At 72.8% G+C, this 228724-nt stretch carries 192 protein-coding genes, 6 tRNA genes and 2 pseudogenes (1 of these 200 cut by a window edge); 86 read left to right on the top strand and 114 right to left on the bottom strand.

Translation table 11 applies throughout. The features are described 5' to 3' along the window. Together ACFY7H_RS17690 and lepA are read right to left on the bottom strand one after the other, a co-directional pair. Positions 1-1782: the 5' portion of an AMP-dependent synthetase/ligase gene (locus tag ACFY7H_RS17690; RefSeq protein WP_388938981.1), read on the bottom strand. It extends 111 nt beyond the left edge of the window; 1782 of the gene's 1893 nt are visible here — the first part of the coding sequence; its start codon is at positions 1780-1782; the stop codon falls past the left edge of the window. A gap of 191 nt (positions 1783-1973) precedes the next feature. Next, positions 1974-3839, bottom strand: coding sequence for a translation elongation factor 4 (lepA, locus tag ACFY7H_RS17685; protein WP_388938980.1), 1866 nt, complete (start codon positions 3837-3839; stop codon positions 1974-1976). A gap of 199 nt (positions 3840-4038) precedes the next feature. Here lepA and rpsT point away from each other — a divergent pair, with 199 nt between their 5' ends. After that, positions 4039-4299: a 30S ribosomal protein S20 gene (rpsT, locus tag ACFY7H_RS17680; protein ID WP_030030523.1), complete on the top strand. Its 261-nt coding sequence runs from the start codon at positions 4039-4041 to the stop codon at positions 4297-4299. A 245-nt stretch (positions 4300-4544) separates the two neighbouring features. On the opposite strand, the gene holA is transcribed toward rpsT, so the two are convergent. Next, on the bottom strand, positions 4545-5537 hold the full coding sequence (holA, locus tag ACFY7H_RS17675) for a DNA polymerase III subunit delta (RefSeq protein WP_388938977.1): 993 nt from the start codon (positions 5535-5537) through the stop codon (positions 4545-4547). A gap of 61 nt (positions 5538-5598) precedes the next feature. Between holA and ACFY7H_RS17670 the strand changes: the two genes are divergently transcribed. Next, positions 5599-5841 carry a hypothetical protein gene (locus tag ACFY7H_RS17670; RefSeq protein ID WP_388938975.1) on the top strand — a complete coding sequence of 81 codons (243 nt, stop codon included), beginning with the start codon at positions 5599-5601 and terminating at the stop codon, positions 5839-5841. Positions 5842-5858: 17 nt separating this feature from the next. Here ACFY7H_RS17670 and ACFY7H_RS17665 read toward each other — a convergent pair whose 3' ends face one another. The 14 genes and pseudogenes from ACFY7H_RS17665 to ACFY7H_RS17600 all read right to left on the bottom strand — a co-directional run bounded on the left by ACFY7H_RS17665 (position 5859) and on the right by ACFY7H_RS17600 (position 20276). Next, positions 5859-6740, bottom strand: coding sequence for a YceI family protein (locus tag ACFY7H_RS17665; protein ID WP_388938974.1), 882 nt, complete (start codon positions 6738-6740; stop codon positions 5859-5861). Between the two features lie 136 nt (positions 6741-6876). Beyond that, positions 6877-9255, bottom strand: a pseudogene (locus ACFY7H_RS17660) (ComEC/Rec2 family competence protein); the annotation flags it as partial. 101 nt (positions 9256-9356) lie between these two features. Continuing rightward, positions 9357-10214, bottom strand: a complete 858-nt coding sequence (locus ACFY7H_RS17655; protein ID WP_388938972.1) for a helix-hairpin-helix domain-containing protein — start codon at positions 10212-10214, stop codon at positions 9357-9359. 408 nt (positions 10215-10622) lie between these two features. Beyond that, positions 10623-11468 carry a DegV family protein gene (locus ACFY7H_RS17650; RefSeq protein WP_388938970.1) on the bottom strand — a complete coding sequence of 282 codons (846 nt, stop codon included), beginning with the start codon at positions 11466-11468 and terminating at the stop codon, positions 10623-10625. A gap of 72 nt (positions 11469-11540) precedes the next feature. Further along, the gene (locus ACFY7H_RS17645; RefSeq protein ID WP_388938969.1) at positions 11541-12344 is read right to left on the bottom strand and encodes a hypothetical protein; all 804 of its coding nucleotides are present in this window, start codon (positions 12342-12344) and stop codon (positions 11541-11543) included. A gap of 145 nt (positions 12345-12489) precedes the next feature. Then, positions 12490-15354, bottom strand: coding sequence for a leucine--tRNA ligase (gene leuS / locus ACFY7H_RS17640; RefSeq protein WP_388938967.1), 2865 nt, complete (start codon positions 15352-15354; stop codon positions 12490-12492). A gap of 257 nt (positions 15355-15611) precedes the next feature. Continuing rightward, positions 15612-15684, bottom strand: a tRNA-Ala gene (locus ACFY7H_RS17635). 242 nt (positions 15685-15926) lie between these two features. After that, positions 15927-16160, bottom strand: a complete 234-nt coding sequence (locus ACFY7H_RS17630) for a hypothetical protein (RefSeq protein ID WP_007264019.1) — start codon at positions 16158-16160, stop codon at positions 15927-15929. 146 nt (positions 16161-16306) lie between these two features. After that, a tRNA-Ala gene (locus ACFY7H_RS17625) sits at positions 16307-16379 on the bottom strand. A 122-nt stretch (positions 16380-16501) separates the two neighbouring features. Beyond that, positions 16502-17164, bottom strand: a complete 663-nt coding sequence (locus ACFY7H_RS17620; protein WP_388939134.1) for a histidine phosphatase family protein — start codon at positions 17162-17164, stop codon at positions 16502-16504. Further along, entirely contained in the window at positions 17161-17607 is a 447-nt protein-coding gene (rsfS, locus tag ACFY7H_RS17615) for a ribosome silencing factor (RefSeq protein ID WP_388938965.1), read from the bottom strand. The genes ACFY7H_RS17620 and rsfS overlap by 4 nt, the downstream gene beginning before the upstream one ends. A gap of 98 nt (positions 17608-17705) precedes the next feature. Beyond that, positions 17706-19403, bottom strand: coding sequence for an LCP family protein (locus ACFY7H_RS17610; RefSeq protein ID WP_388938963.1), 1698 nt, complete (start codon positions 19401-19403; stop codon positions 17706-17708). 24 nt (positions 19404-19427) lie between these two features. Beyond that, complete coding sequence (nadD, locus tag ACFY7H_RS17605) at positions 19428-20045, bottom strand: nicotinate-nucleotide adenylyltransferase (protein ID WP_388938962.1); 618 nt, start codon at positions 20043-20045, stop codon at positions 19428-19430. 63 nt (positions 20046-20108) lie between these two features. After that, positions 20109-20276, bottom strand: a complete 168-nt coding sequence (locus ACFY7H_RS17600; RefSeq protein WP_388938960.1) for a hypothetical protein — start codon at positions 20274-20276, stop codon at positions 20109-20111. 140 nt (positions 20277-20416) lie between these two features. Here ACFY7H_RS17600 and ACFY7H_RS17595 point away from each other — a divergent pair, with 140 nt between their 5' ends. Beyond that, entirely contained in the window at positions 20417-21502 is a 1086-nt protein-coding gene (locus ACFY7H_RS17595; RefSeq protein WP_388938958.1) for a M48 family metallopeptidase, read from the top strand. Here the strand turns inward: ACFY7H_RS17595 and ACFY7H_RS17590 are convergent. From ACFY7H_RS17590 to ACFY7H_RS17560, 7 genes are all read right to left on the bottom strand, one after another. Next, positions 21486-22661: a hypothetical protein gene (locus ACFY7H_RS17590; protein WP_388938956.1), complete on the bottom strand. Its 1176-nt coding sequence runs from the start codon at positions 22659-22661 to the stop codon at positions 21486-21488. The genes ACFY7H_RS17595 and ACFY7H_RS17590 overlap by 17 nt on opposite strands. Before the next feature lie 67 nt (positions 22662-22728). Next, positions 22729-23268 (bottom strand): hypothetical protein, encoded by a 540-nt coding sequence (locus ACFY7H_RS17585; RefSeq protein ID WP_388938955.1) that lies wholly within the window; start codon positions 23266-23268, stop codon positions 22729-22731. Between the two features lie 77 nt (positions 23269-23345). Continuing rightward, positions 23346-24629, bottom strand: coding sequence for a glutamate-5-semialdehyde dehydrogenase (locus ACFY7H_RS17580; RefSeq protein ID WP_388938953.1), 1284 nt, complete (start codon positions 24627-24629; stop codon positions 23346-23348). A 223-nt stretch (positions 24630-24852) separates the two neighbouring features. Beyond that, entirely contained in the window at positions 24853-25248 is a 396-nt protein-coding gene (locus ACFY7H_RS17575) for a hypothetical protein (RefSeq protein ID WP_388939133.1), read from the bottom strand. Between the two features lie 82 nt (positions 25249-25330). Further along, a complete protein-coding gene (proB, locus tag ACFY7H_RS17570) occupies positions 25331-26458 on the bottom strand; it encodes a glutamate 5-kinase (RefSeq protein WP_388938951.1) in 1128 nt (375 codons plus the stop codon). 79 nt (positions 26459-26537) lie between these two features. Continuing rightward, positions 26538-26990 (bottom strand): GtrA family protein, encoded by a 453-nt coding sequence (locus tag ACFY7H_RS17565; protein WP_388938950.1) that lies wholly within the window; start codon positions 26988-26990, stop codon positions 26538-26540. Further along, positions 26990-27964 (bottom strand): glycosyltransferase family 2 protein, encoded by a 975-nt coding sequence (locus ACFY7H_RS17560; protein ID WP_388938948.1) that lies wholly within the window; start codon positions 27962-27964, stop codon positions 26990-26992. Before ACFY7H_RS17560 ends, ACFY7H_RS17565 begins: the two co-directional genes overlap by 1 nt. Before the next feature lie 158 nt (positions 27965-28122). Here ACFY7H_RS17560 and ACFY7H_RS17555 point away from each other — a divergent pair, with 158 nt between their 5' ends. Together ACFY7H_RS17555 and ACFY7H_RS17550 are read left to right on the top strand one after the other, a co-directional pair. Beyond that, complete coding sequence (locus ACFY7H_RS17555; protein WP_388938946.1) at positions 28123-30993, top strand: CDP-glycerol glycerophosphotransferase family protein; 2871 nt, start codon at positions 28123-28125, stop codon at positions 30991-30993. After that, positions 30990-32171, top strand: a complete 1182-nt coding sequence (locus ACFY7H_RS17550) for a glycosyltransferase (protein ID WP_388938944.1) — start codon at positions 30990-30992, stop codon at positions 32169-32171. The genes ACFY7H_RS17555 and ACFY7H_RS17550 overlap by 4 nt, the downstream gene beginning before the upstream one ends. Before the next feature lie 84 nt (positions 32172-32255). On the opposite strand, the gene galE is transcribed toward ACFY7H_RS17550, so the two are convergent. The 18 genes from galE to ACFY7H_RS17460 form a co-directional block, all read right to left on the bottom strand. Then, positions 32256-33272: a UDP-glucose 4-epimerase GalE gene (galE, locus tag ACFY7H_RS17545; protein WP_388938942.1), complete on the bottom strand. Its 1017-nt coding sequence runs from the start codon at positions 33270-33272 to the stop codon at positions 32256-32258. 16 nt (positions 33273-33288) lie between these two features. Further along, a complete protein-coding gene (locus ACFY7H_RS17540) occupies positions 33289-34923 on the bottom strand; it encodes a glycosyltransferase (RefSeq protein ID WP_388938941.1) in 1635 nt (544 codons plus the stop codon). A gap of 66 nt (positions 34924-34989) precedes the next feature. After that, positions 34990-36435, bottom strand: a complete 1446-nt coding sequence (gene obgE / locus ACFY7H_RS17535; RefSeq protein WP_388938940.1) for a GTPase ObgE — start codon at positions 36433-36435, stop codon at positions 34990-34992. A 171-nt stretch (positions 36436-36606) separates the two neighbouring features. Further along, positions 36607-36861: a 50S ribosomal protein L27 gene (rpmA, locus tag ACFY7H_RS17530; protein ID WP_008738950.1), complete on the bottom strand. Its 255-nt coding sequence runs from the start codon at positions 36859-36861 to the stop codon at positions 36607-36609. Between the two features lie 13 nt (positions 36862-36874). Next, positions 36875-37195, bottom strand: a complete 321-nt coding sequence (gene rplU / locus ACFY7H_RS17525) for a 50S ribosomal protein L21 (RefSeq protein ID WP_007264039.1) — start codon at positions 37193-37195, stop codon at positions 36875-36877. A gap of 281 nt (positions 37196-37476) precedes the next feature. Then, positions 37477-41538, bottom strand: coding sequence for a ribonuclease E/G (locus ACFY7H_RS17520; RefSeq protein WP_388938939.1), 4062 nt, complete (start codon positions 41536-41538; stop codon positions 37477-37479). A 232-nt stretch (positions 41539-41770) separates the two neighbouring features. Next, entirely contained in the window at positions 41771-42550 is a 780-nt protein-coding gene (locus ACFY7H_RS17515; protein ID WP_388938938.1) for a TIGR03936 family radical SAM-associated protein, read from the bottom strand. 109 nt (positions 42551-42659) lie between these two features. Then, positions 42660-43622, bottom strand: coding sequence for a hypothetical protein (locus ACFY7H_RS17510; protein WP_388938937.1), 963 nt, complete (start codon positions 43620-43622; stop codon positions 42660-42662). Positions 43623-43778: 156 nt separating this feature from the next. Beyond that, positions 43779-45704 carry a TIGR03960 family B12-binding radical SAM protein gene (locus ACFY7H_RS17505; RefSeq protein WP_388938936.1) on the bottom strand — a complete coding sequence of 642 codons (1926 nt, stop codon included), beginning with the start codon at positions 45702-45704 and terminating at the stop codon, positions 43779-43781. A gap of 117 nt (positions 45705-45821) precedes the next feature. After that, positions 45822-47495, bottom strand: a complete 1674-nt coding sequence (locus ACFY7H_RS17500) for a CHAD domain-containing protein (RefSeq protein ID WP_388938934.1) — start codon at positions 47493-47495, stop codon at positions 45822-45824. Between the two features lie 82 nt (positions 47496-47577). Beyond that, entirely contained in the window at positions 47578-48777 is a 1200-nt protein-coding gene (gene rodA / locus ACFY7H_RS17495; RefSeq protein ID WP_388939132.1) for a rod shape-determining protein RodA, read from the bottom strand. 9 nt (positions 48778-48786) lie between these two features. Continuing rightward, positions 48787-50952 carry a penicillin-binding protein 2 gene (gene mrdA / locus ACFY7H_RS17490; RefSeq protein ID WP_388938933.1) on the bottom strand — a complete coding sequence of 722 codons (2166 nt, stop codon included), beginning with the start codon at positions 50950-50952 and terminating at the stop codon, positions 48787-48789. A gap of 16 nt (positions 50953-50968) precedes the next feature. Next, complete coding sequence (mreD, locus tag ACFY7H_RS17485) at positions 50969-51664, bottom strand: rod shape-determining protein MreD (protein WP_388938932.1); 696 nt, start codon at positions 51662-51664, stop codon at positions 50969-50971. Positions 51665-51667: 3 nt separating this feature from the next. Continuing rightward, positions 51668-52642, bottom strand: coding sequence for a rod shape-determining protein MreC (mreC, locus tag ACFY7H_RS17480; protein ID WP_388938931.1), 975 nt, complete (start codon positions 52640-52642; stop codon positions 51668-51670). A 167-nt stretch (positions 52643-52809) separates the two neighbouring features. Next, complete coding sequence (locus ACFY7H_RS17475) at positions 52810-53829, bottom strand: rod shape-determining protein (protein WP_030008578.1); 1020 nt, start codon at positions 53827-53829, stop codon at positions 52810-52812. 305 nt (positions 53830-54134) lie between these two features. Continuing rightward, positions 54135-54545 (bottom strand): nucleoside-diphosphate kinase, encoded by a 411-nt coding sequence (gene ndk / locus ACFY7H_RS17470; protein ID WP_125821114.1) that lies wholly within the window; start codon positions 54543-54545, stop codon positions 54135-54137. A gap of 64 nt (positions 54546-54609) precedes the next feature. Next, entirely contained in the window at positions 54610-54969 is a 360-nt protein-coding gene (locus tag ACFY7H_RS17465) for a DUF4233 domain-containing protein (RefSeq protein WP_388938929.1), read from the bottom strand. 7 nt (positions 54970-54976) lie between these two features. After that, the gene (locus ACFY7H_RS17460; RefSeq protein WP_388938927.1) at positions 54977-56503 is read right to left on the bottom strand and encodes a bifunctional folylpolyglutamate synthase/dihydrofolate synthase; all 1527 of its coding nucleotides are present in this window, start codon (positions 56501-56503) and stop codon (positions 54977-54979) included. Positions 56504-56620: 117 nt separating this feature from the next. Here ACFY7H_RS17460 and ACFY7H_RS17455 point away from each other — a divergent pair, with 117 nt between their 5' ends. Beyond that, the gene (locus ACFY7H_RS17455) at positions 56621-57670 is read left to right on the top strand and encodes a rod shape-determining protein (RefSeq protein WP_388938925.1); all 1050 of its coding nucleotides are present in this window, start codon (positions 56621-56623) and stop codon (positions 57668-57670) included. Between the two features lie 12 nt (positions 57671-57682). On the opposite strand, the gene ACFY7H_RS17450 is transcribed toward ACFY7H_RS17455, so the two are convergent. Continuing rightward, positions 57683-58831 carry a sensor histidine kinase gene (locus tag ACFY7H_RS17450; protein ID WP_388938924.1) on the bottom strand — a complete coding sequence of 383 codons (1149 nt, stop codon included), beginning with the start codon at positions 58829-58831 and terminating at the stop codon, positions 57683-57685. A gap of 160 nt (positions 58832-58991) precedes the next feature. After that, the gene (locus ACFY7H_RS17445) at positions 58992-61613 is read right to left on the bottom strand and encodes a valine--tRNA ligase (protein WP_388938923.1); all 2622 of its coding nucleotides are present in this window, start codon (positions 61611-61613) and stop codon (positions 58992-58994) included. A 128-nt stretch (positions 61614-61741) separates the two neighbouring features. Here ACFY7H_RS17445 and ACFY7H_RS17440 point away from each other — a divergent pair, with 128 nt between their 5' ends. After that, positions 61742-62698 carry a hypothetical protein gene (locus tag ACFY7H_RS17440; protein ID WP_388938921.1) on the top strand — a complete coding sequence of 319 codons (957 nt, stop codon included), beginning with the start codon at positions 61742-61744 and terminating at the stop codon, positions 62696-62698. 64 nt (positions 62699-62762) lie between these two features. On the opposite strand, the gene clpX is transcribed toward ACFY7H_RS17440, so the two are convergent. From clpX to ACFY7H_RS17415, 5 genes are all read right to left on the bottom strand, one after another. Further along, positions 62763-64049 (bottom strand): ATP-dependent Clp protease ATP-binding subunit ClpX, encoded by a 1287-nt coding sequence (gene clpX / locus ACFY7H_RS17435; protein ID WP_388938919.1) that lies wholly within the window; start codon positions 64047-64049, stop codon positions 62763-62765. A gap of 153 nt (positions 64050-64202) precedes the next feature. Then, positions 64203-64856: an ATP-dependent Clp protease proteolytic subunit gene (locus ACFY7H_RS17430; RefSeq protein WP_361601710.1), complete on the bottom strand. Its 654-nt coding sequence runs from the start codon at positions 64854-64856 to the stop codon at positions 64203-64205. A 103-nt stretch (positions 64857-64959) separates the two neighbouring features. Then, positions 64960-65577 (bottom strand): ATP-dependent Clp protease proteolytic subunit, encoded by a 618-nt coding sequence (locus ACFY7H_RS17425; protein WP_388938917.1) that lies wholly within the window; start codon positions 65575-65577, stop codon positions 64960-64962. Positions 65578-65863: 286 nt separating this feature from the next. Continuing rightward, positions 65864-67246 (bottom strand): trigger factor, encoded by a 1383-nt coding sequence (gene tig, locus ACFY7H_RS17420; RefSeq protein ID WP_388938915.1) that lies wholly within the window; start codon positions 67244-67246, stop codon positions 65864-65866. 175 nt (positions 67247-67421) lie between these two features. Continuing rightward, positions 67422-67498: transfer RNA gene (locus tag ACFY7H_RS17415), tRNA-Pro, on the bottom strand. Positions 67499-67675: 177 nt separating this feature from the next. On the opposite strand from ACFY7H_RS17415, the gene ACFY7H_RS17410 reads away from it, so the two are divergent. Beyond that, a tRNA-Gly gene (locus ACFY7H_RS17410) sits at positions 67676-67746 on the top strand. A gap of 91 nt (positions 67747-67837) precedes the next feature. On the opposite strand, the gene ACFY7H_RS17405 is transcribed toward ACFY7H_RS17410, so the two are convergent. From ACFY7H_RS17405 to ACFY7H_RS17385, 5 genes are all read right to left on the bottom strand, one after another. After that, positions 67838-68032, bottom strand: a complete 195-nt coding sequence (locus ACFY7H_RS17405) for a hypothetical protein (protein ID WP_388938914.1) — start codon at positions 68030-68032, stop codon at positions 67838-67840. 185 nt (positions 68033-68217) lie between these two features. Beyond that, positions 68218-68673: an HD domain-containing protein gene (locus ACFY7H_RS17400; RefSeq protein WP_388938912.1), complete on the bottom strand. Its 456-nt coding sequence runs from the start codon at positions 68671-68673 to the stop codon at positions 68218-68220. After that, positions 68670-70055, bottom strand: a complete 1386-nt coding sequence (locus ACFY7H_RS17395; RefSeq protein WP_388938911.1) for a pyridoxal phosphate-dependent decarboxylase family protein — start codon at positions 70053-70055, stop codon at positions 68670-68672. The genes ACFY7H_RS17400 and ACFY7H_RS17395 overlap by 4 nt, the downstream gene beginning before the upstream one ends. Positions 70056-70347: 292 nt before the next feature. Then, the gene (locus ACFY7H_RS17390; protein WP_388938909.1) at positions 70348-71139 is read right to left on the bottom strand and encodes an ABC transporter ATP-binding protein; all 792 of its coding nucleotides are present in this window, start codon (positions 71137-71139) and stop codon (positions 70348-70350) included. A gap of 114 nt (positions 71140-71253) precedes the next feature. After that, the gene (locus ACFY7H_RS17385) at positions 71254-72396 is read right to left on the bottom strand and encodes a PP2C family protein-serine/threonine phosphatase (protein ID WP_388938908.1); all 1143 of its coding nucleotides are present in this window, start codon (positions 72394-72396) and stop codon (positions 71254-71256) included. 117 nt (positions 72397-72513) lie between these two features. Here ACFY7H_RS17385 and ACFY7H_RS17380 point away from each other — a divergent pair, with 117 nt between their 5' ends. Further along, positions 72514-73749: a GNAT family N-acetyltransferase gene (locus ACFY7H_RS17380; RefSeq protein WP_388938906.1), complete on the top strand. Its 1236-nt coding sequence runs from the start codon at positions 72514-72516 to the stop codon at positions 73747-73749. 55 nt (positions 73750-73804) lie between these two features. On the opposite strand, the gene ACFY7H_RS17375 is transcribed toward ACFY7H_RS17380, so the two are convergent. Both ACFY7H_RS17375 and ACFY7H_RS17370 read right to left on the bottom strand, forming a co-directional pair. After that, positions 73805-74611, bottom strand: a complete 807-nt coding sequence (locus tag ACFY7H_RS17375) for an Fpg/Nei family DNA glycosylase (RefSeq protein ID WP_388938904.1) — start codon at positions 74609-74611, stop codon at positions 73805-73807. 58 nt (positions 74612-74669) lie between these two features. Beyond that, positions 74670-75158: a ribose-5-phosphate isomerase gene (locus ACFY7H_RS17370; protein ID WP_388938902.1), complete on the bottom strand. Its 489-nt coding sequence runs from the start codon at positions 75156-75158 to the stop codon at positions 74670-74672. 219 nt (positions 75159-75377) lie between these two features. On the opposite strand from ACFY7H_RS17370, the gene ACFY7H_RS17365 reads away from it, so the two are divergent. Beyond that, positions 75378-76814 (top strand): amino acid permease, encoded by a 1437-nt coding sequence (locus tag ACFY7H_RS17365; protein ID WP_388938901.1) that lies wholly within the window; start codon positions 75378-75380, stop codon positions 76812-76814. Between the two features lie 75 nt (positions 76815-76889). Here the strand turns inward: ACFY7H_RS17365 and ACFY7H_RS17360 are convergent, their stop codons facing one another. Further along, positions 76890-77474, bottom strand: a complete 585-nt coding sequence (locus tag ACFY7H_RS17360; RefSeq protein ID WP_388938899.1) for a biotin transporter BioY — start codon at positions 77472-77474, stop codon at positions 76890-76892. A 313-nt stretch (positions 77475-77787) separates the two neighbouring features. Here ACFY7H_RS17360 and ACFY7H_RS17355 point away from each other — a divergent pair, with 313 nt between their 5' ends. The 3 genes from ACFY7H_RS17355 to ACFY7H_RS17345 all read left to right on the top strand — a co-directional run bounded on the left by ACFY7H_RS17355 (position 77788) and on the right by ACFY7H_RS17345 (position 81592). Next, positions 77788-79176, top strand: a complete 1389-nt coding sequence (locus ACFY7H_RS17355; RefSeq protein WP_388938898.1) for an amino acid permease — start codon at positions 77788-77790, stop codon at positions 79174-79176. A gap of 145 nt (positions 79177-79321) precedes the next feature. After that, a complete protein-coding gene (locus ACFY7H_RS17350) occupies positions 79322-80749 on the top strand; it encodes an amino acid permease (RefSeq protein ID WP_388938896.1) in 1428 nt (475 codons plus the stop codon). A 186-nt stretch (positions 80750-80935) separates the two neighbouring features. Further along, complete coding sequence (locus tag ACFY7H_RS17345; protein ID WP_125597991.1) at positions 80936-81592, top strand: superoxide dismutase; 657 nt, start codon at positions 80936-80938, stop codon at positions 81590-81592. A gap of 145 nt (positions 81593-81737) precedes the next feature. On the opposite strand, the gene ACFY7H_RS17340 is transcribed toward ACFY7H_RS17345, so the two are convergent. Continuing rightward, positions 81738-82385, bottom strand: a complete 648-nt coding sequence (locus tag ACFY7H_RS17340) for a DsbA family protein (RefSeq protein ID WP_388938894.1) — start codon at positions 82383-82385, stop codon at positions 81738-81740. Between the two features lie 125 nt (positions 82386-82510). On the opposite strand from ACFY7H_RS17340, the gene pepN (ACFY7H_RS17335) reads away from it, so the two are divergent. Together pepN (ACFY7H_RS17335) and ACFY7H_RS17330 are read left to right on the top strand one after the other, a co-directional pair. Beyond that, positions 82511-85066: an aminopeptidase N gene (pepN, locus tag ACFY7H_RS17335; protein ID WP_388938892.1), complete on the top strand. Its 2556-nt coding sequence runs from the start codon at positions 82511-82513 to the stop codon at positions 85064-85066. 218 nt (positions 85067-85284) lie between these two features. Continuing rightward, positions 85285-86247 carry a hypothetical protein gene (locus ACFY7H_RS17330; protein WP_388938891.1) on the top strand — a complete coding sequence of 321 codons (963 nt, stop codon included), beginning with the start codon at positions 85285-85287 and terminating at the stop codon, positions 86245-86247. Here the strand turns inward: ACFY7H_RS17330 and ACFY7H_RS17325 are convergent. Both ACFY7H_RS17325 and ACFY7H_RS17320 read right to left on the bottom strand, forming a co-directional pair. Then, positions 86223-87119 (bottom strand): pyridoxamine 5'-phosphate oxidase family protein, encoded by an 897-nt coding sequence (locus ACFY7H_RS17325; RefSeq protein ID WP_388938890.1) that lies wholly within the window; start codon positions 87117-87119, stop codon positions 86223-86225. The two genes, ACFY7H_RS17330 and ACFY7H_RS17325, sit on opposite strands and share 25 nt — an antisense overlap. Before the next feature lie 17 nt (positions 87120-87136). Beyond that, complete coding sequence (locus ACFY7H_RS17320) at positions 87137-87595, bottom strand: VOC family protein (protein WP_388938888.1); 459 nt, start codon at positions 87593-87595, stop codon at positions 87137-87139. A gap of 128 nt (positions 87596-87723) precedes the next feature. On the opposite strand from ACFY7H_RS17320, the gene ACFY7H_RS17315 reads away from it, so the two are divergent. The 4 genes from ACFY7H_RS17315 to pepN (ACFY7H_RS17300) all read left to right on the top strand — a co-directional run bounded on the left by ACFY7H_RS17315 (position 87724) and on the right by pepN (ACFY7H_RS17300) (position 95924). Then, on the top strand, positions 87724-88290 hold the full coding sequence (locus ACFY7H_RS17315) for a CGNR zinc finger domain-containing protein (RefSeq protein WP_388938886.1): 567 nt from the start codon (positions 87724-87726) through the stop codon (positions 88288-88290). A 274-nt stretch (positions 88291-88564) separates the two neighbouring features. After that, positions 88565-91903: a S8 family serine peptidase gene (locus ACFY7H_RS17310; RefSeq protein WP_388938885.1), complete on the top strand. Its 3339-nt coding sequence runs from the start codon at positions 88565-88567 to the stop codon at positions 91901-91903. Between the two features lie 244 nt (positions 91904-92147). Further along, positions 92148-93176: an aspartate-semialdehyde dehydrogenase gene (locus tag ACFY7H_RS17305; RefSeq protein WP_388938883.1), complete on the top strand. Its 1029-nt coding sequence runs from the start codon at positions 92148-92150 to the stop codon at positions 93174-93176. A gap of 156 nt (positions 93177-93332) precedes the next feature. Further along, entirely contained in the window at positions 93333-95924 is a 2592-nt protein-coding gene (pepN, locus tag ACFY7H_RS17300; RefSeq protein ID WP_388938881.1) for an aminopeptidase N, read from the top strand. Between the two features lie 51 nt (positions 95925-95975). On the opposite strand, the gene ACFY7H_RS17295 is transcribed toward pepN (ACFY7H_RS17300), so the two are convergent. From ACFY7H_RS17295 to ACFY7H_RS17285, 3 genes are read right to left on the bottom strand one after another with little or no spacing between them, the layout of a single operon-like run. Next, a complete protein-coding gene (locus ACFY7H_RS17295; RefSeq protein ID WP_388938879.1) occupies positions 95976-96878 on the bottom strand; it encodes a LysR family transcriptional regulator in 903 nt (300 codons plus the stop codon). A gap of 10 nt (positions 96879-96888) precedes the next feature. Next, complete coding sequence (locus ACFY7H_RS17290; protein ID WP_388938878.1) at positions 96889-97848, bottom strand: DMT family transporter; 960 nt, start codon at positions 97846-97848, stop codon at positions 96889-96891. 46 nt (positions 97849-97894) lie between these two features. Then, positions 97895-98854, bottom strand: coding sequence for an EamA family transporter (locus tag ACFY7H_RS17285; protein ID WP_388938876.1), 960 nt, complete (start codon positions 98852-98854; stop codon positions 97895-97897). A gap of 169 nt (positions 98855-99023) precedes the next feature. Here ACFY7H_RS17285 and ACFY7H_RS17280 point away from each other — a divergent pair, with 169 nt between their 5' ends. Then, positions 99024-99539 carry a MarR family winged helix-turn-helix transcriptional regulator gene (locus ACFY7H_RS17280; protein ID WP_388938874.1) on the top strand — a complete coding sequence of 172 codons (516 nt, stop codon included), beginning with the start codon at positions 99024-99026 and terminating at the stop codon, positions 99537-99539. Positions 99540-99657: 118 nt separating this feature from the next. On the opposite strand, the gene ACFY7H_RS17275 is transcribed toward ACFY7H_RS17280, so the two are convergent. Genes ACFY7H_RS17275 through ACFY7H_RS17265 form a run of 3 tightly spaced genes read right to left on the bottom strand, consistent with a single transcriptional unit; the run spans position 99658 to position 102150 of the window. After that, positions 99658-99891, bottom strand: coding sequence for a hypothetical protein (locus ACFY7H_RS17275; RefSeq protein ID WP_388938873.1), 234 nt, complete (start codon positions 99889-99891; stop codon positions 99658-99660). 20 nt (positions 99892-99911) lie between these two features. Next, a complete protein-coding gene (locus tag ACFY7H_RS17270) occupies positions 99912-101912 on the bottom strand; it encodes a 4-alpha-glucanotransferase (RefSeq protein WP_388938871.1) in 2001 nt (666 codons plus the stop codon). Positions 101913-101937: 25 nt separating this feature from the next. Beyond that, positions 101938-102150, bottom strand: coding sequence for a hypothetical protein (locus ACFY7H_RS17265; RefSeq protein WP_388938870.1), 213 nt, complete (start codon positions 102148-102150; stop codon positions 101938-101940). Between the two features lie 280 nt (positions 102151-102430). Here ACFY7H_RS17265 and ACFY7H_RS17260 point away from each other — a divergent pair, with 280 nt between their 5' ends. Further along, positions 102431-105424 carry a beta-N-acetylglucosaminidase domain-containing protein gene (locus tag ACFY7H_RS17260; protein WP_388938869.1) on the top strand — a complete coding sequence of 998 codons (2994 nt, stop codon included), beginning with the start codon at positions 102431-102433 and terminating at the stop codon, positions 105422-105424. A gap of 42 nt (positions 105425-105466) precedes the next feature. Here the strand turns inward: ACFY7H_RS17260 and ACFY7H_RS17255 are convergent, their stop codons facing one another. After that, positions 105467-106000, bottom strand: coding sequence for an HNH endonuclease (locus tag ACFY7H_RS17255; protein WP_388938867.1), 534 nt, complete (start codon positions 105998-106000; stop codon positions 105467-105469). A 278-nt stretch (positions 106001-106278) separates the two neighbouring features. On the opposite strand from ACFY7H_RS17255, the gene ACFY7H_RS17250 reads away from it, so the two are divergent. The 14 genes from ACFY7H_RS17250 (at position 106279) to ACFY7H_RS17185 (ending at position 125100) form a co-directional block, all read left to right on the top strand. Next, positions 106279-107355: a mechanosensitive ion channel family protein gene (locus tag ACFY7H_RS17250; protein ID WP_388938865.1), complete on the top strand. Its 1077-nt coding sequence runs from the start codon at positions 106279-106281 to the stop codon at positions 107353-107355. Between the two features lie 140 nt (positions 107356-107495). Next, positions 107496-108707 (top strand): ROK family transcriptional regulator, encoded by a 1212-nt coding sequence (locus ACFY7H_RS17245; RefSeq protein WP_388938863.1) that lies wholly within the window; start codon positions 107496-107498, stop codon positions 108705-108707. Between the two features lie 81 nt (positions 108708-108788). Next, the gene (locus ACFY7H_RS17240) at positions 108789-110123 is read left to right on the top strand and encodes an ABC transporter substrate-binding protein (protein ID WP_388938861.1); all 1335 of its coding nucleotides are present in this window, start codon (positions 108789-108791) and stop codon (positions 110121-110123) included. Positions 110124-110127: 4 nt separating this feature from the next. Next, positions 110128-111072: a carbohydrate ABC transporter permease gene (locus tag ACFY7H_RS17235; protein WP_388938859.1), complete on the top strand. Its 945-nt coding sequence runs from the start codon at positions 110128-110130 to the stop codon at positions 111070-111072. Position 111073: 1 nt separating this feature from the next. Beyond that, entirely contained in the window at positions 111074-111910 is an 837-nt protein-coding gene (locus ACFY7H_RS17230) for a carbohydrate ABC transporter permease (RefSeq protein ID WP_388939131.1), read from the top strand. 5 nt (positions 111911-111915) lie between these two features. Beyond that, on the top strand, positions 111916-113181 hold the full coding sequence (locus tag ACFY7H_RS17225; RefSeq protein ID WP_388938857.1) for a 6-phospho-beta-glucosidase: 1266 nt from the start codon (positions 111916-111918) through the stop codon (positions 113179-113181). Beyond that, on the top strand, positions 113172-114242 hold the full coding sequence (locus tag ACFY7H_RS17220) for an N-acetylglucosamine kinase (protein WP_388938855.1): 1071 nt from the start codon (positions 113172-113174) through the stop codon (positions 114240-114242). Before ACFY7H_RS17225 ends, ACFY7H_RS17220 begins: the two co-directional genes overlap by 10 nt. 178 nt (positions 114243-114420) lie before the next feature. Next, on the top strand, positions 114421-115827 hold the full coding sequence (locus tag ACFY7H_RS17215; protein WP_388938853.1) for a hypothetical protein: 1407 nt from the start codon (positions 114421-114423) through the stop codon (positions 115825-115827). Positions 115828-115976: 149 nt separating this feature from the next. Beyond that, complete coding sequence (locus ACFY7H_RS17210; protein WP_388939130.1) at positions 115977-116909, top strand: glutamate ABC transporter substrate-binding protein; 933 nt, start codon at positions 115977-115979, stop codon at positions 116907-116909. Between the two features lie 116 nt (positions 116910-117025). After that, complete coding sequence (locus tag ACFY7H_RS17205) at positions 117026-118285, top strand: hypothetical protein (protein ID WP_388939129.1); 1260 nt, start codon at positions 117026-117028, stop codon at positions 118283-118285. A gap of 5 nt (positions 118286-118290) precedes the next feature. Next, positions 118291-121113: a tetratricopeptide repeat protein gene (locus ACFY7H_RS17200; protein WP_388939128.1), complete on the top strand. Its 2823-nt coding sequence runs from the start codon at positions 118291-118293 to the stop codon at positions 121111-121113. 3 nt (positions 121114-121116) lie between these two features. Next, positions 121117-122700 carry a protein phosphatase 2C domain-containing protein gene (locus ACFY7H_RS17195; protein WP_388938851.1) on the top strand — a complete coding sequence of 528 codons (1584 nt, stop codon included), beginning with the start codon at positions 121117-121119 and terminating at the stop codon, positions 122698-122700. Positions 122701-122738: 38 nt separating this feature from the next. Next, complete coding sequence (locus tag ACFY7H_RS17190; RefSeq protein ID WP_388938850.1) at positions 122739-124064, top strand: VWA domain-containing protein; 1326 nt, start codon at positions 122739-122741, stop codon at positions 124062-124064. 46 nt (positions 124065-124110) lie between these two features. Then, positions 124111-125100 (top strand): FHA domain-containing protein, encoded by a 990-nt coding sequence (locus tag ACFY7H_RS17185; protein ID WP_388939127.1) that lies wholly within the window; start codon positions 124111-124113, stop codon positions 125098-125100. Positions 125101-125112: 12 nt separating this feature from the next. Here ACFY7H_RS17185 and ACFY7H_RS17180 read toward each other — a convergent pair whose 3' ends face one another. Further along, positions 125113-126102: a methyltransferase domain-containing protein gene (locus ACFY7H_RS17180; RefSeq protein ID WP_388938848.1), complete on the bottom strand. Its 990-nt coding sequence runs from the start codon at positions 126100-126102 to the stop codon at positions 125113-125115. Positions 126103-126211: 109 nt separating this feature from the next. Here ACFY7H_RS17180 and ACFY7H_RS17175 point away from each other — a divergent pair, with 109 nt between their 5' ends. Continuing rightward, positions 126212-126616 carry a globin gene (locus ACFY7H_RS17175; protein ID WP_388938846.1) on the top strand — a complete coding sequence of 135 codons (405 nt, stop codon included), beginning with the start codon at positions 126212-126214 and terminating at the stop codon, positions 126614-126616. Between the two features lie 12 nt (positions 126617-126628). Here the strand turns inward: ACFY7H_RS17175 and ACFY7H_RS17170 are convergent, their stop codons facing one another. Genes ACFY7H_RS17170 through ettA form a run of 3 tightly spaced genes read right to left on the bottom strand, consistent with a single transcriptional unit; the run spans position 126629 to position 129486 of the window. Further along, the gene (locus tag ACFY7H_RS17170) at positions 126629-127348 is read right to left on the bottom strand and encodes a hypothetical protein (RefSeq protein ID WP_388938844.1); all 720 of its coding nucleotides are present in this window, start codon (positions 127346-127348) and stop codon (positions 126629-126631) included. Further along, on the bottom strand, positions 127345-127812 hold the full coding sequence (locus tag ACFY7H_RS17165) for an acyl-CoA thioesterase (protein ID WP_388938843.1): 468 nt from the start codon (positions 127810-127812) through the stop codon (positions 127345-127347). Before ACFY7H_RS17165 ends, ACFY7H_RS17170 begins: the two co-directional genes overlap by 4 nt. Before the next feature lie 9 nt (positions 127813-127821). Then, on the bottom strand, positions 127822-129486 hold the full coding sequence (gene ettA / locus ACFY7H_RS17160; protein WP_388938841.1) for an energy-dependent translational throttle protein EttA: 1665 nt from the start codon (positions 129484-129486) through the stop codon (positions 127822-127824). 228 nt (positions 129487-129714) lie between these two features. On the opposite strand from ettA, the gene ACFY7H_RS17155 reads away from it, so the two are divergent. Beyond that, positions 129715-130278 carry a hypothetical protein gene (locus ACFY7H_RS17155; protein WP_388938839.1) on the top strand — a complete coding sequence of 188 codons (564 nt, stop codon included), beginning with the start codon at positions 129715-129717 and terminating at the stop codon, positions 130276-130278. Here the strand turns inward: ACFY7H_RS17155 and ACFY7H_RS17150 are convergent. From ACFY7H_RS17150 to ACFY7H_RS17130, 5 genes are all read right to left on the bottom strand, one after another. Beyond that, positions 130263-131816, bottom strand: coding sequence for a bifunctional phosphatase PAP2/diacylglycerol kinase family protein (locus tag ACFY7H_RS17150; protein ID WP_388938838.1), 1554 nt, complete (start codon positions 131814-131816; stop codon positions 130263-130265). The two genes, ACFY7H_RS17155 and ACFY7H_RS17150, sit on opposite strands and share 16 nt — an antisense overlap. A 32-nt stretch (positions 131817-131848) precedes the next feature. After that, positions 131849-133030, bottom strand: coding sequence for a TQXA domain-containing protein (locus tag ACFY7H_RS17145; protein ID WP_388938837.1), 1182 nt, complete (start codon positions 133028-133030; stop codon positions 131849-131851). 269 nt (positions 133031-133299) lie between these two features. Continuing rightward, positions 133300-133707 (bottom strand): single-stranded DNA-binding protein, encoded by a 408-nt coding sequence (locus tag ACFY7H_RS17140; protein ID WP_388938835.1) that lies wholly within the window; start codon positions 133705-133707, stop codon positions 133300-133302. Positions 133708-133805: 98 nt separating this feature from the next. Next, positions 133806-135776, bottom strand: a complete 1971-nt coding sequence (locus ACFY7H_RS17135; RefSeq protein ID WP_388938833.1) for a GTPase — start codon at positions 135774-135776, stop codon at positions 133806-133808. A 4-nt stretch (positions 135777-135780) separates the two neighbouring features. After that, positions 135781-137394: a dynamin family protein gene (locus tag ACFY7H_RS17130; RefSeq protein ID WP_388938831.1), complete on the bottom strand. Its 1614-nt coding sequence runs from the start codon at positions 137392-137394 to the stop codon at positions 135781-135783. A 332-nt stretch (positions 137395-137726) separates the two neighbouring features. Here ACFY7H_RS17130 and ACFY7H_RS17125 point away from each other — a divergent pair. Then, positions 137727-137802 (top strand) — tRNA-Arg (locus tag ACFY7H_RS17125). Positions 137803-137975: 173 nt separating this feature from the next. Here ACFY7H_RS17125 and ACFY7H_RS17120 read toward each other — a convergent pair. After that, the gene (locus ACFY7H_RS17120; protein WP_388938829.1) at positions 137976-138377 is read right to left on the bottom strand and encodes a hypothetical protein; all 402 of its coding nucleotides are present in this window, start codon (positions 138375-138377) and stop codon (positions 137976-137978) included. A gap of 276 nt (positions 138378-138653) precedes the next feature. Between ACFY7H_RS17120 and ACFY7H_RS17115 the strand changes: the two genes are divergently transcribed. Next, positions 138654-140066 carry an oxygenase MpaB family protein gene (locus ACFY7H_RS17115; RefSeq protein WP_388938827.1) on the top strand — a complete coding sequence of 471 codons (1413 nt, stop codon included), beginning with the start codon at positions 138654-138656 and terminating at the stop codon, positions 140064-140066. A 199-nt stretch (positions 140067-140265) separates the two neighbouring features. On the opposite strand, the pseudogene ACFY7H_RS17110 reads toward ACFY7H_RS17115, so the two are convergent. After that, positions 140266-140736, bottom strand: a pseudogene (locus tag ACFY7H_RS17110) (phospholipase); the annotation flags it as partial. A gap of 276 nt (positions 140737-141012) precedes the next feature. On the opposite strand from ACFY7H_RS17110, the gene ACFY7H_RS17105 reads away from it, so the two are divergent. After that, positions 141013-141564 (top strand): hypothetical protein, encoded by a 552-nt coding sequence (locus ACFY7H_RS17105; protein ID WP_388938825.1) that lies wholly within the window; start codon positions 141013-141015, stop codon positions 141562-141564. Positions 141565-141573: 9 nt separating this feature from the next. Here ACFY7H_RS17105 and ACFY7H_RS17100 read toward each other — a convergent pair whose 3' ends face one another. Beyond that, on the bottom strand, positions 141574-142350 hold the full coding sequence (locus tag ACFY7H_RS17100; RefSeq protein ID WP_388938824.1) for an alpha/beta fold hydrolase: 777 nt from the start codon (positions 142348-142350) through the stop codon (positions 141574-141576). Between the two features lie 82 nt (positions 142351-142432). Between ACFY7H_RS17100 and ACFY7H_RS17095 the strand changes: the two genes are divergently transcribed. The 5 genes from ACFY7H_RS17095 to ACFY7H_RS17075 all read left to right on the top strand — a co-directional run bounded on the left by ACFY7H_RS17095 (position 142433) and on the right by ACFY7H_RS17075 (position 148664). Continuing rightward, on the top strand, positions 142433-143134 hold the full coding sequence (locus ACFY7H_RS17095; protein WP_388938821.1) for a 4'-phosphopantetheinyl transferase family protein: 702 nt from the start codon (positions 142433-142435) through the stop codon (positions 143132-143134). A 220-nt stretch (positions 143135-143354) separates the two neighbouring features. Then, positions 143355-144689: a S8 family peptidase gene (locus tag ACFY7H_RS17090; RefSeq protein WP_388938819.1), complete on the top strand. Its 1335-nt coding sequence runs from the start codon at positions 143355-143357 to the stop codon at positions 144687-144689. A 246-nt stretch (positions 144690-144935) separates the two neighbouring features. After that, a complete protein-coding gene (locus ACFY7H_RS17085; RefSeq protein WP_388938817.1) occupies positions 144936-146231 on the top strand; it encodes a hypothetical protein in 1296 nt (431 codons plus the stop codon). A gap of 143 nt (positions 146232-146374) precedes the next feature. Then, the gene (locus tag ACFY7H_RS17080; RefSeq protein WP_388938815.1) at positions 146375-147403 is read left to right on the top strand and encodes a WxL protein peptidoglycan domain-containing protein; all 1029 of its coding nucleotides are present in this window, start codon (positions 146375-146377) and stop codon (positions 147401-147403) included. Between the two features lie 64 nt (positions 147404-147467). Then, entirely contained in the window at positions 147468-148664 is a 1197-nt protein-coding gene (locus ACFY7H_RS17075) for a hypothetical protein (protein WP_388938813.1), read from the top strand. Positions 148665-148802: 138 nt separating this feature from the next. Here ACFY7H_RS17075 and ACFY7H_RS17070 read toward each other — a convergent pair whose 3' ends face one another. From ACFY7H_RS17070 to ACFY7H_RS17055, 4 genes are all read right to left on the bottom strand, one after another. Beyond that, complete coding sequence (locus ACFY7H_RS17070) at positions 148803-149399, bottom strand: hypothetical protein (RefSeq protein ID WP_388939126.1); 597 nt, start codon at positions 149397-149399, stop codon at positions 148803-148805. Further along, on the bottom strand, positions 149314-149976 hold the full coding sequence (locus ACFY7H_RS17065) for a methyltransferase domain-containing protein (RefSeq protein ID WP_388938811.1): 663 nt from the start codon (positions 149974-149976) through the stop codon (positions 149314-149316). Before ACFY7H_RS17065 ends, ACFY7H_RS17070 begins: the two co-directional genes overlap by 86 nt. A 6-nt stretch (positions 149977-149982) precedes the next feature. Beyond that, entirely contained in the window at positions 149983-150126 is a 144-nt protein-coding gene (locus ACFY7H_RS17060) for a hypothetical protein (protein ID WP_385469844.1), read from the bottom strand. Positions 150127-150522: 396 nt separating this feature from the next. Continuing rightward, positions 150523-150648, bottom strand: a complete 126-nt coding sequence (locus ACFY7H_RS17055) for a hypothetical protein (RefSeq protein ID WP_388938809.1) — start codon at positions 150646-150648, stop codon at positions 150523-150525. A 99-nt stretch (positions 150649-150747) separates the two neighbouring features. On the opposite strand from ACFY7H_RS17055, the gene ACFY7H_RS17050 reads away from it, so the two are divergent. Next, positions 150748-150894, top strand: a complete 147-nt coding sequence (locus ACFY7H_RS17050; RefSeq protein ID WP_388938807.1) for a hypothetical protein — start codon at positions 150748-150750, stop codon at positions 150892-150894. Positions 150895-150996: 102 nt separating this feature from the next. On the opposite strand, the gene ACFY7H_RS17045 is transcribed toward ACFY7H_RS17050, so the two are convergent. From ACFY7H_RS17045 to iolC, 6 genes are all read right to left on the bottom strand, one after another. Further along, positions 150997-151845: a helix-turn-helix domain-containing protein gene (locus ACFY7H_RS17045; RefSeq protein ID WP_388938805.1), complete on the bottom strand. Its 849-nt coding sequence runs from the start codon at positions 151843-151845 to the stop codon at positions 150997-150999. 19 nt (positions 151846-151864) lie between these two features. Further along, the gene (locus tag ACFY7H_RS17040) at positions 151865-152389 is read right to left on the bottom strand and encodes a DUF6879 family protein (RefSeq protein WP_388938803.1); all 525 of its coding nucleotides are present in this window, start codon (positions 152387-152389) and stop codon (positions 151865-151867) included. Positions 152390-152736: 347 nt separating this feature from the next. Then, entirely contained in the window at positions 152737-154236 is a 1500-nt protein-coding gene (locus ACFY7H_RS17035) for a CoA-acylating methylmalonate-semialdehyde dehydrogenase (protein ID WP_388938801.1), read from the bottom strand. A 12-nt stretch (positions 154237-154248) separates the two neighbouring features. Continuing rightward, the gene (gene iolD, locus ACFY7H_RS17030) at positions 154249-156138 is read right to left on the bottom strand and encodes a 3D-(3,5/4)-trihydroxycyclohexane-1,2-dione acylhydrolase (decyclizing) (protein ID WP_388938799.1); all 1890 of its coding nucleotides are present in this window, start codon (positions 156136-156138) and stop codon (positions 154249-154251) included. Beyond that, complete coding sequence (gene iolB / locus ACFY7H_RS17025; protein ID WP_388939125.1) at positions 156135-157079, bottom strand: 5-deoxy-glucuronate isomerase; 945 nt, start codon at positions 157077-157079, stop codon at positions 156135-156137. The genes iolD and iolB overlap by 4 nt, the downstream gene beginning before the upstream one ends. Before the next feature lie 7 nt (positions 157080-157086). Then, positions 157087-158010, bottom strand: coding sequence for a 5-dehydro-2-deoxygluconokinase (gene iolC, locus ACFY7H_RS17020; protein WP_388939124.1), 924 nt, complete (start codon positions 158008-158010; stop codon positions 157087-157089). Positions 158011-158166: 156 nt separating this feature from the next. Here iolC and ACFY7H_RS17015 point away from each other — a divergent pair, with 156 nt between their 5' ends. The 5 genes from ACFY7H_RS17015 to ACFY7H_RS16995 all read left to right on the top strand — a co-directional run bounded on the left by ACFY7H_RS17015 (position 158167) and on the right by ACFY7H_RS16995 (position 163588). Further along, entirely contained in the window at positions 158167-159081 is a 915-nt protein-coding gene (locus tag ACFY7H_RS17015; protein WP_388938797.1) for a sugar phosphate isomerase/epimerase family protein, read from the top strand. 26 nt (positions 159082-159107) lie between these two features. Next, positions 159108-160121: a Gfo/Idh/MocA family protein gene (locus tag ACFY7H_RS17010; RefSeq protein WP_388938795.1), complete on the top strand. Its 1014-nt coding sequence runs from the start codon at positions 159108-159110 to the stop codon at positions 160119-160121. 251 nt (positions 160122-160372) lie between these two features. Next, entirely contained in the window at positions 160373-160573 is a 201-nt protein-coding gene (locus ACFY7H_RS17005) for an AlpA family transcriptional regulator (protein WP_042800909.1), read from the top strand. A 388-nt stretch (positions 160574-160961) separates the two neighbouring features. Next, positions 160962-161195, top strand: coding sequence for a heavy-metal-associated domain-containing protein (locus ACFY7H_RS17000; RefSeq protein ID WP_388938792.1), 234 nt, complete (start codon positions 160962-160964; stop codon positions 161193-161195). A gap of 104 nt (positions 161196-161299) precedes the next feature. Then, on the top strand, positions 161300-163588 hold the full coding sequence (locus ACFY7H_RS16995; protein WP_388938790.1) for a heavy metal translocating P-type ATPase: 2289 nt from the start codon (positions 161300-161302) through the stop codon (positions 163586-163588). Positions 163589-163964: 376 nt separating this feature from the next. Here ACFY7H_RS16995 and ACFY7H_RS16990 read toward each other — a convergent pair whose 3' ends face one another. Both ACFY7H_RS16990 and ACFY7H_RS16985 read right to left on the bottom strand, forming a co-directional pair. Next, positions 163965-165254, bottom strand: coding sequence for a citrate synthase (locus tag ACFY7H_RS16990; protein ID WP_136216460.1), 1290 nt, complete (start codon positions 165252-165254; stop codon positions 163965-163967). 183 nt (positions 165255-165437) lie between these two features. Next, on the bottom strand, positions 165438-167687 hold the full coding sequence (locus tag ACFY7H_RS16985) for an ATP-dependent RecD-like DNA helicase (RefSeq protein ID WP_388938788.1): 2250 nt from the start codon (positions 167685-167687) through the stop codon (positions 165438-165440). A gap of 276 nt (positions 167688-167963) precedes the next feature. Between ACFY7H_RS16985 and ACFY7H_RS16980 the strand changes: the two genes are divergently transcribed. Further along, complete coding sequence (locus tag ACFY7H_RS16980) at positions 167964-168506, top strand: DUF937 domain-containing protein (RefSeq protein ID WP_388938786.1); 543 nt, start codon at positions 167964-167966, stop codon at positions 168504-168506. A gap of 76 nt (positions 168507-168582) precedes the next feature. Here the strand turns inward: ACFY7H_RS16980 and ACFY7H_RS16975 are convergent, their stop codons facing one another. Beyond that, positions 168583-169509: an EamA family transporter gene (locus ACFY7H_RS16975; RefSeq protein ID WP_388938784.1), complete on the bottom strand. Its 927-nt coding sequence runs from the start codon at positions 169507-169509 to the stop codon at positions 168583-168585. Positions 169510-169592: 83 nt separating this feature from the next. On the opposite strand from ACFY7H_RS16975, the gene ACFY7H_RS16970 reads away from it, so the two are divergent. Further along, the gene (locus tag ACFY7H_RS16970; RefSeq protein ID WP_388938782.1) at positions 169593-170489 is read left to right on the top strand and encodes a LysR family transcriptional regulator; all 897 of its coding nucleotides are present in this window, start codon (positions 169593-169595) and stop codon (positions 170487-170489) included. A gap of 148 nt (positions 170490-170637) precedes the next feature. Beyond that, a complete protein-coding gene (locus tag ACFY7H_RS16965) occupies positions 170638-172464 on the top strand; it encodes a glycoside hydrolase family 3 protein (protein ID WP_388938780.1) in 1827 nt (608 codons plus the stop codon). A 5-nt stretch (positions 172465-172469) separates the two neighbouring features. Here the strand turns inward: ACFY7H_RS16965 and ACFY7H_RS16960 are convergent, their stop codons facing one another. Next, entirely contained in the window at positions 172470-173942 is a 1473-nt protein-coding gene (locus ACFY7H_RS16960) for an aminopeptidase (protein WP_388938778.1), read from the bottom strand. Positions 173943-174030: 88 nt separating this feature from the next. Beyond that, entirely contained in the window at positions 174031-174399 is a 369-nt protein-coding gene (locus ACFY7H_RS16955; RefSeq protein ID WP_388938776.1) for a hypothetical protein, read from the bottom strand. A gap of 308 nt (positions 174400-174707) precedes the next feature. On the opposite strand from ACFY7H_RS16955, the gene ACFY7H_RS16950 reads away from it, so the two are divergent. Further along, positions 174708-175262, top strand: coding sequence for an EF-hand domain-containing protein (locus ACFY7H_RS16950; RefSeq protein WP_388938774.1), 555 nt, complete (start codon positions 174708-174710; stop codon positions 175260-175262). Positions 175263-175286: 24 nt separating this feature from the next. Here the strand turns inward: ACFY7H_RS16950 and ACFY7H_RS16945 are convergent, their stop codons facing one another. After that, on the bottom strand, positions 175287-179090 hold the full coding sequence (locus tag ACFY7H_RS16945) for an ABC transporter ATP-binding protein (protein ID WP_388938771.1): 3804 nt from the start codon (positions 179088-179090) through the stop codon (positions 175287-175289). Between the two features lie 216 nt (positions 179091-179306). On the opposite strand from ACFY7H_RS16945, the gene ACFY7H_RS16940 reads away from it, so the two are divergent. Further along, on the top strand, positions 179307-180407 hold the full coding sequence (locus ACFY7H_RS16940) for an alpha/beta hydrolase (protein ID WP_388938769.1): 1101 nt from the start codon (positions 179307-179309) through the stop codon (positions 180405-180407). Positions 180408-180496: 89 nt separating this feature from the next. Here the strand turns inward: ACFY7H_RS16940 and ACFY7H_RS16935 are convergent, their stop codons facing one another. Next, positions 180497-182182, bottom strand: a complete 1686-nt coding sequence (locus tag ACFY7H_RS16935; RefSeq protein WP_388938767.1) for a thiamine pyrophosphate-binding protein — start codon at positions 182180-182182, stop codon at positions 180497-180499. Positions 182183-182242: 60 nt separating this feature from the next. Next, positions 182243-183205 carry an agmatinase gene (gene speB, locus ACFY7H_RS16930; protein ID WP_007264163.1) on the bottom strand — a complete coding sequence of 321 codons (963 nt, stop codon included), beginning with the start codon at positions 183203-183205 and terminating at the stop codon, positions 182243-182245. Between the two features lie 116 nt (positions 183206-183321). Between speB and ACFY7H_RS16925 the strand changes: the two genes are divergently transcribed. The 5 genes from ACFY7H_RS16925 (at position 183322) to ACFY7H_RS16905 (ending at position 188400) form a co-directional block, all read left to right on the top strand. Next, positions 183322-184800: a helix-turn-helix domain-containing protein gene (locus ACFY7H_RS16925; protein WP_388938765.1), complete on the top strand. Its 1479-nt coding sequence runs from the start codon at positions 183322-183324 to the stop codon at positions 184798-184800. 161 nt (positions 184801-184961) lie between these two features. Further along, positions 184962-186119 (top strand): acyl-CoA dehydrogenase family protein, encoded by a 1158-nt coding sequence (locus ACFY7H_RS16920; RefSeq protein ID WP_388938762.1) that lies wholly within the window; start codon positions 184962-184964, stop codon positions 186117-186119. Between the two features lie 5 nt (positions 186120-186124). Next, a complete protein-coding gene (gene tesB, locus ACFY7H_RS16915; protein WP_388938760.1) occupies positions 186125-187000 on the top strand; it encodes an acyl-CoA thioesterase II in 876 nt (291 codons plus the stop codon). A gap of 19 nt (positions 187001-187019) precedes the next feature. After that, a complete protein-coding gene (locus tag ACFY7H_RS16910; protein ID WP_388938758.1) occupies positions 187020-187988 on the top strand; it encodes a cation diffusion facilitator family transporter in 969 nt (322 codons plus the stop codon). Positions 187989-187992: 4 nt separating this feature from the next. After that, on the top strand, positions 187993-188400 hold the full coding sequence (locus ACFY7H_RS16905; RefSeq protein WP_388938756.1) for a helix-turn-helix transcriptional regulator: 408 nt from the start codon (positions 187993-187995) through the stop codon (positions 188398-188400). Positions 188401-188440: 40 nt separating this feature from the next. On the opposite strand, the gene ACFY7H_RS16900 is transcribed toward ACFY7H_RS16905, so the two are convergent. Together ACFY7H_RS16900 and ACFY7H_RS16895 are read right to left on the bottom strand one after the other, a co-directional pair. After that, positions 188441-189247, bottom strand: a complete 807-nt coding sequence (locus ACFY7H_RS16900; protein WP_388938754.1) for a phosphatase — start codon at positions 189245-189247, stop codon at positions 188441-188443. A 56-nt stretch (positions 189248-189303) separates the two neighbouring features. Further along, positions 189304-189882: a TetR/AcrR family transcriptional regulator gene (locus tag ACFY7H_RS16895; protein WP_388938752.1), complete on the bottom strand. Its 579-nt coding sequence runs from the start codon at positions 189880-189882 to the stop codon at positions 189304-189306. 100 nt (positions 189883-189982) lie between these two features. On the opposite strand from ACFY7H_RS16895, the gene ACFY7H_RS16890 reads away from it, so the two are divergent. The 10 genes from ACFY7H_RS16890 (at position 189983) to ACFY7H_RS16845 (ending at position 203345) form a co-directional block, all read left to right on the top strand. Next, complete coding sequence (locus ACFY7H_RS16890; protein ID WP_388938750.1) at positions 189983-191599, top strand: carboxyl transferase domain-containing protein; 1617 nt, start codon at positions 189983-189985, stop codon at positions 191597-191599. A gap of 23 nt (positions 191600-191622) precedes the next feature. Further along, positions 191623-193653, top strand: coding sequence for an acetyl-CoA carboxylase biotin carboxylase subunit (locus tag ACFY7H_RS16885; RefSeq protein ID WP_388938748.1), 2031 nt, complete (start codon positions 191623-191625; stop codon positions 193651-193653). Between the two features lie 11 nt (positions 193654-193664). Continuing rightward, positions 193665-194585: a hydroxymethylglutaryl-CoA lyase gene (locus ACFY7H_RS16880; RefSeq protein WP_388939123.1), complete on the top strand. Its 921-nt coding sequence runs from the start codon at positions 193665-193667 to the stop codon at positions 194583-194585. Positions 194586-194592: 7 nt separating this feature from the next. After that, positions 194593-195753, top strand: a complete 1161-nt coding sequence (locus tag ACFY7H_RS16875) for an acyl-CoA dehydrogenase family protein (RefSeq protein ID WP_388938746.1) — start codon at positions 194593-194595, stop codon at positions 195751-195753. Positions 195754-195902: 149 nt separating this feature from the next. Next, the gene (locus ACFY7H_RS16870; RefSeq protein ID WP_388938744.1) at positions 195903-196949 is read left to right on the top strand and encodes an ABC transporter substrate-binding protein; all 1047 of its coding nucleotides are present in this window, start codon (positions 195903-195905) and stop codon (positions 196947-196949) included. A 202-nt stretch (positions 196950-197151) separates the two neighbouring features. Further along, the gene (locus ACFY7H_RS16865) at positions 197152-198060 is read left to right on the top strand and encodes a siderophore-interacting protein (protein ID WP_388938742.1); all 909 of its coding nucleotides are present in this window, start codon (positions 197152-197154) and stop codon (positions 198058-198060) included. A gap of 156 nt (positions 198061-198216) precedes the next feature. Further along, positions 198217-199707, top strand: coding sequence for a pyridoxal phosphate-dependent decarboxylase family protein (locus ACFY7H_RS16860; RefSeq protein ID WP_388938740.1), 1491 nt, complete (start codon positions 198217-198219; stop codon positions 199705-199707). Next, positions 199691-200992: a lysine N(6)-hydroxylase/L-ornithine N(5)-oxygenase family protein gene (locus tag ACFY7H_RS16855; protein ID WP_388938738.1), complete on the top strand. Its 1302-nt coding sequence runs from the start codon at positions 199691-199693 to the stop codon at positions 200990-200992. Before ACFY7H_RS16860 ends, ACFY7H_RS16855 begins: the two co-directional genes overlap by 17 nt. Next, the gene (locus tag ACFY7H_RS16850) at positions 200989-201567 is read left to right on the top strand and encodes a GNAT family N-acetyltransferase (RefSeq protein ID WP_388938736.1); all 579 of its coding nucleotides are present in this window, start codon (positions 200989-200991) and stop codon (positions 201565-201567) included. The genes ACFY7H_RS16855 and ACFY7H_RS16850 overlap by 4 nt, the downstream gene beginning before the upstream one ends. Next, positions 201564-203345 carry an IucA/IucC family protein gene (locus tag ACFY7H_RS16845; protein WP_388938734.1) on the top strand — a complete coding sequence of 594 codons (1782 nt, stop codon included), beginning with the start codon at positions 201564-201566 and terminating at the stop codon, positions 203343-203345. Before ACFY7H_RS16850 ends, ACFY7H_RS16845 begins: the two co-directional genes overlap by 4 nt. An 84-nt stretch (positions 203346-203429) precedes the next feature. On the opposite strand, the gene ACFY7H_RS16840 is transcribed toward ACFY7H_RS16845, so the two are convergent. Continuing rightward, positions 203430-205019, bottom strand: coding sequence for a family 20 glycosylhydrolase (locus tag ACFY7H_RS16840; protein WP_388938733.1), 1590 nt, complete (start codon positions 205017-205019; stop codon positions 203430-203432). A gap of 63 nt (positions 205020-205082) precedes the next feature. Here ACFY7H_RS16840 and ACFY7H_RS16835 point away from each other — a divergent pair, with 63 nt between their 5' ends. The 3 genes from ACFY7H_RS16835 to glmS all read left to right on the top strand — a co-directional run bounded on the left by ACFY7H_RS16835 (position 205083) and on the right by glmS (position 208238). Beyond that, positions 205083-205967, top strand: coding sequence for a DUF4429 domain-containing protein (locus ACFY7H_RS16835; protein WP_388938731.1), 885 nt, complete (start codon positions 205083-205085; stop codon positions 205965-205967). A 106-nt stretch (positions 205968-206073) separates the two neighbouring features. Further along, complete coding sequence (locus tag ACFY7H_RS16830; RefSeq protein WP_388938730.1) at positions 206074-206349, top strand: hypothetical protein; 276 nt, start codon at positions 206074-206076, stop codon at positions 206347-206349. Between the two features lie 71 nt (positions 206350-206420). Continuing rightward, complete coding sequence (gene glmS / locus ACFY7H_RS16825) at positions 206421-208238, top strand: glutamine--fructose-6-phosphate transaminase (isomerizing) (protein WP_388938728.1); 1818 nt, start codon at positions 206421-206423, stop codon at positions 208236-208238. A gap of 145 nt (positions 208239-208383) precedes the next feature. Here glmS and ACFY7H_RS16820 read toward each other — a convergent pair whose 3' ends face one another. Further along, positions 208384-208950, bottom strand: a complete 567-nt coding sequence (locus ACFY7H_RS16820) for a GPR1/FUN34/YaaH family transporter (RefSeq protein WP_388938726.1) — start codon at positions 208948-208950, stop codon at positions 208384-208386. Between the two features lie 99 nt (positions 208951-209049). Beyond that, positions 209050-209580: a universal stress protein gene (locus ACFY7H_RS16815; RefSeq protein WP_388938724.1), complete on the bottom strand. Its 531-nt coding sequence runs from the start codon at positions 209578-209580 to the stop codon at positions 209050-209052. A 367-nt stretch (positions 209581-209947) separates the two neighbouring features. On the opposite strand from ACFY7H_RS16815, the gene ACFY7H_RS16810 reads away from it, so the two are divergent. The 4 genes from ACFY7H_RS16810 (at position 209948) to ACFY7H_RS16795 (ending at position 212782) form a co-directional block, all read left to right on the top strand. Further along, complete coding sequence (locus tag ACFY7H_RS16810) at positions 209948-210382, top strand: hypothetical protein (RefSeq protein WP_388938722.1); 435 nt, start codon at positions 209948-209950, stop codon at positions 210380-210382. Between the two features lie 376 nt (positions 210383-210758). Next, positions 210759-211934, top strand: coding sequence for a helix-turn-helix domain-containing protein (locus ACFY7H_RS16805; protein ID WP_388938720.1), 1176 nt, complete (start codon positions 210759-210761; stop codon positions 211932-211934). Positions 211935-212012: 78 nt separating this feature from the next. Beyond that, positions 212013-212615 (top strand): oligoribonuclease, encoded by a 603-nt coding sequence (gene orn / locus ACFY7H_RS16800; RefSeq protein ID WP_388938719.1) that lies wholly within the window; start codon positions 212013-212015, stop codon positions 212613-212615. Positions 212616-212709: 94 nt separating this feature from the next. After that, positions 212710-212782 (top strand) — tRNA-His (locus ACFY7H_RS16795). Between the two features lie 125 nt (positions 212783-212907). Here the strand turns inward: ACFY7H_RS16795 and ACFY7H_RS16790 are convergent. From ACFY7H_RS16790 to ACFY7H_RS16770, 5 genes are all read right to left on the bottom strand, one after another. Further along, a complete protein-coding gene (locus ACFY7H_RS16790; RefSeq protein WP_388938717.1) occupies positions 212908-213207 on the bottom strand; it encodes a hypothetical protein in 300 nt (99 codons plus the stop codon). A 141-nt stretch (positions 213208-213348) separates the two neighbouring features. After that, entirely contained in the window at positions 213349-213990 is a 642-nt protein-coding gene (locus tag ACFY7H_RS16785; RefSeq protein ID WP_388938715.1) for a disulfide bond formation protein B, read from the bottom strand. A 12-nt stretch (positions 213991-214002) separates the two neighbouring features. Further along, positions 214003-214167, bottom strand: a complete 165-nt coding sequence (locus ACFY7H_RS16780; RefSeq protein WP_388938713.1) for a DUF5993 family protein — start codon at positions 214165-214167, stop codon at positions 214003-214005. Positions 214168-214255: 88 nt separating this feature from the next. Continuing rightward, positions 214256-215632: a sensor histidine kinase gene (locus ACFY7H_RS16775; protein WP_388938711.1), complete on the bottom strand. Its 1377-nt coding sequence runs from the start codon at positions 215630-215632 to the stop codon at positions 214256-214258. A 40-nt stretch (positions 215633-215672) separates the two neighbouring features. Then, on the bottom strand, positions 215673-216362 hold the full coding sequence (locus tag ACFY7H_RS16770) for a response regulator transcription factor (protein ID WP_388938709.1): 690 nt from the start codon (positions 216360-216362) through the stop codon (positions 215673-215675). A 78-nt stretch (positions 216363-216440) separates the two neighbouring features. On the opposite strand from ACFY7H_RS16770, the gene ACFY7H_RS16765 reads away from it, so the two are divergent. Continuing rightward, entirely contained in the window at positions 216441-217016 is a 576-nt protein-coding gene (locus ACFY7H_RS16765) for a hypothetical protein (protein ID WP_388938707.1), read from the top strand. Positions 217017-217022: 6 nt separating this feature from the next. On the opposite strand, the gene ACFY7H_RS16760 is transcribed toward ACFY7H_RS16765, so the two are convergent. Both ACFY7H_RS16760 and ACFY7H_RS16755 read right to left on the bottom strand, forming a co-directional pair. Next, positions 217023-217862, bottom strand: a complete 840-nt coding sequence (locus ACFY7H_RS16760; RefSeq protein WP_388939122.1) for a spermidine synthase — start codon at positions 217860-217862, stop codon at positions 217023-217025. 76 nt (positions 217863-217938) lie between these two features. Continuing rightward, positions 217939-218430, bottom strand: a complete 492-nt coding sequence (locus ACFY7H_RS16755) for a hypothetical protein (protein ID WP_388938705.1) — start codon at positions 218428-218430, stop codon at positions 217939-217941. 276 nt (positions 218431-218706) lie between these two features. Here ACFY7H_RS16755 and ACFY7H_RS16750 point away from each other — a divergent pair, with 276 nt between their 5' ends. Beyond that, positions 218707-220029, top strand: coding sequence for a tetratricopeptide repeat protein (locus ACFY7H_RS16750; RefSeq protein WP_388938703.1), 1323 nt, complete (start codon positions 218707-218709; stop codon positions 220027-220029). A gap of 13 nt (positions 220030-220042) precedes the next feature. Here ACFY7H_RS16750 and ACFY7H_RS16745 read toward each other — a convergent pair whose 3' ends face one another. Together ACFY7H_RS16745 and ACFY7H_RS16740 are read right to left on the bottom strand one after the other, a co-directional pair. After that, complete coding sequence (locus ACFY7H_RS16745; protein ID WP_388938701.1) at positions 220043-220384, bottom strand: VOC family protein; 342 nt, start codon at positions 220382-220384, stop codon at positions 220043-220045. 43 nt (positions 220385-220427) lie between these two features. Beyond that, entirely contained in the window at positions 220428-221024 is a 597-nt protein-coding gene (locus tag ACFY7H_RS16740; RefSeq protein ID WP_388938699.1) for a histidine phosphatase family protein, read from the bottom strand. Between the two features lie 241 nt (positions 221025-221265). On the opposite strand from ACFY7H_RS16740, the gene ACFY7H_RS16735 reads away from it, so the two are divergent. Genes ACFY7H_RS16735 through ACFY7H_RS16720 form a run of 4 tightly spaced genes read left to right on the top strand, consistent with a single transcriptional unit; the run spans position 221266 to position 225946 of the window. After that, a complete protein-coding gene (locus ACFY7H_RS16735; protein WP_388938698.1) occupies positions 221266-222432 on the top strand; it encodes a hypothetical protein in 1167 nt (388 codons plus the stop codon). Next, a complete protein-coding gene (locus ACFY7H_RS16730) occupies positions 222420-223991 on the top strand; it encodes a hypothetical protein (protein ID WP_388938697.1) in 1572 nt (523 codons plus the stop codon). Before ACFY7H_RS16735 ends, ACFY7H_RS16730 begins: the two co-directional genes overlap by 13 nt. Beyond that, positions 223988-225322 (top strand): AAA domain-containing protein, encoded by a 1335-nt coding sequence (locus ACFY7H_RS16725; protein ID WP_388938695.1) that lies wholly within the window; start codon positions 223988-223990, stop codon positions 225320-225322. The genes ACFY7H_RS16730 and ACFY7H_RS16725 overlap by 4 nt, the downstream gene beginning before the upstream one ends. 36 nt (positions 225323-225358) lie before the next feature. After that, positions 225359-225946, top strand: coding sequence for a hypothetical protein (locus ACFY7H_RS16720; protein WP_388938693.1), 588 nt, complete (start codon positions 225359-225361; stop codon positions 225944-225946). Positions 225947-225960: 14 nt separating this feature from the next. Here the strand turns inward: ACFY7H_RS16720 and ACFY7H_RS16715 are convergent, their stop codons facing one another. Genes ACFY7H_RS16715 through ACFY7H_RS16705 form a run of 3 tightly spaced genes read right to left on the bottom strand, consistent with a single transcriptional unit; the run spans position 225961 to position 227514 of the window. Then, positions 225961-226377 carry a GNAT family N-acetyltransferase gene (locus ACFY7H_RS16715; protein WP_388938692.1) on the bottom strand — a complete coding sequence of 139 codons (417 nt, stop codon included), beginning with the start codon at positions 226375-226377 and terminating at the stop codon, positions 225961-225963. Between the two features lie 40 nt (positions 226378-226417). After that, positions 226418-226990, bottom strand: coding sequence for an SMI1/KNR4 family protein (locus ACFY7H_RS16710; protein WP_388938690.1), 573 nt, complete (start codon positions 226988-226990; stop codon positions 226418-226420). 29 nt (positions 226991-227019) lie between these two features. Next, positions 227020-227514, bottom strand: coding sequence for a MarR family winged helix-turn-helix transcriptional regulator (locus ACFY7H_RS16705; protein ID WP_388938688.1), 495 nt, complete (start codon positions 227512-227514; stop codon positions 227020-227022). Positions 227515-227649: 135 nt separating this feature from the next. Here ACFY7H_RS16705 and ACFY7H_RS16700 point away from each other — a divergent pair, with 135 nt between their 5' ends. Then, the gene (locus tag ACFY7H_RS16700) at positions 227650-228207 is read left to right on the top strand and encodes an NADPH-dependent FMN reductase (protein WP_388938686.1); all 558 of its coding nucleotides are present in this window, start codon (positions 227650-227652) and stop codon (positions 228205-228207) included. Between the two features lie 73 nt (positions 228208-228280). After that, complete coding sequence (locus tag ACFY7H_RS16695; protein ID WP_388938684.1) at positions 228281-228628, top strand: hypothetical protein; 348 nt, start codon at positions 228281-228283, stop codon at positions 228626-228628. Positions 228629-228724: the final 96 nt, after the last annotated feature.

Genomic DNA, 228724 nt, shown 5'->3' with positions numbered 1-228724 from the left:
GAGATCGCGCGGCAGGATGCGGAACTTCTTGATCGTCTGCCAGCGCTGGAGGCCCTCGTTGAGGGTCTGCACGTACGTCTCGATCAGGCGGCCGGTCTCCGGCGCCGCGAGGACCTCCGCGTACGTCTTGCCCTCCAGGCCGTTCTCGGTGGCCCAGCCCAGGATCGCGGGCTCGTCGAGGGCGACCAGGGCCGAGCAGAAGTTCCGGTCGGCCCCGTGGACGACGATGGCCGACACGTACGGGCAGATCGCCTTGAACCGGCCCTCGATCTCCGCCGGGGCGACGTACTTGCCACCCGAGGTCTTGATCAGGTCCTTCTTGCGGTCGGTGATGCGCAGGTAGCCGTCCGGGGAGAGCTCGCCGATGTCGCCGGTGTGCAGCCAGCCGTCGCTTTCCAGGACCTCGGCGGTCTTCTCGGGCTGGCCGTGGTAGCCCTGCATGATGCCGGGGCCGCGCAGCATGACCTCGCCGTCGTCGGCGATGCGGACCTCGGTGCCGGGGAGCGGCTTGCCGACGGTGCCGGTGCGGTAGGCCTCGCCCGGGTTGACGAAGGAGGCCGCGCTGGACTCGGTCAGGCCGTAGCCCTCCAGGATGTGGATGCCGGCGCCGGAGAAGAAGTAGCCGATGTCGGGGGCCAGGGCGGAGGCTCCGGAGATGGCGGCGCGCAGGCGGCCGCCGAAGGCCTCGCGGAGCTTGGAGTAGACGAGCGTGTCGGCGATCTTGTGCTTGGCGGAGAGGGCGAAGGGGGCCGTGGCCCGGCCGGTGCGGCGGTAGTTGTCCTGGGTGACCTTGGCGTACTCGCGGGCGACGCCGACCGACCACTGGAAGATCTTGTACTTGGCCCCGCCGCCCGCCCGGGCCTTGGCGGCCACGCCGTTGTAGACCTTCTCGAAGATGCGCGGGACGGCGGCCATGTAGGTGGGCTGGACGACCGGCAGGTTCTCGATGATCTTGTCGATGCGGCCGTCGACGGCGGTGACGTGCCCGACCTCGATCTGGCCGGAGGTGAGCACCTTGCCGAAGACGTGGGCCAGCGGCAGCCACAGGTACTGGACGTCGTCCGAGTGGATCATGCCGGTGGCGACGGTGGCCTTGGCCATGTACGACCAGTTGTCGTGCGGGAGGCGGACGCCCTTGGGGCGGCCGGTGGTGCCGGAGGTGTAGATGAGGGTGGCGAGCTGGTCGGGGGTGATGGCCGCGATCCGCTCCTTGACCGCCGCGGGGTGCTGGGCGAGGTGTTCCCTGCCGCGCTCCTCCAGCTCGGCGAGGGAGAGCACCCAGCCCTCCGGGTCGCCCTCGGCGGGGACGGCGTCGGCGGCCTCCAGGACCACCACGTGGGCGAGGTCGGGCAGGTCGGCGCGGCGCTCGCGGGCCTTGGCCAGCTGGGCGGCGTCCTCGGCGATCAGCACCCGGCTCTCGGAGTCCGAGAGGATGAAGGCGGACTCGTCGGCGTTGGTGCTGGGGTAGATGGTGGTCACGGCGCCGCCGGCACACATCACACCGAGGTCCGAGAGGATCCACTCGACGCGGGTGTTGGAGGCGAGCGCGACCCGGTCCTCGGCGCGCAGGCCGAGGCCGATGAGGCCGGCGGCGATGGCGAAGACCCGGTCGGCGGCCTGCCCCCAGCTGAGCGACTTCCAGTCGTCGGGACCGCCTTCGCGGCCGGCCGCGGCCACCGGGAAGCGGTAGGCCTCCGCGTTCGGCGTGGCGGCGACGCGGTCAAGGAAGAGGGCCGCCACGGTGGGCGGGCGGTTCTCGATCAAGGTCTGTGTGTCGCTCACGGACGTCCTCCGGACCACGCGGCAGGGCCTGTTCGGCATGACTACGGGCATGACTACGAGCATGTAACTGGCGAGTAACCGCTACTCAGACTAGGGGGCCTCCGCCTGGCGCGTAAGAGCCATCCGGCGGCCGATTCATAACGAAACAGGCCCCCGAGCCTACGCTCGGGGGCCTGTTTCGCATACGGCGGCTACTTCTTCTTGGCGCCGGACTCGTCGCTGGACAGGACGGCGATGAAGGCCTCCTGCGGGACCTCCACGGAGCCGACCATCTTCATCCGCTTCTTGCCTTCCTTCTGCTTCTCCAGCAGCTTCCGCTTGCGGGAGATGTCACCGCCGTAGCACTTGGCGAGGACGTCCTTGCGGATGGCGCGGATGGTCTCGCGGGCGATGACGCGGGAGCCGACCGCGGCCTGGATCGGCACCTCGAAGGCCTGCCGCGGGATGAGCTCGCGCAGCTTGGCCACCAGGCGCACGCCGTAGGCGTAGGCGGCGTCCTTGTGGCAGACGGCGGAGAAGGCGTCGACCTTGTCGCCATGCAGCAGGATGTCGACCTTGACCAGGCTGGAGGCCTGCTCGCCGGTGGGCTCGTAGTCGAGGGAGGCGTAACCGCGCGTCTTGGACTTCAGCTGGTCGAAGAAGTCGAACACGATCTCCGCGAGGGGGAGCGTGTAGCGGATCTCGACGCGGTCCTCGGAGAGGTAGTCCATGCCGAGCAGGGTGCCGCGGCGCTGCTGGCAGAGCTCCATGATCGCGCCGATGAACTCGCTGGGCGCGAGGATCGTGGCCCGTACGACCGGCTCGAAGACGTCCTTGATCTTGCCTTCGGGGAACTCGCTCGGGTTGGTGACGGTGACTTCCTTGCCGTCCTCCAGCACCACCCGGTAGACCACGTTCGGCGCGGTGGCGATCAGGTCGAGGCCGAACTCGCGCTCCAGGCGCTCGCGGACCACGTCCAGGTGCAGCAGGCCGAGGAAGCCGACGCGGAAGCCGAAGCCCAGCGCCGCCGAGGTCTCGGGCTCGTACACCAGCGCGGCGTCGTTGAGCTGGAGCTTGTCCAGGGCCTCGCGCAGGTCCGGGTAGTCCGAGCCGTCCAGCGGGTACAGGCCCGAGAAGACCATCGGCTTCGGGTCCTTGTAGCCGCCGAGGGCCTCGGTCGCCCCGTTGTGCAGGCTGGTGATCGTGTCACCGACCTTGGACTGACGGACGTCCTTCACGCCGGTGATGATGTAGCCCACCTCGCCAACGCCGATGCCGTCGGCCGGGGTCATCTCCGGGGAGGAGACGCCGATCTCCAGCAGCTCGTGGGTGGCGCCGGTCGACATCATCCTGATGCGCTCGCGCTTGTTGAGCTGGCCGTCGACGACACGGACGTAGGTGACGACGCCGCGGTACGAGTCGTAGACCGAGTCGAAGATCATCGCGCGGGCGGGGGCGTCCTTGACGCCGACCGGGGCCGGGACGGTCTCGACGACGCGGTTGAGCAGGGCGTCCACACCGAGACCGGTCTTCGCCGAGACCCGCAGCACGTCGTCCGGGTCGCAGCCGACCAGGTTCGCCAGCTCCTCGGCGAACTTCTCCGGCTGGGCGGCCGGAAGATCGATCTTGTTGAGGACCGGGACGATCGCGAGGTCGTTCTCCATCGCCAGGTACAGGTTGGCGAGGGTCTGGGCCTCGATGCCCTGGGCGGCGTCCACCAGGAGGATCGTGCCCTCGCACGCGGCGAGGGAGCGCGAGACCTCGTAGGTGAAGTCGACGTGCCCGGGGGTGTCGATCATGTTCAGGATGTGCGTGGTGCCCGTGCCCGCACCCTCGGTGGGGGCCCAGGGCAGACGGACCGCCTGGGACTTGATCGTGATGCCGCGCTCACGCTCGATGTCCATACGGTCGAGGTACTGGGCGCGCATCTGCCGCTGGTCGACGACGCCGGTGAGCTGGAGCATCCGGTCGGCAAGGGTCGACTTGCCGTGGTCGATGTGCGCGATGATGCAGAAGTTACGGATCAGCGCCGGGTCGGTACGGCTCGGCTCGGGCACGTGGCTGGGGATGGCGGGCACGCAGTGTCCTGATTCTCGGGTCGCTGTCGGATCTGCTGTCGGATCGGTACGCAGACTCCCATGGTCCCATGGACGCGGGGATGCGCTCGGTTTGGGCCGGTCGAAGCGTGCCTGGTAGCCTGGGTGGCTGTGTCTCGCATGCCCTCTCAGCAGACGGGACACAATCCGGAAAATACTCTGAACCTGAAAAGGCTCTTTCGTGGCGAACATCAAGTCCCAGATCAAGCGGAACAAGACCAACGAGAAGGCTCGCCTTCGCAACAAGTCGGTCAAGTCCGAGCTGCGCACCTTCATCCGCAAGGCCAACGAGGCGATCCTCGCCGGCGACGCGGAGAAGGCCACCGCTGCGGCCCGCCTGGCTTCCAAGAAGCTGGACAAGGCCGTCTCGAAGGGTGTCATCCACAAGAACGCCGCCGCCAACAAGAAGTCGGCGCTGGCCTCCAAGGTTGCCGCCATCTGAGTTCCGCACTCGATGTGAACGCCGGGACGGACCCAGCGGGCCCTCTCTTCCGCTCCTGACCGGCACCCCGCGCCGCACGCGGCCTGCGTTCGCCACGCGGGTGCGGCGCACACAGCAGTGACCGAAGGCCCCGGCCTCCGCCCTTCCCCAGGGCGGGTCCGGGGCCTTCGTGTGTCCGGCGGTCAACGGCCGGCCGGCGCACCGGTGCCCCGGGAGCGCAGGAAGTGGCGCCGGGGCGTGGCGGGTCAGCGGCGCTGGGGGCGGGCCGCGCGGGCGACCGCCACGACCGCCTTCTCCAAGGCGTACTCCGGGTCGTCCCCGCCGCCCTTCACGCCCGCGTCGGCCGCGGCCACGGCGCGCAGCGCGTCCGCGACGCCGTCCGCCGACCAGCCCCTCATCTGCTGCCGGACCCGGTCGATCTTCCACGGCGGCATGCCGAGGTCCCGGGCGAGGTCGCCCGGACGGGCCCCGCGCGGGGCGGAGGCGAGCTTGCCGATGGCCCGGACGGCCTGCGCCAGGGCGCTGGTGATCAGGACGGGGGCGACGCCCGTCGCGAGGGACCAGCGGAGGGCTTCGAGGGCCTCCGCGGCCCGGCCCTCGACCGCCCGGTCGGCGACCGTGAAGCTGGAGGCCTCGGCCCGGCCCGTGTAGTAGCGGCCGACCACGGCCTCGTCGATCGTGCCCTCCACGTCCGCGCACAGCTGCGCCGCCGCGCTCGCCAGCTCGCGCAGGTCGCTGCCGATCGCGTCGACCAGGTTCTGGCAGGCCTCGGGGGTCGCGGAACGCCCCAGCGTCCGGAACTCCCCGCGCACGAACGACAGCCGGTCCGCCGCCTTGGTCATCTTCGGGCAGGCGACCTCGCGGGCACCCGCCTTGCGCGCCGCGTCCAGCAGGCCCTTGCCCTTCACCCCGCCCGCGTGCAGGAGGACGACGGTGATCTCCTCGTACGGATCGGCGAGGTACGCCTTGAGCTCCTTCGCCGCGTCCGCGCCCAGGTCCTGGGCGCCCCGCACGATCAGGACCTTCCGTTCGGAGAACAGCGAGGGGCTGGTCAGCTCCGCCAGCGTGCCGGGCTGGAGCTGCTCGGAGGAGAGGTCCCGTACGTCGGTGTCGGCGTCGGCAGCGCGGGCGGCCGTCACCACCTCCCGCACGGCGCGGTCGAGCAGCAGGTCCTCCTGCCCCACCGCGAGGGTGATCGGGGCGAGCGGATCGTCGGTGGGGTTCTTCCTGGTGGCCATCGCCCCCAGCATCCCACGCCGCACTGACAGCGCCCCGCGCCCGGTACCCGAGAATGGTCGGGTGAACGTGCGACATGTACTGGTCCTGCCCGACCGCGACGCCGCCGAGGAGGTGGCCCAGGAGGTCGTCGACCGCTTCGGCCTCCCGGAGGAACCCCAGCTGGTGCGCGACGCCCTCGCCGGCGAGGACGACGCCGAGGACGCCCAGTGGCTGGTGGTCGTCGAGGACCCCCGCGGACACCTCGACGCCCCCGCGCTGGACGAGCTCGCCGCCGAGTACGAGGGCTGGCTGGAAGCCCCGTAGGACGGCGCGCCCGCCCCCTACGCCTTGTGGACGATCTGTACGTCCAGCTCCACTTCCACGCTCGGCCCGATCGCCGCGATCCCCTGGGCCAGCACCGACTGCCAGTTCAGGGCGAAGTCCGCGCGGTTCAGCTCGGCCGTGGCCCGGCAGGCGGCTCGCGGCTCGCCCTCCAGGCCCGTGCCGTTCCCCAGGTACTGGGTGTCGAGGGTGACGGAACGGCTGACCCCGCGGAGCGTAAGGGCCCCGGCGACCGCCCAGCGGCTGCCGCTGCGGTGGATGAACCGCTCGCTGTAGAACTCCACCCGCGGGTTGCGGGGCGCGTCCAGGAAGTCGGCGGACCGCAGGTGGTCGTCCCGCCTGCGCATCCCGGTGTCGATGCTCGCCGTGTCGATGATCACGTGCATGGTGGAGTCCTCCATGCGCTCGGCTATCCGCACCGCGCCGGCGAAGGTCGCGAACCGGCCGCGGATCCGGGCGAAGCCCATGTGCCGGGCCGTGAAGGCGATCGACGAATGCGTCGGGTCCAGTTCCCAGTGGCCGGGCTGCGGCAGCAGCGGCGGCTCCATCGCGTCCAGGACGATCTCCGCCGTGCCGGGCTGCGCCGGGTCCCCCACCAGCGTCGCCCCGTGGAAGGACGCGTAGCCCTCGGCGGTCACCGTGAGCCGGTACTCGCCCTCCGGCATGGCCGCCGTGAACCCGCCGTACGGATCGGTCTCGCCGCTGACGACCCGTCGGCCGATCGGGTCCGTGACCTCGAACTTGGCCTGCCGGATCGGCTGGTGGACCGTATCGAGCACCCGGCAGCTCAACAGGCGGGCCGTGGGCGGCAAGGTGAGCGTCGCGGATGTCTGCGGCCCGGCACCCGCGGCCGGATCCGTCCCCCGCCTGCGACCGAACATGACTGGTGCACCCCCGTGCTGTGTGGACTTGGACCGTGCTCGCGAAGACGCATTCGATCATGCTGTCGGGTTGGGGGCAAACAGAGTGGTCGCGCCCGGTATGCCCAGGCCGGTCCGGACGCCGCCTGGCCGGAAACGCACGCATCCCCGCACCGCTCCCGGCGACCGCCACGGAACCGTCCTCATCGGTGCGCAGCACGGTCGCCCCATGGGCTCTGAGCTGCGCGATCGTCCTCGGCGCGGGGTGTCCGTAGCGGTTGTCCGCCCCGACCGGGACGATCGCGATCCGTGGCCGGATCCGGCCCTGGAGGCCGGGGTCCTGGTGCGCCGAACCGTGATGGGCGACCTTGAGCACGTCCACCGGCCCCAACTCCGGATGCTCCCTCAGAAGGGCCTCCTGGGAGGGTGGTTCGAGATCTCCCAGCAGCAGGAGCGTCAGGCCCGAGGCGCGCACCAGCAGGGCTACGCTCGCGTCGTTCGGCCCCTGGGGCACCGGAGCCCGCGCGGACGGCCACAGCACCTGCCACTCCAGCCGCCCGGTCCGGCGCCGCTCCCCCGGCACCGCCGGCACGACGGGCACCCCGGCCCGCGCGGCCGCCCGCCGGACCGCGGCCGCCTGCGCGGGCGGCTCCTCCAGGGTGGTGGTTTCGATCACACCCACGGACCGGCCCCGCAGCACCCCGGAAACCCCTCCCACGTGGTCGGCGTGGAAGTGCGTCAGCAAGAGCAGCGGGACCCGGTTCACGCCCAGGCGGCGCAGGCAGTCGTCCACCGGCCCCGGTTCCGGCCCGGCGTCCACCACGACGGCCGTCCCCGGACCGGCGGCGAGCACGGCGGCATCACCCTGGCCCACGGCGCACTGGACGTAACTCCAGCCCGGCGGCGGCCATCCGGTGACCGTACGGATCAGCTGCGGCGGCCTCAGCACCACGATCAGCAGCAGTACGGCCACGGCGGCGCAGACCCCGCGCCGCCGCCCGATCCGGACCCCGAACCACACGACGGCCGGCGTGACCACCCCCAGCAACAGCCCGCCCCCGAGCCCGCCCGGCCAGGGCAGCTCCGCCCCCGGCAGCCGCGCCCCGCCCCGCGCCACGGCGGCGATCCACCCGGCGGGCACCGCGGCGCACCGGGCCAGCAGCTCCGCCGCGGGCATGCACAGCGGGGCCACCGCGAGGACCGCGAAGCCGAGCACGGTGGCGGGGCCCGCCGCCAGCTCCGCCAGCAGGTTGCACGGCACCGCGACCAGGCTCACCCGGGCGGAGAGCACCGCCACCACCGGCGCGCACACGGCCTGCGCCGCGAGGGCCGCCCCCAGGGCGTCGGCGAGACGCGGCGGGGTCCCCCGCCGCCGCAGGGCCCCGGCCCAGCGGGGCCCGAGGGTGAGCAGTGCCCCGGTGGCCAGCACCGAGAGGAGGAACCCGTAACTGCGGGCCAGCCACGGGTCGTAGAGCACCAGCAGCAGCACGGCCCCGGCCAGCGCCGGGATGAGGGACCTGCGCCGGCCTGTGGCGAGGGCCAGCAGGGTGACCGCCCCGCACGCGGCGGCCCGCAGCACGCTCGGGTCGGGCCGGCACACCACCACGAAGGCCAGCGTCAGCGCCGCGCCGCCCAGCGCGGTGGCCCGCAGCGAGAGCCCCAGCCGGGGAGCGAGCCCGCGCCGCTCGGCGTGCTGCGCGCGGGCCGGGGGCCCGATCAGCAGGTACAGCACCACGGTGAGGTTGGACCCGGAGACGGCCAGCAGGTGCAGCAGGTCGGTGGCCCTGAACGCCTCGTGCAGCTCGGGCGGGACCCGCGAGGTGTCCCCGACCACCAGGCCCGGCAGCAGGGCCCTGGCGTCCGCCGGGAGCCCGTCGGTGGCCTCCCGCAGCCCGGCGCGCAGCACCCCCGCGAGCCGCTGCACCCGGTCGGGGCCGCCCGTCACCCCGGGCGGGGCGTCCCCCGGAGGGCGGAGCAGCGCCACGGCCCGCTCCCCGGCCCGTGCCGGCGCCAGCCGGGCCACCACCACGACCCGGGTCGAGGGCTCCAGAACGGCCCATCCCGGATGCCCGGCCAGCACCCGGACCGGGGTCTCCACCCGGGTCCGCGTCCCGTCGGGCCCGCTCACCCCGGTCACCACCGCGTCCAGCACCACCAGCGGCGGCCCGGCCCCGCCGCGGGCCACCCGGGGGTCGGAGCCGACGGTGAGCTCCGCGCGCACCCGGGCGTGTTCGCCGGCCAGCCGGGCCACGGGTCCCGCCCGCGCCCCGGCACGCTCCAGCCCGGCCACCCCCGCCCCCGCGGCGGCGCACAGCAGCGCGGCGGCCACGGCCGGTCCGACCCTCCACCGCGGCTGCGGCCGCCTGGAGCCGACCAGCAGCAGCACGCCCGCCGTGGCCACCGCGAGCCCCGCCCCGGCGGCGCTCCACCCGCCCGGCACCCCGAGCGCCAGGGCCGCCGCGGCCCAGGCCGCCCCGGCCGGCACCGCCAGCCGCAGGTCCACCGGCCCGGCCCGCTCCCGCCGGGCCGCCTCCAGCGCGACGCACCCGGCCCCGGCGCACCCGGGCGGGCCGGCACACCCGGCGCCGGCACACCCAGCCCCGGCACACCCCGGCCCCGTACGCTCCCCGGCGGTGCTCACAGCCGCACCAGCCTTCGCAGCTCCGCGAACCTCCGCTCGCCGATGCCGTTGACCTGCCGGAGGTCCTCCACGGCCCGGAACCCGCCCCGGGCGGTGCGGAAGTCGACGATGTTCCGGGCGAGCACGGGCCCCACTCCGGGCAGCCCGTCCAGCTGCTCGACGGTGGCGCTGCCGAGGCTCAGCGGACCGGCACCGGCCGCGCCCCCGGCACCCGGCCCACCCGACGGCGGCGGCTGCGGGGCGACCCCCACCAGCACCTGTTCGCCGTCGACGAGGACCCGGGCCCGGTTGAGCCCGGTGGTGTCCGTGCCCGGCCGCACTCCCCCGGCGGCGGCCAGCGCGTCCTCCACCCGGGAGCCGCTGGGCAGCCGCCGTACACCGGGGTCGCGCACCTTGCCGCTGACATCCACCACGATGCGGGCACCCGCACCGGCCGGAGCCGCACCCGCCGCCGCGGCCGAGGCGGCGGGCGCCGGGCCGATCACGGCCGGGGCCGTCACCGGCTGCGGCCGGCCCGACCAGTACTGCTGGGCGGCGAAGCCGACCGCCGCCGCCAGCACCACCACCACGGCGGCCACCGTGCGCGGCTCCACCCCGCACCGGGCCTGCACCCACACGGGCAGCCGCTCCCGCAGAGCCAGCCGCCGCGCCTCCCGCGCCCCCAACACCCCGACGGAATCGGGCGCTTCCCCGGCCCCCGGCACCGCCACACGGTCCGGCACCTCTCCGGCGCCCGGCACACCCACCGGCTCCGCGTCATCCGGCGGATCCGCCACCCTCGGGGAGGCCCCGGTCTCCGCCTCCGAGGGCGCGGGGGCGACCCCCGCGAGGAGGGCTTCGGCCCTGCGCCGCACCTCGGCGGGATCGGGCCGGGACCGGGTGCGGCCGCGGTCCCGGAACCTGCCGTCGGACCGGCGGCCCCGCCCGGGCCCACTGCCACCGCCACCGCCGCCGGCCGCCCTCGGGGAAGCCCCGGCGACACGCGAGGCGGGACCCGACGCGAGACGTGAAACGGGACCCGGCACAGGCCCGGGCACGGGACCCGAGCCGGCACCGGACCCGGGCCCCGGCACAGGACCCGAACCGGCCCCCGCCCCAGGCCCCGGAACGGAATGCGAAACGAGATGCGAAACGAGATGCGAGGTACGCGTTCGAAGAGTCATGCCACCGAAGCTAGGACCGATCCCGGCCCACCGCTCGGAGCGCCCAATTCCGGTGGATGACCGGCCCGTTGTGGATAACCCGGCCACCCTTCCGGGTGATCAGCGGGGCGAGACGACCGCGGCCAGCAGCCCCGGCCCGGTGTGCGCGCCGATCACCGCGCCGACCTCGCTGACGTGCAGCTCGACCAGACCGGGGATGCGTTCGCGCAGCCGCTGGGCCAGCTTCTCGGCCCGCTCCGGGGCTGCGAGGTGGTGGACGGCGACGTCGACGCTGCGCGCCCCGGCCCGTTCGACGGCCAGCTCCTCCAGCCGGGCGATGGCCTTGGAGGCCGTGCGTACCTTCTCCAGCATCTCGATCCGCCCGCCGTCCAGCGTCAGCAGCGGCTTGACCGCCAGCGCCGAGCCGAGGAGGGCTTGGGCGGCCCCGATCCGGCCGCCGCGCCGGAGGTAGTCGAGGGTGTCCACGTAGAAATAGGCCGCCATGTCGGCGGCCCGCTTCTCGGCGGCGGCCACGGCCTCGTCGGCGGAGCCTCCGGCATCGGCCGTCTCCGCGGCGGCCAGGGCGCAGAAGCCGAGGGCCATGGCGACCATGCCCGTGTCGACGACGCGGACCGGCACGGGGGCGGTCCGGGCAGCGACGACGGCGGCGTCGTAGGTGCCGGAGAACTCGGCGGACAAGTGGAGGCTGACGATGCCGGTGGCGCCGGCGTCCGCCGCGGCCCGGTAGGCCCGTACGAACTGCTCCGGACCGGGGCGGGAGGTGGTGACCGAGCGGCGCTTCTGCAGGGCCGCGGCGAGGCTGCGGGCGGAGATCTCGGTCCCCTCCTCCAGTGCCTCGTCGCCCAGGACGACGGTCAGGGGGACGGAGGTGATCCCGTGCCGCGCCATCGCCTGCGGGGGCAGGTAGGCCGTGGAATCGGTGACGATCGCGACATGGCGGGACATGAGCCGGAGGTTACCGGCAGAGGGGCTGTTCCGGCAGCCCGGGCATCCCCCGCGCCCCGGACCGCCCTCCGCTCAGGTGGTGGTCTCGGGCCTCGGAGCCTTCTGCCAGGGGTAGGCCGCGGCCGGCGCGGAAGGGTTCAGCTCCGGACGCCCCCCTTCCGCAGCCCGGCCCGATTCCGCCGGACGCCCCGCTTCCGCGTCCCGCTGCGCACCCGTGGCGGCACCCGCGGCCACGTCCGGCCCGGCCTCGGCCGTGCGGGCCGCCTCGGCCGTCTGAGCCGCGTCCCAGGCGGCCGCGGCGGCTGCCAGGTCGTCGGCCGGCTCCCGGGACCAGTCGCGCAGGGCGCCCGACTCGACCTCGATCTGCTCCGAGAGGAGCGCCAGCTCGTCGTCCGCGAACCGCTGGGCGCGGTCGCGCGCGGCCCAGCGGAGCGAATCGGCCGACTGCTTGATCTTGAGGGTGCGCTCCCGCAGCTCGGGCAGGCGCTCCGCGATCCGCTTGCGGTCGGGGTCCTGCTCCAGGCGCTTCAGCTCGTCGTCCAGCTCGTGCCCGTGCCGGCTCAGCCTCTCGAAGAGGGCGATGGACTCGCTCAGCGAGCTGTCCGCCCGCACGCCCTCGTAGAGGGCGGTCTGGGTGGCGCGCATCGAGTTCCGCAGGTCCAGGCGCAGCTGGGCGAGAGACCCCGTCACCCCGGGCTGGGCGATGCTCCTGGCCTTCAGGGTGGTGTCCTCCACCGTCCGGCGGGCCTGCGTGATCGTCCGGTCGACGCCGCGCTTCGCCGCGCCGACCGCCTTGACCGTGGCCCAGGCGCCCAGCCCCAGGAAGGCGAACAGCACCACCAGAGCAAAGATGATGATCAACGCGCCTACCTCCATGAGGTTCCCTTCCCCGGCCTGTTCCCGACCCCTCCACCGTAAACGCCGAGGGCAGGCCAGGGGTTCCCGTCGAACCCCCAACCTGCCCGTACGGGATCTCCCCCATGAAGGCCCTGGAACGGCCGCACGGGGAGTTCCGGCCGGCTCAGATGACGATGTTCACCAGCTTCGGCGCGCGCACGATCACCTTGCGGATGTCGGCGCCGCCCAGGGCCGCGACGACGCCCGCGTCGGTGGTGGCCAGCTGCTCCAGCTCGGCCTCCGAGATGCTCGGCGGCACCTCCAGACGCGCCTTGACCTTGCCCTTGACCTGGACCACGCAGGTGACCGTCTCGTCCACGACGTACCGCGGGTCGGCGACCGGGAAGTCCTGGTGGACCACCGAGTCGGTGTGGCCCAGGCGGTGCCACAGCTCCTCCGCGATGTGCGGCGCCAGCGGGGCGACCAGCAGCACCAGCCGCTCGGCGACGGACCGCTCCAGCGGGCGGCCCGCCTTCGTCAGGGTGTTGTTCAGCTCGGTGATCTTCGCGATGGCCGTGTTGAAGCGCAGGCCCTCCATGTCCGAGCCGGCCCCGTCGATGGCCTTGTGCAGGGCCCGCAGGGTGGCCTCGTCGGGCTCGCCGTCGACGACGGTGACCGCGCCGGTCTCCTCGTCCACGATGTTGCGCCACAGGCGCTGGAGCAGGCGGTACTGGCCGACGACGGCGCGGGTGTCCCACGGACGCGAGACGTCCAGCGGACCCATCGCCATCTCGTACAGGCGCAGGGTGTCCGCGCCGTACTCCGCGCAGATCTCGTCGGGCGTGACGGCGTTCTTCAGGGACTTGCCCATCTTGCCGTGCTCGCGCTTGACGGGCTGGCCCTGGTGGAAGTAGCCGCCGTCGCGCTCCTCGACCTCGGCCGCCGGGACGTACACGCCGCGCGCGTCGGTGTAGGCGTACGCCTGGATCATGCCCTGGTTGAAGAGCTTGTGGAACGGCTCGGCCGACGACACGTGGCCCAGGTCGAACAGCACCTTGGACCAGAAGCGGGCGTACAGCAGGTGCAGCACGGCGTGCTCGGCGCCGCCCACGTACAGGTCGACGCCGCCGTGCGGCGCTCCCTCGCGCGGGCCCATCCAGTACTGCTCGATCTCCGGGGCCACCATGGCCGAGGCGTTGTTCGGGTCCAGGTAGCGCAGCTCGTACCAGCAGGAACCGGCCCAGTTCGGCATGGTGTTGGTCTCGCGGCGGTACCGCTTGACGCCGTCGCCCAGGTCCAGTTCCACGTTGACCCACGCCTCGTTGCGCGACAGCGGGGTCTCCGGCTTCGACGTGGCGTCGTCGGGCTCGAAGGTGCGCGGCGAGTAGTCCTCGACCTCCGGCAGCTCCAGCGGCAGCATCGACTCGGGCAGGGAGTGGGCGATGCCGTCCTCGTCGTAGACGATCGGGAAGGGCTCGCCCCAGTAGCGCTGGCGGCTGAAGAGCCAGTCGCGCAGGCGGAAGTTGACGGTGCCCTCGCCGATGCCGCGTCCGGTCAGCCACTCGGTGATGGCGGCCTTGGCCTCGACGACGCCCAGGCCGTCCAGCGAGATGCCCTCGCCGGCGGAGTTGACCAGCTTGGCGTCGTGGGAGACGAACGCGTCCTCCCACTCGGCCGGGTCGGTGCCGCGGCCGTCCGTCGGCTCGACGACGCAGCGGATCGGCAGCTCGAAGGCGCGGGCGAACTCGAAGTCGCGGGCGTCGTGCGCCGGGACGGCCATGATCGCGCCGGTGCCGTACCCCATCAGGACGTAGTCGGCGATGAAGACGGGGACCTTCTCGCCGCTGACCGGGTTGACCGCGTACTCGCCGGTGAAGACACCGGTCTTGTCCTTGGCCTCGGCCTGCCGCTCGACGTCCGACTTGGAGGCGGCCTGCTTGCGGTACGCGGCCACGGCCTCGGCGGGGGTGGCGTACCCGCCGGTCCACACGTCGTGGGTGCCCTCGGGCCAGGCGGCCGGGACGAACTTGTCGACCAGCGGGTGCTCCGGTGCCAGGACCATGTAGGTGGCGCCGAACAGCGTGTCGGGGCGGGTCGTGAAGACGGTGATGGCCTCGTCGCCCAGCGCGAAGTCGACGCGCGCGCCCTCGCTGCGGCCGATCCAGTTGCGCTGCTGCAGCTTGATGGCGTCGGGCCAGTCCAGCGCGTCCAGGTCGTCCAGCAGGCGGTCGGCGTAGGCCGTGATCCGCATGTTCCACTGGCTCAGCCGGGACTTGAAGACGGGGAAGTTGCCGCGCTCGGACCGGCCGTCCGCGGTGACCTCCTCGTTGGCCAGTACGGTGCCCAGCCCGGGGCACCAGTTGACGGGCGCGTCCGAGGCATAGGCCAGGCGGAAGCCGTTCAGGACGTCGGCGCGCTCGGCGGCGGTCAGGCCGGCCCAGGCGCGGCCGCCGGGGACCTCGCGGGTGCCGTTCTCGAAGGCGGCGACCAGCTCGGAGATCGGCCGGGCCTTCTTCGCGTCGGCGTCGTAGTAGGAGTTGTAGATCTGCAGGAAGATCCACTGGGTCCACTTGTAGTACTCGGGGTCGATCGTGGCGAAGGAGCGGCGCTTGTCGTGGCCCAGGCCCAGCCGGCGCAGCTGGACCTTCATGTTCTCGATGTTCGCCTCGGTCGACACGCGCGGGTGGGTGCCGGTCTGCACGGCGTACTGCTCGGCGGGCAGGCCGAAGGCGTCGAAGCCCAGGGTGTGCAGGACGTTGTGGCCGGACATGCGCTGGTGGCGCGCGTACACGTCGGTGGCGATGTAGCCCAGCGGGTGGCCGACGTGCAGGCCCGCACCGGAGGGGTACGGGAACATGTCCATGATGAACTTCTTGGGCCGGGCGACGACCGCCGGGTCGCCGGCCAGGTCACCGCTCGGGTTCGGCGCCTCGTAGGTGCCCTCCGCGTCCCATACGTCCTGCCAGCGTGCCTCGATGTCGGCGGCCATGGCAGCCGTGTAACGGTGCCCCTCGGCCGCCTCGGGGGCCGGGGTGTTCGTCTCGCTCATGATTCCTGAAGCTCCATCGATCGTCTCTGCCGTCTCTGCCTGCCCAAACGAAAAAACCCCTCGCACAGGAGGGGACGCCGCGCCGATGCCGACCGTCTCGAAGGGTCGGTACTGATCAGCGCGGCTCGGTAAGCAGAAGGCGTACGGCACGCATGGCGTCAGGGTACCGCAGCGGCCCCCACGGGCGCTCGGACGTTCCACGGGCCGGGCACGACGAGAAGCGGGCCACCCGATCCGGGTGGCCCGCTTCTTCACTGTGGAGCTAAGGAGAATTGAACTCCTGACCTCCTGCATGCCATGCAGGCGCTCTACCAACTGAGCTATAGCCCCTTGTTTCTCTCTGCCGCCGGGCCCCTTCTCGGTTTCCCTTGCCGGTTCCCCCTGGCGACATCGAGAACATTACACGGTCATGGCCCCAGTCCAAAAATCGGTTTCCCCGGGCCCTTCCACGAGTCCTTCCGGGGCTCGGACGCCTGCCCGCCCTGCCCGTTTTGAGTGGTTCGCCGCGATCCGATCCGGTCCCCGAGCCGACCCGGAAGCCGATCCGCCCCAAGCCGATGCGACCCGAGCCGTCACGCCCGGGCGAACTGGTAGAACCGCTTCAGCGTGCAGTGCTCGTCGAGCAGGCGGCCGTAGATCGGCTCGCCCTCCAGCTCCCGGTACGTCTCGATCGGGTCGCCTTTTATGATCAGCGCCCGCGCGCATTCCTCGCACCAGTACTGGTAGTCGGGGTTGACCGGCTCCATGTCCCGCACGATCGGCGTGCCGTTGTTGCACCAGTCGCACCGCCGCCGGTGTGCACCCATCCGTCAGCGACTCCCTCCCGCGTCGGGCCGTCGTGTCCCCCTCCGGCCGTCCGATTCTGCCACGTCGGCAGCGAACGGGGCAGCAAGCGCACAAAGGGCGACAAACGCAAGGATCCCGCCCCCTGTTGGGGACGGGATCCTGATTGTGGAGCTAAGGAGAATTGAACTCCTGACCTCCTGCATGCCATGCAGGCGCTCTACCAACTGAGCTATAGCCCCGCTCTCCGCGGCGTTCCCCCCGTTTCCGGTGTTCTTCGCTGCGAACAAGAAGAACTCTAGCCTGTGACCAGCCGGAAAGTGAAATCCGGGTCCGAGCCGCCCCGCGGGACACCGCGGAGGCCTCAGTCGTCGTCGCCGAGCACCGGTTCCGGCAGCGTGCCGGCGTTGTGCTCCAGCAGGCGCCAGCCGCGCGCGCCCTCACCGAGGACGGACCAGCAGCAGTTGGAGAGCCCGCCGAGGCCCTCCCAGTAGTACGCCTCCAGGCCCAGCAGGCGCCCGATGGTCGTACGGATGGTGCCGCCGTGGCTGACGACGACGAGCGTGCCGCCCTCGGGCAGCCGGTCCGCGTGGCTGAGCACCACCGGAGCGGCGCGGTCGGCGACCTCGGTCTCCAGCTCGCCGCCACCGCGGCGGACGGGCTCGCCGCGCTTCCAGGCCGCGTACTGCTCGCCGTACTTCTCGAGGATCTCCTCGTGGGTGAGCCCCTGCCAGTCACCGGCGTACGTCTCGCGCAGCGACTCGTCGTGTGCCACCGGCAGGCCCGTGACGGCGGCCAGCTCGGCGGCCGTGTCCGCCGCCCGCCGCAGGTCGGAGGCGACGATGGCGTCCGGCTTCAGCGAGGCGAGCAGCCGGGCGGCGCGGCGCGCCTGCGCCACACCCGTCTCGGTCAGCTCGATGTCCGTCGAACCCTGGAACCGGCGCTCCAGGTTCCAGGCGGTCTGGCCGTGCCGCCAGAGGACGATCTTCCTGCCGGGCCGGCCGGCAGCGGTGGTGGGCGCGCTCAGAACAGATCACCGTCCAGTTCGTCGTCCCCCTGCGCCTCGCGCAGCTTGGCGTGCTCCTCGGCCTTGCCGAGGGTGAGCTTGGCGTCCTCGGGGAGCTCGATCTCGGGGCAGTCCTTCCACAGGCGCTCCAGCGCGTAGAAGACGCGCTCCTCGCTGTGCTGGACGTGGACGACGATGTCGACGTAGTCGAGGAGGATCCAACGGGCGTCGCGGTCGCCCTCGCGGCGCACCGGCTTGGCGCCGAGCTCCTTCAGGAGGCGCTCCTCGATCTCGTCGACGATCGACTTGACCTGGCGGTCGTTGGGCGCCGAGGCGAGCAGGAAGGCATCGGTGATCGACAGCACGTCGCTGACGTCGTACGCGATGATGTCGTGCGCGAGCCGGTCGGCCGCCGCCTGGGCGGCGGTGGTGATGAGCTCGATGGAGCGGTCCGTGGCGGTCACTGGCCATGCTTTCGGGTTGGCGGGCAGATTCCTACAAGGGTCTCACGTACCGCCGCCACCGCCCGCGCGCAACGGTTCGCGCGGGCGGAATCACCAGGTCAGGACGGGTTGTAGTCCTTCCCCAGCAGCACCACCACGTCCGCGTTCACCGCGTTCTCGGCCTTCTTCACGGCCGTCTCCGGCAGCCCCAGCGTCTTGGCGACGTCGATCGCGCGGTCCCGCTGCGCGTCGTCCTGGTACGTGATCCGCGTGGTGGCCGCCGTCCCGTCGGCCTTGCCGCCGTCCACGAAGCCGTAGCCCCCGTTGAGCAGCGCGGCCTTCGCCGCGACCTGCGCCTTCTCGCTGCCGGTGGCGTCCTTGAGGCCCACGCGCGGGACGGCGCCGGGCTGGGCCGCGGTGAAGGAGCCGCCGAGGATCTCCTTGACCACCTTCCGGTTGGCCTCGTCGGTCAGGCTTCCGTCCGGCTTCACGGCCAGCACCTCGGTGCGGTACGCCGCCGCCTTGGCGTGCTCACCGATCCGCGACAGCAGGCCGCCGAGGTTCTGGGCGTCCAGTCCCGGGTCGAGGATCTGGCCCATGCTCTCCACGGTCGTGGCCGCCGCCTTCGGGTCGCCCGGGACCTTGCGCAGGACGGCGTAGAGCACCCTGCCGGTGCGCTCCAGCTGCCTGGCCTCCGGTTCGCCCTGGCCCCGGTGCGTGGCGTACGCGACGGCCATCGCCCCGGTCAGGCTCTGCCGGGGGCCCTGCGCCACGGCCGGGGTCCGGGCCTGCTCGTCGGCCGGGACGGCCGCGTCGGTGTCCACCTCGATGCCCCCGATCAGCTCGACGAGCCGTTCCAGGAAGGGGGTGTCCAGGCGCCAGGTGCCGCCGATGCGGGTGCCGAGCACGGTGTCGAGGGACTCCCGGGTGCCGAGGCCGCCCTCCTCGACGGACTTGCCGAGGGAGGTCCCGGTGCCGTCCTGCTTGGGCACGCCCAGGGTGTTGGGGATCAGGACGGTGGCGCCGCGCGCGGTGGTGACGTTGTCCACGAGCAGGGCGGTGGAGCTGCCGCCCCGCTTGGTGTTGTGGAGGTGCACGACGATCATGTCGCGCTTCTGCGCCCCGGTGGCGGCCGCCGCGCCCTGCTGCTGCCCGGGGCCGTCGAGGAAGGGCAGCTTGCCCGCGTACCAGAGGTAGCCGAGCCCGCCCACGGTGAAGAGGGCCAGGACGACGACCAGGGCGACGCCCCGGTTGCGGCCGCGGCGGCGGGCCTCCTCGCGGCGCTCGGTCCGGCTCTCGGTGAAGGCGAGCCAGTCGATGACGTCCTCGGAGTCCTCGTCGGGCCGGTCGAGGAAGGCGAACTGCTCCGTGCGGTAGTCACGGCCGGCGCCGGGGCCGTCCGGGCTCTCGGAGGGGGGTCCGGCGGGCGCGGCCCGGCGCGGTTCGGGGACCTGGGCGGGTGGTGCCGGTGCGGGTGCCGGGGCCGGCGGCTGCTGTGGGGCCGTCTGCTGCGGGATCCACTGCTGGGCCTGCTGGGTGTCGTACCCGGAGGCGGGGGCCTGCGGGTACTCCTGCTGCTGCGGGTGGGCGTCGTACTGCTGCGGCGGCGGGTAGGGCTGCTCGTACTGCGGGTACTGCGGGTATTGCGGGTACTGCTCGTACTGCGGGTACTGCTCGTGGGGCAGGCCGTACGGGGGCGGGGCGGGCGGTTCGGGCCGTGCGGCCGCCTGGCCGTACACGGGCCTGCCGTACGGGTCGTAGCCGATGAGCTGCTGCTGGGCGGCGTACGGGTCGTACGGATCCTGTGGGTCGTTCACCGCGGTGCCCCTCTCTCCGGAAGCTCAGGCTCCCCGGTACAGCTCGCGCTTGTCGATGTAGCGCACCACACCGTCCGGAACCAGATACCAGACCGGGTCGCCGTGGGCGACCCGCGTACGGCAGTCCGTGGAGGAGATCGCGAGCGCGGGCACCTCGACCAGGGAGACCCCGCCCTCGGGCAGTCCGTCGTCGGTGAGGACGTGGCCGGGCCGGGTCACTCCGATGAAATGGGCGAGGGAGAACAGCTCGTCCGCGTTGCGCCAGGTCAGGATCTGGGCGAGGGCATCGGCACCGGTGATGAAGAACAGGTCGGCGTCGGCGTTGAGCGCGCTCAGATCCCGCAGGGTGTCGATGGTGTACGTCGGGCCGCCGCGGTCGATGTCGATGCGGCTCACGGAGAACTGCGGGTTGGAGGCGGTCGCGATGACCGTCATCAGGTAGCGGTCCTCGGCGGGCGACACGGCCCGCTGCGACTTCTGCCACGGCTCGCCCGTGGGTACGAAGACCACCTCGTCGAGGTGGAAAAGGGCGGCCACCTCACTGGCGGCCACCAGGTGTCCGTGGTGGATCGGGTCGAACGTCCCGCCCATCACTCCGAGCCGGCGCTTGACCGGGCCCGTAGGCATTTCCTGCTCTCCCATGAGCGCAGAGCCTACTGGCCCGGTGGCACGCGCGCGGAGGCCCGGTACAGAAGGGAACCCGGCTCAGCGGTCGCGGTTCAGGCGGGTGGTCACCCAGAGCATGAGCATCAGGATGACGAACGCGGCGCCACCGGTCAGGTACGGGTTCAGGCTGTCGTGGCCGCCGCCGTGCTTCCCCCCTTCCTCCGCGGCGAGGACGACCAGGTTGTGGGCGGTGGTGGAGAGGCTCATCAGGCAGGTACCTATCGAGTCGGGGAGCGGGCGGAGACTTCCCTCACATCGTATGCGGGGGCCCTGGGCACGCTCACGCCGACTCAGGCGTTGGACGAGGATAGAGGCACGTCACCACAGCCGACCCAGGGGGAGGGCCCATGACGGACACCGGATCCGTGAAGACACCGGCACGCGAGCGCAGGAGGTACCCGGGGATTTCCTCGCGGGCGTACGAGCACCCGGCGGACCGCTCGGCGCTGGTCGCGCTGCGCCGGCTCGCCGGTTTCGACACCGTGTTCAAGGCGCTCAGCGGGCTGCTCCCGGAGCGCAGCCTGCGGCTGCTGTTCCTGTCGGACTCGGTGCGGGTGGGCGAGACCCAGTTCCCGCACCTGCACGAGATGCTGCGCGACGCCTGCTCCGTCCTGGACCTGGAGAAGGTCCCCCAGATGTACGTGCAGCAGGACCCGAAGCCCAACGCGATGTGCATCGGGCTGGACGAGCCGATCATCGTGGTCACGACCGCGCTGGTGGAGCTGCTGGACGAGGAGGAGATGCGGGCGGTGGTGGGCCACGAGGTGGGCCACGCGCTGTCCGGGCACTCCGTGTACCGCACGGTGCTGCTGTTCTTGACGAACCTGGCGCTGAAGGTGGCGTGGATCCCGCTGGGCAATGTGGCGGTCATGGCGATCGTCACCGCGCTGCGGGAGTGGTTCCGCAAGTCGGAGCTGTCGGCGGACCGGGCCGGGCTGCTGGTCGGGCAGGACGTCAACGCCTCGATGCGCGGCCTGATGAAGATCGCGGGCGGCAACCACCTCCACGAGATGAACGTCGACGCCTTCCTGGCCCAGGCCGAGGAGTACGAGGAGAGCGGCGACCTGCGCGACTCCGTCCTGAAGATCCTCAATGTGCTGCCGCGCACCCACCCCTTCACCACGGTGCGGGCGGCCGAGCTGAAGAAGTGGTCCCAGAGCCGGGACTACCAGCGGATCGTGGCCGGGCACTACCCCCGGCGGGAAGAGGACAAGGACACCTCGGTGACCGACTCCTTCCGCCAGTCCGCCTCGCACTACGCGGAGTCGGTGCGCACCAGCAAGGACCCGCTGATGAAGCTGGTCGGCGACATCGCCGGCGGCGCGGGCGACCTCGGTGGGAAGCTGCGCGACCGGTTCACCGGCACGGGCGGCGCCGCCACCAGGGACTCCGGCGGCTCCGACGGGCCGAAGGGCTCTACGGAACGGGACTGACCGAGGCCGGCGGGGGCGGCTGCGGCAGGGCCCGCGGGCTGCCCTGCGCGTCGGGCTCGGCCAGTACGCCGCACAGCCCGGCCGTGCGCCTGGGGCGACCGGTGGCGTACGGGTCGCTCGCGGGCGGGCCCACGGTGGTCGGCCCGGCGCCGGCCGGCAGCGGGCGGAATCCCCCGGCGGGCTCGCTCGCGCAGTCCTGCGGCCCGGCCATCACGTACGCCGAGGTCACCTCCGCCCGGCGGGCCATGAGGTCCTCCCGGTCGAAGCGCAGGCGCAGCTCGCGGCGGACGGTGAACAGCGAGGCCCCGTCGGCGGCGGGCGGCCCGGCCGCCGGCCGTACGGCGTACACGAAAGTGTGATCCGTGCTCACCTCCAGCAGCTTCGGGTTCAGTTCCTGGAAGGTGAGGGTGCCGTTCACCCGGACGCGGCTGTCGGCGACGACGGCGGTACCCGGGTCGAAGCGGACCAGCCAGCCGGTGGCGGCGTGCCGGCCGTCCGCGGAGGGCGAGGCCATGCTCTCGTCGAACTGGGCGAGCTGCCCGGGGTCCAGCAGCACCCGCACGGGCCGGGAGGCGGCGCCGGAGAGCACGTCCGGGTCCAGCGAGGACTGGACCAGGTAGTCCTTGGCGATGGACAGGGCGGCGACGACCTGGCCCTCGGTGAAGTGGTGCGTGCGGCGGACGGCCGGCAGGGTGATCCCGGCCGCGCCCACCCGGTACGCGGCGGCCGGGCTGTTCGCGTAGAGGTCGGCCGGGCGGCCGCCGGGCACCGTGGCGGCCGGCGCCAGGGGGACGACGGTGCTGTTCAGCGGTTCGGTCTCGCCGCCGGGCGCAGGGGCGTACGGGTTGCGCAGGCCCATGTAGACGGCGATCGCGAAGGCCGTGGCGATGAGCAGGACGAGCAGCATGCCCTGACGGGCACCGCGCGCCGGGGTGCCGGTGCGCGGCCGGGCGGTGCCGCCGCCGGACCAGATGGAACGGCTGCGGACGGCCCGCGCGTGCTCGCCCATGCGTTCCTGGGCGGAGAACTCCTGGAGCCGGGCAGCACGGACGAAGTCCTCGTCGAACACCACCGAGCGGTACTCGTCCGGGCGCAGTTCGTCATCACCCCCGCCGGTGCCTTCGGGGGTGCCGTTGGGCGGATCTCCTGGAACGGCCATCGCTTCTCCCGCTGTCCCCGCTTCAGAGAAGCCCCCAGCTCCGGCGTGAACGAGTGGGGTCGTACCTTCAGGGTTGGCGGCCGACGGGGTACGTAAACGCGCCGACGCCGGTGACTTCCCTCAGCGGGGTGCTCGCGGGGGCGGGTGCGGGGTCCTGGTCGCCGGAGGCGCTGCGGTAGACGGCGCTGAAGGCCAGCGCGACCATGCCGAGCCCCATCACGACGGCGAGCACCCAGGCGACCGGGCGCAGCCAGGGTGAGCGGCCGCGGTAAGGGCGCATGGCTCCGCCGTACGCCCCGTACGGGCCTTCGGCGTATCCGTGGCCGTACGGGCCGGACTCCCATCCGGGGTCGTCGAGGCCGTACCCGTCGGGGTGGCCGTAGTCGTCGTCGCCCGCCCAGCCCCCGGCGACGCGGGCGGCCTCGGCCTCGGCGCGCGCCCGGTCGGCCGCGCGCTGGCGCTCGGCCGCGCTCGGTTCATGGATCTCGGCGTTCCGGACGAAGTCCTCGTCGAACACCACGGAGGCGAATTCGTGATCCGCGCCTCCGCGGTCGTCGTCGGGCTCCCCGTCGTCCGGGAACGGTTTGCCCCCCACGTCGTCCGGCACGGAACCAGCGTAGACCTGGGGGGCCGCTTTGGGCAGGGTGTGAGCCTGATTCCGGCCACACCGTGTCCCCGGGGCGACTACCGTACGTGACCGTCGCCGGTGACGATGTACTTGGTGGAGGTGAGCTCGGGAAGCCCCATCGGGCCCCGGGCGTGCAGCTTCTGGGTGGAGATCCCGATCTCCGCGCCGAAGCCGAACTGGCCACCGTCCGTGAACCGGGTGGAGGCGTTCACGGCAACGGTGGTCGAGTCGACCAGCTGGGTGAAGCGGCGGGCGGCGGCCTGCGAAGTGGTGACGATCGCCTCGGTGTGACCGGAGGTCCAGCGGCGGATGTGGGTGACGGCGTCGTCGAGGGAGTCCACGACGGCGGCGGCGATGTCGTACGACAGGTACTCGGCGGCCCAGTCCTCGTCGGTGGCGGGCAGCGTGGTGGCCTTGGTGCCCTCGGCGGCGGCCAGTACCCGGTCGTCGCCGTGGACGGTCACGCCGGCGTCGGCGAGCGCGTCGAGGGCGCGCGGCAGGAACGCGTCGGCGATGTCGCGGTGCACGAGGAGGGTCTCGGCCGCGTTGCAGACGGAGGGCCGCTGGGCCTTGGAGTTGACGAGGATGTCCACGGCCATGTCGAGATCGGCCTGGGCGTCGACGTAGACGTGGCAGTTGCCCGTACCGGTCTCGATGACGGGAACGATGGACTCTTCGACGACGGTCTTGATGAGGGAGGCACCGCCGCGCGGGATGAGGACGTCGACGAGGCCGCGGGCGCGCATCAGCTCGCGGACGGAGTCGCGGGACTCGCCGGGGACGAGCTGGATCGCGTCGGCGGGCAGGCCGGCGCCCTCGATGGCGTCGCGCAGGATCGCGACGAGGGCGGTGTTCGAGGCGTAGGCGGAGGAGCTGCCGCGCAGCAGGACGGCGTTGCCGGACTTCAAGCAGAGGGCGGCGGCGTCGACGGTGACGTTGGGGCGGGCCTCGTAGATGATGCCGACGACGCCGAGCGGGACGCGGATCTGCCGGAGGTCGATGCCGTTGGGGAGGGTGGAGCCGCGGACGACCTCGCCGACGGGGTCCGGGAGGGCCGCGACGTCGCGGACGTCCGAGGCGATGGCGCGGACGCGCTCGGGGGTGAGGGTGAGGCGGTCGATGACGGTCTCGCTGGTGCCGGCGGCGCGCGCCTTGTCGGTGTCGACGGCGTTGGCGGCGACGATCTCGGCCGTACGGGCCTCCAGCGCGTCCGCGATGGCCAGCAGGGCGGTGTCCTTGGCGGACCGCGGGAGTGGCGCGATGGCGGCGGCGGCGGTGCGGGCCGCCTGCGCGGTGGCGGTGACGGGGGAGGCGGCGGTGGCGTCGTCGAGCGAGGTCATGCGGCCCAGGGTAATCCCCGCGGCCCCGGGCTCCGCCGCCCTTCCCATCCCCCGAGACGGCCGGGCCGGCCGGTCCGGCCGCGCGTGCGGGCCGCCGGTCGCCGGGAGGGCCCGGGGGGACCGGCCCGCGCTCCGGGAAGGCTCCCCCTCACGGCCGCACCAGGCCCGTTCCCCGGATCCCCGTTCGCCGAGCTGCCGGACGCCCCGTGCCTCACACGGCGGCCTAGTAGGGGTGCACCCCTACGGGGTGGGCCGGGGGCGGGCCGTAGCCTTCGGCCACCCGCTGGCGGTACGTGGGGCGGTCGATGACCTCCAGCCCGACGATCTCCCACGGCGGCAGCTGCGCCGAGGAGCGGTGCTCGCCCCAGAGCCGCAGCGCGACGGCCGCCGCGTCGTGGAGGTCGCGGGCCTCCTCCCAGTACCGGATCTCCGCGTGGTCGTCGGCGTACCGGCTGGTCAGCAGGAAGGGGTGGTCGTGCGCGAGCTGCTCCAGCCCGCGCCGCACCTCGGAGAGCGGCGCCGGTTTACCGGAGACGCTCAGGGTGATGTGCCACAGCCGGGAGGTCTCGGCCTGCTCGTCCCCGCCGCCGCCCACGCTGGTCAGCGCTCGTCTCACCAGCCCGCCTCCTGTCTGCGCCACGCGTGTCCACCCCACACAGTTGACCAGTCCCCGGCCCGCCGCGCGGCGGTTTTGCCGAACCTCAGCCCTGGAGCAGCACCAGATCGTCGCGGTGGACGACCTCCCGCTCGTACGCGGGTCCGAGCTCCCGCGCAAGCTCGCGGGTGGAGCGGCCTAGGAGCTGCGGGAGTTCCTTGGCGTCGAAGTTGACCAGGCCCCGGGCCACGGCCCGGCCGTCGGCGGCGCGCAGCTCCACCGGGTCGCCGGCGCTGAAGTCGCCTTCGACGGCGGCGATGCCGGCGGCCAGCAGTGAGCTGCCGCGTTCGGTGACCGCGCGTACGGCGCCGTCGTCCAGGACGAGGTGGCCCTGCGGGGTCGACGCGTGCTGGAGCCAGAGCAGCCGGTCGGCGGAACGGCGGCCGGTGGCGTGGAAGTGCGTACCGGTCTCGCGGCCGGCCAGGGCGTCGGCGGCGTGGCTGGCGGAGGTCAGGACCACCGGGATCCCGGCGGCGGCGGCGATCCGCGCGGCCTCGACCTTGGTGACCATGCCGCCGGTGCCGACGCCGGCCTTGCCCGCACTGCCGATGGAGACGTGGGCGATGTCCTCGGGACCGCGTACCTCCGCGATGCGGGTGGTGCCGGGCAGGGACGGGTCTCCGTCGTACAGCCCGTCGACGTCGGAGAGGAGGACGAGGAGGTCGGCGCGGACGAGGTGGGCCACCAGGGCCGCCAGCCGGTCGTTGTCGCCGAAGCGGATCTCGTCGGTGGCGACGGTGTCGTTCTCGTTGACCACCGGCAGGGCACCCATGTCCAGGAGCTGGTCCAGGGTCCGGTAGGCGTTGCGGTAGTGGGCGCGCCGGCTGGTGTCGTCGGCGGTCAGGAGGACCTGGCCGACGCGAACGCCGTAGCGGGCGAAGGAGGCCGTGTAGCGGGCGACGAGGAGGCCCTGGCCGACGCTGGCGGCGGCCTGCTGCCGGGCGAGGTCCTTGGGGCGGCGGGCCAGGCCGAGCGGGGAGAGGCCGGCGGCGATGGCTCCGGAGGAGACCAGGACGATCTCCCTCTCGCCGCCGCTGCGGGCCTTGGCGAGTACGTCGACCAGCGCGTCCACCCGGTCGGCGTCGAGGCCGCCCGCGGCGGTGGTCAGGGAGGAGGAGCCGACCTTGACCACGATCCTGCGGGCGTCCACGACACCTTGCCTAGCCGTTGACACGTCTTTCCCCTCATCGAACCGACCGATCCCTGCGACCGGGCCAATCTACGGGGTGGGGCGGCGGGCCCGCCCGCCGGTTTCAGACCGTGGACGAGGAGGGCTCCGACACCCGCTCCGGTCCGGGGCCGCCGGCCGGGCCCGCCCCGGTGCCGGGGATCAGGATCCGGCGCGAGAGCAGGAAGGTGAAGGGGATGGCGACGACGGCCGCGACGAGCGGCGCGATGCGGGTGTCCATTCCGGCCCAGCTGACCAGGGCGTAGAGGCCGGCGGACTGGATCACGTAGTTCGTGACGTTCGTCAGCGGGAAGAGGAGGAATTTCTTCCAGGTGGGCCGGGTGCGGTAGGTGAAGTAGGTGTTCATGAAGAACGACCCGATCATCGACAGCACGAAGGCGAGGGTGTACGCGGCGAAGTAGGGCATCCACGGGTGCAGCAGCAGGTAGATGCCGAAGAAGGTGCCGGTGTTGACCCCGCCCACCAGGGCGAACCGGAAGATCTGGCCGAGCTGGTCGCGTCGGCTGGGCCGGCTCATCAGCGGCTGCGCTCCGTGATCACGGCCTCGGAGATCCCGGGCATCCGCTCGGCGCCGTGGGCCTCCTTGACCAGGAAGTGCGGGCGGCGCTTGCTCTCGTAGTAGATGCGGCCGATGTACTCGCCGATCAGGCCCAGCATGATCATCTGCATGCCGCCGATGCCGGCGATCATCGCGACGATGGTGACGTAGCCGGGCGAATCGATGCCGTTGGTGATCGCCATGACGGTGATCCACAGCGCGTACAGGCCGGTCAGCGCGACCAGCGACACGCCGAGCCAGATACCGAGGCGCAGCGGCTTGTTGTTGAAGGAGATCAGCCCGTCCATGCCGTAGTTCAGCAGGGACCCGAACTTCCACTTGGTCTCGCCCGCCTCGCGCTGGGCGTTCTGGTAGTCGAAGTGGACGGTGTCGAAGCCGATCCAGGAGAACAGGCCCTTGGAGAAGCGGTTGTACTCGGGGAGGGCGAGCAGGGCGTCGACGGCCGGCCGCGACAGCATGCGGAAGTCTCCGACGCCGTCCGTGAGCTCCACGTCGACCCAGCGGTTGACCCCGCGGTAGTAGAGGCGGCTGAGGGCGGAGCGGAGCTTCTTGTCGCCCTCGCGGGTGCGCCGGGCGATGATCTGGTCGTGGCCCTGCCGGTAGTGCTCCAGCATGGTGGCGATCAGCTCCGGCGGGTGCTGGAGGTCCGCGTCCATGATCACCACGGCGTCGCCGGTGGCCTCGCGGAGCCCGGCGAGCATGCCGGCCTCCTTGCCGAAGTTCCGGCTGAAGGAGACGTAGCGCGTCTGCTCCCCGTACTCGGCGGCGATCTTGCGGAGCTTGCCGAGGGTCCCGTCCCGGCTGCCGTCGTCGACGTAACAGACCTCGTACTCGACGGGCAGGGTGTCCAGCACCCGGCGGATCTCCGCGTCGAACCGGTCGATGACGGCTTCTTCGTTGTAACAGGGGACAACTACCGACAGCTTGGTCATGAGCACTTCCTGCAGCGTCCTAACGGGTGATTGTCGGCGACCGGGCCCGCCACTCACCTCTTCCTTAGAAGTATGCACGCCGGCGGCCGGCCTGCCCGAGTCGCGTGTGGCACACGGTAGCTTTGACGGAATAAGCGGAATGGAACGAAAGGATCGAGGTGCACGTGCCTGACGTCTCCGTGGTCGTCATCGTCTACAACGACGCAGAGCGTCTGCCGACAGCAGTCCAGTCGGTTTTGGACCAGACCCTGCACGGGGTCGAGGTCGTGATCGTGGACGACTGCAGCGAGGACCGCTCCTACGCGGTCGCCCGGGAGCTGGAAGCGGCGAACCCGGGCAGGGTGCGCGCCTTCCAGCTGCCCGAGAACAGCGGCGGCTGCGGCGCCCCCCGCAACCACGGCATCCAGCAGGCCACCGGCACCTACGTCATGTTCCTGGACAGCGACGACGTCCTGGAGCGCAACGCCTGCCGGAACATGCTGGTGGCCGCCGAGCGGACCGGCTCCGACCTGGTCTCGGGCATGTGCGTGCGCGTGCACCTCGACAACCGGTGGGGCAAGACCACCGAGTGGTACCCGTGGCTCTACTCCCGTACCCGGACCCTGGAGTCGATCACCGAGTATCCGGACCTGCTGGTCTACGACACCCTCTCCACGAACAAGTGCTACCGGCGCGCCTTCCTGCTGGAGCAGGGCCTGGAGTTCCCGGTCGGCATCCACTACGAGGACCTGCTGTTCTCGGCCCAGGCGTACGTCGCCGCCCGCCGCATCACGCTGATCCCGAACCACGTGTACTTCTGGAACGTGGTCGAGAAGGCCCAGTCGAAGTCGATCAGCAACCGGCGCCACGAGATCGCGAACTTCGTCCACCGGATGGAGATCCACCGCCGCGTCGACGAGCTGCTGGCCGCCAAGGGCCACACCGCCATCAAGACCGCGAAGGACGCCAAGTTCCTCAAGCACGACCTGGTGCTGCACCTGCGCGACCTGCCGCTGCTGGGCGACGACTACCGCCGGGAGTTCGCCCGGCTGGCCAACGGCTACCTGGCCGGCATCGACCCGGCCGCGTACGACAACGTCACCCACCTCCAGGCCATCTGCGCCTACCTCCTCGGCAAGGAGGACTGGGACAACCTCCTCATGGCCGCCGACTCCATGACCAACAAGGGCCGGCTGTCCTCCCCCCTCGCCGAGCGCGACGGGCGCGTCTACTGGTGCGGCGACCACCTCGACGACGCCGAGGGCCGCCGGATACTGGACGTCACCGGCCAGGGCTTCCACACCGCACCGCTGTCCTCCCTGGTCCTGGGCAACCGCCTGACCTCGTACGAGGACGACGGGCGCGGCACGGTCACGCTGTCCGGCGCCGTCGTGAACCCGCTGGGCCGCATCCAGGAGGACACCGAGCTCAAGGCCTCCCTGGAATTCCGGGCCCGCCGGCAGATCGGGGTGCGCTCCTTCAGCTTCCCGGTGACCACCGTGCGCCACGCCGGTCACACGATCGAGTGGACCGCCACGGCCGACATCGCCGGCACCGTGCGCCCCCTCGGCATCATCGACGCCGTCTGGGACGTCCGCCTCAAGCTGACGGCCGGCGCCGACCGGCTCACCACCCGGGTCTCGGTCGGCGGCGTCGACCTGGAGTCCGCGGCCCGCCTGCGGGTGCGCCCGCGCCTGACCCGGCTCGTCTCCGACCGCTTCGAGCCCGAGGTGACGAAGAAGGGCAACCTCTCCTACGTCCTCACCGCCGAGGGCGCCGCGGCCGTGCGCACGCAGACACTGCTCAGCAGCGCCATGCACGGCAAGGCGGCCGGCGTGGTCAAGCGCGGCCTGCGCCGGGCCCTGAAGGCCCGCCGCAACCTCGGCTCGGGCGAGCAGAAGGTGAAGGTCTACCACGAGGTCTTCTCGAAGCTGCCGGTCAAGAAGGGCACGGTCGTCTTCGAGAGCCACATGGGCAAGCAGTACAGCGACAGCCCGAAGGCGATCTACGAGGAGCTCGTCCGCCAGGGCGCGCCCTTCGAGGCGATCTGGTCCTACGCGGGCGCCCGGCCCACCGGCTTCCCCGAGGAGGCCACCCTGGTCAAGCGCTGGAGCTGGCCCTACCTGCGCGCGCTGGCCCAGGCCGAGTACTGGGTCGACAACCAGGGCTTCCCGCTGGCGCTGGCCAAGCGCCCGGGGACCACGTACATCCAGACCTGGCACGGCTCCGCGCTCAAGCGGATGGGCTTCCACGAGCCCCACACCAAGGCACAGGGCCGGGCCGGGCAGGACCGCTTCCAAGCGGCCGTCAACCGCTTCGACCACTTCTTGGTCCGCTCCGAGCACGACGTGCGCACCCTCGCCAAGGGCTTCCGGCTGCGCGACGAGGTCCTGCTGCGCACCGGCTACCCGCGCAACGACGCCCTCGTCGAGGCCCACCGCGCCGAGGCGGACAGCGGGGAGCGCGTGCGCGGTCCGCTCGCCGCCGAGCTGGGCATCGACCCGGACAAGCGGGTGCTGCTGTACGCGCCCACCTTCCGGGCGAGCGCGGACGGAACGGTGGAGGGCTTCGCGTTCCCCTTCGACGTCGAGGAGTTCGCGGACCGCCTCGGTGACCGCTTCACGCTGCTGGTGCGCACGCACTACCTCAACAGCGTCTCGCTGCCGCCGTCGGTGGCGGGCCGGGTGATCGACGTGTCCCGGCACCACGACATCACCCCGCTGCTGGCGCTCGCCGACGGGCTGATCACCGACTACTCGTCCGTGATGTTCGACTACGCGGTGCTCGACCGGCCGATGCTGTTCTTCGCGTACGACTACGAGAAGTACGCCACCGACATCCGCGGCACGTACTTCGACCTGAAGGAGAAGGCACCGGGGCCCGTCGTGGCCACGGCCGACGAGCTGATGCAGGCCGTCTCCGCCTTCGACGAGGCCGACGCCAAGTACGCGGAGGCCCGCCAGCGCTTCCTCAGCGAATTCGGCGAGTACGACCGCGGGGACGCCGCCCGCCAGATCGTCGAGAAGTTCTTCCCCAGGAGCGGCAAGTGAGCCAGCAGCCCCACGAGTCCACAGCGCCGGGCGGCCGCGACATCTTCCTCGTCTCCAACAGCGTGGACGAGCTCGGCGGCGTGACCACCTGGTCGCACCAGATGGCCCGGCTCTTCACCGACCGCGGCCACCGGGTGCACGTCATCGGCATCGCACCCGTGGCGGAGGAGATCCGCCAGCAGCTGCCGTCCGGCCTCCCGTACGAGACGACCACCCTGTACGAGGCCCACCCGCCCAGGGCCCGCCGGCTGCGCGGCCTCAAGGGCCGGCTCAACGCCCCGGAGCGGCGCCGGCAGGCGGCCCGCCAGGCGGGCATGCGGGCCAAGGCGGAGGTGCTGAGCGGCCTGTTCCGGGCCGCCCGGCCTGGCGCCGTCGTGATCGTCACCCAGGTCTGGGCGATGGAGTGGGTGGCCCTCGCCGACACCAAGGGGCTGTCGGTCATCGGGATGAGCCACGAGTCCTTCGAGGCCAGCCACAAGTCCACCCGGGGCGCGCGGGTCCGCCGCTTCTACGCGCAGGCCGACCGGCTGCTGGTGCTCACCCCGGAGGACGCGGACCTGTGGATCCGGGCCGGCATGGAGAACGTCGACAGCATGCCGAACCCGCTGCCGTTCATGCCGGACTCCCCCGCCCCGCGCACCGCGAAGGTCGTCGCGAGCGTCGGCCGCCTCGCCTTCGAGAAGGGCATGGACCTGCTCCTCGACGCGTGGGCGGACGCCGCCCCGCGCCACCCGGACTGGACCCTGCGGATCTACGGCGCGGGCATCGAGGAGGCGGCCCTGCGGGCGCACTGCGCCTCGCTCGGCGTGGAGGACTCCGTGAAGTGGATGGGCAGCACCGCCGACGTACTGGGCGCGCTGCGCGAGGCCTCCGTCTTCGCGCAGGCCTCCCGCGCCGAGGGCTTCCCGATCACCCTGCTGGAGGCGATGGCCGCGGGCCTGCCCGTGGCCGCCTTCGACTGCGCGCCGGGCGTGCGCGAGATCGTGCGGCACGGTGAGGACGGGCTGCTGGCCCGCCTCGGCAACACGATGGAGCTGGCCGGGCACCTCGACACCCTGATGTCGGACCGCGACACGCGCGAGGCGCTCGGCGACGCGGCCTTCCGCCACGTGCGGCGCTACTCCGCGGCGGAGATCACCGACCGGTGGGAAGAGCTGTTCGCCCTCCTCGAACGCTGACCCGCCCGTACGTACGTACGCGGCCGCCCGCCCCGGGACCGGGTCCCGGGGCGGGCGGCCGCGTACATGGCGCGAAGCCGGACGTCAGACGGTGTGGACGTCCTTGTGCGGGTCGCGGTGGCCGGCCCTGCGGTTGGCCTCCCAGCCCGCCCACGCCGAGGTGATCATCTCGCGGACGTCGTGCCGCGCCTTCCAGCCCAGCTCGGCGGCGATCCGGTCGGCCGAGGCCACGACCTTCGCCGGGTCACCGGGACGGCGCGGGGTGACGACCGGCGCGTAGGTGTGGCCCGTGCCCTCGTTCAGCAGCTCGACCATCTCCTTGACGGAGACGCCCTCGCCCCGCCCGATGTTGACAGTGAGGTCCTTGTGGTCCCCCGCCGCACCCCACTCGGCGAGCCGGCGGGCGGCCACCACATGGGCGTCGGCCAGGTCCTCGACGTGGATGTAGTCGCGGATGCAGGTGCCGTCCGGGGTCGGGTAGTCGTCACCGAAGATGCGGGCGCCCTCGCCGGCGTCATACCGCTCGAAGACCATCGGGACCAGGTTGAAGACCCCGGTGTCCGCGAGCTCGGGGGTGGCCGCGCCCGCCACGTTGAAGTAGCGCAGGCAGGCGGTGGAGATGCCGTGCGCCTTGCCGGCCGCGCGCACCAGCCACTCGCCGGCGAGCTTCGTCTCGCCGTACGGGCTCAGCGGCTTGCAGGGGGTCTCCTCGGTGACGGAGTCCACGTCGGGCATGCCGTACACGGAGGCGGAGGAGGAGAAGAGGAAGTTGCGGATGCCCGCGGCCGCCACGGCCTCCAGCAGCACCGTGAGGCCCTGCACGTTCTCTCGGTAGTAGTACAGCGGCTTCTCGACGGACTCCCCGACCTGCTTCTTGCCCGCCAGGTGCACCACGCCGGTGATCTTGTGCTCGGCGATGGCCTCGTCCAGGGCGAGGCGGTCCAGCACCGAGGCCGTCACCAGCGGGACGCCCTCCGGTACGCGGTCCTCCCTGCCGGTGGAGAGGTCGTCGAAGACCACGACCTTCTCACCCGCGAGCAGCATCGCGCGGACGACGTGCGCGCCGATGTAGCCGGCACCACCGGTGATCAGAAATGTCATGCGTGTCTCCCGAGCTCTAGCGTGACCGCCGCGTGCGGGCGCGGTCGAGGCGGTTGCGTACGAAGGTCAGCGCGCCCCCGGCACCGGGCGCGAGGCGCACGGCCAGCGCTCCGGCGGCCGTGCGGTAGGGCTGCGCCAGCAGAACACCGTACCGGCTGCTGGGCAGGGCCCTGCGGCGGAGCAGACCGCCCGAGGGGCGCAGGGAGGTGACCAGGGAGCTCCCGTCGGCGCAGTCCACGCCCACCCGGACGTCCCAGGCCTGCATCCCGCGCAGCCCCCGGCGGCGCCCCTCGGCGGCCAGCGCGGCGAGCCGGAAGGGCACCTCGGCGGTCCACCCGTCCCCGTCCGCGGCGGCCCGCAGCTCGACCGGCCGCACCAGCACCGGCTCGCCGCCTGCCCGGGGCGGGAAGCTCAGCCGAACGGTCCGCGGACCGGCCCCGGCGAGCCGCCCGTACAGGTCGCGCACCCGGATCCGGACGGCCCCCGCCCCGGCGGGCGCGGCGTCGACGGTGACGGGCAGCGCTTCCACCGGTACGGCGTCCAGACCGTCCAGCGGCACCGGCAGCCGCTCGCTCCACACGGGCAGCCCGGCCGCGTCACGCGCGTACGGGGGCAGCAGCCGGGCCGGCTCGGCGGCGAACCGGGTCAGCCGCTCCACGTCCTGCGGCGGGGCCTCGGCGGCCGCGAGCACCCGCGCGATCCAGCGGGCACGGGCGGGGGCGGCATCGATGTCGGCCGGGTCGAAGCCCGCCAGGTACTCACGGGTGAGGCTCCACCAGGCGGCCTGGTACTCGGGGTCCGTGCCCAGCTCCCGCAGGTACATCCGCAGGTCGTAGTCCAGGAACTTCACCTGGCAGGCGCGGCCCAGTTCCGGCGAGGCGGCGGCGAGGGTGCGCGAGGCGGTGCGGTGCGCCTCGACGCGGGAGCGCCAGTTCCCGACGTCCGCGCGGTCCAGGGAGATCGACACCCGGGCGGCGCTGCGGCGCACGTGCCACACGTAGACGAGGTCGCCGACGACCGCGATCCGGGGCGCGGCGGCCAGGACGCGGGAGGTGAAGACGAAGTCCTCGTACACGAACCGGCCGTCGGGGAAGCGGATCCCGTGCTTCTCCAGGAAGGCGCGGTCGTACAGCTTGTTGACGCAGAGCGTGTCCCGCACCAGCTCGGGCCGGTCGGCGGGCCGCTCGATGACGTCACCCGGCGTGTACAGGCCGGGCATCCAGGGCACCTCACGGCCCTCCGGCAGCTCCCGCCGCACGCACGAGCCGACCGTGACGGGGGCGCGGTGCTCCTCGGCCGCCCGCAGCAGCGCCCGGACGGCGCCCGGCGGCAGGACGTCGTCGCTGTCCAGGAAGAGCACGTAGGGGGAGGTGGCGGCGGCGATTCCGTCGTTGCGGGGGGTGCCGCAGCCGCCGCTGTTCCGCGTGCGGTGCAGCACCCTCAAACGCGGATGGGCCGCCGCCAGGTCGTCCAGCACGCGCGCGGTCCCGTCCGAGGAGGCGTCGTCGACCGCGATGACCTCGGCGACCACCGGGCCCTGGGCGAGGGCCGAGGAAACGGCCTCGCCCACGAGCCCGGCGTCGTTGTACGCGATCACCACCACCGAGACCGAGGGGGCCGCGGCGGTGTCACTGCTGGAATGGCTGCTCACCCGTTGGATCCTAGGCGAACGGCGTAAAGCCCCGTTCAAGAAGGCGCACGCCGGGGAGGGACGGCGTCAGAAGGGACGGAACTCGTCGTACTCCTGCTGGGCGGCGTCGCCCCGCTTGGCTTCCTTCTCCTTGCGGCGCGTGGTGGCCGGACGCGGGGCCTCCAGACGGTGGTCCTCGCCTCGGCGGCCCAGCATCTCGGCGCCGGCCATCATGGTCGGCTCCCAGTCGAAGACGACCGCGTTCTCCTCGGAGCCGATCGCGACTCCGTCGCCCGCCTTGGCACCGGCCTTGCGCAGCGCGTCCTCCACACCGAGGCGGTTGAGCCGGTCGGCGAGGTAGCCGACGGCCTCGTCGTTGTTGAAGTCGGTCTGGCGCACCCAGCGCTCCGGCTTCTCGCCGCGCACGCGGTACACGTCCTCCACCTCGTCGTAGGTGACGGTGAAGCCCGCGTCGTCCACGGCCTTCGGGCGGATGACGATGCGGGTCGCCTCCTGCTTGGGCTTGCGGGCGCGCGCCTTGGCCACGACCTCGGCGAGGAAGTAGGAGAGCTCCTTCAGACCCGTACGGGCGACGGCCGACACCTCGAAGACCTTGTAGCCGCGGGCCTCCAGGTCCGGGCGGACCATCTCGGCGAGCTCCTTGCCGTCCGGGATGTCGACCTTGTTCAGGACGACGAGGCGCGGACGCTTCTCCAGGCCCCCGCCGTAGAGCTTGAGCTCCTCCTCGATGAGGTCGAGGTCGCCCACCGGGTCGCGGTCGGACTCCAGGGTAGCGGTGTCCAGCACGTGCACGAGGACCGAGCAGCGCTCGACGTGGCGCAGGAACTCCAGGCCGAGGCCCTTGCCCTGGCTGGCGCCGGGGATCAGACCCGGGACGTCGGCGATGGTGTAGACGGTCGAGCCGGCCGTGACCACGCCGAGGTTCGGGACGAGGGTGGTGAAGGGGTAGTCCGCGATCTTCGGCTTGGCGGCGGAGAGCACCGAGATCAGCGAGGACTTGCCGGCGCTCGGGAAGCCGACCAGCGCCACGTCGGCGACGGTCTTCAGCTCCAGGACGATGTCGTCCGTGGTGCCGGGAACGCCGAGGAGCGCGAAGCCGGGGGCCTTGCGGCGGGCGGAGGAGAGCGCGGCGTTGCCGAGGCCGCCGCGGCCGCCCTCGGCGGCTACGTAGGTGGTGCCCTGGCCGACGAGGTCGGCGAGGACGTTGCCCTGCTTGTCCAGGACGACGGTGCCGTCCGGCACGGGCAGGATCAGGTCCTGGCCGTCCTTGCCGGAGCGGTTGCCGCCCTCGCCGGGCTTGCCGTTGGTGGCCTTGCGGTGGGGGCTGTGGTGGTAGTCCAGCAGGGTGGTGATCGCCTGCTCCACCACCAGGATGACGTCGCCGCCACGTCCGCCGTTTCCCCCGTCGGGGCCGCCGAGCGGCTTGAACTTCTCCCGGTGTACGGAGGCGCAGCCGTGGCCCCCGTTACCCGCGGCGACGTGCAGCTCGACGCGGTCCACGAAGGTGGTCATGGGTGTTCCTCCAGATACATACGGGAATGTCCCGGGCAGGCCTTGCTGCCCATTAAACGTGTCTCTGTGACAACGCGCCGAGGGCGGACCCCTCTTCCCGGCATGCGCCGGGAAGAGACGAGATCCGCCCTCGGGCTGTTACGAACGCGTGTGATTCAGCGGGAAGCTGGATCAGGCGGCCGGAACGATGTTGACGACCTTGCGACCACGGTGCGTGCCGAACTGAACGGCACCCGCCTGCAGCGCGAACAGCGTGTCGTCGCCACCGCGACCGACACCGGCACCCGGGTGGAAGTGGGTGCCGCGCTGGCGGACGAGGATCTCACCAGCGGAAACGACCTGACCGCCGAAGCGCTTCACGCCGAGCCGCTGAGCATTGGAATCGCGACCGTTCCGAGTGGACGATGCGCCCTTCTTGTGTGCCATGTCTCAGTCCCTCTTACTTCGCAGCCGTGGGGATACCGGTGACCTTGATCGCCGTGTACTGCTGACGGTGACCCTGGCGACGGCGGTAGCCGGTCTTGTTCTTGTAGCGCAGGATGTCGATCTTGGCGCCCTTGGTGTGGTCCACGACCTCGGCCGTGACCTTGATCCCGGCCAGCACCCACGGGTCACTGGTCACGGCGTCGCCGTCGACAACGAGCAGGGTCGAGAGCTCGACCGTGTCGCCAGCCTTGGCAGTGGAAATCTTGTCAACCTCAACGATGTCGCCGACAGCAACCTTGTGCTGGCGACCACCGCTGCGCACGATGGCGTACACGCGGATCTCTCTCTCACTCGGGACGGATGCTCCTGAAGCCAGCCGCTCACACGGGCCGCGGCCCGCGATGATCCGGAATTGGACGAGCGGCCTCTCCCGTGACCCGGCCGCTTGCGCGGTCGTGCGGGAGGAAGGTGCTCAGGAGCGCGACGCACGCTGAACGGGTAATCGTTCAAGACACGCCGACGGTCTAGGTTACGGGGCTGGTTCCGGAGGGTCAAACCGGGCCCCGTGGCACCGTGGACCCCGCCCGGGGGCGGGGTCCACGGTCACGGAACGGATCAGGCCTCGGTCGGAGCCGAGACGGACGGAGCGCTCTGCTCCGCCGCCGCGGTCTTCTTCGTGGCCCGCTTCGCCGTCGTCTTCTTGGCCGTCGCCTTCTTCGCGACGGTCTTCTTGGCGGCCGCGGCCTTCTTGGCCGGGGCCTTCTTCGCCGTGGTGGCCGCCTTCTTGGCCGGCGCCTTGCGGGCGGCCTTCTTGGCGGGAGCCGGCGCCTCGGCCTCGGCCTCGGCGGCCTCCGGCTCGGGGGCCTCGGCCGGAGCCTGCTCCGGGGCGGCCGGCGCGGGCTCGGCGGCCGGAGCCTCGACGACCACGATGGCGGCCTCCACCGCACCGGCGGGCGCGGTGGCCCTGCGTACGGCACGGCGGCGCGGACGGGCCGGGGCGGCCTCCACGACGGGCTCGGCCGGGGTCTCGGCGACCACGGGCTCCGGCTCGGCAACCGGCTCCGGCTCGGCGACGGCCTCCACGGCCGGCTCCGGCTCGGCCACCGCCACGGGCTCCGGGGCCACGACGGGCTCCGGCTCCGGCGCGGTCGCCTTGCGGGTCGCCCGGCGACGGGTACGGCCCTTCGGCGCGGCCTCCTCCACGGGGGCGGCCGGAGCCACCGGGGCGGCCTCGACCGTCTCAGCGGCCTCGACGGCCTCGGCGACGACCTCCGCGGCCGGCTCCAGCACCGTGTCGGCGGGCTCGGTGACCGGCTCCGCCTCCACCACCGGGGTCACCGGCGCGGGGGCGGGGGCCTGGGCGGCGAACCGCTCCGCACCGCGCGGGGCGCCCGCCGGAGCGGTCGCCTTACGGGTGGCGCGGCGACGGTTGCGGCGCCCGCTGACGCCCGCCGCGGCCTCGGCCTCGGCGGCGCTGCTGTACAGCTCCTCGTCCGGCACGAACGCCGGCTCCGGCAGGGCACGGGGCGCGGCGAGCTCGGCGGCCACCTCGGCCTCGGTCTCGGCCTCCTCCAGCAGCTCGGTGTCGACGGTCTCGACCGTCTCCACCTCGTGCTCGTGCTCGTGACCACGGCCACCGCGGCGCTTGGCGCGCTTGCCGTTGCCGCCGCCGCCCACCGCGGACGGGGTCTCCATGTGGACGATCACGCCGCGGCCGTTGCAGTGGACGCAGGTCTCGGAGAAGGACTCCAGCAGACCCTGGCCCACCCGCTTGCGGGTCATCTGGACCAGGCCCAGCGAGGTGACCTCGGCCACCTGGTGCTTCGTGCGGTCACGGCCCAGGCACTCCAGCATGCGCCGCAGCACCAGGTCGCGGTTCGACTCCAGGACCATGTCGATGAAGTCGATGACGACGATGCCGCCCAGGTCGCGCAGCCGCAGCTGGCGCACGATCTCCTCGGCCGCCTCCAGGTTGTTCCTGGTGACGGTCTCCTCGAGGTTGCCGCCCTGACCGGTGAACTTGCCGGTGTTGACGTCGATGACGATCATCGCCTCGGTCTTGTCGATCACGAGGGAGCCGCCCGAGGGCAGCCACACCTTGCGGTCGAGCGCCTTGGCGAGCTGCTCGTCGATCCGGTACGTCGCGAAGACGTCGACCTCGGAGGTCCAGCGGGACAGCCGGTCGGCCAGGTCCGGAGCCACGTGGGACACGTAGCCGTGGATGGTCTGCCACGCCTGGTCACCGCTGATGATGACCTTGGAGAAGTCCTCGTTGAAGATGTCGCGCACGACGCGGACGGTCATGTCCGGCTCGCCGTAGAGCAGGCTCGGCGACGAGGTCGTGATCTGCTTCGACTTCTTCTGGATCTCCTCCCACTGCCCCTGCAGACGCTCGACGTCACGGCGCAGCTCGTCCTCGCTCGCGCCCTCGGCGGCGGTGCGCACGATGACGCCCGCGTCCTCGGGGACGATCTTCTTGAGGATGGTCTTCAGACGCGCGCGCTCGGTGTCGGGCAGCTTGCGGCTGATACCGGTCATCGAACCCTCGGGCACGTAGACCAGGTAACGGCCGGGCAGCGAGACCTGGCTGGTCAGGCGGGCGCCCTTGTGGCCGATCGGGTCCTTGGTGACCTGGACCAGGACCGACTGGCCGGACTTCAGGGCGGACTCGATGCGGCGCGGCCCGTTGGCCATGCCGAGCGCCTCGAAGTTGACCTCACCGGCGTACAGGACGGCGTTGCGGCCCTTGCCGATGTCGATGAAGGCGGCCTCCATCGACGGCAGCACGTTCTGGACCTTGCCCAGGTAGACGTTGCCGACGTACGAGGTGGCTTCTTCCTTGTTGACGTAGTGCTCGACGAGCACGTTGTCCTCGAGGACGCCGATCTGGGTGCGCTCGCCCGCCTGGCGGACGACCATCACGCGCTCGACGGCCTCGCGGCGGGCCAGGAACTCGGCCTCGGTGATGATCGGCACCCGGCGGCGGCCCTGCTCGCGGCCCTCGCGGCGGCGCTGCTTCTTCGCCTCCAGACGCGTCGAGCCCTTGATGGACTGGACCTCGTCAGCGCCGGTGCCCAGCTCGGCCTTCTCGCGCGCCGGACGCGGCTCGCGGACCTTGAGGACGGTACGGACACCGTCCTCCTCGCCCGCCTCGACCTCGACGGCACCGTCACCGCTGCGGCGGCGTCGCCGGCGCCGGCGACGGCTGGAGGCGGAACCGAGGGCCTCGTCGGCCTCCTCTTCCTCTTCCTCCTGCTCGGCTTCCCGCGGCTCGGCTTCCTGCGCGGGGGCCTCGGCCTCGCCCTCCTCGTACGCGGACTCGTCCAGGTCGGCGTTCTCACCGCGACGGCGGCGACGGCCACCGCGACGGCGGCGGCGCGAGGGGCGCTCGCCCGACTCGTCGGCCTCGTCCTCGTCGAACTCGGCGGCCTCGGCCTCCGGCTCCTCCTCGGCGAGCTCCGGCTCGGCCGGGGCGACGGGCTCGGCGGCACCGCGACGGCGGCGGCGACGGCCGGCCGGCTGCGCGGCGGGGGCCTGGACCTCGGCGACGGCCTCGGCCTCTTCCTCCTCGTCCTCCTCCACCGAAGCGGCGGCGGCAGCGGCCGCGGCGGCCATGGCGGCGGTCTCCGGCGTCTGGAACATCGGCTCGGCGAAGACCGGCGCCTGGAAGACGGCCACGGCGGGACGCGCGGCGCGGCGGCGGCCGGCCGGGGCGGCCTCGGGCGCGGCGGCGGCCTCGGGCTGCGCGGCGGGGGCCGCGGCGGCGGGGGCGGCCGGGGCGGCGGAACGGGTGGCGCGGCGGCGGCCCCGCTTGGGGGCGTCCACGGCGTCGGCGACGGTGACGGCGCGGGTCGCGGCCCGGGGCGCTTCCCCCGCGGCCGGGGCCTCTTCCGCTTCCTCCTCCGCTTCCTCGACGGCCGGGGCGGCCTCGGCGGCGGCCGGGGCGGCGACGGCGCGGGTGGCGCGGCGACGGGCACGCGGCGCGGGAGCGGCCGGAGCCTCCTCCTCCACCGCCGGAGCCGGGGCGGACTCCACGACGACCTCGGCCGGCTCGGCGGCCGCGGGGGCGGCGACGGCGCGGGTGGCACGGCGACGGGCACGCGGGGCCGGAGCGGCCGGAGCCTCCTCCTCCACCGCCGGAGCGGGAGCCGGCTCCACGACGACCTCGGCCGCCTCAGCGGCAGGCGCGGCGACGGCACGCGTCGCACGGCGACGGGCACGCGGCGCGGCGGCGGCCGGAGCCTCCTCTACGACCGGGGCGGGAGCGGCCGGGGCGGTCTCGGCGGCGGCCTCCGGGGCGGTCTCGGCGACCGGAGCGGTGGTGGCCCGGGTGGCGCGGCGGCGGGTGCGCGGGGCCGGAGCGGCCACGGGCTCCTCGGTGACCGGCGCCGGCGCCGGCTCCACGACGACCTCGGCCGCCTCAGCGGCAGGCGCGGCGACGGCACGCGTCGCACGGCGACGGGCACGCGGCGCGGGAGCGGCCGGAGCCTCCTCGACGGCCGGCGCCGGAGCGGCCGGGGCGGTCTCGGCGGCGGCCTCTACGGACGCCTCGGCGGCGACGCCGCCGGGCGGGCCGGCCGGCCGGGAAGCCGCGCGGCGACGCCTGCGCGGGGGCAGGTTGTCGCTGGGGCTGCCACTGTCGGCGGCGGAGGTGTTCTCGTTTTCGTTGTTGAGCATGCGGGGTTCTCCCGTCACGCTCCCGGGCGCCGCGGCTGACGTCCGGTCCGGCGCGGCTCCGCGCGAAGGGCGCGGAGCCGGCCTCCGGGGCGCGTTCGCCACACGGGAGCTGTAGTCCATGGCCGCCGGTTCCGTACGTCTTGTCCGTACGGCCTGGCGGAAGTCTTCAGGTCTGTGCGCTGCCCGACCCAGGTGGCTCCCGAGTGCCAGGGCGGCGCGACGACGACGTTCCTTACGCGGCGGGACCTTCCGGCGCCTTCGCGTCGGCATTCACGGCGGCCGTGGGTGGGGCGGCCGTGACGGCTTCGCGGTCGGGCGCGAGCGGGTCGGTCACCGTGCCGGACTCCTCGTCGAAGAGCCCCTGCGCCAGCCTGGTCACCGCTGCGGGGACCGGCGGCGCCAGGTCGGCCACAGCGTGGAGACCGGACAGGACGTCGTCGGGTCGCACGGCAGGTGTCAAATGCCGAACAACCAGCCGCAGTATCGCACAGGCATTGTCCAGCGGCCTATCAGCCGGGGCGGGAAGAGCCTCCAGACTGACGACGGCGCCGCGGGTGTCGAAGGTCCGCATGCCGTTCTTGGTCCGGCGCTGCACCTCGACCGTCTCGGCCGCGAGGAAGACCTCCACCGCCCGCGCGGCGTCGGCGGGCTCCACGCCCTCCAGGCGCAGCTCCCAGACCGAGGCCGTCAGGCGGTCCGCGAGCCCGGAGGTGCGGGCCTCGACGGCGTCGACGATGTCGAGGCCGGCCGGCATGGACTCGTCGAGCAGCTCGCGGAGCTTCTCGGGGTCACGGGCCTCGGCGAGGCCGATCTCGAGGTACTCGGCCTCGCTGCCGGTCCCGGTGGGGGCGGCGTTCGCGTACGAGACACGGGGGTGCGGGGTGAAGCCGGCCGAGTACGCCATGGGCACCTCGGCGCGGCGCAGGGCGCGCTCGAATGCGCGCTGGAAGTCTCGGTGGCTGGTGAACCGGAGGCGGCCACGCTTGGTGTAGCGCAGTCGGATGCGCTGCACCACCGGTGCGGGAGGCGGGCCTTCGGGCTGTCGCTTGCCCAGTGGTTCTTCTCCTTGTGCGGGGCGGCACGGCTCGCGCGCCGCCCTGAGGTCTGTCGACCCGTCCGGCTCACCCCCGCCGTTCGCGCGGGGAGATCTCGGGAGCGGGTGCCGCGTCGGCGGCTGTCGTACTACCCAGAGTACGCGCCCGTGACCTCGCCGGTTCCCGGGGCGGTCCCCCGAACAGCACGCGACGGACCTCGGCCCGTGCCTCGCGCACCGCGGCACGGGAGGTACGCCACACCTCGCGCAGGGCGTGGCCGAGGGGTGTGGCCACCTGCCGGTACACCCACGCGGCGGGCCGGACCACGCAGCCGCGCCACAGCCGGCGCAGGCCGCGGCCGAGGGCCCGGGTGATCCGGCCGGCGAGGTGCCAGGCGCTGACGAGGAGGCTTCCGAGGGGGGCGAGCAGGTACCGGTACAGGAGGGTGAGCGGCGGCAGGAGCACGTACCGCCCGATCCAGGCCAGCCCGTGCCCGGCCGGCAGGAGGACGTACCGCCACAACCCCACCCACGGCCACACGAACAACAGCCGCCAGAACCAGCCCACCAGCCACCGCAGACCGTGCCCGGCCGGCGTGAGCACCTCGCGGTACAGCCAGCCCGACGGCAGCACCACCGCGTGCCGCACCACCCATGCGATCCCGGTCCCGAGCGGCACCAGCACGTACCGCCCGAAGGAGAGGAACAGCCAGGCGGTCCCCAGCCCGAGGGGCCGCAGCAGCCAGGTGTACGCGGCGCCGGAGACGGGCACGACCAGGTAGCGCCACAGTCCGGCCCAGGGCCAGTAGAAGAGGAGGAGCAGCAGCGGCCTCAGCGCGTACCGCCACACCCGCGCGAGCACCCATCCGGCGGCCCGCCCCAGTGGCGCCAGCACACGGCGTCGCGCGGCCCTCGCGCCCAGCACGAGCAGGTCCCACACGGCCCGGACCGGCAGCACCACCAGCACGGCCACGATCTTCACCGGCACCCTGACCACCCCGGTCAGGCACCCGTCCCCACCCGGCGCCGCCTGCTGCTTTTCCATCCGCATGCCGCTAAGGACACCAGAACCAGCAGTTCCGTTGCGCCCGGGCCCGGCGGGCCGGCGGGCCGACGGGCCGGAGAGGCCGGCGCACGAACACATATGCCCCCACCGTCGGACGGTGGGGGCATAGCGCGAAAGCTCAGCCGGAGGCCGAGGCCGAGGTCACTTCACGACCGACAGGGGAAGCAGCTTCTTGCCGGTCGGGCCGATCTGGATCTCCGTCTGCATCTGCGGGCACACGCCGCAGTCGAAGCACGGCGTCCAGCGGCAGTCCTCGACCTCGGTCTCGTCGAGGGCGTCCTGCCAGTCCTCCCAGAGCCAGTCCTTGTCCAGGCCGGAGTCCAGGTGGTCCCAGGGCAGCACTTCCTCGTACGTGCGCTCGCGGGTCGTGTACCAGGCCACGTCCACGCCGTACGCCGGCAGGGTCTTCTCCGCCGCCCGCATCCAGCGGTCGTACGAGAAGTGCTCGCGCCAGCCGTCGAAACGGCCGCCGTCCTCGTAGACCGCGCGGATCACGTCGCCGACGCGGCGGTCGCCGCGCGAGAGGAGGCCCTCGACGATGCCCGGCTTGCCGTCGTGGTAGCGGAAGCCGATCGAGCGGCCGTACTTCTTGTCGCCGCGGATCTTGTCGCGGAGCTTGCCCAGGCGGGCGTCCGTCTCCTCGGCCGACAGCTGCGGGGCCCACTGGAAGGGGGTGTGCGGCTTCGGCACGAACCCGCCGATGGACACGGTGCAGCGGATGTCGTTCTGGCCGGAGACCTCGCGGCCCTTGGCGATGACGTTGACGGCCATGTCGCCGATCTGGAGGACGTCCTCGTCGGTCTCGGTCGGCAGGCCGCACATGAAGTACAGCTTCACCTGGCGCCAGCCGTTGCCGTAGGCGGTGGCGACGGTGCGGATCAGGTCCTCTTCCGAGACCATCTTGTTGATGACCTTGCGCATGCGCTCGGAGCCGCCCTCGGGGGCGAAGGTCAGGCCGGAGCGGCGACCGTTGCGCGTCAGCTCGTTCGCCAGGTCCACGTTGAAGGCGTCCACGCGGGTCGACGGCAGCGACAGGCCGACCTTGTCGTCGCTGTAGCGGTCGGCGAGGCCCTTGGCGATGTCGGCGATCTCGGTGTGGTCCGCGGAGGACAGGGAGAGGAGGCCGACCTCCTCGAAGCCCGTCGCCTTGAGGCCCTTCTCGACCATCTCGCCGATGCCGGTGATGCTTCGCTCCCGCACGGGGCGCGTGATCATGCCGGCCTGGCAGAAACGGCAGCCGCGGGTGCAGCCGCGGAAGATCTCCACGGACATGCGCTCGTGGACGGTCTCGGCGAGCGGGACCAGGGGCTGCTTGGGGTACGGCCACTCGTCGAGGTCCATGACGGTGTGCTTGGAGACGCGCCACGGCACGCCGGAGCGGTTCGGGACGACACGGCCGATGCGGCCGTCCTCGAGGTACTCGACGTCGTAGAAGCCCGGCACGTACACGTTGCCGGTCTTCGCGAGGCGCAGCAGGACCTCCTCGCGTCCGCCCGGGCGGCCCTCGGCCTTCCAGGTGCGGATGATCTCGGTCATGTCGAGGACGGCCTGCTCGCCGTCGCCGATGACCGCGCAGTCGATGAACTCCGCGATCGGCTCGGGGTTGAAGGCCGCGTGCCCGCCCGCGAGGACGATGGGGTGGTCGACCGTCCGGTCCTTGGACTCCAGCGGGATGCCGGCGAGGTCCAGCGCCGTGAGCATGTTGGTGTAGCCCAGCTCCGTGGAGAAGGACAGGCCAAACACGTCGAAGGCGGAGACGGGGCGGTGGCTGTCCACGGTGAACTGGGGCACCTGGTGCTCGCGCATCAGGGCTTCCAGGTCGGGCCAGACCGAGTACGTGCGCTCGGCGAGGACGCCCTCGCGCTCGTTCAGCACCTCGTAGAGGATCATGACGCCCTGGTTGGGCAGACCCACTTCGTAGGCGTCCGGGTACATGAGTGCCCAGCGGACGTCACAGGCGTCCCAGTCCTTGACGGTGGAGTTCAGCTCACCACCGACGTACTGGATCGGCTTCTGAACGTGCGGAAGCAGGGCCTCGAGCTGAGGGAAGACTGACTCGGCGGGCATAGCAACCTTCGTGAGCGGGCAGGGGGGCGACTCTCAAGCGTAACCCGCCCGGAGCCGCCCCCTGAATCCAGCGGCCGGCGGGGGCGGGGCGCGCACCGGACCTCGCGCGACCCGCGTTCACAGGGAGGAGCGGAGCTTCGGTCGCGACGCCCGGGCCCAGACGGCCGGGAGGTCGCCTTCGGTGCGTTCGGCCCGGGCCTCCTCGCGGCCGTGGAGGAGCCCCCAGGTGAAGGAGGGCTCGCCGGCGCCGTGGGCCTGGTGGGCCAGGTCGCGCAGGACGTTGCGGGTGACCACGCTGTCCTGGTGTTCGCCGAGCACGTCCTGGACCGCCTCCATGGCCTTGGCGAACTTGTTTGCGGGCTTCCCGAGGGCGGGTTCGGCGGCCTCCGCGCCGTAGCGGGCGCGCTTGGCGGCCTTGCGGGCCTCGTGGAGGGCCCGGTCGCGTTCCTGCCCGGGGCCGAGGGTCAGGGCGCGGTCGACCCGCCGGGCGAGCCTGCGGTAGTCGCGCAGGATCGCCTTGGGGAGGGCCTTGCCGGCGGGCTTCGCGGCCCTGGGCAGCAGCGGCGGGTCGGCGAGCAGGGCCTCCAGGGTGTCGAGGAGGGTGAGGTACCGGGCGTCGTCCAGGGCGGCGAGGGCGCGGCGGCGCGACGCGGAGCGGCTGGTGCTGTTCCAGGTGCGCAGCCGCTTGTGGACGGGGCCGGCGAGGAGGGGGTGGGGGAGGCCGGCGACCGCTTCGCGAAGGTGGTCGTGGAGGACTTCCCGGTCGCGGTCGGCGCCGAGTTCGGTGCCGAGCCGGCGCAGCTCTTCGCCGATGGGGTCGGTGACCTCGCGGTCGAGGATCTTGCGGTAGGTCTTGAACGCGCTGCGCAGGCGCCGGGAGGCGACCCGCATCCGGTGCACCGAGTCGGGCTGGTCGCGTCGTACGGCCGGGTCGCAGCTGATCAGGGTGTCGACCTGCCGGCGCAGGTACGCGAGGACGTGCGCGCCGGCGGTTCCGTCGGCCGGGCCGGGCGCGGGCCGGGCGGGGGCCCCGCTGCCGGTCTCGGCGAGGGCACGGGCGAGTTTGGAGGGGGCCTCGGACACCTTGAGCCCGGCCTTCTGGAAGGTCTGTTCGACGGCGTCGAGAAGTGCGGGGCCGGTGCCGTCGGCGAGTTCGACCTCGACCTCGGTCCAGTCCGCGGTGGCCCCGCCCCGTTCGGCGTGGACGGTGTCGGTGCTGAGCTGTGCGAGGAGGGTGCCGTCGGCGTCGAGGAGGTCGCGGGTGCGGCGTTCGGAGCGCAGCCGGACCTGGGGTTCGAGCCGGTGGTCGCGCACCCGGGAGCGGACCAGGGCGGCGAGGGCGGGCGGGACGGTGTCGGCGAGGGGGGCTTGGATCTCGTCGCGGACCCCGGGGGCGACGGGGAGTTTGAGGTGCCAGCCGGAGTCCTCGCCGCCGGTGCGGCGGCGCAGGGTGAGGCCGTCGGCGGCGAGCCGCTGGTCGGGGGTGTCGTAGTAGACGGCGTCGAGGTGGTCGGTGCCCCGGTCGTGGACGGCCGCGATGGCGGCGGTGCCGGTGAGGTCGGGGAGCTCGTGCCGGGCGCCGGCCCGGGGCTCTGCGCGCCGGGCGGCCTTGCCGTGCCCGGCCGCCTTGCCGCCCGCACCGGGTTTCGCCGCCCGGCCGGTGTTTCCCGTGTTCCCGGGGTCTCCGGTCGTGCCGGCGCCGCCGTCGGTGTCACCGGTGGTGCCGGAGCGCTTCCCGCCGGATCGCGGGAACTCGAATTTCCGCTCGATCTCGCGCTTGGTGTCCGCCATGAACCGAATCTAGTCCCGATCGGAGCACGGTGGGAGAGGGCCTCGGCGTTCGGCGGAACGACCCCCTCCGTACCGTGTCGGCTCAGGCCGAGAGGGGGCGTTGCACGCGGATCGACTGGAGCAGCCCGACGGCCACCCAGACGGCGAACATCGACGATCCTCCGTACGACACGAAGGGCAGCGGCAGGCCCGCCACCGGCATGATGCCGAGGTTCATCCCGATGTTCTCGAAGGACTGGAAGGCGAACCAGGCGATGATCCCGGCGGCCACGATGGTCCCGTACAGCTCGGTGGTGGCGCGGGCGATCATGCAGGCGCGCCACAGGACCACTCCGAGCAGGCCGATGATGAGGATGCCGCCGATGAAGCCGAGCTCCTCCCCCGCGACCGTGAACACGAAGTCGGTCTGCTGTTCGGGCACGAACTGGCCCGTGGTCTGGGGGCCCTCGAACAGGCCTGAGCCGGTGAGGCCGCCGCCGCCGATCGCGATGCGCGCCTGGTTGGTGTTGTAGCCGGCGCCGGCGGGGTCGAGCTCGGGGTTGGCGAAGGCGGCGAAGCGGTTGATCTGGTACTGGTCGAGGACGCCCAGCTGCCAGATCAGGATGGCTCCGGCGGTTCCGGCGCCGATCAGGCCGACCACCCAGCGGTTGGAGGCCCCGGAGGCCAGCAGCACTCCCAGCACGATCACGACCATCACCATGACCGACCCGAGGTCGGGCATCAGCATGACGATGCCCATGGGCGCGGCGGCCAGGCACAGCGCCTTGACCACGGTGCGGTGCTCGGGATGTTCCAGGTCTCCGGCGTCGACCCGGGCCGCCAGCAGCATCGCCATCACCAGGATGATCGTGACCTTCACGAACTCCGAGGGCTGCAGCGAGAAGCCGCCACCGATGACGATCCAGGCGTGGGCGCCGTTGATGGTGGCGCCGAGCGGGGTGAGCACGGCGGTGACGAGCAGGAGCGAGAGCCCGTAGAGGACCGGTACGGCCCCGCGCAGGTTGCGGTGGCCGAGGAGGACCGTCCCGATCATCAGGAGGAAGCCGATGCCGGTGTTGAGCAGGTGGCGCCAGAGGAAGTACTGCGGGTCGCCCTGGTTGAGGGTGTCCCGGTGGCGGGTCGCCGACCACACGAGCACGGCGCCGATCAGGGACAGGGCGAGCGCCGACAGCAGTATCGGCCAGTCGAGGCGGCGCAGGACCGAGTCACGGGCCGTCAGCCGGGCGAGCGGGCCCTTCTGGGGCGCGTACCGGGATACGGAGAAGTTGTTGGCGGTCTGCATCATCACGTCTCAGTCATGCCGCAGGGGCGGCGGGCCGGCGAGCGCGGGCGGCGCCAGCTCCTCCGGGGACGGGGGCACGTACGGCCGGATCTCGGGGGCGTCGATGGTGCCGTCGGGGTGGACGGTGGGCAGCTCGGCCTGCGGCTTGGGCAGGAGGGCCTTGCCGGTGTCCTTGCCGTCCATGGTGAGGCCGTACATCGCGTTGTAGATGTTGCGTACGGCGGGGCCCGAGGCTCCGGAGCCGGTGCCGCCCTGGGAGATCGTCATCACGATGGTGAAGTCGTCGGTGTAGGTCGCCAGCCAGGAGGTGGTCTGCTTGCCGTAGACCTGGGCGGTGCCCGTCTTGGCCCGCAGCGGGATCCTGTCCAGCGGCCAGCCGCCGAACCGCCAGGCGGCGGTGCCGCCGGGCTCGACGACCATGCGCAGGCCCTTGTCCAGGTCGGCGACGGTCTTGGCGTCGACCGGCAGCTTGCCGTGGGACGTGGGCTTGATCTCCTGGATCTTGCCGTCGGGGCTGATCACGGCCTTGCCGACGGTGGGGTTGTAGAGGGTGCCGCCGTTGCTGATGGCGGCGTAGGCGGTGGCCATCTGGATGGGGGTGACGAGGACGTCGCCCTGGCCGATGGCGAAGTTGATGCTGTCGTAGGCCTTCAGCTGGTTGCCTTCGAGGCAGCTTTCGTAGGCGATCTGCTCGACGTAGGTGCCGCCCTTCTTGCCCTGCTTGCACCAGGAGTCCTTGTTGGCCGCCCAGAAGTTCTGCTTCCACTGGCGGTCGGGGATGCGGCCGGTGACCTCGTTGGGGAGGTCGATGCCGGTCTCGGAGCCGAGTCCGAACTCACGGGCGGTCCGGTAGAACCAGTCGTGGGCGTCCTTCTTGGGTTCGAGGCCGCCGTCGCGCTGCCACTCCTTGTGGCCGAGTGCGTAGAAGACGGTGTTGCAGGAGAACTTGAGGGCTTCGCCGAGGGTGATGGGGCCGTGGCCCTTGGACTCGAAGTTCGCGAAGCTGCGGCCGCCCATGTTGTAGGAGGCGCTGCAGTTGTACTTGTCGTTGAAGGCGTAGCCGGCGCGGACGGCGGCGCTCGCGGAGACCACCTTGAAGATGGAGCCGGCGGGGGCCTGGCCCTGGATGGCCCGGTTGAGCAGCGGGTAGTTGGAGTTCTTGCTGGTGAGGTTGGCGTAGTCCTGGCCGGAGATGCCGCCGACCCAGGCGTTGGGGTCGTAGTCGGGCTGGGAGGCCATGGCGACGACGCGGCCGGTCTTGGTCTCCATGACGACGACGGCGCCGGAGTCGGCCTCGTACTTGCGTCCGGTGATGTTGTCGGTCTCCTTGCGGACGACCTTCATCGCCTGGGCGAGCTCGTACTCGGCGACGGACTGGACCCGGGCGTCGATGCTGGTGACGAGGGTGGACCCGGCGACGCCGGGGTCGGACTTCGTCTGGTCCATGACGCGTCCGAGGTTGTCGACCTCGTACGAGGTGACCTGCGCCTTGCCGCGCAGCTCCTTGTCGTACGTGCGCTCGAGCCCGGAGCGGCCGACCTGGTCGGAGCGCAGGTGGGGCGAGTCGGTGTCCTTGGCCTTCTGGATCTCGTCGTCGGTGACGGGCGAGAGGTAGCCGAGGACCTGCGCGGTGCGGGCGGCGCCGGGCGCGGGGTAGCGGCGCACCGCCGTCGGTTCGGCGGTGATGCCGGGGAAGTCCTCGGGGCGTTCGCGGATCTGGAGGGCCTGCTGGGTGGTGGCCTCCATGGTGACCGGGATCGGCTGGTACGGGGAGCCGTTCCAGCAGGGCTTGGGGGTCTGGGAGTCGCAGAGCCGGATCTTGTCCATGACGTCCTGCGGCTTCATGTCCAGGACTCCGGCGAGGCGGGTCAGGACGGCCTTGCCCCGGTCCTTTATCCGCATCAGCTCGGTGCGGGAGGCGGAGACGACCAGCCGGGTCTCGTTGTCGGCGAGGGGGACGCCGCGGGCGTCGAGGATGGAGCCGCGCACGGCTGGCTGCACCACGCGCTGGACGTGGTTGCTCCTGGCCTCGTCGGCGTACTCGTGACCGTTGCGGATCTGGAGGTACCAGAGCCGGCCGCCGAGGGTGCAGAGCAGCGAGAAGACGAGGATCTGGATGATGACGAGCCGGATCTGCACCCGGGGGGTGCGGCCGGTCTCGGGAATGTTGGTCATGCCTCGTGCTCCCCCGTCACAGCTTCTTGACGTTCTTCACGCCTTTGACACCCTTTATCCGGCCGGCCCGGTTCGCGCGGCCGCGGGCGGTGCGCAGCCGCAGGCCGCCGCGCCGGCTGCCGATGCTGAGGCCGGTGCCGCCGGCGAGCCAGCCGGAGGACACGTCGGCGCCCTGCGGCGGGCCGCCGCCCGCTTCGACGGCCATCGGGTCGTTCTCCGCCCGGCGGGCGAGGGCCATGATCCACGGCACCGTGAAGGGGGCCAGCAGCAGGTCGTAGAGGACGGCGGTGAACAGCAGCCCGCCGAGGCCGACGTGACGTTCGGCGGTGTCGCCGACCAGGGCGCCCACGCCGACGTAGAGCAGGATCGAGCCGACGGCGGCGGCGAGCACGGTGAGCATCGGGCCCCAGGCGGAGCGGAACCGGCCGTTGTCGGGGCGGGCCAGTCCCACGAGGTAGCCGATGATGCACAGGACGAGGGCGTAGCGGCCCGCCGCGTGGTCGGCGGGCGGGGCCAGGTCGGCGAGGAGTCCGGCGCCGAAGCCGAGGAGGGCTCCGGAGGTCGGCCCGTACACCAGGGACAGGGCGACGACCGTGAGCAGCATCAGGTCGGGGACGGCGCCGGGGAGCTGGAGCCGCCCCAGGACGGTGACCTGGAGGACGAGGGCCACCACGACGAGGGTGGCGGAGAGCAGGATCCGGTTGAAGCGCATGGCTCAGCGTTCCTCCTCGTCCGCGGGCCGGCCGGAGACGCTCGGGGTGGGGGTCCCCCCGGCGGAGCTGGAGGGCGTGACCGTGACGGTGACCGTCGGTGTGGGCTTGGGGGGTTCGGGCTTGGGCGGCAGGACGGCGTCGCGCGGGTCGTCGCGGGGCGGTACGACGACCACGCCGACGATGTCGAGGCGGGAGAAGCCGACGAAGGGGCGGACGTGGATCGTGCGGGTGAGGCCGCCGTTGGAGGGGTCGACGCGGACGACCTCGCCGAGCGGGACGCCGGGTACGAAGGGCTTGTTGGCGCGGGAGCCGAAGGTGACCAGGCGGTCGCCGGGGCTGACCTTGGCGCGGCCGTTGAGCATCTGGACCGACAGGGCGCGGTCGCCCTGGCCGGTGGCGAAGCCCAGTTCGCCGCTCTGCTCCAGGCGGGTGCCGACGGTGAAGTCGGGGTCGTTGGCGAGCAGGACGGTGGAGGTGTCGGGGCCGACGGTGGTGACCCGGCCGACGAGGCCGTCGCCGTTGAGGACGGTCATGTCGCGCTCGATGCCGTCCTTGCTGCCGGCGTCGATGGTGACGGTCCAGGAGAAGCCCTGCGCGGACCCTATGGCGATGACTTCGGCCCCCTTGATGCCGTACTGTCCGGCGCCGGCGCGCTTGAGCATCTCGTCGAGCTCGTGGATGCGGCTCTTGGCCCGCTCGTCGCTGCCCATCCTGGTCTTCAGGAGGGCGTTCTCTTGTTCCAGCCGGGTGATGCGGTTGTGGCGCTCGTCGGAGTCGCGTACGGCCCCTATGGCGTTGGCGACCGGGCCCACCGCGGTGGCGACGCCCTTCTCGACCGGGCCGAAGACCGCTGCCGCGGCCTTGCGGGCACCGTCGACCGGTGACTCCTCGCCCGCTCTGATGTCCACCGTGATCAACGCGAACGCGATGGCGATCAGCAGCACCAGGAGCAGCCGGCTCTCTCGTGTGTCCCTCACGTGCGGCGGCCGTGCCTTCCTCGTAGAAAACCCGTGCGGCGGAGTCGCTCCGGCGGAGCCGGGGCCGCGCCGGACTGTGCCTGTATATCAACGATCCGCCGCACCGGCGCGGTAGCACCCGTACGGCGGATCCTTGTGTTCCGCATGCCCCGTTGGAGGGGGTTTGATCACCGCCGGGGCTGGGCGTCCAGGACCTGCTGGAGGGCTTCGAACTCCTCGACGCACTTGCCGGAGCCGAGGGCCACGGAGTCGAGGGGGTCCTCGGCGATGTGGATCGGCATGCCCGTCTCGCGGCGCAGCCGCTCGTCGAGGCCGCGCAGCAGGGCCCCGCCGCCGGTGAGGACGATGCCGCGGTCCATGATGTCGCCGGACAGTTCCGGCGGGCACTTGTCGAGGGTGGTCTTGACGGCGTCCACGATGGAGTTGACCGGCTCCTCGATGGCCTTGCGCACCTCGGCGGCGGAGATGACGACGGTCTTCGGGAGGCCGGAGACCAGGTCGCGGCCGCGGATCTCGGTGTGCTCGTCCTTGTCGAGGTCGTACGCCGACCCGATGGTGATCTTGATCTGTTCGGCGGTGCGTTCGCCGAGCAGGAGCGAGTACTCCTTCTTGATGTGCTGGATGATCGCGTTGTCCAGCTCGTCGCCGGCCACCCGGATGGACTGCGCCGTGACGATTCCGCCGAGGGAGATGACGGCGACCTCGGTGGTGCCGCCGCCGATGTCCACGACCATGTTGCCGGTGGCCTCGTGGACGGGCAGGCCCGAGCCGATGGCGGCGGCCATGGGCTCCTCGATGATGTGCACCTGGCGGGCGCCGGCCTGCGTGGACGCCTCGATGACGGCGCGCCGCTCCACCCCGGTGATGCCGGAGGGCACGCAGACCACGACGCGTGGACGCGCCAGGTAGCGACGCTTGTGGATCTTGAGGATGAAGTACCGGAGCATGCGCTCGGTGATCTCGAAGTCGGCGATCACGCCGTCCTTGAGGGGCCGTACGGCGACGATGTTGCCGGGCGTCCGGCCGATCATCTTCTTCGCCTCGGAGCCGACCGCCAGGATTCCACCGGTGTTCGTGTTGATGGCGACCACGGACGGCTCGTTCAGAACGATTCCCCGGCCCCTCACGTACACCAGCGTGTTGGCGGTCCCGAGGTCGATCGCCATGTCACGGCCGATGAACGACATGTTGTTCCCCTTGTTCCCCATGAGGAGCGTCTGGCCTTCCAGTTGATAGCGGCTGCTGTCAGGTCGGCGAGGTGGGTGTGTGGGTGGAGGCCCCATCGTAGTGCCGCGAGTACCGATACCGCGCGACGGGACTCCGGCGATCTCGCCGGAACGGAAACCCGCCCCCTGATTGGTGACGTCGTGTCCTTGCCATGCGTTCCCGGCCGATACCCGCAATACCGAAGGGCGACCGAAATTACTTCGGTCGCCCCAGGTCATGAGCGCTATTCGGCTGATGTCTCGTCAGAAAGGACTGTTCCCGGAAATCAGAGCGCGGGGAAGAAGAGCTTCAGCTCGCGCTCCGCGGACTCCTCGGAATCCGAGGCGTGGATCAGGTTCTCGCGGACGATGGTGCCGAAGTCCCCGCGGATGGAACCGGGCGCCGCGGCGATCGGGTCGGTGGGGCCGGCCAGCTGGCGGACACCCTCGATCGCACGTTCCCCTTCCACCACCAGGACGACGACCGGGCCGCTCGCCATGAAGCCCATCAGGGGCTCGTAGAAGGGCTTGCCCTTGTGCTCACCGTAGTGGGCCTCCAGGGTCTCCGCGTCGAGCGTGCGCAGCTCCATCGCCGGGATGGTCCAGCCGGCCTTCCGCTCGATGCGGCCGATGATCTCGCCGACCAGCCCGCGACGGACGGCGTCGGGCTTGAGGATGACGAGAGTGCGCTGGGTCATGTGGGTGCTCCTTGCGGCAAACGGGTGCGGTGCGACGAATCTACAGGGCCGAAACGGTGAACCGTCACGCAGCGTCAGGAGCGGCGGCTTCCGCCTGACGGGCGGCCCAGCTCGCCTTGATCGCGTCGATCTTGCGGCCGTAGTGCACCGAGCACCACCACAGGCCCGCGAAGACCGCGCCCAGGAAGAACATCGTCGGGACCACGAAACCGCTCGCGATCAGCCCGATCTGCAGGGCCCAGCCGATCTGCACCGCGCCGGGGCGCGAGAGCATCCCGCACAGCAGCACCGACAGCAGCATCGTCACACCGCAGACGGTCCACACCTCGGCCTGGGTCAGGTCCGGGTTCTTCATGGCCACCAGGCCCGCGAAGCCGACGATGAAGAATTCACCGATCAGCGTGCTCGCGCAGAGCGTGCGCATCGATCCCTCAGCCCTTCTTGAACAGCAGGCGGGCCTCGCCCACCGTGATCACGGAACCGGTCACCAGGACCCCGGCCCCTCCGTATTCGGCCTCTTCCTCCGCGAGGGTGACGGCCGCCTCCAGCGCGTCGTCCAGCCGGGGCTCCACCTGCACCCGGTCCGGGCCGAAGACCTCGACGGCGATCGCCGCCAGCTCGTCCGCGCCCATGGCCCGGTGGCTGGTGTTCTCGGTGACCACGACCTCCGCGAAGATCGGCTCGAAGGCCTCGAAGACGCCCTTGACGTCCTTGCCCTCGCTCGCGGCCACGACACCGATCAGCCGGCTGAAGCCGAAGGCCTCGGTGACCGCCTCCGCGGTCACCTGCGCGCCCGCCGGGTTGTGCGCGGCGTCCAGGATCACCGTCGGGCTGCGGCGCACGACCTCCATGCGGCCCGGCGAGGTCACCGAGGCGAAGGCCTGCCGGACGGTGTCCGCGTCCAGCTCCCGCGCGTGCTCCCCGCCGACGCCGAAGAAGGCCTCGACGGCGGCCAGCGCGACCGCCGCGTTGTGCGCCATGTGGGCCCCGTACAGCGGCAGGAAGATGCCGTCGTACTCGCCGCCCATGCCGCGCAGGGTCAGCATCTGGCCGCCGACGGCCACCTCGCGGGAGACGACGCCGAACTCCATGCCCTCGCGGGCCACCGTCGCGTCGACCTCCACGGCCTTCTTCAGCAGCACCTGCGCCGCGTCCACCGGCTGCTGCGCCAGGATCACGGTGGCGTCCTGCTTGATGATGCCGCCCTTCTCCTGGGCGATCTCACCCGGCGTGGAGCCGAGCCGGTCCGTGTGGTCCAGGCTGATCGGGGTGATCACCGCGACCGTTCCGTCGATCACGTTGGTGGCGTCCCAGCTGCCGCCCATGCCGACCTCGACCACGGCCGCGTCGACCGGCGCGTCCGCGAAGGCCGCGTACGCCATGCCGGTGAGCACCTCGAAGAACGACAGCCGGTACTCCTCGGCGGCGTCGACCATCTCCACGTACGGCTTCACGTCGTGGTACGTCTCGACGAAGCGCTCGGCGCTGATCGGCGCCCCGTCCAGGCTGATCCGCTCGGTCACGGACTGGACGTGCGGGCTGGTGTAACGGCCCGTGCGCAGGTCGAAGGCGTTCAGCAGGGCCTCGATCATGCGGGCCGTGCTGGTCTTGCCGTTGGTGCCGGTGACGTGGATGGAGGGGTACGCGCGCTGCGGCTCGCCCAGTACGTCCATCAGGGCGGCGATCCGGCTGACGGACGGCTCCAGCTTGGTCTCGCCCCACCGGGTGGCCAGTTCCTGCTCCACCTCCAGCAGCGCCTTCGCCACCTCCGGGTCCTCGGGGCGGGACGGCACGGGGTCGCCCGACGGCGGACCGGCCTGGGCGCGCAGGGTACGGCTGCCCGCCTCGATCACCGCCAGGTCGGGGTCGCGGTCGGACTCTTCCGCCACAATCTGGTCGAACTCGTCGAAGGTACCGTCGCGGTCGCGGTCGTGGCTCTCGGGCTGCTGCTCACTCACGGGGACCAGTCTACGGACGGGGACCCACAGGACTTCCGGCCCGGGCGTTTCGGGACCTACGGCCGCGAAGGCGGCCTGATCGTCATGCAAGCCTTGCGGCAGGAGAGAGGGGACCGAATGCCGCAGGCCAGCACCACCACGACCGCCTCCAGCCGCGACATAGGGATGGACCTGGGAACCGCCAACACCCTCGTCTACGCGCGCGGCCACGGGATCGTCCTCAATGAGCCGTCCGTGGTGGCGGTCAGGGCCGGCACCACCACCGCCCTGGCCGTCGGGGCCGAGGCCAAGGAGACCATCGGCCGCACCCCGGGCTCCATCACCGCCATCCGCCCCCTCAAGGACGGGGTGATCTGCGACTACGAGGCCGCCGAGGAGATGATCCGGCACTTCGTGCGCAAGGCGGTGCCCGGCCGGCGCCCCCGCGCCCGGATGGTGATCTGCGTGCCGTCCGGCGTGACCCCCGTCGAGCGGCGGGCCATCGTCCACGCCTCCACCCGGGCCGGCGCCCGGACGGTCCACCTGATCGAGGAACCGATGGCGGCGGCGATCGGAGCCGGCCTTCCGGTGGCCGAACCGCGCGGCTCGATGGTCGTGGACATCGGCGGCGGCACCTCGGAGGTCGCCGTGATCTCCCTCGGCGGGATCGTCACCTCCCGCTCCCTGCGGGTGGGCGGGGACCGCCTGGACTCCGCGATCACGGACTACGTGCGCAAGCGGCACTCGCTCCTCATCGGCGAGCGCACCGCCGAGGACGTCAAGATCGGCATCGGCTCCGCCTGGCCCGTCCCCGGACGGCCCGAGCTGGAGGCCCGCACCTTCACCGTGCGCGGCCGGGAGAAGGTCGGCGGGATGCCCAAGACGCTGGAGCTGACCGCCACCGACGTACGGGCCGCCCTCGACGAGCCCCTCGAGGCGATCATCGCCACCGTCCGCGCCACCCTGGAGGACTGCCCTCCGGAACTCTCCGGCGACATCATGGAGCACGGCATCGTCCTCACCGGCGGCGGCGCCCTGCTCCCCGGCCTGGACCTGCGCATCGCCTCCGCCACCGGCATCCCGGTCTTCGTCGCGGACGCCCCGCTGGACTGCGTGGCCCTGGGCTCCGGCCGCTGCGTCGAGGACCTCGACACGCTGAGCGGTCTGCTCGCCCCCGCCGGGGCCTGAGCGGCGGCCCGGTCAACCGCGCGGCAGCGTCGCCACCACTTCGTACGAGTCCGGCGTGCGCGTCGCCGTCAGCGTGCCGCCCAGGCTGCGGACCCGCTCGGCCATGCTCGCCGTACCCGAGCCCGCCGAGACCGGGGCCCGGCCCGGGGCGCCGTCGGGCAGGCCGTTGCTGACGGCGATCCGCACGTGCGGGCCGTCCGCCCGGACCGACACCTCGATGGTCTCGCCGCGGGCGTGCTTGGCCGCGTTGGTCAGGCACTCCTGCACCACCCGGTAGACCGCGGCCTGCCGCAGCGGCGACAGCGCGTGCGCCTGCGGGTCCAGCGCCAGCGTGACCGGCGAACCGGCCCGCCCGCTCTGCTCCGCCAGCGCCGCCAGCCCGTCCACACCGGGGGTCGCCGCCCGCTCCCCGCGCTGCACGATGATCTCGTTGAGGACCAGGTGCGCCCGCCGGGCGGTGTCCGACAGTTCCTCGAAGTCCTTCGCGTACGGCGTCTCCCGCGCCCGCATCGACAGCACCTCCGAGCGCACCGTCAGCAGGGTCAGCTCCCGCCCCACGAAGTCGTGGACGTCGCGGGCGACCGAGGTCCGCTCCTGCTGTACGGCGCTCAGCACCGCCGCCTCGGCCCGCCGGGCCTCCAGCTCGCGCACCAGGTCGTGCCGGCAGGCGGCGATCCCGACGGCGGAGGCGAGCACCCCGATCGGCACCACGAGGCCCAGGAAGGAGCTGAGCGTCGCCACCTTCGGCTCGGGCCAGCCCGGCAGGCAGAACACCGAGACCGCGAAGGCCACGTACCCGAGGGTGGCCAGGACCGCTGCGCGGCGCCCCCGGGACCGGCCGACGGAGTACAGCGCGAACTGGATCAGGGTCAGCTCGTGCAGCCAGCCGATGAACAGCAGGGCCGTGAGGTATGCCGCCCACGGCATCCGGCGGCGCGCCAGCAGCGTCGAGCAGCCCGCGGTGAGCACGGCGGCGGCCCCCGCCCCGCTGAGGGAGTTGTCGGCGGCGGCGAGGCCGGGCAGGTCCAGCGTCATCAGGGCCAGGCAGCTCAGCGCGGCGAGGGCGTCCTGCGCCCGGGGCGAGGCGCCCCAGCCCTCGGCCATCCGGCGGGCGGAGGACACGGCCCGGTGGAACGCCGACGGGGCGGGCTTGACGTGCATCCCCCCATCATCCGTGGCGGGCCTGGGGGGTGCGGATCGAGGGGTGCCGCACATGAAGTGATATGCGGCACTCCGGTCATCTCCGGGCACGGCCCGCGCGAAGGCCCCCGCACCGTCCGGAGACGGTGCGGGGGCCTTCGTACGCGGCAGGGGCGCGTGGCTACGCGGCGGGCAGGGCGGCCAGCTGCGCCTGGATCCGGGCGATGTCCGCCTCGGCCTTGGCGAGACGGCCCTTGATCTTGTCCACGACGTTGTCGGGGGCCTTGGCGATGAACGCCTCGTTCGCCAGCTTCGCCTCGGCCTGCTGCTTCTCCTTCTCGGCGGCGCCCAGGTCCTTCGTCAGGCGCTTGCGCTCCGCCTCGACGTCGATGGTGCCCGACAGGTCGAGCGCGACCGTGGCACCGGCGACCGGGAGGGTCGCGGAGGCGCTGAAGGCGTCGCCCTCCGGCTGGAGGCGCAGCACCTGGCGGATGGCCGCCTCGTGCGCGGCGAGCGCCGTACCGGACAGGTCGAGACGGGCCGGCACCTTCTGCTTGTCGTCGAGGCCCTGCTCCTTGCGGAACCGGCGGACCTCGCGGACGAGGTTCTGGACGCTCTCGATCTCGGCCTCGGCGGCCTCGTCGCGGAAGCCACTGTCCTTGGGCCAGTCGGCGATCACGAGGGACTCACCGCCGGTCAGCGTGGTCCACAGCGTCTCGGTGACGAAGGGGACCACCGGGTGCAGCAGGCGCAGCATCACGTCGATGACCTCGCCGAGGACCCGGCCGGAGACCTTCGCCTGCTCGCCGCCCGCGAAGAAGGTCGTCTTCGACAGCTCGACGTACCAGTCGAAGACCTCGTCCCACGCGAAGTGGTAGAGCGCCTCGCTGAGCTTCGAGAACTGGAAGTCGTCGTAGTAGCCGTCGACCTGCGCGACCGTCTTGTTGAGGCGGGACAGGATCCAGCGGTCGGTGGCCGACAGCCGCTCGGCCGGCGGCAGCTCGCCCTCGATCGTGGCGCCGTTCATCAGCGCGAAGCGCGTGGCGTTCCAGATCTTGTTGGCGAACTTGCTGGACGCCTGGACCCAGTCCTCGCCGATCGGCACGTCCGTGCCGGGGTTGGCGCCCTTGGCCAGGGTGAAGCGGACGGCGTCGGAGCCGTACTTGTCCATCCAGTCGAGCGGGTCGACGACGTTGCCGAAGGACTTCGACATCTTCTTGCCGCGCTCGTCGCGGACCAGACCGGTCAGCGCGATCGTCTTGAAGGGGACCTCGCCGTCCATGGCGTACAGGCCGAACATCATCATCCGGGCGACCCAGAAGAAGATGATGTCGTGGCCGGTGACCAGGACGTCGGTGGAGTAGAACTTCGCCAGGTCCGGGGTCTTCTCCGGCCAGCCCAGCGTGGAGAACGGCCACAGGCCGGAGGAGAACCAGGTGTCCAGGACGTCCGTGTCCTGGGTCCAGCCCTCGCCCGTGGGCGCCTCTTCGTCGGGGCCGACGCAGACGACCTCGCCGTCGGGGCCGTACCAGACCGGGATGCGGTGACCCCACCACAGCTGGCGCGAGATGCACCAGTCGTTGAGGTTGTCGACCCAGTCGAAGTACCGCTTCTCCATCTCCTGCGGGTGGATCGCGACCCGGCCGTCGCGGACCGCGTCACCGGCGGCCTTGGCGAGGGTCTCGACCTTGACCCACCACTGGAGGGACAGGCGGGGCTCGACGGTGGTCGAACAGCGCGAGCAGTGCCCGACGGAGTGCAGGTAGGGGCGCTTCTCGGCGACGATCCGGCCCTGCTGGCGCAGCGCGCCGACGACCGCGGAACGCGCCTCGAAGCGGTCCAGGCCGAGGAAGGGACCGTGGACGGTGATGACACCGTGCTCGTCCATGATCGTCATGTTGGGCAGGTTGTGGCGCTGCCCGATGGCGAAGTCGTTCGGGTCGTGGGCGGGCGTCACCTTGACGCAGCCGGTGCCGAACTCGGGGTCGACGTGCGCGTCCGCGACGACCGGGATCGAGCGGTCGGTGAGCGGCAGCTTGACGAGCCGGCCGACGAGGTGCTTGTAGCGCTCGTCGTCGGGGTGGACGGCGATGGCCGTGTCACCGAGCATCGTCTCGGCGCGGGTGGTGGCGACGACGAGACTGTCCTCGCCCTCGCCGTACCGGATGGAGACGAGCTCGCCCGCGTCCTCCTGGTACTCCACCTCGATGTCGGAGATGGCCGTCAGACAGCGCGGGCACCAGTTGATGATGCGCTCGGCGCGGTAGATCAGGCCGTCGTCGTAGAGCTTCTTGAAGATGGTCTGGACGGCCCTGGACAGGCCCTCGTCCATGGTGAAGCGCTCGCGGGACCAGTCGACGCCGTCGCCGAGGCGGCGCATCTGGCCGAGGATCTTGCCGCCGTACTCTTCCTTCCACTGCCAGACGCGCTCGACGAACTCCTCGCGGCCCAGGTCGTGGCGGGACTTGCCCTCCTCGGCGAGCTGCTGCTCGACCTTGTTCTGGGTGGCGATGCCGGCGTGGTCCATGCCGGGCAGCCACAGGGACTCGTAGCCCTGCATGCGCTTGCGGCGGGTCAGGGCGTCCATGAGGGTGTGCTGGAAGGCGTGGCCCAGGTGGAGCGAGCCGGTGACGTTCGGCGGCGGGATGACGATGGTGTACGCGGGCTTCTCGCTCGCGGGGTCGGCCGTGAAGTACCCACGCTCTACCCAGCTCTCGTAGAGCTTCCCCTCTACCTCGGCCGGCGCGTAGGCGGTCGGCAGTTCGGAGTTGGGTGCGCTGGGTGTCTGCGTGTTCTCGGTCACGGGCACAGTTTAGGGCCGTAACGGTCCGGTACTGAAACCCGTATTCCAGGGGCCCCGCCGCCCCGGGCGCCCGTGCCTTCCGCCAGGATGTGTGAAACGGATAAGCAAACCTCACAGGGGGACGCGGGATGAGTTACAACCAGCCGGGGCCGTACGGCCAGCAGCCACAGCAGCCGGGCCCCTACGGGCAGCAGCCGCCGCAGCCGTACGGCCAGCCCCCTCAGCAGCCCGGCTACGGCTACCCCCAGCAGGCCCCGCCGCCCCCGCCGGCCTACCCGCAGCAGGGCGGCTACCAGACCCCTCCCCCGCCCCCGCAGCCCCCGTACGGCCAGCAGCCCCAGCCGCCGGCGTACGGCTACCAGACGCCGCAGCAGCCCCAGCCCGCGTACGCACCCCCGCCGCAGCCCCCGAAGAAGTCGAAGGCGGGCCCGATCATCGCGGTGGCCGTCGCCGTGGCCGTGATCGCGGGAGCCGGCTGGTGGTTCCTGGGCGGCGCGGGCGGCGCGGTCTCCGACGCCACGAAGGGCTACAAGCTGGTCGCGCCGCAGTCGGTGGGCGAGTTCCAGAAGAACCCTAAGTACGAAGAGAAGCCCATCAGCGACAAGGACAAGCAGGAAGCCGAGGCCGTCGGCATCAAGAACCCCACCCAGGTGGGCATGAGCTACATGGCCGGCGACCCGAAGAATCCGCTCACGCAGAAGGGCATCAACTTCAGCGGCGTCTACGGCGACATCGCCGACCCGGAGAAGTCAGTCGACGCCTACTTCGCCATGTTCAAGATGAACGCCGCTCAGAAGAACGACAAGTCGACGGTCGAACTGGTCGGCAGCCCGAAGGAGATCACTCCCGAAGGGTTCGACGGCGCCGTGCTCAAGTGCCAGGAGATCAAGGCGACTCCGAAGGACCCGAGCAAGGGAATCAAGGAGTTCACGCTGCCCGTCTGCATCTGGGGGGACTACAGCACCCTGGCCGCGGTCAGCGCCAGCGACGCCGTCTCCATCCTCGCCGGCAAGCCCGGCTACACCCTGGAGCAGACCGCCGACTTCACGGCGAAGCTCTACAACACCGCCCGCGTCAAGAAGTAACCGCGGCCACCCACGCAGAAGGGGCGCTCCCGGTCGGGAGCGCCCCTTCTGTATGCCCTTGCCGCTACGCCGACTTCTCGTGCGGGCCCTGGTCCTTCGGGACGATGCGGGGGACCAGCGTCGGGTTGACGTTGGAGCGGACGACGTCGGCGCTGATGACCACGCGGGCCACGTCCTTGCGGGACGGGACCTCGTACATCACCGACATCAGGACCTCCTCCATGATGGCGCGCAGGCCGCGCGCGCCCGTCTGGCGGAGGATCGCCTGGTCGGCGATGGCCTCGAGGGCCTCGCGCTCGAAGTCCAGCTCGACGCCGTCGAGTTCGAACAGGCGCTGGTACTGCTTCACCAGGGCGTTGCGCGGCTCGACCAGGATCTGGAGGAGGGCTTCCCGGTCCAGGTTGTGCACCGAGGTGATGACGGGGAGGCGACCGATGAACTCGGGGATCATCCCGAACTTCACCAGGTCCTCCGGCATGACCTCCTGGAACTGGTCGCTCGCCTCGATCTCGCGCTTCGAGCGGATCGTCGCCCCGAAGCCGATGCCCTTGGCGCCCGCACGCGACTCGATGATCTTCTCCAGGCCGGCGAAGGCGCCGCCCACGATGAAGAGCACGTTCGTCGTGTCGATCTGGATGAACTCCTGGTGCGGGTGCTTGCGGCCGCCCTGCGGCGGGACCGACGCCGTGGTGCCTTCCAGGATCTTCAGGAGGGCCTGCTGGACGCCCTCGCCCGAAACGTCGCGCGTGATCGACGGGTTCTCGCTCTTGCGGGCGACCTTGTCGATCTCGTCGATGTAGATGATCCCGGTCTCGGCCTTCTTGACGTCGTAGTCAGCCGCCTGGATCAGCTTGAGCAGGATGTTCTCGACGTCCTCGCCCACGTAACCCGCCTCCGTCAGCGCCGTCGCGTCGGCGATGGCGAACGGGACGTTCAGCATGCGGGCCAGGGTCTGGGCCAGCAGGGTCTTGCCGGAGCCCGTGGGGCCCAGCAGGAGGATGTTGGACTTCGCGAGCTCGATCGCGTCGTCACGGCCCTGCGCGCCGCCGTTCTCGCCGGCCTGGACGCGCTTGTAGTGGTTGTACACCGCTACCGAGAGCGCCTTCTTCGCCGGCTCCTGGCCGACGACGTAGCTCTCCAGGAACTCGTAGATCTCACGGGGCTTGGGGAGTTCCTCCCACCGGACCTCGGAGGTCTCCGCGAGTTCCTCTTCGATGATCTCGTTGCAGAGGTCGATGCACTCGTCGCAGATGTACACACCGGGTCCTGCGATGAGCTTCTTCACCTGCTTCTGGCTCTTTCCGCAGAACGAGCACTTGAGCAGGTCGCCGCCGTCACCGATGCGTGCCACGAGGTGCTTCCCCTTCGCCTGGGAGACGCCTGGTTCAGCGCTCCTGGTGCCTCATATCCGACGGTACCTTGCCGGGGGCCCCGTTCGGGGCCCCCTTGACGCGGTTCACATCGCAGAATCCTGCGGTGCGGCCACGCCGAGTGGCGGCAAGGATCAGACCGCGTTCATCTTGCGGGTCGAGACGATCTGGTCGATCAGCCCGTACGCGAGCGCGTCCTCGGCCGTGAGGATCTTGTCGCGCTCGATGTCCTCGCGGATCTTCTCGATCGGCGTGGACGAGTGCTTGGCCAGCATGGTCTCCAGCTGGTCGCGCATGCGCAGGATCTCGTTGGCCGCGATCTCCAGGTCGGAGAGCTGCTCGCGGCCGGTGCCGCCGGAGGGCTGGTGGATCAGCACACGGGCGTTCGGCAGGGCCATGCGCTTGCCCGGGGTGCCGGCGGCGAGCAGGACCGCGGCGGCGGAGGCCGCCTGGCCCATGCAGACCGTCTGGATGTCCGGCTTCACGAACTGCATCGTGTCGTAGATGGCCGTCAGCGCGGTGAAGGAGCCACCGGGGCTGTTGATGTAGATCGAGATGTCGCGGTCCGGGTCCATCGACTCCAGGCACAGCAGCTGCGCCATGACGTCGTTGGCCGAGGCGTCGTCGATCTGCACGCCGAGGAAGATCACGCGCTCCTCGAAGAGCTTCGCGTACGGGTCGTACTCGCGCACGCCCTGCGAGGTGCGCTCGACGAAGCGCGGGATGACGTAGCGGTTGTCGACCTGGGGGCCGGAGTAGAGGCCGCTCGCGGAGAAGTTGTTCTGCATCTGGGTGTTCACCGTCCTGGTGGCGTTCTGCGGGCTGGGGGTGCCTGGCTCGGGCGGGCTGGCGTACGGGGCCCCGTTCGGGCCCCCGCGCGCCGGGCCGGGATCAGGCCCCGGTGCCGCCGCCGCCCGGGACCAGGGACGCGGCGGAGATGATCTCGTCGATGAGGCCGTACTCCTTGGCCTCCTCCGCCGTGAACCAGCGGTCGCGGTCGCCGTCGCGGATGATCGCCTCCACGGTCTGGCCCGAGTGGTGAGCGGTGATCTCAGCCATGCGCTGCTTGGTGCGCAGCAGGTACTGGGCCTGGATCTTGATGTCCGAGGCGGTGCCGCCGATACCGGCGGAACCCTGGTGCATCAGGATGTCGGTGTTCGGCAGCGCGAAGCGCTTGCCGGTCGCGCCGCCGGTGAGGAGGAACTGGCCCATGGAGGCCGCCATGCCCATGCCGATGGTGACGACGTCGTTCGGGATGTACTGCATGGTGTCGTAGACCGCCATGCCCGCCGTCACGGAGCCACCGGGGCTGTTGATGTACAGGTAGATGTCCTTGTCCGGCTCGGCCGCCAGGAGCAGGAGCTGCGCCGTGATCTTGTTCGCGATCTCGTCGTCGACCTGCTGGCCGAGGAAGATGATGCGTTCGCCGAGCAGCCGGTTGTAGACATGGTCGCCGAGGCCGCCACCGATGGACGGCTCACCCGCGGCGTAAGGCTTCAGATTCGTCACGTATCCACCTGCTCGTCTCCGACGGCCACATGCCGTCTCAGCGTCTCGTTCTGGGGCGCGGACCTACCGGGGGGCGATGCCCGCCGACTTCGGGTACTCCCGTGCCCTCGTATTCATGGACCCTAACGCGCAGGTAGGACAACGCCATCCCGCTTCCCGAACTGTTCGCTCGGAGCGCAAGGTCCCGAGCCCTTCGCGGGGGCATGCGGAAGGGCCCGGACGCGGCTGCGTCCGGGCCCTTCGGGGCACTGCTCAGGGGGCTCCGCCGGGGCGTCGCCCCGGGGTGTTACTTGGCCTCGTCGGCCGGCGCCTCGGCGTCGCCCTCGACGGCCTCGGCGGCCGCCTCGGCCTCGTCCTCGTCGTCGGAGAGGTCGACGACCTCACCCTTGGTGTCGACGACCTTGGCGGCCTCGACGACGACCGCGAGGGCCTTGCCGCGGGCGACCTCGCCGACCAGCATCGGGACCTGGCCGCCCTCGACGACGGCCTGGGCGAACTGGTCCGGGGACATGCCGGAGGACTGCGCGCGGCGCATGAGGTGCTCGGTGAGCTCCTCCTGGTTGACGCCCAGCTTCTCCTTGTTGACCAGCGCGTCGAGGACGAACTGCGTCTTGATGCCCTTGACGGCCTGCTCGGAGGTCTCGGCGTCGAACTCCTCGACCGTCTTGCCCTGGATCTCGAGGAACTTCTCGAGGTTCAGGCCCATCTGGCCGAGCTGGTGGTGCTCCAGGTTGTGCTTGCGGGTCTGGACCTCGTCCGCGAGGAGCTTCTCGGGGATCGGGACCTCGACGAGCTCCAGCAGCTTCTCCAGGACGCGCTCCTGGGCCTGCGTGGCCTGGTCGTACTGCTTCATGTTCTCGAGGCGCTTGCGGCTGTCCGCCTTCAGCTCCTCCAGGGTGTCGAACTCGCTCGCCATCTGGGCGAACTCGTCGTCCAGCTCCGGCAGCTCGCGGGCGGAGACCTTGGTGACCTTGACGGTGACCTCGGCGTCCTTGCCCTCGGCGGAGCCGCCCTTCAGCTGCGAGGTGAAGGTGGCCTCGCCGCCGGCCTCGAGGCCCTTGACGGCCTCGTCGATGCCGTCGAGGAGCTCGCCCGAGCCGATGGTGTAGGAGACGTCGGTGGCGACACCGTCCGCGAGGACCTCGCCGTCGACCTTGGCCTCGAGGTCGATGGTGACGACGTCACCCTCGGCGGCGGCGCGCTCGACGTCCTTGGTGGACGCGAAGCGGTTGCGCAGCTGCTCGACCGACTTCTCGACGTCCTCGTCCGAGACCTCGACCGCGTCGACCTCGACCTCGATGCCGGAGTAGTCCGGGATCTCGATCTCGGGGCGGACGTCCACCTCGGCGGTGAAGGCCAGCAGCTCGCCGTCCTTCAGCTCGGTGATGTCGACCTCGGGCTGGCCCAGCGGGTTCAGGTCGGCCTCGTTGACCGCCTCGGTGTAGAACTTCGGGAGGGCGTCGTTGACGGCCTCCTCCAGCACCGCACCGCGGCCGAAGCGCTGGTCGATGACCCGGTTCGGGATCTTGCCCTTGCGGAAGCCCTTCACCGTGACCTGCTGGTTGATCTTCTTGTACGCCGCGTCGAGGCTGTCCTTGAGCTCCTCGAAGGGCACCTCGACAGTGAGCCGAACCCGAGTCGGGTTCAGGGTCTCCACGGCGCTCTTCACGGTTCGGTCTCCTTGTGGCTGACTGCTTGGGGTTCTGCCGGCCCGCTGTGATTCAGCGGCCTCGGCGGATTTCGGCCCGGCATCAGACACACGGGCACGCAGCTTGCATAGTAACCGCAAGCGGCAATCAGCCCACAACGCGATCTTCGGAGATCCCGGTGGCGGGCGGTACTGGTGGTCGGGGTGGCCGGATTCGAACCGACGACCTTCCGCTCCCAAAGCGGACGCGCTACCAAGCTGCGCCACACCCCGTCGGTGCGACACGTAGGGTACATGCCCGGAGACCCTCCGACGCCCCGGTTTTCCCCGGCGGGCGCACGCGCGCGCGGAGCGGGCCGGACACGGCGGGAAAAGCGGTGTGCACTCCCCCCGCGCGACCCGCTAGGATGCTGTCCGTGCCGCGGTCCCCGGACCTGCGGCGCGCATGTTGCGGGTGTAGCTCAATGGTAGAGCCCTAGTCTTCCAAACTAGCTACGCGGGTTCGATTCCCGTCACCCGCTCTCCATGACTCGGGGCCAGGCGCCGGAGATTTCTCTCCGCCCTGGCCCTGAGACGTTTTCCGGGCCCGGAGGGCCCCGCGGAAGGGCCGCGTCAGAGCTTGATGCCCGCGATGGTGTCCGCGAGGGAGTTCAGGAAGCGGTTGACGTCCGGGGCGATGGAGCTGGACGCGAGGAAGAAGCCGAAGAGGACCGCGACGATGGCGGGGCCGGCCTTGATGTGGCCGCCGCGGATCAGGATCACCAGGATGATCGCCAACAGAACCACCACTGACAGCGAAATGGCCACTACTGATCACACCTTCGGTCGTCCCCTGGCCGGCCCGGCGCGCGCGGTCGCGCGCGCCCCACTTGCACCATCCTCCCACCAACCGGCCCCCACTATCCGCCTCGTGACGAATCGCCATGATGTCTTTCCCGCCGGGCGGGCGCAGATCCGGCACATATGGGGCGGAGCGGGACCGGGGGCCGGTTTCAGGGCGGGGTGATGCCGAGGAGGGAGCGGACGCGGGCGTACTTCGCGGTCAGCCGGTCCCGGGTCGGCGCGTCCAGTACGGACAGGCGTACCGGGTCGGCGTTGTGCGCGAGGTCGGCTTCCTTGACGAGGAGGGCGCCGGGGGTGGCGAGGACGCGGGCGGCGTATTCCTCCAGTGGTTCCCCGGGGCGTTTGGTGAGCGCCAGGACCATGTCCTTGACCTCCTGCGGCAGGGCGGCCTCGGCGAGCTGTGCGGGGCTGAGCGCGTCGTCCTCCACCGAGTCGTGGAGCCAGGCCGCGGCCTGCTGGGCGGGGGTGCCGCCGCGCAGGCGGACGCCTTCGGCCACGGCGGCCAGGTGCTCGGCGTAGGGCCGGCCGGCCTTGTCGGTCTGGCCCTCGTGCGCGGAGCGGGCGAGGGCCTCCACCTCGGTGAGGGTCAGGGAGCGGTCCGTCATGCGATCTCCTCGGCTGCCGTGCGCAGGGCCTCGGCGACGCGGTGGACGTCCGCCGGTGTGGTGCGCCAGTTGGAGAACGCGGCGCGCAGGGCCGCGGTTCCCCCGTAGACGGTGGGGGTGACGAAGACGTCGGCGGCGACGGCCTCGCGCAGGGCGGTCAGCCGCTCGGGGGTGGGGGCTTCGGCGAGGGTGAAGCAGACGACGTTGAGGCGGACCGGGGACAGGAGCCGGAAGGCCGGGTCCCGGTCGAGGCGTTCGCCGAGGGAGCGGGCGCAGGCGATGTCCCGTTCGACGATCTCCCGGTGGCCCTCGCGGCCGTACGCGCGGAGGGTGAACCAGGCGGCGAGGGCCCGCAGCCGGTGGGAGTTCTCGGGGGTGAGGTGGACCAGGTCGGGGTCGGGGCCGAGGGGGCCGAGGTAGGCGGCGGCGTTGGCGAAGACCCGGGACTGGAGGTCGCGGCGGCGGGTGAACTGGACGGCGCTGTCGTAGGGGACGTTGAGCCACTTGTGCAGGTCGGCGCAGACGGAGTCCGAGGCGTCGAGGCCGGCGACGAGGTGCGCGTGTGCGGGGGTGAGGGCCGCGAAGGCGCCGAAGGCGGCGTCGGTGTGGAGCCAGAAGCGGTGGCGGTCCTTGAGGGCGGCGACGGCGCGGAGGTCGTCGAAGTCGGCGGTGTTGACGGTGCCGGCGTTGGCGACGACGACCGCCGGGCCGGGCGTGCCGGCCAGGGCCCGGTCGAGGGCGGCGGGGTCGACGGCCTCCCGGCCGGGGAGGGTCGGCACGCGGACGAGGGCGGAGCGGCCGAGGCCGAGGACGGACAGGGCCTTGGCGATGGAGGAGTGCGGGGCGCCGGAGAGTACGCGGACGGGGCCGAGAGCGGCGGCCCCGTCCTCGGCCGGGGAGACGCCGAGGTGTTCGCCGAGCCATTCGCGGGCGATGGCGAGGCCGACGGTGTTGGACAGGGTGGCGCCGCTGACGAAGGTGCCGGTGTGGGCGGCGGAGAGACCGAAGAGCTCGCGCAGCCAGCCGACGGTCTCGCGTTCGAGGTGCTGGCCGGCGCCGTCGAGCGTGGAGTTGGAGTTCTGGTCGTGGGCGGCGGTCAGCCAGTCCCCGGCCAGGGCGGCGGGGGTGGCGCCGCCGGTGACGAAGCCGAGGTAGCGGGGTCCGGCGGAGGCGGAGAGGCGGGGTGCCCAGCGGGCCCGGAAGTCGGCGAGGGCGGCTTCCGTGCCGGTGCCGTGCTCGGGAAGGGGCGCGGGCGGCGGCGCGTCCCCGGGCGGTACGACGGGGCGGTCTTCCAGGGTGGTGAGGGCCTCGGCGGCGGCGCGGCGGGTGGCGTCGAGGAGTTCGGGGAGGCGTGCGAGGTCGGCGGCGAGCGTGCGGTCCATGGGCGGGACGGTAGACGCCGCCCGGGCCGGGCGACCGGGCCAATCGGCGGTGAGTGGCCCGGCGGAACCGGGGGCGGCGTTGGGGGGCGAGGTGCTCGGCGGGGGCGGTCCCCCGGCGGTCCCGACGGCGGGCACGGGGCGGGCGGGCACGGGACGGCGTACGGGCGGGCGGGCAGGGGGCGGCGTACAGGGCGGCGGGCACGGGACGGCGTACGGCGGGCGGGGGGCCTACAGGCGGCGGGTCCGGGCAGGCGGCGCCGGCGGCGGACGGGCCGTGGTCGTCGGGCTTGCCCTACGCCGCTGCCGGTGCCGGGTAGCCCGGGCGGGTCGTGAGGGTGGTCATGCGGGCGGCGATCCGCTGGGCGGAGGTGCGCGGGAGGCGGTCCGCGATGAGGCCGTCGGCGAGGAAGAGCACCTGGTCGGCGTGGGCGGCGGCGGACGGGTCGTGGGTGACCATGACGACGGTGGCACCGAGGGAGTCCACGGCGTCGCGGAGCAGGCCGAGCACCTCGGCGGCGGTGGTGGTGTCGAGGGCGCCGGTCGGTTCGTCGGCGAAGACCACGTCGGGCCGGGTGACCAGGGCCCGGGCGATGGCGACACGCTGCTGCTGTCCGCCGGACAGTTCGACGGGGCGGCGCCGGCCCTTGCCCTCCAGCCCGACCCGGGCGAGCAGTTCCGCGGCGCGTGCCCGGTCCTGGCGGCCGCCGCCGAGGCTCATCGGGAGCAGGACGTTCTGCTCGACGGTCAGCGAGGGCAGCAGGTTGAAGGCCTGGAAGACGAAGCCGAGGCGGCTGCGGCGCAGCGCGGTGAGTTCGTTCTCGTTCATGGCGGTGATCTCGGTGCCGCCGAGCCGGACGGAGCCCTCGGTGGGGACGTCGAGTCCGGCGGCGCACTGGAGGAAGGTGGACTTGCCGGAGCCGGAGGGGCCCATGACGGCGGTGAAGCTGCCGCGCGGGAGGGTGAGGTCGATGCCGCGCAGTGCGTGGACGGAGGCGGCGCCGCGTCCGTAGACACGTCGTACTCCGCGCAGTTCCACGGCGGGGCCGGTCTCCTCGTCGTGTCGCCTGGTCCGCCTGAACGCCATGGTGTGCCGCCTTCCGTACCGGTGTCCGCTGGTGTCCCCGACGCTACGGAGCGGCGTGCGGGGGCGGCCATGGAGCGGCCCGGCGGACGGCTGGTGGGGTAAACCCCACCCCGGTCAGGGCGAGCGGCGGATGAGGAGCAGGGCCCGGTCGTCGTTGACGTCCTTGGCGACCTTCTCGATGAGGTGCCAGGCGGCGCCCTCCCAGCCGGCGGCGACGTACCGGTCGGCTTCGCCGGTGAGCCGGTCGATGCCCTCGCTGATCTCGCGGTCGGCGGTCTCGACGAGGCCGTCGGTGAAGAGCATGAGGACGTCGCCGCTGCGCAGGTTGCCGCGGGCGGGTGCGAATTCGGCGCCGTCGTAGACGCCGAGCAGCGGGCCCTCGCCGGTCACCTCCTGCCAGCGGCCGGTGCCGGCGGAGAGCTGGAGGGCGGGGAGGTGTCCGGCGGACAGGAGTTCGTAGTCGCCGGTCTCCAGGTCGAGGACGAGGTGGATGGAGGTGGCGAAGCCTTCCTCCCAGTCCTGGCGGAGGAGGTAGCCGTTGGCGGCGGGGAGGAACTGCTGGGACGGCAGGGCGCCGAGGAGGCCGCCGAAGGCGCCGGAGAGGAGGAGGGCGCGGGAGCCGGCTTCCATGCCCTTGCCGGAGACGTCGGTGAGGACGACTTCCAGGGTGCGGCCGCCGTTGGTGCGGGCGGCGACGACGAAGTCACCGGAGAAGGACTGGCCGCCGGCCGGGCGCAGGGCCATCTCGCGGTGCCAGCCGCGCGGGAGGGCGGGCAGCTTGCTCTGTACGCGGATGCGTTCGCGCAGGTCGAAGAGCATGGTGCCGCCGCGTCTCCACGGGACGCCGACGCGGCTGCGGAACTGGGCGATGACCAGTCCGAAGAATCCGCAGGCGGCGACCACGAGCACGGTCCCGGGGGTGACCCGGGCGGGTCCCTGGGTGTACGGGCCGAGGACGAGGGCCTCGACGATCAGGGCCGCCGCGGCCGCGGCATACAGCCCGAGCAGGCTGGCGGGGCGCAGCAGGAGGCCGCCGGCGACGATGGGCAGGACCAGGGCCGCCGGGGAGAACCAGACGGGCATGAGCAGGGTGCCGCAGGCTATGGCGGGTACGGTCAGGAGGAGGCCGGCGAAGGCCAGCCAGTCGGAGGCGTCCCCGCGGAAGTAGTCGACTGCGGATTTGCGCAGGGCGGTGCGCGCCCGGTGCGACAGCATGCGCATCCGGGCCGTGAACGTCTCGACGCGTGCTCCGGCCATTGCTCCGGGACCATATCCATCCTGGCTGTGGCCGCGCAGGGGGACCCCCGGACCAATGGCGCTTCGCGGGGCGAAAACCCTTCGACCGCGACGGAACGCGCGCGTGACGATGGCCGCATGGCACTTGAGATGAGGGTTTTGAAGCAGGATGACTGGGATGTCTGGTTCCGGCATCTGGAACTGGCGTTCGGCGGCGTCTCCGAGCCCGCCCCGGCCCGGGAGCTCTTCCGGTCCCTGACGGAGCTCGACCGTTCCCTCGGCGTCTGGGACGGCGAGGACTGCATCGGCTCCGCTTCGGCCTTCGGCTTCCGCCTCTCGGTGCCGGGCGGGGCCCTGGTCCCGGCGTCGGGCGTCACCATGGTCGGGGTCGCGCCGACCCACCGCAGGCGCGGGGTGCTCACCTCGCTGATGCGGCGCCAATTGGACGACATCCGTACGGGTGAGGAGCCGGTCGCCGTACTGACGGCGTCGGAGCCGGAGATCTACGGCCGCTTCGGGTACGGGACCGCCGCGTACTCCACGGCCGTCGACATCGACACCACCCGGGTACGCCTCTCCGTGCCGTCGGGGACGGACGGGGTGCGGCTGCGGCTCGTGGACCCGGAGAAGGCCCTGCCGGACTGCGAGCGGGTCTACGCCGCCCTGGTAGCGGGGCGGCCGGGCATGCTCGCGCGGCAGCCGGGCTGGGAACGGCACGCGCTGCTGGACGCGCCGGAGCACCGGGAGGGGGCGTCGCCGCTCACGTGCGTGGTGGCGGAGGGTCCGGACGGCGAGGTGACCGGGTACGCCCGCTACCGGGTCAGGCCGGACTGGGAACTGACCGGCTCGGACGGCAAGGTCGAGGTCGCCCAGGTGGACGCGCTGGACCCGGCGGCGTACGCGGCGCTGTGGCGCTACCTCTTCGAGATCGACCTGACCTGGCACGTACGGGCGTACGCGCGGCCCGTCGACGATCCGCTGCTGCACCTGGTGAGCGACGTCCGGCGGGTCCGGGCGAAGCAGCGCGACGCGCTGCACCTACGGCTGGTGGACCTGCCGGCGGCGCTGGAGGCGCGGGCGTACGGGGCCGCGGTGGACGTGGTGGTGGAGGTGGAGGACGCGTTCTGCCCGTGGAACACCGGGCGGTGGCGGCTGTCCGCCGACGGGGACGGCGCGGCGCGGTGCGCGCGCACGCGGGACGCCGCCGACCTGGCCCTGTCGGTGCGGGAGCTGGGCTCGGCGTACCTGGGCGGGATCACCCTGACCTCGCTGGCGGCGGCGGGGCGGGTGCGCGAGCTGCGCCCGGGCGCGCTGCGGCAGGCCTCGCGGGCCTTCGCCGGTGATGTGGCGCCCTGGCTGCCGCACGCGTTCTAGGCCCCGTCGTCAAAGTAGCGCCGACCAGGCGGGATTTGACGACAGGGCCTGAGGGCTACCGCCGCTGGCAGGTGGGGCACCAGAAGAGGTTGCGGGCGGCGAGGCCGGCGGTGCGGATCTCGCCCCCGCAGATGTGGCAGGGCATGTTCGCCCGCCGGTAGACGTACACCTCGCCGCCGTGGTCGTCCACCCTGGGCGGGCGGCCCATGGCCTCGGGCAGGTGCTCGTCGCGGACGGTGTCGATGCGGTTCTTGCGGACGCCCTCGCGCATCAGCACCACCAGGTCGGCCCACATCGCGTCCCACTCGGCGCGGGTGAGGTCCTTGCCGGGCCGGTAGGGGTCGATGCCGTGCCGGAAGAGGACCTCGGCGCGGTAGACGTTGCCGACGCCCGCGACGGTCTTCTGGTCCATCAGGAGGGCGGCGATCGTGGTCCGGCTGCGGGAGATCCGGGCCCAGGCGCGGGCCGGGTCGTCGGCCGGGCGCAGCGGGTCGGGGCCGAGGCGGTCGTGTATCGCCTTCTTCTCGCCCTCGCCGATCAGGGCGCAGGCGGTGGGGCCGCGCAGGTCGGCGTAGTGGTCCTCGTTCAGCAGGCGCAGCCGGACCGTATCGGTCGCCGGCGGGGCCGGGGCGGTGCCGAAGCCGAGCTTGCCGAAGAGGCCGAGGTGGATGTGGATCCAGGCGTCACCGAGCTCCAGGAAGAGGTGCTTGCCGTGGGCCTCGGCGCCCTCCAGCTCGCGCCCGTCGAGCAGGGCCGCGCTCTCGGCGAAGCGGCCCTGGGGGCTGCTCACCCGTACGGGGCGGGCGGCGAAGCGCTCGGTGTGGTCCTGGGCGAGGCGGTGGATCGTATGCCCCTCGGGCACGGCGGTGCTCCTCCATCGGTGCGTGCCGCCGGACGGGCGTGTCCGGCGGCACGGGGTCCTACTGGTCCTGCGGGTGGTGGGCCGGGATTGGGGGGAGCTCGCCGGTGGTCTCGTACGCGGAGAGCATGTCGATGCGGCGCGTGTGGCGCTCCTCGTCGGAGTACGGGGTCTCCAGGAAGGCCTCGACGAAGCGGGTGGCGTCCTCCTGGGAGTGCATCCGGCCGCCGACGGAGATGACGTTGGCGTTGTTGTGCTCGCGGCCGAGCTTCGCGGTCTCCACGCTCCAGGCGAGGATGGCGCGCACGCCCTTGACCTTGTTGGCGGCGATCTGCTCGCCGTTGCCGGAGCCGCCGATCACGATGCCGAGGCTGTCGGCGTCCGCGGCGGTCTTCTCCGCGGCGCGGAGGCAGAACGGCGGGTAGTCGTCCACGGCGTCGTAGATGTGGGGCCCGCAGTCGACGGGCTCGTGGCCGTTGTTCTTGAGCCAGTCCACCAGGTGGTTCTTGAGCTCAAAGCCGGCATGGTCGGATCCGAGATACACGCGCATGGGTCGAGTGTGGCATGCGCGGCTCCGGAGGACGGCGGAGGGGTGTCGCATAAATCACTTCTAAACCTCAAGTAAACCCAAAGAACGCAGACGGGAGGGGTCGGGACCTTGGTCCCGGGTCAGGCGCCTTGGGTAACTATCGGAAGAAGGTCTTCCGTGCTGGCCGGAAATCGGGTTTGAATGCCGGAACTCTCCACCCGAGAACCTAAGGATTCGTCCATGAGCACCACGACGACCCTTCAGAAGGCAGGCGACCCGACCGGCGACCCCGGTTCCGCCACGCCCTCCGACGGTCTCAAGGCCGGTCTCAAGAACCGCCACCTCTCCATGATCGCCATCGGCGGTGTCATCGGCGCCGGGCTCTTCGTCGGCTCCGGCGGCGGCATCGCCAAGGCCGGCCCCGCCATCCTGATCTCGTACGCCCTCGTCGGCGCGATGGTCGTCTTCGTGATGCGGATGCTGGGCGAGATGGCCGCCGCCAGCCCGAACTCGGGCTCCTTCTCCGCGTACGCGGACCGGGCGCTGGGCCGCTGGGCCGGTTTCTCCATCGGCTGGCTGTACTGGTTCTTCTGGGTCGTCGTGCTCGCCGTGGAGGCCACCGCGGGTGCCGCCATCCTGGAGAACTGGATCCCGGCCGTCCCGCAGTGGGCCTGGGCGCTGATCGTGATGGCGGTGCTGACCGTCACGAACCTCGGCTCGGTCGCCTCCTACGGTGAGTTCGAGTTCTGGTTCGCGGGCATCAAGGTCGTCGCCATCGGCGCGTTCGTGGTCGTCGGCATGCTGGCCGTCTTCGGCATGCTGCCGGGCTCGGACAACCCGGGCGCGGGCTTCGCGCACCTGACCGACACCGGAGGCTTCTTCCCCAACGGGTACGGGGCCGTCCTGACCGGTGTGCTGATGGTCGTCTTCTCCTTCATGGGCAGCGAGATCGTCACCCTCGCCGCCGGCGAGTCGGAGAACCCCCGCAAGGCGGTCACCCAGGCCACCAACTCCGTCATCTGGCGGATCGGCGTCTTCTACCTCGGCTCGATCTTCATCGTGCTGACGCTGCTCCCGTGGAACGACAAGTCGATCACCGAGAAGGGCTCGTACGTCGCCGCCCTGGACTCGATCGGCATCGCGCACTCCGGCACGATCATGGAGGTCATCGTCCTGACCGCCGTGCTGTCCTGCCTGAACTCGGGCCTCTACACCGCCTCCCGCATGGCCTTCTCGCTCGGTGAGCGCGGTGACGCCCCGAAGGCGTTCGCCAAGGTCAACGCCAAGGGCGTGCCGGTCGCCGCGATCCTGGGCTCCACGGTCTTCGGCTTCGTCGCCGTCTACTTCAACTACGCCTTCAAGGACACGGTCTTCAACTTCCTGCTGAACTCCTCGGGTGCCATCGCGCTCTTCGTCTGGCTGGTGATCTGCTTCACCCAGCTGAGGATGCGCGGGATCCTGGTCCGCGAGGCGCCGGAGAAGCTGACCGTCAAGATGTGGCTCTTCCCGTGGCTGACCTGGGCCACCGCCGCACTGATCATGTGCGTGATCGGCTACATGTTCGTGGACGACGCGAACCGCGAGGTGGTCACCCTGTCCACCCTGGTCGCCGCCCTCGTCGTGGCCGTCGGCGTGGTGCTGGACTTCCGCCGCAAGCGGGCCGCGCTGCGGGGCTGAGCCCTGACCGCCCCCCGCACGACAGAGCCCGGCCCGCCGTCACTGGCGGGCCGGGCTCCGGCGTACGGGGGGCGGTCAGCCGCGGCGGCCGGCCAGCTTCCAGACGGCAGGCAGGGCGCCCATCGCGAGGGCGGCCTTGAGGGCGTCGCCGATGAGGAACGGGACCAGGCCCTTGGCGACGGCGGTCTCGAGGGACATCCCGGTGACGGCCATCAGGTACGGCACGCCCACCGCGTAGATCACCGCGGAGCCCAGCGCCATCGTGCCGGCCATGCGCAGCACCGAGCGGTCGCCGCCGCGCCGCGCGAGGGCCCCGACGAGGGTGGCGGCGAGCAGCATGCCGAGCACGTAGCCGAAGGTCGCGCCGCCCGCGCCGGAGCCGCCGTTCGCGAACCACGGCACGCCGGCCATGCCGACCAGCACGTAGAGCGCGAGCGAAAGGAAGCCGCGGCGGGCGCCGAACGCGGTGCCGACGAGGAGGGCCGCGAAGGTCTGACCGGTGATCGGGGCGGCCAGGCCGTCGACCGGGACGGAGATCTGCGCGGCCAGGCCGGTGAACGCGGCTCCGCCGGCCACGAGGGCGGCGTCCTTGACGCGGCTCGCGGGCAGCAGATCGGCGAGGACGGCGCCGGGCCGGAAGGAGACGGAAGCGGTGCTCATCGAAGGCTCCGGAGGGTGGGGTGGTCGGGCAGGTCACCGCGACGTTAGCCGCCGGCCAACGACCGCCCCACCATCGACCGGGACAAAGCCGTACTGTCCGGTTTGGTGGAGACCGCACAAAGGCGCGGCCTTACACCCGCGTTGAAGTGATCCCGATCACGGGCCACATTCGATGGCACATCCTTTTTGCTCCCGGGGGGCCCTCCAGCCAGACTGTAGGTTCCCGCCAATCCCGCTGGATACCCCTGGATTCCCCGCCCGTCCCTTGCGCAGCCCCCGGCGTCGCTTGCCTACCGAGAGTACGAATCTGCTCATGCGCGAAGACCTGTCCGTCACCGGGAGCGAGCTGCCCCCGGAACCCCTCAGCCACAGCCTCAAGCAGCGTCACCTGACCATGCTGGGCCTCGGCGGCGTGATCGGCGCCGGCCTCTTCGTCGGCTCCGGCGCCGGCATCGGGATCGCCGGCCCCGCGATCATCTGCTCGTACCTGCTCGCCGGCGTGCTCGCCATGCTGGTGATGCGGATGCTCGGCGAGATGTCCGCCGCGATGCCCGCCTCCGGCTCCTTCTCCGTGTACGCGGAGAAGGCCCTCGGGCGCTGGGCCGGCTTCTCGGCCGGCTGGCTGTACTGGTTCCTGCTGGTGGTGGTGCTGGCCGTGGAGGCGACCGGCGCCGCGAACATCGCGCACGGGTGGGTGCCCTCGGTCGACCAGTGGCTGTGGGTGCTGATCTTCATGGTGGTCTTCACCCTCAGCAACCTGGCCGCCGTACGGAACTTCGGCGAGTTCGAGTTCTGGTTCGCCGCCCTCAAGGTCGGCGCGATCGTGCTGTTCCTGATCCTGGGCACCCTGGCGGTCTTCGGCCTGCTCCCCGACACCGAGCCGGTGGGCATGGCCAACCTGACCGGGCAGGGCGGCTTCTTCCCGGCCGGGGTCGGCGGGGTGATCGCGGGGATGCTGGCGGTGGTCTTCGCCTTCGGCGGTCTGGAGGTCGTCACCATCGCCGCCGCCGAGTCGGACGACCCGGCCAGGTCCGTGTCCCGCGCGGTGCGCAGCGCGGTGTGGCGCATCCTCTTCTTCTACGTCGGCTCGATGCTGGTCATCGTGAGCCTGCTGCCGTGGGACTCGCTGGAGCCCGGTGAGAGCCCGTACGTCGCCGTCCTCGACTCGATCGGGATCCCGGCGGCCGGCCAGATCATGAACATCGTGGTGTTCGTGGCGCTGCTGTCGGCGCTGAACGCCAATCTGTACGGCTCCTCGCGCATGGTGTTCTCGCTGGCCGAGCGGGGCGAGGCGCCGAAGTCGCTGCTGAAGGTGTCGGGCAGCGGGGTGCCGACGCGGGCGGTGCTGGCCTCGGTGGCCTTCGGCTTCGTCTCGGTGGTGCTGAACCTGCTGTGGCCGGACACGGTCTTCCTCTACATGCTCAACGCGGTCGGCGCGGTGCTGCTGTTCGTGTGGGCGCTGATCGCCGTCTCGCAGCTGCGGCTGCGGCCCCGGCTGGAGCGGGACATGCCGGAGCGGCTGACGCTGCCGATGTGGGCCTTCCCGTACCTGACATGGGCGGCGCTCGTCGGCATGGCGGCGGTGCTGGTGCTGATGCTGTTCGACGACTCGGCGCGGCCGCAGTTGCTGTGGTCCTCCGGGGCTGCGGCCCTGGTGCTGCTGGTGGCGTGGTACCGGGAGGCGCGGGACCGGCGGTCCTGACGCCGCGACAGACGTGCCGCGGGCCCGGGACTTCGGTCCCGGGCCCGTTCCGCTTTCCGGGGCGGGGCGGTCACGTCCGGTGAGAGTGGTGTCCGGATAGTGGACCGACGGCGTCCGATAAACGGACGATCGGCAGACTGGCCCCATGAGTCAGAGCACCACCACCGCACCTCCCGGACAGCAGGCCCCGACGGCCGCAGGGGCCGGGTCGCCCCTCGGCAACGGCCTCAAGCAGCGCCACCTCTCGATGATCGCCCTCGGCGGGGTGATCGGCGCCGGCCTCTTCGTCGGCTCCGGCGCCGGCATCGCGGCCGCCGGCCCCTCGATCGTGCTGGCGTACGCCGCGTCCGGGCTGCTCGTGATGTTCGTGATGCGGATGCTCGGCGAGATGTCCGCCGCCAACCCGGCCTCCGGTTCCTTCTCGGTGCACGCCGAGCGGGCGGTCGGGCCCTGGGCCGGTTTCACGGCGGGCTGGATGTTCTGGACCCTGCTGGTCGTGGGCGTGGCCATCGAGGCGATCGGCGCGGCGCACATCCTGGCGGGCTGGTTCCCCGGCACCCCGTCGTGGATGTGGGTGCTGGTCCTGATGGTGGTCTTCACCGCCGCCAACCTGGGCGCCGTCTCGCGCTTCGGCGAGTTCGAGTTCTGGTTCGCCGCCCTCAAGATCGGCGCCATCGCGCTCTTCCTCGGGCTGGGCGTGCTCGCCGTCCTCGGCCTGCTGCCCGGCACCTCCTCCCCCGGCGCGGACAACCTGCTGCACGACGGCGGCTTCCTGCCCAACGGGGTCGACGGCCTGCTGGTCGGCCTGCTCGCCTCGGTCGTCGCGTACGGCGGACTGGAGACGGTGACCATCGCGGCCGCCGAGTCCGAGGACCCGGTCAAGGGCGTGGCCCGGGCCGTGAGGACCACCATGTGGCGGATCGCGATCGTCTACGTCGGCTCGATGCTGGTGATCGTGACCCTGCTGCCCTGGAACGACCCGGCCGTCACCGAGCACGGCCCGTACGCGGCGACCCTGGACCACCTGGGCATCCCGGCCGCCGGCCAGATCATGAACGTGGTGATCCTGATCGCCCTGCTGTCCGCGATGAACGCCAACATCTACGGCTCCTCGCGCATGGCCTACTCCCTGGTCGCGCGCGGCCAGGGCCCCCGGGCGCTGGGCAAGGTCTCGGGCGGGGTGCCGCGCCGGGCGGTGCTCGCCTCCGCGGGCTTCGGCTTCGTCACCGTCCTGCTGTCCTACTGGTACCCGGACACCCTCTTCGCCTGGCTGCTGAACATGGTCGGCGGGGTCATCCTGGTCGTCTGGGGCTTCATCGCCGTCTCGCAGTACGTGCTGCGCCGGCGCCTGGAGCGCGAGGCCCCCGGCAAGCTGGTCGTGCGGATGTGGGGCTTCCCGTACCTGACCTGGGTGGCGCTGGCGGGCGTCGCGGGCGTGCTGGTGCTGATGGTCCTGGGCGAGGACACCCGGGTGCAGGTCGTCTTCACCGGCGGACTGACCGCGGCCCTGGCGGCGACCGGGTACGTGATGCAGCGCCGGCGCGCCGCCGCCGGGAAGTCCGCTCAGAGGTAACACCCCTGCCCGACGGCACGTCAGAGGCCGGGTCCGTGCGCACGCACGGGCCCGGCCTCCGGCGTTCGGGCGGTGCGCACAGGAGAGGTGACCCTTACTCGTGGAGCCGGAATAGATGCTGCTAGCGTGCAGTTGCGCATTAATTGCAATTAGCGATTGGCACGCTGAGGGGACCGGACAACACGCATGGCGATCTACACGCTTCCTGAGCTTCCTTACGACTACGCGGCGCTCGAGCCGGTGATCAACCCGCAGATCATCGAACTGCACCACGACAAGCACCACGCGGCCTACGTCACGGGTGCCAACACCACGCTCGAGCAGCTGGAGGAGGCGCGCGACAAGGAGAACTGGGGCGCGCTCAACGGGCTGGAGAAGAACCTGGCGTTCCACCTCTCCGGCCACATCCTGCACAGCATCTACTGGAACAACATGGCCAGCCCCAAGACCGGCGAGGGCGGCGGCGAGCCGACCGCGGCCGACGGGGTGGGCGACCTCGCGGACGCGATCACGGAGTCCTTCGGCTCCTTCGCCAAATTCAAGAAGCAGCTGACCTTCGCGTCCTCCGCGACGCAGGGCTCCGGCTGGGGCGTGCTCGCGTACGAGCCCGTCAGCGGCCGCCTGGTCGTCGAGCAGGTCTACGACCACCAGGGCAACGTGGGCGTCGCCAGCACGCCGATCCTGGTCTTCGACGCCTGGGAGCACGCCTTCTACCTCCAGTACAAGAACCAGAAGGTCGACTTCATCGAGGCCATGTGGAACGTCGTCAACTGGCAGGACGTGGCCCGGCGCTACGCCGACGCCAAGGCGAACACCCCGCTGCTGATCCCCGTCAAGGGCTGATCCGCACCGCCTAGACCCGTCCGGCTCGTGATCGTCTTCTCAGCCTTCGCGTGCGGACGTGTTCAGCGGAAGACCCCCGTGAGGACGTGACTCACGGGGGTCTTCTGCGCGTACCGGGGCCGGGCGGGGCCGGACCGGGGCCGGACTACTCGAAGCTGGGGCCCTTGGTGCGGGTGCGCTTGATCTCGTAGAAGCCCGGGGTCGAGGCGACCAGCAGGGTGCCGTCCCACAGGCGGGCGGCGGCCTCGCCGCGCGGGGCCGGCGTGACGACCGGACCGAAGAAGGCCACCTCCTCGCCGTCGGCGCCGGGCACGGAGATCACCGGGGTGCCGACCTCCTGGCCGACGCGCTCGATGCCGTCGTTGTGCGAGTCGCGCAGCACCTGGTCGTACTCGTCGGAGTCGGCGTAGGCGAGCAGCTCGGCCGGCAGGCCGACCTCCTCCAGGGCGTCGGCGATGACCTCACGGGTCGCACCGCGGTCCTCGTTGTGGATCTTCGTGCCGAGGGCGGTGTACAGCTTGCCGGTGACCTCGTCGCCGAACTTCTGCTGCGCCGCGACCACCACGCGCACCGGAGCCCAGCCCTTGGGGCCGAGCAGCTCGCGGTAGCGCTCGGGCAGCTCGTCGAGCTTGTCCTCGTTGAGCACGGCGAGGCTCATCACGTGCCAGCGGACTTCCACGTCGCGGACCTTCTCGACCTCGAGCATCCACCGCGAGGTCATCCAGGCCCAGGGGCAGAGCGGGTCGAACCAGAAGTCGACCGGCGTCTTCTCGCGCACCTGGGTGTCGGTCATGGCTCTCCTCAAGTCACTTAGGGCGTCACGGGGCATGTTCCATCTCGCCAACCAGGCCGGGAACGTGCGCATTCCCCGTGGGAGGATTCCAGCGAAGACCGCGATCACGCACGAAGGAGTGCAACGTGCCCGGAGAGAATCTGTCCCGCGACGAGGCCCGCGAGCGGGCCGAGCTGCTGTCCGTCGACGGGTACGAGGTGGTCCTCGACCTGAGGTCCGCGGTGGACGAGGCCGAACCGGCCGAGGGTCCCCGCACCTTCCGTTCGGTGACCACCGTGCGCTTCCGGGCCGCCGTCCCGGGCGCCTCCTCCTTCGCGGACCTGATCGCCCCCTCGGTGAACTCCGTCACCCTCAACGGGCGCGCGCTGGACCCGGCCGCCGTCTTCGACGGGGCGCGGATCGCGCTGGAGGGGCTCGACTCCGAGAACGTCCTGGTCGTCGACGCGAACTGCGCCTACAGCCGCACGGGCGAGGGCATGCACCGCTTCGTGGACCCGGAGGACGGCGAGGTCTACCTCTACACCCAGTACGAGCCGGCGGACGCCCGCCGGGTCTACGCCAACTTCGAGCAGCCCGACCTGAAGGCGCCGTACCGCTTCGAGGTGACCGCGCCCGAGGGCTGGCAGGTGTGGAGCAACGGCGCGGAGGAGTCCCGCGAGGGGCAGACCCGGCGCTTCGCCGAGACCGCGCCCATCTCCACGTACATCACCTGTGTGGTGGCCGGGCCGTACCACTACGTCACCGACACCTACACACGCGGGGACCTGACCATCCCGCTGGGCGCGATGTGCCGCAAGGGGCTGGCGAAGCACTTCGACGCCGACGACGTCTTCCTGGTCACCAAGCAGGGCTTCGACCTCTTCCACGAGATCTTCGACTACCCGTACCCCTTCGGGAAGTACGACCAGGCCTTCGTGCCGGAGTACAACCTGGGCGCGATGGAGAACCCGGGGATGGTGACCTTCCGCGAGGAGTACATCTTCCGCGGGAAGGTCACGCAGGCCTCCTACGAGCGGCGCGCGAACGTCATCCTGCACGAGATGGCGCACATGTGGTTCGGCGACCTGGTCACCATGAAGTGGTGGGACGACCTGTGGCTGAAGGAGTCCTTCGCCGACTTCATGGGCTCCTTCGGGCTGGTCGAGGCCACCCGCTTCGACCAGGCCTGGGTCACCTTCGCCAACAGCCGCAAGGCATGGGCGTACCGGGCCGACCAGCTGCCGTCCACGCACCCGATCACGGCCGACATCCGTGACCTGGAGGACGCGAAGCTGAACTTCGACGGCATCACGTACGCCAAGGGCGCCGCCGTGCTCAAGCAGCTGGTCGCGTACGTGGGCCGGGAGGCGTTCCTGGACGGCGCCCGGCGCTACTTCAAGGCGCACGCCTACGGGAACACCACGCTGGACGACCTGCTGTCGGTGCTCGGGGAGGTCTCCGGGCGGGACATGGCCGAGTGGTCGCGGGCCTGGCTCCAGACGGCGGGCGTGAACGCGCTGACACCGGTGGTGACCTCCGACGCGGCCGGGCGGCTTACGGAGCTGGCGGTGGTGCAGGACGGCGACGAGCCGCGGCCCCACCGGGTGGCGGTGGGCCTGTACCGGCTGGAGGCCGACGGTTCCCTGGTGCGCTACGCGCGGGCCGAGGCCGACGTGGCGGGGCCCCGGACGGTGGTGGCGGACCTGGCCGGACTGGAGCGGCCCGACCTGGTCCTGGTCAACGACGAGGACCTCACGTACTGCAAGATCCGCTTCGACGAGGTCTCGCTGGCGACGCTGCGCGGCCACCTCGGCGACCTGACCGACCCGCTCGCCCGGGCGCTGTGCTGGTCGGCGCTGTGGAACCTGACGCGGGACGCCCTCATGCCCGCGCGGGACTTCCTCTCGCTGGTCCTGGCCCACGCGGGCCGGGAGACCGACGTGGGTGTGCTCCAGCAGCTGCACGCGCAGGCGCTGAGCGCGGTGACCCACTACACGCCGGCGGAGCGCCGCGAGCAGAGCGGGCGCGACCTGGCGGCGGGCGCGCTGCACGAACTGCGGCTGGCCGAGCCGGGGTCGGAACACCAGCTGACCTGGGCCCGGTTCTTCGCGGCGAGCGCGGCGACCGAGGGCGACTTCCAGCTGCTGCTGGGCCTGCTGGACGGCACGGCGCGGATCGACGGGCTGGAGGTCGACCAGGAGCTGCGCTGGGACTTCCTGCTGCCGCTGGTGGCGCACGGGGCCCTGGGCGAGGCGGCCGTGGAGGCCGAGCTGACCCGGGACGACACGGCTTCGGGCAAGCGGCACGCGGTGCGCTGCCTGGCCGCCCGGCCGTCGGCGGCGGTCAAGGACCAGGCGTGGGCGGCGGTGGTGGAGTCCGACGCGCTGTCCAACGCGCTGGTGGAGGCCACCATCGACGGGATGCAGCGGGCCTCGCAGCGCGACCTGCTGGCGGGCTACACGGGGCGCTACTTCGAGGTGATCGAGCGGGTCTGGGCGCAGCGCTCGATCCAGATCGGCATCGACGTGGTGAAGGGGCTCTACCCGATGCTCCAGGACTCGCGGGCCACGGTGGACGCCACCGACGCGTGGCTCGCCGCCCGCCCGGACGCGGCCCCGGCGCTGCGCCGGCTGGTCCTGGAGTCCCGCGACGACCTGGCCCGTGCGCTGCGCGGCCAGGCGTGCGACGCGGCCGCGGGCTGAGACCGCGTACGGCGGGGTGCGGGCCGGCGGTCCGCACCCCGCCCCGGGGGTGTGCCCGTCCGGTCATGCGGTCATGGGGTCATGGGGTCGTAGTCTCATCGGAGCAGCGGCCCTTTTCGGCACTCGAACGCCCGTACTTTAGCCCCGGCTTGTCCCGATTTGCCGACGGGCGTGTAACAGGGGTTAGCAAGGCCATGGCCTGAGGGAATCACCGCGTCATGAACCAGAACGCACCCCTCCCCCTCACCCACCTCACCGCCAGCCGCCCCCGCGTGCTGACCCTCGCCCAGCTGCGCGAGCACGGCGTCAGCGCCTCCGAGGCCGCCGGGCGGCCCTGGCAGCAGGTGCTGCCCGGGGTGTTCCTGCTCCACTCCGGGCCGGCGACCAGCGAGGAGCGGCTGCACGCCGCCCTGCTGTACGCCGGCCGGCGCGGCAGCGGCGAGGCCATGATCACCGGGCTGGCCGCCCTCGCGCTCTACCGGTTCTCCTCGACGCCCGCCCTGCTCGCCCTCCCGCACATCGACGTCCTCGTACCGAACACCCGCCGGCTGCGTTCCACCGGCGACGTCCGCATCGTCCGCGCCCACACCCCGCCCCGCCCCGTGGAGGTGACCGGGCTGCCGGTGGCCCCGGTGGCGCGGGCCGTCGCCGACGCCGTCGCTCAGGTCTCCGACGCCGGCACGGTGCGCGGCATCCTCAGCGAGGCCGTCCGCGGCGGGCACTGCGAACCGGCCGCCGTGGTGCGGGAGCTGACGGTGGCCCGGCTGCTGAACCGGTCGCACGTGGTCGACGCCGTCGAGTCCCTCCTCGCGGAGGGCCGGGCCATCGCCGAGGACCGGCTCTACCAGCTCGTACGGGGCTACGAGCTCCCCGAGCCCGTCTGGAACGTGGACCTGCGGCTGCCCGGCGGCCCGCACCTGGGCGGCGTCGACGCCTACTGGCCCGAGCAGGCCGTCGCCATCGAGATCGACACCCGCGCGCCCCGCCAGGGCGAGGACGAGGACTGGTCGGAGGCGGTCCGCAAGCGGGAGACCCTGGAGCGCCTCGGGGTGACCGTCCTGTACCTGACGCCCCGCAAGCTGCGCGACTGGCCCGAGCAGCAGGCGACGGTCGTCCGGACCGCCCTGACGGCGTCCGGCGACCGCGAGCCCGCCGCCTACCTGGTCGTACTGCCCCGGTGAGGCGGGTTGGCCGGGGAGTACTCGGGAGTGCTCCACCGCAGCCGGCCCGGATGCAGGCTCTCCACGACCGCCTCCACCCGGAAGCGCACGGCTCGGCCGCCGCCCGGGCCGTACTCGGTCCGCGCCCGGCCGCTCAGCTGGAGAAGCCCGCCGCCCTCCCAGTCGGGGAAGAGCAGCCCGGCCCGCTCGTCGGCGGCCAGGTTGCCCAGGGTCAGGAACATCGCGTTGCCCGCGTAGTCCGGCCAGAGCAGTTCCGTCGGCGAGAGCACCTCCACGAAGCCCGGCATGCCGCCCCGGTGGCTGGCGTCGGCCCCGTCCGCCTCGGCGGTGGTGGCGACGAAGAAGGTGTCCGCGGCGCGGACGGCCCTCACCTGGCCGGGGGTGAGCGCGTCACCGCGCCGCACCACACCGGCCCCTTCGGCCACCAGCTCCAGCGGCTGCCGCTTCTGCAGGTACTTGGGGCAGTTGGAGAACACCTGCTCGGCCTCCACCGCGAAGCCGCCGGGCGTCACGGCGAGGGTCCCGTTGAGCCGCATCCGGCGCCGGGTGCGCGGGTCCAGGGAGATCGTGCCCGTCCGGGTGCCGTCGGTGGCCAGCGCCCCGGCCAGCGGGTCGCCCTCCGGGAGGCCCCCCGAGACCTCGATGCGGCGCGGCCCGGTGGCCCGTACGAAACCGGGCGCGCCGGTGAGCAGCGAGGCCCACAGCCGTCCCGCGCCGTCGGCGGCGCCGACGACGAGGTGGGGCTGCTGGGCGAGGAAGGCCGCCGCGACGTCGCGGATGTCCGCGCCGATGGAGCGGCCGACGTGTTCGGCGAGCCCGCGTACGCCGACCCGTTCCTGCACGGCCAGCGAGCCCTGGTGGTACCGGCTCATCACGATCCCCTGTCTTCCTAGAAGAAGCCGCAGGTCGGAGCGCCCGCCGTCGGGGCGGGAGCGCCCTGGGCCCCGGTGGGCACGGAGATCTCCAGGCGGGTGCCGTCGGGGTCGTGGAAGAAGATCCCCCCGGAGGCCGCGCCCTCGCCGTGGGCGACGACGCCGTCGTGGGCGAATTCGACGCCGAGGCCGCGCAGCCGCTCCTCGTACGCCCGTACCTCCTCGATCGCGCCGGCCGAGAACGCGAGGTGGTGCAGTCCGGCGGCCTGCGGCTCGTACCCGCCCCCCGCCTGCTGCCAGAGGGTCAGGACGAGTGCGCCGTCCTGACCGAGGAAGGCGAACCTGCGGTCCTCCTCCTTGCCCTCGCCCAGCAGCGCGAAGCCGAGGGCGTCGCGGTAGAAGGCGAGCGAGCGGTCCAGATCGGTGACGTTGAGGCCGATGTGCCCGGTGCTGAGCGGGCCGGTGGCGGTCGCCATGAGGGTTCCCTTCCCCGAGGTTCCAGAAGTCCTGGCGTTCTAACCTTCTAAATCGAGATTAGAGGTTAGAACCGCGAGCGTCAACCGGTCACGTACCCTTGAGGGGTTAGCGGCACGAGGAGGCGGACATGACGGCACCGACCACGGACCCGCGTCCGCTCACCGGGGAGCCGGTCTCCCTGGACCTGCTGAACACGCGCTGGGTGGCGGACGGCGAGGCCGTCGACCTCTTCGCGGGGGCCTTCGGGCTGACCCGGGTGGAGGGGCTGGCGCTCTGGCTGGAGAGCACCGGCCTGGCCGGCCGCTTCCGCGCCGACGCCTCGGCCCTCGTGCACCTGCTGACCGCGCGCGAGGCGATCGCCCGCGCCGTCGCGGACCCCGCGGACGAGGGCGCCCGCTCCCTGGTCGACTCCGTACTGGAGCACGGCCGGATCCGCGCCACCCTCACCGCCGAAGGCCCGGGAGAGCGCGCCGAGTTCGCCGACCCCTCCTGGGGTCCGGCGTGGACGGCGGCCCGCGACTACCTCGGCCTGCTGGCCACCGCGCCCGACCGGATCCGCAAATGCGCCTCGGAAACCTGCGTGCTGCACTTCCACGACACCTCGCGCAACGGCACCCGGCGCTGGTGCTCCATGGCCGCCTGCGGCAACCGCGCCAAGGCCTCGCGGCACTACGCGCGCACGCGCGAGCGCTGAACGGTCGGAATCTGTCACACCCGCCCTGAGACGGAAGTCCGATCCGCCTCCACAAGGCGGTCGGAGAGTCGACAAATCAACTCATCGGGCGTTCCAACTCGCCCCGAATCACCCTGGCTTGTCCTCATTGGCGGACACTGCGCACTGACGGGAACCCGCCATGTCAGGTCTCGGTCAATGACAGCCCTCCCCAAACAGCTGTCACTTGCGCAAAGCTGACCGGTCATCCGGCACCGAATTCCGGACCGTATCTTTCACTTAGCCAGGGATGCTGATGACCCTCGACTCCCCCAGCTCCACCACCGGGGCCATACCCGGCACCAGGCGCGCTGCCCGCGTCGCGGCGGCCGCGGGCCTGGTGGCCGCCCTCTGCGCCACCGGCGCGGTGCCCGCGTTCGCCGCGGGCGACGGCGACGCCCCGTGGACGACCGCGCCGGTCAAGTCCGCGGACCAGAAGCTCGGTTCGGCCGACGCCGAACTGCTCCAGGAGGCCAAGGCCAAGGGTGACGCGACCGTCACCGTCATGGTCGCGACCGCCCCCGGCCAGACCAAGCAGGTCGCCGACCAGCTCGACGCCGTCCAGGGCGCCTCGGTCGGCCAGACGTACGACAAGCTCGGCTACGTACGCGCCACCCTGCCGACCGACAAGGCGGAGGCCGCGCTGAAGGCGGCCGCCAAGCTGGAGTCCGTCCACGGCATGGACCTGCGGCACGAGATCCGGCTCCCGGACCCGCGCCCCGAGGTGAGCAAGGAGGGCTCGGCCAAGAAGACCGCCGCCGAGACCTACCCGGCGCCGGACAAGAACACCCCGGCCAAGAACCCGTACAACCCGTCGTTCGAGACCGGCTCCGTGGACTTCGTCAAGGCGAACCCGCAGGCCGACGGCCGTGGCGTGACCATCGGCATCATGGACTCGGGCGTCGACGTCAGCCACCCCGCGCTGCAGAAGACCACCACCGGCGAGCGCAAGATCGTCGACTGGGTGACCGCCACCGACCCGATCACGGACAACGACGGGACCTGGCGCGCCCAGATCACCCCGGTCACCCCCGCGGGCGGCGCCTTCACCGCCGGCGGCCAGAGCTGGAAGGCCCCCGAGGGCACCTTCCAGTGGAGCCGCTTCAGCGAAGCCATCACCGCCAACGGCGACATGAAGGGCGACGTCAACCGGGACGGGGACACCACCGACCGGTTCGGCATGCTCTACGACCCGGCCGCCGGCACCGTCCGCGTCGACACCGACCAGAACGGCGACTTCACCGACAACGAGCCGATGAAGCCGTACAAGGACGGCTTCCAGATCGGCTACTTCGGTACGGACAACCCGGCGACCGAGGTGGCGGAGCGCATCCCGTTCACCATCGAGATCCGCAAGGACGTCCCGATGGACCCGCTCGGCGGCGACTGGGCCGGCAAGAAGGCCGACTTCGTCAACATCGGCATCATCGAGTCCGAGCACGGCTCGCACGTCGCCGGCATCACCGCCGCCAACGGCCTGTTCGGCGGCCAGATGAACGGCCAGGCGCCCGGTGCCAAACTCGTCTCCTCCCGTGCCTGCTCCTGGTCCGGCGGCTGCACCAACGTCGCCCTGACCGAGGGCATGATCGACCTCGTCGTCAACCGCGGCGTCGACATCGTCAACATGTCGATCGGCGGTCTGCCGGCGCTGAACGACGGCAACAACGCCCGCTCGGAGCTCTACAAGAACCTCATCGACACCTACGGTGTCCAGCTCGTGATCTCCGCGGGCAACGAGGGTCCGGGCGTCAACACCATCGGCGACCCCGCCCTCGCGGACAAGGTCATCTCCGTGGGCGCCGCGGTGTCCAAGGAGACCTGGGCCGCCAACTACGGATCCGGCGTGGCCAAGAAGTACAACATGTTCCCCTTCTCCTCGCGCGGCCCGCGTGAGGACGGCGGGTTCACGCCGACCATCACCGCCCCCGGCGCGGCCATCAACACGATCCAGACCTGGCTGCCCGGCATGCCCGTGAAGGAGGCCGGCTACAGCCTGCCCGCCGGCTACGGCATGCTCCAGGGCACCTCGATGTCCTCGCCGCAGGCCGCGGGCGCCAGCGCCCTGCTGATCTCGGCCGCCAAGCAGCAGAAGATCGCGCTGTCCCCGGCGAACCTGCGCGTGGCGCTGACCAGCACCGCGAAGAAGATCGACGACGTCCCGGCCCACGCACAGGGTGCCGGTCTCATCGACATCCCGCAGGCGTGGGAGTCCATCCAGCGCGGCGCCAAGGCCAACGAGTTCACCGTCAAGGCCCCCGTCGACACCGCGCTCGACCAGTTCCTGAAGACCCCGGGCTTCGGCACCGGCCTCTACGACCGCGAGGGCGGCCTCAAGGCCGGCCAGAAGAAGGTCTACGACGTCGTCGTCACCCGCACCACCGGCGTCAAGTACGGCACCCGCCACAACATCGGCTGGCGCAACAACGACGGCACCTTCAAGGTGGTCGGCGGTGGCGGCTACGACTACGTCACCCTGCCCCTGAACAAGCCCGTCACCATCAAGGTCGAGGCCAACGCCAAGTCGGCCGGCGTCCACAGCGGCATCCTGCAGCTCGACGACCCCACCACCGAGGGCGTCGACAAGCAGATCCTCACCACGGTCGTCGCCGCCACCCCGCTGGCGAAGCCCTCCTTCACGCTGTCGGACAGCTCCACCGTCCAGCGCAACAGCCACAAGTCGTACTTCGTGACCGTCCCGCAGGGCGCCAAGACCCTCGAGGTCGCCCTCGGCGGGCTCGCGGCGGGCAGCCAGACGCGCTTCATCTCGATCCACCCGTACGGCACGGGCGTCGAGGACAGCGCGACCACCCAGTGCTACCCGAACTACGACAACCCGGCGAACCAGTGCCGTCCCGACCTGCGCTCGTACGAGAACCCGCAGCCGGGCGTCTGGGAGATCGAGGTCGAGTCGCGCCGTACGTCGCCGCTGCTCGACAACCCGTTCAAGCTGGACGTCTCCGTGCTCGGCGCGGCCTTCGACCCGGCCGTCAAGGTCCTGCCCGAGGTCAAGCAGGGAACCCCGGCGCCGGTCCAGTGGACCGTGAAGAACGACGCCGCCGCCATCTCCGGCGGCAAGCTGGCGGGCGGCCCGCTGGGCTCCGCCAAGGTCGACAAGCCGAGCATCGCGACCGGTGAGACCAAGACCACCGAGGTCACCGTCGGCGAGGGCGCCTCGCGCCTCGACGTGGCGATCAACAAGCCCTCGGACACCGCCGCGGACCTCGACCTCGAGGTCTACAAGGACGGCGTCAAGGTCGGCTCCTCCGCCGACGGCGACTCCGACGAGACCGTGAGCCTGGTCAAGCCCGCCGCCGGCACCTACACCATCAAGGTCATCGGCTACGCGATCCCGGCCGGCACCACCACGTACGACTACCGCGACGTGTACTTCTCGGCCGCCCTGGGCTCCGTCCAGGTCGACGAGGCCACTCCGGTCAGCCTCGCCACCGGGGCCTCGGCCGCCGTCTCGGCGCAGGTGCTGGTCTCCGGCGCGGCCCCCGAGGGCCGTCAGTTCTTCGGCCAGGTCCAGCTGCTCAACGCCCGCGGCACCGCCGCCGGCACCGGCAGCGTGCAGATCGACAAGGTCACCCCGTAACGGCGTGACCGGCTGAACGCATGACGAGGGGCGGTGCCCGACCGGGCACCGCCCCTCCGTCTTCCGCTCCGACCAGGCAAAACGGACCGTCGGCGGCCCTGGGGGACGCCGTCCGGGGTCCCGTCACGGGCGGGCGGGCGTCCGACACTGTCCGCACCTCGGACAATGGATTGGACAAGCCTCGTGGGTTCGAACGCATGATGGCTTCACGCGCGCCCGCGTCCCCGTATTTGAAGGAGTCACCGTGAGGGTCGGAATCGTCGGAGCCACCGGACAGGTCGGCGGAGTCATGCGCGGCATCCTCGCCGAGCGGAAGTTCCCGGTGGACGAGCTCCGGCTCTTCGCCTCGGCCCGTTCCGCCGGCTCGACCGTCGAGTGGCAGGGCCGGGAGATCACCATCGAGGACGCCTCCACGGCGGACTACTCCGGCCTCGACATCGTGCTCTTCTCCGCGGGCGGCACCACCTCCAAGGCCCTCGCCGAGAAGGTCGCCTCCCAGGGCGCCGTCGTGATCGACAATTCCTCCGCCTGGCGCAAGGACCCCGAGGTCCCCCTCGTCGTCTCCGAGGTCAACCCGCACGCGATCAAGAACCGCCCCAAGGGCATCATCGCGAACCCGAACTGCACCACCATGGCCGCCATGCCGGTGCTGCGCCCCCTCCACGAGGAGGCGGGGCTGGTCGCGCTCGTCGCCACCACCTACCAGGCCGTCTCCGGCTCCGGCCTGGCCGGCGTCGCCGAGCTCAAGGGCCAGGCCTGCGCGGTCTCCGAGGCCGCCGACCAGCTGACCTTCGACGGCGGCGCGGTGGAGTTCCCCGAGCCCGCCGTCTACAAGCGCCCCATCGCGTACAACGTGGTCCCGCTCGCCGGCAACCTGGTCGACGACGGCTCCTTCGAGACCGACGAGGAGCAGAAGCTCCGCAACGAGTCCCGCAAGATCCTTGAGATCCCGCAGCTCAAGGTCTCCGGCACCTGCGTGCGCGTCCCCGTCTTCTCCGGCCACTCGCTCCAGGTCAACGCCCGCTTCGAGCGTCCCATCAGCGTCGAGCGCGCCTACGAGCTCCTCAAGGACGCCCCCGGCGTCGAGCTCTCCGAGATCCCCACCCCCCTCCAGGCCGCCGGCAAGGACGCCTCGTACGTGGGCCGCATCCGCGTGGACGAGACGGTCGACAACGGCCTCGCGCTGTTCCTCTCCAACGACAACCTCCGCAAGGGCGCCGCGCTGAACGCCGTCCAGATCGCGGAGCTCGTCGCCGAGGAGCTCCGGGGCTGACGACGCCCGGGTCCGACGAAACGGAGGGGCGGTGCCGGGACGGCACCGCCCCTCCGTCGTGCCCCCGCCGTGTTCGCCTCTGGATTAGTCCTGCCCGGCGGCGCGGCCCGCGTGGAAGGATGGCCGGGCAACGTCACCATCAAAGGAGATGAACGCGTGCCTGGCACGAATCTCACCCGTGAAGAGGCTCAGCAGCGGGCGAAGCTGCTCACCGTCGACTCGTACGAGATCGGACTCGATCTCAGCGGCGCGCAGGAGGGCGGCACCTTCCCGTCCGTGACCACCGTGCGCTTCCAGTCGGCCGAGGCAGGCGCCGGGACCTTCATCGACCTGGTCGCGCCGGCCGTGCACGAGGTCGTCCTGAACGGCAAGTCGCTCGACGTGGCCGCCGTCTTCCGCGACTCGCGGATCGCGCTGGACCACCTCGCCGCCGGCGCCAACGAGCTGCGCGTCGTCGCGGACTGCGCCTACACCAACACCGGCGAGGGCCTGCACCGCTTCGTCGACCCGGTCGACCAGCAGGCCTACCTGTACACCCAGTTCGAGGTGCCGGACGCGCGGCGGGTCTTCGCCAGCTTCGAGCAGCCCGACCTGAAGGCGACGTTCCAGTTCACCGTGACCGCCCCCGAGGGCTGGACGGTCATCTCGAACTCCCCGCGCGACCTCTCGCAGGGTGCCGACCCCAAGGACCGGGTGTGGGTCTTCGAGCCGACCCCGCGCATCTCCTCGTACATCACCGCGCTGATCGCCGGCCCGTACCACGCGGTGCACAGCTCGTACGAGGGCCCGGACGGGCAGTCCGTGCCGCTCGGCATCTACTGCCGGCCCTCCCTCGCCGAGTTCCTCGACGCGGACGCGATCTTCGACGTGACCCGGCAGGGCTTCGACTGGTTCCAGGAGAAGTTCGCGTACGACTACCCCTTCGCGAAGTACGACCAGCTCTTCGTGCCGGAGTTCAACGCGGGCGCGATGGAGAACGCGGGCGCGGTCACCATCCGCGACCAGTACGTCTTCCGCTCCAAGGTGACGGACGCGGCGTACGAGGTGCGCGCCGAGACCATCCTGCACGAGCTCGCGCACATGTGGTTCGGCGACCTGGTCACCATGGAGTGGTGGAACGACCTGTGGCTGAACGAGTCGTTCGCCACCTACACCTCGATCGCCTGCCAGGCCTACGCCGAGGGCTCGAAGTGGCCGCACGCCTGGACGACCTTCGCCAACTCCATGAAGACCTGGGCGTACCGCCAGGACCAGCTGCCGTCCACGCACCCGATCATGGCCGACATCCGTGACCTGGACGACGTCCTCGTCAACTTCGACGGCATCACGTACGCCAAGGGCGCCTCGGTGCTCAAGCAGCTCGTCGCGTACGTCGGCATGGACGCCTTCTTCAAGGGCGTGCAGGCGTACTTCAAGGCGCACGCGTTCGGGAACACCCGCCTGTCGGACCTGCTCGGCGCCCTGGAGGAGACCTCCGGCCGCGACCTGACCGCCTGGTCGAAGGCGTGGCTGGAGACGGCCGGCATCAACGTCCTGCGCCCGGAGATCGAGCTGGACGCGGACGGCCTCGTCTCGTCGTTCGCCGTCCGCCAGGAGGCCCCCGCCCTGCCGGCGGGCGCCAAGGGCGAGCCGGTGCTGCGCCCGCACCGCATCGCGGTGGGCCTGTACGACCTGCGCGACGGCAAGCTGGTCCGCACGGACCGCCTCGAGCTGGACATCGACGGCGAGCTGACGGCCGTCCCCGAGCTCGTGGGCCGGACCCGCCCGGCGGTCGTGCTGCTCAACGACGACGACCTGTCGTACGCCAAGGTCCGCCTGGACGAGGTCTCGCTGGCCAACGTCACCGCGCACCTGGGCGACTTCACGGAGTCCCTGCCGCGCGCCCTGTGCTGGGCCTCGGCGTGGGACATGACCCGCGACGGCGAGCTGGCGACGCACGACTACCTGGCCCTGGTGTTGTCCGGCATCGGCAAGGAGTCGGACATCGGCGTGGTGCAGTCGCTGCACCGCCAGGTGAAGCTGGCCGTCGACCTGTACGCCGACCCGGCGTGGCGGGAGCAGGGTCTGGAGCTCTGGACCGAGGCCACGCTCGAGCACCTGCGTGGGGCCGAGCCGGGCAGCGACCACCAGCTGGCGTGGGCCCGCGCCTTCGCGGCGACGGCCCGTACCGAGGGACAGCTGACCTACCTGGCGGCGCTGCTCGACGGCTCGGCGGAGGTCGAGGGCCTGGTCGTGGACACGGAGCTGCGCTGGGCGTTCCTGGAGCGCCTGGCCGCCACGGGCCGCGCCGACGAGGCGGCGATCGCGGCGGAGCTGAAGCGGGACGCGACCGCCGCGGGCGAACGCCACGCGGCGACGGCGCGGGCCGCGCGGCCCACGGCGGAGGCCAAGGCGGCGGCGTGGGCCTCGGTGGTGGAGTCGGGCGACCTGCCGAACGCGGTGCAGGAGGCCGTGATCGGCGGCTTCGTCCAGACCGACCAGCGGGAGCTGCTCGCGCCGTACACGGAGAAGTACTTCGCGGTGCTGAAGGACATCTGGGAGAGCCGCAGCCACGAGATCGCGCAGCAGATCGCGGTCGGGCTGTACCCGTCGCTCCAGGTCTCGCAGGCGACCCTGGACGCGACGGACGCGTGGCTGGCCTCGGCCGAGCCGAACGCGGCGCTGCGCCGCCTGGTCTCGGAATCCCGCGCCGGCGTCGAGCGCGCCCTGAAGGCCCAGGCGGCGGACGCGGCTGCGTCCGGGGCCTGACGGCCGCACCCCCGGCCCCCGCACGGGGGCCGGGGCCCCCGCCCGGCCCCCTCACCCGAGTGCCGCCGCCGCCCCCTGGAGTGCCTCCAGGGCTCGGGAGAGCGCCGGGGCGGATTCCGTGCCGCGGCGGAGGGCGGCGATGACGTGGCGGGTCGGGCGGTCGTGGGGCAGGCCGCGGACGGCCACCCCCGAGGCGCGGGCGGAGACCATGCGCGGGACCAGGGCGACGCCCATCCCCGCCTCCACCATCGCCAGGATCGCGGTCCACCCGGACGCCGAGTGGGCCTGCTCCGGTACGAAGCCCGCCGGTTCGCACGCGGAGCGGGTGATCTCCGACCAGGGCCCGCTGCCGCCGTAGATCCACGGCTCCGCGGACAGGTCGGCCAGCCGTACTTCCGCCGCACCCGCCAGTGGATGGCCGGGGGGCAGGGCCACGTCCAGGGGGTCCTCCAGCAGGGTGACCCGCGTGAAGCGGGCGTCCCGCGCCCCCGGGGCGTGCGCGGCCAGGGAGAGGGCGAGGTCCACGGCCCCGGCGGACAGCAGCTCGTACGATTCGGCGGCCTCGGTCTCCCGTACCCGTACCTCGATCCCCGGGTGGCTGAGCCGCAGGGCGGCCACGGCCGGGACGACCAGCACCGGCACCGCCGTGGAGAAGGCCCCGACGCGCACCTCCCCCGCCTCCCCGGCCAGGTAGCCGGCGAGTTCGGCGTCGGCCCGCTCCAGCTGGGCGAAGACGGCCTCGGTGTGCCGCAGCACCAGGTGCGCGGCGTCGGTGAGCCGGACCCGCCGCCCCTGCGCCTCCAGCAGCGTCACCCCCAGGTGCCGGGCGAGGTTGGTGAGCTGCTGGGAAACGGCCGAGGGCGTCATGTGCAGCGCCTCGGCCGTGGCGGTCACCGTCCCCTGGTCGGCCAGGGTGCGCAGGATCCGCAGCTTCTTGATGTCCCAGTCGGTCACGGGAGCGAAACTACCTCCGGGTCGCGCTGCCGAGGGCGACACCGCCGAGGATCAGCGCCATGCACAGCAGCTGTGCGGGCCCGGTCCGCTCGCCGAGGAGGAGCAGGCCGAGGGCGGCGACGCACACCGGCTGGAGGTAGTAGACGACTCCCGCGCGGGCCGCCCCGATCAGGGAGATGGCCTTGTTCCAGGCGAAGAAGGCGACGGCGGAGGAGAAGACGCCGACGTACAGCAGGGGTCCGACGGTCGCGGAGGTGACCTCGAAGCCGCCCTGGACGGTGAGGGACACGGCGTAGGCGGGTGCCAGCATCAGGGCGCCGAGGACGAAGGTGGCGAGCAGGAAGGACAGTCCTCCGATCTCGGCGGGCTTGCGCTTGAGCAGCGCGCTGTACGTGGCGAAGGACAGTGCGGCCCCGAACATCCACAGGTCGCCGGCGCCGAAGTCGAAGCCGAGCGATCCGTCGCCGACCAGCAGCAGCACCCCGAAGGCCGCGAGGAGCATCCCGAAGGAGCGCCGGACGCCGAGCCGTTCGCCGCCGAGGCGGGCGTACAGGGCCATGACGACCGGCGAGGCCGCCATGATCATGCCCATGTTGGAGGCGGAGGTGGTCAGTCCGGCCTGGTGGACCAGGGTGTTGTAGAGGGTGACTCCGAAGAGCGTGGCGAGCGAGACGTAGCCGGCGTGCCGGCGCAGCAGCGCCCGCTGCCGCCAGGCCTGCCGGGCGGCGAAGGGGGCGACCGCGACGGCGGCGATGATCCAGCGCCAGAAGACCGCCTGTACGGGAGGGACCGTGTCCGCCATGCCCCGGGTGGCGACGAAGCTGCCGGACCAGACGACCGTCGCGACCAGCGCGAGCAGTACGCCGAGCCCCGCGGCTGCCTTCTTCGTCCCGGCTGCGGCAGCGGCGCCGCCGCCGGCGAGGGCGCCGGCGGCGGTTGATGCGGTGCGGACACGGTCCATGACGGTCACTGCTGGTTTCCCCCTCGGGGTTCGGTGTGGTGCGTGTCCCCCACCTTCACACCTTCGCTTTGCCCAGGTCCATCGAAACATTTCGATTGGTCTCTTCAGGAGAACTGAACGGTTCCTCCGCGGCGGCCGGCTCGTCCGCCACCGGAGCGGCCTTCCCCGGGAGCTGCCCGACGACCGTGGCGCCGAAGGCGATGGCCATGCCCACCAGCTGTACGGGCGACAGCGACTGGCCGAGCGCGGCCCAGCCGATGACGGCGGCGGTGAGCGGCGACAGCGGGCCGAGCAGGGTGACGGAGGTGGCGGTGAGCCGGCCGATTCCGCGGAACCAGAGGAAGTACGCGGCCCCGGTGTTGATCAGCATCATGTAGCCGTAGCCGAGGAAGGCCTTGCCGTCGAGCGCGGGCGGCGCCCCTTCGACCAGTGCGGCGATCGGGATGATGACCAGGCCGCCCGCGGTGAGCTGCCAGCCGGTCACGGCCAGCGGGCCGACGCCCTCGGGGCGTCCCCAGCGCTTGGTCATCACGGTGCCCGCGCCCATGGCGGCGGAGGAGACCACGCCCGCGATGACGCCGATGAGGTCGAGCTCGGCCTGGGCGGTCAGCACCACCATGCTCACGCCGAAGGCGGCGGCCACGGCGGCGAGCACGGTCCGCAGGCGGGCCCGCTCCCCCAGGAGCAGGGCGGCGAGCCCCACGACGAAGAGCGGCCCGGCGGAGCCGAGCACGGCCGCGACGCCGCCGGGGAGCCGGTAGGCGGCGAGGAAGAGCAGCGGGAAGAACGCTCCGATGTTGAGGGTGCCGAGAACCGCGGACTTCCACCACCAGGCGCCCTTGGGCAGGGTGCGGGAGAGGGCGACCAGCAGCAGACCGGCGGGGAGGGCGCGCATGGCCCCGGTGAACAGGGGCCGGTCCGGCGGCAGAAGCTCACTGGCGACGAAGTACGTCGATCCCCAGGAGATGGGGGCGAGCGCGGTCAGGAGGGTGGTGGTGACACGGTTCACGGTCACTCCTCGGGCAGGTGAGGATGGGCGGGCGGGGTGCGGGTGGGCCGCGACCCACCCGGGGGCCCGTCCCCGGACCTCCCCGGGTAGGTCGCTGATAAGTAGCTTACCGCTAAGCTACTTTTAAGCAAGCTACTTTCTTGCGGACGAGCGAGCGGAATCGGATACTTCGGTCATGACCGAGGTGAAGAAGGCCCCCGCCCCCGAGAAGGACGCCGTCGACGCGATCACCGCGCAGTGGGCCGCCGTACGACCGGACCTGGACACCGCCCCCATGGCCGTCTTCGGCCGGATCTACCGGATCTCCAAGGCCGTGGGCGAGGCCGTCGAGCGGGCCTACAACCGGCACGGCATCACCCGCGGGGAATTCGACGTCATCGCGACGCTGCGCCGCTCCGGCGTCCCGTACACCCTTTCCCCCCGCGAGCTGTCCGCCACGCTGATGCTCACCACGGGCGGCATGACCGGGCGCCTGGACAAGCTGGAGAGGGCCGGACTGCTCACCCGCAGCCCCGACCCGCACGACCGGCGGGGGCTCCAGGTGACCCTCACCGACCGGGGGCTCGCCCTCGCCGACGAGGCGGTCTCCGCGGGCCTGGAGGTGCACCGCGCCGCCCTGGAGGACTTCGACCGCGAAGAGGTCGAACAGCTCACGGCGCTGCTGCGCAAGCTCCTCGCGGACGTCGCCTAGGACGGACCCGCGCGTTTCCGGGTACGCCAAGGCGCCGGAGGCCGCGCGGGACCGGCTCACACCGGTTCCGCGGACCTCCGGCGCCCGGAAGTCTTGACGAAGGGCCTGCCCGGCCGGGTCAGACCTTGGTCTTGCGCGACTTGTCGCCGACCATCACGAGACCCGCAATGACCAGGAACAGCACGATCGGCGCGGCCACGTACAGGCCGAGCGTCTCGCCAATGCTCAGGCCCGGGCCCGGGTCGTCACCGTCGTCGCGGGTCACCGCGAGCGCGGGAGACGTCATCAGCAGCATCATCAGCGTCGTTCCGGCCGTGACGGCGCCGGCGCGCAGAGCGTTCTTCTTGTCCACGGTGCAAACGTAGCGAACACCTAAACGGGGCGCGCGCCCGGGGGTGCCGTACGGGTCCGCGCGCCCTCCCGCACCGCGCCCAGCAGGGCGTTCGCCCGGGGCGAGGCGGTCAGCGCCTCCAGGGTCAGCGGCCGCCCCCCGGCGTCGGCCAGCGGCAGCCGCCAGTTGGGGTACTGGTCCCAGGTGCCCGGCAGGTTCTGCGGCCGCCGGTCCCCCACCGCGTCGGGCAGCCACACGCCGACCAGCCGGGCGGGCGTGCGCAGCAGGAACGCGTACAGGGCCCGTACGGCGGCCTCCTCGCCCTTGGTCTCCAGCCCCAGCCGGTCCAGTACCGCCAGCCACCGCGCGGTGTCGGCGGCGTCCTCGGCCCGCTCCAGCTCCAGAGGACGGGTCAGCAGGCCGAGCCGGTCGCGCAGTTCGACGTGGGACCCGGCCAGCTTGGCGGCGGAGGGCGGCAGGTCGTGGGTGGTGGCGGTGGCCAGGCACTCCGACCGCCAGGCCGCGGCGGGCAGCGGCTCGCCGTCACCGGACCAGTCCCGCTCGAACCAGAGCACGGAGGTTCCGAGGATCCCGCGCCGGGCCAGCGCCCGCCGCACCCCCGGCTCGACCGTCCCGAGGTCCTCGCCGACCACCAGCGCCCCGGCCCGGTGGGCCTCCAGGACCAGTACGGCCAGCATCGCCTCGCCGTCGTAGGAGACGTACGTCCCTTCCGCGGGCGGGGTGCCCTCCGGGATCCACCAGAGCCGGAACAGGCCCATGACGTGGTCCACCCGCACCGCCCCCGCGTAGCGGAACACCCCGCGCAGCAGGGCCCGGAACGGCGCGTACGCGGACTGCTCCAGCGCGTCGGGCCGCCACGGCGGCAGTCCCCAGTCCTGGCCGCGCGCGTTGAAGGCGTCCGGCGGAGCCCCGACGGAGGCGCTGCGGGCGTGGAAGGAGCCGGTACGGGCGTCCGAGCCGTCCGGGTGCACCCCGACGGCCAGGTCGTGCACGATGCCGACCTCCATCCCGGCCTCCCGCGCGGCCCGCTGGGCGGCGGTCAGCTGGGTGTCCGTCAGCCAGACCAGCCAGCAGTGGAAATCGGCGCGCTCCCCGGGGTCCTCCCCGGCGGCGGCCGCGCACCAGGCGGCGTGCGCGGCGAGCCCGTCCCCCTGGGCCGCGCGGAACGCCCGGTAGGCGGCCTCCCGCGCGGGGGTGCGCGGGACGGCGTACAGCAGTTCCAGGGCGGCGCGCTTGAGGGCCCAGACGGCGTCCCGGTCGATCAGCGCCCCCTTCTCCAGCACCTCCCGGCGCAGCTCTCCGCCCCGGGCGGCGAGTCCGGCGAGGGCGTCCCGGTCCGGGCAGGCCTCCCACTCGGGGAGGTCCTCGACGCGCAGGTGCACCGGGTCCGGGAAGCGGCGGGAGGACGGCCGGTAGGGGGACGGGTCGCTCGGGGTGCCGGGGAAGCCCGCGTGGAGCGGGTTGACCTGGACGAAGCCGGCGCCGTGGGTGCGGGCCGCCCAGCGGGCCAGCTCCGCCAGGTCGCCCAGGTCGCCCATGCCCCAGGAGCGTTCCGAGAGCAGGGAGTACAGCTGGACGAGCAGCCCGTGGGCGCGGGCGGGCGCCGCCGGGGACCGGTCCGGGGCCACGATCAGGGTGGCGGAGGCGGTGCGCCCGTCGGGTGCTTCGGCGGACAGCCGGTGCACCCCCAGGGGCAGGCCGGGGTGCCAGTCGGCCTGCCCGGCCCCGTCCTCCAGGGTCACCCGCACCCGCGTCCCGGCCGGAAGCCCGGCCAGGGCCGCCGGCGCGGGCTCTCCCCTCCAGTGCACCAGCGTCGGCGGGAGCAGCCGCCCGGCCCGCTCCCGCTCGGTGGCGCCGGCCGTCTCCCGCACCTCCTCGGGGGTGCCGGCGGGGACGCCGATCAGGCCCAGCACGGCCCGGACCGTGGCCTCGGGCACCTGGACGGTGACGTCCTCGGCGGGCTGGTAGGAGGTGGCGACGCCGTAGAGGGCCGCGAGCCGGGCGAGGTCGTCCATCGTCATCCTTGGCTGGAGGGGGGCTGGGGGCCTAAGTGAGCGGCTCGCTGGTGAGGGGGGACTCGGCCACGAGCGGGGACTCACTGGTCAGGGGCGCGTACGCGGAGCCGGCCAGCGGGGGTTCGCTGGTCAGCGGCGGGTGCGCGGTGTCGGCGGCCGGCAGGTCCCCGGGCCCGGACGGGACGGGCAGATGGGCGAGCGGGGCCGGTTTCGCGCGGGTGGCGGACGCGGTGCGGGCGTTCATGAGGTTCCTCCCTGGTGCGGTTGTTCGGACCGCCGGCGCGGTCGTTCGGACCGCCGGCGGTCTTCGGACCGCCGGCGTGGTCGTTCCGGCCGCCGGCGCGGTCCTCGGACCGCCCATGCAACACCCGTGGTGAACACCGCAGCCATACCCAGTCAGGGGCATCGCATTCCTGGCGGATCCAGGTCAGATCACCCCACCCGCATTGACACCCACGCCGCACGGGTGGTGGGCTCTGGCTCGTTCACACGGTCGGGGGACGACTCGGGACGGGGGAGGCTCCATGCAGCTCAGGGGCAGGAAGCGGACCGCGGCCGCCGCCGTCGCCGTCATCGGAACACTGCTCGGCGGAGCCGTCGCGTCCGCTCCGCCGCGGCTCACCGCGGCACCGGGGAACTCGGGCGCCGCGCGCCCCGACAGCGGGTCAGTCCCCGTCCAGGCGGCGGGACTCGGGTCCGTAGTCGACCCGGGCTCCGACGTTCCCCGAGCCGCTTCCGAGGGCCCCGCCGTGTGGCCGAGGCCGCAGTCGGCGACCGCCGACCCGGGGCGGGAGCTGCCGGTACCCGCGGAGGCCGTGCTGGTGGCCCCGCAGGACGTGGACCCGTACGCCGTCGAGGTCGTACGCACCGCCCTGCGCGCGGCCGGGGTGCGGAACCCGCTCGTGCGCCCCCCGGGCGCGGCGCTGCCCGAGCGGGCCCTCGTCGTCCGGCTCCAGGGGCCGGACGCCGAGGAGGCCCTGCGGGCGCTGGGCGCCGCGCCGGCCGGGGACCTGCCCGCCGGCGGCTACCGGCTGGCGGTGGGACGGACCGGCGGGCGGGACACCGTCGCGCTGGCCGGGGTGGGCGAGGACGGGCTGTTCCACGCCGCGCAGACGCTGCGCCAGCTGCTGGCGGCCGGGCGCGGCAAGGTGCCCGGGATGCTGGTGCGGGACTGGCCCATCGCCCCCGTGCGCGGGATCACCGAGGGCTTCTACGGGCAGCCCTGGACCCAGGAGCAGCGCCTGGAGCAGCTGGACTTCCTGGGCCGTACCAAGCAGAACCGGATGCTGCTGGCGCCCGGTGACGACCCGTACCGCACCACCGCCTGGCGCGAGGAGTACCCGCGCGCCCGGCAGGAGGACTTCCGGGCCCTGGCCGAGCGGGCCCGCGCCAACCGGGTGGTGCTCGGCTGGGCGGTGTCCCCGGGGCAGTCGATGTGCCTGTCGTCGGCGGACGACCGGGCGGCGCTGCTGCGCAAGGCCGACGCCATGTGGGAGCTGGGCTTCCGGGCCTTCCAGGTGCAGTTCCAGGACGTCAGCTACACCGAATGGGGCTGCCGCGCCGACCGGGCGCGGTACGGGACGGGCCCCGCCGCGGCGGCGAAGGCGCACGCCGAGGTCGCGGGCGAGCTGGCCGCGCACCTGGCGGCGCGGCATCCCGGGTCGGCCCCGCTGTCGCTGCTGCCGACGGAGTACTTCCAGAACGGCGCCACCGCCTACCGGACGGCCCTGGCGGGGGCGCTGGACCCGCGCGTGGAAGTGGCCTGGACGGGCGTGGGCGTGGTGCCGCGCACCATCACGGGCCAGGAGCTGGCCGGGGCGCGGGCCGCGCTCGCGCATCCGCTGGTCACCATGGACAACTACCCGGTCAACGACTGGGACCCGGGCCGCATCTTCCTCGGCCCGTACGCCGGGCGCGATCCGGCGGTGGCGGGCGGTTCGGCGGGGGTGCTGGCCAACGCGATGGCGCAGGGCACCCTGTCCCGGATCCCCCTGTTCACGGCGGCGGACTACGCCTGGAACCCGCGCGGCTACCGGGCCGGGGAGTCCTGGGCGGCGGCGGTCCTCGACCTGTCCGGCCCCGACCCGAGGACCCGGGCGGCGCTCGCGGCCCTGGCGGGGAACACGGCCTCCTCGGGCCTGAAGGTGGAGGAGTCGGCCTATCTGAAGCCGCTGGTCGAGGAGTTCTGGCGGGCCCGCGCCGCCGGGGACAAGGCCGCCGGCGACCGGCTCCGCGCGGCGTTCACCGTGCTGCGGGAGGCCCCCCGGCGCCTGGACGCGCCGGTGGCGGAGGAGGCCGGGCCCTGGCTGGAGCGGCTCGCGCGGTACGGGGCCGCGGGCGAGCTGGCGGTCGACCTGCTGCGCGCCGAGGCCCGGGGTGACGGGGCGGCCGCCTGGCAGGCCTCGCGGGAGCTCGCGCGGGCGCGGAGCGCGCTGGCCGAGCCGGGCGGGGTGCGGGTGGACACCTCCGTGCTCGACCCCTTCCTGGCGAAGGCGGCGGCGGAGTCGGACGCCTGGACGGGAGCGGCCCGCGAGGACGGGACCGTGGTGCGCGAAGCCGGCTCCCACACCGTCCGGCTGGACTCGGCGCGGCCGCTCGCGGCGGTCACGGTCATGACGGACCCGCTGGCGCCGGGCGCGCGGGGCGTGACGGTGGAGGCGCACGTGCCCGGTGAGGGCTGGCGGCGGCTGGCCGACGCGGCGGTGTCCGGCTGGACGCAGGCCGATGCGGCGGGCGTACGGGCGGACGCGGTCCGGCTGTCGTGGGCGGGCCCGGACCCCGTGGTGCACAAGGTGGTCCCGTGGTTCGCGGACGGCCCGCGGGCCCGCTTCGAACTGTCCGCGGGGGGCCGCGCCGACGTGGAGATCGGCGGCGCGGCGCGCACCGTGCCGGCGCAGCTGTCCGGACTGCGTCCGGGGGAGTTCCGGGCCCCGCTGACGGCGGCCCCGCCGGCGGGGGTCCAGGTGCGGCTGCCGCAGGAGGTCGCGGTGCCCCGGGGCGCGACGGTCTCCGTCCCGGTGGAGGTCACGGTGGCGGCGGGCACCCCCGCCGGGGTGTACGAGGTCCCGCTCGCCTTCGACGGGGAGGTGCGCACCCTCACCGTCCGGGCGGTTCCGCGCACCGGCGGTCCGGACCTGCTGCGCACGGCACGGGCCCGCTCGTCGGGCGACGAGGCCCCGCAGTTCCCGGCGTCGGCGGCGGTGGACGGGTCCGCCGCCACCCGGTGGTCGTCCCCGGCGGTGGACGGCGCCTGGTGGCAGGCCGAACTGGCCGCCCCGGCCCGGGTGGGCCTGCTGACCCTGCACTGGCAGGAGGCCCACCCCTCGCAGTTCCGGGTGGAGACGTCCCGCGACGGCGTGACGTGGCGCCCGGGGGCGGTGGTGTCCTCCCGGGGCGGGGTGGACGCGGTCCGGCTGGACGCGCCGGACACGCGCTACCTCCGCGTCACGTGCGAGCGCCGCGCGACGCGCTTCGGCTGCAGCCTCTGGTCCGCCACGGCCCTCGCGGTGGTCCCCTGAGCCCTGCGCGGCGCGGCGCGCGCACGGCCCGGGCGCGGGGGGCTACGCGGTGGCTCCGATGCGTTCGAGGGCGTCCTGCGCCCCGTACGGCTGGAGGTACGGCATCCACCGCGGGTCGCGGTGCCCCGTCCCGATGATCCGCCAGGCCAGCCCGGAGGGCGGAGCCGGCTGGTGGCGCAGGCGCCAGCCGAGTTCCAGCAGGTGCCGGTCGGCCTTCACGTGGTTGCACCGCCGGCAGGCGGCGACCACGTTGTCCCAGGCGTGCTGGCCTCCGCGGCTGCGCGGGATGACGTGGTCCACGCTGGTGGCGACGGCCCCGCAGTACATGCAGCGGCCGCCGTCGCGGGCGAACAGCGCGCGGCGGGTGAGTGGAACGGGCCCCCGGTAGGGGACCCGCACGAAGCGCTTGAGCCGGACCACGCTGGGCGCGGGGACGGCTCGTGTCGCGCTGTGCAGGAAGGCGCCCGATTCCTCCAGGGAGATGGCCTTGTTCTCCAGGACGAGGACGAGCGCGCGGCGGAGCGGTACGACGCCGAGGGGCTCGTACGACGCGTTGAGGACCAGGACGTGCGGCACGGACTGCCTCCTTGTACGCCGGCGGCGCGTGGCTCGCGCCGGGACGATCTGCTCTCAGTCTCCCCTTACGGCTGGTCGAAGCGCCACCACGCGCCGGTAACGGGCCCGGGGTGTTTTCGACCACACACCCTTTCCTCCCCAGGTGAGTCCGGTCTCTCCCTCGAACAGCACAACGAGGTCGGTCGCGTGCCCCGTTAGTGTGGATGGTCCGCCCGCACCGTCTGCACGACCGTACGACCGTTCCGCGGGCGGACCGCTATGCCCTGGAGGTTCCCGCCGTGCCCTCGCCCGCCATCCTGCTACCGCAGGCAGCGTCAACCACCGACGACGCCGCCGAGAGCGTGACGAACGCCGCGAGCTTCGTCGAGGAGAACTGGGCCACCTGGCTGAGCGTCGGCCTGCGGATCCTTCTGATCATCGTGATCGCGGTGGCGCTCCGTTCGGTGGTCCGCAAGGCCCTGACCAAGCTGATAAGCCGGATGAACTCCGGGGCGGAGGCCGTCGAGGGCACCGCGCTCGGCGGGCTGCTGGTCAACGCGGAGCGGCGCCGCCAGCGTTCGGAGGCGATCGGTTCGGTACTGCGTTCGGTGTCCTCGTTCGTGATCCTCGGCACGGCCGCGCTGATGGTGCTGGCCGCGCTGAAGATCGACCTGGGGCCGCTGCTGGCGAGCGCGGGCGTGGCCGGCGTGGCGATCGGTTTCGGTGCCCGCAACCTGGTGACGGACTTCCTCTCCGGCGTGTTCATGATCATGGAGGACCAGTACGGCGTCGGTGACCAGATCGACGCCGGGGTGGCCTCGGGCGAGGTGATCGAGGTCGGACTGCGCGTGACCAAGCTGCGCGGCGACAACGGCGAGATCTGGTACGTCCGCAACGGCGAGATCAAGCGGATCGGCAACCTCAGCCAGGGCTGGGCGACCGCGGGCGTGGCCGTGCAGGTCAAGCCGACGGAGAACCTCGCGCACATCCGCGAGGTGGTCCAGGGGGTCGCTGACACCCTGGCCAAGGAGACCCCTTGGGACGAGCGGCTGTGGGGTCCGGTGGAGGTGCTGGGCCTGGACGAGGTGCTGCTGGCCTCCATGACGGTGAAGGTGTCGGCGAAGACGATGCCGGGCCAGCAGTTCGCGGTGGAGCGCGAGCTGCGCTGGCGGATCAAGGAGGCCTTCGACGCGGCCGGGATCCGGATCATCGGCGGCGCCCCGGACCCCGGCGAGGAGGAGGCCGCCCCGGCGGACGCGGCGGCCGCCGTCGCCGCGCCGTCGGCGCTGGCCAACCCGGCCTCCCCGCAGTCCCTGGCCACCGCCCCGATCCCGCAGGCGCCCGCGCCCGCGGCGGGGGTCCGGCTGCCGAAGTAGGGCCCACCCGGCCGTCCGCCGCGCCCACCCGCACCTTCCGCTGCCCCGCCGGTCCGTACCGGCGGGGCAGCGGCATTGACACCCCTCCGCCGCTGATAGGAAACTTACCTAACAGTTGCCTCGGTGAGGGAGCACCCGTCATGCCGGCCACCACTCCCGGAACCCCCAGCCTGCTGCGCGCCATGAACGACCGCGCCGCCCTGGAGCTGCTGCTGACGCACGGCCCCCTGTCCCGGACGCGGATCGGGCACCTCACCGGACTGTCGAAGCCCACCGCCTCCCATCTGCTGGCCCGGCTGGAGGCCGCCGGGCTGGTCGTGGCCACCGGCACCGACGGCGGCCGCCCCGGCCCGAACGCCCAGCTGTACGCGCTCAACGCCCGCGCCGCCCACGTCGCCGCTCTCGACGTGACCCCCGACCGGGTGCTCGCCGCCGTCGCCGGCCTGACCGGCACCGTGACCGGCCGCGCCGAGATCCCCAGCGCCGAGGGCGCCGGCGCCGTCGGGCAGGTCACCCGGGCCCTGCGCGCGGCCCTGGAGGACGCCGGGCTCACCCTCCCCGCCCTGCACCGCGTCGTCATCGCCACACCCGGCGCCTTCGACCCCCGCTCCGGGCGGCTGCGCTACGCCGGCCACCTCCCCGGCTGGCACTCCCCCACCCTCCTCGACGAACTGGCCGCGGCCCTGCCCGTGCCGGTCGAGTACGAGAACGACGTGAACCTCGCCGCGGTCGCCGAGCAGCGGCTCGGCGCGGCCCGCGGCCACGAGGACTTCGTCCTGCTGTGGAACGAGGAGGGCCTCGGCGCCGCCCTCGTCCTCGGCGGACGGCTGCACCGCGGCTGGACCGGCGGCGCGGGCGAGGTGGGCTTCCTGCCCGTGCCCGGCCGCCCCCTGGTCCGCCAGGTGGCGCGGGCCAACAGCGGCGGCTACCAGGAGCTAGCCGGCGTGCAGGTCCTGCCCGCCCTCGCCGCCGGTGCCGGGTTCGACGCCGGCGTCCTCCAGGACGCCCCGCGGGCGGCGCGGGTGGCCGCCGGGGCCGACCTGCTGCGGCGCGCCGCCGCCGAGCCGCGGGGAGCCCGCCTGCGCTTCCTCCGGTCGTACGCCACCGCGCTCGCGACCGGCCTGGCCTCGCTGGTCGCCGTACTGGACCCGGAGATCGTGGTGCTGTCCGGCGCCCTGATCACCGCGGGCGGCGACCCGCTGCGCGCCCTGCTGGAGGACGAACTGGCCGAACTGGCCCCCTCCCGGCCCCGGCTGGTGACCGGCGAGGTGCGCGAACACCCCGTGCTGCGCGGCGCCCTGGAGAGCGCCCTGGCCACCACCCGCGAGGAAGTGTTCGACACCTCCCGCTGACCCCCGTCCCTCAGCCCCCTCAGCCCCCTCAGCCCCCTCAGCCCCTCATCCGAAGTTCTCCCCCAGAGAGCGAGTGCCTCCATGCCCGGAGCCCCACGCCTGACCACCACCGCGGCCGTCCTCGCCGCCATATCCCTGCTCGCCGCCGGCTGCACCGGCCAGAGCGGCGCCCCCGCCGCCGACGACCCGAAGGCCGACGTCACCATCAGCTTCTGGCACGGCTGGTCCACGCCCAGCGAGGTCAAGGCGATCGAGGACAACATCGCCCGCTTCGAGAAGGCGCACCCGAACATCAAGGTCAAGGCCACCGGCAACATGACCGACGACAAGATCAACCAGGCGCTGCGCGCGGGCGGGGACAAGGCCCCCGACGTGGTCTCCTCCTTCGCCACGGACAGCGTCGGCGCGTTCTGCAACTCCGGCGCCTTCACCGACCTGGGCCCCTTCCTGGAGAAGTCCGGGATCGACACGGCGAAGGTCTTCCCGGCGACCCTGCTGGAGTACACGCGGTTCAACGGCAACCAGTGCACGCTGCCGCTGCTCCACGACGCCTACGGCCTCGTCTACAACAAGACCGCGTTCGCCACCGCCGGGATCGCCGAACCGCCGCGGACGTGGAGCGAGTTCGAGGAGGCCGCGCGGAAACTCACCAAGCCCAAGGGGGATTCGTACGAGCAGCTCGGCGTGATGCCCACCTTCCACGGCTACGAGACCACCCCGATGCGGCTGGCCGCGCAGTGGAGCCCCACCTACTTCACGGCCGACGGCAAGTCGAACCTCGCCGGCGACCCGGCCTTCGCGAAGATGCTCACCGCCCAGAAGGACCTGGTGGCCAAGCTCGGGGGCTACGAGAAGCTGGAACGGTTCCGCACCGGTTTCGGCGCCGAATGGAGCAACGAACACCCCTTCCACAAGGGGCTCGTGGCCATGCAGATCGACGGCGAGTGGAGGCCGGCCATGGCCAAGGCGGCCGGCGTCCCCTTCGAGATCGGCACCGCCCCGCTGCCCGTGCCGGACGACCAGAGGGCCGACTACGGCAAGGGCTACCTCTCCGGCACCATCATGGGCATCTCCTCGGCGAGCCGAAAGCAGAACGCCGCCTGGGAGCTGGTGCGGTACATGACCACGGACACCGAGGCCGTGGTCGCCTTCGCCAACGCCATCCACAACATCCCCTCGACGCTCGACGCGCTCCGTTCGCCGCGGCTCCAGGTCACCCCCGAGTCGAAGACGTTCCTCGACATCGCCCGGCACCCGAAGTCGAACACCACCCCGGCCCAGGTGAACGGCGGCGCCTACCAGCTGACCTTCCAGGACTTCGCGTACTCCGTCGAGAAGGGCGACGTCCCCGACCTCGCGGCCGGGCTCGCCAGGACCGACCGGCAGATCGACACGGACATCGCGAAGGCCAAGTAGCCCCATGGCCACCACCCCCGCCCTGCGGGCCCGGCACCGGCGCTCCGCCCTGCGGACCCTCGCCTTCCTGTCGCCCTGGCTGATCGGCTCCGCCGTCTTCTTCGCCTACCCGCTGCTGTCCACCGTCTACTTCTCCTTCACCCGGTACGACGGCTTCCGGCCCCCCGTCTTCAACGGCCTGGACAACTGGAGCTACGTCTTCTGCGACTATCCGCTCTTCTGGCCGGTGATGCGCAACACGCTGTGGCTCGTCGCGGTCATGGTGAGCTGCCGGGTCGTCTTCGGGCTCGGCGTCGGCCTGCTCGTCACCAAGGTCAAGACCGGCGCCGGGTTCTTCCGGACCCTGTTCTACCTGCCCTACCTGGCCCCGCCGGTGGCCGCGACCCTCTCCTTCGTCTTCCTCCTCAACCCCGGCACGGGCCCCGTCAACACCCTGCTCGAAGCCGCCGGACTGCCGGCGCCCGGCTGGTTCACCGACGCGGCCTGGTCCAAGCCCGCGCTCACCGTCCTCGCGCTGTGGGGGGCCGGCGACCTGATGGTGATCTTCATGGCGGCGCTGCTCGACGTACCCAAGGAGCAGTACGAGGCCGCCGAGCTGGACGGGGCCGGCGCCTGGGCCCGCTTCCGGCACATCACCCTGCCGAACATCTCCCCCGTCGTCCTCTTCGCCGTGGTCACCGGGGTCATCCAGGCCATGCAGTACTACACGCAGCCGCTCATCGCCGGGAAGACCTCCGCCGGGATCATCGGCGGCTCGGGACAGCAGGTCGAGCCGGGCTACCCCGACAAGTCCACGCTGACCCTCCCCCAGACCGTCTACAACCTCGGCTTCCAGCGCTTCGACTACGGCTCCGCCAGCGTCCTGTCCCTGGTGCTTTTCGCCCTCTCCATGGCCGTCACCGCGCTCCTGATGCGCCGCCGGGGCGGACTGATCGGATCCGGTGACTGAGATGCGCCACCACCGCAAGGCCGTGCTCCACTGGGTCGGGGTGCACGCCCTGGCCGTCGCCGCCGCCCTGTTCTTCGTCCTCCCCTTCGTCTTCCTCCTCCTCACCTCCCTGATGAGCGACCAGCAGGCCCTGACCCGCGAGCTGTGGCCGCGCACCTGGGAGTGGGGCAACTACGCGCAGGTCTGGCACACCCCCGGCTTCCTGACCTGGTGGCGCAACACCCTGCTGTACGCGGGGCTCGGGACCGTGCTGACCGTGGTCTCCTCGCTGCCCGTCGCCTACGCCCTCGCGAAGTTCCGCTTCCGGGGCCGGCGGCTCGCGCTGCTCCTGGTGATCGCCACGATGATGCTGCCGCCCCAGGCGGCCGTCATCCCCATGTACCTCTTCTGGGCGAAGCAGCTCGACCTGTCCGGCACCCTGTGGCCGCTGATCGTGCCGCTCGCGTTCGGCGACGCCTTCGCCATCTTCCTGCTGCGCCAGTTCCTGCTGACCATCCCCGGCGAGTACCTGGACGCGGCCCGCCTCGACGGCTGCGGCGAGGTCCGCGTCCTGCTGCGCGTCGTGGTGCCCATGGCCAGGCCGGGGATCGCGGCCGTCGCGCTGTTCCAGTTCTTCTACGCATGGAACGACTACTTCGGCCCGCAGATCTACGCCTCCGACAACCCGGCCGCCTGGACCCTCAGCTACGGCCTGGAGTCCTTCAAGGGGGCGCACCACACCAACTGGAACCTCACCATGGCGGCGACGGCGCTCGTCATGGCCCCGGTGATCGTCCTCTTCTTCTTCGCCCAGAAGGCGTTCGTCGAGGGAGTCACCCTGACCGGCGTGAAAGGCTGATCCCGATGAAACTCGCAGTGGTGGGCGGCGGTTCCACCTACACGCCCGAACTGGCCGACGGCTTCGCACGGATGCGCGACACCCTGCCCGTCGGCGAACTCGTACTGATCGACCCCGCCGCCGAACGGCTGGAGCTGGTCGGCGGCCTGGCCCGGCGGATCTTCGCCCGCCAGGGCCACCCGGGGCGCGTCACCACCACCTCCGACCTGGACGCGGGCGTGGCCGGCGCCGACGCGGTGCTGCTCCAGCTGCGCGTCGGCGGGCAGGCGGCCCGGCTCCAGGACGAGTCCTGGCCCCTGGAGTGCGGCTGCGTCGGCCAGGAGACCACCGGTGCGGGCGGGCTCGCCAAGGCCCTGCGGACCGTCCCGGTGGTCCTCGACATCGCCGAGCGGGTCCGCCGGGCCGCCCCGGACGCCTGGATCATCGACTTCACCAACCCGGTCGGGATCGTCACCCGGGCCCTGCTCGGGGCCGGGCACAAGGCGGTCGGGCTGTGCAACGTCGCCATCGGCTTCCAGCGGAAGTTCGCCGCTCTGCTGGGCGTGGCGCCCGCCGAGGTCCACCTCGACCACGTCGGCCTCAACCACCTGACCTGGGAACTCGGGGTGCGCCTCGGCGGCCCGGACGGCGCCGACGCGCTGCCGCGCCTGCTGGCCGAGCACGGGGACGCCGTCGCCGCCGACCTGCACCTGCCGCGGGCGCTGCTGGACCGGCTCGGCGTGGTGCCCTCGTACTACCTGCGCTACTTCTACGCCCACGACCAGGTGGTGCGGGAGCTGGGCGAGAAGCCCTCGCGGGCGGCCGAGGTCGCCGCGATGGAGCGGGAACTCCTCGCCCTGTACGCGGATCCCGCGCTCGACGAGAAACCCGCGCTGCTGGCCCGGCGGGGCGGGGCCTTCTACTCGGAGGCGGCCGTGGACCTCGCGGCGGCCCTGCTCGGCGGCGGCGGACCGTCCGTCCAGGTGGTCAACACCCGCAACGGCGGGACGCTGCCCTTCCTGGCGGACGACGCCGTGATCGAGGTCCAGGCGCGGGTCGGCGGCGAGGGCCCGGTACCGCTGGCCGTGCCCCGGCTCGACCCCCTGTACGCCGGGCTGGTCGCGCACGTCGGCGCGTACGAGGACCTGGCGCTGGACGCGGCCCTGCGCGGCGGGCGGGAGCGGGTCCTCAAGGCCCTCCTCGCCCATCCGCTCGTCGGCCAGTACGACCTGGCCGAGGGGCTGACAGACCGGCTGCTCGCGCACAACAAGGAGCACCTGCCGTGGGCGTAACCGCCCCCGGCGCCTCCGCCGTCCCGGACGGCCCGGCCCGCCCGGCCGTCCTCGCGATCGACGCGGGCAACAGCAAGACCGACGCCGTGCTCGTCGCCGCCGACGGCACGGTCCTCGGCACCGGGCGCGCCGGTGGCTTCCAGCCGCCCCGGACCGGTGTGGAGGCGGCCGTGGACGTGCTCGCCGAGGCCGTCTCGGCGGCGGCCGCGGCCGCCGGGCTGCCCGGGGTGCCGCGTGTCGCCCGGGTCTCGGCCTGCCTGGCCAACGTGGACCTGCCGGTGGAGGAACGCCGGCTCACGGAGGCGGTCGCGGCGCGCGGCTGGGGCGCGGCCACCGAGGTGCGCAACGACACCTTCGCGATCCTGCGGGCGGGGGTGGACACCCCGTTCGGGGTCGCCGTGGTCTGCGGGGCGGGCATCAACTGCGTGGGCATGCTGCCCGACGGGCGCACCGCCCGCTTCCCCGCCCTCGGGCAGATCTCCGGGGACTGGGGCGGCGGGGGCGGCCTGGCGCAGGAGGCCCTGTGGTGGGCGGCGCGGGCCGAGGACGGGCGGGGCGGGCCGACGGCTCTGGCGACGGCCCTGCCCGGGCACTTCGGGCTGGCGTCGATGGCCGCGCTGATCGAGGCGGCGCACCTGGGCACGCTGGCCCGGGAGCGGCTGCACGAGCTGGTGCCGGTGCTGTTCGCGGTGGCGGCGGCGGGGGATCCGGTGGCCTCGGCGCTCGTGGAGCGGCAGGCCGACGAGGTGGTGGCGATGGCCTCGGTGGCCATGGAGCGGCTCGGGCTGCTGGAGCGGGAGGTGCCGGTGCTGCTGGGCGGCAGTGTGCTCGCGGCCCGGCACCCGCAGCTGAACGGCCGCATCGAGGAGTTGCTGGCCGTCCGCGCGCCCTGGGCCCGGGTGTCGGTGGTCACCGCCCCGCCGGTGCTGGGGGCCGCCCTGCTGGGGCTGGACGCCCTGGGCGCGCCGGCCGGGGCCGCGGCGAGGCTGCTTACCCGTTTGAGTGAAACCGCGCCGGGCACCTCGGCGGCCGGAACCACGGGGGCCGCCGAGGCGTATTGACGGTGAAGGGTATCGGCGGTGAAGGGTGACGGGGGGATCCGCAGGGGTAGGAGCAGGCGGGGCAACGGCCGGGGCGGCCCGGGAGGGGGGGCCGTCCAAGATCGGGCACCGGGTGCTGTGGCCGGGCGCCACTACGGCCATACTGCTGCGGAGCAGAGGGACCGAGGGGGAGGTCACGGTGGCCATCACGACACGCGCGCCGGCGCCCGGGGGTGGTACCTCCGGGGCGCCCGCCGGACCGGCCGGGAGACCGCCCGCGCCGCAGGGGCGCGGTACCGCCTGGGCGGAGGGCGTCGAGCGGCTGCGCGCCGCGGCGACGACCGAGCCGGGCCGGCTGCGGATCATCGGTGCGGTACTGGCCGCCCTGGTCGTCCTGTTCGGCGCGGTGGCGGTGTGGGAGGTCTCCGGCCGGGTCACGGCCGCGGAGGACGTGGTGGGCCGCAGCCAGCCGCTGAGCGCGGACGCGGCGAGCATCTACCGTTCCCTCGCCGATGCCGACACGGCCTCCTCCAGCGGCTTCCTCGCGGGCGCCCAGGAGCCCCGGGAGGTCCGCCGGCGCTACGAGAAGGACATCGCGAACGCCTCCCGGCTGCTGGTGAGCGCGGCCGCCAACACCGGGGCCGGCGGGGAGTCCCGCAAGGAGATCGCGCTGCTCGGCGAGCAACTGCCCCGATACACCGGGCTGATCGAGCAGGCCCGGGCGACGAACCGGCAGGGCCTGCCGCTGGGCGGAGCCTACCTGCGCCACGCCAACGAGCAGATGAGCACGGTGCTGCTGCCCGCGGCCCAGCGGCTGTACGAGGCGGAGACGGGCCGGCTGTACACGGACTACGACGAGGCCCGGTCCTGGCCGGTGGCGGCGACGGGCGCGGGCGTGCTCGCGCTGGCCGCCCTGGTGTGGGCGCAGCGGCGGACCTACCGGCGGACGAACCGGGTCTTCAACCACGGGATGCTGGCGGCGACGGCCGCGGCGGCGGTGGCGCTGCTGTGGCTGACGGTGGGGCAGTCGGTGGCGCGGGCCGGGCTGGGCGAGGCGAGGGCGGACGGCCAGGAGTCCCTGAAGGTGCTCAACGACGCCCGGATCGCCTCGCTCCAGGCGCGGGCGAACGAGAACCTGACGCTGATCGCGCGGGGCGCCGTACTGGCCGAGGACAAGAAGTCCGACAAGTACGACGTGGACTACGAGAAGAACATGAAGCAGCTCGACGCCGGTCTGGCGCGGGCGCTGCGGCTGGCGGACGACGGGAGCGGCCGGGAGCCGGTCTCGAATGCCGTCGCGGGCGTGGCGCAGTGGAAGCAGCGGCACGCGGCGGCCCGGGACGCCGACATGAAGGGCGACTACGAGCAGGCGCTGCTCCGGGTCATCGGGGACGAGCGGCACAAGGACAGCAGCGGCGCCTCGTTCGACACGGTGGACGCCTCCCTGGAGCGGGCCGTGGCCCATGAACAGAAGCAGTTCACCCTGGCCGCCCGGGACGGGCTCGGCGCGCTGGGCGGGCTGGTGACGGGCTCGGCGGTGCTGGCGCTCGCCGGCGCGGCGGCGGCCCTCCTCGGCATCGGCCGCAGGCTTTCGGAGTACAGGTGAGACCGATGCGGATACGAGGGACAGGGCCGGAGCGGAACGAGCCGTACGGGACGCCTCGGGAGGCGGAGGGCGCTGTGCCGCGGCCGTCCGGCGCGGCCCGGGTGCGGCGCGCGGCCGGCCGGCTGCGCGGCTGGGGCGGGGTCAGTGCCATGGCCGCGGCCTGCGGGGTGACGGCGGCGGCGGTGCTGCTGCCGCTGGCCGGGTCCCCGCCGGCGGGCGGGTCCGGGGCGGTCCGCGAGCCGGCTGCGGTGGCCGCGGCCCCGTACCAGCCGGCCGACACCTGCCAGGACCCGGAGGCCAGCCTGCGCCCGTCGGGGCTGGACGGCCCGGCGATCGAGCGGATCCGCAAGGCGGGCAAGCTCGTGGCGGGCGTGGACCAGAACAGTTTCAAGTGGGGCTACCGCAATCCGGACGGCCGTCTGGACGGTTTCGACATCGACCTGGTGAAGGCGATAGCGAAGGACATCCTGGGCAGTGAGGACCTGGTCATCTACCGGGCCATCCCGACCAGTCAGCGCGTCCCGGCGCTCCAGGAGGGCCGGGTCGACATCGTCGTGCGGACCATGACGATCAACTGCAAGCGCCTGGAGGACGTGGCCTTCTCGACGGCCTACTTCGAGGCCGGCCAGCAGGTGCTGGCCCCCAAGGGCTCGCCGATCACCGGGTACGACGCCTCGCTGAAGGGCCGCCGGATCTGCACGGCGGCCGGGTCCACGGCGGAGGCGGCCCTGAAGTCCCGGTCGTACGGGTCCGTCGGGGTGTCGGTGCCGAACCAGCTGGACTGCCTGGTGCGGCTCCAGCTGGGCGAGGTGGACGGGATCATCACGGACAACGCGCTGGCCGCCGGGCAGGCGGCGCAGGACCCGTCGGTCCAGCTGGTCGGGGCGCCCTTCACCCGTGAGTTCTACGGGGTGGCGATGAACAGGGACGCCTCCGACCTGGTGCGCCGGGTGAACAAGGTGCTGGAGAACTTCCGGGCGGGCGGTGAGCAGAGCCCGTGGGCGACCTCCTACAGGAAGCACTTCGAGGACGTCCTGCCGAGGGCGAGCGTGCCGCCGGCGCCCAAGTACCGGGACGGCTGAGGCACATGGCGGATTCGGAGCGGTACGTGAGCGAGCCTTACACGAGCGGGCCCCGTGCGGGCGGGCCCCATCCGAGCGAGCTCCGTGCGCCCCTGCCGGGGGCGGGGCCGGCGGTGATGGACCGGGACGACGTCGACCGGGCGCTGGCCCGTCTGGGCGCGGAGCACGAGGCCGTCGAGACCTCCCTGCTCGCGCTCCAGGACCACGCGGGACGGCGGCTGCTGGAGGGCGCCGCGCTGAGCGGGGTCACCAAGGAGCGGTGGGCCGCCGCCGACGCGTCGGTGACCCGGCTGTGGACGTACTTCGACGCCTACAGCGGGGCGCTGGCCGCCGCCCGGGAGATCCGCGAGCGGCGCCGCTGGCCGAGCCGGGAGGACCTGGCCGAGCTGACGGAGCGGCTGCGCGGGCCGGGGGTGACGATCGCCGGGGCCGGGGTGGAGGGCGCGGCGCTGGCGGAGCGCTTCTCGCTGGCCGAGCTGGTGGCCCGGATGAACGAGCTGTACGCATCCGCCCTGGACGTGGTAATCGCCGCCGACGCGGTGTGGTCGGCGCTGCCCGCGCGGATCGACCTGCTCGCCGCCGAGCTGCACCGGACGCGTTCGCTGGCGCATTCGGTGGGGGTCCGGCCGGGCGAGCACCCCTCGGGGGACGACCTGGAGGAGTTCACCGCCGAGCTGACCCGGCTGCGGGAGGCGGTGATCGCCGACCCGCTGGCCTTCTGGGTGCCGGCGGCGGGGAGCTCCGCCCCGGGCGGGGGCCGTCCGGACACCGCCCGCTACGACCGGGCGGCGCGCGCCCTGGACGAGGTACGCCGCGAGGTGGAAGCGGTCCTGACGGTACGGCAGGACGCGGAACAGCGGCTGATCGCGGTACGGGACCTGCTGTCGCGCGCCGACCGGACCCTGGCGGAGGCGCGGACGGCGCGCGGCGAGGTGCTGGCGAAGATCGCGGCGTCGGAGGTGCCGGCGGTCAGCGGCCCGCCGACGGCCCTCCAGGAACAGCTTGCGGCGGCGGCCGAGTACCGGCGGCGGTCGCAGTGGCACCGGCTGTCGCCGCTGCTGGACGCGCTGGAGGACCGGGCCGAGGAGGAACTGCGCAGGGCCCGCGAATCGTTGACGGCGGTGACGGCGCCCCTGGCGGTGCGGGCCGAGCTGCGCGGGCGGCTCGACGCGTACAAGGCCAAGGCGGCCCGGCACGGCATCGCGGAGGACCCGCTGCTGATCGAGCGGTACGACGCGGCCCGGCGGATGCTGTGGAGCGCGCCCTGCGACCTGCGGGCCGCGGAGCAGGCGGTCCGGCGCTACCAGCAGGCGACGGCGGAGGCGCTGGCGCCGCAGGAACACCGGCCCGCGCGGCCGGGGGAGGAGGAGGCATGACCCCGATCGGAACGCCCTGCCTTCGCCCCGGCTGCCCGGGTGCGTACGAGGACATGGGTGGCGGCGGGCTCTACTGCGACACCTGCGGGCTGGCGCCGGTGGGTGCGGTCGCCGCGGGCGCGGAGGAACTGGTGTCGCCGCCGACCGGGATGACGAGCGCCGCCCGGCACGGCGACTCCCGGGGTTCGGCGGGTTCGCGCGGTTCCGGCCGGTCCTCGGCCTCGGCCCGCTCCTCGCGGTCTTCCCGCTCGTCCTCCTCGCGCCGTTCGGTGTCCGGCCGGCTCTCGCGTTCGCTGGCCGGCAGCGCGTCCAGCCGGTCGGTGTCGGTGCGCAGTTCGGGTTCGGCCGCGTCCTCGTCGGGGCGTGGCCGGCTGGGCGCGGGGCTCGTCAGCGTGCCCGAGGTGCCGCGTCCGGATCCGTCGGCGGCGGTGCTGGAGAACCCGGAGGTGCCGGAGCGGAAGCGGTTCTGCTCGCGCTCGGACTGCGGGGCTCCGGTGGGCCGGGCGCGCGGGGACCGGCCGGGGCGCACGGAGGGCTTCTGCACCAAGTGCGGGCACCCGTACTCCTTCGTGCCGAAGCTGCGCGCCGGGGACGTGGTGCACGGCCAGTACGAGGTGGCGGGCTGCCTCGCGCACGGCGGGCTCGGCTGGGTCTACCTGGCGGTGGACCGGGCGGTGTCGGACCGGTGGGTGGTGCTCAAGGGCCTGCTCGACACCGGGGACCAGGACGCGATGGAGGCGGCGATCTCCGAGCGGCGTTTCCTCGCGGAGATCGAGCACTCCAACATCGTGCGGATCTACAACTTCGTCGAGCACCTGGATCAGCGGACCGGTTCGCTGGACGGGTACATCGTCATGGAGTACGTGGGCGGCAAGTCGCTGAAGGAGATCGCCAACGAGCGGCGCCGGCCGGACGGGCGGCGCGATCCGCTGCCGGTGGAGCAGGCGTGCGCGTACGGGATCGAGGCCCTGGAGGCCCTCGGGCACCTGCACAGCCGCAACCTCCTCTACTGCGACTTCAAGGTCGACAACGCCATCCAGCAGCAGGACCAGCTGAAGCTGATCGACATGGGCGCGGTCCGGCGGATGGACGACGAGGAGTCGGCCATCTACGGCACGGTGGGCTACCAGGCGCCCGAGGTGGCGGAGGTGGGCCCCTCGGTGGCCTCCGACCTGTACACGGTGGCGCGCACCCTGGCGGTGCTGACCTTCGACTTCCAGGGCTACACGAACGTGTTCGTGGACTCGCTGCCGGATCCGGAGCACATCGAGGTGTTCCAGCGGTACGAGTCCTTCTACCGGCTGCTGGTACGGGCGACCGACCCGGATCCGGGGCGGCGGTTCGCGTCCGCGCAGGAGATGGCGGACCAGCTGACGGGTGTGCTGCGGGAGGTGGTCGCGCTGCAGACGGGCCGGCCGAGGCCGCAGCTGTCGACGCTCTTCGGGCCGGAACTGCGGGTTCCGGACACCCGGCTGTACGCGGACGCGCCGGGGGCGGAGGTGTCCCGGCTGGGGGTGCGGTCCGTGGCCGCCGGGCGGGGCGGGCCGTTCGGCCGGCGCACCCGCACCGCGGCTTCGGCGGGTGCGGCGGGTGCCGTGGCCCCGGCGGGCGCACCCGCGGCTCCCGGGCAGGGCACGGGTGCGGGTCCGGCGGTGGCGCACGGGTCGGAGCCCGTCCCGGCCGGCGTGCCGGGGCGGGGCGGGCCGGCCGGTGCCGGAGCCGTGCCCGCTCCGTCCGCCGGAGCCTCCCCCGCGGGAGGCGGCGCGGCGCCGCCCGCACTCGCGACCACCGCCACGCACGTCGCCGGGTCCGCCGTGCCCGGGCCCCGGCGGGCGCCGGCGGCCCCCGCGCAAGCGCTCCCGCCGCTCCCGGCCCCGCGTACGCCGCCGCCGGCCACCGCCGGGCTCGCACCCCTCGACGCCCGCGACACCGCACTGGCCCTGCCGGTGCCGCTGGTGGACCCCGCCGACCCCAATGCCGGCTTCCTCGCCGGCCTGCTCGCCTCCGCCCCCGCCGACCTGCTGGGCGCCCTCGGCGCGGCGCCGGCCGACTCCGTCGAACTGCGGCTGCGGGAACTGCGCGCCCGGCTCGAACTGGGCGAACTGGCCGTCGCCGGCGACGCCCTGGCCGAGCTGGAGGTCCGGTACCCGGACGACTGGCGAGTGGTGTGGGCGCGCGGGATCGCCTCCCTGGCCACGGGGGACGACGCGATAGCGGCCCTGTCCTTCGACGCCGTCTACGACGCCTTCCCGGGCGAGCCCGCGCCGAAGCTGGCGCTCGGGCTGTGCGCGGAGATCCTGGGGCAGCTGGACAACGCCGCCGAGTACTACCGGCTCGTGTGGATCACCGACCCGGGCTTCGTGAGCGCGGCCTTCGGGCTGGCCCGGGTCCAGCTGGCGGCCGGCGACCGGGAGGCGGCGGTGCGCACCCTGGAATCCGTACCGGAGGCGTCGATCCACTACACCGCCGCACGGGTGGCGGCCGTACGGGCACGCCTGCGCGACCGTTCCCCGCATGAGGAGCTGCTGGCCGACCTCGCGGCGGCTTCCGACCAGGTGGAGGCGCTGCGGCGGTTCGGCCTGGACCCGGAGCGGCAGGAGCGGCTGGCGACGGAGGTCCTGGGCTCCGCCCTGGACTGGGTACTGTCGGGTAGCCGGGGTGCCGACCCCGGCCGGACCTCGCTGCTCGGCAGTCAACTGGACGAGCGGGGCCTGCGCTTCGGCCTGGAACGCTCCTACCGCGTCCTCGCCCGGCTGGCGCAGCGGGGCGAGGAGCGGATCGAACTGGTGGAACGGGCAAACCGTTTCCGTCCCCGGACGTGGGTGTGAGTGATGTCGATGCATCGGCCGTCGGGCTGCCCCAGCTGCGCGGAGCCCCTGGAGGAGGGTGACCGTTTCTGCGGCGTGTGCGGATACGCCCTCTCCGCCGCGCCCCCCGCCACGGATCCCACCCCGACCCTCCCGGTCACCCCCACCCGGGGCGCGGCGGACCGGGCCGGGTCCGAGCCCCCGGCGTCCGGCCCCGCCGAAGCTCCGGCGGCCGCGGCCCCGGAGCGGTCCGACGCCGGCGTCCCCACCGCACCCGGCGCCGCCGAGCCGGCCCCCGTCCCGGCCGGGGCCGCGCACCACGCCGTCCCGGGCTACGGCGGCTCCGCCGGGTACGGGGTGCCCGCGCCCGGATGGGAGGGCGAGACCGGGCCGGACGCCCCCTGGGCCTCAGCCGCCGCGCCCGGGGAACCGCACGCCGGGGCCGCGCGGGAAGCCCCGTACGGAGGCGCGGCTCAGGGCGGCGGCCCGCACGAAGACCCGTACGGCGGCGCCGCGCGGGAGGACCCCTACGCGGGCAGCGGCGGCGTCCGCCACGACCCGCCCGGCACCACGCCCGAGGAGCCGTACGGCGGCGCCGCGCCGGAGACCCCGTCCGGCACCCCGCAGGGCGAGGCCAGGACCTGCGTCGCCTGCCGCGCCGGGCACGTGGACACCGACGGGTACTGCGAGCACTGCGGCCACGCGCAGCCCCGGGAGCGGGACCACCTGGAGGAGGAGCTCTGCAGCGTCGCCGCCGTCAGCGACCGCGGCCTGCGCCACCACCGCAACGAGGACTCCTTCGCCGTGTCGGCCACCGCCCTGCCCGACGGCTCCGCCGCCACCGTCGCCATCGTCTGCGACGGCGTCTCCTCCGCCAGCCGTCCCGACGAGGCGTCGGCGGCCGCCGCCGGCGCCGCCAACGAGGCGCTCCTCGAAGCCCTTCCACGCGGCGCCAACCCGGTCGAGGCCATGCACGAGGCGATCCTCGCGGCGGCCGCCGCGGTGACCGCCCTCGCCCCGCCGGCGCCCGGCGCGCAGAACGCCCCCGCCTGCACGCTCGTCGGGGCCGTCGTCAGCGGCGGTGTGCTGACCATCGGCTGGGTCGGCGACAGCCGCGCCTACTGGGTGCCGGACGACCGCTCCGCCCTGGCCCGCCGGCTCACCGAGGACGACTCCTGGGCCGCCCAGATGGTCGCGGCGGGCCTGATGGGAGAGGCCGAGGCCTACGCCGACGTCCGGGCCCACGCCATCACCGGCTGGCTCGGGGCCGACGCGTACGACCTCGAACCGCACACCGCCAGCTTCAGACCGGACCACCCCGGCGTGGTGGTCGTGTGCACCGACGGCCTGTGGAACTACGCCGAGTCCGCGCGGGAGATGGCCCGGCTCCTGCCGGCGGACGCCGCCGCCCGCCCGCTGCACAGCGCGCAGGTACTGGTCGGACACGCCCTGGACGGGGGCGGCCACGACAACATCACGGTCGCCGTCGTGCCCTTCGGCGACCCGGTGCAGGCGCCGCCCGAAGCGCGGGCGGAAGCGCATGCGGAAGCACCCGCACGACCCGAAGCGGAATCCGAAGCGGAACCGCAGGTCCGCCCCCAGGGCTGACCGCCCGCCCCAGCCGGCCCGGAGGAGGAGTCCAACCTATGGCGAACTTCGCCAAACCGAGCGCCCCGCGCTTCAGCGTGGAGGTGTACCAGAACGAGTTCCTGCCCGCGGGCGGGCGCGACGTGCACGCCATCGTGACGGTCACCTCCACCGGCGGAGCCACCGCCACCGCCGCGTACGCACCCGGCCAGGACGCGGCCGTCGTGATCATGGTGGACTGCTCCGGCTCCATGGAGTACCCGCCCGACAAGATGCGCGGCGCCCGCGAGGCCACCGCCGCCGCGATCGACACCCTCCGCGACGGCACGGCCTTCGCCGTGATCGCCGGCACCCACGAGGCCAAGGAGGTCTACCCCGGCCGTGGCGGCCTCGCCACCGCCGGACCCGCCACCCGCGCCCAGGCCAAGGAAGCCCTGCGCGGCCTGCACGCCGGCGGCGGCACGGCCATCGGGACCTGGCTGCGGCTCGCCGACGGCCTGCTGCGCCGGACCCCGGCCCAGATCCGGCACGGCATCCTGCTCACCGACGGCCGCAACGAGCACGAGGACCCGGCGGTGCTGCGCGCCACCCTCGACGCCTGCGCCGGCCGCTTCACCTGCGACGCGCGCGGGGTGGGCACGGACTGGGAGGTGAAGGAGGTGAGGGGGATCGCGAACGCGCTGCTCGGCTCCGCCGACATCGTCGCCGATCCGGCGCGTCTCGCCGAGGACTTCACGCGCATGATGGAGAAGGTCATGGGCAAGGAGGTCGCGGACGTCGCGCTGCGCCTGTGGACCCCGGTCGGCGCGGAGATCCAGTACGTCAAGCAGGTCTCGCCCTCCGTCCAGGACCTGACGGACCGCCGCACCGGGGCGGGCCCGCGCGCCGGGGACTACCCGACGGGCTCCTGGGGCGACGAGTCCCGCGAGTACCACGTGTGCGTCCGGGTGCCCGGCGGTTCCGTGGGCCAGGAGATGCTGGCCGCCCGGGCCTCGCTCGTCCTGCCCGGTCCGGACGGCGAACCGCGTCCGCCGCTCGCCCAGGGGCTGGTCCGGGCGGTGTGGACGGACGACCTGGGCGCTTCGACGGCCATCAGCCCGCAGGTGGCGCACTACACGGGGCAGGCGGAGCTCGCGGAGGCTATCCAGCAGGGGCTGGAAGCCCGCAAAATGGGCGATGTCGACGGCGCGACGGCGAAACTGGGCCGTGCCGTGCAGCTGGCGAGCGCCTCCGGCAACGCCAACACCGCGAAACTGCTCGCGAAGGTGGTGGATGTCGTGGACGCGGTGGCGGGTACTGTGCGGCTGAAGGCGAAGGTCGCCGATGCCGACGAGATGACCCTTGAAACGCGTTCGACGCAGACCGTCCGAGTGAAGAAGACCTGAGAAGAAGCCTGACGCGATGACGCAGGGAGAAGGGGGAGCCGCCGCGATGCCGACCTGCCCGAACGGCCACCAGTCCGCCTCCGACGACTGGTGCGAGGTCTGCGGCCACCGGATGGCCGCCCCCGCGGGCGCCTCCGCGGCACCCTCCCACGGCTACGGCTACCCGCCCACCGGCGGAGAGCCGACCGCGCAGGCCGAGCTGTGCCCGCGGTGCCGGACCCCGCGCGAGGCGATGGCCCCCTTCTGCGAGGAGTGCCGGTACAACTTCCTCACCCGCACGGCGACCCCGTACGCGGCGGAGGCCGGGCCGGGCACGGTGGGCACCCCGCCGTCGCCTCCCCAGCCGCCGGTTCCGCCCCTGCCGGTGTACTCCCAGGACCACTTCGACTACCAGGGCTCCCGCCCGTCGCGGGTCAACCGCCCGGCGGAGCCTCTCCAGGGCGAGGACGACTGGCTGCTCCAGCCGCCCGCGCCGGAACGGCCCGCGCGGCCGCAGCCGGTGGAGCGGGAGTACCCGCAGCCCGCCCCGCAGCCGGAGTACCAGCAGCCCGAGTACCAGCCGGCCGAGTACCCGCAGCCACAGCCGGCGCAGCCGTCGCAGCAGGAGCCCGTCCCCGATCTGGACGGCGGCGCCTCCTGGTCGGCGACGATCGGCCCCGACCGTTCTTACTTCACGGCGATGATGCGGCGCAGCGGTCCCGAGGCCGCCGCCCTCAACCTTCCCGCGTACTCCCCGGAGTTGCACCTTCCGCTCTCCGGGAGCCAGATCACCATCGGCCGGCGCCGCGCCTCGACGGGAGAATCCCCGGACATCGACCTGTCGGTGCCGCCGGAGGACCCGGGCGTCTCCCACCAGCACGCCGTGCTCGTCCAGCAGCCGGACCTGACCTGGGCCGTGGTCGACCAGAACTCCACCAACGGCACCACCATCAACGGCGGTGAGGAGCCCATCCAGCCGTACGTCCCGGTGCCCCTCGCCGACGGCGACCGCGTCCACGTCGGCGCCTGGACCACCATCACCGTCCGCCGCGGCTGAGGACCGTTCCGCTCAGGTCTCCTCCCCCAGGGGCCACACGTAGGGCCCCTGGGGATCGTCGAGCCAGGCCCACTGCCCCTCCGGGGTGACGGTGACGCCGAACCGCTCGCGCGCCGGGCGGCCCTCGCCGCGCCACAGGTCGAGCGCCTCGCGGGGGTGGAGCACGCCCGCCGTCAGGATCAGCAGGAACTGGAAGCGCTCGTTCTCCACCAGTTCGTACGGGATCCCGTGCAGCGGCCCGGTCGCCCCCGGGGGTCCCGGCGCGGCCGTGGCACCGCGCAGCGGGACGAAGTACGCGGAGGTGTGCAGGAAGCGGCCCTCCGCGAAGGCGGCGTCCCGGACGGTGAGCGCGATCAGCCCGGTCGACAGCGGGGCCAGGATCCGCGCCCCCGGCCGGCACTGGCCGAGCCAGGCGGGCGGGATCAGCGGCAGGGTGCAGGTCACCAGGATCCGGTCGAAGGGCGCCCGGGCGGGACAGCCGCGGGCCCCGTCCCCGGTGACGACGGCGGGCCGGTAGCCGAGCAGCGCCAGGTGGGAGCGTGCCGACTCGGTGATCTCCTCGTCCAGGTCCACCGTGGTGACGTGCTCGTCGCCGAGCCGGTGGCAGAGCAGGGCCGCGTTGTAGCCGGTCCCGGTGCCGATCTCCAGCACGTCGTGCCCGTCGCGCACGTCCAGCGCGTGCAGCATCTTCGCCATCAGGGAGGGCTGGCTGCTGGAGGAGACCAGCTCGCCGTCGCGCAGCCTCGTCGCCAGTGGGGCGTCGGTGTACACCCCGCGCAGCCAGCGGGCCCGGCGCTCGGGGTCCGGGTCCTCGGCCCACAGCCGCTCGTGCCCGGCTCCGCGGCCGGTCCAGAAGTACGGCACGAACAGGTGCCGGGGCACGGCGGCGAACGCCGCCCGCCAGGCCGGGTCCTCCAGCGCACCGGCGGCTGTGAGTTCCCGTACCTGGGCGGCGTGCGCGACCGCGCGCAGGTCCCTTTCCCCGGCCTTCGCCGTGCTCATGTCTCCACTGTGCTGCGGGCGGGCCCCGGAGGCGACCTCTCGGCGGGGGCCCGTCGCCGGTGGTCCTGGGACCGGCGTCCTGCGTCCGGGCGTCTGAGACGATGGTCGGGTGAATGACGATCCGCAGAGCACGGTGCAGGAGACGACCTTCTACGAGCAGGTCGGCGGCGAGGAGACCTTCCGCCGTCTGGTCCACCGCTTCTACCAGGGGGTCGCGGGAGATCCGCTGCTGCGCCCGATGTACCCGGAGGAGGACCTCGGGCCCGCCGAGGAGCGGTTCGCGCTGTTCCTGATGCAGTACTGGGGCGGCCCGACGACGTACAGCCGCGACCGGGGGCACCCGCGGCTGCGCATGCGGCACGCGCCGTTCCAGGTGGACGCGGCCGCGCACGACGCGTGGCTGGGGCACATGCGCGTGGCGGTGGACGAGCTGGGCCTGGCACCGGAGCACGAGGCGCAGCTGTGGCGGTACCTGACCTACGCGGCCGCCTCGATGATCAACACCCCCGGGTAGTACCGCGCAGCGCTAGACCGGCCGTACCTGGAGGGTGCCCAGCCCTCCGGTGCCGCCGGGGCGGCGGGTGGCGACGGATCCGTACGGGGTGCTGAGCCGGAGCCAGCCGCCGGAGGCGAACAGGGCCACCGGGGCGGGACCGCCCGCGGCGGGGACGCCGGCGGGCACGGTGGTGCGTACCGGCCGCAGGAAGCCCAGCGACTGCGCGGCGTGCACGGCGCGCAGCGGCAGTTCGGTGTCGCCCAGGGTCCGCGACCAGATCTCGCGGCCGATGCGGTCCCGCTCGGAGCGGGTCCGGTGCTGCGGGGGCAGGGCCTCGTCCCGGGCCCGGAACTCGGCGACGGCGGCGGCGACGGCGGCCCGTACCGCCTCGGGGCCGGGCAGGCCGGGGACCGGCTGCCAGCCGCCGCGGGGCGGCAGGACCCCCGCCCAGGGCGGGCCGGTGACGGCGCCGGGGACGGTGACGGCGGCTCCGTCCTCGTCCACGGCCTCCAGCAGCTCGCCCGCCGAGACGGTGACGTCCAGCGGGGTGGCGAGGGGCTCGGCGAGGCGTGCGGTGCGGATGGCCAGGACCTCGAAGGAGGGCGGCCGTCCGAAGACGGCGAGCGCGCCGCCGCCCGCCCGCGCCTGCAGGCGGACCGCGGCGGCGCGGTCGTAGTGCACCAGCCGGCCCAGGAAGGCGGCGAGGTCCGCCGCCTCCCCGGAGTCGGCGAGGCGCAGCTGTCCGTTCATGCCGCGAGGCGCCCTTCGGCGGCCGCAGGGGCGTTCTCGGGCGCGTCGAGGTACTGCTCGAGGAAGTGCCGCTCCTCGGCCGTGATGCGGCGGGGCCGCCCCTCGGCGAGGTTGTAGGGCACGACCACCGTCTCGGCGCGGACGTAGACGGTCTCCGGGCTGTCCTCGGTCGCCTCGTCCTTGACCTCGTAGCGGATGGTCAGGGAGGCGGCGCCGATCCGGGTCACCCAGGACTCGATCAGCACCGGCTCGTGCCGGTGCACGAGGGGCAGCTTGTAGTCGATCTCGTGACGGGCCACGACGGAGCCGCCCGTGAAGGAGTCGCTGCCCTCCCCCGGCGCCAGGCGGAACATGAAGTCGATGCGCGCCTCCTCCAGGTAGCGGAGGAAGACGACGTTGTTGACGTGCCCGAAGGCATCCATGTCCGCCCAGCGGAGGGGGCACCGGTAGTGGTGTCTGGCCATGGCTGCGGCCTAACCCCGGGTGAGCTTCTTGTAGGTGGCGCGGTGCGGACGGGTGGCGTCCGGGCCGAGCCGCTCGACCTTGTTCTTCTCGTAGGACTCGAAGTTGCCCTCGAACCAGAACCACTTCGACTCGCCCTCGTAGGCGAGGATGTGCGTCGCGACCCGGTCCAGGAACCAACGGTCGTGGGAGACGACCACGGCCGCACCCGGGAACTCCAGCAGCGCGTTCTCGAGCGAGCCGAGGGTCTCGACGTCGAGGTCGTTGGTGGGCTCGTCGAGGAGCAGCAGGTTGCCGCCCTGCTTGAGGGTGAGCGCGAGGTTCAGGCGGTTGCGCTCACCGCCGGAGAGCACGCCGGCGGCCTTCTGCTGGTCCGGGCCCTTGAAGCCGAAGGCGCTGACATACGCGCGGGACGGCATCTCGACGTTGCCGACGTTGATGTAGTCCAGCTCGTCCGACACGACCGCCCAGAGGGACTTCTTGGGGTCGATGTTGGCGCGGCCCTGGTCGACGTACGAGATCTTGACGGTCTCGCCCACCTTGATCTCGCCGGAGTCCGGGGCCTCCAGGCCCTGGATCATCTTGAAGAGCGTGGTCTTGCCGGCGCCGTTCGGGCCGATGATGCCGACGATGCCGTTGCGCGGCAGCGTGAAGGACAGGTCGTCGATGAGGACCTTGTCGCCGAACGCCTTCGAGAGGTTGTTGACCTCGACCACGATCGAGCCCAGGCGCGGGCCCGGCGGGATCTGGATCTCCTCGAAGTCGAGCTTGCGCATCTTGTCGGCCTCGGCCGCCATCTCCTCGTAGCGGGCGAGGCGGGCCTTGGACTTGGCCTGGCGGCCCTTGGCGTTGGAGCGGACCCACTCCAGCTCTTCCTTGAGGCGCTTGGCGCGCTTCTCGTCCTTCTTGCCCTCGACCTTGAGGCGCTCGGCCTTCTTCTCCAGGTAGGTGGAGTAGTTGCCCTCGTAGGGGTGGGCGCGGCCGCGGTCGAGCTCGAGGATCCACTCGGCGACGTTGTCGAGGAAGTAGCGGTCGTGGGTGACGGCCACGACGGCGCCCTTGTACTGGGCCAGGTGCTGCTCCAGCCAGTTCACGGACTCGGCGTCGAGGTGGTTGGTGGGCTCGTCGAGGAGCAGCAGGTCGGGGGCCTCCAGCAGCAGCTTGCAGAGGGCCACGCGGCGCTTCTCACCACCGGAGAGGTTGGTGACGGGCCAGTCGCCGGGCGGGCAGCCCAGGGCGTCCATGGCCTGCTCCAGCTGGGCGTCGAGGTCCCACGCGTTGGCGTGGTCCAGGTCGTCCTGGAGCTTGCCCATCTCCTCCATGAGCTCGTCGGTGTAGTTCGTCGCCATTTCCTCGGCGATCGCGTTGAACCGGTTGAGCTTGCCCTTGATCTCCGCGACGCCGTCCTCGACGTTCTCGAGGACCGTCTTGGACTCGTCGAGCTTCGGCTCCTGCATGAGGATGCCGACGGAGTAGCCGGGCGACAGGAAGGCGTCGCCGTTGGACGGCTGCTCGATGCCCGCCATGATCTTCAGGACGGTGGACTTGCCGGCGCCGTTCGGGCCGACAACGCCGATCTTCGCCCCCGGCAGGAAGTTCAGGAAGACGTCGTCGAGGATCACCTTGTCACCGTGCGCCTTGCGCGTCTTGCGCATGGTGTAGATGTACTCAGCCAAGAGAAACCGTCCGGCAGATCGATGGTGGGCAGATACACCCCATACTGCCGTACGTCCATCCCCCGGGGGAAACCCGTCCGGGTCCCGCCGGACGGCGGTGGGTGCCTGGCCTGGGCAGGGTGACGCTGGGTACGACTGGTATGACAGGTACCACCGACCGGCGCGACCGGCACGACCGGTGTGACGGGTACGGCCGGTGTGACGGGTACGACGCTCGGGGGAGTCTTTGTGGGCAATTGGCCGCTGCCGCTCGCGATAGCGCTCATCGGCATGACGGGCACGCTCTTCGCGCCGCTGCTGACGCAGCGGCTGGTGGGCCGGGTCCAGTCCGAGCAGTTCGAGCGGCAGGAACGGATGGCCGAGAGCCAGTGGCTGCGCGAGCAGCGGGCCTCCGAGCTGGACGTCCGCCGTGCCTGCTACGTGGCGGCCACGACCGGGTACCGGCGCTACCGGATCGAGCTGATGAACTTCCTGTGGCTCGTCCACAAGGCGCAGGTCACGGCGGACGGCCGGGCGGCCCTGGAAGACGCGCGGCAGGCGATGCACGTGGCCTTCGCGGAGGCGCAGCTGGTCGGGTCCGAGGCGGTCGTGGCCGAGCTGGACGCCACGACGGAGCGGCTCTCCGAGGCCTTCTACCTGATCCTGCGGCTGGAGGAGGGCGACCCGGCACCGGACGGCTCCTTCCAGGAGGTCAAGGCGAACCTGCTGCGGCTCGGAGAGCGGTGGAAGGAGATGCGCGCCCTGATGCGGGCCGACCTCGGGACGGACGCCCGCCTTCAGCGGGGGCGGTAGACGACCAGGGCGTCCGTGAGGGACTCGAGCACGAGCGCGGCGGGGGCCTGGGCGTACTCGCCGTCGTAGGCGAGCGGGGTGCCGGGCGGGATGTCCTCCACGCGCAGGGTGCGCAGCCGGGTGGCCACGTGGACGGGGGACCGGCTGAGGGGGCCGGCGAAGGCGGCGGCCAGCAGGCGCGGGCCGGGACGGCCGCCGCCGTGGACGACGCGCAGGTCGAGCACGCCCTCGCCGACGCCCGCCCGCCTTCGGGGGGCGGGGCCGGTGCCCTGGTAGGTGCCGTTGCCGGCGAAGAGCAGCCACGCGCTCCGGGGACGCCCGGCCAGGGTCAGCCGCACGGGCCGCTCGGCCCGGAGCACCCGCCAGGCGGCCAGCACCGCGGCCGGCCCGCCCCCGATCCGCGGCGCCCAGCGCAGCCGGTGCCGCAGCAGCTCGGGATAGGCCCCGATGCTGAAGTTGTTCAGGAAGTACCGGACCCCGTCCCCGCCCCCGGCGGAACCCGCCGCCCCGGGGGCGTGGCCGGAGGCCGTCGTGCCGGACTGGCCCGTCGGAGGGGTGGGGGACGGGGCCGGGGTGAAGCGGCCGACCGAGACGCGGACCGCCTGGCCGGCGGTGACGGCGCGGCAGGTGTCCTCCGGGCCGGCGAGGCCGAGGTCCAGCGCGAAGTGGTTCAGGGTGCCGCCGGGGAAGACCGCCAGCGGGATCCCGGCCCGCAGGGCGGCGGTCGCGGCGGCGTTGACCGTGCCGTCGCCGCCGCACACCCCGAGCACGGTGGCCCGGGAGGCGGCGTCCGCCAGCGCGGCCTCCAGCTCGTCCCCCGCGCACTCCACGACCTCCGCCTTCGGCAGCTTCGCCCGTACGACGTCGAGCACCTCGGAGGGGGGCGTCCCCGACGAGGTGTTCGCCACGACCGTCAGCCCGGCCCCGTCCGGCAGTGCGGGCGCGCCTGCCTCCGGGCGCTCGTGGCCCGGAGCGGTCCGCGCCTGCTCGGCGCCGCGCGCGATGCCGCGTACGACGAACCCCGCCACGACCCCGAGCGCCGCGCCCGCCAGCACGTCCGACGGGTAGTGCACGCCGGTGTAGACCCGGGAGAAGGCCACCGACGCGGCCACGGGGGCCACCGCGGCGCCCCAGCCGGGCGCCTCCAGGGCGAGGCCGGCGGTGAAAGCGGCGGCCGAAGCGGAGTGCCCGGACGGGAAGGAGGTCGTCCACGGCGGCACGGCGGGCTGCCGCACCAGGGGCACCCCCTCCAGCAGCGGCCGGGGCCGCCGCACGGACCACTTCCCGACGGTGTTGATGGTCGCCGAGGCCAGCGCCAGTGAGGCGGCAGCGGTCAGCGCCCCCTTGCGGGCCCGCGGCGAGCCGACGACGGTGATCGCCGCCGCGGTCGCGCCCCACAGCACCCCGTGGTTCGCGGCACGTCCCAGCGCGGGCAGCACCCGTTCGGCGCCGGGCCAGTGCCGCTGGGCCACGGCGTCGAACAGCCGCCGGTCCCAGGCCGCGAACGTGCCCCGCCAGGTCAGTTTCTGATCAGCCACGTCCCGCCTCTACCCCGGGTCGCCGGACGGAATCACCCCTCGCCTTCCTCCCCTTCCAGCGGCCGCTTGCGCAGCAGCAGGACGACCATGCCGCCCAGCACCACGAGTCCGACCGCGAGGGAGGCGATCACCGGCGTGGCCGCGGAGCTGCCGCTGGTCGCCAGCCGCTCCTCGTCCGGGGAGTCCGGCCCGGCCGAGGCCGGTTCGGCGGCCGTCGCCACCTCGGCGGTACCGGACAGCTGGCCCAGCGTTCCGACCGTGTCCGCCGGGACGGCCGGCGGCTGCGGCCAGACCGCCTTGGCGGTGGCGGCCGCCGCGGACTCGCTGGAGCCGGCCACGATCTGCGCCTCGGCCGGGATCCCGCTGGTGAAGACCCGCCCGACGGGCACCTTCGTGGAGCCGTGCACGGTCACGGAGGCCGTCCCGTCCGGGGTGCCGGCGGGCACCTCGAAGTACAGCCGGCTGCCGTTCGCCGCGGAGGCCACCGGCCGCCCCTCGGCGTCGACGACCCGCACCCCCATGGCGGTGGCGGCCGCGTCCGGGGTGACGGTCACGCTCTGCGCGCTCGTCCGGACGGTGACGGGGCCCAGCCGGGTGCCGACGGCGCCCGTCAGCGGCCCCGACACCTGGCCGGGGTCCAGTCCGAGCGAGGCGGGCGGCTCCGGCAGCCGGCCGGCCTCCCGCTGGAGGTAGTCGGCCAGTATCTCCGCCGCCGGGTCGGCCGCCTCCACCTGCGCACCGTCTGCCAGGCGCCAGATCGCCACCTGCGTCCCGGCCGCCGCGCTCTCGGCGGTCAGCGCCGCGGCCCCGGCCGCCTTCGCCAGTCCGGCCAGGTCGTTGTGCTGCGGGTAGGAGTGCTCCAGCACCCAGCGGATCCGGCCCGCCTCGGCGTTCCCGGCGAGGGGGCTGCCGCCCCAGCCGCTCTCCGTGTACCGGGCCTGCGGCTGCGCGTAGCCGGCGACGCCGACTCCGTACGTCTGGAGCATGCCGCCGCCGTCGACCCGCATCTCGTACAGCCCGGCCGGGATCTGCCGGACCGAGCCGTCCCCGGCGCGCAGGACCGCCTGCCCGTACGTCTTGAGGCCGTCGAGCACGGCGCTCGCGCCCCCGGCCCCCCGTCCGGCGGCGGCCGGGCCGGAGTCCGCCGCGGCGCGGGCGCCGGGTGCGGCGGTGAGGGCCGCGGCCAGCAGGGCCGCCGCCAGCGGCCGACGCACGGAGCCCCGTACCCCACCCGCGGCGGCACCGGCGGCGGCCGTGGCGAGGCCGGCGGCGGCACCGGCTGGAAGCGGAACCTGCGGCCCGTCCGGTCCGGCCGCGGGTGGGACGGTGGGCGCGGAGGCCGGTTCGCCCGCCGGTGCGGTGGACGCCGCGCGGGATTCGGAGGATGCGGAGGATGCGGGAACAGCAATCGACACAGTTCTCCCCTTCGGGCCGAAGACCAAGGTGCCCGTGAGTACCGGGGAATCCTAGCCGCCTCGAACACTCAGACCACCGCCACCTTCTGAGGGCCCATCAGTGGGGTGTCCGTCCTGACGACCCTGCGGAAGGCCGCCGTTCCGCGGTTGAGGTCGTGTCCGACGGTGATCGCGTCGATGTCCGCCGAGAACCAGCGGACGCCCTCGCCGTCGGGCGGGTCCTCCCGGACCCGCAGACGTCCGTGGACCACCAGCGGTTCCCCCACCGAGACGGAACTGGCCAGATTGACCGCCAGCACCCGGCGCGCCCACACGGTGTAGAAGCTGGTGGGGGCGTCCGTCCAGGTCTCGGTGCGCCGGTCGAAGTACCGGGGTGTCACAGCGAAGCGGAATCTCGCGGACGGTCCGGTCACCGTCTCCTTGAAGTCGATCTGGGTCGCCACGTGCCCCACCAGCGTCACCAGGGTGTCGTTCATCCCGGCAGCCTCCCCCGCGTTCCGTACCCGTGCGGACCATCCGCACGAGGTACGACCATGCTGGCCGCAGGCGCCGCCCTCCCGCTCGGGCCTGTGGATTACTGGCGGGTTGTGGACAACCTCGTCCCCCCTGCGGCGACCGTCGCGTACTGCTCGCGCACCTCGCGGTAGCGCAGCAGCTCCGCCGCCACCGGTTCCAGCACCCGGGCCCGGCCGCAGCCGGCCGCCGCCTGCCGCAGCCGCCGCTCCGCGTCCTGGCCGTACCTGCGCGCCGGTCCCCGGGCGGCGATCGAGCAGGCCCACTCCACCAGCGGCCCGCCGACGATGCCCGCCACCATGAACAGCACGGGCGGCAGCAGCTTCGGCTCCAGGACCCCGACGATCTGACCGACCAGCCACAGTCCGCCGAAGATCTGCACCAGAGTCATGGCCGCCTGCGCCAGTACCGCCACCGGCCACCACGCGGGCCTCGGCGGCTTGGCGCCGGGTACCGCGACGGCCGCACCCAGAGTCACCGCCAGCTCGTCCAGCGCCTCCGGAAGCCGCTCGGCGCCGCGTACCGCGGTCTCCCGTACGGCCTGCGCCCAGGGGTCGGGCAGCCCGATGACCGCCTCGTCCGCGACGGTGCGTACCGCTTGTTCCACCCGCTGGCGGGCGGTCACCTCCTCCTCGGGGGGCACGGCGGCGGACGCGCCCGGGGTGCGGCCCTTCGCCGACATCAGGGCCAGGGACGCGAGCGAGCGCGGGGCGCGCCTGCTCTCGTACCAGCGCCACAGCCGCAGCCAGGGCGTGCCGCAGGCCTTGCCGGCGTTGCGCCGCCAGGCCCGCTCGGCGGCGAGACCGGCCGCGTACGCCCCGACCGCCTCGGCGAGCCGGTCCTCGAACTCGGCGCGCGCCGCCTCGCCGATCTCGGGCCCGGAGGGTCCGGAGTGCCCGTCCGCCACGTACAGCGGGCGCAGGCGTACGGCGGCCCGGTCGACGTCGGCGCAGATCCGCCGGGTCGCGGCGCCCCTCTCCTGGGTGAACTGTCCGAGGAGCTCGCGGAGTTCCCCGACCCCTTCACCCGTCAGGGCGGACAGTCCGAGCACGGTTGCCCCGGGCTCACCGTGCTCGCCGAGGGCGATCCCGTCGTCGTCCAGCAGCCGCCGCAGGTCGTCCAGGACCAGGTCGGCGGCTTCGCCGGGCAGCCGGTCCACCTGGTTCAGCACGACGAAGGTCACCTCGGCGTGCCCGGCCAGCGGCCGCAGGTACCGCTCGTGCAGGACGGCGTCCGCGTACTTCTCCGGGTCCACCACCCACACCACGGCGTCGACCAGCGCCAGCACCCGGTCCACGTGCTCCCGGTGCGCGCCGACCGCCGAGTCCAGGTCGGGCAGGTCGACGAGGACGAGCCCGCGCAGCGCCCCGGCCTCGGAGGTCTCGCGGGGGCGGCGGCGCAGCCGCCCCGGGATCTCCAGCCGGTCGAGCAGGCCCGCGGCGCCGTCGGACCAGCTGCAGGCGATGGGCGCGGCGGTGGTCGGCCGGCGCAGTCCGGTTTCGGAGATCTGCACTCCGGCGAGTGCGTTGAAGAGCGTGGACTTGCCGCTTCCGGTGGCTCCGGCGATGGCGACGACCGTGTGCTGCGGGGACAGGCCCCGGCGCGCGGCCGCCTCGTCCAGCACCCGGCCGGCTTCGGCGAGGGTCTTGCCGTCGAGGCGGGTCCGGGACAGTCCGACCAGCTGGCGCAGGGCGTCGAGGCGCGTCCGCAGGGCCTGGGCCTCGGGACTGGGCGGAGGCGAGGGCGCCTTGCCGCCGTCGCTGCCGACGCCGGAGACGGCCCGTACGAGCGCCCCGTCCCCGTGGCCGTCCTCGTGGCCGTGGCCGTCCTCGTTCTCGTCCCCGTTCTCGTTCTCGTCGAGGTCGTTGGCGAGGAGCGCCGCGTCGAGGAGGGCGTCGTCGATGAGGGCGTCACCGGCCTGGCGGCCGGAGCCGCGCGGACCTCCCTTGCTGGAGTTCCGGTGGCGCGAGCGTGCGATGAACCCGTCGTCCCACCGGTCACCGGCGTGGTCGCGGTCGGTCACGGCGGTCACCGCGTCACCTCTCCTTCTGCAGTACGGACAGCGCGGCGATCAGCTCGGCCTGTGGTTCGGGGGTGACTTCGAGTGCCTGGAGGGGGGCGAGCCTGCGGTCCCGTTCGGCGCGCAGGACCTGGTCGAGGTGGTCTCCGACCAGTTCGCCGCCCCGGTCGCGCAGGCGTACGGCGGCCTGTACGCCGATCCGCTCGGCGAGCTTCTCCCCCGCCGGCCGGGCCCGTTTGCCGCCGAGGAGAGCGGCGACGAGGAGGGCGGCGACGCCGTCGGGGTCGGGCGCGGGCTGCTTGTCGAGCTTGGCGACCTCCTCCTCGGCGAGCTCCTCCAGCACGCGCCGCCAGCGGCGTACGGCCATGCCGATACGTTCCGCCGCCTCCCGGTCGGGGCCGGGCAGCGGCACCGCCCCGGAGGCCGGCTCGCGCCGCCAGACCTCGGCGATCCGCTCGTCGGCGGCGGCGACGGCGCACTGGAGCAGGGCGGCGAGGGATTCCGCGAGGGAGTCGAGGAGTTCGTCGGCACTGGTGTCGAGGGGGTAGCCGCGCCACCGGGTGAGGGTGTCACCGGCGAGTACGGCGCCCTTGTCGAGGCGGTTGCGGACCCGTTTGCCCTCCTGCCGGTACGCGTTCTCGACGGCCGTCGTCAGCCGGACGGCGGCGGCGTGCTGCGCGGCGACGGCGGAGGCCAGCTCCGGCATGCGGCGCTTGAGGGAGTCGAGCGCGCCGAGGGCGGTCCGGCCGACGGCGTACTGGCGGGCGGCGGGGTCCTGGACGTGATGGGTGAGCCAGGCCAGCAGCGGGGCGACGGCACTGGCCGGCAGCAGCCCGCCGCCACCGGTCGACTCGGGCAGCTCGGGCACCGTGAACCGGGGCACGTCGCCGAGCCCGGCCCGGGTGAGCAGCGCCCCGTACTGGCGCGAGACGTCGGCGAGCACCTGGTGCGGGACCCGGTCGAGGACGGTGACCAGGGTGGCGTTGTACTGCTTGGCGGTGCGCAGCAGGTGCCAGGGGACGGCGTCGGCGTACCGCGAGGCGGTCGTGACCATGACCCAGACGTCGGCGGCGCAGATCAGCTCGGCGGCGAGGGTGCGGTTCTCGACGACGAGGGAGTCGATGTCGGGGGCGTCGAGGACGGCGAGGCCTCGCGGGAGGGTGGAGACGGTCTCGATCCGCAGCTCACGGGTCGAGGCGGGGTGCCCCGGGGCGCGCTGGGGCCTCTTCCTGGAGGCGGGGACCAGCTCCTCGTCCGGCTGGGGCGCCCAGACGCGCATGAGGTCGGGCAGGATCCGCATCCCGGCGAACCAGTGGTGGTCGTCCGGATGGCAGACGAGCACCGGCGTGCGGGTGGTGGGGCGCAGCACTCCGGCTTCGCTGACCTGCCGGCCGACGAGGGAGTTGACGAGGGTGGACTTACCAGCCCCGGTGGAACCGCCGATGACGGCGAGGAGCGGCGCCTCGGGCGACTTCAGCCGGGGGACGAGGTAGTCGTCGAGCTGCGCGAGCAGCTCGGCTCTGGTCTGGCGGGCGCGCGGGGCGCCGGGCAGGGGCAGCGGCAGACGCACGGACGCGACCCGGTCGCGCAGGGCGGACAGGGCATCGAGCAGCTGAGGCCGAACATCCAAGGTCACCACATGCGAAGAATGCCCAATTTAGGACCATTTTTGAAGCTTATACGCCCTCTGCGCGCCGACCGCGACTCCAGAGGGACATCATGGACACCGCGGACGAGTGGGACGCAGGCATAACGAGTGCACAACACCCAGGCCGACGCGGCGCAAAAGCGATGCGAGAATCGCACCTGCCTGCGATTATCGGGACCGCTTCACCGAACCTCCACAACGTGGCACGCGGATGAAGCAACCGGGACAAGGCGACCGGAGCCCTATCCTTGACCCGGCACGGACCGCAGTCCCACCCCCACCAAGGGGCTCCTGGCCAACACGGTCACCTTCCGGCCCCCGTAGCTCAGTGGATAGAGCAGGCGCCTTCTAAGCGCTTGGCCGCAGGTTCGAGTCCTGCCGGGGGCACCACTCAAGCTTCGCCACCCCGCGATGCTTTCGCAGGTCGGACGGCGTGCGTCTGACCATCCGGAGGGATCGGAACCCTTCCGCCCAACAGGACCGCAGACCGACAGGCCGGCCGCCGATGCCGGCCCGCTCGGCGACCGGGGCGGACGGGATGCCGCCACCGAGCCCCCGGGGGCTCAGGCCGCGGCTTCGCCAGGGTCCTCGTCCTCGTCCTCGCCGTCCGAACCGCCGCCCCGCTCGTAAGGCGGAACGGGGATGACGCGGCCGTCGCGAAGAGTCCTCGTATGGGCGCATACGCCATGCCTGACGGGGGACTTCCGTCGCCCGTCGGAGTCGTCGGAGTCGTCGGAGTCGTCGGAGTCGTCAGGATCGGAGACCGGCCCGGTGTCCTCCACGTCCCCGCCGCCCTGGCCGTCCTCGGCCGCGTTCCCTTCCAGGGCTTTCCTGACGACCACGGCGGCGACGACCAAGCCGGCGGCGCAGACCGCGAAGATCTTTCCCTTGTGCTTCCCGCACAGGTTCTTCGCCCTCTGGGTGAAGGGGGTGTGCTCGCCGTCCTCTGGCGTGGAGTCATTCACCCGTACAGATCTATCGGACGCGTCCCTCACCTGTCAGGCGATCACGGGCGTACACCCCGCTGAAGTCCCCGCGGGAGCGGCCGCGTGGCTTGGCGCCGGCTACAGCAGCGGCGGCCCGTCCAGACCGCTCGTCCAGACCGCTGGCGCGAAACACACCGACCGCGTGTCGCGTCGACCGCTGGAGTCCGCCGTCGTTGTCGGCGGACCGGCTCGCCGCAACCTCCCCTGCGGTGCGGCGTTGTCATCCTGTTGGCCCTCATCCTTCAGGAGCAGCGCGTGACCCCCACCTCTCCACCCGCCACCGAAAGCATCCTGCGCCAGACCCTCGGCGAATGGCGCATCGGACTGGTGGCCTGGCGGCTGCTCGTCCTGCAGACCGCCCACCCGGCCGTCGCGGCCGGCACGGCCCGCTACTCCACCTACCGGGCCCACCCCTGGCGGCGGATCGAGCACACCATGGACAGCGGCAGCCGGTTGTTCTTCGCCGGGCCCGAGGATCGGCAGCGCGAGATCGCCAGGCTGGAGCGTGCCCACCGCCGGATCCGCGGAACCGACGAGGCCGGCCGGCCGTACAGCGCCGAGGACCCGGAGGTCCGCGCCTGGGTGATGCTGACGCTGTACGAGGCCATGACGGCCATGCGCGAGCTGTCCGGTGATCCGCTCGAACCGGCCGAGCTCGACGCGCTGTACGCGGAGTTCAAGGAGGTCTGCGACTCCCTCGGCATCCCCGGCGAGGTCCTCCCGGCGACCGCCGCCGACGTTCCCGCGTACGTCGACCGGACCGTCCGCGAAATCCTCGAATTCGGCGACCAGGTCCGCTACCTGCTCTTCGACATGTTGCGCGAAGCCCCCGCGCCCCGCCGCCTCGGCCGGCTCCGGCCGGCCTGGCCGCTGCTGCGCGCCGTGGCCGCGAGCGTGCTGACCAGCCTCACCGTCGCCGACCTGCCGCGGGCCTGGCACGAGCGGTTCGGCATGCCCCGGACCCGTTCCGCCGCCGCACTGTCCTGGACGGTGCACCGCGGGATGCGGCAGGTCATGACCCGCCTGCCGGACCGCCTGCGCTACCGCGGCCACTCCGACGGCGGCGACGGGCAGCGCTCCGCCTCACGGCGGCCCGCGGCGGCTCCGCGCCTGCCCCGGCCCCGTACGGCCGACTCCCGCCCGGCGCGGCTGGAGGCGTTCTTCCGGCAGGTACTCGACCAGACCGGTGACGGGCGGGTGGACTCCGCGGACCTCCAGGCGATGGTGCACAACGTGTGCTGGCAGCTGGAGCTTCCCGTCGAGCGCGAGGACCTGCTCTACGCCGCCTTCGAGTCCTGGTGGAAGCAACTGTGCGCGGGCATGGACGCGGACCGCGACGGCGCGGTGGAGTGCGCCGAGTTCGTCTCCGCGATGCTCAAGGGCATGGACCGGGATTCCGAGTACCTCGAGCGGGGCCTCAGGCCGGCGGTGCGCGCCCTGTTCCGCACCGCCGACACCGACGGCGGCGGATACCTGTGCGCGGACGAGTACCGCGTCCTGTTCGGGGGCCCGCGCGTTCACCCCGCCGAGCTGAACGACGCCTTCCGGCAGTTGGACGGGGACGGGGACGGCCGGATCAGCGAGGAGGAGTTCGTCGCCGCGTTCACCGACTTCTTCACCGCCCGGGCGGACACCGCCGCGGGTGTGGCGCTGCTGGGCCGCGCGTGACTCAGGCAGCGCCTGCTCCATCCGGGCCGTCCCGCCCGACGGGGGTTCGTTCGGGCGGGACGGTGTCAGGGGCCTCGCCCGGCACCGGCGGGCGGTTGCCTGGCGGGTCGGGGGCCGTGCGGGGTCAGGAGGCCAGGGCCGGCTCGGTCAGGGTCGGGTCGGTCGGGGCCGGGCCGGTCAGGGTCGGACCGATCGGGGCCGAGTCGGAGGGGGCGTCCTGGGGGGAGACGCCGAAGGCCTTGACCGCCTGGTAGTACGTCCAGGCCGTGCTGTCGCAGGAGCCCTTCTTGACGCCCGAGTACTGCGAGCAGACCCGCTTCAGGTCGGCGTAGAAGGCGTCGTCCAGCCGGGGCTTGTTGGCCGGGAACGTGCCGGCCGCCTTGTAGTTGCGGTAGCCGAAGTCGTGGCGTGCGCAGGCCGTCTGGAAGGGGAAGCCGAAGGGGTTGTCGGGGGACGAGGAGCAGTAGTCCGTCGACCAGTCGAAGGCGTACGCGGCCCAGCTGCCCTGGTTGGCGCGCGCCGCGACCCAGGCGTTGTGGCTGGAGACGCTCGTCTGCGTCCAGCCGCTCAGGATCTGCGGCTTGTCCGCCGGGACCGCCGAGGCCGGGGTGGCGAGGGCCAGCAGGCCGGCGGACGCGGCAGCGAGCAGGGGAACGAGACGGCGACGCATGTCAATCCTCCGGGTGGGGGCGGCGGGGCGAGCGGGTGACGGGGCCGCCCGGTCAACTCCCGGTGCGGCGCCGGGTTCCACCCTCGGAGCAGGCCATATCCGTGATCCCTACCGCCCCTATAACGCGACGCGGAGGCGTACGTGTCGGCGAGAGGTGCGCGGACCGTGCCCCACCGCGCCCCTCTCAGGTATGACTCCGCATCCGCCCTGCGGCAGATCCGGAATTGATACCGGGGAGGGACGCGCGAACGGGCCCCGGCGAGAACACTTATGGGTATGAACCGCCGTCCGCTCGTCATCGCCGCCGCCGTCGCGGGAGCCCTCGCCCTGGCCGCCTTCGCGCTGCCCAACCTGCCGCCCAACCCCGTCACCGACGCCCTGGAGAAGCAGGTCCTGCGGGAGAAGGGCAAGCGCTACGCCAGCGCCGCCGACGCGCCGAAGCGGGGCGACCGGGAGTTCGTCCTGCCCAGTTGGATACCGCGGGACGCCACCGACATACGGATCCGCGCGCGCGGCGACGGCGGCGCCCGGCTGATCCGGTTCACCCTCGGCAAGACACCGCTCGACGGCCCGCAGTGCGCGGCCGCGGCGCGGAAGAAGCCCGACGGGCCCCGTCTGGACGCCCGTTGGTGGCCGGGCGGCACCCGGGGCGAGGAACGCCCCGAATGCCGGGACCGCTACCAGTACCAGGTCTCGGTGCGCGGCCGGCAGGTCTACGCCTGGACCGACGGGACGCTCTCCCCGGGAGCGCGAATACCCGCCGTCAGCCCGAACGGCGCCCCCGCCGCCACCCCCGGCGGCATACCCGCGGGGTCCCCCGCCGGTTAGCGGGACGGCTCAGCCCGCGTCCCGCGCGACGGCGGCCGCCGTGGCCCGCGCGAAGCCCTCCGGGTTGTCGAGCATGATGTTGTGCCCGCTGTCCGGTACGGCCACGACGGTGACGCCCGCCGCCTCCAGGGCGTCGGCGCCGGCGAGCGGTCCGTCCTCCTCCGGGAAGAGGAAAACGCGCGGGATCCTTAGGTCCAGCAGCAGCTCCCGCATGGTGGGCGTGGTGCCCGCGGCCAGGTTCACGGCGCTGCGGTACAGGGCGGTACGGCCGGCCAGCCGCATGGTCGACCACCAGTGCGCACCGGCCCGGTCGCGTACCTCCGCCCAGCCGCCGGCCAGGAACTCCTCCTCCGTATAGGAGGCGATACCGCTGCTGCCGACCGTGGACCGGGCGGGCGGAAGCGGGTCCAGGTTGGCGTCGACCAGGACGAGGCGGGAGACCAGCCGGGGGTGCCGGGCGGCCAGCACGATGGCCACGGATCCGCCCATGCTGTGGGCGATCACTTCGGCACCCTCGACGCCGGCCACGGTCAGGGCCTGCGCCACCGCGTCGGCGTGCGCCTCCAGGGTGTACGGGAACGCCTCGGGCCGGTCGCTGTGGCCGTGCCCCAGCAGGTCGAGCAGCAGCGAGCGCCGCCCGGCCAGCAGCGGGTGCACGGCACTGGCGGCGAAGTAGGCCGGGGAGGTGGCGCCGAGCCCGTGCAGGTAGACGCGGGGGGCCTCCTCTCCGGGCAGTTCGACCCAGCGGATCCGGTCGCCTTCCGGCGTCACGACGGCATTGCGCACGGTGTGTTCCCCCTGGAGTGGTGCTCGGCAAGTCCGGCACGAGGGTAACCGGGGCCCCAACTGCCTCGTCTACGCTCGTCGGATGAGTCAGTACGTCAACCAGCTCGACGGCGCCCTTCCCCTGACGGGACCACCCCCGGCGGGCTCCGCCGTGGCGGTGTGGGCCCTGGACACCACGCGTGAGGTGATCGGCGGTCACCGGGCGGACGGGGCGCGGACGCTGCTCGACGCGGCCGAACGTGAGCGGGCGGAACGGCTGCTGCGCCCGGCCGACCGGCGCAGCTACCTGGCCTCGCACCTGGGGCTGCGGGTGCTGCTCGGCGGGTACCTCGGGCTGCCGCCGGAGAAGGTCGAGCTGGTCCGCGAGGACTGCCCGGGCTGCGGGCAGCCGCACGGCCGTCCCGCCGTGGCCGGGGGTGGGGTGCACTTCTCCCTGTCCCACAGCGACGACCTGGCCTATTTCGCCTTCGCGGGGGTACCGGTGGGCGTCGACGTGGAGGGCCTGCCGACGGCGGGCGCGGTGGCCGATGTCCTGAGCAGCCTGCACCCGGTTGAGGCGGGCGAGATCAACGCGCTCCCGGAGGCGGAGCGGCAGGCGGCACTGGCCAGGGTGTGGGCCCGCAAGGAGGCCTGCCTCAAGGGCACCGGCATGGGGGTCGCCCTCGGTCTGGCGGAGCCCTACGTGGGTTCGGGCCCCGCTCCGGCCCCGGTCCCGGGCTGGACCCTGCGCGACCTCCCCGCCCCGACCCCCTACGCCGCCGCCGTCGCCGTCCGCGCCGCCTGAGCGGTGGCGCGCCGACCGGGCTGGGCGCGCAGCCCGGTCGGCGGCCCGCCGCCTGCACGGGAGCGTGTCCGCCTGGGCGGGGCCGCTCAGCCCGAGCGGGCCGCGGCGCCCGGGCGGGGTCCGGCGAACGGCCGGGCATTGGCCCCTTCGGTGGCGTGTCGGGGGGCCACTCGGCGCACCCTCCGCGCGACGTCACCCGGGCTGGCCGAGCATCGGCCGCATGACCGCCATGACCGCGCTGCTCCCGGCCGCCGCCCTCCTGGCGGCGGCCGCCGTCCTGCCGCCGCACTCCGCCGCCACCGTCGGCGGTGGTGGTGAGGGCGGCGATGCCCCCACCTCGCCGTACGTCGTCACCCTGAAGGACACCACCTCCCGCGCCCCGACCCGCGCCCTGGCCGCCGAGGCGGCGCGGTCGGGGGACGAGGTGGGAGCGGTCTACGAAGCCGCCCTCAACGGTTTCGCGGTACGCACCACCGCCGCCCGCGCCGCCGTCCTCGCCGCCGATCCCCGGGTGGCGGCCGTGGAGCCGGACGCGCCGTTCCGGATCTCCGGTACGGCGTCCCCCCTCGAACCCCCGGCCGGCGTCCCCCATCCCCCGGCCGTCCCCGTCCCGGTCCCGGCGCCCCCGACCGCACCGGCCGTCCCCGAGCCCCTCCCCACCACCCCCATCCCCGCCCCCGCCGACGCCCCCGCCGCGCAGACCCAGCGGCCCGCCCCCTGGGCACTGGACCGGATCGACCAGCGCGAGCTGCCGCTCGACGGTTCGTACACGTACTCCGGCGACAACGGCCGGGGCGTCACCGTCTACGTGCTCGACACCGGGATCAACACCCTCCACCAGGAGTTCGGCGGCCGCGCCCGCAACGGCTACAGCGGGATGCTCCTGGGGAGCTCCCAGGACTGCAACGGCCACGGCACGCACGTCGCCGCCACCGTCGGCGGGGCGACGTACGGGGTCGCGAAGGGCGTCTCCCTGGTCGGGGTGAAGGTCGCCGACTGCCGGGGCGACGGGAGCCTTTCGGTGATCCTGCGCGGCCTCGACTGGATGGTGAAGGACCACCTCCGCAACCCCGCCCGGGGGCCCGCCGTCGCCAACATGAGCATGGGCGGCAGCCGCAGCCACTCCATGGACGCGGCGGTCGTCCGCGCGGTGGCCTCCGGGATCACCTTCACCGTGGCCGCCGGCAACGAGGCCAGGGACGCCTGCGCCGGTTCCCCGGCCGCCGTCCCGCAGGCGCTCACGGTCGGCGCGACCGACGGGGCGGACCGGCGCCCGCGCTTCTCCAACCACGGCCGCTGCGTGGACCTGTCGGCGCCGGGGCTGGCCGTCACCTCGGCCTGGAAGGGCTCCCCCACCGCCCTCGCACGGGCCTCGGGGACCTCCATGGCCGCCCCGCACGTCGCGGGTGCCGCCGCGCTGCTCCTGGCGAACGGCAGGGCCGGGACCCCCGAGGAAGTCGGCCGGATCCTCCTGCGCGACGCCGTCCCGGACAAGGTGACGAACCTGCCCGTCGGAACCCCGAACCTGCTCCTGCACCTCCCCGCGGAGCGCTGAGGGAAGGCCGGGGGAAGGCTGGAGGCAGGCCGAGGGAAGAACGCACCGGAGCCACCGGCCTGCCGCCACCCGGTGTCCCGTCCGACCCGGTCTGATGGGACATCAATGTCTGTGCGCTTCGGGCGAAAGCGAGGCATTGACTTCTCGGCACGGCGACGCGTCAATGACGGCCATCCGCACCGGCTCGGCCTTCCCCGCACAGCGGGTGGGGGGAAGGGTTCGTCATGACGAAGGAGTCGCGACCCTGTGAGTACGAGAACGCTCAGACGAAGAGTGCTGGCGGCGGCGGGCGCCCTGTCCCTGGTCCTGACGGGCGGCGTCGTGGCCCTGACGGGACCGGCGCAGGCCGCGACGAAGACCACTCCCGTGCCGGTGAAGTGCGTCGCCCCCGCTCCCCAGCCCGGCGCCAACGGCAGCCAGGACTACACGGTCACGGTGCCGGACACCGCCAAGGCGGGCGAGACCGTACCGATCACCATCGACCCCGGCGAGACGCCGGTGATCCCGATGTTCACCATCGACACGGTCAACACCATCAAGGCGAAGCTGCTGGTCGGCGGGGTCGCGCAGACGGTCACCAGCCCGGCGACCCCCAGCCGTCAGGAAGCCGGCAAGAAGTCCGACCCGCCCGCGTTCAGCGGCACCGTCAAGATCCCTGACGGCACGGAGGGCACCGCGGTCCAGATCACCATCGACCAGGTGGTCACGGACGCCGACCTCGGCGGCACCGTCTACACGACGACCTGTACGCCGGACCCGCGCCCCAGCGCCCCGGTGGCCTCGATCGCCGTCGAGGCCCTGCCGAAGGACCCGGTCACCACCAGGCTGACGCCCAACAGCGGCAAGGCCGGCACCTCGGTCGTCGCCACCGGCGCCAACTTCCCGGCCGGCCCGGTCACCTGTTCCGCCCTGCTCGCCGGTGCGCCGACGGGTGACACCGGCACCGGGACGGCGGACGCGTCCGGGGCCGCCACCTGCACCGTCACTGTCACCAAGAAGGCCGACACGGTCAGGGTCGACGGCTCGGTCGCCCCGTTCAAGCCGTTCGTCTTCATCGAGGAACAGGCGGGCGTACAGAACCCGGTGGACATCGAGGTGCTGCCCGGGCCGCTGGCACTCGGCCCGAAGGACGGCCAGCCGGCCGTCAGTTTCGGATCGGTGACCGTCAACGGCAAGGCCCAGTCGGTGTTCGGCGCGTTCAACGCCGCGACCGTCCAGGACTTCCGCGGCGGCAGCCTCGGCTGGGACGTGACGGCGACCCGTACGCCGTTCCTGAACCAGGCGACGGGCCACTCGATGGCGAAGGCCCAGCTCGGCATCCAGCCGTCCTGCACGGTGACCAACCCGGACAGCCCGAGCACCTGCACGGCCGGCGCCCCGGGCGCGATCTCGGACACGCCGATGAAAGTCGCCTCCCAGGCGGCCGGCGGCGAGGAGCTGACCGGCGGCGAGTTCGCCGTGGGCGGCGCGGCGGTGATCCAGCTGCCGCCGTTCATGTTCGCCGACACGTACCGGTCGGTCGTGACCTTCTCCATCGCCTGACGGACGGCCCGACCCGGGTGGTGCGGTGCTCCGGCGCCGCATCACCCTCCCGCATTCCGCCGCCCCTCCCCCATTCCCCGCCACCCTCCCGCCTCCCCCCGCCTTCCCTCGCCTTCCCCCGCCGCGACACTGGAGATCCGCCCATGCGCCTGCGCACCGTTCTCCGCTCCCTCTTCCCCAGCCTGTGCGGCGTGCTGGTGCTGCTGCTGCCCGCCGCCCCCGCGACGGCCGCGGACAACGGCACCTGGGGGGTGTTCCCGACACCGCCCGCAGGCGCGTCGGTGACCGACCGCGCGTACTTCTTCCACCAGGGCACGGCCGGCACCACGGTCCACGACAGCGTGACCGTCCTGAACTCCTCCGACCGGGAGCTGACCTTCCGGGTCTTCGCCACCGACGCGGTGAACACCCCCTCGGGCGGCGCCTTCGCGCTGCTGCCCGTGCAGACGAAGCCCCGGGACGTCGGCACCTGGGTGGCGCTGGCCCCCGAGGCGGCGGCCACCGTGACCGTCCCGCCCCGGGGCCGCAGGGACATCCCCTTCACCGTCAAGGTCCCCGAGGACGCCGTGCCGGGTGACCACGTGGGCGGGATCGTCGCGTTGAACACGCAGGTCGAGGGGGTGCGGGAGGAGGGCAGGGTGCAGGTCGGGGTCCAGCGGCAGGTGGGTGCCCGGCTGTACTTCCGGGTGCCCGGGCCGCTGACGCCGGGGCTGAGCGTGGAGGACGTACGCGTCACCCGGGGCGCTCCGCTGCTGCCATGGGTCAAGGACGCCCGCGCCACCATCACGTACACCCTGGTGAACCGGGGCAACGTGGTCCTCGGGCCGACGGTGGCGGTGTCCGCCGAGGGCCTGTTCGGGCGCCGGCTGCTGGACCGGCCGGCCCGGGACCGGAAGGTCGTACTGCTGCCCGGCCAGCGGATCGAGCTCACGGAACCGTGGCCGGATTCCCCCCAGCTGGACCGGGTGTCCGTCACGGTCCGGGCGGGCGCGTCCGGCTACCCCGACCTCGCCCCCGAGGCCGGTACGGACTTCCTCGCCGTCCCCTGGCCGGCGGCGGGCGCCGCCCTGCTGCTGGCGGGGGCGGCCGTCGCCCTCCCGGTGCTGCGCCGGCGCCGCCGCGCGGACGCGGAAGAAGCGGAGAGCGAACCGGACTTGGCGCGGGCCCGCTGACCGGCGAGGGTGTCCCCGGGGGTGACGGCATTCGGCCATCACCTGCGACGGGGAGGCAAGACGGATGGCACGAGAGCACAACGAGTCCGGTTCCGCCGCGCCCGCCGCCCTGCCGGTCGGGGGCGTGGGCCTGCTCACCCGGATCGAGCGGGCACTGGGCACCGGGACCGCCGCCTACCTGCCCGGGGACGGCTGGATACGGCTCACCCTCCCCCTCGACGACGGCGGCCCGGCGCCCGTCACGGTGGACGTGGTCGCGGACGCGGTGCGGGCCCCGCACGGGATCGTGTACCTGCTGCCCGGCGGTGGCCTGAACTTCGCGGCGGACTTCTTCACGCCGGGCGCCGACAACCTGGCCCACCACCTGCGCCGCCAGGGCCTGCTGGTGGTCGGGGTGACGCCCCGGGAGGACGCCGCCCGCCCCGAGGAGGTCACCGCGGACCTCGGGCTCGCCGCGCACCGTCGGGACCTGGCGGGCGTGGTGGCCGCGCTGGACTCCGTCCTGGGCCTCCCGTACGCGTACGCGGGCCACTCGGCGGGGGCCGCCCTGGCCCTGGACGCGGCCTCGCACGACCCTTCGGAGCGGCTGCGCCGGGTCCTGGCCCTGGACACGACCGGGCCGTACTCCGGAGCCCTGGCCGAGCGGGCGGCGCGGACCAGGGAGGCGTACGAGGAGCAGCTCGCGCGGGGTGTCCACGCGGCCGACCCGGGCCTGGCGGGGCTGGTCGCCCGGGCGGTGGCCGACCCCTCCGGCGACTCGGGGGCGCCCTGGCCGCCGGACCCGGCCCGGCGCTTCACGCACGCGGGCCTGGCCCACTTCGCCCTGGTCCGCACCGCCGCCCTCCCCGGCCCGGCGAACTGGATCTACCGGCAGGGCCACGCCGCGGGCGCGTACGCGTTCGGCGCCACCCCGGCCGAGGACCGCTTCACCCTGACCCGCACCCCGCTCGCCACCTGGCACGCGGCCACCTCGGCGCTCGGCAGCGGGCTGGTCCCGACAGCCCTGATGCGGGACCTGGCGTCGGTGTGGGCGGGCGACGGGAAGGCGTACGGGATCGCGTGGGAGCGGATCCGCTGCGAGGTGGTCTGGGTCAACTCCGAGCTGGGCCGGGGCGACGAGCCGCGGGGCGCGGAGCTGATCCGCGCGGCGGGCAACGCCCGGGCCCGCTTCGCCACGGTCCCCGGCTACGGCCACGGCGACGTGGTCTGGTCCGCCACGGCGTCCACGGACGTCTGGCCGCTCCTCCGGGACATCCTTTAGACGGTGTCCTCTGTGGTGAGACCGAACACAGGACGCCATCCAATGCCGGAATTCTCTCTGCTCCATGCCGGGGAACGGGCGCACAGGGGAACGCGATGCGGGACCCCCGCCTGAGGCGGGGCTTTCGCGTATCCGGGGTCAGGGACCTACGGGGTTGGACGGTTCGTCCAGCCACGCCGTCTGACCGTCACGGCCGGCAGTGAGGCCGAAGCGGTCGAAGCAGGGCCGGCCCTGCTCCTGCCACCATCGGTAGGCGGCCTCCCTCTCGTCCCAGAGTCGCCGGGGTCCGGCCTGCACGACGAGATGGTCACTCGCCCCGGGTTCGTGGTCGCTGGACGCCCACGACTGGCGGTCGTCGCCGTACAGCCACAGGACATAGGCGTTCTCGTCCTGGTCGTCCCGCTCCACTGCCCAGAACATCCCGGGCGCGCGGAGACTGACGGCGAACTGAGTAGCCCATCCGTCGATGTCTTCGGGGGAGAGCGTCGTACGGCTCTGGATGCCATCTGCGGGCCACTCCTCGCCCCGGAGGTAGACGTCATGGCCTGCACGGTCGGGACGCTGCTGCCGAAGGCGCATGAACGCACTGGGGCGGGTGAAGTGTCCCCACGCCTTTCCGGGCTCGGTCACGACCAGCCGGACGATGCCTTCACCGCCGTTGCCCGGACCCCAGGGGGCGACGATCACCCCACCGGTAACCGTCTGCTCCACCCATGCGTGGGGGACGTCCCCGATCGAGCAGGTGGCAATGATCCGGTCGTACGGAGCCCCGTCCGGGGTACCCGAGCCGGCCGTCGCCCACGACCGTCGTCGGAGAGAGACCGGCATACGCCAGCCGTTCGGCCGCACCCTTCGCCACCTCGGGGTCGAACTCCACCGAGACGACGTTCTCGCCGCCGACCCTGTGTGAGAGAAGAGCCGCGTTCCAGCCGGTGCCGGTCCCGATTTCGAGCACCCGCATGCCGTCGTGCACGTCCAGGTCACCGAGCATGGCGAAGACCATTTCGGGCTTGGAGTTGGAGCTGCTCGGGATAGTCCCTACGTCGTCGCCCTCGTGCCCGCCGTCGTCCCACTGCGTAGTCAGAGGGATGTCCGAGTAAACGGCCTTGCGCCAGCCTTCGGGGTCGGTTCTGTTGTCCACGGCCCGGCCCTGGCGGGTGCCGTCCGCGATGCCCGGCCAAATGCGCTCAGGGACGAACAGCTCACGCGGGACCGCGTGGAACGCCCCCAGCCAATCGGTCTGTAATGCGCCCGATGCAACGAGCGCAGAGGCGAGCCCCGTAGCGCCCGCCTCCTCTTTCCGCGCGGTCATGTATCCCTACTTCTTCGGGCCGGAGCCGTCGGAGGAGTTGCCACCGCTGCCGGTGTCCGTGCCGCCTCCGCCGTGGCCGCGTCCGCTGCTGCCGTCGTCCTGCTGGCTGCCGCCCTGACCGTCCCCGGTACCGCCACCGTGCTTGGGCATCGTGTGTCTCCTCTAGTCGTCTAGTCGTCGGATGGTGTGGGGGTCGAGCCTTACTTGCCCGCCCTGGCGGGGCGGGGGTCTGAGAGGAGCTATGCGCCCCAGCCACGGGAGACGATGAGCGCGACCGTTACGACCCACGCCGTTGCAGCGGCGAGAGTCAGTAACCGGCTCACGGGATCACCGTCTGGACGATGGCAACGTCTTCGTACGAGCGGCGGAACATCCGGTGATACGGGTTCACGCCGGTGTGACTCATGCACTGCCGGTCCACTTCGGCTACGTCGTGACTCGGCTGAGCCTCCCAGTCGCACGTTTCGTGGAGGCACTTCGCGCCTACAGTCGGCCGGCTCCTGGGGAGCGGGATGATTCGGTGGTTCATGAACCGCATGACCGCTCTCACTTGGCGGCCGCCCTTCGCCGCAAGTGGGGGTGGTTGCAGATCTCCTGGTTGATCTTGGCGACCTCGCGCCACTCGCCCGCATCGGCGGCTTCGTGCCGCTCGACGTCCAGAGCGGTGCACACCCCACATGCGGGGTCGAACGTCGGCCACGTGGTCCTGTCGATAACGACTGACGAGCTCACGCGTGCCCCCGCGCGGTGTGGCGCCGGATCAACACGTTCATGTCGCTCACGACCGTGCCCGAGCAGGGACCCTTGGCCTCCGACCGGGCCTGGGCCCACTTCTGGCACTTCGCGCAGTTGCGGGAGGGCTCCGGCCACGCGGGCATGAAGAGGCGAGCTACCGCCGGGTTCACGGTCTTCGTCTGAGTACTGGCCATTGCGCCCCTCCCGATGACTTCGCGGTCAATGCAACGACCGTAGGGAGGGGGCTGCGTGCGCATCCACGTTGTTGCACGCTGTTGCATCGAATCACCCGACTGCGGTTAGCGCTTCCCGGATCAAGGTTCGTGCCGGGGCGCCGTGGACTGCCGTTTTGGCAAGATCGGCGAAGGCTCGTAGGTACGTCTTGATCTCCCCGGGGGTAGTCAGGTTGATCTCTGCCGTCAGCGTCTCGACGGCCACCTGTTGATCGTCGAAGGCGTAGAACGCCTCCAGCGGCCACACGGTCCGGTGGGCTGTCTTGGGGATGATGCCGAGGGAGACGTTCGGCCGGCTCATCACGGCTAGGAGGGCTTCGAGCTGCTCCGACATGGCTTCGGGGTCGCACACGCGGTAGTAGAGAACCGTCTCTTCGAGGAGCAGCGCGAAGCGGTGGTTTCCTTCCCTGAGCACGCGGGAGCGGTTGAGTCTGGCCTGCACGGCGTCGGCCACGTCGTCGGGCGTGCCCTGAAAACGCGTGATGCCCTTCAGGAGCCCTGTGGCGTATCCGGCGGTCTGGAGCATGCCCGGCACGACGTTCGAGGCATAGACGCGAAATGAGCGGGTCCGCTGGTAGAGCGGAGTGGTCTTCTCGTGGACGCGGCGCATGCCGTCGCGGTGGATCTGCTTCCACTCGACGTACATCGACTCGGCGTTCCGCGACGCCGCGATTATGTCCGCTGCCTGATCTTCGGCTCCGCAGGCTGCACACCATGCCCGGATGTCCGCATCCGAGGGCGGAGTGATGCCCCGGGCAATGCGGGACGACTTCGCACGGTGCCAACCGCACTGGACGGCCAGCTCGTGCCCTGAGAGCCCAGCGTCCTTCATCAGCCCTTGGAGGCGGATGGCGACGGCCTTGCGCGCGGCTTGGGCGCTCGAAAACGGGGAGGTGGGCATGAGCTGACCGGACCAGGGATCAGACGGTGTACTTCTCGTGCGGGACTGCGCGCTCCCACACTGCTTCGAACGCTGCCGCGCACTGAGCCGCTACGGCAGGGTCCTCGGTCTGGTCCGTGTGGACCCACCGGCCGAGGCCGTCGAAGATGTTGAACTGGACCAGCCGCCCGTCAAACAGCCAGTAGTCGTTACCGGGCAACAGCAGGTCGGATGCCTGGCGACGCGGGAGCCAACGGATCTGCTCCCCTCCCGCGATGTTGGTGAACGTGAACGAGTGCTCGTACGCGATGTAGTCGCTGACCGGCTCGGACACGATTCGGGCCCGCCGGATGACCACTCCCTTGGCTGTGACCTCTTGCACCAGGTCGAGCCACGGCCGCCACCAGGAAGCTCGGTCGTCCGGGTCGAGCCGGTGGCCCTGCTTCCACGCGGCGAAGCCGTCGATCTCGTTGTCTACGCCGTAGCCGTCTCGCATCTCCAGATGAACGGCCGACTCCTGGACCGACCTGATGAGGTCGGAGAAGTCAGTCAGACTCTGCGACACGGATGGCCTCCTTGAGGAGAGGGATCATCCTCAGTTCAAGGATGATCAAGGCTTCGTTGTCAGCCTGGGGCGAGTCAGCCGAAGCCTGACTGAGCGTGTCCGTGTCCGCCCGCACCCCCTGCACGAGGATGCGTCGGTCGTCGTCCACCCACACGGCCGGACATCCGTGATCGCCAGACTCTGGATCTTTACCAACGAACCGTAAGGCCATGGTGTCCCTCCCTGTCGAGCGCGTTGCGCCTGGTTGCACAGCTCACTCTCTGGGATCGGGTCGGTCAAGGGAGCCGGAACAGCAGAAACCCCCGGCCGGTAAGGGTTGGCCGGGGGTTCCGTCGTGCGGTGCGGTGTCAGTGGTTGCGGGGGAAGCCCAGGTCGACGCCGGCCGGGGCGTCCGCCGGGTCGGGCCAGCGGGTGGTGACGACCTTGCCGCGCGTGTAGAAGTGGATGCCGTCGTTTCCGTAGATGTGGTGGTCGCCGAAGAGCGAGTCCTTCCAGCCTCCGAAGGAGTGGTAGCCCACCGGCACCGGGATCGGCACGTTCACGCCGACCATGCCCGCCTCGACCTCCAGCTGGAAGCGGCGGGCCGCGCCGCCGTCGCGGGTGAAGATCGCGGTGCCGTTGCCGAACGGCGAGGCGTTGATGAGGGCCAGGCCCTCCTCGTAGGTCTCGGCGCGCAGGACGCACAGCACCGGGCCGAAGATCTCGTCGCGGTAGGCGTCGGAGTCGGTCTTGACGTTGTCGAGGAGGGAGAGGCCGATCCAGTGGCCGTTCTCGTTGCCCTCGACCGTGTAGCCGGTGCCGTCCAGGACCACGTCGGCGCCCTGGGCGGCGGCGCCCTTGACGTAGGAGGCGACCTTGTCGCGGTGGGCGGCGGTGATCAGCGGGCCCATCTCGGAGGTCGGGTCGTTGCCGGGGCCGATCTTGATCTTCTCGGCGCGCTCGCGGATCTTCTCGACGAGCTCGTCGGCGATGGAGCCGACCGCTACGACGGCGGAGATGGCCATGCAGCGTTCGCCCGCCGAGCCGTAGGCGGCGGAGACGGCCGCGTCGGCGGCGGCGTCCAGGTCGGCGTCGGGGAGCACCAGCATGTGGTTCTTGGCACCGCCCAGCGCCTGGACGCGCTTGCCGTTGGCGGCGGCGGTGGTGTGGATGTGGCGGGCGATCGGGGTGGAGCCGACGAAGGAGACGGCGGAGATGCCGGGGTGGGCGAGGAGGGCGTCGACGGCGGTCTTGTCGCCGTGGACGACGTTGAGGACGCCCGCGGGCAGGCCGGCCTCGGTCATCAGCTCGGCCAGCTTGTTGGAGGCCGACGGGTCCTTCTCGCTCGGCTTGAGGACGAAGGTGTTGCCGCAGGCGATGGCCAGCGGGAACATCCACATCGGGACCATGGCCGGGAAGTTGAACGGGGTGATGCCCGCGACGACGCCGAGCGGCTGGCGGATGGCGGAGACGTCCACCCGGTTGGACACGGAGGTGGACAGCTCGCCCTTGAGCTGCGTGGTGATCCCGCAGGCCAGCTCGACGATCTCCAGGCCGCGCGCGACCTCGCCCAGCGCGTCGGAGTGCACCTTGCCGTGCTCGGCGACGATCAGCTCGGCGATGGCGTCGCGGTGGGCGTCCAGCAGGGCGCGGTAGGCGAAGAGCACCTTGGTGCGGGCGGCCAGCGAGGAACGGCCCCACGACAGGAAGGCCTCCTGGGCGACCTTCACCGCGGCGTCGACCTCCTCGGCGGAGGCGAGCGCGACCCGCGTGGTGACCTCGCCGGTGGCCGGGTCGGTGACCGGGCCGTAGTTGCCCGACGCGCCCTCGACGGTCTTGCCACCGATCCAGTGGTTGACGGTCTTCATGGTGCTGCTCCTTCACAGATGGCGACGTCGCTGCGCGGCTTGCCGGTCGTACTCTTCACGGGCCTGGGCGGCCGGCGCACGGGTCGCGGTCTCGGCCACAGGAACATCCCACCACGCCTGTGCCGGGGGCGGGCCCGACACAGTGTCGGGTGTTCGGGTCTGTGCGTAGACACATGTGGGCCGGTCCGACTCACGGGCCTCGGCGAGGGCTTTTCGCAGGTCACCGATGGTGTGGGTGCGGATGACGGCCATTCCGAGGGAGGCCGCGTTGGCCGCGAGGTCCACCGGCAGGGGCGGCCCGTCGTACGAACCGTCCTCCCCCCGGAAGCGGTACGCCGTGCCGAAGCCCTCGCCGCCGACCGCCCCGGACAGGCCGCCGATGGAGGCGTAGCCGTGGTTGTCGAGGATCACCACCTTGACCGGGATCTGCTCCTGGACGGCGGTGACGATCTCCGTCGGGTTCATCAGGTACGTCCCGTCGCCGACCAGCGCCCAGACCGGCCGGCCGGGGGCGGCCAGGGCGGTGCCGATCGCGGCGGGGATCTCGTAGCCCATGCAGGAGTAGCCGTACTCGACGTGGTACTGGTCGGCGGAGCGGGCCCGCCACAGCCGGTGCAGGTCGCCCGGGAGGGAGCCGGCGGCGTTGATCAGGATGTCGCTGTCGTCGACGAGCCCGTCGAGCAGTCCGAGGACTTGCGCCTGGGTGGGCCGGGCGTCCTCCCGCGGGGTGGCCCAGGCCCGGTCGACGCGGCGCTCCCAGTCGGCCTTCGCCGCCGTGTACGCCGCCTCGTACGGGGACTCGACCCGGTACCCGCAGACCGCCTCCCGGAGTTCGGTGAGGGTCTCGCGGGCGTCGCCGACCAGGGGGTGGGCGGCGAGTTTGTGGGCGTCGTAGGGGTCGAGGTTGAGGCCGATGAAGCGGACGGCCGGGTTCTGGAACAGGGTCGCGGAGGCGGTGGTGAAGTCGGTGAGCCGGGTCCCGGCGGCGATGACGAGGTCGGCGCCGCGGGCCAGTCCGTCGGCGGTGGCCGTCCCGGTGTGGCCGACGCCGCCCACGTCGGCGGGGTGGTCGTACGGGAGGACGCCCTTGCCCGCCTGGGTGGCGGCGACGGGGATCCCGGTGGCTTCCGCGAAGGCGGCGAGGGCGTCCCCGGCGACGCTGTGCCGGATGCCGCCGCCGGCGATGAGCAGGGGGCGCGCGGAGCCCCGTACGAGTGCGGCGGCGTCGGCCAGTTCGCGGCGGTCGGGGCGGGGGCGGCGTACGGCCCACACCCGCTCGGCGAAGAACTCCTCGGGCCAGTCGTACGCCTGCGCCTGCACGTCCTGCGGGAGCGCGAGGGTGACGGCGCCGGTCCGCACGGGGTCGGTGAGCACCCGCATCGCCTGGAGGGCGGCCGGGACCAGGGCCTCGGGGCGGGTGATCCGGTCGAAGTAGCGGGAGACCGGCCGCAGGGTGTCGTTGACGGAGACGTCGCCCGCGCAGGGGACCTCCAGCTGCTGGAGCACCGGATCGGCGGGCCGGGTCGCGAAGGTGTCCCCGGGCAGCAGGAGCACCGGGATCCGGTTGATCGTGGCGAGGGCGGCGCCGGTGACGAGGTTGGTGGCGCCGGGCCCGATGGAGGTGGTGACGGCGTGTGCGGAGAGCCGGCCGCTCTGGCGGGCGTAGCCGACGGCGGCGTGCACCATGGCCTGTTCGTTGCGCCCCTGGAGGAAGGGCATGGCGTCGGGGCCGCTCTCCAGCAGGGCCTGCCCGATCCCGGCGACGTTCCCGTGCCCGAAGATCCCCCAGGTGGCGGCGATCAGCCGGTGCCGGCGGCCGTCGCGCTCGGCGTACTGGACGCTCAGGAACCGTACGAGCGCCTGGGCGGTGGTGAGCCGGACGCTGCGCGGCGGCGCGGTCACGGGGCCTCCTCGGGACGGGATGCGGGACGGGACACGGGGTCGGACCCGGAACCGGACGCGGGACTCGGCTCCGCGCGCGACGGGAACGGCAGCCGGGGATCCACGTCCTGCCCCGCCCACTCCTCGCGGATCCAGGCGTGGTCGGGGTGGTCCCGGATCAGCCACTCCCGCTCCGCGCCCGGGCCGGCCATCACGTTCAGGTAGTACATGTCGTGGCCCGGCGCGGCGATCGACGGCCCGTGCCAGCCGTCCGGGATGAGGACGGTGTCGCCGGTCCGCACCTCGGCGAGGACGTCGGTCTTCCCCGCGGGCGAGGGCGTCACGCGCTGGTAGCCGACGCCGGGGGTGTCGCCGTGCGGGGCGATCTCGAAGTAGTAGATCTCCTCCAGCCGGGACTCCTCCCCCGGGTGGTGCTCGTCGTGCTTGTGGGGCGGGTACGAGGACCAGTTGCCGCCGGGGGTGAGCACCTCGACGGCGATGAGCCGGTCGGCGGCGAAGGCACCCGCGGCGGCGAAGTTGTTGACCTGGCGCGAGCACCGGCCGGCGCCGCGCAGCTCGACGGGCACGTCCGCGGCGGGGCCGTACCGGGCGGGCAACCGGTTCCCGCAGCGCGCGCCGACGAGCGCGAACCGCCCGCCCCGCGCCGAGGCGACCTCCGCGTGCCCGTCCCGGGGGAGGTACGCGAAGTCGGTGACTCCGGCGAACACCCCGGGCCGGCCGTGCAGCCGGAAGACCCGGACGGGCCGGGCCACTCCCGCACCGGCCCCGCCTTCCTCGCCGGCCGCGCCTTCCCCGCCGTCCGCCCCGCCCTCCGCGGCCTCCTCGCAGCGGACTTCGCAGCCACCGGACAGTGGGAGCACGACCCATTCGGCGTCCCCGCACGCGTGCGCGTACGAATCCCCCGGCGCCAGCTCCAGCACCCGCAGCCGGGTGAACTCCATCTCCCGCTCACAGACCACCGGCACGGCCGAGCACCTCCTCCACCTCGCCGGGGAACGGCATCGCCGACGAACACGCCAGCCGCGAGGCGACGATCGCCCCGGCGGCGTTCGCGTACCGCAGCACCCGCTCCAGGTCCCAGCCGGCCAGCAGCCCGTGGCACAGCGCGCCCCCGAAGGCGTCCCCGGCGCCGAGCCCGTTCACCACCTCCACCTCCACCGGCGGCACCTCCACCGCCGTCCCGTCCCGGTGCACCGCGAGCACGCCCCGCGGTCCGCGTTTGACCACGGCCAGCTCCACGCCGGCGGCGAGCAGGGCCTCCGCGGCCGCGTACGGCTCCTCGTGCCCGGTCGCGACCCGGCACTCCTCGGTGTTGCCGACGGCCACCGTCGCCATCCCGAGGGCCCGCTCGTACCAGGGCTGCGGCGGGCCGTCCCACAGCATGGGCCTCCAGTCGAGGTCGAAGACGGTGGTCCCGGACTTCGAGCGGGCCTCCAGCGCGGCCAGGGTCGCGCCGCGGCTCGGCTCGGCGCTGAGCCCCGTGCCCGTCATCCAGAAGACCCGGGCCGCCCGCACCGCCTCCCGGTCGATCTCGTCCGGGAGGATCTCCAGGTCGGGCGCCTTCGGGAGCCGGTAGAAGTAGAGCGGGAAGTGGTCCGGCGGGAAGACCTCGCAGAAGGTGACGGGCGTCGGGTACGCCGCCACCTCGCCCGCCCACCGGTCGTCGACGCCGAACGCCCGCAGCTCGGCCCGCAGATAGGCCCCGAAGGGGTCGGCCCCGGTCCGGGTGATGACGGCCGTGCGCCGGCCGAGCCGGGCGGCCGCGACGGCGACGTTCGCCGGCGAGCCGCCGAGGAACTTGCCGAAGGTGTCGGCCTCGGCGAGCGGTACACCGGTCTTGAGCGGGTAGAGATCCACCCCGATCCGCCCCATCGTGATCAGGTCGTAGGCCGCTTCCCCGGTCGGCCCCTCCACCGGTCCGTCCGCCGTGGTCACAGCGGGCTCTCCTCCCATTCGTCCTCCCTCGTCCCTCGAACTCCCCCGAAGTCCCTCGCAGTCCCTCGGACCCCGCACCCTAAGGTGGCCGTCATGACCTCCTCCCCACCCGCGTTGACCCGTATCCGTATCGGTTCGGCTCCGGACTCCTGGGGTGTCTGGTTCCCGGAGGATCCCCTCCAGACCCCCTGGGAGCGGTTCCTCGACGAGGTCGCCGACGCGGGGTACGAGTGGATCGAGCTCGGCCCCTACGGCTACCTGCCCACCGATCCCTCCCGGCTCTCCGACGAGACGGCCAAGCGTGGCCTGCGGGTGTCCGCCGGCACGGTCTTCACCGGACTCCATCACGGCCCCGCCGTCTGGGAGGAGACCTGGGCGCACGTGTCGCGGATCGCCGCGCTGGCCCGGGACACGGGCGCGGAGCACCTCGTGGTCATCCCCTCCTTCTGGCGCGACGACAAGACGGGCGCCGCGCTGGAGGACCCGGTCCTCAGCGCGGCCCAATGGCGTGAACTGACCTCCGGGACCGAGCGCCTGGGCCGGGAGGTACGGGAGCGGTACGGGCTGCGGATCGTGGTCCACCCGCACGCGGACACGCACCTCGACACCCCGGGGAACGTGGCCCGGTTCCTGGACGCCACCGATCCGGCGCTGGTCTCGCTGTGCCTGGACACGGGGCACTACGCGTACTGCGGCGGGGACAGCGTCGAGGCGATCGAGGCGTTCGGCGAGCGGATCGGCTACCTCCACCTGAAGCAGGTGGACCCGCGGGTCCTCGCCGAAGTGCGGGCGCAGGGGACGCCGTTCGGCCCGGCCGTGGCGCGCGGGGTGATGTGCGAGCCGCCGTCCGGGGTGCCCGCGCTGGAGCCCGTACTGGCGGCGGCGCAGCGGCTCGGGGTGGAGCTGTTCGCGATCGTGGAGCAGGACATGTATCCGTGTCCGCCGGAACGTCCGCTGCCGATCGCCCGGCGCACCCGCGCCTACCTGCGCTCGTGCGGCGCGCGCTGACCGGTCCGGCCATCCTGAGGAGAGACATGAGCACGCTCGGCATCGCCGTCATCGGCACCGGGAAGATGGGCACCGACCACGTCCGCCGGATCGGCGGCACGGTCGGCGGGGCACGGGTGGTGGCCGTGGCCGATCCGGACGGGGACCGGGTCAAGGAGGTCGCGGCGACCCTGGAAGGGGCGGGTGCGTACACGGACCCGGCGGCGGCGATGGCGGCGCCGGGGGTGGACGCCGTACTGATCGCCTCGCCCGGACCGGCCCACGAGGAAGCGATTCTGCACGCCCTGGAGCGGGAGTTGCCGGTGCTCTGCGAGAAGCCGCTGACCCCGGACCCGGAGGGGGCCCTGCGGGTGCTGGAGGCGGAGCGCCGGCTCGGCCGGCGCCTGGTGCAGGTGGGCTTCATGCGACGCTTCGACGCGGAGTACGAGCGGCTCAAGGAGCTGCTGGACGCGGGCGGGATCGGCCGGCCGCTCTTCCTGCACTGCCGGCACCGCAACGCGGCCTCGCCGTCCTTCTTCACCAGCGACATGCTGATCAGCGACTCGGTGGTGCACGAGGTGGACGCGGCCCGCTGGCTGCTGGGCCAGGAGGTCACCGCGGTGACCGTGCTCTCCCCCGCTCCGTCCTCGGCGGCGCCGGAGGGGCTGCGCGACCCCCGGCTGGTGCTGCTGGAGACCTCGGGCGGGGCGGTCGTCGACGTGGAGATCTTCGTCAACTGCGGTTTCGGCTACCAGGTGCAGTGCGAGGCGGTCGGGGAATCCGGCAGCGCCCGGATCGGCGACGGGCACGCGATGGTCGTCCAGTCGGGCGGCCGCTGGGGTGGGGAGATCACCCAGGACTTCACCACCCGCTTCGCCGACGCCTACGACCGCCAGCTGCGGCGCTGGGTCGCCGCGGCGGCGCGGGGGCGGGTGGCGGGACCCGACGCGTGGGACGGGTACGCGGCCGCCGCCGTGTCGGAGGCGGGGCTGGCGGCCGCGCGGGACGGCGTACGGACCGAGGTGCGGCTGACTGAGCGGCCGCAGCTGTACGCAAGCTGAACCCCGCCGTACACGCACTGCCGCTCCTCGCCACCGTCTGACTCCTGTGCCGCATGTGTCACAGGAGTCGCCGCTGTGTCACGGATGTCCGTACTACGCGGGTTTTCCGTTACAGCCGGTCGACAGCCACTCCCCCGCGCTCACCGAGCGTCGTTCTCCGGGCACAACCCCGAGTGATCGTCATGTCCACGCGCCGGCTCCCCCGACGGCCTCCCGGCCGGCCCCGCGCCGTGGACCAGGAGGTGGCGCGCATGAGCGACCGACAGCTGTGGTCCTACAAGGAGATCGCCGCCCATATCCGGGTCCAGCCCGACACCGTGCGCTCGTACCGCAAGCACGGGCTGCTGCCGGCCCCGGACCACGTGGAGGGCGGCAAGCCCTACTGGTACGCCGACACCATCCGGACCTGGGTGTCACGCCGCCCCGGCAACCGGGGCCGCCGCGAGGAGTGATCCGGCGCCGCGGGAACGGGGCGGGCCCCCGGCGCCGCCCCGAGTGCGCCGTCCTGCACGCCGAGGGTGGTGATCGCCACCACCAGCGGCAGTCCGGTCGATGCGAACAGCCCCATCGCCTGAGCCGGCCCCAGCATCACCACGAGCATCAGCACCACCAGGCGTAGAGCACCGCGGCGGCCATCATGAGGATGAGCGTCACAGAATGGGACATGTACGCATTTACTTGTGTTCCTTCGACCACGGCGACCATACGGCGCCACCCCACGGCGCCGCCCGCGGCCCGGCACCCCGGGCGGCGCCGCTCAACGGCGGGCGGATATTCGCTCAATACCCCCTAGGGGTATAAAGTGAGGGAAAGAGACACCCCTTCGACGAGGAGAACGACATGACCGCCGAAACGGACACCCAGCACACCGTCGTGTACAAGGTCACCGGCATGACCTGCGGGCACTGCGAGGGCGCGGTGACCGCCGAGCTCGCCGCCCTCCCCGGCGTGACCTCGGTCAAGGCCGTCGCCGCCACCGGCGAGGTGACCGTGACCTCCGCCGCCCCGCTCGCCGAGGCCGACGTACGCGCCGCCGTGGACGAGGCCGGGTACGAGCTCGCCGGCCAGGCCTGAGCCCCGCCGCCTCCCCGGCACCCCGCACGACCGCGGTACCGCCGGGCCGCACCGGCCGGCTCATACTGGACCGTACGGCCCGGCCCTCCCCCTGGAGCGGGAACATGAGCAGCAGCACCGTGCACGACCGGCCGGCGGCGGAAGCCCTCGCCTCCGAGGTCGAGCTGACGATCGGCGGGATGACCTGCGCCTCCTGCGCGGCCCGCATCGAGAAGAAGCTCAACCGGATGGACGGCGTCAGCGCCACGGTGAACTACGCCACCGAGAAGGCCCGGGTCTGCTACGGCGGCGCGGTCCAGGTGGCCGACCTGATCGCGACCGTGGTCAGGACGGGCTACACCGCCGAGGAGCCCCCGCCGCCCGTCCCGCCCCGGCCCGAGCCGGAATCCGGCGCCGGGGCCGGTGCGGGGACGGACGGACGCGACCCCGAGCCCGACGCGCTCCGGCAGCGGCTGCTGGTGTCCGCCGTCCTGGCCCTGCCGGTGGTCCTGCTCTCGATGGTCCCGGCCCTCCAGTTCGACAACTGGCAGTGGCTCGCGCTCACCCTGGCCTCGCCCGTCGTCGTCTGGGGCGGCCTGCCCTTCCACCGGGCCGCCTGGGCCAACCTCCGGCACGGCGCGGCCACCATGGACACCCTGGTCTCGGTCGGGACGCTGGCCGCCTACGCCTGGTCCCTGTGGGCCCTGTTCTTCGGCCACGCCGGTTCGCCCGGGATGCGGCACGGCTTCGACCTGACCGTCTCCCGCACGGACGGCTCCTCCGCCCTCTACCTGGAGGTCGCGGCCGGCGTCGTGTCCTTCATCCTGCTCGGCCGCTACCTGGAGGCCCGCTCCAAGCGGAAGGCCGGCGCGGCCCTCAGGGCGCTGATGGAGCTCGGCGCCAAGGACGTGGCCGTGCTGCGCGACGGCCGGGAGGTGCGGATCCCGGTCGGCGCGCTCGCGGCCGGCGACCGGTTCGTGGTCCGTCCGGGGGAGAAGATCGCCACCGACGGCACGGTCGTCGGGGGCTCCTCCGCCGTGGACGCCTCCATGCTGACCGGCGAGTCCCTCCCGGTCGACGTCACCGCCGGGGACGCGGTCACCGGCGCCACCGTCAACGCCTCCGGCCGGCTCGTCGTCGAGGCCACCCGGGTCGGCGCGGACACCCAGCTGGCCCGGATGGCCCGGATGGTCGAGGAGGCCCAGAGCGGCAAGGCCGGGGTCCAGCGCCTCGCCGACCGGATCTCGGCCGTGTTCGTGCCCGTCGTCCTGCTGCTGGCGCTCGGCACCTGGGTCACCTGGCTGCTGGTCACCGACGACCCCGCCGCCGCGTTCACCGCCGCCGTGGCCGTCCTGATCATCGCCTGTCCGTGCGCCCTGGGCCTGGCCACGCCGACCGCCCTGATGGTCGGCACGGGCCGGGGCGCGCAGCTGGGCATCCTGATCAAGGGGCCCGAGGTGCTGGAGTCCACCCGGCGCGTGGACACGGTCGTGCTCGACAAGACCGGGACGGTCACCACCGGCCGGATGACCCTCGTCGGGGTGCACGCCGCCGAGGGCGTGGACGAGCGGGAGCTGCTGCGGCTCGCGGGCTCGCTGGAGCACGCCTCGGAGCACCCGGTCGCGCGGGCGATCGCCGCCGGGGCCGCGGGGGCGGCCGGGGAGCTGCCCGCGCCCACCTCCTTCGAGAACGCGGCCGGGCTCGGCGTGCGGGGCGTGGTCGAGGGGCGCGAGGTCCTGGTGGGGCGCGAGCGGCTGCTCGCGGACCGGGCGGTCGCCCTGCCCGCCGCTCTCGCCGGGGCGAAGGCCGCCGCCGAGGCCGCGGGCGCCACCGCGGTCCTGGTCGCCTGGGACGGCAGGGCCCGCGGTGTCCTGACCGTGGCCGACGCCGTCAAGGCGACCAGCGCCGAGGCCGTGACCCGGCTGCGGGCGCTGGGCCTCGCCCCGGTCCTGCTGACCGGCGACAACAGGGCCGTGGCCGAGACGGTGGCCCGTGAGGTGGGCATCGCCGAGGTGATCGCCGAGGTGCTTCCGCAGGACAAGGTGGACGTGGTCCGCCGGCTCCAGGCCGAGGGCCGTACGGTCGCCATGGTGGGCGACGGGGTCAACGACGCGGCCGCCCTCGCCCAGGCCGACCTGGGCCTGGCCATGGGCACCGGCACCGACGCGGCCATCGAGGCCGGCGACCTGACCCTGGTACGGGGTGACCTGCGGGTGGCGGCGGACGCGATCCGGCTCTCCCGGCGGACCCTGGCCACCATCAAGGGGAACCTGTTCTGGGCCTTCGGCTACAACGTGGCGGCGCTGCCGCTGGCCGCCGCCGGCCTGCTCAACCCGATGATCGCGGGAGCCGCGATGGCCTTCTCGTCGGTCTTCGTCGTGACGAACAGCCTGCGCCTGCGCTCGTTCCGGTAGGGGCCCCGGGGCGGAATCCGGGGGGCCTCCTCCGCGTTCCCTCCACATATCCTTCACTGGAGACGCAGATCACAGTGATGCCGACGTAACCATCCGGGGTCGGCACGGGTCTAATGGGGCGATGCCGAAAACGTCTTGGGGGACGTTTCACGGAGGTCCTTGGGGGGACGTCCGGGCATCCGCCGGCCGGGACGCGTGCCCTCGGGAAGCTTGAGCGGCCCTCCCGACCCGAACGGGTCCCGGCACACACCGACGCCCCGGCGCGGGTCCCGTGGGGGGAATCCGCCGCCGGGGAAAGGGAAGCGCCCCGACCGTCGACCCGTGGGGGGATCGACGGCGGGGCGCTTTCCGTATGACCGGTGCCGCCGGGAAGGCCTCAGCGGGCCTCGACCGGGACGAAGTCGCGCAGGACCTCGCCGGTGTAGATCTGGCGCGGGCGGCCGATGCGGGAGCCGGGCTCCTTGATCATCTCGTGCCACTGGGCGATCCAGCCGGGAAGGCGGCCGAGCGCGAACAGCACGGTGAACATCTCGGTCGGGAAGCCCATGGCCCGGTAGATCAGACCGGTGTAGAAGTCCACGTTCGGGTAGAGGTTGCGGGCGACGAAGTACTCGTCGGCCAGCGCGTGCTCCTCCAGCTTGAGCGCGATGTCCAGCAGCTCGTCGCTCTTGCCGAGCGCCGAGAGGACGTCGTGCGCCGCCGCCTTGATGATCTTCGCCCGGGGGTCGAAGCTCTTGTAGACGCGGTGCCCGAAGCCCATCAGGCGGACGCCGTCCTCCTTGTTCTTCACCTTGCGGATGAAGGCGTCGACGTCGCCGCCGTCGTTCTTGATGCCTTCCAGCATCTCGAGGACGGACTGGTTGGCGCCACCGTGCAGCGGGCCCCACAGGGCCGAGATGCCGGCGGAGATCGAGGCGAACATGTTCGCCTGCGAGGAACCGACCAGGCGCACGGTGGAGGTGGAGCAGTTCTGCTCGTGGTCCGCGTGCAGGATCAGCAGCTTGTCGAGCGCGGAGACCACGACGGGGTCCAGGTCGTACTCCTGGGCCGGCACGGAGAAGGTCATGCGCAGGAAGTTCTCGACGTAGCCGAGGTCGTTGCGCGGGTAGACCACCGGGTGGCCGACCGACTTCTTGTACGCGTACGCGGCGATCGTCGGCAGCTTGGCCAGCAGGCGGATCGTCGAGAGGTGGCGCTGCTTCTCGTCGAACGGGTTGTGGCTGTCCTGGTAGAACGTCGACAGCGCGCTGACCACGGACGACAGCATCGCCATCGGGTGGGCGTCGCGCGGGAAGCCGTCGTAGAACCGCTTGACGTCCTCGTGCAGCAGCGTGTGCTGGGTGATCTCGTTGCGGAAGGACGCGAGCTGGTCGACGGTCGGGAGCTCACCGTTGATCAGCAGGTAGGCGACCTCGATGAAGGTCGAGCGCTCCGCCAGCTGCTCGATCGGGTAGCCGCGGTAGCGCAGGATGCCCTGCTCACCGTCGAGGTAGGTGATGGCGGACTTGTACGCGGCGGTGTTGCCGTAGCCGCTGTCCAAGGTGACGAGCCCGGTCTGGGCCCTCAGCTTCGAGATGTCGAAGCCCTGGTCACCGACGGTGCTTTCGACCACCGGGTAGGTGTATTCACCGTCCGCGTACCGGAGTACTACAGAGTTGTCGCTCACGTCATCCCTCACCGACGTAGTGCCTCTTCTTCGAGGTGCCCTGACTGCCTCTACCTTCCCCCATTTGGCGCAGGAGAGTGCACTCGGGGTCGGCCTTTGGTCCGTCTGACGGCACTGAGTGCCTTCAACCTGTTCATCCTGCCCCCTCCCCACCGGTTGTCGGAACCCCAAATGATCGATCATCTAGGTGATGTTTCCCACCGAGACGCGCCCGGCGAGCCGGGAAGCGACCGCGGTGTACCTCCTGCCTGCGGAAACGGTACGCACGGCCTGTCCGAGGGCCTTGCGTGACCCGACCAGGACGACCAGTTTCTTCGCCCTGGTCACGGCGGTGTACAGCAGGTTCCGCTGGAGCATCATCCAGGCCCCCGTGGTGACCGGGATCACGACGGCCGGATATTCACTCCCCTGGGAGCGGTGGATGGTGACGGCGTACGCGTGCGCCAGCTCGTCCAGCTCGGCGAACTCGTACCCCACCTCCTCGTCCTCCTCTGTACGGACCGTCAAGCGCTGCTCGTCCACGTCCAGGGCGGTGACGACCCCGACCGTGCCGTTGAAGACGCCGTTGGCACCCTTCTCGTAGTTGTTGCGGATCTGGGTCACCTTGTCGCCCACCCGGAAGACCCGGCCGCCGAACCGCTTCTCGGGCAGGTTCGGCCGGGCGGGGGTGATCGCCTGCTGGAGCAGCCCGTTCAGGTTCCCGGCGCCCGCCGGACCCCGGTGCATCGGGGCGAGCACCTGGACGTCGCGGCGCGGGTCCAGGCCGAACCGGGCCGGGATCCGGCGGGCGGCCACGTCCACGGCGAGGATCCCGGCCGCCTCCGTGTCCTCCTCCGGGAAGAGGAAGAAGTCCGGCAGGCCGTCGGTGATGGGCGGGACCCCGGTGTTGATGCGGTGCGCGTTGGTGACTACCCCCGACTGCTGGGCCTGGCGGAAGATCCGGGTCAGCCGGACGGCGGGCACCGGGCCGCCCTCGGCCAGCAGGTCCCGCAGCACCTCGCCGGCGCCCACCGAGGGGAGCTGGTCCACATCGCCGACCAGCAGCAGGTGCGCGCCCGGTGCCACCGCCTTGACCAGCTTGTTCGCGAGCAGCAGGTCCAGCATGGAGGCCTCGTCGACCACGACGAGGTCGGCGTCCAGCGGCCGGTCCCGGTCGTACGCCGCGTCCCCGCCGGGCTTGAGCTCCAGCAGCCGGTGCACGGTGGAGGCGTCGGCCCCGGTCAGCTCGGACAGCCGCTTCGCCGCGCGGCCGGTGGGGGCGGCGAGCACCACCTTCGCCTTCTTGGCCCGGGCCAGCTCGACGATGGAGCGCACGGTGAAGGACTTCCCGCAGCCGGGGCCGCCGGTGAGCACGGCCACCCTGCGGGTGAGGGCCAGCTTGACCGCGTCCCGCTGCTCGGGGGCGAGGCTGGCCCCGGTGCGCCCGGCGAGCCAGCCGAGGGCCTTGTCCCAGTCGACGTCACGGAAGCCGGGCATCCGGTCCTCCTCGGCGTTCAGCAGCCGGCGGACCTGGCCGACCAGCGACAGCTCCGCCCGGTGGAAGGGGACCAGGTACACCGCCGTGAGGGGGTCCGGGCCGCCCTGGGGGTCGGGCACGGATTCCCGTACGACCCCTTCCGGATCCGCGGCGAGCTCGGCGAGGCACTCGATGACCAGCCCCGTGTCGACCTGGAGCAGCTTGACCCCGTCGGCGATGAGCCGCTCCTCGGGGAGGAAGCAGTGCCCCTGGTCGGTGGACTGCGACAGGGCGTACTGGAGGCCGGCCTTGACCCGCTCGGGGCTGTCGTGCGGGATCCCGACGGCCTGGGCGATGCGGTCGGCGGTGAGGAAGCCGATGCCCCAGACGTCGGCGGCGAGCCGGTACGGCTGGTTCTTCACCACGGAGATGGAGGCGTCCCCGTACTTCTTGTAGATGCGCACCGCGATGGAAGTGGAGACGCCGACGCCCTGGAGGAAGACCATGACCTCCTTGATGGCCTTCTGCTCCTCCCAGGCCGCGCCGATGAGCTTGGTCCGCTTGGGGCCGAGGCCGGGGACCTCGATCAGCCGCTTCGGCTCGGCCTCGATGACGTCGAGGGTGTCGAGGCCGAAGTGCTCGACGATGCGGTCGGCGATGCGCGGGCCGATGCCCTTGATGAGGCCGGAGCCGAGGTAGCGGCGGATGCCCTGGATGGTGGCGGGCAGGATGGTCGAGTAGTTCTCGACGCTGAACTGCCGGCCGTACTGCGGGTGCGAGCCCCAGCGGCCCTCCATGCGCAGGGATTCGCCGGGCTGGGCGCCGAGGAGCGAGCCGACGACCGTCAGCAGGTCTGCGGCACCCCGGCCCGTGTCGACCCGGGCGACCGTGTAACCGCTCTCCTCATTGGCGTAGGTGATGCGCTCCAGCACCCCCTCGACCACCGCCAGTTGCACCGCCGCCCCGTTGTTCACCATGGCACGAAGCTACCGTCCGCCGCCGACAGGGCGCTGGGCATGTGGACGAACGAAAGGGGGTCCGGCCTCGCGGCCGGACCCCCTCACGGTTACCCCTCCCTCGTCGGACTTCCCGATCCCCCCGGATCCCCACCCGGAAGTGCCGACGCAACATACGACTCGCCACTCGGCCCGAGGGTTGCATCCGGAATCACAGCTTTACCTTTCCGTTACCTAGCGCCACGCGGACGACACTCCGAGGTGCTGCCGAATCACCACACAAGTAGCGTTTCCGGCATGAGCGAATCTTCCTTCCAGGACGACGTGATGCGTGAACTCGGCGACGACAGGCTGGGCGAGATCGCCGGCCTGCTCGGCACCGACACCGACGGCGCCCGCGAGACGGTCGCCCAGACCGTCGGGGCGATGACCGGGGGCCTCCAGGAGAAGGCCGACGCCGGGGACGACGAGGTCCGCCAGGCCCTGGCCGAGGCGTCCGGCCCGCCCGGGGGCTCCGGGGCGTCCGAGGCCCCCCTCCAGGGCGTGGCCACGCTCGGCGGCGGCCTCGGCGGGCTGCTCGGCGGCGGGATGATGGCAGGGGTGCTCGCCAAGGTCGGCAAGCCGGTGGCCGATGCCGTGGCGAAGAGGACCGGCATCCCCGCCCCGACCGTCATGCGGGTCGTCGAGATGCTGATCCCGGTCGTGATGGCCGTCTTCGCCAAGCGCATGGCCGCCGGCAAGGGCCCGGGCGGGACTGCCGGCGGCGCGGGCGCGGGCGGCGCGCGGGGCGGCGGCCTGGGCGACCTGCTGGGCCAGATCCTGGGCGGCGGCAGGAAGTAGGCCGCCCGGCAGCGCGTACGGAGCGGTACGGGGACGGTTCCCCGTACCGCTCCCCCACGCCGCCGCGCGGGACCTCTCAGGGGGCGGAGCCGGCGGCCGCCGACACGCGGGGGCCGCCCGCGGCGGCGGCGCCCGTACGCGTCCCCGCGCGCGCCGGGGCCAGCGAGGTCAGGCCGACGCCGCCGACCAGGAGCACCGCCGCCAGCCAGCGCGGCCCCGAGATCCCCTCGCCGAGCACCAGGGCGGCCGAGGACATCCCGAACACCGGCACCAGCAGGGAGAACGGCGCCACGGCGGACGCGGGGTAGCGGCGCAGCAGGTAGCCCCAGGCGCCGAAGCCGAACACGGTGGACGCCCAGGCGACGTAGCCGATGACGGCCGCCCCCGACCAGTCCAGGGCGCGCAGCGCGGCCAGGTCCCGCCCGGGCCCCTCGAGCAACAGCGAGAGCGCGAACAGCGGGACCACCGGGACGGTGCACACCCAGACCATGAAGTTCAGGGCGTCGGGCGGGGCGGCCCTGCGGGTGAGCACGTTGGACACGCCCCAGCAGGCGGCGGCCGCGACGACCAGGACGAAGCCGGTGACGGACCCGGAGAGGCCCCGGTCCACGGCGGCCACCGCGATCCCGGCCAGCGCCACGGCCATGCCCAGCAGCCGCACCCGGCCCGGGCGCTCGCCCAGGACGGCCGCCGCCAGCACCGCGGTGAAGACGGCCTGGATCTGGAGCACCAGGGACGACAGCCCGGCCGGCATCCCGGCGGCCATGCCGGTGAACAGCAGCCCGAACTTGGCGATCCCGAGGACGGCGCCGACCCCGAGGACCCACTTCCAGGCGACCTTGGGCCGCCCGACGAAGAACACGGCGGGCAGTGCGGCGACGAGGAAGCGCAGGGCGGACAGGAGCAGCGGCGGGAAGTGGCCGAGGCCGATCTCGATGACGACGAAGTTGAACCCCCAGACGGCGGCGACGAGTACGGCGAGTGCGGTGTGAGCGGGACGCATGCTCCGAGGATCGGCGCCCCGGACCATGTAGCACCAGCGCTGATCACTACCGGGTCGGATGAAGCGATGCTTACGATGGGCGGATGCTCGACCTCTCCCGGCTGCGCGCCCTGCACGCCGTCTCCGTCCACGGTTCGGTCGCGGGCGCGGCCGCCGCCCTCGGCTACACCCCCTCCGCGGTCTCGCAGCAGATCGCCAAGCTGGAGCGGGAGACCCGCACCACGCTGCTGGAGCGGCGCGGGCGCGGGGTCGCGCTCACCGAGGAGGCCCGGCACCTGGCCGACACCGCGCGGGAGCTGCTGGCGATCGTGGAGCGGGCCGAGACCACGCTGGAGGAGCGGCGCGGGCGGCCGAGCGGGCTGCTGACGGTCGCCGCCTTCGCCTCGGCGGCGCGCGGGCTGCTGCCGGGCGTACTGGCGGACCTGGCGGTCCGTCATTCGGCGCTGGACGTACGCCTCACGGAGGTCGACCCCCACCTCTCGGTGGACCTGGTGGCCCGGGGCATCACCGATCTGGCGGTGGCCCACGACTGGGACATCGCCCCGCTGCCCGCCCCCGAGGGCGTGGAGCAGGCGGTCATCGGCGACGACCGCTGCGATCTGGTGGTCCCGGCCGGGCACCCCTTCACCGCCCGGCGGGTGGTGCGGCGGGCGGACCTGGGGGGCCAGCGGTGGGTGTGCCAGCCGCCGGGGCGGGTCTGCCACGACTGGCTGGTGCGGACCATGCGGGCGGCCGGGTTCGAGCCGGACATCGCGCACACGGCCGAGGAGAACCACACCATCGTCGCCCTGGTCGCGGCCGGCCTCGGGATCGCGGTGGTGCCCCGGCTGGGCACGGGCGCCCTGCCGCCGGGCGCGGTGGCCGTACCGCTGGAGCCGGGGCCCGTACGCAGGCTGTACGCCCTGTGGCGGACGGGGGCGGCCCGCCGGCCCGCGATCACCGAGGCCGTACGCACCCTCCAGGAGCACTGGAGGCCCTGAGGTGTGCCGCCGAAGGTCCCCTCGGCGCGCGACGCCCCGCCCCGACGCCCGGCCCCCGAGGCCCGACGCCCGGCACGGCACGGCACTTACGGGCCATTCCCGAGTGTCCGTCAGCCCTGGCGCGCAGTACCGCAGTAGGGTCCTGGGGGTGCCGAACCACGCCTCCCGCCGGGCTCTGCTCGCCGCCGCCGCCATGGCCGCCGTCACGGCGGCCGGAGCCGCCGGAGCGGCCTCCACCGCCGTCTCCCGGATCCCGGACGACTCCCGCGCCCCCGCCGGGCCGCCGGGCCGCCGGCCGGGCCGGGACCGGCTGCGGACCCTGGTGTCCGGGCTGGGCCTGCCCGAGCTGGTGGGGCAGCTCTTCGTGTCCCGGGCCTACGGGCATTCGGCGACGGACCCCGACCCGGCGGACGCCGAACTGAACCTGCGGCACTTCGGGGTGCGCACCGCCGCCGAGCTGGTGGCCCGCTACCACCTGGGCGGGGTCGTCTACTTCGCGTGGGCCCACAACACCCGCTCCCCGCACCAGATCGCCGCCCTGTCCAACGGCCTCCAGCGGGCCGCCGCGGACTCGGGGGCGGGGATCCCGCTGGTGCTGTCGGTGGACCAGGAGCACGGGGCCGTCGCCCGGATCGGCCGGCCCGCGACCCTGTTGCCCGGGGCGATGGCGCTGGGTGCGGCGGGCTCCGCCGAGGGGGCGCGCCGGGCGGCGCGGGTGGCCGGGACCGAGCTGGCGGCGCTCGGCATCCGGCAGGACTGGGCGCCGGTGGCCGACGTGAACGTGAACCCGGCCAACCCGGTGATCGGCGTGCGCTCCTTCGGCTCCGACCCGGACGCCGTCGCGGCGCTGGCCGCCGCACAGGTGCGCGGCTACCAGGGGGCGGGGGTGGCGGCCGCGGCCAAGCACTTCCCGGGCCACGGGGACACCGAGACGGACAGCCACGTCGGGCTGCCGGTGATGCGGCACACCCGCGCGCAGTGGGAGGAGCTGGACGCGCCGCCGTTCCGGGCGGCGGTGCGCGCGGGCGTGGACGTGATCATGACGGCGCACATCGTGTTCCCCGCGCTCGACCCCTCGGGGGACCCGGCGACCCTGTCACGGCCCATCGTGACCGGCGTCCTGCGCGAACACCTCGGCTTCGGCGGGGTGGTGGTCACCGACGCCCTCGACATGGCCGGTGTCCGGCAGAAGTACGGAGACGACCGGGTGCCCGTACTGGCCCTGAAGGCGGGCTGCGACCAGCTGCTGAACGCGCCCGACCTGGGGCTGGCGTACCGCAGCGTGCTGGCGGCGGTGGAGTCGGGCGAGCTGACGCGCGGGCGGATCGAGGAGTCGGTGCTGCGGATCCTGGAGCTGAAGGCCCGCCGGGGCCTGTTCGAGGACCCGTACACCTCCGACGCGCGGGTGGACGAGGCGGTGGGGACGGCCGAGCACCTGGCGGCCGCCGACGCGGTCGCCGCCGGTACGACCACCCTGCTGGCCAATCCCCGCGGACTGCTGCCCCTGGACGCGTCGGCCGGGCCGCGGCTGCTGGTGACCGGGACCGACCCGGCCTCCCCCTCGGGTACGACGGGTCCTCCGACGACGGTGCTGGCGCGGGAGCTGACCGCTCTGGGCTGCCGGGCCCGGACGCTCCCGCCGGAGCGGGCGGTGGCGGCCGCCCCGGGGCACGCGGCGGTGCTGGTGTGCACGTACAACGTCCCGGAGGGGGAGAGCCCGCAGCGCACGCTGGTGACGGAGCTGGTGGCGACGGGCGTCCCGGTGGTGCTGGTGGCGGTCCGCAATCCGTACGATCCGGCGCGGCTGCCCGAGTGCGCGGCCGAGGTGGCCACGTACACGTGGACGGACGTGGAGCTGCGGGCGGCGGCCCGGGTGCTGACGGGAGCGAGCCGGCCCGTGGGCCGTCTCCCCGTTCCGGTGCCGGGCCGCTACCCGCTGGGCCACGGGCTGTCGTACCAGCCCGCGGCCCGCTGAGGCCCTTACCGGCGCAGCGACTCGCGGCGCAGGTCGCTCTGGTCGAGCTGCGGGTCCGGCGCGGCGAGCGGCGCCGCCTGGGGGGCCGCCTTCTCCGTGCTGAACACGTTCGCGGCCGGGGCCACTCCGGCCCACTGGAGGATCCGGGCGGTCGCGAGGGCCTTCTCGCCGTCCATGAGCTTGGACACGTTGGCCCCGTGGTTGGCGCCCGGCGCGGTCATCACGTGGCTGTCACGCACCCCGTACCCGAGGCGGAAGGGCTCGGCGCCCCACGGGTCGTTCTGTCCGTACACGAACAGCATCTGGTGGGCGTTGTTGCGGACCCAGTTGTCGATGTCCGCCATGGCTCCCGGCTGGAAGGTCATCGGGATGTCGCGCGGTACGAAGTCGCGCGGCGGCTGGTAGCCGTACCGGCTCAGGTCCTTGAGGTGCGGCTGCTTGATGTCGGGCGAGCCGAGCTGCGTACCGGCCTGGTAGTAGTACGGCGTGTACGTCTCCAGGCCCTGGTCGGCGTAGGCCGAGAAGCCGGAGATCGAGTCGACCGTGTCCCAGATCTGCTGGTCGGTGGCGGTCTTCGCGTCGGGGATGGCCGCGCAGTCGGCGAGCAGGCTGTACTGCCAGAAGGCCCAGGTGTAGTCGAGTACGACGGCCTCGAAGGCCTTGTCGAGGCTGCCGACGGTGTTGAAGGTCCAGCCGTTCTCGGCGGCGGCGGCCTTGTACTTGGCCTCCAGCGGCTCGCGGCGGATCAGGGCCTCGCGCTGGACCGCGCTCAGTCTGTCGCGGCATTCCTTGGTGCCGACCTTGTTGAAGAACCGGTCGTAGGCCGAGTCCTCCTTGTTGACGACGTCGTTGGGCGCCACGTAGGCGACGATCCCGTCCATGTCGCGCGGGTAGAAGCGCTCGTAGTACGTCGCCGTCATGCCGCCCTTGCTGGCGCCCGTGGCGAGCCAGTTCTTGGGGTAGAGCTTCTTGAACGCGGTGAACAGGCGGTGCTGGTCGCTGGCGGCCTGCCAGATGTCCAGCTTCGACCAGTCCGCCGGGTCGGGGCGGGACGGGTTGAAGAATCGATACTCCATGGACAACTGGTTGCCGTCGACTATGGTCGTCGGCTCCGCGCGGCGCGGGTTGGTGTTGACGTTGTAGCCGGAGGTGAAGAAGACCGTGGGCCGGGAGACGTCCTTGTGCAGCAGGGTGACGCGCTGCTTGAAGGTGCCCTTCCACGGCTGCCGGTGGTCGACCGGCTGCTCGTAGTTCAGCACGAAGAAGCGGTAGCCGGGGTACGGCTTCTCCTCGATCAGGCTCATGCCCGGGATCGCGAGGATCTGGTCCTTGATGTCCGCCGCGGAGCTCTGTCCGGCGGTGGCCCGCGCGGCCGCGGCCGGCTCTGCGGCGGTGGCCGTCTGAGCCGTGAAACCGGCCGTGCCGACGGTGCCGATCAGCACCGTGAGCGGCAGCAGCCGGCCAAGCGTCTTGCGCATGCACTCTCCCCATATTCGGTTCACTGGTGGTCGCCGTGAACCTAGCGGGGTCAACATGCCCGTGAACAGTCCCAGTTGGGCCGCCGATTCAGCAGAGGATCCAGCCGGACTCCACCGATCCGGCCGCCACACTCCCCCTTACATACACACATCGGCTGATAGCTCCGACGGTGACGGGGCCCGCGTACCGGGTGAATTGCCCCGCATCGCCCACGGGCACCCCGCCACGCGGCTGAACGCTCACCTCCATGAAGCGGCGCTCCCCGGGGGCCAGGGCCACGTTCACGGCGCACACCTGGGTCCGGCTCTTGTACACGCGCACCTCGGCCCCCGGCAGCGGCAGCGTCCGGACCAGCTGCCCCGGGCACCCGCCGGCGGCCGCCCGCGCCTCGGGCGCCGTCGCGAACACCCCGCCCACGGCCAGCCACAGCGCCGCCCCGAACACCCCGAGGGACACGGCCCGCTCCCGGCCGCGCCCCCTCTTCGCCCGCGTTCCCGCGCCCCGCACCATGCCGCGCCCCCCGATCAGTCGTACGTGACACGCACGCGCGTACGTAACGACGCCCCGGCCCGCCGGAAGGTTGCACGGGGCACCCGGGTCGGCCGGCGCCGCCACGCGGGGCGGCCCGCCGGGCGCCCGGCCGACTCCTACCTCGTACGAGTGCATCCACAACTTCCCAGCGGCGGAACGGGGTTGCACGATCGGACCGGACACTACGCTAGGCGACCGATCGACCGCTCATCGTAGCCGTGGAAGGCAATGACATGACGAACGACCTGCTCGACCGCAAGCTGGAACGTGCCTTCACGCACCTGGACGCCGACGGCAGCGGTGTGATCGACGAGCACGACATCATCGCGCTGGGCTCCCGGCTGCTGTCGGCCCTCGACGAGCCGGCGAACTCCCCGAAGGCGACCGCGGTGATGGGCGGGCTGGTGGACTTCTGGCAGGAGCTCTTCACCGAACTGGACATGGACCGGGACGGCAAGGTCACCCCCGAGGAGTACTCCCGGGGCATGACCCGCCTCTACAAGGACGGCGGCGAGGCCTACGACCGGTCCTTCCGGCCGATGGTGAAGGCGATCCTCACCGTCGTGGACACCAACGGCGACGGGCGGATCAGCCCCGAGGAGTTCCACAAGGCCCAGCTGGCCTTCGACACCCGGCTGGAGCCCGCCGACGCGGAGGCCCTGTTCGCGAAGATCGACAAGAACCACGACGGCTACCTGTCGGTGGACGAACTCCTCGACTCGGTACGCGAGTACTACACCGGTGACGACGAGGACGCCCCGGGCAACCTGCTCTTCGGCGAGCTCTGACACCCGGGGCGCCCGCGGAGCCCGCTACGCGGCCGCGGCCGCCTCGTCCTCGCCGGCGAAGGTCCGCCACAGCACCGCGTACCGTCCGCCGCGGGCCAGCAGTTCGGCGTGGCTGCCGTCCTCGACGACCCGGCCCCGGTCCATCACCACCACCCGGTCGGCTCGGGCGGCGGTGGTCAGGCGGTGGGCCACCACGAGGGTGGTGCGCTTGCCCACGAGCCGCTCGGTGGCCCGGTTGACCTGCGCTTCGGTGGCCAGGTCCAGGGCCGCGGTGGCCTCGTCGAGCAGCAGCACGTCCGGGTCGACCAGCTCGGCGCGGGCCAGCGCGATCAGCTGGCGCTGACCCGCGGAGAGGTTGCGCCCGCGCTCGGTGACGGCGTGCAGGTAGCCGCCTTCCAGGGTGGCGATCATGTCGTGCGCGCCGACCGCGCGGGCCGCGGCCTCCACCTCGGCGTCGCTCGCGCCGGGCCGGCCGTAGGCGATGGCGTCGCGGACCGTCCCCGGGAAGAGGTACGGCTCCTGGGGGACGACCCCCAGCCGGTGGCGGTACGCTGTCAGATCCAGCTCCCGCAGATCGGTGCCGTCGGCGGTGACCCGGCCGGAGGTCGGGTCGTAGAACCGGGCCACCATCTTGACCAGCGTGGACTTGCCCGCTCCGGTCTCGCCGACGAAGGCGACGGTCTGCCCGGCGGGTATCCGCAGGCTGATTCCGGCCAGGGCGTCGCCCTTCTCCCCGCGCTCCTCGGCGGTGCCGTACTGGAAGCGCACGTCCTCGAAGGCGATCTCGCCGCGCAGCGCCGTGACCTCGCGGGGCTCGGCCGGGCGCGGGGTGGTGGTGGGCTCGCGCAGCAGGTCCTGGATCCGGCCCAGGGAGACGGTGGCCTGCTGGTACCCGTCGAAGACCTGGGAGAGCTGCTGGACCGGTGCGAAGAACAGGTCGATGTAGAGCAGGTACGCCACCAGCGCGCCCGTCGTGAGGGTGCCCGCCTCGACCCGGCCCGCGCCGACGATCAGCACGGCCGCCGCCGCGCCCGAGGACAGCAGCTGCACGAAGGGGAAGTAGACGGAGATCAGCCACTGGCCGCGTACCCGGGCCTGCCGGTACGCGGCGCTGCGCTCGGCGAACCGCGCCCGGCCCGTGTCCTGGCGACGGAAGGCCTGCACCAGCCGGAGCCCGGCCACGGACTCCTGGAGGTCGGCGTTGACCAGGCTGACCCGGTCGCGCGCCAGCTCGTAGGCGGCCACCGACTTGCGGCGGAACACGATCGTGCCGAGGACGAGCACGGGCAGGGTGGCGAAGACGATCAGCGCCAGCTCGGCGTCGAGGACCAGCAGGGCGATCAGGATGCCGAAGAAGGTGAGGACGGAGACGACGGCGGTGACGAGCCCGGTCTGCAGGAAGCTGGACAGGGAGTCGACGTCGGTGGTCATCCGGGTCATGATCTTGCCGGTGAGCTCGCGCTCGTAGTAGTCCAGGCCGAGGCGCTGGAGCTGGGCGAAGATCTTGACGCGCAGCGAGTAGAGCACGCGCTCGCCCGTGCGCCCGGTCATCCGGATCTCGGCGAACTGCGCGGCCCACTGCGCGGCCACCACGGCGAGGGCGAGCAGGGACGCGGCCCACACCGCCCCCAGGGCGGCCTTCTCCACGCCCTGGTCGATGCCGTGCCGGATCATGACGGGCAGCAGCAGCCCGGCACTCGCGTCGAGGGCGACCAGGCCGAGGCTGACGGCGAGCGGGGCCCAGAAGCCGGCCAGCAGCCGGCGCAGGCCGTAGCTCTCCTCGGCGGACGAGGCCCGCGCCTCGTCCACCCGGGGTTCGTCGTCGGCGGGCGGCAGCGCGGCCACCTGCGCGAGCAGCTCGGGGGTGGCACCCGGCATTCCGGGGACCGCCGCGGCGCCGCCGTCCTTCTCCTCCCGCCGCCACAGCTCGGGGGTGACCCCGTCGGCCACGCGCCGCTTGGCGCTCACCGGCTCGGAATCGATCTCGGCCTCGAGCTCGATGTCCTTCTCCAGGTCCCGCTCGAACTCCGCCATGGACGGCGCGTCGGGGGTCCGCGGCGAGTGCGCCCCGAGGGCGTCGGGGTCCGTGAGCAGCCGCCGGTACAGCGCGGAGCGGCGCTCCAGCTCCTCGTGGGTGCCGATGTCGGCGAGCCGCCCGTGTTCGAGTACGGCGATCCGGTCGGCGAGCGCGAGGGTGGAGCGGCGGTGGGCGATCAGCAGGGTGGTGCGGCCCGCCATGACGGCCCGCAGCGCCTCGTGGATCTCGTGCTCGACGCGGGCGTCGACGGCGGAGGTGGCGTCGTCCAGCAGCAGCAGGCGGGGGTCGGTGAGGATGGCGCGGGCGAGCGCGACGCGCTGGCGCTGGCCGCCGGAGAGGGTCAGGCCCTGCTCGCCGACCTTGGTGTCGTAGCCGGCGGGGAGGGCCTCGATGAACCCTTCCGCCTGGGCGGCGCGGGCGGCGGCGCGGATCTCCTCCTCGCCGGCGTCGGGGCGCCCGTAGGCGATGTTCGCGCGGATGGTGTCGGAGAAGAGGAAGGAATCCTCCGGTACCAGTCCGATGGCGCCCCGCAGGGAGTCGTAGGTCAGCTCGCGCACGTCGTGGCCGCCGACGCGGACCGTGCCGTGGTCGGCGTCGTAGAAGCGCGGCAGGAGCAGGGAGACGGTGGACTTGCCGCTGCCGGAGGCGCCCACGAGCGCGACGGTCTCGTCCTCGGCCAGGGCGAGGGAGAAGCCGTCGAGGACGGGACGCCCGGGCTCGTACCCGAAGCGGACGTCCTCGAACTCGACGGTGGCGGGCGCGTCGGCGGGGAGCTCCTCGGTCCCCTCGCGGATCTCGGGCTCGGTGTCGATGAGCTCGAAGACGCGCTCCACGCCGGCGCGGGCCTGCTGGGCGACGGTGAGCACCATGGCGAGCATGCGGACGGGGCCGACGAGCTGGGCGAGGTAGGTGGAGAAGGCCACGAAGGTGCCGAGGGTGACCTGTCCCCGGGTGGCCATCCAGCCGCCGAGGGCCAGCATGGCGACCTGCGCGAGGGCGGGGACGGCCTGGAGGGCGGGGGTGTAGCGGGAGTTCAGCCGGATGGCGCGCATCCGGCCGCCGAAGAGCCGGCGGCCGGCCTCGCGGAGCTTGCCGGTCTCCTGCTCCTCCTGCCCGAAACCCTTGACGACCCGTACGCCGGTCACCGCGCCGTCGACGACGGAGGCGACGGCGGCGGCCTGGCCCTGGGCGTACCAGGTGGCGGGGAAGAGCTTCTTGCGGCTGCGCTTGGCGATGAACCAGAGGGCGGGAGCCATCAGCAGGGCGACGAGGGTCAGCAGCGGGGACAGCCACAGCATGATCCCCAGGGATATCCCGAAGAGGAGGAAGTTCCCTATGGTCATGGGCAGCATGAAGAGCAGCCCCTGGATCAGCTGGAGGTCGCTCGTGGCCCGGCCGACGACCTGTCCGGTGGAGAGCTCGTCCTGCCGGCGCCCGTCGAGGCGGGCGATGGTGTCGTACATGTCGGTGCGCAGGTCGTGCTGCACGTCGAGGGCGAGGCGCCCGCCGTAGTACCTGCGTATGTAGGTCAGTGCGTAGACCAGCACGGCGGCGCCTATGAGCAGGCCGGCCCAGGGGCCCATGGGCTTGCTCTCGTCGCCGATGACGTCGTCGATGATGACCTTGGTGACCAGCGGCACCAGCGCCATGACGGCCATGCCGGCCAGCGAGGACCCGAGCGCGAGGAGCACGTTGGCCTTGTACCGCCAGGTGTAGGCGGCCAGCCGCCTGCCCCAGCTCCGCTGCTCTTCGGCCGCCTTCTCCCCGGCCTGCGTCTGCGCCGCCGTCACGTGGTGCCTCCCCGTCGGTCCTGTCCTGCCGCTCCTCCAACGCCCCCACCGGCGGATTTCATCCCACCGCAACGATCGCACCGGTGTGCGCGGGGGCGCTCGGGGGCTTCGTCCGTCCAGGGGGCGGCGCGGGGAACCGTCCCGCCCCGGGGGCGCTCTAGCCGGGTGCGCACCGGTTGGCGGTGCTGTGGGCATCTTGGAAGGGTTCGCCGGTTCATGGGTCTGACGAGTGGCACGCTCCTGGCGGGCGCCGTGCTGTGCACGGTGCTGGTGTTCGCGGTGACGGTGTGGCGGTGGCCGCGGCTGGCGCCGGGCGGCGCGGGGCGGGTGGTGGGGCGTGCCGGACTGCTGGTCCTGGTCCAGGTGTGCCTGTTCGCCTCGGTCGCGCTGGCGGCGAACCGCAGCTTCCTGATCTACGGCTCGTGGGAGGACCTGACCGCCGGGCCGCCCCGCCGGGAGGCCGTGCCCGGCGGGGCGGCGGTGCGGGTGCTGGGGCGGCAGGCGCCGGACGTGCCGGGCGGGCGCGATCCCCGGACGGCCGGGGTCATAGAGCAGGTGACCCTGCACGGCGAGCGGTCGGGGGTGGCGGCCCAGGCGTACGTGTACCTGCCGCCGGAGTACTTCCAGAAGGGCGCCGAGCAGCGGAGGTTCCCTGCCGCCGTGGTCCTGACGGGCTACCCGGGCACGGCGGAGAACCTGCTGAAGGGGCTGCGGTACCCGAAGACGGCCTGGACGCAGGCCAAGCAGAAGAAGACGCAGCCGATGATCCTGGTGATGATGCGCCCCGTGGTGGACCCGGCCAACAGCCAGTGCGTGGACGTCCCCGGCGGCGGCCCGCGGAGCGAGACCTTCTTCGGTACGGACGTCCCCCGGACCGTCGCGAGCCACTACCGGGTCGGCACGGCCGCCCGGAACTGGGCGATCATCGGCGACTCCACGGGCGGCTACTGCGCCCTGAAGATGACCCTCCAGCACCCGGAGACGTATGCGGCCGGGGTCGGCCTCTCCGCGGACTACAAGCCGGAGATCGACTCGGACTCCGGGGACCTCTTCCACGGCGACAAGGACGAGGAGAAGCGTTCCGACCTGCTGTGGCACCTGGCGAACCGGCCCCAGCCGAACGCGTCCTTCCTGGTCACCACCTCACTGCGGGGCGAGGGCAACCTGCGGGCGACCCGGCAGTTCGTCCAGGCCGTGAAGGCCCCGGCCCACGTCTCCTCGATCACCCTCGAACGCGGCGGCCACAACTTCAACACCTGGAACCGGGAGATCCCCCCGGCCCTGGAATGGACCAGCGCCCGCCTCAGGGCCGACTGACGGCGCGGGTGGGGCACCTCCCCAGCGGCAGGGGCACGTCCCCGGGCGGGCCGGGGCACGTCCCCCGGGCCGGCCCGCGCCGACGCGGCTCAGACGTGGGTCGGGGCGAACATCTTCAGGGTGACGGGGAGGACCAGGACCGAGGGGCCCGGGGTCTTCAGGGCCCGCGCCAGGTCTTCGCGGAGGGTGTCCGGGGTGGTGGTGGACGCCGGGACGCCGAAGGAGGCGGCCAGGGCGGTGAAGTCGGGCCGGGTCAGTTCCGTGGCGGTCGTACGGCCGTCGAAGGCGGCCGTCATGTACTCGCGCAGGATGCCGTAGCCGCCGTCGTCGACGATCAGCCAGGTGACGTCCAGCCCGTGTTCCCTGGCGGTGGCGAGCTCGGCGAGGGAGTACATCGCGCCGCCGTCGCCGGAGACCGCCAGGACCGGGGTGCCGGGCTCGGCGACGGCCGCGCCGAGCGCCGCCGGGAAGGCGTAGCCGAGGCCGCCCGCGCCCTGGGCGGAGTGCATGGTGTTCGGGTGCTTCGCGTCGAAGGCGGACCAGGCCCAGTAGGACAGGATCGTCATGTCCCAGAAGGACGGGGAGCGGGCCGGGAGGGCCTGCCGGATGGCGGTCAGGAGACCGCGTTCGAGGGCGACGTCCTGCGGGGCGAGGCGTTCCTCGACCGCGGCGAGGAGGGCGCGGACCCGTTCGGGGGCCTCCTCGTCCGGGCGGGGTTCCACCGTTTCCAGGAGGGCCTGGAGGGCGAGGCGGGCGTCGGCGTGGATGCCCAGTGCCGGGTGGTTGGACTCCAGCTTGCCGAGGTCCGCCTCGATCTGGACGACCCGGCCTGTGGGGAAGAAGGTGTGGTAGTTCGAGGACAGCTCGCCGAGGCCGGAGCCGACCACCAGCAGGACGTCCGCGTCCTCCAGGAAGTCCGTCGTGTGGCGGTCCTCCAGCCAGGACCGGAGGGAGAGCGGGTGGGTCCAGGGGAAGGCGCCCTTGCCGCCGAAGGTGGTGACCACGGGGGCGTTCAGCCGCTCCGCGAGCTGCCTGAGCTTGCCGGCGGCGTCGGCGCGGATCACCCCGCCGCCCGCGATGATCACCGGGCGGGCGGCGTTCGACAGCCAGTGCGCGGCCAGCGCGGTGAGCTCCGGCCGCGGGGCCAGCTCGTGCGGGGTCGCGTCCATGCCGGTGACCTGCGGGATCAGCGTCTCCGCCCGCAGGACGTCCTCGGGGATCTCCACCCAGACCGGGCCGTGCGGGGCGGTCAGCGCGGACTCCCAGGCCTCGGCGATCACGGAGGGGATCTGGGACGGGGTGCGGGCGGTGTGGACCGACTTCACCACGTCGCGGAAGGAGGCCGACTGGTCCCGCAGCTCGTGCAGGTGGCCCCGGCGGCCCCCGCCCAGGCCCGCTGTGGGGACCTGGGAGGAGATCGCGAGGACCGGCGCGGAGGCGGCCGCCGCCTCCGCGAGGGCCGGCAGGGACATCAGCGCGCCGGGCCCGGTGGACAGCAGCAGCGGCACCGCCTCGCCCGTGAGCCGGCCGTACGCGTCGGCGGCGAAGCCCGCGTTGTTCTCCGTGCGCAGGGCGACCAGGCGCAGGTCGGAGCGGCCGACCGCGTCGAAGAGGCCCAGCGCGTGCTGGCCCGGCAGGCCGAAGACGGTGGTCGCGCCGAGGCCGCGCAGCGTCTCCACGACCAGGTCCCCGCCCGTGCGGCCCGGCGGCGGGGCCAGGGCGGCCGCAGTCTGGGCCTCGGTGGGACGGAGTACCAGGTCGTGGTCGTGCGTCACGCGCGTACGTGCCCTTCGTGCTGCGGTCGTTCCGCTCCCGGCGCCGCCGGGCCGGGCTGGTCAGCCCTGGCGGGAGGCGGCGATCTGACGGCTCATGATCGTGGTCAGCTCGTACGCGGTGTGCGAGGCCGCGACCGAGGTGATCTCCGCGTGATCGTACGCCGGGGCGACCTCGACGACGTCGGCCGAAACCAGGTTGCAGGACGACAGGCCGCGAATGATCTCCAGCAGCTCGCGGGAGGTCATGCCGCCGGCCTCCGGCGTGCCGGTGCCCGGCGCGTGGGCCGGGTCGAGCACGTCGATGTCGATGGAGATGTACAGCGGGCGGTCGCCGATGCGCTGGCGCAGCTGGTCGGCGACCTCGTCGGCGCCGCGGCGGTAGACGTCCGCCGAGGTCACGATGCCGAAGCCCATCTTGGCGTCGTCGTCGAGGTCCTGCTTGCCGTACAGCGGGCCGCGGGTGCCGACGTGGGAGAGCGCCTCGGTGTCGAGGATGCCCTCCTCGACGGCGCGGCGGAACGGGGTGCCGTGGGTGTACTCGGCGCCGAAGTACGTGTCCCAGGTGTCCAGGTGCGCGTCGAAGTGCAGCAGCGCGACCGGGCCGTGCTTCTTCGCGACGGAACGCAGCAGCGGCAGGGCGATGGTGTGGTCGCCGCCGAGGGTCATCAGGCGCGAGCCGTTGCCGAGGAGCTCGTCGGCGGCGGCCTCGACCGTCTCGACGGCCTCGTTGATGTTGAAGGGGTTCACCGCGATGTCACCGGCGTCCGCGACCTGCGCGAGGGCGAAGGGGGAGGCGTCCTGGGCCGGGTTGTACGGGCGCAGCAGGCGCGAGGCCTCGCGGATGGCGTTGCCGCCGAAGCGGGCGCCGGGGCGGTAGGAGACACCGGAGTCGAAGGGCACGCCGACGACGGCGACGTCGGCGGAGCCGACCTCGTCGAGGCGGGGCAGGCGGGCGAAGGTCGCCGGGCCCGCGTAGCGCGGGATGCGGGAGGAGTCGACGGGGCCGCGCGGCTGCGTGCTCATGGGGGGTGCCCTTCTGGTGGTCCTGCTGGTGCGGTCCTTCGAGCGTAAGCGTGCCGCGCGGGGGTGGGGAGGGTACGTTTCATCCATCTGGCAGCACTGAAATGTACGGAGCATCCATGTCCGAGGTCCCGGTCACCCCGAGCCCCGGCGGCGGGCGGGCCGGGGCGCCCGCCGGCGAGCCGATGACGCCGCCCGTGGAACTGGCCGGACTGCTCGGAGAGCGGGGGCTCGGGCTGCGGCACCTCGCCGGTCCCGCGGTGGCGGAGGTGCACGGGGTGCACGCTTCCGAGATGGCGGACCCCTCCCCGTACCTGCTGGGCGGCGAGCTCCTGCTGACGGCGGGGGCCGAGCTGACGGAGGCCGGCGCCGCCGCCTACGTCGGCAGGCTGACCCGTGCCGGGGCCGCCGCCCTCGGCTTCGGCGTGACCCCGGTGCACGAGGTGGTGCCGCCCGGCCTGGCCGAGGCGTGCGAGCGGTACGGGCTGCCGCTGGTGGAGGTCCCGCCCGGGACCCCGTTCACGGCGGTCGCCCGCAGCGTCGGGCGGCTGATGGCGGAGGCGCGCACGCGGGAGCTGCGCCGGGTCGCGGAGGCGCAGCAGGCCCTGGCGGCGGCCGCGGCCCGCCCGGACCCGGTCCCGGCGGTGCTGTCCCGCCTGGCGGCGAGCCTGGGCGGCTGGGCCGCGCTGCTCGACGCGGCCACCGTCGGGACCGGCCCGGCCGGGACCGCCGGGGCGATCGGCCCCGGCGCAGCCCCCGGCACCGGGGCGGCCGCCGGGGCCGTGCCCGGCGCCGGGGCGCTCGACGCCGTGGCCGCGCTGGCGCGCCGGGTGGCGCCGGGGGCCGCGGCCACCGCCACCGACTCGCTCGGCGCGACGAGCCTGGCCGCGTACGCCCTGGGCGGCGGGCGGGTCCTGGCCCTGGCCACCCCGGGGCGGACCCCCGGCGACCACACCATCGCCTCCATCGCCGCCGTACTGCTGAGCCTGGTCACCGCGGAGCGCCCGGCCGGCGACGAGGCGGCGGCCCTGACCCGGCTGCTGCTGGACGGGGACCCGGCCGGGGCCCTCGCCCCCGGCCCCTGGTACGCGGTCCACGCCCGGGGCGGCGGCGACCCGCAGGCCCTGGCGGCCGCGCTGGGCACCGTACTGCTGGACCCGCGCGGGGACGGCGTGCGCCTGCTCACCGACCGCGAGCCCGGCCCGCAACCCGGCTGGCGGCTCGGGGTCAGCGCCCCGGCCGCCCCCGGCGCCCTGGCCACCGCCGGAGCGCAGGCCCGGCGCGCCCTGGTCCGGGCCGAGGCGGCCCGTACGCCGCTGGCCCGGCACACGGACCCCGGCTTCGCGGGGCTGGTCGGCGAGGCGGAGGCGCGGGCCCACGCCGAGGCGCTGCTCGGGCCGCTCTCCCCCGCCCTGCGGGACACCCTGCGCGGCTGGCTGGCCCACCACGGCAGCTGGGACCGCGCCGCGGCGGCGCTGGGCGTCCACCGCAACACGGTCCGCCAGCGCATCGCCCGCTGCGCGGCGCTGCTCGACCGGGACCTCGACGACCCGGACGTCCGGATGGAGCTCTGGTTCGCGCTGCGCGTGCTGCCGTAGGCCCGCCGGCCTGAAGGCAGCAGGCCCGAAGGCAGCAGGCCGCAGAAAGGTTCCGGGACCGCGTCACACTCCCTGGACAGCCGGAGTGACCGCCGGGTAACTTAGCTATGAGCAAGCGCTTAGACATAGTCTGGCCGAACTAGGGATCGAGGAGGCGGCTCGTGCGCCGTACCGTATTCAACGAGGACCACGAGGCGTTCCGCGAGACCCTCCGCGCCTTCATCGAGGCCGAGGTCGTCCCCGTCTACGACGAGTGGTTCCAGGCCGGCCAGGCGCCGCGCGACTTCTACTACAAGCTCGGCGAGCTGGGCATCTTCGGCATCAACGTGCCCGAGGAGTTCGGCGGCGCGGGCCTGGACACCCACAAGTTCGAGGCCGTCCTCTACGAAGAGACCTCCCGCGCGGGCGTCAACTTCGGCGGCTCCGGCGTGCACGTGCTGCTCGCCCTGCCCTACATCAAGATGCTCTCGACCGACGAGCAGAAGAAGCGCTTCCTGCCGAAGTTCGTCTCCGGCGAGGAGATGTGGGCGCTGGCGATGACCGAGCCGGGCACCGGCTCCGACGTCGCGGGCATGAAGACCACCGCCAAGCTCTCCGAGGACGGCACCCACTACGTCCTCAACGGCGCCAAGACCTTCATCACCGGCGGCGTGCACGCCGACCGCGTGATCGTCTGCGCCCGCACCTCCGCCCCTTCGGCCGAGGACCGCCGCTTCGGCATCTCGCTCTTCGCCGTGGACACCAAGTCCGAGGGCTACTCGGTCGGCCGCAAGCTCGACAAGCTGGGCCTGAAGACCTCCGACACCGCCGAGCTGGCGTTCGTCGACGTCAAGGTCCCCGTCGAGGACCTGCTCGGCGAGGAGGGCAAGGGCTTCTACTACCTCGGCCACAACCTGGCCTCCGAGCGCTGGGGCATCGCCTTCGGCGCCTACGCCCAGGCCGCCGCGGCCGTCCGGTTCGCCCAGCAGTACGTCACCGACCGCACCGTCTTCGGCAAGCCGGTCGCGCACTTCCAGAACACCAAGTTCGAGCTGGCCGCCTGTCAGGCCGAGGTGGACGCCGCCCAGGCCGTCGCCGACCGCGCCCTGGACGCCCTGGACGCGGGCGAGCTGACCCCGGCCGAGGCCGCCTCCGCGAAGCTGTTCTGCACCGAGGTCGCGCACCGCGTCATCGACCGCTGCCTCCAGCTGCACGGCGGCTACGGCTACATGAACGAGTACCCGATCGCCCGCCTGTACGCCGACAACCGCGTCAACCGCATCTACGGCGGCACCAGCGAGATCATGAAGTCGATCATCGCCAAGTCGATGGGCCTGTAACCCACTTGAACGACGCACTGGCGGACCTCCTCGATCTGCTCGACCTGGAGCAGATCGAGGAGAACATCTTCCGGGGCACGAGCCGCACCTCCCTGGTGCCGCGCGTGTTCGGCGGCCAGGTCGCGGCCCAGGCCCTGGTCGCGGCCGGCCGCACGGTGCCCGCCGACCGTCTGCCGCACTCGCTGCACTCGTACTTCCTGCGCACCGGCGACTCCGGCGCGCCGATCGTGTACTCCGTGGACCGGATCCGCGACGGACGCTCCTTCACCACCCGGCGCGTGGTCGCCGTCCAGCACGGGCAGCCGATCTTCCACCTCTCCGCGTCCTTCCAGACGTACGAGGAGGGGATGGAGCACCAGGCCCCGATGCCGGCCGCGCCCGACCCCGAGACCCTGCCGACGGCCGCCGAGGCGCTGCCCGCCTACCGCGGGACCTTCCGTGACGCGAGCACCGTCGAGCGGCTGCTGGAGTCCCGCGGGGCCGTGGACCTGCGGTACGCGACCACCCCGCCGTGGGGCTCCGTCGGCGAACCGAGGGAGCCGCGCTCCCAGGTCTGGTTCCGCACCCAGGGCAAGCTCGCGGACGACCCGCTGCTGCACATCTGCCTGGCCACGTACGTCTCCGACATGACCCTGCTGGACTCGGTGCTGCTCGCGCACGGCCGGGGCGGCTGGGCGGTCGGCGACGTGGTCGGCGCCTCGCTGGACCACGCCATGTGGTTCCACCGGCCCTTCCGCGCCGACGAGTGGCTGCTGTACGACCAGGAGTCCCCCTCGGCGTCCGCCGGCCGGGGCCTGGGCCAGGCCCGCATCTGGACCCGGGACGGCCGCCTGGCGGTCACCGTCATCCAGGAGGGTGTCGTACGCGTTCCCCGCGGCTGACCGGACATACCGTCACCCCATGCCGGTCGCAGCCGAAGGGGCGGAATCCGAGAGCGTCGCCACGGTGGTCGTCGCCGTGGTCACCAACCTGGCCCTCGCCGCGGCGAAGGCCGTCGCCGGGATCGTCGGCGGGTCCAGCGCCATGCTGTCCGAGGCCGCGCACTCGGTGGCCGACACGGTCACCGAGGTACTGCTGCTGACGTCCCTGAAGCGCAGCGCCCGCCCCGCCGACGAGGCGCACCCGCTGGGATACGGGCCCGAGCGGTACGTCTGGGCGCTGCTCGCCTCGATCGCCACCTTCGCGGGCGGCGCGGTCTTCGCCGTCTACGACGGGATCCACACGCTGGTCCACGGGGAGGAGCCGGGTGACCCGGCCCTCCCGTACGCCGTCCTCGCGGTCGCCTTCGTCCTGGAGGGGTACTCGCTGCTGGTGGCCTGGCGGCAGGTGACGGGCGAGGCGGCCCGGATGCGGGCGCCGCTGGGGCTGTACGTGAAGCACACCCCGGACACGGCGGTGAAGGCGGTCCTGCTGGAGAACGCCGCCGCGCTGATCGGCCTCGCGCTGGCCGCGGGCGGACTGCTGGGGGCCCAACTGACGGGCTCGGGGGTCTACGACGGGGTGGCCTCGCTGCTGATCGGGCTGCTGCTGGTGGCGGTGGCGTGGGAGCTGGGGCGCTCCAACGCCCAGTACCTGATCGGGCGGCCGCTGCCCGCCCCGATGCGGGCGGAGGTCCGCGAGGAGCTGCTGTCGGTCCCGCACATCGAGGGGGTGCTGGAGCTGACCACCCTGGTGCAGGGACCGGACGAGGTGCTGATCGCGGCGAAGGTGGACTTCCACGACCTGGCCTCGGCCCGGCAGGTGGAGGCGGCCTGCGAGGACGCCGAGGACCAGCTGCGGGAGCGGTGGCCGGCGATCCGCCGGGTGTACCTGGACCCGACCCCCTCCCCGACGGAACCTGCGGTACCGCCGGGGGCCGTGCGAGGCTGAAGGGGTGAACCTGGAGGACCTCGCCCGGCTGCGCCGGGCCCGTGACCTGATGGACCGCGACTACGCGGAGCCGCTGGACGTCGCCGCGCTGGCGCGGACCGCCCTGATGTCGCCGGGCCACTTCTCGCGCAGCTTCCGCGCCGCCTACGGGGAGACCCCGTACGGGTACCTGATGACGCGCCGGATCGAGCGGGCCAAGGCGCTGCTGCGGCGGGGCGACCAGTCGGTGACGGAGGTCTGCTTCGCGGTGGGCTGCACCTCGCTGGGGTCGTTCAGCTCCCGGTTCACGGAGCTGGTGGGCGAGACCCCGAGCGCGTACCGGGCCCGCGGCCACGAGGAGGACGCGGCCCTGCCGGCCTGCGTGGCGAAGATCCACACCCGGCCGGTCAGGAACGGCCCCCGGACCCCGTAGCGGTGCCCGCCCGGTCCGCGCCCACCGCGCGCGGCCGGGGCTACAGCAGGCCCGCCGCCGAGAGCAGGTACGCCACCATCGGGTCGTAGAAGCGCGGGTCGCGGACGTGGTCGTCCAGCGGGACCGCCACCTGGAGGGTGCCCTCCGCCTCGCCGACGAACAGCGCCGGGTCGTTGCAGTCCGCGTACCCCACCGCGTCGAGCCCGCGCTGCGCCGCGCAGCCCGCCCAGCCGTGGTCGGCGACGACCAGGTCCGGCTGCGGGCGGCCCTCCGCCGCGAGACCGTCCAGGATCGCGGCCATCGGGGCCGGGGAGTGGGTGTGCCACAGGGTCGCGCCCCGCTCCAGCACGGCCACGTCGGCGAACTGCCACACCGAGCCCTCGTCGGCGATCAGGCCGGCCGGGATGCGGACGATCGCGCAGCCCGCGGCGCGCAGCGCGTCGGCAGTGGCGCGGTGGACGTCGAGCAGGCCGCCCGGGTGGCCGGTGGCCAGCAGCACGCTCTGCCGGTCCAGGGCGGCCTTGTGCAGCCGGGCCGCCATCCGGTCCAGGCCCGCGACGGTCAGTTCCGGGTCGATGGTGTCCTGTCCGGCCCGGTGGGCCGGGTCGTCGATGACGCCCACGCGCTCGGCCATCACGGCAAGTACGTCCTGCTCGTCGGCCCAGCGGTCGCCCAGTTCCAGGCCGAGCCAGTAGTGCCGGTCGCCATTGGCGAGTTTGCGGTAGTGGGAGAGGTTGTTCTCCCGCGGAGTGGCCACCTGGCCCGCGATGCGCGTACGGACCAGGTGGTCGACGAGTTCGGCGCGGCTGGGTACGGGCGTCTCTATCGGCTTCGGCATGCGGCCCATTCTGCCGCCGCCCGCCCGGAGCCGTCCGTTCCACCAAGCGCCGCTCGAGCCGCGCCTCACCCCGACAACGCCCCGAAGGCCCCGTTCGCCAGCCTGCGCAGCAGCGACTCGGTCGCCTCCCGGCCGGGCGTGGCCAGGTGCGGGGTGGAGTTCAGCAGCCCGAAGACGGCGTGCACGGCCACCCGTACCTCCGCCTCCCCCACCTGGGGGTGCAGCTCCCGTACGACCTCCACCCACAGCTCCACGTACTGGCGCTGGAGCTGGCGCACGAGCTTGCGGTCGGCCTCGCGCAGCCGGTCCAGTTCGCGGTCGTGCAGGGTGATCAGGGCGCGGTCGTCGAGGGCGAAGTCGATGTGGCCCTCGACGAGGGAGGCGAGGAGCGCCTCCGGGTCCCCGGCCGCCTCCTCGGCCCGGCGCCGGCCGCCCGTCAGCAGCCGCTCGCTGATCCCGACGAGCAGCTCGGCGAGCATGGCGTCCTTGCCGGCGAAGTGCCGGTACAGACCGGGGCCGCTGATGCCGACCGCCGCCCCTATCTCGTCCACGCCGACGCCGTGGAAGCCGCGCTCCGCGAAGAGACGAGCGGCCTCACTGAGGATCTGCTCGCGACGGGTCGGGGTGGCCGCTCTGGTGCTCATGGAAATCCATTCTAGACAGGGCGGTTAGCGCTCGTTAACCTGAGACCCGAACGCGTTAACGGTCATTAACAAAGCGTGCACGAGCAAGGGAGCTCGACCGATGCAGCAGGCACCAGTGCTGACGAGCGCCGCGGACCCGGCGTCCGAGGCCTGGCGGACCAATGAGGCCGCCCACCGCGAACTCGCCGAGGGCCTGCGCGCCCGGCTCGACGCGGCCCGTCTCGGCGGCGGCGAGAAGGCCCGGGCCCGCCACACCGCGCGCGGGAAGCTGCTCCCCCGCGACCGCGTGGACACCCTCCTCGACCCCGGTTCGCCCTTCCTGGAGCTGGCCCCGCTGGCCGCGGAGGGGATGTACGGGGGCGCCGCCCCCGCCGCCGGGGTCATCGCGGGCATCGGCCGGGTCAGCGGGCGCGAGTGCGTGATCGTCGCCAACGACGCCACCGTCAAGGGCGGCACGTACTACCCGATGACCGTCAAGAAGCACCTGCGGGCCCAGGAAGTGGCCCTGGAGAACCGTCTCCCCTGCCTCTACCTGGTGGACTCCGGCGGCGCCTTCCTCCCCATGCAGGACGAGGTCTTCCCCGACCGGGAGCACTTCGGCCGGATCTTCTACAACCAGGCCCGCATGTCGGGGGCCGGGATCCCGCAGATCGCCGCCGTCCTCGGCTCCTGCACGGCGGGCGGGGCGTACGTACCGGCGATGAGCGACGAGGCCGTCATCGTGCGCGGCCAGGGCACGATCTTCCTCGGCGGCCCGCCGCTGGTGAAGGCCGCCACCGGCGAGGTGGTCACGGCCGAGGAGCTGGGCGGCGGCGAGGTGCACTCCCGTACCTCCGGGGTCACCGACCACCTCGCGGAGGACGACGCGCACGCGCTGCGGATCGTACGGAACATCGTGGCGACGCTGCCCGAGCGCGGGGCGCTGCCCTGGTCGGTCGAGGCTCCCGAGGAGCCCAAGGTGGACCCGTACGGCCTGTACGGCGCGGTCCCCGTCGACTCCCGCACGCCCTACGACGCCCGCGAGATCATCGCCCGGATCGTGGACGGGTCCCGGTTCCAGGAGTTCAAGGCGGAGTTCGGACAGACCCTGGTCACCGGCTTCGCCCGGATCCACGGCCACCCGGTCGGCATCGTCGCCAACAACGGCATCCTCTTCTCCGAGTCCGCGCAGAAGGGCGCCCACTTCATCGAGCTGTGCGACCAGCGCGGCATCCCGCTCCTCTTCCTCCAGAACATCTCCGGCTTCATGGTCGGCCGCGACTACGAGGCCGGCGGCATCGCCAAGCACGGCGCGAAGATGGTCACGGCGGTGGCCTGCACCCGGGTCCCGAAGCTGACCGTGGTCGTCGGCGGTTCGTACGGCGCGGGCAACTACTCGATGTGCGGGCGGGCGTACTCGCCGCGCTTCCTGTGGATGTGGCCCAACGCCAAGATCTCGGTGATGGGCGGCGAGCAGGCCGCCTCGGTGCTGGCGACCGTCAAGCGGGACCAGATCGAGGGCGCGGGCCAGGAGTGGCCCGCCGAGGACGAGGAGGCCTTCAAGGCCCCGGTCCGCGCGCAGTACGAGGAGCAGGGCAACGCCTACTACGCCACCGCGCGGCTGTGGGACGACGGGGTCATCGACCCGATGGAGACCCGGCAGGTGCTGGGACTGGCCCTGACCGCGTGCGCGAACGCCCCCCTGGGCGACTCCGGCTTCGGCATCTTCCGTATGTGACGTGTGACGTGAGGACCTCACTGATGTTCAGCACTGTTCTGGTCGCCAACCGCGGCGAGATCGCGGTCCGGGTCATCCGCACCCTGCGGGAGCTCGGTATCCGCTCCGTGGCCGTCTTCAGCGACGCGGACGCCGACGCGCGGCACGTACGGGAGGCCGACACCGCCGTCCGGATCGGTCCGGCGGCCGCCTCCGAGAGCTACCTGTCCGTGGAGCGGCTCCTGGACGCCGCGAAGCGCACGGGCGCCGAGGCCGTCCACCCGGGCTACGGCTTCCTCGCGGAGAACGCGGCCTTCGCACGGGCCTGCGCGGACGCCGGGCTGGCCTTCATCGGGCCGCCCGCCTCCGCCATCTCCCTGATGGGTGACAAGATCACGGCCAAGGAGACGGTCCGGGCGGCCGGCGTCCCGGTGGTCCCGGGTTCCTCCGGCAGCGGTCTGACCGACGCCGAACTGGTCGCGGCCGCGTCCGAGATCGGCATGCCGGTGCTGCTGAAGCCCTCGGCGGGCGGCGGCGGCAAGGGCATGCGCCTGGTACGGGACGAGGCGGTGCTGGCCGAGGAGATCGCGGCGGCCCGCCGCGAGGCGAAGTCCTCCTTCGGCGACGACACCCTGCTCGTGGAGCGGTGGGTCGACCGGCCCCGGCACATCGAGATCCAGGTACTGGCGGACGCCCACGGGAACGTGGTGCACCTGGGCGAGCGCGAGTGCTCCCTCCAGCGGCGCCACCAGAAGGTCATCGAGGAGGCCCCCTCGGTCCTGCTGGACGAGAAGACCCGCGCGGCGATGGGCGCGGCGGCCGTGGAGGCGGCGCGCTCCTGCGGGTACGTCGGCGCCGGCACAGTGGAGTTCATCGTCCCGGGTGGGGACCCGTCCTCCTACTACTTCATGGAGATGAACACCCGCCTCCAGGTGGAGCACCCGGTCACCGAGCTGGTCACCGGCCTGGACCTGGTGGAGCAGCAGCTGCGCGTCGCGGCCGGTTCCCCCCTCGGGTTCGGGCAGGACGACGTCCGGCTGACCGGGCACGCGATCGAGGCCCGCGTCTGCGCGGAGGACCCGGCGCGCGGGTTCCTGCCGTCCGGCGGCACGGTGCTGGCCCTGTCGGAGCCGGACGGCGGGGCGGTGCGCACCGACTCCGGTCTGACGGCGGGCGTCCCCGTCGGTTCCACGTACGACCCGATGCTGTCCAAGGTCATCGCGTACGGGCCGGACCGCGCCAGTGCCCTGCGGGTGCTGCGCGGGGCCCTGTCCGACACGGTGATCCTGGGCGTCCAGACCAACGCGGGCTTCCTGCGGCGGCTGCTCGCGCACCCGGACGTGGTCTCGGGCGACCTGGACACCGGCCTGGTCGAGCGGGACCTGCCGTCCCTCCTGCCGGAGGGCGTCCCGGCCGAGGTGTACGCGGCGGCGGCGCTGCTGGCGCTGCCCGCCGCGGCGGAGGCGGGCGGCTGGGTGGACCCGTTCGGCGCCGCCGACGGCTGGCGCCTGGGCGGCACTCCCGCGTGGACGGTGCACCACTTCCGCCTCCCGGGCCAGGACCCGGTGGAGATCCGCACCCGCCGGTCGGACTCCGGCACCGAACTGCTCGTCGGCGCGGGCGAGCCGGCGGCCGGGCAGGACCCCGGCGCGCCGGTCCGCGGCCGCGTCGTCGACCGCACTCCCGCCGCCGTCACCGTGGAACTGGACGGCGTCACCCACCGCTTCAGCGTCGCCGCCTCCCCGGAGGGGATCTGGCTCGGCCGCGACGGTGACAGCTGGCACCTCCAGCACCACGACCCGGTGGCCGCTTCCCTCGGCGGCGGCGGAAGGGCCGGGGCCGACACCCTCGCCGCCCCGATGCCCGGCACCGTCACCGTCGTCAAGGTGGCCGTCGGGGACCGGGTGGCGGCCGGCCAGAGCCTGCTGGTGGTCGAGGCGATGAAGATGGAGCACGTCATCTCCGCCCCGCACGCCGGCACCGTCACCGAGCTCGACGTCACCCCGGGCACCACGGTGGCCATGGACCAGGTCCTGGCCGTGGTGACCCCCGACGCGCAGGAGGAGGCCGCGTGAACGGGCTGCCCATGACCTTCCCGGCCCCCGCCGGGCTCCCGCCGCGCGTCCGCATCCACGAGGTGGGCGCGCGCGACGGGCTGCAGAACGAGAAGTCGGCCGTTCCCACGGAGGTGAAGGCCGAGTTCATCCACCGGCTCGCCGCGGCCGGCCTCACCACCATCGAGGCCACCAGCTTCGTCCACCCCAAGTGGGTCCCCCAGTTGGCGGACGCCGAGCAGCTCTTCCCCCTGCTCTCGGACGTCGGGGCGCACCTCCCGGTCCTGGTCCCCAACGAACGGGGCCTGGACCGGGCGCTCGCCCTCGGGGCGACCCGTATCGCCGTGTTCGGCTCGGCCACCGAGACCTTCGCCGCCCGCAACCTGAACCGCACCGTCGCCGAGTCCCTCGCCATGTTCGAGCCCGTGGTGGCCCGCGCCAAGGCGGACGGGGCGCACGTGCGCGGGTACCTCTCGATGTGCTTCGGGGATCCCTGGGAGGGGCCGGTCCCGGTCGGCCAGGTGGTCTCCGTCGCCAAGGCCCTGCTCGACCTCGGCTGTGACGAGCTGAGCCTGGGCGACACCATCGGCGTCGCCACGCCCGGCCACGTCCAGGTCCTGCTCTCCGCCCTGAACGAGAGGGGCGTGGGGACCGACCGGATCGGCGTGCACTTCCACGACACCTACGGCCAGGCCCTCTCCAACACCCTCGCCGCGCTCCAGCACGGCGTGACCACGGTCGACTCCTCCGCCGGCGGCCTCGGCGGATGCCCGTACGCGAAGAGCGCCACCGGCAACCTCGCCACCGAGGACCTGGTGTGGATGCTCGACGGCCTCGGCATCGAGACCGGGGTCGATCTGGCCGCCCTCACCGCCACGAGCGTGTGGATGGCCGAACGGCTGGGCCGCCCCAGCCCCTCCCGTACCGTCCGCGCCCTCTCCCACAAGGAGTAGTCACACCATGTCCCTCGACCACCGGCTCACCCCCGAGCACGAGGAACTCCGCCGCACCGTCGAGGCGTTCGCGCACGACGTGGTCGCGCCGAAGATCGGCGACCTGTACGAGCGCCACGAGTTCCCGTACGAGATCGTCCGCGAGATGGGCCGCATGGGCCTGTTCGGCCTGCCCTTCCCGGAGGAGTACGGCGGCATGGGCGGCGACTACCTCGCCCTCGGCATCGCCCTGGAGGAGCTGGCCCGCGTCGACTCCTCGGTCGCGATCACCCTGGAGGCGGGCGTCTCCCTGGGCGCCATGCCCCTGTACCTGTTCGGCTCGGAGGAGCAGAAGCGGCAGTGGCTGCCGAAGCTGTGCTCGGGCGAGGTGCTCGGCGCCTTCGGGCTGACCGAGCCGGGCGCGGGCAGCGACGCGGGCGGCACCCGCACCACCGCCGTGCGCGACGGCGACGAGTGGGTGATCAACGGCTCGAAGTGCTTCATCACCAACTCCGGTACGGACATCACCGGTCTGGTCACGGTCACCGCCGTCACCGGCCGCAAGGAGGACGGCCGCCCGGAGATCTCCTCGATCATCGTGCCGTCCGGCACCCCGGGCTTCACGGTGGCCGCGCCCTACTCCAAGGTCGGCTGGAACTCCTCCGACACCCGTGAGCTGTCCTTCGACGGCGTACGGGTGCCGCTCGCCAACCTGGTGGGCCAGGAGGGCCGCGGCTACGCCCAGTTCCTGCGGATCCTCGACGAGGGCCGGATCGCCATCGCGGCCCTGGCCACGGGTCTGGCGCAGGGCTGTGTGGACGAGTCGGTGAAGTACGCCAAGGAGCGGCAGGCCTTCGGCCGGGCGATCGGCGACAACCAGGCCATCCAGTTCAAGCTGGCCGACATGGAGACGCGCGCCCACATGGCCCGCATCGGCTGGCGCGACGCGGCCTCCCGGCTGGTCCGCGGGGAGCCGTTCAAGAAGGAGGCGGCGATCGCGAAGCTGTACTCCTCGACGGTCGCCGTCGACAACGCCCGGGACGCCACGCAGATCCACGGCGGCTACGGCTTCATGAACGAGTACCCGGTGGCCCGTATGTGGCGGGACTCCAAGATCCTGGAGATCGGCGAGGGCACGAGCGAGGTCCAGCGCATGCTGATCGCCCGTGAGCTGGGCTTCGCCGGCTGACCGGTGACCCCGCGGCGTGCGGGGAACGAGGAGGGGACCCTAAAAATTAGGGTCCCCTTACCGTTTCTGGCTAAGGTTAGGCTAACCTTCCCCCCGAACGGCCTCGGGTTCCCCGGCCGCCCCCTGCACGTACGAAAGCGGACTTCGCCATGCCCAAGCCCAGCCCCACGTTCCTCTCCCGCCGCGGCCTCATCGCGGCCGGCGGCGCCCTCGGACTCGTCGCCGCGCTCACCGCGTGCGGTGGCAGCGACAAGGCGAAGGACGCTGACGGCGGCAAGGGCGGCACGGCCGCCGCCTCGGGCCCCTGGACCTTCAAGGACGACCTGGGCAAGGACGCCACCGCGAAGTCCACGCCGAAGAACATCGTGGCCTACACCGGCACCGCCGCCGCGCTGTACGACTACGGCGTGCAGGTCAAGGGCGTCTTCGGTCCGACCAAGCTCGCGGACGGCAAGCCCGACCCGATGGCCGGCTCGATGGACATCTCCAAGGTCGAGATCCTCGGAAACGTCTACGACGAGTTCAACGTCGAGAAGTACGCCTCCCTCAAGCCCGAGCTGCTCGCCACCAACACCTGGGACGGCTCGTACTGGTACGTCCCCGAGGCCTCCAAGGACAAGATCCTGAAGCTGGCCCCGGCCGCCGCGATCGGCGTGGGCGACAAGGCCACGATGGACAAGGCCCTGGAGCGCACGGCGGAGCTCGCCAAGTCCCTCGGCGCCGACCTGAACTCCAAGAAGGCCGCCGACGCCAAGGCCCGCTTCGACGCCGCCTCGGCCAAGGTCCGCGAGGCCGTCAAGGCCAACCCGGGCATCAAGGTGCTCGTCGGCTCCGCCGCCGACCAGCTCTTCTACGTCTCCACGCCGAAGACCTCGGCCGACCTCAAGTACTTCGAGTCGCTGGGCGTCGAGTTCGTCGCCCCCGAGCAGGACAAGCTGGACCCGCAGGGCTTCTACGAGAGCCTCAGCTGGGAGAACGCCGGCAAGTACAAGGCCGACCTCGTCCTGCTCGACAACCGCACCCAGGCCCTCCAGGCCGAGGCCCTGAAGGCCAAGCCGACCTGGAACGAGATGCCCGCCGTCAAGGCCGGCCAGATCGCCCCGCGCGTGACCGAGCCGATCTACTCGTACGAGAAGTGCGCGCAGATCCTCGAGGACCTCGCCAAGGCCATCCAGAACGCCAAGAAGGTCTCCTGATCCTCCTGGGCCGTGCCGTCGAAGCCCCGATCGGCCCTGCTTCGACGACACGGTCCGGGGCCCCGCACCCCTTCCGCCGGTCCTGACGCCGGGCTCCCGGCCACCGCCGGGGGCCCGGCGTCCGGCTCTGACCACCCGGCACCGACCGCCCGGCACCACACCCGCCGCCGGCGCCACCTTCGAATCCCAGGGGGACTCGCGCATGACCCTCACCGCATCCGAGGCCGGACAGGCCGCGGCGCACTTCCGCTTCTTCACGATGGAGGTGCTGCGCACGCGCCGCCTCGGCCACTCGTTCCTGCGCGTGACCTTCGGCGGGGAGTCCCTGGCGGACTTCAGATCGGGCGGCTACGACCAGAGCCTCTCGCTCTTCCTGCCGCCCCCGCACGCGGAGCACACCGAGCTGCCCTCCACCGACGAGGACACCTGGTTCGGGGCCTGGCGCGGGATGCCGGACGCGGAACGCCCGGTGATGCGCTCGTACACGGTGCGCGAGCAGCGGCGTACGGACGCCGGCGCGACGGAGGTCGACATCGACTTCGTCCTCCACGGGGACACCTCCCCGGCTTCCCGCTGGGCGGGCAGGGCCGTCTCCGGCCGCCGGATCATGGCGATCGGGCCGGCGGTCGCGCAGAACAAGTCCGTCCGCTTCCAGCCCCCGGCGGCCACGGACACGTACCTGATGTACGCCGACGAGACCGCCCTGCCCGCCGCCTGCGCCATCCTGGACCGGCTCCCCGCCGGGACCAGGGTCAAGGCCTGGTTCGAGGTCCCGCACCCGGACGACCGGCTCGCCCCGCACACCCTCGCCGACGCGGACATCACCTGGATCGTGCGCGAGAAGGGCGCGTCCCGCCCCGAGCGGACGGCCCGCGTGGTGGACGCGGTCCGGGCGGCGGAACCGCCCGCCGCCAAGACCCCGTACGCCTGGCTCGCGGGCGAGGCGGGCACGGTGCGCGCCGTACGCCGCCACCTGGTGGGGGAACGTTCCGTCGACCGGCGCACGGTGCGTTTCACCGGGTACTGGAGGCTCGGGGCAAGCGAGGAACAACTGCTCGCCGAGGCGTACGCGGGCCGGGCCCCGAGCGAGGACCCGGCGTCCGAGCTGTAGCCGACTCCTGCGCGGAGCAGGGAATTTCATGGAGGAGGGCCCCGGCGGAAGCCGGGGCCCTCCTCCATTTGTACTACTACTTAGGTTAGGCTAACCTAACTTACGCACCCCACCCCTCCCCCGCCCCCCGCTTCCCCATGCCCGGAGGAAAAGTTGATGCGCACGCATCTGCTGAACGAGACGACCGCGGACCTCTACCGGCGATCCGTCACCGAGGGCGTCGACCGCGTCGCGGCCAGGCTCTCCACCACCCGGCGCCCCCACACCGGCATATCCGTCGACGAACTCGCTCCGGTCATCAACGGGATCGACCTCGACGCGCCGCTGGCCGACACCGCCGCCGCCCTCGCCGAGCTGGAGGACGTCTACCTCCGCGACGCCGTCTACTTCCACCACCCGCGCTACCTGGGCCACCTCAACTGCCCGGTGGTCATCCCCGCGGTGGTCGGCGAAGCGGTCCTGTCGGCCGTCAACTCCTCCCTCGACACCTGGGACCAGTCCATCGGCGGCACGCTGATCGAGCGCCGCCTGATCGACTGGACCGCCCGGCGCATCGGGCTCGGCCAGGGCGCGGACGGCGTCTTCACCTCCGGCGGCAGCCAGTCGAACTTCCACGCCCTGCTCCTCGCCCGCGACGAGGCCTGCCGGACCGTCATGCAGCGCGCCCACGAGGCGGGGACCGCGATCACCAAGGCCGAGGTGCTGCCGAAGCTGCGCATCTTCACCTCCGAGGCCAGCCACTTCAGCGTCCAGAAGTCCGCCGCCATGCTGGGTCTGGGCTACGAGGCCGTCATCTGCGTGCCCGTCGACCGCAACCGCCGCATGGACACCGCCGTACTGGCCTTGGAGCTGGAGAGCTGCGCCGGCGAAGCCCTCTTCCCCATGGCCGTCGTCGCCACCGCCGGCACCACCGACTTCGGGTCCATCGACCCGCTCCCCGAGATCGCCCGCCTGGCCGAGGAACACTCCGCGTGGATGCACGTGGACGCCGCCTACGGATGCGGACTGCTGGTCTCCCCGACCCGCCGGCACCTCCTCGCCGGCATCGAGAAGGCCGACTCGGTCACCGTCGACTACCACAAGTCGTTCTTCCAGCCCGTGAGCTCCAGCGCGATGCTGGTCCGCGACCGCCACACCCTGCGGCACGCCACGTACCACGCGGACTACCTCAACCCGCGCCGGATGGCCGAGGAGCGGATCCCCAACCAGGTCGACAAGTCCATCCAGACCACGCGCCGCTTCGACGCCCTCAAGCTCTGGATGACCCTGCGCGTCATGGGCGCCGACGGCATCGGCTCCCTCTTCGACCAGGTCATCGACCTGGCCGCCGCCGGCTACGAGGTCATCGCCGCCGACCCGCGCTTCGAGGTCGTCGTCGAACCGCAGATCTCCACCCTGGTCTTCCGCTACCTCCCCGCGGGCGAGCTGCGCCCCGACCTCGTCGACGAGGCACAGCTACACGCCCGCAAAGCTCTGTTCGCCTCCGGCGAGGCCGTCGTCGCCGGCACGAAGGTGGACGGGAAGCAGTACCTGAAGTTCACCCTCCTCAACCCGCAGACCACGACGGCCGACATCGCGGCCGTCCTCGACCTCCTCGCCGCACACGCCGAGCAGTTCCTGGGAGAATCCCTTGCCGTCCACCACTGAGCCCCACGACTTCATCGGTATCGGCCTGGGTCCCTTCAACCTGGGACTCGCCTGCCTGACCGCGCCCGTCGACGAGCTCGACGGCCTGTTCATCGAGTCGAAGCCGCACTTCGAGTGGCACGCCGGAATGTTCCTGGACGGCGCCCACCTGCAGACCCCGTTCATGTCGGACCTGGTCACCCTCGCCGACCCGACCTCGCCCTTCTCCTTCCTGAACTATCTGAAGGACAAGGACCGGCTGTACTCCTTCTACATCCGGGAGAACTTCTACCCGCTGCGCGCCGAGTACAACGACTACTGCCGCTGGGCCGCCGACCGGCTCGACAACGTCCTGTACTCCACCTCCGTCACCGAGGTCACCTACGACGGGACCGCCGGCCTGTACGAGGTCCACACCGACCGCGGCGAGACCCACCGCGCCCGCCGTCTCGTCCTCGGCACCGGCACCCCGCCGCACGTCCCGGCGGCCTGCGAGGGCCTCGGCGGGGACTTCCTGCACAACTCCACGTACATGCAGCACAAGGAGCAGCTCCAGCGGAAGAAGTCGATCACCCTGATCGGCTCGGGCCAGAGCGCGGCCGAGATCTACTACGACCTGCTCGCCGAGATCGACGTCCACGGCTACCGGCTCGACTGGATCACCCGCTCGCCGCGCTTCTTCCCCCTGGAGTACACCAAGCTCACGCTGGAGATGACCTCGCCGGAGTACGTGGACTACTTCCACGCCCTCCCCGAGGACACCCGCTACCGGCTGGAGGCCCAGCAGAAGAACCTCTTCAAGGGCATCGACGGCGACCTCGTCAACGCCATCTTCGACCTGCTCTACCAGAAGAAGATCACCATGCCGGGCGCGGTCCCCACGACGCTGCTCACCAACACCTCCCTGAACAGCACGGCCTACGACACCACCACCGGCACGTACACCCTGGGCCTGCGCCAGGAGGAGCAGGAGCGGGACTTCTCCCTCACCACGGAGGGCCTGGTCCTCGCCACCGGCTACAAGTACCGGGTCCCGGAATTCCTGGCCCCCGTCCGCGACCGGCTGAACTTCGACGGCCACGGCCGCCTCGACGCCGCCCGCAACTACAGCATCGACGTGACCGGGCGCGGGGTGTACCTGCAGAACGGCACGACCCACAACCACTCCCTCACCTCGCCCGACCTGGGCATGGCCGCGTACCGCAACGCGTACATCGTCAGTGAGCTGCTCGGCCGCGAGTACTACAAGGTCGAGAAGTCCATCGCGTTCCAGCAGTTCGCGGCCCCGGAAGGCATCCACGCATGAGCACCACCCCTGAGCTCCTCTTCGCCCGCACCGACACGGCCCTCGGGACCTTCTCCCTGCGCCCCCTGGACCCCTTCTCGGACGCGGAACTCCTGCACGGCTGGGTCACGCACCCGAAGGCCGCGTTCTGGATGATGCAGGACGCCACCCTCACCGACGTCGAGCGCGAGTACGTCCGCATCACCGCGCACGAGCACCACCACGCCTTCATAGGCCTCCACGAGGGCCGCCCGGCCTTCCTGATGGAGAGCTACGACCCTTCGCGCCTGGAGCTCGTCGGCCTGTACGAGGCCCAGCCCGGCGACGTCGGCATGCACTTCCTCGTCGCTCCCACCGAGACCCCTGTCAGCGGCTTCACCCGCGCGGTGATCACGACGGTGATGGCCGCCCTGTTCGCGGACCCCGCCACCCGGCGCGTCGTCGTCGAGCCGGACGTCCGCAACGAGGCGGTCCACGCCCTGAACGAGGCCGTCGGCTTCGTCCCCGAGCGCGAGGTCCGCAAGCCCGAGAAGGTCGCCCTGCTCAGCTTCTGCACCCGCGAGCAGTTCGAGGCCACCCAGCGGGAGTCGATGTGAGCCTCGCCGACGCCGTCTCCCACCTCTCCCCCGAGCTGTGGGCCCGCGCCAACCGCGCCCTGGTCCGCAAGGCCCTCGCGGAGTTCTCCCACGAACGCCTGCTGACCCCGGAGCCGCTGGGCGAGGACCTCTACTCCGTCCGCAGCGACGACGGAGCCGTCGAGTACCGCTTCCGCTCGGCCCGGCTCGCCCTGGACCACTGGTCGGTGGACGAGCGGTCCATCACCCGCCACCACGACGGCGGGACCCTGGAACTGGACGCCCTGGACTTCCACATCGAGTTCCGGCGGACCCTGGGCCTGAGCGCGGAGGTCCTCCCCGTCTACCTGGAGGAGATCTCCTCCACCCTGGCGGGCACGGGCTTCAAGTACACGAAGCCGCAGCCGTCCTCCGCCACCCTCGCCAAGTCCGGCTTCCAGGACATCGAGACGGGCATGACCGAGGGCCACCCCTGCTTCGTCGCCAACAACGGCCGCCTGGGCTTCGGCGTGCACGAGTACCTCTCGTACGCACCGGAGACGGCGAGCCGGGTCCACCTGGTGTGGACGGCGGCCCACAAGGACGTCTCCACCTTCACGGCGGGCACGGGCCTGGACCACGACGCGTTCATGCGCGAGGAACTGGGCGAAGCCGCGATAGCCGGCTTCAGGGCCAAGCTCACCGCCCTGGACCTCGACCCGGAGGACTACCACTTCCTCCCCGTCCACCCCTGGCAGTGGTGGAACAAGACCACCGTCACCTTCGCGGCGGAGATCGCCAACCGCCGCCTGGTCCTGCTGGGCGAGGGCGAGGACGCCTACCTCCCGCAGCAGTCGATCCGCACCTTCTTCAACACCACCACCCCCACCAAGCACTACGTCAAGACGGCCATCTCGGTCCTCAACATGGGCTTCATGCGCGGCCTCTCCGCCGCCTACATGGAGGCCACCCCGGCCATCAACGACTGGCTCCACCAGCTGATCGAGTCGGACGAGGTCCTCCGGTCCGTCGACTTCTCGATCATCCGCGAGCGCGCGGCGATCGGCTACCACCACCGCCAGTACGAGCGCGCGACGGACCGTCACTCGCCGTACCGCAAGATGCTGGCCGCCCTGTGGCGCGAGTCCCCGGTGAACTCCCTCCGCGAGGGCGAACGCCTGGCCACCATGGCCTCGCTCCTCCACGTCGACGCGGAGGGCCGGTCCTTCGTCGGCGCCCTGATCGCCGAATCGGGCCTCACCCCGGCCGAATGGCTGAAGCCGTACCTCCGCGCGTACCTGCTGCCGCTCCTGCACTGCTTCTACCAGTACGACCTCGCGTACATGCCGCACGGCGAGAACACGATCCTGGTGATCAAGGACGGTGTGGTGCAGCGGGCGATCTTCAAGGACATCGCCGAGGAGATCGTGGTCATGGACCCGGACGCGGTCCTGCCCCCGGCGGTCGAGCGGATCAAGGCCGACGTCCCGGAGGACATGAAGCTCCTGTCGGTCTTCACGGACGTCTTCGACTGCTTCTTCCGCTTCCTGAACGCGATCCTGGCCGAGGAGGGCATCTGCACGGAGGAGGTGTTCTGGAAGGCGGTGGCGGACTGCGCCCACGACTACCAGGCCTCGGCCCCCGCCCTGGCGGACCGCTTCGCGCAGTACGACCTCTTCACCCCGGAGTTCCAGCTGTCCTGCCTGAACCGCCTCCAGCTGCGCGACAACAAGCAGATGGTCGACCTCGCGGACCCGTCGGCGGCCCTCCAGCTGATCGGCACCCTCAAGAACCCCGTCGCGCCCTTCGCCCGGCGCTGACGGCCCGGGTGGCGGGCGGGCTCCCGACACGGTCCCTCGGAAGCCCGCCCGCCACCCGCTACCGCCCGCGCCCATGGCGCCGGGCTACTCCCACGGCACCTCCGGTGACCGGTAGTACGCCGTGCCCTGGGCGTCCAGGCGGGGGGCCTGGGCGGCGAGGCGGGGGCGGTAGGTGTCCCAGCCGAGTGACGCGGCCGGGGACCAGCCCAGTTCCGCGAGGCCCAGGAGGCGGGGGAAGGCCATCAGTTCCCAGTCGGCGCGGGTCGCGATGGTCTCCGTCCAGAGGGGGGCCTCCACGCCCAGGACGGCGGATTCGGGGACGTCCGGGAGGTAGGCGCCCGGGTTCCAGGAGTAGGAGCGCCGCACCGGGACGTAGCCGGCCCAGGCCAGGCCCGGCTTCGTCGCCTTGTCGTACTTCATGTCCAGGTAGGCGCGGTCCGCCGGGGAGAGGATCAGGGGGTGGCCCGCCCTGGCCGCCGCCGCGACCGCGGATTTCTCCGCTGCCGCCGTCCGGTCGTGGCCCCAGTACTGGAGGACCGCCCCCCGCGCGGGGCGGGCGTTCGCGAGCTGGTGCCAGGCCACCACCGTCTTGCCGTGCTTCGCCACCACCGCCTGGGCGCGGTCCATGAAGGCCGCGTAGTCCGCCGCCGGGGTGGAGTGGGCCTCGTCGCCGCCGATGTGGAGGTAGCGGCCGGGGGTGAGGGCGGCCAGCTCGCCGAGGACGTCGTCGATGAACTCGTACGTGCGCTCCTTGCCCACGCACAGCGAGCTGAAGCCGACCTTGGTCCCGGTGTAGCGCTCGGGGGCCTTGCCGTCGCAGTTCAGCTCCGCGTAGGAGGCCAGGGCGGCGTGGACGTGGCCTGGCATGTCGATCTCGGGGACCACGTCGACGTAGCGCTCCGCCGCGTAGGCGACCAGGTCACGGTATTCGGCCTTGCTCCAGTGGCCGCCGGGCCCGCCGCCGACCTCGCTCGCTCCGCCGTACGCGGCCAGGCGCGGCCAGGAGTCGATGGCGATCCGCCAGCCCTGGTCGTCGCTGAGGTGCAGGTGCAGGGTGTTGATCTTGTACTGGGCGAGCTGGTCGACGTACCGCTTGACCTGCTCCACCGGAAAGTAATGGCGGGCGATGTCCACCATCGCCCCCCGGTACGCGAAGCGCGGGACGTCGGTGATCTCGCCGCCCGGGACCTCGCCCGTGCCCCGCACCGGCAGCAGCTGCCGCAGCGTCTGCCCGGCACGGGAGAGGCCCGCCGGGGTGTGCGCGGTCAGGGTGATCCCGGAGGGGGTGGTCCGCAGGCGGTAGCCCTCGGCGCCCAGCTCCCGGGCCCGGTCGTCCAGCCGCAGCCGGATCCCGTCCCCCTCCTCCCCGTCGACCACCGGCAGAGGCAGCCCGCTCGGCCCGCGCAGCTGGTCCGCCAGGAGCTCGCCGACCCGCCGCACCTCCTGCGGCGAGCCCGGCCCGGTACGGATCACCGTGCCCGCGCCGAAGCCGTATCCGGCGCCCGCGGCCCGGGCGGAGGCCGGCGCCGGCAGGAGCCGTTCGTAGGGGGTGAGGGCGGCGGGACGTCCGGAGCCGGGTCTGGCGTCGTCTCCGCGGGCCTCGGTGCGGGAGACGGCGCCGCCGAGGACGCCGAGGACGAGGAGGGTGCCGAGCGCGCGTCGCAGGACTCTCATGTGCCCAGGTATAGGCCAGGCGGCCCCCCTTCGGGCCCCACATACCGGTGGGAGAATCACCGGATGGCGGAAATCATCCAGAAGGACGGTACGTGGACCTTCGACGGGGACGCGGTGCGCATCGTGCCGGGCCGCGAGAAGGGGGTGGGGCTGCTCCGGCAGCACTTGGGCGAGGTGGTCGTGCCGCTGCGCGCGATCGCGGGGATCAGCTACGAGCCGGGGCGCAAGGCGGGCCGGCTGCGGCTCAGGCCGCGTGACGGGGCGGACCCGCTGCTGCAGGTGACGGGCGGGCGGCTGCCGGAGGCCTCCGACCCGTACCGGCTGGCCGTGGAGTCGGACCGGTCGGGGGTGGCGGAGTACTTCGTGGACGCGGTGCGCAACGCCCTGCTGCTGGACCAGGTGGATCCCGGCCCCTGCGACGCGTACCTGCTGCCGGGGCCGGCGGTGCCCGTCTCGTTCGGCGCGGGTGACGCCACGGCCTCCTTCGACGGCGACCGGGTGGTCCTGGAGTGGAACTGGACGGCGGAGGAGGCCAAGCGTTCCGGGGGTCCGCGCGAGTTCCGGGTCGCGGACGTGCGGGCGGTGGACTGGTACCCCTCGAAGGGTCTGGACCACGGCTGGCTGCGGTTCACCCTGGACGGCGCCCCTCCGGCCCCCGCGCCGAAGTACGACCGCTGCGCGGTGGAGCTCTTCGGTTTCAAGAAGGACCCGCTGATGGCGCTGGTCGCCGCGGCCGTGGCGGTGCGGATGCGCCATCCGGCGGCTGCCGCGCCCGAGCCGGCCGCGCCGCTGCCGCTCGCGGAGTCGGCCCCGGCGCTGGCGGGCGAGGCCGCGGACCACGACACCCTGCTGCGGCGGCTGCGCGAGGTGGGCGAGCTGCACCAGTCGGGCGTCCTCACCGCCGATGAGTTCTCGGCGGCGAAGGCAGCGATTTTGGGTCGTTTCTGACCACGCCGTACCGGAATCTCCTATTCCTTGGTCCAGACCAGCAAGATCCTGCCCGATGTCGGGCAGGATCTTTGCGTTTCACTCCTCGGACAGTCAATATCTACTGGTGCTCGACCGCCGCCCGTCACATGACGACCTCGTCGACCACCTGGTGCGCAGCACCGCGCTGCGGCGCGGCGAGGCCGCCCGGGTGGTGCTCGACGTGCTCGCGTACTTCAACGAGACGACCGAGGAATTCGTCCGCCGCCGCCACCGCGAGCTGCAGTCGGGCGGGGCGGTCAACGCGGAGATCTTCGAGCGGATCGCGGCCGAGCTGCCGCACCGCGCCGTGGCGCCGCCGGAGCTCTCGCTCCGGCAGCTGCGCCGCATCGTCTACGGCTGACAGGGCCGGGGCGGCCCGGACGGCCGCGCGCGGACGAGCAGGACACCGAACTTCAGGAGGGGCAAGACCGTATGTGTGGAATCGTCGGTTACATCGGCAAGCGTGACGTCGCACCGCTGCTGCTGGAGGGCCTGGCACGGCTGGAGTACCGCGGGTACGACTCCGCGGGCATCGTCGTCAACAGCCCGAAGGCCGCCGCCCTGAAGATGGTCAAGGCCAAGGGCCGCGTCCGCGACCTGGAGGCCCGCGTCCCCAAGCGCTTCGCCGGCACCACCGGCATCGCCCACACCCGCTGGGCCACCCACGGCGCCCCGAGCGACCTCAACTCGCACCCGCACCTCGACCCCGAGAACAAGGTCGCCGTCGTCCACAACGGCATCGTCGACAACGCCGCCGAGCTGCGCGCCAAGCTGGAGGCCGAGGGCGTCGTCTTCGCCTCGGAGACCGACACCGAGGTGATCACCCACCTGATCGCCCGCTCCCAGGCCGACAGCCTGGAGGAGAAGGTCCGCGAGGCGCTCAAGGTCATCGAGGGCACCTACGGCATCGCCGTGATGCACGCCGACTTCGCCGACCGCATCGTCGTCGCCCGCAACGGCTCCCCGGTCATCCTCGGCATCGGCGAGAAGGAGATGCTCGTCGCCTCCGACGTGGCCGCCCTGATCGCGCACACCCGCCAGGTCGTGACCCTCAACGACGGCGAGATGGCCACCCTCAAGGCCGACGACTTCCGCACCTACACCACCAGCGGTACGACGACCACCGCCACCCCGGAGACCGTGGAGTGGGAGGCCGCCTCCTACGACATGGGCGGCCACGACACCTACATGCACAAGGAGATCTCCGAGCAGCCCGACGCGGTCGACCGCGTGCTGCGCGGCCGGATCGACGACCGGTTCAACACCGTCCACCTGGGCGGCCTGAACCTGGACCCCCGCGAGGCCCGCGGCATCCGCCGGGTCAAGATCCTGGGCTGCGGCACCTCGTACCACGCGGGCCTGATCGGCGCCGGCCTCATCGAGAGCCTGGCCCGCATCCCCGCGGACGCCGAGCCGGCCTCCGAGTTCCGCTACCGCAACCCGGTGGTGGACCCCGACACCCTCTACATCGCCGTATCCCAGTCCGGTGAGACGTACGACGTCCTCGCGGCCGTCCAGGAGCTCAAGCGCAAGGGCGCCCGCGTCCTCGGCGTGGTCAACGTGGTCGGCTCGGCGATCGCCCGCGAGGCCGACGGCGGCGTGTACGTGCACGCCGGCCCGGAGGTCTGCGTCGTCTCCACCAAGTGCTTCACCAACACGGTGGTGGCCTTCGCGCTGCTCGCCGTGCACCTGGGCCGGATCCGGGACCTGTCGGTCACCGACGGCAAGCGGATCATCGACGGCCTGCGCCGGCTGCCCGCGCAGATCGAGGAGATCCTGAAGGGCGAGGAGGACATCAAGCGCCTCGCGGCCGAGTACGCCGACGCCAAGTCGATGATGTTCATCGGCCGGGTCCGCGGTTACCCGGTGGCCCTGGAGGCCTCCCTCAAGCTGAAGGAGATCTCCTATATCCACGCCGAGGCCTACCCGGCCTCCGAGCTGAAGCACGGCCCGCTCGCCCTCATCGAGCCGGCGATGCCGACGGTCGCGATCGTCCCGGACGACGACCTGCTGGAGAAGAACCGCGCGGCGCTGGAGGAGATCAAGGCCCGCAGCGGCCGCATCCTGGCCGTCGCCCACCGGGAGCAGGAGAAGGCCGACCACACCATCCTCGTGCCCAAGAACGAGGACGAGCTGGACCCGATCCTGATGGGCATCCCGCTCCAGCTGCTGGCGTACCACACCGCCCTGGCCCTGGGCCGGGACATCGACAAGCCGCGCAACCTGGCGAAGTCCGTCACCGTCGAGTAGTCACGGTCGGGCAGTCACCGTCGAGCAGTCACCACCGCGCACGCGCGGCGGCCCCGGGGAGGGGCGACCTCCCCGGGGCGACGCGACAGGAGTGCCACCGGAACTCCGGTGGCACCCCTGTCCGTTCTCCCGCGGTACGGACCCGTCAGCCCGCGGCGACCGCGCGCCCCGGGGTCCTGCCCATCGCCATCGGCCAGTTGGCCAGCGCGGCGGTGGCCCCGTACCAGGCCAGCAGCCCGGACACGGCCGCGACCCAGCCGCCCGCCTTGGCCAGACCGCCGCTGTCCGCGAAGGCGGCGACGGCCAGCAGCAGCAGGGAGAGGGTCAGCAGGGCGTACACGCCCTGGCCGAACAGCCCGCTCGACGCGGCGAGCGTGAGGGTCAGCGCGAGCATCGCGAAGAGCACCAGAAACGTTCCGGCCGCCTCGTCGGAGACCGTGGCTCCCGCGCCCTTGGCCCAGGTGAACCAGAAGATGCCGAGGCCCGCGAAGGCGGTGCCGTTGAAGCCGTTGCCGCCGCGGTATTCGAGGAGGCCGAGGAGGAAGAGGGCCGCGCCGCCGACGTACATCGCGAGCGACACGGAGTGGGCGGCGGTCACACCGGAGAGGATCCCCGTGTGGCCGATACCGAATGCGAGAAGGGTGAGACCCAGGGCGATGTTCCCCAGGGTCGAGGTCGAGGCCGTGCTTCCCGCAGAGACACCATTGTCCACGGCGGGCTCCCTTCGATCTGCAGTTGTCTGCTGCGTCCCAGCAGCATTTATCTACCCTTTACAAGGGGGTTCACAACCGCACGAGCGACGTACAGCGGGTTACGGAATGACAACAACGGGTCGCTGCGCCCGCTTCGCCAGCCGCCCCGCGACCGAGCCGAAGATCCGCCCGACGATCCCGTGAGTGGAACCGACCACGATGGCGTCCGCCGAGTACTCCCGGCCGACCTCCTCCAGCTCGTGGCAGATGTCACCCCCGCGCTCGACGAGGATCCACGGCACCTCGGTCAGGTAGTCCGCGCAGGCCAGCTCCAGACCGAGCACCTCGGTGCGGTGGTCGGGCACGTCCACGAAGACGGGCGGCTCGCAGCCGGCCCACACCGTGGTGGGCAGCCGGTTCGCCACATGGACGATGATCAGACCGGAAGCGGAACGCCGGGCCATGCCGATCGCGTAGGCCAGGGCCCGCTCACTGGACGTGGAGCCGTCGAAGCCCACCACCACGCCGTGCCGGAAGGCCGGGTCGCAGGGGTGACGTGTCTGTTCCACCGCGCGCAGGTCGCTCGATACGGAATCGGCGAAGGGTTTGCGCTTGCGGTCCGCGGGTTCGGAGAATTCGTGACCGGCCATGGGTGTCTCGGCGAAGAGTCCTCGGGGGAAGCGACAGGGGCGGTTTCGGCGACTCGGACTTTCTGACGACGGGGGCCTGGATCACGAACGCTTTTGACGACGCAGCGTGACCGGGTTCTGTCCTGGAAGCATCTTCCCAAGCCCTACCCCCCAGGGTACGGCGACACTCCTGTCCTGCACAGGGCATGCCGCCCTTGGAGAGCGTCCCAGGGAGCATGCCGGAGCGCGGGCGCCTTGGCAATGGCAGCTGTCCCCTACAGCCAGTGACGAGAGACCTTGGCGCCACCCGTGCGCGCAGTGACCGAGGCCCGGCCAGGGCGTTGGACAGCCGTCCGACCGTCCAGGAAGAGCCCGCAGGGAGTACGCCGTGCCCGGTCATCCGGTTCACCCCGTCCAGCCCGTCCAGCCCGCTCCGATGACGCGGTCCGCCCGGTCCGCCCGCTCCGCGCCGTCGCCCGCGCGCGCCTCGCTTCACCCGTCCGTGCGGTCCGCCGGACACGCTCACGGCGACCCCGCGGGTGACGTGGTGCGCTGGGCCGCCTTCAGCTGCCTGCTCGTGCCCGTGGTCCTGGTGGTCTACGGGACCTCGTACGGCGGGGCCGCCGTGGCGACCCTGGGGCTGGCCGCCGTCACCGCCGCCTGCCGGGTCCTGCTGCGGTACTCGGAGAAGACGGAACGGGCCGCCGCGCGCGTGCGTTCGGAGAATCCGCTTCCGTCCGGCCACCGGGGCCGGCACTCCCGCACCGGGGCGGGTTCGCACCGCGGCTGCCACGGTTCCGGTGGCCTGTCCCCTCACGACTGACCGGTTCGTACGTACACACCCGGTTGTTTTCGGCCAACTTCCGGACCCGGCGCTTCCCTTGCCGGAATGTTCCACCGACCCCACCACCACCAGCGACTACGGGCGAGAGGGGACGAATTGACCCCGTGAGTACTGGCCACGGCCGGATCGCGCGCTATCCGGTCGGGTAGCGGAGTGGAACGCTTCCTGATCGAATGCTTTTCGCCAAGTTGCCAAGTCGACATAGCGCTGCGTGCTGAACTTGTCACGCCGACACCACGGGACGCAGTAGATTCGATCATGTATTTACGGCGGGGGATCCACGTGCAAGGCCGAGGGGAAACGTGCAGGTGCGACCAGACCAAGGAGTCGCGACACCCAAGGGGGGCTTAGCGCCATGAGCCAGGATTCCACCGCCGCCGTCGTCGCCGACGCGGGCCGGAAGCTCGCGGGGCGTCGCCGCAGGGAGATCGTCGCGGTGCTGCTGTTCAGCGGCGGACCGATCTTCGAGAGTTCCATTCCGCTGTCCGTGTTCGGGATCGACCGACAGGACGCGGGAGTTCCACGCTACCGACTGCTCGTGTGCGCCGGGGAGGACGGTCCCCTGCGGACCACCGGCGGACTCGAACTGACCGCGCCGTACGGGCTGGAGGCGATCGCCCGGGCAGGCACGGTCGTCGTTCCGGCCTGGCGCTCCATCACCTCGCCCCCGCCGCCGGAAGCGCTCGACGCGCTGCGGCTGGCGCACGAGGAGGGGGCCCGGATCGTCGGCCTGTGCACGGGAGCCTTCGTGCTCGCCGCCGCCGGGCTGCTGGACGGCCGGCCCGCGACGACGCACTGGATGTACGCGCCGACGCTCGCCAAGCGCTACCCGTCCGTCCACGTCGACCCGCGCGAGCTGTTCGTCGACGACGGCGACGTGCTGACGTCCGCGGGCACCGCGGCCGGAATCGACCTGTGCCTGCACATCGTGCGCACGGACCACGGCAGCGAGGCGGCCGGGGCACTGGCCCGCCGGCTCGTCGTCCCGCCGCGCCGCACCGGCGGCCAGGAGCGCTACCTCGACCGGTCGCTGCCCGAGGAGATCGGCGCCGACCCGCTCGCCGAGGTCGTCGCCTGGGCACTGGAGCACCTCCACGAGCAGTTCGACGTGGAGACGCTGGCCGCCCGCGCCTACATGAGCAGGCGCACCTTCGACCGGCGGTTCCGCTCGCTCACCGGCAGCGCTCCGCTCCAGTGGCTGATCACGCAGCGGGTGCTCCAGGCGCAGCGGCTGCTGGAGACCTCCGACTACTCGGTCGACGAGGTCGCCGGACGCTGCGGCTTCCGGTCGCCGGTCGCCCTGCGCGGTCACTTCCGGCGGCAGCTGGGGTCCTCCCCGGCCGCCTACCGCTCCGCCTACCGCGCACGCCGGCCGCAGGCCGAGGTGTCCACGGTGTCGGAGATGCAGGGCTCCTCGCTGCCGCACCAGCGCACTCCGCAGCCCCAGCGGGCCGCGGCGGCCCTGGCCGCCTCCGGTCCGAGCGTGGCCGAGCTGTACGCTCCGAGCCGGGTGCTGCGCGAGCACGCGTAGCCGTCCCCGCACGAGCGAAGAGGGCCCCCGCACCGGCCGAGCACCGGTGCGGGGGCCCTTCGGCATAAGGTGGGGCGCATGAACGATCGCATGGTGTGGATCGACTGCGAGATGACCGGGCTCTCGTTGACGGACGACGCACTTATCGAGGTGGCCGCGCTGGTCACCGACTCGGAGCTCAACGTGCTCGGCGAAGGCGTGGACATCGTGATCCGCCCGCCGGACGCGGCCCTGGAGACCATGCCGGACGTGGTGCGCGAGATGCACACCGCTTCCGGGCTGCTCGACGAGCTGGCCGCCGGCACGACCCTGGCCGACGCCGAGGCACAGGTCCTGGCGTACGTACGGGAGCACGTGAAGGAGCCGCGCAAGGCCCCGCTGTGCGGGAACTCCGTCGGCACCGACCGCGGATTCCTCTCGCGCGACATGCCCGCGCTGGAGGGCCACCTGCACTACCGGATCGTGGACGTGTCCTCGGTCAAGGAGCTGGCGCGCCGCTGGTACCCGCGGGCGTACTTCAACAGTCCGCCGAAGAACGGCAACCACCGGGCGCTCGCGGACATCAAGGAGTCCATCGCCGAGCTCCGCTACTACCGGGAAGCGGTCTTCGTGCCGCAGCCCGGACCCGACTCGGACACCGCCCGGGCCATCGCCGCCAAACACGTGGTCACGGACGAGTAGTCCCCCCGGAGGGGGGCGCGGGGGAAAGGTGGAGCGAGCACCCTCCCGGACCCTGTACCCTTTTCTTCGGCCGGTCGTTCTGCGACCGGACATGGTGGGTGTAGCTCAGCTGGTAGAGCACCTGGTTGTGGTCCAGGTGGCCGCGGGTTCAAGTCCCGTCACTCACCCTGCGGGAAGGCCCCGGTTCGCGAGAGCGGACCGGGGCCTTCTGCGTTCCCCGGACCACGGTGCGTCCCCGCGGCGGCCCGTCGGCATCGGCTCCGTCGGCGGGCCGGGTCCGGTGCGGCGGGCCCTACGGTGACGTCCGCATCGCGGCCAGGCCCTTCGCCAGGTCTTCGGCGTTCATGACGGGGCTGACCTCCAGCTCGGCGTTGAACTGGAGGAAGAGGTCCTCGAGGATCGGCGGCAGCTGCGCGCTGTCCTGGAGGTCGAAGACCATCCAGCAGGAGCGCACGCCCTCGTGGAGTCCGAAGTAGGCCGCTTCCGGCTTGACCTTCTCCATCAGGTCCTTCACGGCCCTGGGCAGGGATCCGGTCTTGATGCCCTCGTTGGTGGCGGCCGTGTCCATGTGGGCCCTGAGCATGACTCTCATGCGTGGCTCCTTCCGTCACGGCCACCCTCGGCGCGGCACGGGGGCGCCGCAACATGTGCGCCCCCGTCCGGGCGCGGGGGCCGGCCGCGCCGACGCGGAGCGGTGCCACGCGCGGTCTGTGCCGCGGTCCGGCGGGCGGTCTCAGTCCAGGATCCCGACGTCGTAGAAGAACTGGTACCGGACGGGGTCGTCCGGCAGGAACCAGTGGAAGCCCTCTTCCAGGAACACCGCCACGACGTTGACGGCGAGGACCAGGCCCAAGAAGCCCAGTACGAGGATCCCCGCCGTCCGGTGCGGGCCGGGGGCGGCGGTCGGGACGGTCCGCCCGGCCGTGGCGTGGGCCAGGGCGAGGACGACGCCGATCGCGACGACCGAGGCGGAGAAGAGGATCCACGCCCACACGTACAGGTGCAGACCGAGCGCCGTGCTGCCGTAGCCCTTGTCCCCGGGGAGGATGTGCAGCATCGTCTGCCGCCACGCGGTGAAGGAGCCGCCCATCACCGCGACGAGGGCCATGCCCCAGCCCGTCATGTAGTCCCGGCCGGTCACCACGCCGACGGTGAGGGCGGTGCGGACGACGTACCCGGCCCCGACCGCCGCCAGCAGCATGAACATCCGCTGCACGACGCAGAGCGGGCAGGGGTACTCCCACAGCCCGAACTGGTAGAAGAGGCCGCCGCAGACGACCGCCGTCCAGCCGGCGGTGAAGAAGCAGGCGAACCAGTACTGGGCCCGCGCCAGCAGGCCGCTCTCCAGTGGCGCCTCCGGCAGGAGGCTGCTCATCGTGGCCACGGGTCAGTAGTTCAGGTCGAGGGCGAGGCCGCTGGTGATGTGGTGCGCCACCAGCAGGAGGACGGCGGCCAGCATGGCCCACCAGGCGCCGAGCACCACGTTCCGGGAGGTGTCCCGGCACATGGCGACGAGGGTGGCGAGGATCCCGCCGAAGATGAGGGTGTCCATGGGGCGGACCGTACCGACCTGCGGACTTCCGCCCCGCGAGGCGCGCCCCCGGGTAAGCCGGTTGCCCCGCCGGGCCCGGTGCCCCGGGTCAGCCGCCCCGGCGCCTGCGGCGGCCCCGCCGGCCGCGCGCCCCGCGCTCGCCGCCCCGGGCCCGGTCGTCCAGCGCGATCCACACCCGCACCTCGGTCCCCCCGAGCACCGAGCGCCCCAGCCGTACGTCGCCGCCCGTGGACTCGGCGACCCGCCGCACGATGTCCAGGCCGAGCCCCGTGGAGCCGTCGCGGGCTCCGTCGTTGCCGCGCCGCAGGGCGGCGGCCGGGTCGGCGATCCCGGGGCCGCCGTCCGAGACGAGGACGATGACGGCGTCCCCGGCGTCGTGCACGTCCACGGCGAAGGGGGTGGCCTCCGGGGTGTGCCGGAAGACGTTGCCGAGCATGGCGTCGAGGGCCGCCGCCAGCTCGGGGCGGGCCACGGGGACGCGTACGGTGCGGTCCACGCCGGCGAGCCGGACCTCGCGGCCCTCGTCCTCCGCGAGCGCCGACCAGAAGGCCATCCGGTCGCGTATCACCTCGGAGGCGTCGCAGCCGGCGGTGGCCGCGGCGGCGGGCGGGCGCTGTTCGCGTGCGGTACGGATGATCGTGTCGACCTCCCGTTCCAGCTGCTCCACCGCCGCCCGGGTGTGCTCGGCGGCCGGGCCGTCCCCGAGGGAGGCGGCGTTGAGCCGCAGCACGGTCAGAGGGGTGCGCAGCCGGTGGGAGAGGTCGGCGGCGAGCTCCCGCTCGTTGGCGAGGAGTTCGACGACCTGGTCGGCCATGGAGTTGAACGCGACGGCCGCCGAGCGGAGTTCCTTGGGCCCGTCCTCGGGGACCCGTGCGCCGAGCCTGCCCTCACCCAGCTGGTGCGCGGCGTCCGCGAGCCGTTCGGCGGGGCGCACCAGGCGGGCGCCGAGCCGGTCCGCGACGGCCACCGAGCCGATGACGAGGGCGAGCCCGACCCCGCCGAGGATGAGCCAGGCGGTGGTGACCCCGTTGCTGACCTCGCTCTCCGGCACGTAGATCTCGATCACCGCGATGTCGCCGGAGCCGAGGGCGATGGGCTGGAGCAGCGCGGAACCCCCGCCGGGGACGCCGGCGGTGGTCGCCCGTCCCAGGGACCGGGTCTCGGCCACCGCGTGGGCTCCGGCGCGGCCGTCGCCGATGTCCACGGGGGCGGCGCCGCCGATCGCCGGCACGTGGACGGCCATCCGCCCGGCGGCGCCCATCTCGGTGGACTCCACGGCCCGGCGCAGCTGAGCCGGGTCGGTGGTGATGGACAGGGTCGGCCCCATGGTGGCGGCCTGCCGTTCGGCGTTGGAGAAGGCCCGGTCGCTGGCCATCTCCCGCACCACCATCGCGAGCGGCGCCGCGAAGGCCAGGACCACCATGGTCGTGACGGCGAGGCACACCTTGACCAGCGCCCACCTCACGGCGTCCGCCTGACGGGCGCCCGGCTCTCCGCGGTGCGTCTCACAGCGGCGGCTCCAGCTTCACGCCGACGCCGCGCAGGGTGTGCAGGTAGCGGGGCCGGGCGGCGGTCTCGCCGAGTTTGCGGCGCAGCCAGGACAGGTGCACGTCGATGGTCTGGTCGTCCCCGTACGACTGCTGCCAGACCTCGGCGAGCAGCTCGCGCCGGGCCACGACCACCCCGGGGCGTCCGGCGAGGAAGGCCAGCAGGTCGAACTCCCGCCGGGTGAGGTCGAGGACCGCGCCGTCGAGCTCGGCCTGGCGGCGCAGCGGGTCGATGGCGAGCCCGCCGACGCGCAGTACGCGCGAGGGCGGCTCGGCCCCGGCAGCGGCGCGGGCGCGGCGCAGGACGGCGGCCATCCGGGCGGAGAGGTGCTCGACGGAGAAGGGTTTGGTCAGGTAGTCGTCGGCGCCGTCGTTGAGAAGCCGGACGATCTCGGCCTCGTCGTCGCGGGCGGTGGCGATGATGACCGGCACGTCGGTGATGCCGCGCAGCATCTTCAGGGCCTCGGAGCCGTCGAGGTCGGGCAGTCCGAGGTCGAGGATGACCACGTCGAAGGGGTTGTGGGCGACCTCGCGCAGGGCCTCCAGGGCCGTGCCGACGCTCCGGACGGTGTGCGAGGCCTCGGTCAGGTGCCGGATGAGGGCGGAACGTACGAACTGGTCGTCCTCGACCACGAGCACACTAGCCATGGGCGCACGGTAGTCCATCCGGGGGACGCGGGGAGGTGCCGGGCCGGGTCTGTGACGGGTGGTGCAGTATGTGCCCTGATGCGACGAGGACCTGTACATGCCATGGCCTGGGTGCTGGCGACCGCCGCCGCGGCGACCCTGTCGTGGTGGGGCGTGCACACCGTGCTGGCCGGGACCGCCTACGATCCCCCGCGCGCGGTGCCGCTGACGGCCGGGGGGCCCGGCGGTCCGGCGCTGTCCTCGGCCACGCGGGGGCCGGACCCGACTCCGTCGCCGGGCCCTTCGGGTTCCGTTTCCGCCCCGCCCTCCGCGTCCCCGTCGGCGGCCCCGCCCCCGTCGGCCGGTGCGGGCGCGTCCTCGCCGGCGAAGCCGCAGCAGGCGCCGCCGTCCGCCCGGCGCCCGTACCCGGAGGGCGGCCAGGGCGGCGGGCCGGGCACGGTGAGGAACTACTCGGTGTCGGGCGGCCGGGTCGTCTTCGACCTCGGGACCTCCTCGGCCGGGCTGGTCTCGGCGACCCCGGAGGCGGGCTGGCGGATGCAGGTGTGGAAGCAGGACTTCTGGATCCGGGTCACCTTCACCCAGGGCAGCCGCGAGGTGTCGGTGTTCTGCACCTGGCACGACCATCCGCCGGCGGTTGAGATCGTCGACCCGTAGGGCGGGTCAGCGGAAGACCGAGGGCGGCGGCTGCGGCGAGGCCACCGCCGAGGCGTCGGCGACCGGGGCCGCACCGCCGGTGAAGTCGGCCAGGGCGCGGCCGTGCTCGACCCGGCCGGGGTGCGGGTCGCTCGCCACGCGGCGGGTGAACTCCGCGACGGGCAGCTCCTGGTCGGAGGCCACGAGCACCGCATTGCCGAAACGTTTCCCCCGCCAGACCACAGGATCCGCCGCCAGCGCCAGCCGGGCGAACCGCGAGGCGGCGGTGGCGACCTGGCCCCGCAGGTGCGCCAGCGGCGGACCGTCCGCGAGGTTGGCCACGTACCACCCGGTGGGCGCGAGGACCCGGCGTACGTCGTCCAGGAACTCCACGCTGGTCAGGTGGGCCGGCGTGCGCGCCCCGCTGAACACGTCCGCGATCACCAGGTCCGCCCAGCCGTCCGGCACCTTCGCGAGCCCCGCCCGCGCGTCCACGGCCCGTACGCGGATCCGCGCCTGGGGGTCCAGCGGCAGGTGTTCCCGTACGAACGCCACCAGGGCCGCGTCGATCTCCACCACCTGCTGCGTGGAGCGGGGGCGGGAGGCGGCCGTGTAGCGGGCCAGGGTGAAGGCGCCGCCGCCGAGGTGCACCACGTTCAGGGGCTGCCGGGCGGGCGCGGCGAGGTCGATCAGGTGGCCGATCCGGCGCTGGTAGGCGAAGTCCAGCCAGGCGGGGTCGTCCAGGTCCACATGGGACTGCGGGGCCCCGTCGATCAGCAGGGTCCAGGCACGGGGGCGCTCGCGGTCCGGTGCCAGCTCGGCGAGCCCGCCGCCCACCTGCCCGGCGACCGGTCCGGCGTCCGGTATCGCGCCGCCCCGGCCGCCCTTGCCGCCCTTGCCCTTGCCTTTGCCTGCCACTCCCCCATTATGGCTGGTCAGCGCCTCAGCGGCAGTTGTCGGCCGCCTCGATCAGCCGGGCCGCCTCGCCGAGCGCGGCGCGCAGCACCTCCGGGTCGGTGACCGGCCCCACGGCCTCGGGGGGCAGCAGCCAGCCGCTGCTGTCGGAGGCGGGCGAGACGGCGTCGCCGAAGCGCATGCCGCGCCCGTTGGTCTGCGTACAGGCACTGCCGGGCAGGTCCCAGGCGTCGGCGGTGCCGGGCGGGACGAGGAAGCCGAGGGTGTCGCCGGAGCCGTCGTGCAGCACCGGGCCGACGCCGGGGGCCGTCAGGCCGGCTCCGCGGCGGATGATGTCCACCGCCTCCAGCCCCTGGCGGGTGGGCACGGTCACCAGGTCCGGGGCCGCGGGGAAGGCCTGAGGCGGGAGGGGCGGCGCGAGGGTCGGATGGACGGGCGGATGGACGGGACCCGGGACCGGGCTCGGAGCCGGGGAGGCCGCGCCGGGCCCGGCCGCGGTGTTCGTTCCGATGCTGTCCATGCCGGCCTCCGCCAAGGGGAACCCCTCCTCGATCCGTATCCGCATGGGTTCAACGCACGGAAGCGTCAACGGGTGCGGCGGCAAGACGCCGCAAAGGATGGCAGTTCATGGCGGATCGCGGGTGAGATATCCGTTTTGTAGCCAAACACCACATCAAGCACCCGTCGGCGGCGGTACGTTCGTGCGCGCCGGAGCCCTGACTCCGGGGCGAGACCGACAGGGATCGAAGGGGGGTCCTGCGGGACCCCTTGGGATCGTCCAGAGAGGCACACGTCCATGGCGGCGTCCCCCCACTCACCCAACTCCTCCTTCCGCAGGCTCCGCGGCCAGCGCTCCCCGGCCGAATTCGCGGCCCTGGTCCGGCGCGCGGCCCGGGAGATCGGCGAAACGGTTTCCTGCGACGCCCGTTACATCGGCCGGGTCGAGTCCGGCGAGATCCGCTGCCCCAACTACGCCTACGAACGCGTCTTCCTGCACATGTTCCCCGGCCACACCCTGGCCGACCTCGGTTTCTCCCCCCGCGAGACCGTGCGCGGCCGCTCCGCGCAGCGCGCGCGGCCCGTACCCCAGGCCCTCACCCACCTCGTCCGGCGTTCCAAGGAGAGCGACGTGCTGCGCCGCGCGTTCATGACCGGCGGGTCCGCCACCGTGGCGGCCGCCACCCTCAGCCTCACCCCGCTCGGCGACAGCCGCCGGATCCCCTCCCGCGCCGGTGAGGCCGAGGCCGCCGCCGTCGAGGACGCGGTACGCCAGATCCGGCTCCTGGACGACCGGCACGGCGCCGACGCCCTCTACCGGCGGGCGGCACAGCCCCTGAAGACCGCCTACGCCCTGCTCGACGCGGGAGCCACCCGGCAGTCCACCGAGGACCGGCTGCACGCCGGGGCCGGGGAACTGGCCGTCTCGGTGGGCTGGCTGGCGCACGACTCGGGCCGCTTCGAGGACGCCCGCTCGCACTACGCCGAGGCCCTGGCCACCGCCCGGGTCTCGGGCGACGCCGCCCTGGAGGCGCACGCCTTCAGCAACATGGCCTTCCTGGCCCGGGACCGCGGCCGCCCCCGCGAGTCGGTGCGGGCCGCCCAGGCGGGCCGGCACGCGGCCCGCTCGCTGGGCTCGCCCCGGCTGCTCGCGCTGCTGGCGCTGCGTGAGGCGGGCGGCTGGGCGGGGCTCGGCGACCGCAGGGCGTGCGAGGAGTCCCTGGCCCGGGCACACGCGGAATTCGCGCGGGGCGCGTCGCCCGCCGACCCGGAGTGGATGTCCTTCTTCGGCGAGGCGGAACTGGAATCCCTGGAGTCCCGCTGCTGGGCCGCGCTCGGGGAGCACGCCCGCGCGGCCCGGCACGCCCGGCGTGCGGCCGACCTCCAGGACCCGCACTTCGCCCGGAACGTGGCCCTCTACACGGCGGAGCTCGCCGACGACCTGGCCCGGGCGGGCGCACCCGACGAGGCGGCCTGGGCGGGCGGACGGGTACTGGACCTGCTGGCCGAGGTCCGCTCGACCCGGATCCGGTCGATGCTGGCGGGCACGGCCCGCACCCTCGTCCCGCACCAGCGCTCCCCGCGCGTCGGCGCCTTCCTGGCCCGGCACGCCCAGGCCTGAGCCGGCCTCCCCGTCAGGCGCCGACGTACTCGAAGACCCCGCCGTCGGGGTGGCGCAGTACGGCCCGGCGCCCGTCCGGGGTCTCGGCGGGACCGGCGACCACCTCGGCACCGGCTGCGCGGGCCCCGGCCACCGCGGCGTCCAGGTCGGCGACGGTCAGGGTGGCCGCCACCCCGGCGAACCGCCCGGCGGCCTCGTCCGGCCCGGCGAAGAGCGGGAACGGGCCGGTGGCGGCCAGTTCCAGGCCGGCGAAGGCGAACCGGGAGGCAGGTTCCCCGGTGAGCTTCTCGTAGAAGGCGGCGGCCGTTTCGAGGTCGGCCACGCGCCGGCGCAGCACCACGGAGCGGATCGCCATACCGCGATCATCGCAAGGGGACGTCGACGGACAGGAGTTGGGGTCAGCCCTCCAGGTGCCCCGTGTCGTTCCAGCGCTCCAGCGCCGGGGCGCCGTAGGCCCACCCCAGGACCGACAGGGAGGTGGGCTCCAGCCGGATGCGGGCGCCGAAGGAGGCCTCGAAGCCGAGCCAGCGGGCGGCGAGGGTGCGCAGGATGTGGCCGTGGGCGAAGACGAGGACGTCGCGCTCCGCCGAGCGGGCCCAGGCCACGACCTCGTCGGCACGCGCCGCGACGTCGGCGACGGACTCGCCGCCGGGGACCCCGTCGCGCCAGATCAGCCAGCCGGGCCGGACGGCCTGGATCTCGGCCGGGGTCATGCCCTCGTAGTCGCCGTAGTCCCATTCCATGAGGGCGTCCCAGGGGTCGGCCTGGGCCCCGTAACCGGCCAGGTCGCAGCTCTCGCTGGCGCGGACCAGCGGGCTGGTGCGCACCTCCAGGCCGCGCAGGTCCGCCCAGGGCTCCCGGGCCAGGCGCTCGCCCAGCCGCTTCGCCCCCAGCCTGCCCTCCTCCAGCAGCGGCACGTCCGTGCGTCCGGTGTGCTTGCCGAGCCGGGACCATGCCGTCTGCCCGTGGCGGGCCAGCAGGATGCGGGGGGCCATCTGTGTTTCTCCCGGTCCTTGGGGGTTCACCCCTCCAGGGGCGATGGGGTCGTCCGTCCATCATCCCCGACGGGAAAGGGAGACGTCCGGGCCGGTGGGCGGGAGGGGGCAGGCAGGGGGGCGGCCAGGGGCGCCCGGGAGGCGGGCCGGGCGGCCGACGCCGGGAGATCGCCGGGCGGACGGCCGGCTCGTTTCGGCCGTATGACCACGATTGTCAGTGGCGGATGGGACACTTCCGCCCGTGAGCTCCTACCCGCCCGACGGCCCGCCCCAGACGACACTGCGGCAACGGCTCGCCGACCTGCGCGGCCCCGCCGTGCCGCCCCGACCGCTCGACGCGCGGGCGCTCGCCGCGCTCGCCGCCAACCCCGGCTGCGGCAGACGGGCCCTCCTCGACGGCGCCGGCATCGACAAGACCGCGCTCGCGGCCGCGCTGGGCTCCCCCGCCGCCTTCGGGCAGTCGCAGTTCGCGATCGTGCGCGGCAACTCCTTCGAGGCCAAGGTCAAGGCCGACGGCGGAGCGGAACTGCTGCGGCTGACGCACGCCCGCCTCGGCGGCGGGGCCGAGCCGCCCGGGCCGCACGCCCGGGTGCCGGACCTCACCGCCGCCGGACCCGAGGGACGTGCCGCGCGGACGGCGCTGGCCCTGCGGGAGGCCACCGCCGCGCGGACGTGGACGCTGCTGGACCATCCGATGCTGGCCCTGGAGGTGGCGGGCACCCCCGCGTACCTGGAGCCCGACGCCGTCGTCGTGCACCCCGACGGCCGCTGGACCGTAGTGGAGATCAAGTCGTTCCCGATGATCGACGGGGCCGCCGACGCCGCGAAGGTGGGGGCCGCCGCGCGGCAGGCCGCCGTGTACGTGCTGGCCCTGGAGCAGACCGCCGGGAAGCTGGAGGGGGCCGAGGTCGGCCACCGGGTACTGCTCGTCTGCCCGAAGGACTTCTCCAACCTGCCCACCGCCGCGCCCGTGGACATCCGCCGGGAGCGGTCGGTCACCCGCCGCCAGCTGGAGCGGCTGACCCGGGTGGAGGAGCTGGCCGAGGGGCTGCCGCCGGGGCTGTGCTTCGACCCCGCGCGGCCCGCCGCCGAGCTGACCGAGGCCGTCTCGGCGGTCTCCGCCTCCTACGCCCCCGAGTGCCTCGCCGCCTGCGAACTGGCCTTCCACTGCCGGGAGCGGGCCCGCGCCGCCGGGGAGCCGGCCGCGCTCGGCCGTTCCGTCCGGGGGGAGCTGGGCGGCCTCGCCACCGTCGAGGCGGCCCTCGCGGCGGCCGCCGGAGCGGGCCCCGAGGGCGATGCCACCGCCCAAGCGCTGCGCCAGGCGGCCCGGCTGCGCGCCGAGGCGCTGGAACTGGCCGCCGCCCGACCCCCGTACCAGGCCCCGGAGACCCCCGAATGCCCCTGCTGAGCACCCTGGCCCGGCTGGAGGCGGTCCGCGCGGGCCGCGCCCGGCCGCTGGCGACCGTACGGCACCGCCACCTGAGCGGGCGGCCGCTGGTCTTCGTACCGCTGACCACCGCCGGTGAGGCGGGGGCCCCGCTCGGCGCGATGCTGGGCACCGACCCGCAGGACCCGCGGATCTTCGTCATACCCCAGCCGCGCGACCGGGACCTGCGCTGGGAGTTCCTGGCCGCCCTGGCCGCCGAGGTGATGGAGTACGTGGACGCGTACGCGGACGTCGTCGAGCCGGCCGAGCGCACCGAGACCGACCCTGAGAGCGGCAGGAAGGTCAAGGTCGAGGCCGAACTGTGCGTGGACGCGCCGCAGATCGTCGTACCGAGCCGGGCCGGCATCGAGTACGTGCGCCTGCTGGGCCGGTCGATGCGGTTCCGGCGCACCGCCGAGGAGGACCCGGACAACCCGTACCCGGCGCCCACTCAGGTGCCGCTGCTGGGCCGCTGGTTCACGCACCTCGCCGAGCGTTCCCGGGTCCCCGGCTCCTCGATGCTGCTGTCCGCCACGGAGCTGCTGGGCCGGCACTGGGCCACCGGCCAGAGCAGCCTGGAGGACCAGCACCTGGGGGCGCTCCTCGCCTGGATCGACCCGCCGGAGGGCGTCTCGGGGGCCGAGCAGGCGCTGCGCGTGGAGCTCGCGCGGGACGGTGACGGGCAGCTGCTGGTGCCGCCGTCCGGCCCGGCCACCGACCCGGCCTTCGACAACAAGCTGCTCGCGCCGGCGATCGCGCGGTTCGACGCGGCCCGGGCGGCGGGCGGAGCCCGCGACGACGATGCGGTGCGGTCGGCCGAGGGGATGGTCCGGCAGCTGGTCGTGGACCAGATGCGGCCCGCCTGGTCGCAGACCTGGGAGGCGATCGAGCTGCTGCGCACCCTGCCGCCGGGCGAGCGTACCGAGGAGCGCTGGACTCGCGACCGCTGGTCGTTCACGGGCCACCGCGACCGGGTCCGGGCCGGCGAGCCGCCGCAGCCGCGCCGCGACGACGCGGTGACGGCGGCCCAGAAGCTGGCCACGCGGGAGACCGAGCAGGTACGGCTCGACGCGCAGGAGGCGCTGGACGACCCGCTCGTCATGGCGGGCCGGCGGTTCGCGGGCGAGGCCTTCGCCGGTGAGGTCACCGAGGTGCTGATGGAGTGGACGGAGGGCAAGCGGCCCAGGCCGCGCCCGCTGGTGACGGTGGCCACCGAGGACCGGCCGCAGCTGGCGGACGAGGGCGGCGGCAAGGTGTTCCGGTCCCTGGACGGCCGCCAGCAGGCCTTCGAGTTCGTGCGGTACGAGGACGACGGGCAGCTGGTGCTGCGCGTGCTCGACAAGATGGGCGCCGGCCGGGAGCCGGTGGCGGGCTCGGTGCCGCAGAAGGGCGACCGGGACTGCTGGACGCTCTTCGAGCACGACGCGCGCGGCGGCCCGAAGCTGCCCGACCCGGAGAACACCCCCTGGACGCACGGCGGCCCGCCGGGCTCCCGGACCGCTCCCGCCCTGGACGCCGTGACCGACGAGGACCTGCTGTGACCACCGCCTTCGACCCGGGCGCGGCCGCCGACCGGGCCACCGCCGCCATCCTCCACGACACCTTGCACGGCTCCGAGCGGGGTGTCGTCGTCGACTCCCCGCCCGGAGCCGGCAAGTCGACGCTCGTGGTGCGGGCCGCCCGGGAGCTGGCCGCCGCCGGGCGCCGGCTGATGGTGGTCGCGCAGACCAACGCCCAGGTGGACGACCTGGTGCTGCGGCTCGCCGAGAAGGACCCGGAGCTGAAGGTGGGCCGGCTGCACAGCAGCGACGCCGACGCCTACGACCCGGCGCTGCGGGACCTGCCGTCCGTCACCCTCTCCGCGAAGCCGGCGGAGCTGGCCGAGCTGCCGATCACGATCTCCACGGCCGCGAAGTGGGCGTACGTCAAGGACGCCGAGCCGTGGGAGCACGCCATCGTCGACGAGGCCTACCAGATGCGCTCCGACGCGCTGCTGGCCGTGGCCGGACTCTTCGAGCGGGCGCTGTTCGTGGGCGATCCGGGGCAGCTGGACCCGTTCAGCATGGTCGGCGCGGAGCAATGGGCCGGCCTGTCGTACGACCCTTCGGCGAGCGCCGTCTCCACCCTCCTCGCCCACAACCCGCAACTGCCGCAGCACCGGCTGCCGGTGTCGTGGCGGCTCCCGGCGACGGCCGCGCCGCTGGTCTCGCGCGCTTTCTACCCGTACTCGCAGTTCCGCAGCGGCACCGGGCCCGGCGAGCGCCGTCTCGCGTACGGGGTCGCGGGCGACGGCTCGGGCCCGGACCGCGTCCTGGACGAGGCCGCCGCGTCGGGCTGGGGGCTGCTGGAGCTGCCCGCGCGGCACACGCCGCGCACGGACCCGGAGGCGGTGCGGGCGGTGGCCCTGGTGGTGCGGCGCGCCCTGGACCGCGGTGCGGTGACCTCGGACGAGCGGTCCCCCGCCCCCTCCCCGCTGACGCCGGCCCGCATCGCCGTCGGCACGGCCCACCGCGACCAGGCCGCGGCGGTGCGCACGGCCCTGGCGGCCCTGGGCGTCGCGGGCGTCACGGTCGACACCGCGAACCGGCTCCAGGGCCGCGAGTACGACCTCACGGTGGTCCTGCACCCCCTGTCCGGCCGCCCTGACGCGACGGCCTTCCACCTGGAGACGGGCCGCCTGTGCGTCCTGGCCTCCCGGCACCGGCACGCGTGCGTGGTGGTGGCCCGGGCGGGCGTGGCGGAGCTGCTGGACGAGCACCCGTCGACGGAACCGGTCCAGCTGGGCGTGACGGTGAAGTTCCCGGACGGGTGGGAGGCGATGATGACCACGTGGGACTCCTGGTCCGACCACCGTGTCCGATGGCGCCCGTAGACCGCCCCGGCACGACCGGTACGGAAGGGGGAACGCGTGGGACTCCGCTACGGCTACGAGGTCTTCCTGCCCGCCCGGAACGTCCCCCGGGCACTGCGCGAGCTCGCCGCGCTGGCGCCTCGGACCGACCGGGTGCCGCCGCTCGCGCTCACCCTGCCCGGCGGTGAGCGGGTCGTCGTCCCCTTCACCTCCGGCTTCAAGAGCGAGCCGGTCGACTGCTCCACGGGCGGGACCCTCGAACTCGACACCTCGCTCCTGTGCGGCGCCGACGAGGCGGTGAGCGCGTACGCCCGCGGCCACGGCACCGGACCCGACGCGCTCGGGCGGGTGGGGATCGGGTACGTCTACCTCACCGTGCGGTTCACGCCCGCGCTGCACCCGCGTTACGCCTCGATGGAGTTCACCGCGGCCACGTCGGAGATGAGCCGGCTGTTCGAGCGGTCCGCGAGCGTCAGAGCCGTGTTCACCGGTCTCACCGCCGCCGCGGGCGGGGTGTGCTGCGTGCTCGACACCGAGGGCGACAGCTCCCGCCTGTGCTGGCTGAACGGCCGGCCGGCCGACGAGACGGTCCCCGGCCCCCGCTTCGCGGGCTACCGCGAGCTCGTGGCGGCGTGGGGAGGTTGAGGGCCGGCAGGGGGCTACTGCTCCCCGAACGCCATCCACTTCTCGGGGGTGGCCAGCGGCTCGAAGCCCGCGCGGGCGTAGACCTCGTGCGCGTCGGCGGTGGCCAGCATGATCCGGCGCAGGCCGTACGGGGCCAGGTGGGCCTTGACGGCTTCGACGAGGGCGCCGCCGAGGCCCTTGCCGCGCGCGCCGGGGTCCACGTACACGTCGCAGAGCCAGGCGAACGTGGCCCGGTCGGTGACGATCCGCGCGTAGCCGAGCTGGGCGCCCGAAACGCTGTCGTACGCGCCGAAGTTCAGGGATGACCCGACGGCCCGGTCGTGGGCCTCGCGGCTGCGGCCGAGGGCCCAGTAGGCGTCCTGCGACAACCAGCGGTGGACCAGCGCGTTGTCGAGCCGTTCCGGGTCGGTGGAGATCTCGTAGCCGTCCATCGGGCCATCCAAGCACCGCCGGCGCTCGCCGGACCACCGGTTATCCGGCGCGCCAGTCCGGCGGCAGCAGCTCCCAGGAGTCGCGGCCGAGCCATTCGCCGAAGGTCGCCGGCCGGGCGCCGGCCGCGTGGTCGAGGGAGAGCGGAACGATGAGGCCGCGGCTGGCGCGCCCGTCCCACCACACCGTGCCGGCCAGCGGTCCGGACACCGCCAGCAGGGTGGCGAAGCCGCAGCCGTGCTCCTGGAGGCGCATCGCACCCGCCGTCCGGCGGTCCTCGAACACCTCGCATTCGGCATCCCAGGCGTTCCACGCCGCGGTGAGCGCGGCGGGGTCGGGGAAGTCCGCCGCCTGCGGCTCGCGCCGTTCCAGCGCGGCGTCGGCCTCGGCGTACGAGTCGGGGTGCGGGAACGGCGCGGACAGCAGGTCGGGGCGGAGCACGTCGTCCCCGGGCCAGCGCCAGCCGCTCCCGGTGCGCACCAGGCCGAATCCGCCGGTGTCCGGGCCGCGCAGGTACGCCCGGTAGTCGCGGGGGAAGCGGACGCCGAGTTCCTGTTCGGCTTCGGCGATCTCGTTCTCGGTCAACGGGGGCCGTCGGGTGGCGGGTCGGTGCACGCGTCGAGCCTACGGGTGGGTCGCGGCGGCTATCCGGGGCTGTCCTTGCGGGCGACGCCGAAGTGGCGGCGGAGGGTTTCGCCGGCGTCGGCGAGGGCGTGCAGCTGTTCCGGGGTGAGGACGTCGATCAGGTGCCGCCGTACGGACTCGACGTGCAGCGGGGCCGCCGCGTTGATGGTGTCCAGCCCTTCGGCGGTGAGCACCACCTCGGCGCCCCGGCCGTCGGTGGCCACCTCCTCGCGGCGGACGAGGCCGCGCCGCTGCATCCGGCTGATCTGGTGGGAGAGGCGGCTGCGCGACCACTGCATCAGCACCGCGAGGCCGCTGATCCGCATGCGGTGGCCCTCCGTGGAGCCGAGCACCGAGAGGACGTCGTAGTCGGCTTCGGACAGGGCGCTGTCCAGGTTGAGGTCACGCGCGATCTGGGCGTCGACCAGGGGGAACATACGGCGCCACGCGTACCAGGCGCGCTGTTCGGACTCGGTGAGCCAGCGGGGGTGGGCCGGCTCGGGCGTGTCGGTCATGGGCACAGCCTAACGAGCCTGGTGACACATCAACTACCTAGTTGACATATCACGGATCGGCGGCTTTCCTGGGTGACACGTCAACAACCAGACTGCGATCAGCACACCGCCCCTCCACACCACGGGAGTTCAGCCATGACCCGCCTCCTCGTCCTTTCCGCCGCCACCCGCCCCACCTCCTCCGGACGGCCGCTCGCCGAGTGGGTCGCCCGCCAGGCCCGCGAGCACGGCACCTTCGAGGTCGTCCCGGTGGACCTCGCGGAGCTCGCCCTGCCCTTCCTGGACGAGCCGGAGTACGCCTCCAGCGGCAATTACGCCCACCGGCACACCCGGGAGTGGAGCGCGCTCGTCGACTCCGCCGACGCGTTCGTGTTCGTCCTGCCGATGTACAACGGCGGGTTCACCGCCCCGTTCAAGAACGCCGTGGACTTCCTCTACCGCGAGTGGCAGGGCAAGCCGGTCGGCCTGGTCAGCTACAGCGCGGGCGGCTCCGGCGGCGCCCCGGCCGCCCGGATGCTGCTGCCGGTGCTCACCCAGCTCGGCATGCGGCCCGCCGGGCGCTCCGTGGCCGTCGCCGGCATCAACGCGCTGATCGGGGCCGAGGGCTTCGGGGCACCGGAGGGCCTGGCCGGCGAGGTCGCGGGCGTGCTGGACGACATCGCGGCGCTGGCGAAGGAGCCCGCCGCCGCCTGACGCACGGCACCCTTGCGCGACGCTGGACAATGGAGGGTGGCCCAGGAGTTCGCAGCGCAGCAGGAGGACACGCATGGCAGAGCCCGAGCGGACCGAGCGGAGGCAACGGCCGGCGCCGCTGCTCTTCGAGCCCTCGGAGGCCGTCACGGACCCGGAGCACTTCTTCGACCTGGAATCGATCGAGGACCCGCGCGAGCTGCTGACCCGGGCCACCGAGCTGACGCTGGCCTTCCGGGCCGCGCAGGACCGGGCCGTCGAGTTCCAGGCCCTGGCGGCCGCCCAGCTGGCTGACCCCCGGCGCTTCGACCGGCTCCCGCCGGAGGCCATCGCGGCGATTGCGGAGTGGACCGAGGACTACGCCCGCAAGATGATCGAGTTCGGCGAGGACCTCCAGCGCGGCAGCACCCCCGGCACCGTCTAGGTGTATTGATCACGAGCGTTGTTGACACTCGGCTGGTCTTGAACATGGCGAAGACCTCCGGTGTGGTGGGAGCTGTCTAGGAACTCACCGCACGGA

Origin of the sequence: Streptomyces sp. NPDC012794, from assembly GCF_042901085.1 — a bacterium.
Taxonomy (GTDB): domain Bacteria; phylum Actinomycetota; class Actinomycetes; order Streptomycetales; family Streptomycetaceae; genus Streptomyces.
Note: the sequence above shows the minus strand (reverse complement) of the source record. Positions and strands in the feature narration are given on the sequence as shown.

Bases quoted from the DNA above. Each gene is read 5' to 3' on its own strand.
- holA (WP_388938977.1), bottom strand. From the start codon at position 5,537: ATGGCCACCAGGAAGAACCCCACCGACGATCCGCTCGCCCCGATCACC.
- ACFY7H_RS17665 (WP_388938974.1), bottom strand. From the start codon at position 6,740: ATGTTCGGTCGCAGGCGGGGGACGGATCCGGCCGCGGGTGCCGGGCCG.
- ACFY7H_RS17650 (WP_388938970.1), bottom strand. From the start codon at position 11,468: ATGTCCCGCCATGTCGCGATCGTCACCGATTCCACGGCCTACCTGCCC.
- ACFY7H_RS17645 (WP_388938969.1), bottom strand. From the start codon at position 12,344: ATGGAGGTAGGCGCGTTGATCATCATCTTTGCTCTGGTGGTGCTGTTC.
- leuS (WP_388938967.1), bottom strand. From the start codon at position 15,354: ATGAGCGAGACGAACACCCCGGCCCCCGAGGCGGCCGAGGGGCACCGT.
- ACFY7H_RS17630 (WP_007264019.1), bottom strand. From the start codon at position 16,160: ATGGGTGCACACCGGCGGCGGTGCGACTGGTGCAACAACGGCACGCCG.
- nadD (WP_388938962.1), bottom strand. From the start codon at position 20,045: ATGGGAGAGCAGGAAATGCCTACGGGCCCGGTCAAGCGCCGGCTCGGA.
- ACFY7H_RS17600 (WP_388938960.1), bottom strand. From the start codon at position 20,276: ATGAGCCTCTCCACCACCGCCCACAACCTGGTCGTCCTCGCCGCGGAG.
- ACFY7H_RS17595 (WP_388938958.1), top strand. From the start codon at position 20,417: ATGACGGACACCGGATCCGTGAAGACACCGGCACGCGAGCGCAGGAGG.
- ACFY7H_RS17590 (WP_388938956.1), bottom strand. From the start codon at position 22,661: ATGGCCGTTCCAGGAGATCCGCCCAACGGCACCCCCGAAGGCACCGGC.
- ACFY7H_RS17580 (WP_388938953.1), bottom strand. From the start codon at position 24,629: ATGACCTCGCTCGACGACGCCACCGCCGCCTCCCCCGTCACCGCCACC.
- ACFY7H_RS17565 (WP_388938950.1), bottom strand. From the start codon at position 26,990: ATGAGCCGGCCCAGCCGACGCGACCAGCTCGGCCAGATCTTCCGGTTC.
- ACFY7H_RS17560 (WP_388938948.1), bottom strand. From the start codon at position 27,964: ATGACCAAGCTGTCGGTAGTTGTCCCCTGTTACAACGAAGAAGCCGTC.
- galE (WP_388938942.1), bottom strand. From the start codon at position 33,272: ATGACATTTCTGATCACCGGTGGTGCCGGCTACATCGGCGCGCACGTC.
- obgE (WP_388938940.1), bottom strand. From the start codon at position 36,435: ATGACCACCTTCGTGGACCGCGTCGAGCTGCACGTCGCCGCGGGTAAC.
- rpmA (WP_008738950.1), bottom strand. From the start codon at position 36,861: ATGGCACACAAGAAGGGCGCATCGTCCACTCGGAACGGTCGCGATTCC.
- ACFY7H_RS17520 (WP_388938939.1), bottom strand. From the start codon at position 41,538: ATGCTCAACAACGAAAACGAGAACACCTCCGCCGCCGACAGTGGCAGC.
- ACFY7H_RS17510 (WP_388938937.1), bottom strand. From the start codon at position 43,622: ATGCGGATGGAAAAGCAGCAGGCGGCGCCGGGTGGGGACGGGTGCCTG.
- ACFY7H_RS17505 (WP_388938936.1), bottom strand. From the start codon at position 45,704: ATGCCCGCCGAGTCAGTCTTCCCTCAGCTCGAGGCCCTGCTTCCGCAC.
- ACFY7H_RS17500 (WP_388938934.1), bottom strand. From the start codon at position 47,495: ATGGCGGACACCAAGCGCGAGATCGAGCGGAAATTCGAGTTCCCGCGA.
- rodA (WP_388939132.1), bottom strand. From the start codon at position 48,777: ATGCAGACCGCCAACAACTTCTCCGTATCCCGGTACGCGCCCCAGAAG.
- mrdA (WP_388938933.1), bottom strand. From the start codon at position 50,952: ATGACCAACATTCCCGAGACCGGCCGCACCCCCCGGGTGCAGATCCGG.
- mreD (WP_388938932.1), bottom strand. From the start codon at position 51,664: ATGCGCTTCAACCGGATCCTGCTCTCCGCCACCCTCGTCGTGGTGGCC.
- ACFY7H_RS17475 (WP_030008578.1), bottom strand. From the start codon at position 53,829: ATGTCGTTCATCGGCCGTGACATGGCGATCGACCTCGGGACCGCCAAC.
- ndk (WP_125821114.1), bottom strand. From the start codon at position 54,545: ATGACCCAGCGCACTCTCGTCATCCTCAAGCCCGACGCCGTCCGTCGC.
- ACFY7H_RS17465 (WP_388938929.1), bottom strand. From the start codon at position 54,969: ATGCGCACGCTCTGCGCGAGCACGCTGATCGGTGAATTCTTCATCGTC.
- ACFY7H_RS17455 (WP_388938925.1), top strand. From the start codon at position 56,621: ATGCCGCAGGCCAGCACCACCACGACCGCCTCCAGCCGCGACATAGGG.
- ACFY7H_RS17450 (WP_388938924.1), bottom strand. From the start codon at position 58,831: ATGCACGTCAAGCCCGCCCCGTCGGCGTTCCACCGGGCCGTGTCCTCC.
- ACFY7H_RS17440 (WP_388938921.1), top strand. From the start codon at position 61,742: ATGAGTTACAACCAGCCGGGGCCGTACGGCCAGCAGCCACAGCAGCCG.
- ACFY7H_RS17430 (WP_361601710.1), bottom strand. From the start codon at position 64,856: ATGCAGAACAACTTCTCCGCGAGCGGCCTCTACTCCGGCCCCCAGGTC.
- ACFY7H_RS17400 (WP_388938912.1), bottom strand. From the start codon at position 68,673: ATGACGGACCGCTCCCTGACCCTCACCGAGGTGGAGGCCCTCGCCCGC.
- ACFY7H_RS17395 (WP_388938911.1), bottom strand. From the start codon at position 70,055: ATGGACCGCACGCTCGCCGCCGACCTCGCACGCCTCCCCGAACTCCTC.
- ACFY7H_RS17390 (WP_388938909.1), bottom strand. From the start codon at position 71,139: ATGGCGTTCAGGCGGACCAGGCGACACGACGAGGAGACCGGCCCCGCC.
- ACFY7H_RS17385 (WP_388938908.1), bottom strand. From the start codon at position 72,396: ATGGCCGGAGCACGCGTCGAGACGTTCACGGCCCGGATGCGCATGCTG.
- ACFY7H_RS17380 (WP_388938906.1), top strand. From the start codon at position 72,514: ATGGCACTTGAGATGAGGGTTTTGAAGCAGGATGACTGGGATGTCTGG.
- ACFY7H_RS17370 (WP_388938902.1), bottom strand. From the start codon at position 75,158: ATGCGCGTGTATCTCGGATCCGACCATGCCGGCTTTGAGCTCAAGAAC.
- ACFY7H_RS17365 (WP_388938901.1), top strand. From the start codon at position 75,378: ATGAGCACCACGACGACCCTTCAGAAGGCAGGCGACCCGACCGGCGAC.
- ACFY7H_RS17360 (WP_388938899.1), bottom strand. From the start codon at position 77,474: ATGAGCACCGCTTCCGTCTCCTTCCGGCCCGGCGCCGTCCTCGCCGAT.
- ACFY7H_RS17355 (WP_388938898.1), top strand. From the start codon at position 77,788: ATGCGCGAAGACCTGTCCGTCACCGGGAGCGAGCTGCCCCCGGAACCC.
- ACFY7H_RS17350 (WP_388938896.1), top strand. From the start codon at position 79,322: ATGAGTCAGAGCACCACCACCGCACCTCCCGGACAGCAGGCCCCGACG.
- ACFY7H_RS17345 (WP_125597991.1), top strand. From the start codon at position 80,936: ATGGCGATCTACACGCTTCCTGAGCTTCCTTACGACTACGCGGCGCTC.
- ACFY7H_RS17340 (WP_388938894.1), bottom strand. From the start codon at position 82,385: ATGACCGACACCCAGGTGCGCGAGAAGACGCCGGTCGACTTCTGGTTC.
- ACFY7H_RS17330 (WP_388938891.1), top strand. From the start codon at position 85,285: ATGAACCAGAACGCACCCCTCCCCCTCACCCACCTCACCGCCAGCCGC.
- ACFY7H_RS17325 (WP_388938890.1), bottom strand. From the start codon at position 87,119: ATGAGCCGGTACCACCAGGGCTCGCTGGCCGTGCAGGAACGGGTCGGC.
- ACFY7H_RS17320 (WP_388938888.1), bottom strand. From the start codon at position 87,595: ATGGCGACCGCCACCGGCCCGCTCAGCACCGGGCACATCGGCCTCAAC.
- ACFY7H_RS17315 (WP_388938886.1), top strand. From the start codon at position 87,724: ATGACGGCACCGACCACGGACCCGCGTCCGCTCACCGGGGAGCCGGTC.
- ACFY7H_RS17310 (WP_388938885.1), top strand. From the start codon at position 88,565: ATGACCCTCGACTCCCCCAGCTCCACCACCGGGGCCATACCCGGCACC.
- ACFY7H_RS17280 (WP_388938874.1), top strand. From the start codon at position 99,024: ATGACCGAGGTGAAGAAGGCCCCCGCCCCCGAGAAGGACGCCGTCGAC.
- ACFY7H_RS17270 (WP_388938871.1), bottom strand. From the start codon at position 101,912: ATGACGATGGACGACCTCGCCCGGCTCGCGGCCCTCTACGGCGTCGCC.
- ACFY7H_RS17265 (WP_388938870.1), bottom strand. From the start codon at position 102,150: ATGAACGCCCGCACCGCGTCCGCCACCCGCGCGAAACCGGCCCCGCTC.
- ACFY7H_RS17260 (WP_388938869.1), top strand. From the start codon at position 102,431: ATGCAGCTCAGGGGCAGGAAGCGGACCGCGGCCGCCGCCGTCGCCGTC.
- ACFY7H_RS17245 (WP_388938863.1), top strand. From the start codon at position 107,496: ATGCCGGCCACCACTCCCGGAACCCCCAGCCTGCTGCGCGCCATGAAC.
- ACFY7H_RS17240 (WP_388938861.1), top strand. From the start codon at position 108,789: ATGCCCGGAGCCCCACGCCTGACCACCACCGCGGCCGTCCTCGCCGCC.
- ACFY7H_RS17235 (WP_388938859.1), top strand. From the start codon at position 110,128: ATGGCCACCACCCCCGCCCTGCGGGCCCGGCACCGGCGCTCCGCCCTG.
- ACFY7H_RS17230 (WP_388939131.1), top strand. From the start codon at position 111,074: ATGCGCCACCACCGCAAGGCCGTGCTCCACTGGGTCGGGGTGCACGCC.
- ACFY7H_RS17225 (WP_388938857.1), top strand. From the start codon at position 111,916: ATGAAACTCGCAGTGGTGGGCGGCGGTTCCACCTACACGCCCGAACTG.
- ACFY7H_RS17210 (WP_388939130.1), top strand. From the start codon at position 115,977: ATGGCCGCGGCCTGCGGGGTGACGGCGGCGGCGGTGCTGCTGCCGCTG.
- ACFY7H_RS17205 (WP_388939129.1), top strand. From the start codon at position 117,026: ATGGACCGGGACGACGTCGACCGGGCGCTGGCCCGTCTGGGCGCGGAG.
- ACFY7H_RS17195 (WP_388938851.1), top strand. From the start codon at position 121,117: ATGTCGATGCATCGGCCGTCGGGCTGCCCCAGCTGCGCGGAGCCCCTG.
- ACFY7H_RS17190 (WP_388938850.1), top strand. From the start codon at position 122,739: ATGGCGAACTTCGCCAAACCGAGCGCCCCGCGCTTCAGCGTGGAGGTG.
- ACFY7H_RS17185 (WP_388939127.1), top strand. From the start codon at position 124,111: ATGCCGACCTGCCCGAACGGCCACCAGTCCGCCTCCGACGACTGGTGC.
- ACFY7H_RS17180 (WP_388938848.1), bottom strand. From the start codon at position 126,102: ATGAGCACGGCGAAGGCCGGGGAAAGGGACCTGCGCGCGGTCGCGCAC.
- ACFY7H_RS17170 (WP_388938844.1), bottom strand. From the start codon at position 127,348: ATGAACGGACAGCTGCGCCTCGCCGACTCCGGGGAGGCGGCGGACCTC.
- ACFY7H_RS17165 (WP_388938843.1), bottom strand. From the start codon at position 127,812: ATGGCCAGACACCACTACCGGTGCCCCCTCCGCTGGGCGGACATGGAT.
- ACFY7H_RS17140 (WP_388938835.1), bottom strand. From the start codon at position 133,707: ATGAACGACACCCTGGTGACGCTGGTGGGGCACGTGGCGACCCAGATC.
- ACFY7H_RS17105 (WP_388938825.1), top strand. From the start codon at position 141,013: ATGAACCGCCGTCCGCTCGTCATCGCCGCCGCCGTCGCGGGAGCCCTC.
- ACFY7H_RS17095 (WP_388938821.1), top strand. From the start codon at position 142,433: ATGAGTCAGTACGTCAACCAGCTCGACGGCGCCCTTCCCCTGACGGGA.
- ACFY7H_RS17090 (WP_388938819.1), top strand. From the start codon at position 143,355: ATGACCGCCATGACCGCGCTGCTCCCGGCCGCCGCCCTCCTGGCGGCG.
- ACFY7H_RS17080 (WP_388938815.1), top strand. From the start codon at position 146,375: ATGCGCCTGCGCACCGTTCTCCGCTCCCTCTTCCCCAGCCTGTGCGGC.
- ACFY7H_RS17075 (WP_388938813.1), top strand. From the start codon at position 147,468: ATGGCACGAGAGCACAACGAGTCCGGTTCCGCCGCGCCCGCCGCCCTG.
- ACFY7H_RS17065 (WP_388938811.1), bottom strand. From the start codon at position 149,976: ATGACCGCGCGGAAAGAGGAGGCGGGCGCTACGGGGCTCGCCTCTGCG.
- ACFY7H_RS17060 (WP_385469844.1), bottom strand. From the start codon at position 150,126: ATGCCCAAGCACGGTGGCGGTACCGGGGACGGTCAGGGCGGCAGCCAG.
- ACFY7H_RS17050 (WP_388938807.1), top strand. From the start codon at position 150,748: ATGTCGCTCACGACCGTGCCCGAGCAGGGACCCTTGGCCTCCGACCGG.
- ACFY7H_RS17045 (WP_388938805.1), bottom strand. From the start codon at position 151,845: ATGCCCACCTCCCCGTTTTCGAGCGCCCAAGCCGCGCGCAAGGCCGTC.
- ACFY7H_RS17035 (WP_388938801.1), bottom strand. From the start codon at position 154,236: ATGAAGACCGTCAACCACTGGATCGGTGGCAAGACCGTCGAGGGCGCG.
- iolB (WP_388939125.1), bottom strand. From the start codon at position 157,079: ATGGAGTTCACCCGGCTGCGGGTGCTGGAGCTGGCGCCGGGGGATTCG.
- iolC (WP_388939124.1), bottom strand. From the start codon at position 158,010: ATGGGGCGGATCGGGGTGGATCTCTACCCGCTCAAGACCGGTGTACCG.
- ACFY7H_RS17015 (WP_388938797.1), top strand. From the start codon at position 158,167: ATGACCTCCTCCCCACCCGCGTTGACCCGTATCCGTATCGGTTCGGCT.
- ACFY7H_RS17010 (WP_388938795.1), top strand. From the start codon at position 159,108: ATGAGCACGCTCGGCATCGCCGTCATCGGCACCGGGAAGATGGGCACC.
- ACFY7H_RS17005 (WP_042800909.1), top strand. From the start codon at position 160,373: ATGAGCGACCGACAGCTGTGGTCCTACAAGGAGATCGCCGCCCATATC.
- ACFY7H_RS17000 (WP_388938792.1), top strand. From the start codon at position 160,962: ATGACCGCCGAAACGGACACCCAGCACACCGTCGTGTACAAGGTCACC.
- ACFY7H_RS16995 (WP_388938790.1), top strand. From the start codon at position 161,300: ATGAGCAGCAGCACCGTGCACGACCGGCCGGCGGCGGAAGCCCTCGCC.
- ACFY7H_RS16985 (WP_388938788.1), bottom strand. From the start codon at position 167,687: ATGGTGAACAACGGGGCGGCGGTGCAACTGGCGGTGGTCGAGGGGGTG.
- ACFY7H_RS16980 (WP_388938786.1), top strand. From the start codon at position 167,964: ATGAGCGAATCTTCCTTCCAGGACGACGTGATGCGTGAACTCGGCGAC.
- ACFY7H_RS16975 (WP_388938784.1), bottom strand. From the start codon at position 169,509: ATGCGTCCCGCTCACACCGCACTCGCCGTACTCGTCGCCGCCGTCTGG.
- ACFY7H_RS16970 (WP_388938782.1), top strand. From the start codon at position 169,593: ATGCTCGACCTCTCCCGGCTGCGCGCCCTGCACGCCGTCTCCGTCCAC.
- ACFY7H_RS16960 (WP_388938778.1), bottom strand. From the start codon at position 173,942: ATGCGCAAGACGCTTGGCCGGCTGCTGCCGCTCACGGTGCTGATCGGC.
- ACFY7H_RS16950 (WP_388938774.1), top strand. From the start codon at position 174,708: ATGACGAACGACCTGCTCGACCGCAAGCTGGAACGTGCCTTCACGCAC.
- ACFY7H_RS16940 (WP_388938769.1), top strand. From the start codon at position 179,307: ATGGGTCTGACGAGTGGCACGCTCCTGGCGGGCGCCGTGCTGTGCACG.
- speB (WP_007264163.1), bottom strand. From the start codon at position 183,205: ATGAGCACGCAGCCGCGCGGCCCCGTCGACTCCTCCCGCATCCCGCGC.
- ACFY7H_RS16925 (WP_388938765.1), top strand. From the start codon at position 183,322: ATGTCCGAGGTCCCGGTCACCCCGAGCCCCGGCGGCGGGCGGGCCGGG.
- ACFY7H_RS16910 (WP_388938758.1), top strand. From the start codon at position 187,020: ATGCCGGTCGCAGCCGAAGGGGCGGAATCCGAGAGCGTCGCCACGGTG.
- ACFY7H_RS16900 (WP_388938754.1), bottom strand. From the start codon at position 189,247: ATGGGCCGCATGCCGAAGCCGATAGAGACGCCCGTACCCAGCCGCGCC.
- ACFY7H_RS16895 (WP_388938752.1), bottom strand. From the start codon at position 189,882: ATGAGCACCAGAGCGGCCACCCCGACCCGTCGCGAGCAGATCCTCAGT.
- ACFY7H_RS16890 (WP_388938750.1), top strand. From the start codon at position 189,983: ATGCAGCAGGCACCAGTGCTGACGAGCGCCGCGGACCCGGCGTCCGAG.
- ACFY7H_RS16885 (WP_388938748.1), top strand. From the start codon at position 191,623: ATGTTCAGCACTGTTCTGGTCGCCAACCGCGGCGAGATCGCGGTCCGG.
- ACFY7H_RS16880 (WP_388939123.1), top strand. From the start codon at position 193,665: ATGACCTTCCCGGCCCCCGCCGGGCTCCCGCCGCGCGTCCGCATCCAC.
- ACFY7H_RS16875 (WP_388938746.1), top strand. From the start codon at position 194,593: ATGTCCCTCGACCACCGGCTCACCCCCGAGCACGAGGAACTCCGCCGC.
- ACFY7H_RS16870 (WP_388938744.1), top strand. From the start codon at position 195,903: ATGCCCAAGCCCAGCCCCACGTTCCTCTCCCGCCGCGGCCTCATCGCG.
- ACFY7H_RS16865 (WP_388938742.1), top strand. From the start codon at position 197,152: ATGACCCTCACCGCATCCGAGGCCGGACAGGCCGCGGCGCACTTCCGC.
- ACFY7H_RS16860 (WP_388938740.1), top strand. From the start codon at position 198,217: ATGCGCACGCATCTGCTGAACGAGACGACCGCGGACCTCTACCGGCGA.
- ACFY7H_RS16850 (WP_388938736.1), top strand. From the start codon at position 200,989: ATGAGCACCACCCCTGAGCTCCTCTTCGCCCGCACCGACACGGCCCTC.
- ACFY7H_RS16840 (WP_388938733.1), bottom strand. From the start codon at position 205,019: ATGAGAGTCCTGCGACGCGCGCTCGGCACCCTCCTCGTCCTCGGCGTC.
- ACFY7H_RS16835 (WP_388938731.1), top strand. From the start codon at position 205,083: ATGGCGGAAATCATCCAGAAGGACGGTACGTGGACCTTCGACGGGGAC.
- glmS (WP_388938728.1), top strand. From the start codon at position 206,421: ATGTGTGGAATCGTCGGTTACATCGGCAAGCGTGACGTCGCACCGCTG.
- ACFY7H_RS16815 (WP_388938724.1), bottom strand. From the start codon at position 209,580: ATGGCCGGTCACGAATTCTCCGAACCCGCGGACCGCAAGCGCAAACCC.
- ACFY7H_RS16805 (WP_388938720.1), top strand. From the start codon at position 210,759: ATGAGCCAGGATTCCACCGCCGCCGTCGTCGCCGACGCGGGCCGGAAG.
- orn (WP_388938719.1), top strand. From the start codon at position 212,013: ATGAACGATCGCATGGTGTGGATCGACTGCGAGATGACCGGGCTCTCG.
- ACFY7H_RS16790 (WP_388938717.1), bottom strand. From the start codon at position 213,207: ATGAGAGTCATGCTCAGGGCCCACATGGACACGGCCGCCACCAACGAG.
- ACFY7H_RS16785 (WP_388938715.1), bottom strand. From the start codon at position 213,990: ATGAGCAGCCTCCTGCCGGAGGCGCCACTGGAGAGCGGCCTGCTGGCG.
- ACFY7H_RS16780 (WP_388938713.1), bottom strand. From the start codon at position 214,167: ATGGACACCCTCATCTTCGGCGGGATCCTCGCCACCCTCGTCGCCATG.
- ACFY7H_RS16770 (WP_388938709.1), bottom strand. From the start codon at position 216,362: ATGGCTAGTGTGCTCGTGGTCGAGGACGACCAGTTCGTACGTTCCGCC.
- ACFY7H_RS16765 (WP_388938707.1), top strand. From the start codon at position 216,441: ATGCGACGAGGACCTGTACATGCCATGGCCTGGGTGCTGGCGACCGCC.
- ACFY7H_RS16755 (WP_388938705.1), bottom strand. From the start codon at position 218,430: ATGGACAGCATCGGAACGAACACCGCGGCCGGGCCCGGCGCGGCCTCC.
- ACFY7H_RS16750 (WP_388938703.1), top strand. From the start codon at position 218,707: ATGGCGGCGTCCCCCCACTCACCCAACTCCTCCTTCCGCAGGCTCCGC.
- ACFY7H_RS16745 (WP_388938701.1), bottom strand. From the start codon at position 220,384: ATGGCGATCCGCTCCGTGGTGCTGCGCCGGCGCGTGGCCGACCTCGAA.
- ACFY7H_RS16740 (WP_388938699.1), bottom strand. From the start codon at position 221,024: ATGGCCCCCCGCATCCTGCTGGCCCGCCACGGGCAGACGGCATGGTCC.
- ACFY7H_RS16730 (WP_388938697.1), top strand. From the start codon at position 222,420: ATGCCCCTGCTGAGCACCCTGGCCCGGCTGGAGGCGGTCCGCGCGGGC.
- ACFY7H_RS16715 (WP_388938692.1), bottom strand. From the start codon at position 226,377: ATGGACGGCTACGAGATCTCCACCGACCCGGAACGGCTCGACAACGCG.
- ACFY7H_RS16705 (WP_388938688.1), bottom strand. From the start codon at position 227,514: ATGACCGACACGCCCGAGCCGGCCCACCCCCGCTGGCTCACCGAGTCC.
- ACFY7H_RS16700 (WP_388938686.1), top strand. From the start codon at position 227,650: ATGACCCGCCTCCTCGTCCTTTCCGCCGCCACCCGCCCCACCTCCTCC.
- ACFY7H_RS16695 (WP_388938684.1), top strand. From the start codon at position 228,281: ATGGCAGAGCCCGAGCGGACCGAGCGGAGGCAACGGCCGGCGCCGCTG.